This window comes from Acinetobacter sp. T63, from assembly GCF_053852345.1.
This window is the reverse complement of record NZ_CM132659.1, coordinates 1,038,087-1,268,772: the sequence shown is the minus strand read 5'-3', so window position 1 is coordinate 1,268,772 and position 230,686 is coordinate 1,038,087. Positions and strand designations below refer to the sequence as shown.

Annotated in this window: 217 protein-coding genes, 6 tRNA genes, 15 pseudogenes and 1 other annotated feature (2 of these 239 only partly in view); of the genes and pseudogenes, 82 read left to right on the top strand and 156 right to left on the bottom strand. The window is 45.0% G+C overall.

Annotated features, from left to right (window positions below):
* The 3 genes from paaZ to ACVLR6_RS06165 all read left to right on the top strand — a co-directional run.
* On the top strand, window positions 1-504 hold the 3' end of the coding sequence (paaZ, locus tag ACVLR6_RS06175) for a phenylacetic acid degradation bifunctional protein PaaZ (protein WP_455996042.1). It extends 1,614 nt beyond the left edge of the window; only the last 504 of its 2,118 coding nucleotides appear in the window; the start codon falls outside the window, past its left edge; its stop codon occupies window positions 502-504.
* 200 nt (window positions 505-704) lie between these two features.
* Window positions 705-2,129, top strand: a complete 1,425-nt coding sequence (locus ACVLR6_RS06170) for a spinster family MFS transporter (RefSeq protein WP_104511156.1) — start codon at window positions 705-707, stop codon at window positions 2,127-2,129.
* Window positions 2,130-2,396: 267 nt separating this feature from the next.
* Entirely contained in the window at window positions 2,397-2,891 is a 495-nt protein-coding gene (locus ACVLR6_RS06165) for a Dps family protein (protein ID WP_005177343.1), read from the top strand.
* 152 nt (window positions 2,892-3,043) lie between these two features.
* Here ACVLR6_RS06165 and ACVLR6_RS06160 read toward each other — a convergent pair whose 3' ends face one another.
* Window positions 3,044-3,460 carry an outer membrane beta-barrel protein gene (locus ACVLR6_RS06160; protein ID WP_180006553.1) on the bottom strand — a complete coding sequence of 139 codons (417 nt, stop codon included), beginning with the start codon at window positions 3,458-3,460 and terminating at the stop codon, window positions 3,044-3,046.
* Between the two features lie 135 nt (window positions 3,461-3,595).
* Window positions 3,596-4,528 carry an IS5 family transposase gene (locus ACVLR6_RS06155; RefSeq protein WP_035363243.1) on the bottom strand — a complete coding sequence of 311 codons (933 nt, stop codon included), beginning with the start codon at window positions 4,526-4,528 and terminating at the stop codon, window positions 3,596-3,598.
* A gap of 352 nt (window positions 4,529-4,880) precedes the next feature.
* Between ACVLR6_RS06155 and ACVLR6_RS06150 the strand changes: the two genes are divergently transcribed.
* The 4 genes and pseudogenes from ACVLR6_RS06150 to ACVLR6_RS06135 all read left to right on the top strand — a co-directional run.
* Window positions 4,881-6,239 (top strand): NAD(P)-binding domain-containing protein, encoded by a 1,359-nt coding sequence (locus ACVLR6_RS06150; RefSeq protein WP_005177227.1) that lies wholly within the window; start codon window positions 4,881-4,883, stop codon window positions 6,237-6,239.
* Window positions 6,240-6,311: 72 nt separating this feature from the next.
* The gene (locus tag ACVLR6_RS06145; protein ID WP_227523651.1) at window positions 6,312-6,716 is read left to right on the top strand and encodes an IS66 family insertion sequence element accessory protein TnpB; all 405 of its coding nucleotides are present in this window, start codon (window positions 6,312-6,314) and stop codon (window positions 6,714-6,716) included.
* Window positions 6,713-7,048: an IS66 family insertion sequence element accessory protein TnpB gene (gene tnpB / locus ACVLR6_RS06140; protein ID WP_157797526.1), complete on the top strand. Its 336-nt coding sequence runs from the start codon at window positions 6,713-6,715 to the stop codon at window positions 7,046-7,048. The genes ACVLR6_RS06145 and tnpB overlap by 4 nt, the downstream gene beginning before the upstream one ends.
* A 74-nt stretch (window positions 7,049-7,122) precedes the next feature.
* Window positions 7,123-7,290: pseudogene (locus tag ACVLR6_RS06135) on the top strand (IS66 family transposase); the annotation flags it as partial.
* Between the two features lie 195 nt (window positions 7,291-7,485).
* Here ACVLR6_RS06135 and trpA read toward each other — a convergent pair.
* Both trpA and trpB read right to left on the bottom strand, forming a co-directional pair.
* Window positions 7,486-8,271, bottom strand: coding sequence for a tryptophan synthase subunit alpha (trpA, locus tag ACVLR6_RS06130; RefSeq protein WP_455996039.1), 786 nt, complete (start codon window positions 8,269-8,271; stop codon window positions 7,486-7,488).
* Entirely contained in the window at window positions 8,268-9,479 is a 1,212-nt protein-coding gene (gene trpB / locus ACVLR6_RS06125; protein ID WP_455996037.1) for a tryptophan synthase subunit beta, read from the bottom strand. Before trpB ends, trpA begins: the two co-directional genes overlap by 4 nt.
* A gap of 102 nt (window positions 9,480-9,581) precedes the next feature.
* Here trpB and ACVLR6_RS06120 point away from each other — a divergent pair, with 102 nt between their 5' ends.
* The 4 genes from ACVLR6_RS06120 to ACVLR6_RS06105 all read left to right on the top strand — a co-directional run bounded on the left by ACVLR6_RS06120 (window position 9,582) and on the right by ACVLR6_RS06105 (window position 12,328).
* Window positions 9,582-10,463 (top strand): LysR family transcriptional regulator, encoded by an 882-nt coding sequence (locus tag ACVLR6_RS06120; protein WP_455996035.1) that lies wholly within the window; start codon window positions 9,582-9,584, stop codon window positions 10,461-10,463.
* A 118-nt stretch (window positions 10,464-10,581) separates the two neighbouring features.
* Entirely contained in the window at window positions 10,582-11,154 is a 573-nt protein-coding gene (locus ACVLR6_RS06115; RefSeq protein ID WP_455996033.1) for a nuclear transport factor 2 family protein, read from the top strand.
* Window positions 11,130-11,630 carry a chalcone isomerase family protein gene (locus tag ACVLR6_RS06110; RefSeq protein WP_455996031.1) on the top strand — a complete coding sequence of 167 codons (501 nt, stop codon included), beginning with the start codon at window positions 11,130-11,132 and terminating at the stop codon, window positions 11,628-11,630. Before ACVLR6_RS06115 ends, ACVLR6_RS06110 begins: the two co-directional genes overlap by 25 nt.
* Before the next feature lie 11 nt (window positions 11,631-11,641).
* Entirely contained in the window at window positions 11,642-12,328 is a 687-nt protein-coding gene (locus tag ACVLR6_RS06105; RefSeq protein WP_160243324.1) for a response regulator transcription factor, read from the top strand.
* Between the two features lie 5 nt (window positions 12,329-12,333).
* Here the strand turns inward: ACVLR6_RS06105 and ACVLR6_RS06100 are convergent, their stop codons facing one another.
* The 9 genes from ACVLR6_RS06100 to nudC all read right to left on the bottom strand — a co-directional run bounded on the left by ACVLR6_RS06100 (window position 12,334) and on the right by nudC (window position 21,408).
* Window positions 12,334-13,668 carry a sensor histidine kinase gene (locus tag ACVLR6_RS06100; RefSeq protein WP_168398642.1) on the bottom strand — a complete coding sequence of 445 codons (1,335 nt, stop codon included), beginning with the start codon at window positions 13,666-13,668 and terminating at the stop codon, window positions 12,334-12,336.
* 39 nt (window positions 13,669-13,707) lie between these two features.
* Complete coding sequence (locus ACVLR6_RS06095; RefSeq protein ID WP_411687108.1) at window positions 13,708-14,757, bottom strand: SAM-dependent methyltransferase; 1,050 nt, start codon at window positions 14,755-14,757, stop codon at window positions 13,708-13,710.
* Between the two features lie 8 nt (window positions 14,758-14,765).
* Window positions 14,766-15,545: a DUF1295 domain-containing protein gene (locus tag ACVLR6_RS06090; RefSeq protein ID WP_455996029.1), complete on the bottom strand. Its 780-nt coding sequence runs from the start codon at window positions 15,543-15,545 to the stop codon at window positions 14,766-14,768.
* 25 nt (window positions 15,546-15,570) lie between these two features.
* The gene (locus ACVLR6_RS06085; protein WP_168416372.1) at window positions 15,571-16,767 is read right to left on the bottom strand and encodes an SAM-dependent methyltransferase; all 1,197 of its coding nucleotides are present in this window, start codon (window positions 16,765-16,767) and stop codon (window positions 15,571-15,573) included.
* On the bottom strand, window positions 16,764-17,558 hold the full coding sequence (locus ACVLR6_RS06080) for a DUF1365 domain-containing protein (RefSeq protein WP_168397583.1): 795 nt from the start codon (window positions 17,556-17,558) through the stop codon (window positions 16,764-16,766). The genes ACVLR6_RS06085 and ACVLR6_RS06080 overlap by 4 nt, the downstream gene beginning before the upstream one ends.
* 9 nt (window positions 17,559-17,567) lie before the next feature.
* The gene (locus ACVLR6_RS06075) at window positions 17,568-18,851 is read right to left on the bottom strand and encodes an NAD(P)/FAD-dependent oxidoreductase (protein ID WP_168397582.1); all 1,284 of its coding nucleotides are present in this window, start codon (window positions 18,849-18,851) and stop codon (window positions 17,568-17,570) included.
* Window positions 18,848-19,834: an acyl-CoA desaturase gene (locus ACVLR6_RS06070; protein WP_168397581.1), complete on the bottom strand. Its 987-nt coding sequence runs from the start codon at window positions 19,832-19,834 to the stop codon at window positions 18,848-18,850. Before ACVLR6_RS06070 ends, ACVLR6_RS06075 begins: the two co-directional genes overlap by 4 nt.
* A gap of 131 nt (window positions 19,835-19,965) precedes the next feature.
* On the bottom strand, window positions 19,966-20,514 hold the full coding sequence (locus ACVLR6_RS06065) for a lipocalin family protein (protein WP_411687111.1): 549 nt from the start codon (window positions 20,512-20,514) through the stop codon (window positions 19,966-19,968).
* Between the two features lie 120 nt (window positions 20,515-20,634).
* Window positions 20,635-21,408: an NAD(+) diphosphatase gene (gene nudC, locus ACVLR6_RS06060; protein ID WP_455996028.1), complete on the bottom strand. Its 774-nt coding sequence runs from the start codon at window positions 21,406-21,408 to the stop codon at window positions 20,635-20,637.
* Window positions 21,409-21,792: 384 nt separating this feature from the next.
* Between nudC and ACVLR6_RS06055 the strand changes: the two genes are divergently transcribed.
* Together ACVLR6_RS06055 and ACVLR6_RS06050 are read left to right on the top strand one after the other, a co-directional pair.
* Window positions 21,793-23,316 (top strand): cryptochrome/photolyase family protein, encoded by a 1,524-nt coding sequence (locus ACVLR6_RS06055; RefSeq protein ID WP_455996026.1) that lies wholly within the window; start codon window positions 21,793-21,795, stop codon window positions 23,314-23,316.
* A 3-nt stretch (window positions 23,317-23,319) separates the two neighbouring features.
* Window positions 23,320-23,472 carry a DUF2256 domain-containing protein gene (locus ACVLR6_RS06050; RefSeq protein WP_078194309.1) on the top strand — a complete coding sequence of 51 codons (153 nt, stop codon included), beginning with the start codon at window positions 23,320-23,322 and terminating at the stop codon, window positions 23,470-23,472.
* Here the strand turns inward: ACVLR6_RS06050 and ACVLR6_RS06045 are convergent.
* The 3 genes from ACVLR6_RS06045 to ACVLR6_RS06035 all read right to left on the bottom strand — a co-directional run bounded on the left by ACVLR6_RS06045 (window position 23,469) and on the right by ACVLR6_RS06035 (window position 24,782).
* Window positions 23,469-23,723, bottom strand: a complete 255-nt coding sequence (locus ACVLR6_RS06045; protein WP_078194347.1) for a TIGR03643 family protein — start codon at window positions 23,721-23,723, stop codon at window positions 23,469-23,471. The two genes, ACVLR6_RS06050 and ACVLR6_RS06045, sit on opposite strands and share 4 nt — an antisense overlap.
* Window positions 23,724-23,881: 158 nt before the next feature.
* Window positions 23,882-24,283 (bottom strand): hydroxyisourate hydrolase, encoded by a 402-nt coding sequence (gene uraH, locus ACVLR6_RS06040; protein ID WP_004981585.1) that lies wholly within the window; start codon window positions 24,281-24,283, stop codon window positions 23,882-23,884.
* Between the two features lie 10 nt (window positions 24,284-24,293).
* Complete coding sequence (locus ACVLR6_RS06035) at window positions 24,294-24,782, bottom strand: GlcG/HbpS family heme-binding protein (RefSeq protein WP_171263817.1); 489 nt, start codon at window positions 24,780-24,782, stop codon at window positions 24,294-24,296.
* A gap of 105 nt (window positions 24,783-24,887) precedes the next feature.
* On the opposite strand from ACVLR6_RS06035, the gene ACVLR6_RS06030 reads away from it, so the two are divergent.
* Entirely contained in the window at window positions 24,888-25,559 is a 672-nt protein-coding gene (locus tag ACVLR6_RS06030; RefSeq protein ID WP_455996164.1) for a heavy metal response regulator transcription factor, read from the top strand.
* Complete coding sequence (locus tag ACVLR6_RS06025) at window positions 25,556-26,938, top strand: heavy metal sensor histidine kinase (protein WP_155756615.1); 1,383 nt, start codon at window positions 25,556-25,558, stop codon at window positions 26,936-26,938. Before ACVLR6_RS06030 ends, ACVLR6_RS06025 begins: the two co-directional genes overlap by 4 nt.
* A 23-nt stretch (window positions 26,939-26,961) precedes the next feature.
* Here ACVLR6_RS06025 and ACVLR6_RS06020 read toward each other — a convergent pair whose 3' ends face one another.
* From ACVLR6_RS06020 to ACVLR6_RS05905, 24 genes and pseudogenes are all read right to left on the bottom strand, one after another.
* On the bottom strand, window positions 26,962-27,666 hold the full coding sequence (locus ACVLR6_RS06020; protein WP_078194313.1) for an ABC transporter ATP-binding protein: 705 nt from the start codon (window positions 27,664-27,666) through the stop codon (window positions 26,962-26,964).
* Entirely contained in the window at window positions 27,659-28,882 is a 1,224-nt protein-coding gene (locus ACVLR6_RS06015; RefSeq protein ID WP_078194314.1) for an ABC transporter permease, read from the bottom strand. The genes ACVLR6_RS06020 and ACVLR6_RS06015 overlap by 8 nt, the downstream gene beginning before the upstream one ends.
* Window positions 28,879-30,111 carry an efflux RND transporter periplasmic adaptor subunit gene (locus tag ACVLR6_RS06010; protein ID WP_171502409.1) on the bottom strand — a complete coding sequence of 411 codons (1,233 nt, stop codon included), beginning with the start codon at window positions 30,109-30,111 and terminating at the stop codon, window positions 28,879-28,881. Before ACVLR6_RS06010 ends, ACVLR6_RS06015 begins: the two co-directional genes overlap by 4 nt.
* Before the next feature lie 460 nt (window positions 30,112-30,571).
* A pseudogene (locus ACVLR6_RS06005) lies at window positions 30,572-30,769 on the bottom strand (IS66 family transposase); the annotation flags it as partial.
* A 34-nt stretch (window positions 30,770-30,803) separates the two neighbouring features.
* Window positions 30,804-31,238: a hypothetical protein gene (locus tag ACVLR6_RS06000; protein ID WP_005090826.1), complete on the bottom strand. Its 435-nt coding sequence runs from the start codon at window positions 31,236-31,238 to the stop codon at window positions 30,804-30,806.
* Between the two features lie 17 nt (window positions 31,239-31,255).
* Window positions 31,256-31,660 (bottom strand): hypothetical protein, encoded by a 405-nt coding sequence (locus tag ACVLR6_RS05995; protein WP_070154006.1) that lies wholly within the window; start codon window positions 31,658-31,660, stop codon window positions 31,256-31,258.
* 15 nt (window positions 31,661-31,675) lie between these two features.
* Window positions 31,676-32,908 (bottom strand): beta-ketoacyl-ACP synthase, encoded by a 1,233-nt coding sequence (locus ACVLR6_RS05990; RefSeq protein WP_411687113.1) that lies wholly within the window; start codon window positions 32,906-32,908, stop codon window positions 31,676-31,678.
* Complete coding sequence (locus tag ACVLR6_RS05985; protein ID WP_168400312.1) at window positions 32,908-33,633, bottom strand: 3-ketoacyl-ACP reductase FabG2; 726 nt, start codon at window positions 33,631-33,633, stop codon at window positions 32,908-32,910. Before ACVLR6_RS05985 ends, ACVLR6_RS05990 begins: the two co-directional genes overlap by 1 nt.
* On the bottom strand, window positions 33,630-34,067 hold the full coding sequence (locus tag ACVLR6_RS05980; protein WP_068909341.1) for an ApeP family dehydratase: 438 nt from the start codon (window positions 34,065-34,067) through the stop codon (window positions 33,630-33,632). The genes ACVLR6_RS05985 and ACVLR6_RS05980 overlap by 4 nt, the downstream gene beginning before the upstream one ends.
* Complete coding sequence (locus ACVLR6_RS05975) at window positions 34,064-35,260, bottom strand: beta-ketoacyl-[acyl-carrier-protein] synthase family protein (RefSeq protein WP_168369540.1); 1,197 nt, start codon at window positions 35,258-35,260, stop codon at window positions 34,064-34,066. Before ACVLR6_RS05975 ends, ACVLR6_RS05980 begins: the two co-directional genes overlap by 4 nt.
* A complete protein-coding gene (locus ACVLR6_RS05970; RefSeq protein ID WP_168369541.1) occupies window positions 35,253-35,810 on the bottom strand; it encodes a DUF3261 domain-containing protein in 558 nt (185 codons plus the stop codon). Before ACVLR6_RS05970 ends, ACVLR6_RS05975 begins: the two co-directional genes overlap by 8 nt.
* Window positions 35,800-37,101 (bottom strand): NAD(P)/FAD-dependent oxidoreductase, encoded by a 1,302-nt coding sequence (locus ACVLR6_RS05965; protein ID WP_168369542.1) that lies wholly within the window; start codon window positions 37,099-37,101, stop codon window positions 35,800-35,802. Before ACVLR6_RS05965 ends, ACVLR6_RS05970 begins: the two co-directional genes overlap by 11 nt.
* 18 nt (window positions 37,102-37,119) lie before the next feature.
* Window positions 37,120-39,444 carry an MMPL family transporter gene (locus ACVLR6_RS05960; protein WP_455996022.1) on the bottom strand — a complete coding sequence of 775 codons (2,325 nt, stop codon included), beginning with the start codon at window positions 39,442-39,444 and terminating at the stop codon, window positions 37,120-37,122.
* Window positions 39,419-40,060, bottom strand: a complete 642-nt coding sequence (locus ACVLR6_RS05955; protein ID WP_168369544.1) for a LolA family protein — start codon at window positions 40,058-40,060, stop codon at window positions 39,419-39,421. Before ACVLR6_RS05955 ends, ACVLR6_RS05960 begins: the two co-directional genes overlap by 26 nt.
* A 7-nt stretch (window positions 40,061-40,067) precedes the next feature.
* Window positions 40,068-40,487 carry an acyl-CoA thioesterase gene (locus tag ACVLR6_RS05950; protein WP_005012597.1) on the bottom strand — a complete coding sequence of 140 codons (420 nt, stop codon included), beginning with the start codon at window positions 40,485-40,487 and terminating at the stop codon, window positions 40,068-40,070.
* Window positions 40,488-40,496: 9 nt separating this feature from the next.
* Complete coding sequence (locus ACVLR6_RS05945) at window positions 40,497-42,029, bottom strand: HAL/PAL/TAL family ammonia-lyase (RefSeq protein WP_455996020.1); 1,533 nt, start codon at window positions 42,027-42,029, stop codon at window positions 40,497-40,499.
* Window positions 42,030-42,034: 5 nt separating this feature from the next.
* Window positions 42,035-42,949 (bottom strand): LpxL/LpxP family acyltransferase, encoded by a 915-nt coding sequence (locus ACVLR6_RS05940; protein ID WP_127799709.1) that lies wholly within the window; start codon window positions 42,947-42,949, stop codon window positions 42,035-42,037.
* A gap of 17 nt (window positions 42,950-42,966) precedes the next feature.
* Complete coding sequence (locus ACVLR6_RS05935) at window positions 42,967-43,701, bottom strand: glycosyltransferase family 2 protein (protein WP_168382270.1); 735 nt, start codon at window positions 43,699-43,701, stop codon at window positions 42,967-42,969.
* Window positions 43,702-43,714: 13 nt separating this feature from the next.
* Entirely contained in the window at window positions 43,715-45,376 is a 1,662-nt protein-coding gene (locus ACVLR6_RS05930; protein WP_131261655.1) for an AMP-binding protein, read from the bottom strand.
* A 78-nt stretch (window positions 45,377-45,454) separates the two neighbouring features.
* The gene (locus ACVLR6_RS05925; protein ID WP_005090850.1) at window positions 45,455-46,009 is read right to left on the bottom strand and encodes a COG4648 family protein; all 555 of its coding nucleotides are present in this window, start codon (window positions 46,007-46,009) and stop codon (window positions 45,455-45,457) included.
* Entirely contained in the window at window positions 46,006-46,254 is a 249-nt protein-coding gene (locus tag ACVLR6_RS05920) for an acyl carrier protein (RefSeq protein WP_005090852.1), read from the bottom strand. The genes ACVLR6_RS05925 and ACVLR6_RS05920 overlap by 4 nt, the downstream gene beginning before the upstream one ends.
* 9 nt (window positions 46,255-46,263) lie before the next feature.
* Complete coding sequence (locus ACVLR6_RS05915) at window positions 46,264-46,524, bottom strand: phosphopantetheine-binding protein (protein ID WP_005090854.1); 261 nt, start codon at window positions 46,522-46,524, stop codon at window positions 46,264-46,266.
* Window positions 46,517-47,320 (bottom strand): lysophospholipid acyltransferase family protein, encoded by an 804-nt coding sequence (locus tag ACVLR6_RS05910; protein ID WP_151730684.1) that lies wholly within the window; start codon window positions 47,318-47,320, stop codon window positions 46,517-46,519. The genes ACVLR6_RS05915 and ACVLR6_RS05910 overlap by 8 nt, the downstream gene beginning before the upstream one ends.
* Complete coding sequence (locus ACVLR6_RS05905; protein ID WP_075166810.1) at window positions 47,314-47,934, bottom strand: beta-ketoacyl synthase chain length factor; 621 nt, start codon at window positions 47,932-47,934, stop codon at window positions 47,314-47,316. The genes ACVLR6_RS05910 and ACVLR6_RS05905 overlap by 7 nt, the downstream gene beginning before the upstream one ends.
* Window positions 47,935-48,179: 245 nt before the next feature.
* Here ACVLR6_RS05905 and ACVLR6_RS05900 point away from each other — a divergent pair.
* A pseudogene (locus ACVLR6_RS05900) lies at window positions 48,180-49,004 on the top strand (IS3 family transposase); the annotation flags it as partial.
* On the opposite strand, the pseudogene ACVLR6_RS05895 reads toward ACVLR6_RS05900, so the two are convergent.
* A pseudogene (locus ACVLR6_RS05895) lies at window positions 49,003-49,385 on the bottom strand (transposase); the annotation flags it as partial. The pseudogenes ACVLR6_RS05900 and ACVLR6_RS05895 overlap by 2 nt on opposite strands.
* Before the next feature lie 163 nt (window positions 49,386-49,548).
* Entirely contained in the window at window positions 49,549-50,214 is a 666-nt protein-coding gene (locus tag ACVLR6_RS05890; protein WP_070153988.1) for a flagellar biosynthesis protein, read from the bottom strand.
* A 157-nt stretch (window positions 50,215-50,371) separates the two neighbouring features.
* Here ACVLR6_RS05890 and ACVLR6_RS05885 point away from each other — a divergent pair.
* Window positions 50,372-50,784 (top strand): annotated as a pseudogene (locus ACVLR6_RS05885) (transposase); the annotation flags it as partial.
* Window positions 50,647-50,763 (top strand) — a sequence feature (AL1L pseudoknot). Its footprint overlaps the pseudogene before it by 117 nt.
* A gap of 160 nt (window positions 50,785-50,944) precedes the next feature.
* Here the strand turns inward: ACVLR6_RS05885 and ACVLR6_RS05880 are convergent.
* A protein-coding gene (locus ACVLR6_RS05880) for an IS4-like element ISAba1 family transposase (RefSeq protein WP_455995294.1) occupies window positions 50,945-52,035 on the bottom strand; the annotation gives its coding sequence in 2 pieces (ribosomal slippage) (window positions 50,945-51,495 and window positions 51,495-52,035; 1,092 coding nt in all).
* Between the two features lie 89 nt (window positions 52,036-52,124).
* Here ACVLR6_RS05880 and sul2 point away from each other — a divergent pair.
* Together sul2 and ACVLR6_RS05870 are read left to right on the top strand one after the other, a co-directional pair.
* Window positions 52,125-52,940 (top strand): sulfonamide-resistant dihydropteroate synthase Sul2, encoded by an 816-nt coding sequence (gene sul2 / locus ACVLR6_RS05875; protein WP_001043260.1) that lies wholly within the window; start codon window positions 52,125-52,127, stop codon window positions 52,938-52,940.
* An 86-nt stretch (window positions 52,941-53,026) separates the two neighbouring features.
* Window positions 53,027-53,329 (top strand): phosphoglucosamine mutase, encoded by a 303-nt coding sequence (locus ACVLR6_RS05870; RefSeq protein WP_000251875.1) that lies wholly within the window; start codon window positions 53,027-53,029, stop codon window positions 53,327-53,329.
* 175 nt (window positions 53,330-53,504) lie between these two features.
* Here ACVLR6_RS05870 and ACVLR6_RS05865 read toward each other — a convergent pair whose 3' ends face one another.
* The 6 genes and pseudogenes from ACVLR6_RS05865 to ACVLR6_RS05840 form a co-directional block, all read right to left on the bottom strand.
* The gene (locus ACVLR6_RS05865; protein ID WP_180175424.1) at window positions 53,505-54,998 is read right to left on the bottom strand and encodes an IS91-like element ISCR2 family transposase; all 1,494 of its coding nucleotides are present in this window, start codon (window positions 54,996-54,998) and stop codon (window positions 53,505-53,507) included.
* Between the two features lie 210 nt (window positions 54,999-55,208).
* Window positions 55,209-55,433 (bottom strand): hypothetical protein, encoded by a 225-nt coding sequence (locus ACVLR6_RS05860; protein ID WP_000743213.1) that lies wholly within the window; start codon window positions 55,431-55,433, stop codon window positions 55,209-55,211.
* Window positions 55,430-56,167 (bottom strand): recombinase family protein, encoded by a 738-nt coding sequence (locus ACVLR6_RS05855; RefSeq protein ID WP_001366550.1) that lies wholly within the window; start codon window positions 56,165-56,167, stop codon window positions 55,430-55,432. The genes ACVLR6_RS05860 and ACVLR6_RS05855 overlap by 4 nt, the downstream gene beginning before the upstream one ends.
* A gap of 148 nt (window positions 56,168-56,315) precedes the next feature.
* Window positions 56,316-57,482 (bottom strand): tetracycline-inactivating monooxygenase Tet(X3), encoded by a 1,167-nt coding sequence (locus tag ACVLR6_RS05850; protein ID WP_024160783.1) that lies wholly within the window; start codon window positions 57,480-57,482, stop codon window positions 56,316-56,318.
* A gap of 189 nt (window positions 57,483-57,671) precedes the next feature.
* A complete protein-coding gene (locus ACVLR6_RS05845) occupies window positions 57,672-58,337 on the bottom strand; it encodes a tyrosine-type recombinase/integrase (protein WP_015060916.1) in 666 nt (221 codons plus the stop codon).
* A gap of 284 nt (window positions 58,338-58,621) precedes the next feature.
* Window positions 58,622-59,452: pseudogene (locus ACVLR6_RS05840) on the bottom strand (IS91-like element ISCR2 family transposase); the annotation flags it as partial.
* A gap of 63 nt (window positions 59,453-59,515) precedes the next feature.
* Between ACVLR6_RS05840 and ACVLR6_RS05835 the strand changes: the two are divergent.
* The gene (locus ACVLR6_RS05835; RefSeq protein WP_001067784.1) at window positions 59,516-60,220 is read left to right on the top strand and encodes an IS6-like element IS1006 family transposase; all 705 of its coding nucleotides are present in this window, start codon (window positions 59,516-59,518) and stop codon (window positions 60,218-60,220) included.
* An 84-nt stretch (window positions 60,221-60,304) separates the two neighbouring features.
* On the opposite strand, the gene ACVLR6_RS05830 is transcribed toward ACVLR6_RS05835, so the two are convergent.
* A complete protein-coding gene (locus ACVLR6_RS05830) occupies window positions 60,305-60,742 on the bottom strand; it encodes a hypothetical protein (protein ID WP_000030933.1) in 438 nt (145 codons plus the stop codon).
* Between the two features lie 50 nt (window positions 60,743-60,792).
* Window positions 60,793-63,711 carry an AAA family ATPase gene (locus tag ACVLR6_RS05825; RefSeq protein ID WP_005119228.1) on the bottom strand — a complete coding sequence of 973 codons (2,919 nt, stop codon included), beginning with the start codon at window positions 63,709-63,711 and terminating at the stop codon, window positions 60,793-60,795.
* Between the two features lie 447 nt (window positions 63,712-64,158).
* Between ACVLR6_RS05825 and ACVLR6_RS05820 the strand changes: the two genes are divergently transcribed.
* Entirely contained in the window at window positions 64,159-64,689 is a 531-nt protein-coding gene (locus tag ACVLR6_RS05820) for a conjugal transfer protein TraD (protein ID WP_000963725.1), read from the top strand.
* Between the two features lie 232 nt (window positions 64,690-64,921).
* Here the strand turns inward: ACVLR6_RS05820 and ACVLR6_RS05815 are convergent, their stop codons facing one another.
* From ACVLR6_RS05815 to aph(3'')-Ib, 4 genes are all read right to left on the bottom strand, one after another.
* Window positions 64,922-65,332 carry a hypothetical protein gene (locus ACVLR6_RS05815; RefSeq protein WP_001057867.1) on the bottom strand — a complete coding sequence of 137 codons (411 nt, stop codon included), beginning with the start codon at window positions 65,330-65,332 and terminating at the stop codon, window positions 64,922-64,924.
* A 215-nt stretch (window positions 65,333-65,547) separates the two neighbouring features.
* Window positions 65,548-65,970 carry a hypothetical protein gene (locus tag ACVLR6_RS05810; RefSeq protein WP_000656635.1) on the bottom strand — a complete coding sequence of 141 codons (423 nt, stop codon included), beginning with the start codon at window positions 65,968-65,970 and terminating at the stop codon, window positions 65,548-65,550.
* Between the two features lie 141 nt (window positions 65,971-66,111).
* Window positions 66,112-66,948, bottom strand: a complete 837-nt coding sequence (locus ACVLR6_RS05805; RefSeq protein WP_000480968.1) for an aminoglycoside O-phosphotransferase APH(6)-Id — start codon at window positions 66,946-66,948, stop codon at window positions 66,112-66,114.
* A complete protein-coding gene (gene aph(3'')-Ib / locus ACVLR6_RS05800; RefSeq protein ID WP_001082319.1) occupies window positions 66,948-67,751 on the bottom strand; it encodes an aminoglycoside O-phosphotransferase APH(3'')-Ib in 804 nt (267 codons plus the stop codon). The genes ACVLR6_RS05805 and aph(3'')-Ib overlap by 1 nt, the downstream gene beginning before the upstream one ends.
* Window positions 67,752-67,852: 101 nt before the next feature.
* On the opposite strand from aph(3'')-Ib, the gene ACVLR6_RS05795 reads away from it, so the two are divergent.
* A protein-coding gene (locus ACVLR6_RS05795) for an IS4-like element ISAba1 family transposase (RefSeq protein ID WP_455996010.1) occupies window positions 67,853-68,943 on the top strand; the annotation gives its coding sequence in 2 pieces (ribosomal slippage) (window positions 67,853-68,393 and window positions 68,393-68,943; 1,092 coding nt in all).
* Between the two features lie 15 nt (window positions 68,944-68,958).
* Here ACVLR6_RS05795 and ACVLR6_RS05790 read toward each other — a convergent pair.
* A pseudogene (locus tag ACVLR6_RS05790) lies at window positions 68,959-70,031 on the bottom strand (IS3 family transposase); the annotation flags it as partial.
* Window positions 70,032-70,092: 61 nt separating this feature from the next.
* Here ACVLR6_RS05790 and ACVLR6_RS05785 point away from each other — a divergent pair.
* Window positions 70,093-70,181 (top strand): annotated as a pseudogene (locus ACVLR6_RS05785) (AAA family ATPase); the annotation flags it as partial.
* A gap of 22 nt (window positions 70,182-70,203) precedes the next feature.
* On the opposite strand, the pseudogene ACVLR6_RS05780 reads toward ACVLR6_RS05785, so the two are convergent.
* Together ACVLR6_RS05780 and ACVLR6_RS05775 are read right to left on the bottom strand one after the other, a co-directional pair.
* Window positions 70,204-70,533 (bottom strand): annotated as a pseudogene (locus ACVLR6_RS05780) (type I restriction-modification system subunit M N-terminal domain-containing protein); the annotation flags it as partial.
* A gap of 147 nt (window positions 70,534-70,680) precedes the next feature.
* Window positions 70,681-71,007, bottom strand: coding sequence for a helix-turn-helix domain-containing protein (locus ACVLR6_RS05775; RefSeq protein WP_168382271.1), 327 nt, complete (start codon window positions 71,005-71,007; stop codon window positions 70,681-70,683).
* 286 nt (window positions 71,008-71,293) lie between these two features.
* Between ACVLR6_RS05775 and ACVLR6_RS05770 the strand changes: the two genes are divergently transcribed.
* The gene (locus ACVLR6_RS05770; protein WP_168382272.1) at window positions 71,294-71,626 is read left to right on the top strand and encodes a hypothetical protein; all 333 of its coding nucleotides are present in this window, start codon (window positions 71,294-71,296) and stop codon (window positions 71,624-71,626) included.
* Between the two features lie 238 nt (window positions 71,627-71,864).
* Here ACVLR6_RS05770 and ACVLR6_RS05765 read toward each other — a convergent pair whose 3' ends face one another.
* Complete coding sequence (locus tag ACVLR6_RS05765) at window positions 71,865-73,688, bottom strand: AAA family ATPase (protein ID WP_168382273.1); 1,824 nt, start codon at window positions 73,686-73,688, stop codon at window positions 71,865-71,867.
* A 62-nt stretch (window positions 73,689-73,750) separates the two neighbouring features.
* Complete coding sequence (locus ACVLR6_RS05760; protein ID WP_168382344.1) at window positions 73,751-73,930, bottom strand: helix-turn-helix domain-containing protein; 180 nt, start codon at window positions 73,928-73,930, stop codon at window positions 73,751-73,753.
* 104 nt (window positions 73,931-74,034) lie between these two features.
* Here ACVLR6_RS05760 and ACVLR6_RS05755 point away from each other — a divergent pair, with 104 nt between their 5' ends.
* On the top strand, window positions 74,035-74,802 hold the full coding sequence (locus tag ACVLR6_RS05755) for a hypothetical protein (protein ID WP_168382274.1): 768 nt from the start codon (window positions 74,035-74,037) through the stop codon (window positions 74,800-74,802).
* A 41-nt stretch (window positions 74,803-74,843) separates the two neighbouring features.
* Here the strand turns inward: ACVLR6_RS05755 and tnpC are convergent.
* Window positions 74,844-75,544: pseudogene (gene tnpC, locus ACVLR6_RS05750) on the bottom strand (IS66 family transposase); the annotation flags it as partial.
* Between the two features lie 69 nt (window positions 75,545-75,613).
* On the opposite strand from tnpC, the gene ACVLR6_RS05745 reads away from it, so the two are divergent.
* A protein-coding gene (locus ACVLR6_RS05745; protein WP_168398813.1) for an IS5 family transposase occupies window positions 75,614-76,415 on the top strand; the annotation gives its coding sequence in 2 pieces (ribosomal slippage) (window positions 75,614-75,877 and window positions 75,879-76,415; 801 coding nt in all).
* A gap of 7 nt (window positions 76,416-76,422) precedes the next feature.
* Here ACVLR6_RS05745 and ACVLR6_RS05740 read toward each other — a convergent pair.
* Window positions 76,423-76,708, bottom strand: a pseudogene (locus ACVLR6_RS05740) (IS66 family transposase); the annotation flags it as partial.
* Between ACVLR6_RS05740 and ACVLR6_RS05735 the strand changes: the two are divergent.
* Both ACVLR6_RS05735 and cysN read left to right on the top strand, forming a co-directional pair.
* Window positions 76,705-76,810: pseudogene (locus ACVLR6_RS05735) on the top strand (transposase domain-containing protein); the annotation flags it as partial. The pseudogenes ACVLR6_RS05740 and ACVLR6_RS05735 overlap by 4 nt on opposite strands.
* A gap of 162 nt (window positions 76,811-76,972) precedes the next feature.
* A pseudogene (cysN, locus tag ACVLR6_RS05730) lies at window positions 76,973-77,218 on the top strand (sulfate adenylyltransferase subunit CysN); the annotation flags it as partial.
* Window positions 77,219-77,267: 49 nt separating this feature from the next.
* Here the strand turns inward: cysN and ACVLR6_RS05725 are convergent.
* The 4 genes and pseudogenes from ACVLR6_RS05725 to ACVLR6_RS05710 form a co-directional block, all read right to left on the bottom strand.
* The gene (locus ACVLR6_RS05725; protein ID WP_168382276.1) at window positions 77,268-77,822 is read right to left on the bottom strand and encodes a macro domain-containing protein; all 555 of its coding nucleotides are present in this window, start codon (window positions 77,820-77,822) and stop codon (window positions 77,268-77,270) included.
* Window positions 77,794-78,933 carry a PD-(D/E)XK nuclease family protein gene (locus ACVLR6_RS05720; RefSeq protein ID WP_168398815.1) on the bottom strand — a complete coding sequence of 380 codons (1,140 nt, stop codon included), beginning with the start codon at window positions 78,931-78,933 and terminating at the stop codon, window positions 77,794-77,796. The genes ACVLR6_RS05725 and ACVLR6_RS05720 overlap by 29 nt, the downstream gene beginning before the upstream one ends.
* A gap of 109 nt (window positions 78,934-79,042) precedes the next feature.
* Window positions 79,043-79,372: pseudogene (locus ACVLR6_RS05715) on the bottom strand (thioredoxin family protein).
* 435 nt (window positions 79,373-79,807) lie between these two features.
* A tRNA-Ile gene (locus tag ACVLR6_RS05710) sits at window positions 79,808-79,884 on the bottom strand.
* A gap of 752 nt (window positions 79,885-80,636) precedes the next feature.
* On the opposite strand from ACVLR6_RS05710, the gene ACVLR6_RS05705 reads away from it, so the two are divergent.
* Both ACVLR6_RS05705 and ACVLR6_RS05700 read left to right on the top strand, forming a co-directional pair.
* Complete coding sequence (locus tag ACVLR6_RS05705) at window positions 80,637-81,203, top strand: 1-acyl-sn-glycerol-3-phosphate acyltransferase (RefSeq protein WP_005177219.1); 567 nt, start codon at window positions 80,637-80,639, stop codon at window positions 81,201-81,203.
* Between the two features lie 109 nt (window positions 81,204-81,312).
* Window positions 81,313-82,062: a YebC/PmpR family DNA-binding transcriptional regulator gene (locus tag ACVLR6_RS05700; protein ID WP_005177213.1), complete on the top strand. Its 750-nt coding sequence runs from the start codon at window positions 81,313-81,315 to the stop codon at window positions 82,060-82,062.
* 52 nt (window positions 82,063-82,114) lie between these two features.
* Here ACVLR6_RS05700 and ACVLR6_RS05695 read toward each other — a convergent pair whose 3' ends face one another.
* On the bottom strand, window positions 82,115-82,585 hold the full coding sequence (locus ACVLR6_RS05695; protein WP_005177212.1) for an Lrp/AsnC family transcriptional regulator: 471 nt from the start codon (window positions 82,583-82,585) through the stop codon (window positions 82,115-82,117).
* 497 nt (window positions 82,586-83,082) lie between these two features.
* Between ACVLR6_RS05695 and ACVLR6_RS05690 the strand changes: the two genes are divergently transcribed.
* Window positions 83,083-84,678: a hypothetical protein gene (locus ACVLR6_RS05690; RefSeq protein WP_455996007.1), complete on the top strand. Its 1,596-nt coding sequence runs from the start codon at window positions 83,083-83,085 to the stop codon at window positions 84,676-84,678.
* A gap of 59 nt (window positions 84,679-84,737) precedes the next feature.
* Here the strand turns inward: ACVLR6_RS05690 and ACVLR6_RS05685 are convergent, their stop codons facing one another.
* Complete coding sequence (locus ACVLR6_RS05685) at window positions 84,738-85,502, bottom strand: glutathione S-transferase family protein (protein ID WP_075175198.1); 765 nt, start codon at window positions 85,500-85,502, stop codon at window positions 84,738-84,740.
* 323 nt (window positions 85,503-85,825) lie between these two features.
* On the opposite strand from ACVLR6_RS05685, the gene ychF reads away from it, so the two are divergent.
* Window positions 85,826-86,917, top strand: coding sequence for a redox-regulated ATPase YchF (ychF, locus tag ACVLR6_RS05680; protein WP_005177206.1), 1,092 nt, complete (start codon window positions 85,826-85,828; stop codon window positions 86,915-86,917).
* A 352-nt stretch (window positions 86,918-87,269) separates the two neighbouring features.
* Here the strand turns inward: ychF and ACVLR6_RS05675 are convergent, their stop codons facing one another.
* Window positions 87,270-87,764: a hypothetical protein gene (locus ACVLR6_RS05675; protein WP_005177204.1), complete on the bottom strand. Its 495-nt coding sequence runs from the start codon at window positions 87,762-87,764 to the stop codon at window positions 87,270-87,272.
* Window positions 87,765-87,866: 102 nt separating this feature from the next.
* Between ACVLR6_RS05675 and ACVLR6_RS05670 the strand changes: the two genes are divergently transcribed.
* The 5 genes from ACVLR6_RS05670 (at window position 87,867) to dapC (ending at window position 94,239) form a co-directional block, all read left to right on the top strand.
* Window positions 87,867-88,625, top strand: a complete 759-nt coding sequence (locus ACVLR6_RS05670; RefSeq protein ID WP_045795021.1) for an AzlC family ABC transporter permease — start codon at window positions 87,867-87,869, stop codon at window positions 88,623-88,625.
* The gene (gene ygaH, locus ACVLR6_RS05665) at window positions 88,615-88,962 is read left to right on the top strand and encodes an L-valine transporter subunit YgaH (protein WP_104472645.1); all 348 of its coding nucleotides are present in this window, start codon (window positions 88,615-88,617) and stop codon (window positions 88,960-88,962) included. Before ACVLR6_RS05670 ends, ygaH begins: the two co-directional genes overlap by 11 nt.
* A 190-nt stretch (window positions 88,963-89,152) precedes the next feature.
* The gene (gene purT, locus ACVLR6_RS05660) at window positions 89,153-90,358 is read left to right on the top strand and encodes a formate-dependent phosphoribosylglycinamide formyltransferase (protein ID WP_104472646.1); all 1,206 of its coding nucleotides are present in this window, start codon (window positions 89,153-89,155) and stop codon (window positions 90,356-90,358) included.
* A 23-nt stretch (window positions 90,359-90,381) separates the two neighbouring features.
* Complete coding sequence (glnD, locus tag ACVLR6_RS05655) at window positions 90,382-93,045, top strand: [protein-PII] uridylyltransferase (protein ID WP_005177196.1); 2,664 nt, start codon at window positions 90,382-90,384, stop codon at window positions 93,043-93,045.
* Between the two features lie 24 nt (window positions 93,046-93,069).
* On the top strand, window positions 93,070-94,239 hold the full coding sequence (gene dapC, locus ACVLR6_RS05650; RefSeq protein WP_168405168.1) for a succinyldiaminopimelate transaminase: 1,170 nt from the start codon (window positions 93,070-93,072) through the stop codon (window positions 94,237-94,239).
* 124 nt (window positions 94,240-94,363) lie between these two features.
* Here dapC and ACVLR6_RS05645 read toward each other — a convergent pair whose 3' ends face one another.
* Both ACVLR6_RS05645 and msrB read right to left on the bottom strand, forming a co-directional pair.
* A complete protein-coding gene (locus ACVLR6_RS05645; protein WP_104469920.1) occupies window positions 94,364-94,846 on the bottom strand; it encodes a glutathione peroxidase in 483 nt (160 codons plus the stop codon).
* Window positions 94,843-95,262, bottom strand: a complete 420-nt coding sequence (msrB, locus tag ACVLR6_RS05640; RefSeq protein ID WP_005177175.1) for a peptide-methionine (R)-S-oxide reductase MsrB — start codon at window positions 95,260-95,262, stop codon at window positions 94,843-94,845. The genes ACVLR6_RS05645 and msrB overlap by 4 nt, the downstream gene beginning before the upstream one ends.
* Before the next feature lie 155 nt (window positions 95,263-95,417).
* On the opposite strand from msrB, the gene ACVLR6_RS05635 reads away from it, so the two are divergent.
* Window positions 95,418-96,650, top strand: coding sequence for a pyridoxal phosphate-dependent aminotransferase (locus ACVLR6_RS05635; protein WP_455996005.1), 1,233 nt, complete (start codon window positions 95,418-95,420; stop codon window positions 96,648-96,650).
* A gap of 60 nt (window positions 96,651-96,710) precedes the next feature.
* Here the strand turns inward: ACVLR6_RS05635 and ACVLR6_RS05630 are convergent, their stop codons facing one another.
* Entirely contained in the window at window positions 96,711-98,687 is a 1,977-nt protein-coding gene (locus ACVLR6_RS05630; protein WP_455996003.1) for an acyltransferase family protein, read from the bottom strand.
* A gap of 129 nt (window positions 98,688-98,816) precedes the next feature.
* On the opposite strand from ACVLR6_RS05630, the gene gloB reads away from it, so the two are divergent.
* A complete protein-coding gene (gloB, locus tag ACVLR6_RS05625) occupies window positions 98,817-99,551 on the top strand; it encodes a hydroxyacylglutathione hydrolase (RefSeq protein WP_455996001.1) in 735 nt (244 codons plus the stop codon).
* Between the two features lie 15 nt (window positions 99,552-99,566).
* Here the strand turns inward: gloB and ACVLR6_RS05620 are convergent, their stop codons facing one another.
* A complete protein-coding gene (locus tag ACVLR6_RS05620) occupies window positions 99,567-99,839 on the bottom strand; it encodes a hypothetical protein (protein ID WP_168397375.1) in 273 nt (90 codons plus the stop codon).
* A 453-nt stretch (window positions 99,840-100,292) separates the two neighbouring features.
* Between ACVLR6_RS05620 and ACVLR6_RS05615 the strand changes: the two genes are divergently transcribed.
* Entirely contained in the window at window positions 100,293-100,496 is a 204-nt protein-coding gene (locus tag ACVLR6_RS05615) for a hypothetical protein (protein WP_005177162.1), read from the top strand.
* A gap of 158 nt (window positions 100,497-100,654) precedes the next feature.
* On the opposite strand, the gene ACVLR6_RS05610 is transcribed toward ACVLR6_RS05615, so the two are convergent.
* The 6 genes from ACVLR6_RS05610 to ACVLR6_RS05585 form a co-directional block, all read right to left on the bottom strand.
* Window positions 100,655-100,739: transfer RNA gene (locus ACVLR6_RS05610), tRNA-Leu, on the bottom strand.
* Window positions 100,740-100,825: 86 nt separating this feature from the next.
* Window positions 100,826-100,910: transfer RNA gene (locus ACVLR6_RS05605), tRNA-Leu, on the bottom strand.
* A 39-nt stretch (window positions 100,911-100,949) separates the two neighbouring features.
* Window positions 100,950-101,023: transfer RNA gene (locus ACVLR6_RS05600), tRNA-Trp, on the bottom strand.
* 33 nt (window positions 101,024-101,056) lie between these two features.
* A tRNA-Leu gene (locus ACVLR6_RS05595) sits at window positions 101,057-101,141 on the bottom strand.
* Window positions 101,142-101,248: 107 nt separating this feature from the next.
* Window positions 101,249-102,085, bottom strand: coding sequence for a protein kinase domain-containing protein (locus tag ACVLR6_RS05590; RefSeq protein ID WP_455995999.1), 837 nt, complete (start codon window positions 102,083-102,085; stop codon window positions 101,249-101,251).
* Window positions 102,051-103,565, bottom strand: a complete 1,515-nt coding sequence (locus ACVLR6_RS05585) for a DUF3336 domain-containing protein (RefSeq protein ID WP_168383937.1) — start codon at window positions 103,563-103,565, stop codon at window positions 102,051-102,053. The genes ACVLR6_RS05590 and ACVLR6_RS05585 overlap by 35 nt, the downstream gene beginning before the upstream one ends.
* A 180-nt stretch (window positions 103,566-103,745) precedes the next feature.
* Here ACVLR6_RS05585 and ACVLR6_RS05580 point away from each other — a divergent pair, with 180 nt between their 5' ends.
* Entirely contained in the window at window positions 103,746-104,618 is an 873-nt protein-coding gene (locus ACVLR6_RS05580; protein WP_180108397.1) for an ATP-binding protein, read from the top strand.
* A gap of 71 nt (window positions 104,619-104,689) precedes the next feature.
* Here the strand turns inward: ACVLR6_RS05580 and ACVLR6_RS05575 are convergent, their stop codons facing one another.
* Window positions 104,690-105,121 (bottom strand): GFA family protein, encoded by a 432-nt coding sequence (locus tag ACVLR6_RS05575; RefSeq protein WP_104484024.1) that lies wholly within the window; start codon window positions 105,119-105,121, stop codon window positions 104,690-104,692.
* Window positions 105,122-105,250: 129 nt separating this feature from the next.
* Window positions 105,251-106,267 carry a tRNA (adenosine(37)-N6)-threonylcarbamoyltransferase complex transferase subunit TsaD gene (tsaD, locus tag ACVLR6_RS05570; protein ID WP_075175188.1) on the bottom strand — a complete coding sequence of 339 codons (1,017 nt, stop codon included), beginning with the start codon at window positions 106,265-106,267 and terminating at the stop codon, window positions 105,251-105,253.
* A 147-nt stretch (window positions 106,268-106,414) separates the two neighbouring features.
* Here tsaD and rpsU point away from each other — a divergent pair, with 147 nt between their 5' ends.
* Together rpsU and ACVLR6_RS05560 are read left to right on the top strand one after the other, a co-directional pair.
* The gene (rpsU, locus tag ACVLR6_RS05565) at window positions 106,415-106,630 is read left to right on the top strand and encodes a 30S ribosomal protein S21 (protein WP_001136722.1); all 216 of its coding nucleotides are present in this window, start codon (window positions 106,415-106,417) and stop codon (window positions 106,628-106,630) included.
* 33 nt (window positions 106,631-106,663) lie between these two features.
* Complete coding sequence (locus ACVLR6_RS05560) at window positions 106,664-107,110, top strand: GatB/YqeY domain-containing protein (protein ID WP_005177146.1); 447 nt, start codon at window positions 106,664-106,666, stop codon at window positions 107,108-107,110.
* A 117-nt stretch (window positions 107,111-107,227) separates the two neighbouring features.
* Here ACVLR6_RS05560 and ACVLR6_RS05555 read toward each other — a convergent pair whose 3' ends face one another.
* From ACVLR6_RS05555 to ACVLR6_RS05490, 14 genes are all read right to left on the bottom strand, one after another.
* Window positions 107,228-107,584 (bottom strand): hypothetical protein, encoded by a 357-nt coding sequence (locus ACVLR6_RS05555; RefSeq protein WP_075166807.1) that lies wholly within the window; start codon window positions 107,582-107,584, stop codon window positions 107,228-107,230.
* Between the two features lie 48 nt (window positions 107,585-107,632).
* The gene (locus ACVLR6_RS05550; RefSeq protein ID WP_168416327.1) at window positions 107,633-108,028 is read right to left on the bottom strand and encodes a GFA family protein; all 396 of its coding nucleotides are present in this window, start codon (window positions 108,026-108,028) and stop codon (window positions 107,633-107,635) included.
* Between the two features lie 38 nt (window positions 108,029-108,066).
* Entirely contained in the window at window positions 108,067-109,506 is a 1,440-nt protein-coding gene (locus ACVLR6_RS05545; RefSeq protein ID WP_455995997.1) for a M48 family metalloprotease, read from the bottom strand.
* A gap of 82 nt (window positions 109,507-109,588) precedes the next feature.
* Window positions 109,589-110,557 carry a 2-hydroxyacid dehydrogenase gene (locus tag ACVLR6_RS05540; protein WP_455995995.1) on the bottom strand — a complete coding sequence of 323 codons (969 nt, stop codon included), beginning with the start codon at window positions 110,555-110,557 and terminating at the stop codon, window positions 109,589-109,591.
* Complete coding sequence (locus ACVLR6_RS05535) at window positions 110,554-111,225, bottom strand: hypothetical protein (RefSeq protein ID WP_455995993.1); 672 nt, start codon at window positions 111,223-111,225, stop codon at window positions 110,554-110,556. Before ACVLR6_RS05535 ends, ACVLR6_RS05540 begins: the two co-directional genes overlap by 4 nt.
* Before the next feature lie 136 nt (window positions 111,226-111,361).
* A complete protein-coding gene (locus ACVLR6_RS05530) occupies window positions 111,362-113,251 on the bottom strand; it encodes a M48 family metallopeptidase (protein ID WP_455995991.1) in 1,890 nt (629 codons plus the stop codon).
* Window positions 113,252-113,341: 90 nt separating this feature from the next.
* Window positions 113,342-114,880, bottom strand: coding sequence for an amidophosphoribosyltransferase (gene purF / locus ACVLR6_RS05525; RefSeq protein WP_005177128.1), 1,539 nt, complete (start codon window positions 114,878-114,880; stop codon window positions 113,342-113,344).
* 24 nt (window positions 114,881-114,904) lie between these two features.
* Window positions 114,905-115,480, bottom strand: coding sequence for a CvpA family protein (locus ACVLR6_RS05520; protein WP_152342328.1), 576 nt, complete (start codon window positions 115,478-115,480; stop codon window positions 114,905-114,907).
* A gap of 4 nt (window positions 115,481-115,484) precedes the next feature.
* A complete protein-coding gene (locus tag ACVLR6_RS05515; RefSeq protein WP_016658357.1) occupies window positions 115,485-116,486 on the bottom strand; it encodes a quinone-dependent dihydroorotate dehydrogenase in 1,002 nt (333 codons plus the stop codon).
* Between the two features lie 90 nt (window positions 116,487-116,576).
* On the bottom strand, window positions 116,577-117,056 hold the full coding sequence (gene gspM / locus ACVLR6_RS05510; protein WP_075175184.1) for a type II secretion system protein GspM: 480 nt from the start codon (window positions 117,054-117,056) through the stop codon (window positions 116,577-116,579).
* Window positions 117,056-118,195: a type II secretion system protein GspL gene (gene gspL / locus ACVLR6_RS05505; protein WP_180103454.1), complete on the bottom strand. Its 1,140-nt coding sequence runs from the start codon at window positions 118,193-118,195 to the stop codon at window positions 117,056-117,058. The genes gspM and gspL overlap by 1 nt, the downstream gene beginning before the upstream one ends.
* A gap of 33 nt (window positions 118,196-118,228) precedes the next feature.
* The gene (sixA, locus tag ACVLR6_RS05500; RefSeq protein ID WP_163142241.1) at window positions 118,229-118,684 is read right to left on the bottom strand and encodes a phosphohistidine phosphatase SixA; all 456 of its coding nucleotides are present in this window, start codon (window positions 118,682-118,684) and stop codon (window positions 118,229-118,231) included.
* Window positions 118,685-118,768: 84 nt separating this feature from the next.
* Window positions 118,769-119,842 carry an NAD(P)H-dependent glycerol-3-phosphate dehydrogenase gene (locus tag ACVLR6_RS05495; protein WP_016658361.1) on the bottom strand — a complete coding sequence of 358 codons (1,074 nt, stop codon included), beginning with the start codon at window positions 119,840-119,842 and terminating at the stop codon, window positions 118,769-118,771.
* Between the two features lie 30 nt (window positions 119,843-119,872).
* Entirely contained in the window at window positions 119,873-120,448 is a 576-nt protein-coding gene (locus ACVLR6_RS05490) for a nitroreductase family protein (RefSeq protein ID WP_034597478.1), read from the bottom strand.
* 224 nt (window positions 120,449-120,672) lie between these two features.
* On the opposite strand from ACVLR6_RS05490, the gene ACVLR6_RS05485 reads away from it, so the two are divergent.
* Window positions 120,673-121,053 (top strand): hypothetical protein, encoded by a 381-nt coding sequence (locus ACVLR6_RS05485; protein WP_005177108.1) that lies wholly within the window; start codon window positions 120,673-120,675, stop codon window positions 121,051-121,053.
* A 112-nt stretch (window positions 121,054-121,165) separates the two neighbouring features.
* Here ACVLR6_RS05485 and rhlB read toward each other — a convergent pair whose 3' ends face one another.
* Together rhlB and ACVLR6_RS05475 are read right to left on the bottom strand one after the other, a co-directional pair.
* Window positions 121,166-122,317 (bottom strand): ATP-dependent RNA helicase RhlB, encoded by a 1,152-nt coding sequence (gene rhlB, locus ACVLR6_RS05480; RefSeq protein WP_005177106.1) that lies wholly within the window; start codon window positions 122,315-122,317, stop codon window positions 121,166-121,168.
* 95 nt (window positions 122,318-122,412) lie between these two features.
* Window positions 122,413-122,625, bottom strand: a complete 213-nt coding sequence (locus tag ACVLR6_RS05475) for a cold-shock protein (protein WP_005177104.1) — start codon at window positions 122,623-122,625, stop codon at window positions 122,413-122,415.
* Window positions 122,626-123,010: 385 nt separating this feature from the next.
* Between ACVLR6_RS05475 and ACVLR6_RS05470 the strand changes: the two genes are divergently transcribed.
* The 5 genes from ACVLR6_RS05470 to ACVLR6_RS05450 all read left to right on the top strand — a co-directional run bounded on the left by ACVLR6_RS05470 (window position 123,011) and on the right by ACVLR6_RS05450 (window position 125,870).
* Window positions 123,011-123,247: a sulfurtransferase TusA family protein gene (locus ACVLR6_RS05470; RefSeq protein WP_016658363.1), complete on the top strand. Its 237-nt coding sequence runs from the start codon at window positions 123,011-123,013 to the stop codon at window positions 123,245-123,247.
* 136 nt (window positions 123,248-123,383) lie between these two features.
* A complete protein-coding gene (rpoH, locus tag ACVLR6_RS05465; protein WP_005177101.1) occupies window positions 123,384-124,253 on the top strand; it encodes an RNA polymerase sigma factor RpoH in 870 nt (289 codons plus the stop codon).
* 223 nt (window positions 124,254-124,476) lie between these two features.
* Window positions 124,477-124,842, top strand: a complete 366-nt coding sequence (locus ACVLR6_RS05460) for a DUF423 domain-containing protein (RefSeq protein ID WP_005177099.1) — start codon at window positions 124,477-124,479, stop codon at window positions 124,840-124,842.
* 32 nt (window positions 124,843-124,874) lie between these two features.
* Complete coding sequence (gene thiS / locus ACVLR6_RS05455; RefSeq protein WP_005177095.1) at window positions 124,875-125,072, top strand: sulfur carrier protein ThiS; 198 nt, start codon at window positions 124,875-124,877, stop codon at window positions 125,070-125,072.
* 12 nt (window positions 125,073-125,084) lie between these two features.
* Window positions 125,085-125,870, top strand: coding sequence for a thiazole synthase (locus ACVLR6_RS05450; RefSeq protein ID WP_005177093.1), 786 nt, complete (start codon window positions 125,085-125,087; stop codon window positions 125,868-125,870).
* A 119-nt stretch (window positions 125,871-125,989) separates the two neighbouring features.
* Here ACVLR6_RS05450 and ACVLR6_RS05445 read toward each other — a convergent pair whose 3' ends face one another.
* A complete protein-coding gene (locus ACVLR6_RS05445; RefSeq protein WP_104488773.1) occupies window positions 125,990-126,601 on the bottom strand; it encodes a glutathione binding-like protein in 612 nt (203 codons plus the stop codon).
* Between the two features lie 219 nt (window positions 126,602-126,820).
* Here ACVLR6_RS05445 and ACVLR6_RS05440 point away from each other — a divergent pair, with 219 nt between their 5' ends.
* On the top strand, window positions 126,821-128,266 hold the full coding sequence (locus ACVLR6_RS05440; protein WP_104471853.1) for a SulP family inorganic anion transporter: 1,446 nt from the start codon (window positions 126,821-126,823) through the stop codon (window positions 128,264-128,266).
* Window positions 128,267-128,338: 72 nt separating this feature from the next.
* Here ACVLR6_RS05440 and ACVLR6_RS05435 read toward each other — a convergent pair whose 3' ends face one another.
* On the bottom strand, window positions 128,339-130,747 hold the full coding sequence (locus tag ACVLR6_RS05435; protein ID WP_455996159.1) for an ExeM/NucH family extracellular endonuclease: 2,409 nt from the start codon (window positions 130,745-130,747) through the stop codon (window positions 128,339-128,341).
* Window positions 130,748-130,967: 220 nt separating this feature from the next.
* Here ACVLR6_RS05435 and trmB point away from each other — a divergent pair, with 220 nt between their 5' ends.
* Window positions 130,968-131,684 (top strand): tRNA (guanosine(46)-N7)-methyltransferase TrmB, encoded by a 717-nt coding sequence (gene trmB, locus ACVLR6_RS05430; RefSeq protein ID WP_005177088.1) that lies wholly within the window; start codon window positions 130,968-130,970, stop codon window positions 131,682-131,684.
* A gap of 156 nt (window positions 131,685-131,840) precedes the next feature.
* Here trmB and ACVLR6_RS05425 read toward each other — a convergent pair whose 3' ends face one another.
* From ACVLR6_RS05425 to ACVLR6_RS05405, 5 genes are all read right to left on the bottom strand, one after another.
* Complete coding sequence (locus ACVLR6_RS05425) at window positions 131,841-132,617, bottom strand: Rossmann-like and DUF2520 domain-containing protein (RefSeq protein ID WP_104488794.1); 777 nt, start codon at window positions 132,615-132,617, stop codon at window positions 131,841-131,843.
* Between the two features lie 84 nt (window positions 132,618-132,701).
* Window positions 132,702-133,499: a thioesterase family protein gene (locus ACVLR6_RS05420; RefSeq protein WP_005177084.1), complete on the bottom strand. Its 798-nt coding sequence runs from the start codon at window positions 133,497-133,499 to the stop codon at window positions 132,702-132,704.
* Window positions 133,500-133,562: 63 nt separating this feature from the next.
* On the bottom strand, window positions 133,563-134,234 hold the full coding sequence (locus tag ACVLR6_RS05415; protein WP_455995987.1) for a class I SAM-dependent methyltransferase: 672 nt from the start codon (window positions 134,232-134,234) through the stop codon (window positions 133,563-133,565).
* 178 nt (window positions 134,235-134,412) lie between these two features.
* On the bottom strand, window positions 134,413-136,101 hold the full coding sequence (locus ACVLR6_RS05410) for an AMP-binding protein (RefSeq protein ID WP_104488771.1): 1,689 nt from the start codon (window positions 136,099-136,101) through the stop codon (window positions 134,413-134,415).
* A 102-nt stretch (window positions 136,102-136,203) separates the two neighbouring features.
* On the bottom strand, window positions 136,204-136,833 hold the full coding sequence (locus ACVLR6_RS05405; protein WP_160241438.1) for a TetR/AcrR family transcriptional regulator: 630 nt from the start codon (window positions 136,831-136,833) through the stop codon (window positions 136,204-136,206).
* Between the two features lie 147 nt (window positions 136,834-136,980).
* On the opposite strand from ACVLR6_RS05405, the gene ACVLR6_RS05400 reads away from it, so the two are divergent.
* From ACVLR6_RS05400 to ACVLR6_RS05370, 7 genes are all read left to right on the top strand, one after another.
* Window positions 136,981-138,153: an isovaleryl-CoA dehydrogenase gene (locus tag ACVLR6_RS05400; protein ID WP_005177068.1), complete on the top strand. Its 1,173-nt coding sequence runs from the start codon at window positions 136,981-136,983 to the stop codon at window positions 138,151-138,153.
* A 34-nt stretch (window positions 138,154-138,187) separates the two neighbouring features.
* A complete protein-coding gene (locus ACVLR6_RS05395) occupies window positions 138,188-139,789 on the top strand; it encodes a carboxyl transferase domain-containing protein (RefSeq protein ID WP_005177066.1) in 1,602 nt (533 codons plus the stop codon).
* A gap of 12 nt (window positions 139,790-139,801) precedes the next feature.
* On the top strand, window positions 139,802-140,596 hold the full coding sequence (locus tag ACVLR6_RS05390; protein WP_127799219.1) for an enoyl-CoA hydratase/isomerase family protein: 795 nt from the start codon (window positions 139,802-139,804) through the stop codon (window positions 140,594-140,596).
* Between the two features lie 19 nt (window positions 140,597-140,615).
* Window positions 140,616-142,610 carry an acetyl/propionyl/methylcrotonyl-CoA carboxylase subunit alpha gene (locus ACVLR6_RS05385; protein WP_168383947.1) on the top strand — a complete coding sequence of 665 codons (1,995 nt, stop codon included), beginning with the start codon at window positions 140,616-140,618 and terminating at the stop codon, window positions 142,608-142,610.
* The gene (locus tag ACVLR6_RS05380; protein ID WP_005177060.1) at window positions 142,607-143,509 is read left to right on the top strand and encodes a hydroxymethylglutaryl-CoA lyase; all 903 of its coding nucleotides are present in this window, start codon (window positions 142,607-142,609) and stop codon (window positions 143,507-143,509) included. The genes ACVLR6_RS05385 and ACVLR6_RS05380 overlap by 4 nt, the downstream gene beginning before the upstream one ends.
* Window positions 143,510-143,605: 96 nt before the next feature.
* A complete protein-coding gene (locus tag ACVLR6_RS05375; protein WP_005177058.1) occupies window positions 143,606-144,310 on the top strand; it encodes a CoA transferase subunit A in 705 nt (234 codons plus the stop codon).
* A 3-nt stretch (window positions 144,311-144,313) separates the two neighbouring features.
* A complete protein-coding gene (locus ACVLR6_RS05370) occupies window positions 144,314-144,952 on the top strand; it encodes a CoA transferase subunit B (RefSeq protein ID WP_104487413.1) in 639 nt (212 codons plus the stop codon).
* Between the two features lie 120 nt (window positions 144,953-145,072).
* On the opposite strand, the gene ACVLR6_RS05365 is transcribed toward ACVLR6_RS05370, so the two are convergent.
* The 5 genes from ACVLR6_RS05365 to ACVLR6_RS05345 all read right to left on the bottom strand — a co-directional run bounded on the left by ACVLR6_RS05365 (window position 145,073) and on the right by ACVLR6_RS05345 (window position 149,960).
* Entirely contained in the window at window positions 145,073-146,527 is a 1,455-nt protein-coding gene (locus tag ACVLR6_RS05365; RefSeq protein WP_455995984.1) for an OmpA family protein, read from the bottom strand.
* 149 nt (window positions 146,528-146,676) lie between these two features.
* The gene (locus ACVLR6_RS05360) at window positions 146,677-147,912 is read right to left on the bottom strand and encodes a dihydroorotase (protein WP_075174772.1); all 1,236 of its coding nucleotides are present in this window, start codon (window positions 147,910-147,912) and stop codon (window positions 146,677-146,679) included.
* 10 nt (window positions 147,913-147,922) lie between these two features.
* Complete coding sequence (locus ACVLR6_RS05355; protein ID WP_005177046.1) at window positions 147,923-148,939, bottom strand: aspartate carbamoyltransferase catalytic subunit; 1,017 nt, start codon at window positions 148,937-148,939, stop codon at window positions 147,923-147,925.
* A 219-nt stretch (window positions 148,940-149,158) separates the two neighbouring features.
* Complete coding sequence (locus tag ACVLR6_RS05350; protein ID WP_005177044.1) at window positions 149,159-149,488, bottom strand: hypothetical protein; 330 nt, start codon at window positions 149,486-149,488, stop codon at window positions 149,159-149,161.
* A 151-nt stretch (window positions 149,489-149,639) separates the two neighbouring features.
* A complete protein-coding gene (locus ACVLR6_RS05345; protein ID WP_160241446.1) occupies window positions 149,640-149,960 on the bottom strand; it encodes a hypothetical protein in 321 nt (106 codons plus the stop codon).
* 237 nt (window positions 149,961-150,197) lie between these two features.
* Here ACVLR6_RS05345 and rlmKL point away from each other — a divergent pair, with 237 nt between their 5' ends.
* On the top strand, window positions 150,198-152,402 hold the full coding sequence (rlmKL, locus tag ACVLR6_RS05340) for a bifunctional 23S rRNA (guanine(2069)-N(7))-methyltransferase RlmK/23S rRNA (guanine(2445)-N(2))-methyltransferase RlmL (RefSeq protein WP_168399992.1): 2,205 nt from the start codon (window positions 150,198-150,200) through the stop codon (window positions 152,400-152,402).
* Window positions 152,403-152,670: 268 nt separating this feature from the next.
* On the opposite strand, the gene clpB is transcribed toward rlmKL, so the two are convergent.
* Window positions 152,671-155,250: an ATP-dependent chaperone ClpB gene (gene clpB, locus ACVLR6_RS05335; RefSeq protein ID WP_160241448.1), complete on the bottom strand. Its 2,580-nt coding sequence runs from the start codon at window positions 155,248-155,250 to the stop codon at window positions 152,671-152,673.
* A 324-nt stretch (window positions 155,251-155,574) separates the two neighbouring features.
* Window positions 155,575-155,997: an OsmC family protein gene (locus tag ACVLR6_RS05330; RefSeq protein ID WP_005177032.1), complete on the bottom strand. Its 423-nt coding sequence runs from the start codon at window positions 155,995-155,997 to the stop codon at window positions 155,575-155,577.
* A gap of 147 nt (window positions 155,998-156,144) precedes the next feature.
* On the opposite strand from ACVLR6_RS05330, the gene crp reads away from it, so the two are divergent.
* Both crp and ACVLR6_RS05320 read left to right on the top strand, forming a co-directional pair.
* Window positions 156,145-156,849, top strand: a complete 705-nt coding sequence (gene crp, locus ACVLR6_RS05325; protein ID WP_005177031.1) for a cAMP-activated global transcriptional regulator CRP — start codon at window positions 156,145-156,147, stop codon at window positions 156,847-156,849.
* A gap of 170 nt (window positions 156,850-157,019) precedes the next feature.
* Window positions 157,020-158,069, top strand: a complete 1,050-nt coding sequence (locus ACVLR6_RS05320) for an NADP(H)-dependent aldo-keto reductase (protein ID WP_168397366.1) — start codon at window positions 157,020-157,022, stop codon at window positions 158,067-158,069.
* Window positions 158,070-158,151: 82 nt separating this feature from the next.
* On the opposite strand, the gene ACVLR6_RS05315 is transcribed toward ACVLR6_RS05320, so the two are convergent.
* The 7 genes from ACVLR6_RS05315 to ACVLR6_RS05285 form a co-directional block, all read right to left on the bottom strand.
* A complete protein-coding gene (locus tag ACVLR6_RS05315; protein WP_005177027.1) occupies window positions 158,152-158,934 on the bottom strand; it encodes a M48 family metallopeptidase in 783 nt (260 codons plus the stop codon).
* Between the two features lie 162 nt (window positions 158,935-159,096).
* Window positions 159,097-159,405, bottom strand: a complete 309-nt coding sequence (locus ACVLR6_RS05310; protein WP_005177024.1) for a hypothetical protein — start codon at window positions 159,403-159,405, stop codon at window positions 159,097-159,099.
* A gap of 88 nt (window positions 159,406-159,493) precedes the next feature.
* Window positions 159,494-160,279: a M48 family metallopeptidase gene (locus tag ACVLR6_RS05305; protein WP_168382977.1), complete on the bottom strand. Its 786-nt coding sequence runs from the start codon at window positions 160,277-160,279 to the stop codon at window positions 159,494-159,496.
* A 136-nt stretch (window positions 160,280-160,415) separates the two neighbouring features.
* The gene (locus ACVLR6_RS05300) at window positions 160,416-161,735 is read right to left on the bottom strand and encodes an adenylosuccinate synthase (RefSeq protein WP_005177019.1); all 1,320 of its coding nucleotides are present in this window, start codon (window positions 161,733-161,735) and stop codon (window positions 160,416-160,418) included.
* A gap of 71 nt (window positions 161,736-161,806) precedes the next feature.
* Window positions 161,807-162,973, bottom strand: a complete 1,167-nt coding sequence (locus tag ACVLR6_RS05295) for an ATP phosphoribosyltransferase regulatory subunit (RefSeq protein WP_104498237.1) — start codon at window positions 162,971-162,973, stop codon at window positions 161,807-161,809.
* 296 nt (window positions 162,974-163,269) lie between these two features.
* The gene (locus tag ACVLR6_RS05290) at window positions 163,270-163,584 is read right to left on the bottom strand and encodes a hypothetical protein (RefSeq protein ID WP_005177014.1); all 315 of its coding nucleotides are present in this window, start codon (window positions 163,582-163,584) and stop codon (window positions 163,270-163,272) included.
* A 163-nt stretch (window positions 163,585-163,747) separates the two neighbouring features.
* Complete coding sequence (locus ACVLR6_RS05285) at window positions 163,748-164,782, bottom strand: type I glyceraldehyde-3-phosphate dehydrogenase (RefSeq protein ID WP_016658386.1); 1,035 nt, start codon at window positions 164,780-164,782, stop codon at window positions 163,748-163,750.
* Between the two features lie 405 nt (window positions 164,783-165,187).
* On the opposite strand from ACVLR6_RS05285, the gene alaS reads away from it, so the two are divergent.
* The 3 genes from alaS (at window position 165,188) to csrA (ending at window position 169,721) form a co-directional block, all read left to right on the top strand.
* Window positions 165,188-167,881, top strand: a complete 2,694-nt coding sequence (alaS, locus tag ACVLR6_RS05280) for an alanine--tRNA ligase (RefSeq protein ID WP_455995979.1) — start codon at window positions 165,188-165,190, stop codon at window positions 167,879-167,881.
* A 60-nt stretch (window positions 167,882-167,941) separates the two neighbouring features.
* On the top strand, window positions 167,942-169,222 hold the full coding sequence (locus tag ACVLR6_RS05275; RefSeq protein WP_160232502.1) for an aspartate kinase: 1,281 nt from the start codon (window positions 167,942-167,944) through the stop codon (window positions 169,220-169,222).
* A gap of 244 nt (window positions 169,223-169,466) precedes the next feature.
* The gene (csrA, locus tag ACVLR6_RS05270) at window positions 169,467-169,721 is read left to right on the top strand and encodes a carbon storage regulator CsrA (protein WP_016658388.1); all 255 of its coding nucleotides are present in this window, start codon (window positions 169,467-169,469) and stop codon (window positions 169,719-169,721) included.
* 66 nt (window positions 169,722-169,787) lie between these two features.
* Here the strand turns inward: csrA and rnhB are convergent, their stop codons facing one another.
* The 15 genes from rnhB to efp form a co-directional block, all read right to left on the bottom strand.
* Window positions 169,788-170,366 carry a ribonuclease HII gene (gene rnhB, locus ACVLR6_RS05265; RefSeq protein WP_104500160.1) on the bottom strand — a complete coding sequence of 193 codons (579 nt, stop codon included), beginning with the start codon at window positions 170,364-170,366 and terminating at the stop codon, window positions 169,788-169,790.
* Window positions 170,367-170,427: 61 nt separating this feature from the next.
* On the bottom strand, window positions 170,428-170,805 hold the full coding sequence (locus ACVLR6_RS05260; RefSeq protein WP_005177001.1) for a hypothetical protein: 378 nt from the start codon (window positions 170,803-170,805) through the stop codon (window positions 170,428-170,430).
* A 102-nt stretch (window positions 170,806-170,907) separates the two neighbouring features.
* The gene (locus tag ACVLR6_RS05255; protein ID WP_455995977.1) at window positions 170,908-172,119 is read right to left on the bottom strand and encodes a glycosyl transferase; all 1,212 of its coding nucleotides are present in this window, start codon (window positions 172,117-172,119) and stop codon (window positions 170,908-170,910) included.
* A gap of 13 nt (window positions 172,120-172,132) precedes the next feature.
* On the bottom strand, window positions 172,133-172,891 hold the full coding sequence (locus ACVLR6_RS05250) for an HAD-IIB family hydrolase (RefSeq protein ID WP_168395102.1): 759 nt from the start codon (window positions 172,889-172,891) through the stop codon (window positions 172,133-172,135).
* Window positions 172,892-173,035: 144 nt separating this feature from the next.
* A complete protein-coding gene (locus ACVLR6_RS05245; protein WP_160243389.1) occupies window positions 173,036-174,034 on the bottom strand; it encodes an adenosine deaminase in 999 nt (332 codons plus the stop codon).
* 67 nt (window positions 174,035-174,101) lie between these two features.
* Window positions 174,102-175,424: an NCS2 family permease gene (locus ACVLR6_RS05240; protein ID WP_005176982.1), complete on the bottom strand. Its 1,323-nt coding sequence runs from the start codon at window positions 175,422-175,424 to the stop codon at window positions 174,102-174,104.
* 344 nt (window positions 175,425-175,768) lie between these two features.
* Entirely contained in the window at window positions 175,769-175,987 is a 219-nt protein-coding gene (locus ACVLR6_RS05235; protein WP_455995974.1) for a hypothetical protein, read from the bottom strand.
* 225 nt (window positions 175,988-176,212) lie between these two features.
* A complete protein-coding gene (locus ACVLR6_RS05230) occupies window positions 176,213-176,641 on the bottom strand; it encodes an I78 family peptidase inhibitor (RefSeq protein ID WP_005176977.1) in 429 nt (142 codons plus the stop codon).
* A 208-nt stretch (window positions 176,642-176,849) separates the two neighbouring features.
* Window positions 176,850-176,926 (bottom strand) — tRNA-Val (locus ACVLR6_RS05225).
* 31 nt (window positions 176,927-176,957) lie between these two features.
* Window positions 176,958-178,967 carry a transglutaminase family protein gene (locus ACVLR6_RS05220; protein ID WP_455995972.1) on the bottom strand — a complete coding sequence of 670 codons (2,010 nt, stop codon included), beginning with the start codon at window positions 178,965-178,967 and terminating at the stop codon, window positions 176,958-176,960.
* Window positions 178,968-178,969: 2 nt separating this feature from the next.
* Window positions 178,970-179,881: a DUF58 domain-containing protein gene (locus tag ACVLR6_RS05215; RefSeq protein ID WP_168397362.1), complete on the bottom strand. Its 912-nt coding sequence runs from the start codon at window positions 179,879-179,881 to the stop codon at window positions 178,970-178,972.
* A gap of 2 nt (window positions 179,882-179,883) precedes the next feature.
* On the bottom strand, window positions 179,884-180,834 hold the full coding sequence (locus ACVLR6_RS05210) for an AAA family ATPase (protein ID WP_005176839.1): 951 nt from the start codon (window positions 180,832-180,834) through the stop codon (window positions 179,884-179,886).
* A 97-nt stretch (window positions 180,835-180,931) separates the two neighbouring features.
* Window positions 180,932-181,231, bottom strand: coding sequence for a YbdD/YjiX family protein (locus tag ACVLR6_RS05205; protein WP_005176838.1), 300 nt, complete (start codon window positions 181,229-181,231; stop codon window positions 180,932-180,934).
* Between the two features lie 11 nt (window positions 181,232-181,242).
* The gene (locus ACVLR6_RS05200) at window positions 181,243-183,342 is read right to left on the bottom strand and encodes a carbon starvation CstA family protein (RefSeq protein ID WP_127799259.1); all 2,100 of its coding nucleotides are present in this window, start codon (window positions 183,340-183,342) and stop codon (window positions 181,243-181,245) included.
* 172 nt (window positions 183,343-183,514) lie between these two features.
* A complete protein-coding gene (gene efp, locus ACVLR6_RS05195; RefSeq protein WP_005176835.1) occupies window positions 183,515-184,084 on the bottom strand; it encodes an elongation factor P in 570 nt (189 codons plus the stop codon).
* Window positions 184,085-184,462: 378 nt separating this feature from the next.
* On the opposite strand from efp, the gene epmB reads away from it, so the two are divergent.
* Genes epmB through ACVLR6_RS05180 form a run of 3 tightly spaced genes read left to right on the top strand, consistent with a single transcriptional unit; the run spans window position 184,463 to window position 189,344 of the window.
* Entirely contained in the window at window positions 184,463-185,479 is a 1,017-nt protein-coding gene (gene epmB, locus ACVLR6_RS05190) for an EF-P beta-lysylation protein EpmB (protein ID WP_104471883.1), read from the top strand.
* A gap of 20 nt (window positions 185,480-185,499) precedes the next feature.
* Window positions 185,500-187,245, top strand: coding sequence for a GTPase (locus ACVLR6_RS05185; RefSeq protein ID WP_171503190.1), 1,746 nt, complete (start codon window positions 185,500-185,502; stop codon window positions 187,243-187,245).
* Complete coding sequence (locus tag ACVLR6_RS05180) at window positions 187,227-189,344, top strand: EAL domain-containing protein (protein WP_168381852.1); 2,118 nt, start codon at window positions 187,227-187,229, stop codon at window positions 189,342-189,344. Before ACVLR6_RS05185 ends, ACVLR6_RS05180 begins: the two co-directional genes overlap by 19 nt.
* Before the next feature lie 71 nt (window positions 189,345-189,415).
* Here the strand turns inward: ACVLR6_RS05180 and rpmE are convergent, their stop codons facing one another.
* The 4 genes from rpmE to ACVLR6_RS05160 all read right to left on the bottom strand — a co-directional run bounded on the left by rpmE (window position 189,416) and on the right by ACVLR6_RS05160 (window position 193,546).
* A complete protein-coding gene (rpmE, locus tag ACVLR6_RS05175) occupies window positions 189,416-189,643 on the bottom strand; it encodes a 50S ribosomal protein L31 (RefSeq protein ID WP_005176824.1) in 228 nt (75 codons plus the stop codon).
* Between the two features lie 206 nt (window positions 189,644-189,849).
* Window positions 189,850-190,830 (bottom strand): bile acid:sodium symporter family protein, encoded by a 981-nt coding sequence (locus tag ACVLR6_RS05170; RefSeq protein WP_104488747.1) that lies wholly within the window; start codon window positions 190,828-190,830, stop codon window positions 189,850-189,852.
* 156 nt (window positions 190,831-190,986) lie between these two features.
* The gene (gene gloA, locus ACVLR6_RS05165) at window positions 190,987-191,388 is read right to left on the bottom strand and encodes a lactoylglutathione lyase (protein WP_005176820.1); all 402 of its coding nucleotides are present in this window, start codon (window positions 191,386-191,388) and stop codon (window positions 190,987-190,989) included.
* A 1-nt stretch (window position 191,389) separates the two neighbouring features.
* Window positions 191,390-193,546 carry an AmpG family muropeptide MFS transporter gene (locus tag ACVLR6_RS05160; RefSeq protein ID WP_168397357.1) on the bottom strand — a complete coding sequence of 719 codons (2,157 nt, stop codon included), beginning with the start codon at window positions 193,544-193,546 and terminating at the stop codon, window positions 191,390-191,392.
* 202 nt (window positions 193,547-193,748) lie between these two features.
* Between ACVLR6_RS05160 and ACVLR6_RS05155 the strand changes: the two genes are divergently transcribed.
* Window positions 193,749-196,361, top strand: a complete 2,613-nt coding sequence (locus ACVLR6_RS05155; RefSeq protein WP_171526934.1) for a Lon protease family protein — start codon at window positions 193,749-193,751, stop codon at window positions 196,359-196,361.
* Between the two features lie 55 nt (window positions 196,362-196,416).
* Here the strand turns inward: ACVLR6_RS05155 and grxD are convergent, their stop codons facing one another.
* The gene (grxD, locus tag ACVLR6_RS05150; RefSeq protein WP_005176812.1) at window positions 196,417-196,758 is read right to left on the bottom strand and encodes a Grx4 family monothiol glutaredoxin; all 342 of its coding nucleotides are present in this window, start codon (window positions 196,756-196,758) and stop codon (window positions 196,417-196,419) included.
* Window positions 196,759-196,920: 162 nt separating this feature from the next.
* Here grxD and ACVLR6_RS05145 point away from each other — a divergent pair, with 162 nt between their 5' ends.
* Complete coding sequence (locus ACVLR6_RS05145; RefSeq protein WP_005176809.1) at window positions 196,921-198,132, top strand: aspartate aminotransferase family protein; 1,212 nt, start codon at window positions 196,921-196,923, stop codon at window positions 198,130-198,132.
* An 82-nt stretch (window positions 198,133-198,214) separates the two neighbouring features.
* On the opposite strand, the gene ACVLR6_RS05140 is transcribed toward ACVLR6_RS05145, so the two are convergent.
* From ACVLR6_RS05140 to surE, 3 genes are all read right to left on the bottom strand, one after another.
* Window positions 198,215-199,144, bottom strand: coding sequence for a LysR family transcriptional regulator (locus ACVLR6_RS05140; protein ID WP_455995968.1), 930 nt, complete (start codon window positions 199,142-199,144; stop codon window positions 198,215-198,217).
* Window positions 199,145-199,237: 93 nt separating this feature from the next.
* Window positions 199,238-200,074, bottom strand: a complete 837-nt coding sequence (locus ACVLR6_RS05135; RefSeq protein ID WP_455995966.1) for a peptidoglycan DD-metalloendopeptidase family protein — start codon at window positions 200,072-200,074, stop codon at window positions 199,238-199,240.
* A 110-nt stretch (window positions 200,075-200,184) separates the two neighbouring features.
* Entirely contained in the window at window positions 200,185-200,961 is a 777-nt protein-coding gene (gene surE, locus ACVLR6_RS05130) for a 5'/3'-nucleotidase SurE (protein WP_075174788.1), read from the bottom strand.
* A gap of 110 nt (window positions 200,962-201,071) precedes the next feature.
* Between surE and ACVLR6_RS05125 the strand changes: the two genes are divergently transcribed.
* The 5 genes from ACVLR6_RS05125 to ACVLR6_RS05105 all read left to right on the top strand — a co-directional run bounded on the left by ACVLR6_RS05125 (window position 201,072) and on the right by ACVLR6_RS05105 (window position 204,955).
* Entirely contained in the window at window positions 201,072-201,443 is a 372-nt protein-coding gene (locus ACVLR6_RS05125) for an MCR_0457 family protein (RefSeq protein ID WP_005176804.1), read from the top strand.
* Window positions 201,444-201,640: 197 nt separating this feature from the next.
* The gene (locus ACVLR6_RS05120; protein ID WP_016658407.1) at window positions 201,641-202,036 is read left to right on the top strand and encodes an MCR_0457 family protein; all 396 of its coding nucleotides are present in this window, start codon (window positions 201,641-201,643) and stop codon (window positions 202,034-202,036) included.
* Between the two features lie 119 nt (window positions 202,037-202,155).
* Complete coding sequence (gene dacC, locus ACVLR6_RS05115) at window positions 202,156-203,304, top strand: D-alanyl-D-alanine carboxypeptidase PBP5/6 (RefSeq protein WP_168383965.1); 1,149 nt, start codon at window positions 202,156-202,158, stop codon at window positions 203,302-203,304.
* Between the two features lie 106 nt (window positions 203,305-203,410).
* Window positions 203,411-203,941: a gamma carbonic anhydrase family protein gene (locus ACVLR6_RS05110; protein ID WP_104487441.1), complete on the top strand. Its 531-nt coding sequence runs from the start codon at window positions 203,411-203,413 to the stop codon at window positions 203,939-203,941.
* Window positions 203,942-204,109: 168 nt separating this feature from the next.
* On the top strand, window positions 204,110-204,955 hold the full coding sequence (locus ACVLR6_RS05105; RefSeq protein WP_168397355.1) for a hypothetical protein: 846 nt from the start codon (window positions 204,110-204,112) through the stop codon (window positions 204,953-204,955).
* A gap of 180 nt (window positions 204,956-205,135) precedes the next feature.
* Here the strand turns inward: ACVLR6_RS05105 and ACVLR6_RS05100 are convergent.
* A pseudogene (locus tag ACVLR6_RS05100) lies at window positions 205,136-206,340 on the bottom strand (IS256 family transposase).
* A gap of 55 nt (window positions 206,341-206,395) precedes the next feature.
* On the bottom strand, window positions 206,396-207,691 hold the full coding sequence (locus tag ACVLR6_RS05095; protein ID WP_455995963.1) for an ISNCY family transposase: 1,296 nt from the start codon (window positions 207,689-207,691) through the stop codon (window positions 206,396-206,398).
* A 346-nt stretch (window positions 207,692-208,037) separates the two neighbouring features.
* Between ACVLR6_RS05095 and ACVLR6_RS05090 the strand changes: the two genes are divergently transcribed.
* The 7 genes from ACVLR6_RS05090 to ACVLR6_RS05060 all read left to right on the top strand — a co-directional run bounded on the left by ACVLR6_RS05090 (window position 208,038) and on the right by ACVLR6_RS05060 (window position 214,436).
* Window positions 208,038-208,232, top strand: coding sequence for a hypothetical protein (locus ACVLR6_RS05090; protein WP_168397354.1), 195 nt, complete (start codon window positions 208,038-208,040; stop codon window positions 208,230-208,232).
* A 266-nt stretch (window positions 208,233-208,498) separates the two neighbouring features.
* On the top strand, window positions 208,499-209,704 hold the full coding sequence (locus ACVLR6_RS05085) for an IS256 family transposase (protein ID WP_004911237.1): 1,206 nt from the start codon (window positions 208,499-208,501) through the stop codon (window positions 209,702-209,704).
* Window positions 209,705-209,838: 134 nt separating this feature from the next.
* On the top strand, window positions 209,839-210,324 hold the full coding sequence (locus ACVLR6_RS05080; RefSeq protein WP_045795214.1) for an NUDIX hydrolase: 486 nt from the start codon (window positions 209,839-209,841) through the stop codon (window positions 210,322-210,324).
* Between the two features lie 4 nt (window positions 210,325-210,328).
* Entirely contained in the window at window positions 210,329-211,462 is a 1,134-nt protein-coding gene (gene mnmA / locus ACVLR6_RS05075; protein WP_075166642.1) for a tRNA 2-thiouridine(34) synthase MnmA, read from the top strand.
* 14 nt (window positions 211,463-211,476) lie between these two features.
* Complete coding sequence (hflD, locus tag ACVLR6_RS05070; protein ID WP_005176767.1) at window positions 211,477-212,208, top strand: high frequency lysogenization protein HflD; 732 nt, start codon at window positions 211,477-211,479, stop codon at window positions 212,206-212,208.
* Between the two features lie 50 nt (window positions 212,209-212,258).
* Window positions 212,259-213,647: an adenylosuccinate lyase gene (gene purB / locus ACVLR6_RS05065; RefSeq protein WP_005176761.1), complete on the top strand. Its 1,389-nt coding sequence runs from the start codon at window positions 212,259-212,261 to the stop codon at window positions 213,645-213,647.
* A gap of 150 nt (window positions 213,648-213,797) precedes the next feature.
* On the top strand, window positions 213,798-214,436 hold the full coding sequence (locus ACVLR6_RS05060; protein ID WP_168397391.1) for a DUF2238 domain-containing protein: 639 nt from the start codon (window positions 213,798-213,800) through the stop codon (window positions 214,434-214,436).
* 30 nt (window positions 214,437-214,466) lie between these two features.
* Here the strand turns inward: ACVLR6_RS05060 and sohB are convergent, their stop codons facing one another.
* The 7 genes from sohB to ACVLR6_RS05025 all read right to left on the bottom strand — a co-directional run bounded on the left by sohB (window position 214,467) and on the right by ACVLR6_RS05025 (window position 224,179).
* Window positions 214,467-215,429, bottom strand: coding sequence for a protease SohB (gene sohB, locus ACVLR6_RS05055; RefSeq protein WP_455995960.1), 963 nt, complete (start codon window positions 215,427-215,429; stop codon window positions 214,467-214,469).
* A 398-nt stretch (window positions 215,430-215,827) separates the two neighbouring features.
* A complete protein-coding gene (pstB, locus tag ACVLR6_RS05050) occupies window positions 215,828-216,757 on the bottom strand; it encodes a phosphate ABC transporter ATP-binding protein PstB (RefSeq protein ID WP_005176754.1) in 930 nt (309 codons plus the stop codon).
* A 13-nt stretch (window positions 216,758-216,770) separates the two neighbouring features.
* The gene (pstA, locus tag ACVLR6_RS05045; protein WP_455995958.1) at window positions 216,771-218,165 is read right to left on the bottom strand and encodes a phosphate ABC transporter permease PstA; all 1,395 of its coding nucleotides are present in this window, start codon (window positions 218,163-218,165) and stop codon (window positions 216,771-216,773) included.
* On the bottom strand, window positions 218,165-219,544 hold the full coding sequence (gene pstC, locus ACVLR6_RS05040) for a phosphate ABC transporter permease subunit PstC (RefSeq protein WP_005176748.1): 1,380 nt from the start codon (window positions 219,542-219,544) through the stop codon (window positions 218,165-218,167). The genes pstA and pstC overlap by 1 nt, the downstream gene beginning before the upstream one ends.
* A 101-nt stretch (window positions 219,545-219,645) precedes the next feature.
* Window positions 219,646-220,671, bottom strand: coding sequence for a substrate-binding domain-containing protein (locus ACVLR6_RS05035; protein WP_005176746.1), 1,026 nt, complete (start codon window positions 220,669-220,671; stop codon window positions 219,646-219,648).
* Window positions 220,672-221,269: 598 nt separating this feature from the next.
* Complete coding sequence (locus ACVLR6_RS05030; RefSeq protein ID WP_005176744.1) at window positions 221,270-222,802, bottom strand: pyridoxal phosphate-dependent decarboxylase family protein; 1,533 nt, start codon at window positions 222,800-222,802, stop codon at window positions 221,270-221,272.
* A 3-nt stretch (window positions 222,803-222,805) separates the two neighbouring features.
* A complete protein-coding gene (locus ACVLR6_RS05025; protein ID WP_005176742.1) occupies window positions 222,806-224,179 on the bottom strand; it encodes a diaminobutyrate--2-oxoglutarate transaminase in 1,374 nt (457 codons plus the stop codon).
* Between the two features lie 468 nt (window positions 224,180-224,647).
* Here ACVLR6_RS05025 and ACVLR6_RS05020 point away from each other — a divergent pair, with 468 nt between their 5' ends.
* A complete protein-coding gene (locus ACVLR6_RS05020) occupies window positions 224,648-225,352 on the top strand; it encodes an SIMPL domain-containing protein (protein WP_104469874.1) in 705 nt (234 codons plus the stop codon).
* A 575-nt stretch (window positions 225,353-225,927) separates the two neighbouring features.
* On the opposite strand, the gene ACVLR6_RS05015 is transcribed toward ACVLR6_RS05020, so the two are convergent.
* The 6 genes from ACVLR6_RS05015 to ACVLR6_RS04990 form a co-directional block, all read right to left on the bottom strand.
* The gene (locus tag ACVLR6_RS05015; protein WP_168390222.1) at window positions 225,928-226,230 is read right to left on the bottom strand and encodes an HNH endonuclease; all 303 of its coding nucleotides are present in this window, start codon (window positions 226,228-226,230) and stop codon (window positions 225,928-225,930) included.
* A 55-nt stretch (window positions 226,231-226,285) separates the two neighbouring features.
* Window positions 226,286-226,633, bottom strand: a complete 348-nt coding sequence (locus ACVLR6_RS05010; RefSeq protein ID WP_455995955.1) for a hypothetical protein — start codon at window positions 226,631-226,633, stop codon at window positions 226,286-226,288.
* A 57-nt stretch (window positions 226,634-226,690) separates the two neighbouring features.
* Window positions 226,691-227,803: a phage major capsid protein gene (locus ACVLR6_RS05005; RefSeq protein WP_455995953.1), complete on the bottom strand. Its 1,113-nt coding sequence runs from the start codon at window positions 227,801-227,803 to the stop codon at window positions 226,691-226,693.
* Window positions 227,800-228,081 carry a hypothetical protein gene (locus tag ACVLR6_RS05000; RefSeq protein WP_174659993.1) on the bottom strand — a complete coding sequence of 94 codons (282 nt, stop codon included), beginning with the start codon at window positions 228,079-228,081 and terminating at the stop codon, window positions 227,800-227,802. The genes ACVLR6_RS05005 and ACVLR6_RS05000 overlap by 4 nt, the downstream gene beginning before the upstream one ends.
* Before the next feature lie 522 nt (window positions 228,082-228,603).
* Window positions 228,604-230,640: a DUF3987 domain-containing protein gene (locus ACVLR6_RS04995; protein ID WP_455995951.1), complete on the bottom strand. Its 2,037-nt coding sequence runs from the start codon at window positions 230,638-230,640 to the stop codon at window positions 228,604-228,606.
* Window positions 230,637-230,686, bottom strand: partial view of a hypothetical protein gene (locus ACVLR6_RS04990; protein ID WP_455995949.1) — the final stretch only. It continues 346 nt past the right edge of the window; only the last 50 of its 396 coding nucleotides appear in the window; the start codon falls outside the window, past its right edge — the gene reads right to left on this strand; its stop codon occupies window positions 230,637-230,639. The genes ACVLR6_RS04995 and ACVLR6_RS04990 overlap by 4 nt, the downstream gene beginning before the upstream one ends.

The following is a 230,686-nucleotide window of genomic DNA, read 5'->3' as shown; positions in this document are numbered from 1 at the left end:
CATAGCTGGACCGCCGGTGCTAAGGTGTTTGAAGATCGGGTTCATCCATTTAAAAAATCGTTTGATGAATTACGTGTTGGTGAACGTCTGCTCACCGCACGCCGTACCGTAACCGAGGCCGATCTGGTGAACTTCGCCTGCTTAAGCGGTGATTATTTCTATGCACATATGGACAAAATTGCCGCGGCAGAATCGCTGTTTGAAGAGCGTGTCGCACACGGCTACTTTGTGGTGTCGGCCGCAGCCGGTCTGTTTGTTGATGCTGCGCCTGGCCCGGTGATTGCCAACTACGGCATGGACAACCTGCGCTTTGTCGAGCCGGTGAAAATTGGTGATACCATTCAGGTCGAGCTGACCTGCAAGCAGAAAACCCCGAAACAGCAACGCGACCCAAGCCAGAAGCCACACGGCGTGGTGGTGTGGGATATTAAAGTGAAAAACCAGCGTAATGAACTGGTCGCCACCTACGATATTCTGACACTGGTAGAACGTGGCGAAGCTTAAGCCGAACTATATTGAACCAAGAAAAGGAATCTTTATGATTCCTTTTTTTATTTATACTTAAAAATATGTATCTTTTTATTCAGAACAGATTGACCCGCTGTGCAGAAAGGAATAAATTGAAGATAGACGATACAAAACAAAAATAACAAGGTTTAAAACGTATCATATTATCTTATACGTTCAGCACAGGAAGTTGCACAATGAATGATAAAACTCTAGAGATAGATGCGGTTGAAAGGAATATTCAACCCGAAAGCAAACAGTTTGAAGCGGCTCATCCCATTGACTTGCCGGCCACGCCTAGTTCGCAGGACAGCAGCAGTACCTATCAGTGGTATGTGGTGATTATCTGTATGGTGGCCTATATCCTGTCTTTTGTAGACCGCCAGATTCTGTCCTTAATGATTGAGCCAATTAAGGCCGATTTAATGCTCAGTGATACCCAGTTCAGCTTATTGCAAGGCCTGGCCTTCTCGCTGTTCTATGCCTTTATGGGTGTGCCCATTGCCGCACTGGCCGATAAAAAATCACGGATTAAAATTATTTCTATCGGCATTGCCTTCTGGAGTCTGGCCACAGCGGCTTGTGGTTTAAGTAAAAACTTCATCCAGATGTTTTTAGCACGTTTAAGTGTCGGCGCCGGTGAAGCGGCCCTGTCACCTGCCTTCTACTCGATTGTGGCTGACCTGTTCCCGAAAGAAAAACTTGGCCGTGCTTTAGGTGTTTATGCGATTGGTGCCTTTATTGGTTCTGGTCTGGCCTTCCTGATTGGCGGCTACGTGATTGGCTTATTAAAAGAAGTCGATTTTGTGGTATTGCCAATAATTGGTGAATTAAAAACCTGGCAACTGACTTTTTTTATTGTCGGTTTACCGGGTGTATTATTGGCCCTGGTGATGATTCTGACCGTACGTGAACCCAGCCGTAAAGGTGTGAAAGTCGGTCAGGATGGTGAAGTCGTTAAAGCCTCATTTAAAAACTCGGTGGCTTTTATTAAATTGCACAAGAAAACTTTCTTCTGTCATTTTATTGGCTTCTCTTTCTACACCATGATGCTGTATTCGTTATTAGGCTGGGCACCGGCCTATTACATGCGTCATTTTGGTCTCGATGCCAGTCAGACCGGTTATGTCTTGGGCTGTATTATTCTGGTGGCGAATACGGCGGGTGCGCTGTTCTGCGGCTGGCTCATCGACTTTTTTTCCAAACGTGGCTATAGCGATGCGGCTATTCGTGCCGGTGCTTTGGGCTGTGCAGCGCTGATTATTCCAAGTGTGCTGTTTACCCAGGTAGATAATCTGTACTTATCGTTTGCACTGATTTTTGTGGCGATGTTCTTCTCGACCTTCCCGATTCCAGCCTCGGCTGCCGCGACACAAATGCTGACCCCCAACCAGCTCCGTGCTCAGGTTTCTGCCAAATTCCTGCTGATCTCCAACCTGATTGCCTTGGGTGTGGGTACTACGGCTGTGGCTTTAATTACCGATAACTATTTTGAAAACACACTGATGGTTGGCCACTCGATTTCAATTGTCAATGCAGTGGCCGGTGTGATTGGCGTATTCCTGCTGTATAAAGGTTGTCGCTATTATCGTGACAGTATCCAGCATGAAAAATTGAACTAAGTGCTCCATCCCTGATGAAGAATGAGCCGGCCTCATTCTTCATTTATTTCTGGCAGATCATCCATCCTATCTCATCTTCCCTGTTCAAATTGACTTTTCTATCTCCTGATCTGCGCGTTTTCAGCATCTTCAAAATTCATCTGATTTCTGGTGATGATGCTTATACAGTATTACTACCATCTGCAATCTTTTTGCAGCAGCAACTGTGCTACATTCATGTATGTTGATCATCTGATTCCTTATAACGACAAGCTTTGGGAGCGACTCATGGCGAAAATGAAAAAAGCATCGATGCATATTGATATTGGTATTTCTGAAGATAACCGGGCCAAAATTGTCGAAGGGCTTTCCCGACTTCTGGCCGACAGTTATACCCTATATTTAATGACCCATAATTTCCACTGGAACGTGACCGGGCCACAGTTTAACAGCCTGCACACCATGTTTATGACGCAATATACCGAGCAATGGAATGCACTGGATGTTATTGCCGAGCGGATTCGTGCGCTGGGTTTTCCGGCGCCGGGAACCTATAAAGAATTTGTAAAACTGGCGTCGATTGAAGAAGTCGAAGGTGTACCAAAAGCCAATGAAATGGTGGAGTTATTGGTTCGTGCCCATGAAACAGTTGCCCGTACCGCACGCAGTATTTTTGATGTGGTGGAAGAAGCCAATGACCAGCCAACTGCGGATGTACTGACCCAACGATTGGAAGTCCATGAAAAAACTGCCTGGATGTTAAGAAGCCTGTTAGAAGAATAAATAGATGAAGAATAAAACCGGGGCGATGCTCCGGTTTTATTTTGGGTGATTTTAGACGCTGCTGATCTAAAGTGAGGATCAACAAACAAGGATCAGCTGCTAAGTTTGGTGTTCAAAAAAACCAAGAAGAAACCGCCCGAAGACGGCTTGTTTTAGAAATGGTATCGAATACCCGCTTTATAAGTTACTCCATTTAAATCCAGCTCATCGGCATTACCCGCTACACACTCACCCTCGAAGCACACTTTGGCATCTCGGTTGAACATCCATTGATAGCCAAATGCACCAAACATATCAACCTGTGGAGATACTTTATACCCTACCTCCAGCGCTGCCGGAATTGTGAAGTATTCTAATTCAACGCTTACGCGTCCAAAATCAGGATCGGTTTCGCTTTCATCAAGCCAGCTATAGCCAAGACCTAATGATGCTGCCGAATACAACTTTGCGCTTTCCAGAAATTTGTATTTATAACCGAATGCAAATTGATTGTAGTCAATATCTGAACTTTGGAACATATACTCTGCCCAAAGGCTGGCTTTAGGATGTACCTGATAAGCAGCATTCACAAATAAGCCATCAAAAGATTCGGTTCCGAGAAATTCATCAGAGCCTAACTTTGATCCGGCATAGCCAAGCGCAATAGAAAATGGCTTTGTTGCACAAAGATTTAAAAGACAGCACTCTGCTCATTTGAACAGAACTCAAGTGATCACTTGAGTATGAGGACGACCTAATTCTGTAAATCTGTTCAATACGGCTATGCGTGCATGAATCTCATTCACCTGACTCGGAAAACTCCTTGCTGTTAATTTATCGCCTAATAATTTAATGCAATACATCTTAGTTTCTACCAAACTTCGACGATGATAACCAGACCACTTTTTCCAAAGCGTTCTTCCCAAACGTTTCACTGTTTTTAGTAATTCATTCCGCTCTAAAGATCTCAATTTCTGATCTTTCCATGGCTTTGCATTTTTCCTTGGTGGAATGATCGCATGTGCAGCTCGATCTAAAATGACTTGTCTGCAGTGCTTCGTATCGTAAGCACCATCGGTATAGACCGAATCAATTCGTTCATCTAAAGGAATTTGAGCAAGTAAATCACCGAGTACTTGCGAATCGCTCACATTATTTGTAGTAAGCTGTACTGCACGTATTTGCAGGGTTTCAGCATCGATACCAATATGTAGCTTACGCCATTGGCGATGATATTCAGGTCCATGTTTCCTACGTTTCCATTCACCTTCACCTAGAAACTTCAAGCCAGTTGAGTTTACAAGTAGATGTAACCCATCACTATTTTTTTGATAGCTAATCGCAATATCAATATGTTTTTGTCTTCGACAAAGCGTACTGTAATCTGGCGCTGTCCAACTTAATCCACATAGTTTAATCAGGCTTTGAACAAAACCTGTGACCATGCGTAGAGAGAGTCTGAATAAAGATTTGATCATTAAACAGCATTGAATAGCGGTGTCTGAGTAAGTTTGACTTCGACCTTGCTTGCCTTGTGATTGTGCATACCACTGAGTGTTTGGATCGAACCAAATAGCAATATTCCCACGATTAATGAGAGCTCTGTTATATGCGGGCCAATTGGTTGTGCGGTAGATTTTGTGTGTAGGCTTCTTCATTTGAAAATTATATTGCTGAAGAAGCCGTCTATGCTAGGTTTGTGCAACAAAGTCACTTTAAATTCACTTTTATAACTAAGCAAAGCCACAATTAATCAAAAATTATGATAAGATCAGCTTTCTTAAAAAATGTGTTTTTTATAAAGATGAATTGCTTAGGTAATTTTTACTGTCTTTAGCACATTTTATTATTTTTTCTTTTTTTTAATTCACATCCTATTTTGAACAGATTTTTAATCGCTCAATTTAGGATTGTATTTGCTTATCTTTATAATGCTTATATTTCAAATCCTAAATTGTGACACTCAAAATTGGAGAGGTAATTAAGAACTCAAAACTAATGGAGATAGCAATGGATCGAATTGCAATTATTGGTGCTGGCCCAAGTGGCATGGCCCAATTAAGAGCGTTTCAGTCAGCAAAGGCCAAAGGTCTACAAGTTCCTGAAATTGTATGTTTCGAAAAACAAAATGATTGGGGCGGGCTATGGAACTATACTTGGCGCACTGGTATAGATGAACATGGGGAACCTGTCCACGGCAGTATGTACCGCTATTTATGGTCAAATGGCCCCAAAGAAGCGCTAGAATTTGCCGATTATACTTTTGATGAACATTTCAAAAAACCAATCGCTTCATATCCGCCACGTGCAGTACTGTGGGATTACATCAAAGGCCGTGCAGAAAAAGCACAGGTCAAAGATTTAGTCCGTTTCAATAGTGCCGTTCAGCATATTGCCTATGATGAAACAACGCAAAAATTCACGGTAGATGTCGAAGATTATGCACAACAACAGCACTATTCAGAACAATTTGATTATGTTGTCGTTGCATCTGGACACTTCTCTACCCCACGTGTTCCTGTTTATGAAGGCTTTGATCAATTCCATGGTCGCATTTTGCACGCACACGACTTCCGTGATGCGCTGGAATTTAAAGGTAAGTCTGTGTTATTGGTTGGCAGCAGCTACTCTGCCGAAGACATTGGTTCACAATGTTATAAATACGGTGCTAAGCAAATTTACAGTTGCTATCGCAGTAAAGCCATGGGTTTTAAATGGCCTAAAAACTGGTCTGAAAAGCCACAATTACTGCGTGTAGATGAAAATACTGCTTATTTTGGTGATGGAACATCTGCCAAAATTGATGCCATTATTTTATGCACAGGCTATTTGCACCACTTCCCATTTATTGAAGATAACCTACGCCTCAGAACACATAACTGCCTTTATCCGCAGGGTTTATATCAGGGTGTGGTGTGGGAAAAGAATCCTCGCTTGTTCTACTTGGGCATGCAAGATCAATGGTACACCTTCAATATGTTCGATGCGCAAGCATGGTTTGTCCGTGATGTGATTTTGGGCAAAATTACTTTACCAAGCACGGCAGAAATGCAGAGCCATACGCAGACCTTACATGAAAAAGAGCAGCGCCTATTGAACGATGAACAATCTGCCCGCTTCCAAGGCGATTACATCAAACGCCTGATTGCGCAGACGGACTATCCATCATTCAATATTGATGCAGTGCATGATATTTTCATGCAATGGAAAAAGCATAAAAAAGAAAACATTATGGGCTTTAGAGATAAAGTCTATCGCTCAGTAATGACTGGAAAAATGGCTAAGCCACATCACACGCCATGGTTATATGCGCTAGATGATTCTTTAGAAAGCTATTTGGAAGATGAAGCGCAGCGTGAAGCGATGTAAGGCTTAATCACAAAAAGCCACACAATACGCAGCAAAATAGCCAACAAGCCCCATAAGTTATGGTCATGGGGTTTGTTGTTTGGACTGCCACCACTCTCCGAGACAAATAAGGCCGTACAGCCTTTACGACGTAACAACCCTGATGAACATGAACCTCTCGAAGCAAAGAAAGAAATCCTTTGCCTTAAAGCACCGAACGTTTCAATTGCTTCGGTCGCTTTGCAACATGGATTGAATACAAATCTTGTATCCAAATGGATTCGCTTAATTGATGGTAAGCCAGGGAATGATCGCTCACCACTACCGAATAAACCTGCATTTATTGCCTTATCTTGCTCTGCACCATTAGATCCTACTCCTACTGACATGTTAACGGTTCAAATTACTTTACCCCACTCAAAAGCAGAAATTGGCTTGAAATGGCAAGTATCAGAAATATCTGCTTTAGCAGAATTACTCAAGGCACTTGCAACATGATCCATATCGATGAAATCTGGCTCTCTACCCAGCCGATGGACATGCGTGCGGGTATGGATACTGCCATGGCTCAGGTGCTGAGAGCCTTTGGCTCGATCAAACCGCATTGCGCCTACCTGTTCTGTAATAAGCGTGGCCATCGCATGAAAGTGCTGGTGCATGATGGATTGGGCATCTGGCTGTGTGCCCGGCGGCTGGAACAGGGAAAATTCCACTGGGCTAAAGTTCACCAGGGTGAAAACGTAGCCCTCAGCCCAGAGCAGTTGCAGGCACTGATCCAGGGTTTACCCTGGCAGAGAATTGGACGACAGCAGGTGGTGACGATGCTCTAAACCAGGCTCGTACATTCTGCTATTCTCCAAACGTTCTATTTCATTCTCTTCATGACCTCAGGCATACTGCGGTCATGAAAACGCTGCCTGATTTAAACCAACTGACCCATGAACAACTGCTGGAATTCACCCGGCAGTTGGCGATGCAGCATCAACAACTCGCAGAAGATAAACAACAATTAGATGCTCAAGTTCAACATCTTGAAGTCACCAATCAGCAATTAGATTCGGCTTTGTTGCATAAATATGTAAGCATCTGATTTAAATAAATTTAATTTTGGATCAAAAAATAATCAAAACCTTTAAAATCATATAGTTATGAAATCTTTGTGCAACAAAGCCATTAAGCTGTAGACAATTTGGCTGGCACAGAATTTTGCACACTACCTAAGCCAATAATTCAAATTATGGAATCATCGGCTTAAGCAGGATTCGGGTTATTTATTTTCTCTAATTATTTTTGAAAAAACTTTGACTTTTTCTAAAGTTGCGATCATCCCTTTATTAAAGAAAGTATTGACGAGCGCTGAACCAATAACAATAAGATCTACTTTATTGGCTAATGCTTTAACATGACTTGCATTTTTGATCCCAAAGCCAATTGCAACAGGAATATTAAAAATCGGCTTAATTTCAGTCATCTTTTTCTCAAGATTAGACAAATTTAATTCTCCTCCTGTTAAGCCATTTTCTGCAATATGATATAAAAAACCTGTCGCGCGCGCTGAAATTTGCTCTAACCTTTCAACTGGGGTAGTCGGCGCTGTCATTGCAATTAAATGCATATTTTTTTCATTTAATTGCACCTCAAATTTTTCTCGATATCCATATGGAGCATCTAAAATCAATATTCCATCTATAAGATTTTCTGTTTCGGCGATAAGTGTCTCAAAACCATATTGCATCATCGGATTTAAATAAGTCATGAAAATTATTGGTGTCTGGTCATCATGTAGTCTTATTGCTTTTACCAACTCAATGGTCTGTTTTACCGTTTGACCTGCACCTAAAGCCCTAAAATGCGCTGCCTGAATGATCTCTCCATCTGCCACTGGATCAGAAAATGGAATACCCACTTCAATAATGTCAGCCCCTGCTTGACCCAATTGGCTTAACAGACGACAACTTGCTGTAAAATTAGGATCTCCAGCAGTAAAATAACAGACCAGACCGCTTCGATTTTCCAGTTTCAATTGCTCTAATTTTTGATCTAGACGGTTCATGCTGTAGCTCCTGCAAGATATTTTTTGACCGTGTTTAAGTCTTTGTCTCCTCTGCCACTTAAATTGACAATAATGAGCTGTTCTGGCTGCATTTCTTGAGCAAGTTGAATCGCATATGCAATCGCATGAGAACTCTCAAGCGCAGGAATAATACCCTCCTGTTGACTTAAAAGCTGAAATGCATTTACAGCCTCTTGATCGGTTATAGCCGTATATGTCACACGTCCTGTTTCAAACAGAATGCCATGCTCTGGACCAACACCAGGATAATCCAATCCAGCTGATACAGAGTGCCCTTCTAAAATCTGCCCATCGAAGTCTTGTAATAAATAGGTTAAATTGCCATGTAGCACACCGACCTGACCTTTGCAAATAGAGGCGGCATGTTCATCGCTATTTATTCCTTTTCCACCTGCCTCAACGCCAAACATTTTGACATTCAGGTCTTCTAGAAAAGGATGCATCAACCCTAGTGCATTTGATCCCCCACCCACGCAAGCAACTAGAGCATCAGGCAGCCTATTTTCTTTCAGGAGTATTTGGTTTCTGGCTTCTAGACCAATAATTTTCTGAAATTCTCTGACCATCGTCGGATATGGGTGAGGGCCTGCGCCAGTACCCAACAGGTAATAGGTTGTATCCACATGACGAATCCAGTCACGTAATGCTTCGTTCATGGCATCTTTTAAAGTCCCACGACCCTTTTGAACACTTCTGACTTCAGCACCGAGTAATTTCATGCGCTCAACATTCATTTGTTGGCGCTGAATATCTGTTTCTCCCATAAAAATGGTACATTTCATCTTAAACAGCGCGCAAACCGTTGCTGTTGCAACACCATGTTGCCCAGCACCAGTTTCTGCAATGATTCTGGTTTTCCCCATAAATTTGGCTAATAAGATTTGGCCTACACAATTATTGATCTTATGCGCACCCGTATGGTTCAAATCTTCTCGCTTGAAATATATTCGAGCGCCGCCTGCATAAGCTGTTAGGTTTTTTGCATAAAAAAGAGGACTAGGACGACCAACAAAGTCCGTTAAAATCTGCTGATATTCAGCCCAAAATTCAGGTTTGTGCCGAACATTATTAAAGACTTGCTCTAATTCTTGAAGTGCTGGCATTAAGCTCTCTGGCATGTAACATCCGCCAAATTTACCAAAAAATCCTAAGTCATCAGGACCATTACCTGTATAAGGGGTTGTCATCTCATATCTCTTTTACTATCAAAACTTGTTCGATCTTAAAATATTTTCATTTTGATGATAATTGATATATTTTGAGCTTATGGTGTTAGAAAATTTTACAACATGAAACGCAGAACATTACCTCCTCTTAATGCTTTAAAAGCTTTCGAAGCTGTCGCCAGAAATAAAAGTTTCAGCTTAGCTGCCGAAGAATTATGTGTCACCCATAGTGCGATTAGCCATCAAATAAAGCAGTTAGAAGAATGGTTGGATAAAAAATTGTTTATTCGACATTCCTCGACCATCTCTCTGACGGCAGATGCCGAAGAATTATCGCTCGTTTGTATGGAGCTTTTTAATCGTTTAGAACAATGCGTCTTTGAGTTAACAAATAAAACTTCAGAAGTAGAAGTTGTCATAGGCGCTTCTCATAGTTTTATGGCAAATTGGCTGATTCCTCGATTAGAAAAGCTCGAAGTCATTTATCCCAATATCCATATCAAATTAATGACATGTAATGACTTAAAATTGTTAGAAAAAGAGAAGGTTGACATATTTATCAATAGCGTCAGTGAGCATCATCTACTTCCCAACTTTTTGAATAAATATCTGTTATTTCCCGATAACATGGGTCCTATTTGTAATCGTGAAATAAATCTTCTTCATTCCGTAAATGATCTTTTAAACTATCCATTACTTCATACCCACTCAAATAAAAGTGCATGGCATACATGGTTTGATCAGTTTCAAATAAGCTTTTGCCCAAAATCCAATGACCGTTATTTTGATAGTCTGAATTTAATGATAGAAGCTACCGTGTCTGGGTTAGGAATTGCCATAGCACCTCAAATTCTAGTAGAAAAAGAAATGTTAAATGGAAAGATCATTGCCCCTTTTGGTTTTATCTATTGTGACTATAATTTTTATGCAATGGTCAGAAAAAATAATGAAAATCGTGATGTTATGAATATCATTAATTGGTTAATGGCCGAAGAAAAAAGTTAAACATTTAATCTTTGATTTGAAAAATTCTATTCAATTGCTCATCTATAACGTCTATTTCACATTCTATTCACGCTGTGCTGCCTAAGGTATAAACATACACTTCATACGGACACTGATGATGAGACTTGTAAAAACACTAATTGCTACAGCCTTATCCTTGCCGCTTCTGTTGTTAGCCGGATGTAAAAGTATTCCCAGTTATTCAGCCGATTACGCCCAATCCAGAAATGGTATTCAGGGGATAGCGCTGGATCAGGCTAAAGCTCAGGATATCGGCCTCCGCTTTACCTCAGCCTTTAATACCTTGGGCACACCTGAATTCGTTGAAAATGCTGGAGCACTGTATGCCGACCAGCTGTTTATTAACGATACGCTATCGCAATTTTCATCCCGTCAAAATCTACTCGAGCACTTTCAAGGCATGAACAAACGGGTCAGCAAGGTCAGCGTCAAGCTGTTAAACGCTTCTTATCATCAGGACTCTACCTATGTGCACTGGCATATGGCCTATGATTTTAAATTGTTCGGCACGACCCGCAGTATGGACTCTTACGGTATCAGTGAAATCAAGATCAACGAAAACAACAAGATTATTTTCCAGCAGGATTTCTGGGACCCTGCGAATGGCCTGTACCGTTCTCTGCCTTACGTTGGAGGGGTCTACTCATGGCTACTGCCTTTCAAAAAATAGCGATTAGTACAGCGTTAGTGATGGGATGTAGCTTCTGTCCATGGGCACAGGCACAAAGCCTGAATCAATGCGGCAATGGTCCGCTGATGGTGGGTCAAAAACAGGTCGGTATGGCCAGTTATTTTGCCCAAAACTGTAGTCAGTCCTGGAAAGAACAGAGTATCCAGATGGATTTTTCCTATACTCAAAATATTCCGGAATGGGCATTCAAACGAGCTGCTACGCATCTGCTCAAGCGTAACGTTAAGGACCCCAACATCCAGGCTATTTTTAATCCGATCACCGAGTTATATCGTCCAGTGAGATCAGGTGATCTGTACCGTTTAAAATACAACCATTACACACAAACCCTAAGTTTATCCCTCAATCGGAAAGACTTGGGGCAGCTGCAGCATCCTCTAGCCCAGCAATATTTTAATATCTGGCTTGGTCCGCAGCCATTTAGTGCTAAATTAAAACAGCAATTATTAAATTAGTATCCGCAGCTATGTCCAAACATTTTATCCTGATGGTGGAAGACCATTATGAACTGGCCTCTACCTTGTGCGAGTTTCTTGAAGAACACGATTTTGTGGTCGATCATGCCCGAAATCTGCATGCTGCACGCCAGTTATTAAAACAACAGCGTTATCATGTTCTACTCTTGGACATTAATTTGCCTGATGGTTCTGGCTATGAACTGTGTGAATGGTTACGCAATGAAGAAGGTCTGGACCTACCAGTATTGATGCTCACTGCCCGTGATACCCTGGATGACAAACTGAAAGGCTTCAATTCCGGTACAGATGATTACCTGGTCAAGCCTTTCGATTTTAACGAGCTAGTGGTACGGGTCAAAGCCCTGATCAAGCGTTCGCTGGGTGAAGTCTCTAGTAGCCGTCTGCAAATTCACGATCTGGTTCTGGATCCGGCCAGACAGCAGCTAACCCGTTCTGGTCAAACCATTGAGCTGCCTCCGATTCAATTTAAATTGTTAAAACTCTTGATGCGCCATTCCCCTAAAGTGCTGACCAAGCAGGAAATTATGATGGAGCTTTGGGGCGATGAAGAACCAGAAAGTGATGCGTTACGCAGTCATATCTATAATCTACGTAAGATGGTTGATAAGCCTTTTGAGCAGAAGCTGATTCATACCATATCTGGTGTCGGTTTAAAAATTGCTTTAGAGTCTTAATATTTTCAAACGGAAACTTCGTTTAAATACACTACTACAATCAGTCCGGTCGTCATCGCAAGATCAACATCCTGATGGGTGCTGAGATAATACTGCCGGTCAAACAACTCCACCCGCCAGCCCAGCTGCTTGCACAGCTTCTGTACCAGTTGCAGGCCAATGCCATGTCCTTTGATTTCCAGTTGCAGCTGCTGTCCGGAAAGCTCTTGAACTTTGGCGTTATTCGGCCAAGGAATGCCGACCCCATCATCGGCAATCAGTACTTTATTTTTTTGCAGAATGACGTCAATTTCTGTGCCTTGCGAATAATTCAGCGCATTGCGCAGAATATTGCCAAACACCATTTTGGTCATCGATGGATAAAGCTTACGTGGCTGTTCATCGAGGTCTTTTTGTAGATCAATCTGCATGCCTTTGTTATGGCTAACGCTGTCCAGATCTTGCACCAGATTGTCCAGTAACTGGGACAGCATGCTTGGTTCGGCAGTTAAAGTATTGGTGGTATTGCGGGCAATCGCCAGCAAAGTATCGACCAGCAGCTGCATATCTTCAATGGTATTGTGCAGGCGGGTAAAGGACTTGTTGTCACCATAGCGTGCCTGGCACAGCTGCACATTGCCCTTTAAAATGGTCAGTGGCGTACGCAGCTCATGGCTGACATCACCGGTAAACTCGCGTTCACGCTGAATAAACTCGCTTAAGACGTGATGGTATTTTTCTAATGCCTGCTTGAGATATTCCGCTTCCAGATTGGAGTCGGTACGGATGTCCTGAAACGGGGAAGCCTGATTTTTCTGGTGTTCCCAGTCAATATGCTCCAGCGCATTGGCTAGGCGGGTAATCGGGGAAAAATAGCGCCGAGCACGGCGATTCCACCACCACAGCACGCTATACAGCACAAATAGGCTGACCATCAGTGGTGCCAGACCAAACAGCCAGACCAGCTTGTTGACGTTGCTTTCGCCAAATACCAGCAACACATGCTGTCCATCTTTTTCACCATAAACGGTCATGCGTTCCTTACCATCGACAAAACGCCGGTTCACCCCTTGCTCAAGCTGCATATGCCGAAATTGGACCGGCGGCACATCGTTCCAGCGGTAACCATATAGGTTTTTGGTGTCGGGCAGTTCAGCAGCTGGATTACGTTCCAGCCGCTGCCAGTAGTGTGACATTTCTTGTTCCAGCGCAGTTTTGAGCAAGGAACCCTTGATTACCCAGGCACTACAGGCAATCCCGATCACCACAGATAGGGCAATGAATCCGATTTGCAGCCAATAGTAGCGGTTAAACACCTCACCCAAAGGATGATCGCGTTTGTCCCTAAACAGCTTTAACATTGCTAGATTCCCCGCTGGCCCATCCGATTCATTGTTCAATTATATGGCTTTTTTCTTAAACAGAAAGTGGCCGATCACCCATTCACGTCCATGGTCATAACCAAACAGTTCGGCACAGGCCATAAAGAAAATCCGCCAGCGTTGCCACCAGATGGCGGCATCTGCACCATAGGTCTGTTCAAACAGGGGCTGCAGCTCGACCTGTTTCCGGTCCATGTTCTCCAGCCAGGCATTTGCGGTGCGTTCATACTGCGTGCCGGCCCATTGCCAGTGCTGCTCTAATTGCAAATGCTGCTGGAAATGCAGAAAGGTCGAAGCTGCCGGCATCAGTCCGCCACTAAAGAAATATCTCGACATCCAGTCGAATTCATTTTTCACTTCAAACGGATAATGCAGGAAACGGTGACAGAAAATATGGCACCAGAGCAGACCATCCGCTTTCAGCCAGCTGCTGATATTTTCAAACAGTTTCTGGTAATTACGTACGTGTTCAAACATTTCCACCGAAACCACGCGGTCAAAGGACACGGGTTCCAGTTGCAGCACATTGACGTCGCAGGTGATCACCGTCAGGTTCTGCAGTTTTTTCAGACGCGCCTGTTCCTGAATATACTGTCGCTGGGTCGAGGAATTCGACACCACCGTGATACGGGCCTTGGGATAATGCTCGGCCATATACAGACTCAAAGATCCCCAGCCACAGCCAATTTCCAGAATATCCTGTCCATCTTTTAACTGTGCACGCTGGCAATAGCTGGCCAGTGCCGCTTCTTCCGCCTGATCCAGCGTGGTATGAGTATGTTCAAACAGGCTGGCACTGTATTTCAGACGCTTGCCCAGTACTGCCTGGAAAAATGCGGTGGGCAGTTCATAGTGCTGTTCATTGGCCTTGTCGGTCTCGATGGCAATCTCGCTGTTTTTCAGCATATGCAGCACATCCATATAGCGCCGGGCTGCCAGTGCCGGGTCAAAGCGTCCTTCCTGTGCCAGACGTTTTTTGCTTAGGCTGCGAATGCCGGCGCGAATGACCGAATCGGGCAGCTTGCCGCTTTCGACCAGTTTTAAAGATTGTTGAATCATAAAGTCCATGTATTTACCTACTGTTTGGGTGGCCACGGAATAAACATTGAAGTTCGTCGTTGATAGTCTTTATAGTTGTCGCCGCGATGTGCCAGCGCCTGTTGTTCACTAAAGGGAATCCCGGTGATGTAGTACAGAAACAGCCACATCAGCAGCGGATAAATCCATAATCCATAGGCACCTGCTGCCAGACCAAGGACCGGATAGGCAAACCAGTGCAGCCATTCAAAGAAATAATTGGGATGGCGCGAGTATTTCCAGAGTCCCCGATCCATGGTTTTACCTTGATTCTGTGGATCTAGCTTAAAACGGTAAAGTTGCTGATCGGCAGTGCTTTCGCCTATCAAAGCGGATAGCATGATCATGCCCGCCACAATCACAGTGACCAAAGTCCAGTCATTCCATTGCTCGGTCGAGATACTTAACAGCTTCAGCATTGGGTAAGAAAACAGTAGAGCCAATCCTGCCTGAAATATAAAAAACACCAGAAAACCAAGATGCTGATACTCCCCCATCGCTCGGCGCATGTTGGCATAACGCGTGTCTTCTTGGGTTTCACTGGCATAGCGCCGTAACAGATGCCAAGTCAGCCGTGAAAACCAGATCCCACTCGCCAGTCCCAGAAATAAGCGAACCAACATCGGTGCACTGTCAATCGCCCAAGCGGCAATAATCACATTGAGGGCAATACTGAAACTCCAAGCGACATCGACCAGCCCTGCTCTACGGTTATAGGTCACCAACACCCAGCTACAGAGCATGATAAAGACATTCAGCATCAGTAAGTTCAGCAGCATTTCGGCCCTCCTGCTTTATCTTGGCTTAGTAGGCACTGGCTTCGAACAGCAGATGTACATCACTGATCACGCCTTCGCGGAAGCCACCTTCGCAATAACACAGATAAAAATCCCACATGCGGATAAAACGCTCATCAAAGCCAAGCCCAAGTACCTGATCATGCTGCTGCAAGAAACGCTGACGCCAACACTTCAGGGTTTGTGCATAGCTTTGACCAATATCTTCCAGATGCTTGAGACGCAGTTTTTGCTCAGAAGCTGCCTGAGTCATGACACTGATGCAGGGAATAAAACTGCCCGGGAAAATATAACGCTTGATGTAGTCCACGGTATTCAGGGCTTTGGCATAGCGGGCATCTTCAATGGTGATGGCCTGAATCAGTGCCAGACCACTTGGTTTCAGCAATTCACGGCATTTGTTGAAATATGTCTGTAAATACTGCTCACCCACAGCCTCGATCATTTCAATCGACACCAGCTTGTCGTATTTGCCCTCCAACAGACGGTAATCTTTCAGTTGGACATCCACGCGATGGGATAGTCCCGCTGCCTCTATTCGCGCGACCGCTTCATCATATTGTGCTTGGGAGATGGTAATAGTGGTGACCTTACAGCCATAATGCTGTGCTGCGTAAATGGCAAAACCACCCCATCCGCTGCCAATCTCAACTAAATGATCCATCGGTTTCAGCTGCAGTTTCTGGCAAATCAGTTCTTTTTTATAATCGGAGGCCTGTTCCAGACTCATGCCCGGTTCTTTAAATACCGCACTGGAATACATCATGCTGCTATCCAGGAACAGCTTGAAAAAGTCATTGCTCAGGTCATAATGCTCGGCAATATTTTTACGGCTGCCATCAATTGAGTTTTTGCGGGATTTGTACCAGGTCTTTAATAATAACTGGCTGGCCTTGGCCAGCGCATTCTGGTTCATCCGGTCCAACACATCGCGGTTACGCGCCAGAATGCGAATCACATTAACCAGATCTTCACTGCTCCAGTAGCCGCGAATAAAACCTTCGGCAGCACCCAGTACGCCATTACGGAACAGCAGATCCATCAGACGGACATCATGCACCTGTATCACCGCCTGTAAATCGCTATTTTCCCCGACAGCCCCGTTCCAGACGCCTTTAAAAATCAGCTGACCATGGCGTAATTTCAGCAGGTGGCGCAGTACCACCGGCAGTGTGCTTTGCTCTCCCATGAATAGTGTCTTCATCGCAATGTGTTTCCTTTTTCTTTTTTAGGATGTCGGTAAAACGGAATTTTCTTTTTCCATAAACGAAAGGCGTGCAGATAAATTCCGCTGACCATCCTGAAGGGTTCAAGAACTTTCAGTACAGCATAGCGATGCTGCTGTGAAGGAACCGTGATGGCCTGCAAGGAAAATTTCAGGGTGGCATCGAATTGCAAGATTCCCTGCTCAAACAGCTGCATATGAATCACGTTCTGCCGATCCGAAAAGCTGAAGCGCCAGCGATAATCCAGCCCCATCGGCATGAACGGCGACACATGAAAGGCCTTTTTAAAGTCAAACTGGTGACTCTGGTACGGCGCATGTTCGTCTGCATTGTTCCGGCAGTCGTGAATGTAGACCTGTCGTTCATTCCACGGTGTGTTGGTGATTTCACTCAGCACAAAGAGCAACTGGTCGGTGGCACCAAAGACCAGATAAAACACTACGGAATTGAAACGGAAACCCAGTGTGCGCGGCAAGGCCAGCACCCGGATGGAAGCGGCATGCGGTAACAGATAGTTTTCCCGCTTGATTAGCAGGCGTGCAACTTTCTGCCGGATTGAACCACATTCCATGCTCAGAAAATCGCGCTCATCCAGGGTCAGAAAATTCCAGCGGCTGGAAGACCAGAGCCAGGATTTTTGGGTAAAGCTTGAGAGCTGATCCGGATCAAAGTATAGATAGGTCAGCCGGGTCTCAAAAGCATGCACTTTGGGCAAGAAACGGCGATGCCGGATTTCTGCAGAGGCAATCGCCAGTGGAAACATTTGCATCATATCCTCCTAGGCGGCCTGCTCGGTCTGTTTTAAGAGCTGATCGACCACCCATGCAGCGCTACGGGCACCATCTTCATGAAAGCCCCAGCCCCAGTAAGCGCCACAGTATGAGGTGCGGTTCTGGCTATTGATCTCGGCCCAGCGTTGTTGTGCTTCAATCGCGGAGGCATCAAACACCGGATGACGGTAATGCCGTTCGACCCAGACCTTTTTCGGATCCAAGGCAAAGTTAGGATTCAGGGTGGCAAAGACCTGGGTTTTGCAGTTCAGGTTTTGCAACTGGTTCATCCAGTAACTGAAACCATAGTGCATACCGCTGTGCTGGAATGGCGTCTGTTCAGCTGCCTGACTCGGGGTGACGTGCACATGCCAGCTGGCCCATTGACGACGGGATTTGGGCATGATAGAGGTATCGGAATGTACCACCATACGGTTAGCCTGATAGCGGAACTTGCCCAGCACGTCCAGCTCCTGCGCTGTCGGATCTTTAAGTAGTTTCAGGCTGTCGTCAGCATGACTGGCAAAGATTACCCAGTCAAAACGCTCACTGCCCTGTGCTGTTTCAACCAGTACATCATTGGAACTACGGGATACATGCAGAACACCCGTTTTGCGGAAGGTGATATTCGCCTGGGACTGAATCGCACGAACATAGCGAGCTGATCCCCCCTTGACCGTGAGCCATAAGGGACGGTCTTTCAATTGCAACATGCGATGGTGCTGGAAAAAGCTTACCACGAACTTATAAGGAATCTGTCCAGCTTGTTCCACCGGACAAGACCACAGCGCTCCACACATCGGATAGAGATGTTCCTGACGGAAGGCATCGCTATAACCATGTTGATTTAAATGCTCATCAATACTGAGCTGTGCATCGACCTGTTCCACATCCAGATCTTTATTGGCCGCATAGAAACGGAACAGATCCGACAACATCGCGCGAAAATCTGCATTAAAAAAGTTTTGAGGTCGGAACAACAGCGAGAATTTTTTTGAAGGATTGTACTGTAAGCCACTGACCTGATTATTCACCGAAAAGCCCATGTCACTGCTTTGCGATTGAATCCCAAGTTCTTTCAGCATGGCACAGAACAGTGGATAGTTATGCTCATTAAACACAATAAAGCCGCTATCCACCGCGACCTGTTCACCGTCTATGTTGAGCTGATGGGTATCGGTATGACCGCCGAAGTAGTTATTCTTTTCGAAGACGGTCACGTCATGCACTTTGCTGAGTTTCCAGGCGGCATACAGACCGGAAATACCCGAACCAATAATCGCAATTTTCATGATGATTCCTTCGATTGAATTGTTTGAGTGCCTGCTGTAGCGGATTTTTTCTGTTTTCGAACTTGAGCAATTTTACTGACTTCATATATCCGTGCCGGAATGGGCTTAATTCCCCAGACTAGTCCGAACCAGGACATGAGTTTCAGCAGGTAATAGGTCACATCAATCTGCCACCAGTAAAAGCCCTGTCGGGTGCTACCAGCATAGTAGTGATGGTTGTTATGCCAGCCTTCGCCCAAGGTAATGATGGACAGAAATAAGTTGTTGCGGCTGTGATCATCCGTGTCAAAATCTCGGCTGCCATAATGATGCGCCAGTGAATTGATACACAAGGTGGCATGGATCAGTAACACGGTAGACACGACAAAGCCCCACACTAGCAATTGCAGGCCTGATGTACCAAGTTGCGGCCAGGTGATGGCCACCCACTCCCCGAGTGCATAAATTCCTCCCGCGGTCAGCAGCACCACAATTAAACTGAAGCGGTCCAGCCAGATCAGTTCCGGATATTTCAGCCAGTCCTTGATCACTTCTTTACGCGTGGCAAAATTATATTCATTTAAAAACCAGCCGACATGGCTGTACCAAAAACCATGTGTTGAGGAGTGTGGATCTTGTAGTGTATCGGTATAGCGGTGGTGATAACGGTGATGGGCCGCCCACCATAGCGGACCACGCTGTGCACTCATAGTTCCAATTAACACAAACAGGAATTGCACCGGACGCGAAGTCTGAAAAGTTTTATGTGACAGATAGCGATGAAAAAAGGCCGTAATGGAAAACATGCGGATTAGGTAGAATGCGAGCATGAAACCCAGTGCAAACCACGATACCCCCACCCAGAATACTGCCAGACAGGCCAGATGCAGTAGAATAAAGGGTAAAATTCTGAACCACTGAATTTTACTATTTTCAGCAGTCAGGGTTTTGGGCGCTGTGGGTGTAGACCAGCTGTCTATCCATCGCATCAGACTTTTCAACATGGACTCATCCTAATTTTAAGCGACTGTCTTTATTCTGTTTGATGAGTGTAATCAGCCAGATATGAATTTTATGTGAAGTGAAAAAAAGCCGAACTGTAAGAGTCTAGGCAGTTCGGCCAAAGGGTAGCAGATTAATGCGGTAATTTGATTAACTTTGTGATGTCGTAACCATAGTGTTTCGCAGTCTCCAGATACGACTGGTAGGTGGCTTCATCCAGTTGCGGTTCACGTGACAAAATCCACAGGTATTTACTGCTTGGTCCACCTACTAGCGCCACTTTATATTCCGGGTCAACTCTTAACACCCAATAATGACCTTTGGTAAAAGGCATCCAGCGCAAACCTTGCGGCAAAAAGCTGACCTTGAGTTTGCTGTTCCCTTCATTTTGTGGATAGGCAATACCTTCGGAGCTGATCATCTCTCCACTGGCAATACGGCAGCTATTTAATACGCCCATAGTCTGATCGGCATTGACAGTGTATTGTGCCGAGATATTCGATACGCATTTACGCTGAAAATACATCGGTAGATGCGCAATTTCATACCACTTGCCCGCATACCGTTGGATATCTACCTGATCGACTGCCTGAGGTGGAACCGTTTCAGCTTGCGTAGTAAAGCTTAAGCTGATTATCGCCAGCGTTGTCGCTGCCAAAACAGACTTGAATAGCATCTTCATTTTTTAGCCTTGTTTGATTTTAGGCTTAAGATAACTCAACAGCATGTGAACAAAGCGTGAAGACGAAATGATGTGATTCAGGAGGCGTGCTGCTAAAAAAGTCCTAGACTGGTTTCCGGGTTAAAGCCATTCTTTGCTGTCATCTGCCACAGGGGTACCATGCATCACATGCTGAATCATGGCATAGGCAATACTGCCCTTGAACGGAATTTCGGGTAACTGATCAAATTTGAAAAACTGCGCATCGCTCAGTTCATTTTCCTGAATTTGAATGTCCCCTGTATGATATTCTGCCTTGAAGGCCATCATCAGATTGCTGGGAAACGGCCACGGCTGGCTGGCCAGATATTGAATATTTTTGATCTGTAGCCCCACTTCTTCTAGCGTTTCACGGCGTACTGCCTCCTCCAAGGTTTCGCCCACTTCGACAAATCCAGCAATCAGACTGTACATCTGGGTTTTATTGCGGGCATTTTTCGCCAGCAGAATTTCATCTGTACCCCGGGTGATGATGGTAATCACGCAAGGATTCACCCGTGGATACTGGTTATAGCCACAGGATGGACAGACCATGGCATACTGACTGGCGTGCTGCTGGGTCGGGTGGCCACATTTACTGCAAAAGCGGTGATTACGGCGCCATTCCAGTAACTGTACCGCACGGCTGGCCTGTTCAAACTGCGGCCTGCTCCAGACCTGTACCAGTTGCCGGATCGGGACCAGTTGACAACCTTCGGGCACTATTTCATCTTCTTTTAGATCGCGTGCAATGACCTGGCCATTTTCCGACAGGTTCAGGTCGTGCTGCAGTCTTTCCACTTGCGGCAACTGGAAATGATCATCTACCAGCAATTGCTGCTGTCTAAAAATATACGCTTTTGAATGCATGCTCATGACAATTCCCTGATTAAAAAAAATCCCATACAGAGGGGTGTATGGGACAAAACTAAGGAAGCTTACATGGAGTAACTTCACGGAATATACTAGGCGCACGTTGCCTGAATTACAACCATAATAATTTGTATCTTTTTGATTAAAATCACATAATTTTCACAACAATTATGTCTTCAGGAATAATGCGAAGCGAATTTCATCAACTGGATGTAGCATTATAGAGATGAACACTCTGTTATTGTAGCAATCATGATTCATGTGCAATGTCAGCAGATCATCTGGTCGGGTTGAATTTACTGAACATGCGGACTGATCTGTGTTTTCACAAAAAATTGAACTGTCTGGCTTTACACTAGACTATCTTTGATCGGGTCTGGAAGGGCTATGCGTTTCGGTTTAATTTTAGGTGACCAGCTTCATCATCAGCTCGCTACGCTTAAAGCGCTGGACCGTACCCGGGATGTGATCCTGATGGCCGAAGTGGTTGAGGAAGCGACTTATGTCGCCCATCATCCGCAGAAAATTGCCCTGATTTTTAGCGCAATGCGGCATTTTGCCAAAGAGCTCAAAGCGGAAGGCTGGCGTGTACGTTACCATGCTTTTCAGTACGGCAGTCCGATTCGTAGCCTGCTGGATTTCGTACAGGCACAGCAACTGCTGTTCCCCGTCACAGAATTGGTAATGACCCGATGCGGGGAATACCGCCTGCAGCAGCAGATTGAAAAGCACTGGAGCCAGCAGCTGCAACTGCCGGTACAGTGTCTGGATGACGATCGTTTTTTCTGTAGCCCGGAGCAGTTCCGGCACTGGGCCAGCCGCTACCAGACGTTGCGCATGGAATATTTTTACCGGGAAATGCGTAAACAGACCGGTTATTTGATGCAGAGACAGCAGCCGCTTGGACAACAGTGGAACTATGACAGCGCCAATCGCAAGGCATGGTCAGGCACTCCACCATTGCCTCCAACACTTCATTTTGAACGCGATCAGATTGATCTGGATATAATGCAAATGGTTGAGCGCGAGTTTCCGCTTCACGCTGGCAGCCTTGACAACTTCCGCTGGGCCACCACACGTAGCAATGCTCTGCTTGCACTGGAGCATTTCATTACCCACAGTTTGCCGCATTTTGGAGATTATCAGGATGCCATGGTTCAGGGTGCAGACATGCTGTTTCACAGCCTGCTCTCGCCTTATCTAAACTGTGGCTTGCTGCTGCCGCGAGAAGTCTGTGATGCCGCAGAAACGGCCTACTATGCCGGTCATGCACCACTGAATGCAGTGGAAGGTTTTATCAGGCAAATCCTCGGCTGGCGCGAATATGTCCGCGGAATTTACTGGCTGTACATGCCGGAGTATGCCAGCCGCAATGCGCTGCAGTACTCAACCCCGTTGCCACAATTTTACTGGACTGGCCGCACTCAGATGAACTGCATGGCTGAGTGTTTCCGTAATACTTTTCAGCATGCGTATGCACATCATATTCAGCGTTTGATGGTGACTGGAAATTTTGCCCTGTTAACGGGTGTAGACCCGCAGCAGATCAGTGAGTGGTATCTGGCAGTATATGCCGACGCCTATGCATGGGTAGAACTACCGAACACCTTGGGCATGGTAATGCATGCCGATGGTGGCTTAATGGCCAGCAAGCCCTATGGGGCTTCGGGCAATTATATCCATAAGATGTCGGATTACTGCAAGCACTGTAGCTACAATGTCAAAACCCGTACCGAACCGGACAGCTGTCCTTTCAACAGCCTGTACTGGTATTTCATGATCCGGCATGAAGCGACATTCCGTACTCATCCACGTATGTGCATGATCTATCGACAGCTGGACAAGCTTAAAGATCGGCCTCAGATTATCAGCCATGCCCAGCAACTTCTTAGCCGGATTGATGAGTTATAAACCATGAAAAAACAGCATTTTCCTGAAAAAATCTGTATGCACTGTTTGCGTCCTTTTACTTGGCGCAAAAAATGGCAACGCTGCTGGGAGGAAGTCAGATACTGTTCTGAACGATGTAAACGTGAGTCCAGACAGCGGTCAAAATCAAACGCTTAGAAACGCTTGTATTGCCGTGAACAATAGGCCCGTATCACGTCGGGTGAACGCAGTTGCAGATGTTTGGTTTTTCGGCCGGTGACGCGTCCACGCCACATTTTAAAACTCGATGCTTTCATATTTTGCCGCATCAAGCGGATCACCGCCGCTTCATTTAAACCATACTCACATAAAATAGCTTCAAAAGGAGTTCTATCTTCCCAAGCCATTTCTATAATTCTGGATAAGTCCTCTTCAGAAAATTGATTCATACCATTCTCGTTTTTAATCATCACGAAGCGTCAATAAGCTTTATCGACTTTAATCTGACTAAAAGAATAACAATACAATCATGAATTTTTTGTGATTTTTCTCTAGTTTACGGACTCAGCACGAATAAAAGGGCTAGTTAAACTAGCCCTGTTAAGTCTTAGTTACCTCTATAAGTCGAATATCCATAAGGACTTAAAAGTAGAGGAATATGATAATGGCTGACACTTCCATCTACCTTAAAAATTACAGGAACTTCAGGAAAGAAAGTATCTTGCTTATTTTTTTTAAACCAGTCCTCAGTTTTAAAAGTAACTTTATAAATACCGGCTTCAAGCTTCTGATTTTCAGGAAACAATCCAGTAATACGGCCATTAGGACCAGTATATTGCTGATTTAACTTCACCCATTTATTCCCAGTACTTTTTTCGAGTACCACTTCGACTTGAGCTGAGGGTAGACCATTTTCTAGATTCAACACATGCACACTTAAAGGGTTAGTTTGTGCGAAAGTCATTGAGGTCAACAATAGTGTTGAAAGTGGCAATAATTTTTTAAACATGATGAATTCCTTAAGGATTGAAAATAGACTTAACAGCTGTTTCAGCGCAGTAATGGTCATTTTTTGCACCCCCTGCTCCGGCAACGCCAATGGCACCGACCACCTGATTTTCATAACTCACAGGTAGGCCGCCACCCAACAGCAGTAGATTAGATAAGGTGGTTAAATTTTTTGCATCCTTGTTTTCATTGGCATTTTGACTTAACAACATAGTCGCCGTTTTGGTCGATAAGGCGGTATAGGCTTTCTTTTCAGCTGCGCCCAAATTATGCGGTCCGACAGTTTCATGCCTGTTTGCCATTAACGTATTTCCGCCCCGATCCACCACCACCACAGCGATATTGTGCTGTATTTTTTGACACGCAGTCACCGCAGCATCCGTAAGAGTTCGTGCTGACTGAGAATCAAGTGAATAAACTTGATTGAATTGAACGGATTGTGCAAAAGTACTGCTACTCATCAGCATTACTGTTGCAATAAGCCCTTTGAGTTTGTTCATCATGATTGCCCTGAATTAAGTTTTAAAAATCTTATACAACCTGAATGATTTGAAGGATGACAATCACATTACAAAGTTGTCATCTTTAAAATGAGTCTGAACAAAATGTGTATTCTAATTATCGAAGATGAAGCGAAGATCGCCTCATATCTGGTTAAAGGGTTAAATGAATCTGGCTATGAGGCACAATGCGTCCATTCAGGACTAGAAGGTTTGGAAAAGTTAAAGATGCATGCATATAGCCTAGTCATATTAGATGTAATGTTGCCCGATATTGATGGCTGGGCAGTCCTGAAAGTCTTGCGACAATTTTCCCAAATTCCGGTCATTTTTCTTACAGCAAAAGATCAGGTGATTGATCGGGTCAAAGGTTTGGAACTGGGCGCCGATGATTATCTGGCCAAGCCTTTTTCTTATATTGAATTACTGGCCCGAATTAAAAGTCTACTTAGGCGCCAGCAGTATGCACAGGAAAACCAATTAGAAATTGCCAATCCGAAATTGGATTTGATCCATCATAAAGTCTGGCGTAACGAGCAGTCGATAGAACTCAGTAGAAAAGAATTCAACCTTTTGCGCTTTCTGCTGCGCCATCCGAATGAAATTATTACGCGCAGGCAAATAGCTTCTGAAGTCTGGCAGATCAATTTTGATACCGATACCAATTTTATTGATGTAGCGGTAAGGCGTTTACGTAGTAAAATTGATGAGGGACATGATATAAAGTTAATTCATACTGTTCGCGGTTTGGGCTATAAAATTTCGGCAGAGAAATAATGTTGAAACCGATTCGTTCGCTAGAACTCCGATTAACACTCTTGGTTACAGGGTGTGCTGCAATGGTCTTGTGCGGTGTAGCATTTATGACCTATCTGGGTATCAACCAGATTTTAATTGCTCAGCAAGATAGGGCTTTGATTGAGCGAATTGAGCGACTGGAAATATTACTACAAGACAGTAGCAATATTGAACAGATTATCGCTCGCCCGAAGCTGTATCAAAACATGTTGGGAAATCAGGATAATTTGTTTTTATTGATTCAGGGTGATCAGGCGCTGATCAGCATTAATCCTCTTGGCATTCCTCTACCTGAATTTACCCATCAGCCCCAAATTCAATTCCAAGATTTATCGGCGCATGCTTATCCCACCCGCATTGCCTGGAAAACTATTCAAATTAATCGCCAGCCGTATCTGTTAATTGCAGGCAAACAGTGGTCTGAACGTTTAGGCATCATTGCACCTTTTCAAAAAAGCCTTGTCATTTATGTTTTCACAGGTATCTTGGCGATTTTCATCCTTTGTGCTATTGCTAGCCATCTGGGATTAAAAGTATTAAGAACCCTGCGAGAACAAACCCATGCGATAAATATTCAGCAACTTGAACAGCGACTCAATCTGCCCTATCCCCCTCAAGAGATTGCACAACTAGCCTCCGATATCAATGCCATGCTCGACCGTATTGAGCTGGGATATAGCCAGCTGAATCGTTTTTCAGAAGACATTGCGCATGAATTTAGAACACCATTGAATAATTTAATAGGACAAACCGAAATTTTACTCATGAGTGAACGCAGTCCCGTACAATATCAGGAAGTGCTGATTTCCAACCTAGAGGACTATCAACGCTTAAAAAGAATGATTGACAGCATGTTATTTCTGGCACGTGCAGATGCGCAGAAGGTTTGCTTAAACAGACAAAAAATCCAACTTCAATCCTTTATAGAAAATATCTTCAGCATTTTTGAGTATCAAGCCGAAGAACAACACTGCAATTTTGTTTTAAAGCTTGAGGCAACTGAGCTATTGGCAGATCCAGAACAGTTACAACAAGCTCTGTATAATCTGCTCTCCAATGCCCTGATTCATGGCGGCAAGCACCGGACTATTTATGTGCATAGCTATCGAAAGATCATCAACAAACTGCCTATGATTGCGCTATCGGTCGTGACCAGTGGTTTAGAAATTGCCCCGGAACATTTGCCGCATATCTTTGAGCGATTTTATCAATGCAGTTCCAGTAGACAAAGTTATCATCAAACAGGTGGTTTGGGACTATCCATTGTGGCATCTATTATGACGCTTCATCAAGGGATGTATCAGGCGATTAATAGCGCAGAAGGTATATGCTTTGAACTGCTTTTCCCAGATACGTGATTCACATTCACACTGAGCTTATATCATTTTTTGGAATCACTCTGAATTCTCCCATCCACCAAATTAATGGTTCGATCACAGGTTGCCGATAATCTAGGATCATGAGTCACCAATAATACTGCACAGCCATGTTCGCGATGAACTTTACGAAATAATTCAAACATTTCCGCAGCAGTTTGAGTATCAAGATTACCTGTCGGTTCATCGGCCAACAATAGTGCAGGCTGAGTAATCAGTGCACGTGCAATCGCTATGCGTTGCTGTTGCCCTCCAGAAAGCTCATTGGGTTTACGGTCAGCGAACTTATCTAACCCTACAGCGGCCAATAATTCATGGGCATATTGCAACGCAGATTGATCTGGCTTACCTTGCTTCAGCATTAATGGCATAAGCACATTATTTAAGGCAGTAAAGGCCTGTATAAGATGATGGAATTGAAACACAAAACCTATACTGTTGCCACGTAATGCTGTCCGAGCCATATCATCCATACGACTTGTTGCCTGACCCAACAAGTACAACTCACCACAGCTAGGCTGATCTAATAAGCCAAGAATATTCAGTAAAGTACTTTTGCCTGAACCAGAAGGACCAATTAATGCAGCAAAGTCATTCCGTTGAATACACAGGTCAATTCCATGTAATACCTCCACTTCATTAGGTTGCCCAACATTATAGGACTTTCGCAATGCTTCTAAACGTAGTACTTCCTCAGATGAATCAGACATGACGAATTGCCTCCACAGGATCGAGTGCAGCAGCCCGACGGGATGGTATTGCAGCAGCCAAAACTCCCGTTAAAGTCGCCAAGAATAATGCTGACAAGATAAGCTTGATTGAAATCGAAATATAAAACAAACCGGGACCAAACTGATTAAATCCCCAAATTAGACAATAACTGACAACACTACCAAGCATCGAACCAAGCAGACCAAAAATTGCTCCCTGAAATAAGAAAACTCTTAAAATTTGCGTTTGTGTAGCCCCAGTTGCACGTAAAATACCGATTTCCCGAGTCCGTTGCACCACACTCACCGACATCACACTGGCAATTCCAAAAGCGACTGAAATCCCTACAAAAACAATAATCATGTTGGTCGAAAGACTTTGAGCGGTAATCGCATTCATTAATTGAGCATTGGTTTCAATCCAGCTTTCTGCTTTTAATCCAGCCAGGCGTCCAACTTGTGAGGCAATTTGCTCCGCCTGAAAAATATCTTGGATCGTCAGATCAATCACTGTGACCCCACCAGGCAAATTAAGTAAAGATTGCGCCTGTTTCAAATCCAGATAGACATAGCGCGCATCCAATTCACGCACGCCCAGTTCAAATATTCCAGAGATATTCACCACTGCATTTTTCTGTTGCCCAGTATCTAATCTTAATTTGCTCCCGACTTGCACACCCAAATCTTTGGCTAATTGACGCCCAATTAATACATTATCCGCACTGACCCGTAATTCACCACTCACCATATATTGCTTCAACGGAATAATCTGTTGATAACGTTCAAGGTTAATACCAACCAATGCAACAGATTGAATTGCATCTCCGCGCTGTACAAATGCAGGACCAGAGACCACAGGAGAAACCGCAGTCAACACCGGTAAATGATCTAAAGTCCCAGTAATCTGCTGCCAATTATTAATAGAACGTAAGCGTTGTGCACGCTGATCTTCTAGTAACAACTGAAGTGTTCCTGCTGCTGGTGGCACAATATGATTCACCTCATCTGGTGAGAGCAAACGAATATGCGCTTGTGTCCCTAAAGTCCTTTCTACAATATTCGATTGTAAACCCTGAATTAAGGCGCTAATGAACACAATGACCGCTACCCCCACCGCGACGCCAATGGTAATCATCATCGACTGTGTGCGACCCTCTCGCAAAAAACTGATTGCGATGGTCCACTCGGTCCAAAGTCGCCTAAAAAAGTTTTTCAATCGAATTTCACCGGTAATTCATTTTTGCTATTTTTCTGATCCGTTTGACTCTGGAAAACACGTTTAGTTTTCTCTATTCGGACACGAGTTCCATCTTTAAGCACTGATTCTGCATCGGTAAGGACGTGATCACCTTCTTTCACTCCAGCTACAACTTCAGACATAACCAAACCACGTAAACCCAGTGTGATAGGATGACGTTGAATTTTTCTATCTCTTACTAAAATAACCATAGCCTTGTTGCCACTTATACTGCTTAAAGCATCATTTGGAATGACCAAGGTTCGCTCGCGCTTGTTAGTTTCAACATTTACCGATACCGTCATGTCTTGACGCAGAAAACCTGGGACTGGATCAACTGTTAATCGGACGTCTACTGTGCCACGTTGAGCATCAATACTTGGAGCAATAAAATTAATATGGGCAGGAAAAGATTGATTTGGATAGGCATCTGCAATCACTGCGGCTTTTTGTTGTAAAGCCAGCAGTGGTAAATTTCGTTCATCAAATGGCACTCGTATTTCAGTCGCACCGTCCAGTGCAATAGTGAAGAGAGTCTGACTCGGTTGTACCAGATCCCCTGGCTCAACATTACGCGTTAAAATAATACCTGAAACTTCTGCACGAATTTTGGTCTTGGCAAGTTGCGCTTGTAGTGCAGCGAGTCGTTCGCGTAATTTTGTCTCTTCAACTTTATTTGGGGCAAGTGAAGCAACTTTTAATCGAGCTGATTCCAAATTATTACGGGCGAGTCTTTCTGCCTCTATCGATTTCTCCCTTTCCTCTGCTGATAATATTCCTGATTCGGTATTTCGTCTGCGTAACGCCTCTCTTTGAGCCTGTTCTAATTGTACTTTGGCATTCGCTAAATCAACTTCTGCTTGCGGGCGTCTAGTGGTTTCGAGTTCTTTTAATTCAGCTTCTGCCTGCCGCACTTGCGCTGAAATTTCATCAGATTTCAGTACTAAAAGAATATCCCCTCGAGAGACCCGATCTCCCTCTTGAACCAATCGCTCAAGAACAACCCCTGTAATTTCACTACCAATCTGAGTCCGAGATACTTTCTCTACCCGTCCTGAAGCGACAACTGTTTGAATCAATGGACTAGATACGACTTCATAACTAGGCAGCAATGGTCCTTGCCACCAGCGATATGTAGCAAAACTGACAGCTAAAACCAGTAGTATGATCATGATCCAAGGCTTATAGTGGGTAACAAGCAATTCCATTCTCCAAGCCAGATTAAAAGAAAGTTTTTTAATCGAATAATTAATTCTTAGTTAAATATATATGAAAATGGCTTTGTTGCATAAACATTCAACAGCTAATTTCCCCCTAATATATTCAAATTTAAGTAACAACTTGGGTGTGAGGTCTTCGTTTTTTCACAAGATATGCGATGAATGTCTGATTATTTGTAGTCATAAATTTAGTCCCCACCTGTTTTTAAGTGGGGACTAAATTAAGGCTTATAGTATGAATTCATAGATTTGACTTTCATCAAGAAAAGTTTTTATTTTGAACCGTACCGGGTTTGTCGGAGACTTTTTTATTTAAGTTAGGCCACCTGACCTAACGTGTTAATCTTATCAGGCTTTGTTGCATAAATATGTAAGCATCTGATTTAAATAAATTTAATTTTGGATCAAAAAATAATCAAAACCTTTAAAATCATATAGTTATAAAATCTTTGTGCAACAAAGCCCAAGTAAATTTCAACCACTTCATCAGCACTAAGGCCTGTTCAGCGATCTGACTTTTCCCAGTCACATGTAGATCATGGAATTTACGACGCGCATGTGCCATGCAGCCCACCTCTTTTAAAGCATTGGCCAAAGGTTCCAGTTCCACACCGCAGCGACCAATCCAGTCAGATAAGGTCTTTCTCTTGTTTCTAGAAAGACCATGCTATCAGACCATATTAGAACTTTACTAAGTCACCTTTTAATGCCACCCCTGCTAATGCCGTACCTTTCGCACATTGGTAAGTCGTGGTGCTACGTGTTTCATTGGACTTATAGAAACTCACCAGATTGGTCACCGCATTGGCGCCTTTGGCTTTGGCTGTATTTTGAAATTGAATCAATGCCGAACGAAGTACATGATCACATGAACTTTCCGCAGATTTGGCAAAACCATTGGTCTTTTTATTGGTCACTAAGCCTTTTTCAATCACCTTACCGCCCGACTTGGTTCCCGCCAAATAAAATTTTACTGAACCATCCAAAACCCCATCAGCAACAGCACGGCTTACAGCTTCTTGGAAATTGAAATCATGCATTTGGTCAGCTGCATGTGCTGATGTAAATGCAGCTAGCCCCAGAATAGCTGTGAAGCCAAATTGCTTAATATTCATAGTAATTGCTCTCTTATTTAATTTAACGTTTTTGAAAGTTGTGTAAATACCGAATTATCTAAACGTGCCTTCCATGCCATCGCATTTTTATGAATTTTATTACCACGTTGATCGAGATTACGGCTACCTGTAATTTGTGAACTGACTTGATTACCTGAGATGAGATAGGTTACTTGTAAATAATGGCTACGACGGGTTAAACCCGCAACTACCTTTGTCTGATCTGCCTGTTCAACTACCCAACCAGTGCGCGCATTTTGCCCAACACCAAGTCGAATATTGTTCACAATATCAGCCGCAGTCGCATATTTTGCTGTCATTAATTGCCGCTGCGGATAATCAGAAATTTTTACAGTACTACAAGCTGTTAATCCCAGCATACTCACTGCTGATAAGATATATAGTGTTTTTTTAAACCCCATTTTTTACCCTCTGTTTCAGTTATGGTCTATATTATTTTTGAAAATTAATGATGTATTAATGCCACCAAAGGCAAAATTATTCGTCATAATAATTTTTGCTGACATCGGGCGAATATCACCACAAATATAATCTAATTCCGCACACGCAGGGTCAATGTTATCTAAGTTTAAAGTTGGCACCAATTGGTTGCGTCGCATCATTTCAATACTGAGCCATGCTTCAATGGCGCCACACGCCCCAAGTGTATGCCCAAAATAACTTTTTAATGAGCTAATCGGTTTTTTGCCTAAGATCCGCGCAGTCGCTTGTGATTCAGCAATATCCCCCTGATCGGTCGAGGTACCATGCGCATTAACATAATCAATATCTTCGGCTGTAAGCTGTGCATCTTTGAGTGCCAACTGCATACAACGGCCCATCATTTCAGAATCAGGTCGGGTCACATGCTGACCATCGGTATTGCTGCCATACCCCACAATCTCGGCATAAATGGTCGCCCCACGTGCTTGCGCATGTTCATACTCTTCTAAAATCAAACAACCTGCGCCTTCACCCACCACCAAACCATCTCGGCTTGCATCAAATGGACGTGGGGTTTTCTCTGGATGGTCATTTTGCACACTGGTCGCCAATAGCACATCGAACACGGCTGAACCCGCTGCACTGAGCTCTTCTGCCCCGCCTGCAATCATCACAGTTTGCTTGCCATATTTGATTGCTTCATAAGCCTGACCAATCGCCATGGAACCCGAAGTACAGGCACTTGAGGTCGGCAGCGTTAAACCTTTTAGCCCAAAATACACCGTCATATTGACTGCACTGGTATGCGACATCATACGAATATAGGTTGTCGCATTCAGTTGGCTCATATTGTGCTCAATCAACATGGCACCAAACTCACGCACAGCATCCACACTGCCCGCAGAGGAACCAAAGGCCACACCTGCATCACCACTTTTTAAGATATCCGCATGCAGTAAACCTGCATCTTCCAATGCCTTTTCAGCACATACTGTAGACATTAAAGCAACACGCCCCATGCCACGGGTCACTTTACGGTTAAAATGCTTCGGTACAGTAAATGACTCCACTGGGCCAGCCAACTTACTGCGTAAATCAGGATAAATTTCCCAGTCAGGCATATAGCGAATACCGCTTTTGCCTTGTGCAAACTGCTCAAAAATTTGTTCTGCGGTTTCACCCAAAGAGGTAATCCCAGACATGCCTGTTACGACAACACGTTTCATTAGATCAAGCCTCCATTGACTGAAATCACTTGACGAGTGATATAACTGGCATCATCACTACATAAAAACTTCACCGCTTTTGCGACTTCTTCTACCTGTCCCATGCGTTGCATCGGGATCATTTTCAAGGCGTGTTCTTTAACTTCTTCGTTCACCATTTCGGTTTCAATCAAGCCCGGAGCAACACAGTTCACCGTAATTTTGCGTTTGGCCAATTCCAGTGCCAATGCTTTAGTCGCTCCAATCAAGCCTGCTTTGGCAGCGCTATAGTTCACCTGACCACGATTCCCCATGATTCCAGATACTGAAGACAAGGTCACAATACGTCCGCCCTTTTTCAAGCGAATCATCGGCATCATCAGGGGTTTCAGCACATTATAAAAACCGTTCAGAGAGGTCGATACCACATCATCCCAATCTTCATCGGTCAATGCTGGGAAAGCACCATCACGGGTTAGTCCTGCATTCAACACAGCGCCGTAAAAAGCACCATGCTGGGCTATATCTTGCTCCAAAATGGCAGCAATCTTTTCACGCTCATTCACATCGAACATCAGTACATGACTCGCCTGTCCAAGCGCTTGGATCTCCTGAGCCACTGCTTCGGCCTCAGACTGTCTTGAGCGGGCATGGACCGTGACATCAAAGCCTGCCTTTGCCAACTCTAAAGCGATCGCTTTACCTATTCCACGACTCGAACCCGTGACTAAAACTCTTCTGTTCACACTAATTTTCCAATGATTTCATTCATATTTTCAGGCTCAAATACGCTCAACATAGCGCTGAACCGATGTTCTTGATATTCAATTTCACAATTAAACTGCCCCAAACCTTCGTGCAGATAACTTTGTTCGACCCGAATCTGCACGGTTGTACCCAAACTAAAATAGGCACAGGGTAACTGCATTTTACGCGTTCCCAATAAAAAGCCAATTTTCGGTGGCCAACCCTTGGTTTGCCCTTTATAGCCTGCATAGGCACTAATGGTCTGCGCCATCAGCTCAATACTGCTCCATGTGGGCAAGCCATTTGGCTCACAAAACATCAAATCAGCTGTGATATGAAGTTCTGCAATCGCAAATGTATCATTGGCTTCAATCAAATGACTCACGAAAACCATCGGTTTCGCATGTGGAATAAACTGTACTGCGTCCATCATGACAAAACCGTCCCGAAAATTAAACTGATGTTGCTCCCACCAAAAGCAAAAGAATTACTCATCGCATAGCGAATCGGTGCAGCTAAATGCGGTGTAAACACATAATTTTGCCCAGCCAAAGCATCGTCCAATTCACCTGCATGATGCAGCGGCAACCAAGATTGATCTAATAAAACCTGCTGGCAAATAAAGGCTTCGATTGCACCCGCCGCCCCCAGACAATGTCCCGTTTTATGTTTGGTGCTACTAAGTGCAACTGGATAATCTGCAAAAACAGTCTGCACCGCCTTAATCTCCATCACATCATTTTGCGGTGTAGAAGTCCCATGCAAATTTAAATACCCAATATCGCCTGCTTCAAGCTGTGCCATATCTAAAGCTTTTTGCATCGCCTCCGCAGCCCCTCGTCCTTCTGGATGCGGTGCTGAAATATGCCATGCATCCATTGACTCACCACTCGACAGCAACATCACAGCTGCAGGTGCTTTGGACAGTAAAAATAGTCCTGCAGCTTCGCCAATATTGATGCCGTCACGGTTGGCACCACAGGGCTGACAAATTCCGCTCGATAAGCTTTCTAAACTATCAAAACCATTTAAAGTCAGCTTGCACAAGGTATCGACTCCACCGACTAAGACAGCATCGGCCAGATCTGCATTCAGCAGACGTTGCCCCGCCGCCAGCGCTTTAGCTGCCGAGGAGCAAGCGGTAGAAATGGTATAGGCAGGCCCTTCCCAGCCCAAATACTGTTGTAAGGCTTTCGCTAAACTGCCCATTTCTTGCTTTTGGTGCTGTACAGACTGCGGTACAGACTGTTGAAACTGGACTTTTAAGACAGGCTCATTATCTGCGATGCCTGAGGTTGACGTGCCGATAATCACAGCAAGACGTTGTTTAGCAAACTGTGCTGTATAAGCATGAATTTCAGTTTCAATGTGCGCCAAAGCCGTCAGGGCAAAGCGTAGATTCCGTGAATCTGCACTGCTCAAGCTTTCAGGCACTGCTTGAACCAAGGCTTGATCCGATGCACCGACCCAGACCGAACGCCCCGCGATCAAATCCTCTCGTTGTGACAAAGTATTTTCTGTGCTTGTTAAGGCATGCTGAAGCTCAGTGGCATTTTGCCCCAAAGCCGACAGCGCCACACTGAACTGAATACCCATGGCTGAAACATGCTGTAGATTTTTAGTCATGATGGTCACCTTGATCATCTTCTAAAGTATTGCTCACCGTGCTGATCACCATTTGATAAGGCACTTGCAGATTATCCAGTTCAATTGCTCCTTCATTTTGCTGAATTTTCAACACGGGTTGCTGCTGTATATAAATGGTATCGTCTTTCTGCACGACAGCATTTTGAGCAGTATGTAAGGCAGCAAAATTTGGATAAGTGGCATACAGAATATCACGCACCACATAATCAAAAGGCAACCGTTTCATTGGATCAATCCGCTGTTCAACTTCGACCTTTTGACCATCAAAACTGAGTTTAAACAACTGTTGCCCTGTGAGGCTGAGCGCTAACATATCAAGCGACTGCCCCCGTTGTTGCTGATACAGTAAAAAGCTGAAACTCTGGGTTTTCCACTGCACTTCGATTTGATCTTGACGTTGATAATTTTGCGCAGCCCACTGCGGGGTCGCGAGTCCCTGCGCCTTGGGAATCCAGCTTTGGCAGGCACTACAGAGCAGAGCACTGGCTAAAACCCAACTGACGGTTTTCAAACGCAGCTTAAGTTTCATCAGTCAACGACTCTTTTTGCGGTTGTTCTTCTCGGCAATATTCGGCCAAAGTGCTCAAGCGTTGCTTGGCATTACGATGAATCGGGTTGCTTGCATCCCACGCATAACCTGCCAGTAAGGAAGCAATCATACGGCGGATTTTTTCATCCTGATGAGTGGAGAACACCACATCCTGAAACTCCCCCGAATACCATGACTCGACATAGGCACGAAATACTTGAATGCCTTTACGTAGTGGCTTTTCATATTGCTCCATCCAGTCTACTGCCTGACCTTGCAGCACTTGCTCGACCAATGGTACGGCTAGACTGGACGATTTCAAAGCAATAGTCACTCCCGAAGAAAAGACAGGATCAAGGAACTCACCGGCATTGCCCAGTAGTGCATAGTTGTTGGAAGCCAAATGTTTCACATCGGCAGAGTAGCCCACCAAAGTACGGACAGAAGTATCATGTTTGGCGTGACGCAGTACATGTGACAAACTGGCATCATCGGCTAAAATACGTTTCTGCAAGGCCTCAAGGTCATAATCTGCACTGCCGTCATAACCATATTTTTCAAAGAAATCTTGCTCCGCCACGATGCCAAATGAAGAGCGCCCATCAGCAAAGGGAATCAGCCAATACCACGCACGATGATCTTTTTCATGCACAGTAATTAAAATTTTCTCACGGTCAAACTCAGGGTCATCCAACAAACCATCTTCAATATGGGTAAAGACTGCACGGCGCACAGGAAAGTCCGACGGGCTTTCTAAGTCGAGAAACTTCGGCAAAATACGGCCAAAACCACTGGCATCTAACAGGAACTTGCCTTGAATTTGGTAGCTGTTGCCTTGCTCATCTTTGACCGTCAAAATCGGCTGTGTGGATGTGACATCGACGGCCAAGACTTCATGGCCAAAACGGATGTCCGCGCCCATTTTTTCGGCTTGCTGTGCCAAAAGCTGGTCAAAGTTGGCACGTCGGACCTGCCATGTAGTGCCTGGGCCTTCACTAAATTTTTGGGTAAAGTCATAAAAACTACGCTGTCTGCCTCTTAAAAAAGCCGCGCCATTTTTAAACTGAAAGGCATATTCGTCGGCATGTGCACGCACCGTTTCCAATAAACCCGCTTCTTCTAAAAACACCATACACTGCGGCAATAAAGACTCGCCGATGGAAAAACGCGGAAAATATTGCTTTTCAATGACCGTGACTTGGTAACCTTTTTGGCGCAACAAAGCTGCAGCCGAGCTGCCTGATGGTCCCGCCCCAATAATTAAAACATCTGTCTGTTGCATGGTGCTCATTGCACTGTACCCTTTGACTCAGCTCTTTGGCTGATATTGTTGAACCACCACATGTTTTGCATCGGAGGATGTAAAAAGTGTGGCATAAATAAATGAAAAAATAACGCCCAGCAACACTGTTAAGCCAAAACTGTGAATGGCATAGGTATGACTAAAGGACAGCAAACCAAAACCAAAGAACGTCGACATCATGCACAGGAATAAAGCCATCCCCACCACCTGCGGATGATCATGTCCGTGGCGGTAGAAAATCGCATAGTCCACCCCAATCCCAATGATTAGGAAGGTACCCATAATGCTGAATAAATTAATCTCGACACCCAGCCATGCTTGAATCGCAAACGTGGTCATTAAGGCCATGCTGACAGGCAACACCAAAGGCAGAATGGATTTTTTGCCATATAGTGTCCCTAAGCCAATGGCTAAAATCACCAAAGCGCTGAGTAATAGCCACTGTGCCTGCTCACGGTGCTGTTTAAACAATTCAGACAGTTGATGAACGGGACGTAACAGTTGTACATCAGCATTCTCAAGCTGCTGTACGGCTTTGACATTATGCACATTTTGCAGCATCACCAAACGTTGTGTCGGACTCATCTGCAGAAAATGCAGAGGATGATCTTTAATGACTGCTTCGGTCAACAACGGTTGGTCTTTTAAATGGGCTTGCCAGTTTAAAACATCCGCTGCGTTGAGCTGTAGCGCTTGCGCATATTTCACTAAAGCTGGCTTGGGAATCGCCTGCAACATCGCGATATTGTGCTTCTGCTGCTCAAGCGAGGGAATCCACTGCCCTAAAGCTTGTACAGCATCCAACTTGCCAGCCTGTTGTAAGGGCGCAAGCTCTGCCAGTAGTTGCTGTTCGCGCTGCTCCAACTCTGCTGGGGTTCTGCCCTGTACCACAAAGTATTCACTGCTTTGCTGTTGCATAAAACGCGAACGAATATATTGATCTTCCTGCTTTAAGGTGGCATCCATACTTTGTAAATTACGGATGTCATCATTGCTTTTCAGCAAGGCGAGACTACTACCCATCACCAGTAGAATCAGTGCAATCATGCCATAACGCAGCGTATTTCGACTCTGCACATAACTGCGTGCTTTGCCAATAAAGCCCAAAGCACGTATCGCAGGTTCCGCATTCAGCGCAGGCAAACGTGGCAACAATAAAATACTGGTCACCCATGCGGCGCTCAGTCCAACCATGGAAAAGACCGCAATCTGCTTAAAACCCGGAAATGGGGTAAAACTCAGCACTACATAAGCCAACAATGTAGTCATCAAACCCACAAATAGGCTTGGCAATAATGGTTTTAAAACTGCAAATCCATCCACCTGTCGGTGCTGAGACTGCATGGCCATAAAGTAAAATGAAAAATCGACACAAACCCCTATCAGACTGGCGCCAAAGACCAGTGTCATCAGGTGAATTTCACCGAAAACCCAATACGTCACCGCAAAGGCCACCAGACTGCCGGTACCTACTGCAACCATTTCCGTCAGCATCGGGCGTATCGAACGGAAGCCAAACCAGACCAGTAGTAATATTCCGATGGTCGAACCCACGCCAATAGTCGAGATTTCCTCTTTGGCAGAATTGGTGCCAAACTGTGCAAACAATAACGTGCCTGTCCAGTGCGGTTTAACCTGCAACTGGTTGAGCTGCCGATTGATATTCTGAATAAATGCAGCAGTCTGCTCTTGGTAGGCAATGTTATAGGGACTGCTATTGAGCTGAAGCACCATCAGGCGCGAGATGCCCTGCTCATCACGAATGGTCGCAAAGCCCTGCTCTAAATTGATATCGGCATTATTTTGTAAGGCACTTAAACCCACTGCATAACGGGGAAACAGCAGCAAGGGATCTTGCTTGAGAATTTCAGCCGTGATTGGCATGCCCGGACTCATCAGTTGTAATAAGCCTTGCTCTGTCAGTGCGACATCATCCTGCTCCTGCACAATCTGTTGATCTGTCTTGGATAACAACCCCGCCTTATGTTGATACAGCGCTTGGGCAAATTGATCAGGATCAAGCTGCGGACGAACGGGTAAAAACAGCTGACTTTGGTCGGCTTGGGTTTTGAGTACTTGCGTTGCCTGTTCTAATTGCTGATCTGTTTTGGCATCCAACACCACAAAAACTTTGTCATTTAACTGCCGACTGACATATTGCTGTGCTTGTTCCAGATGAGCATCTTGATGGGCCTCAGGCAACAAAGCAAAAATATTGGTCTCAATCTTAATACCTTTATTCAGCCAAGCCACGCCCAGTGCCAAAGCAATGACACACAACAGCAACAACCACAGGGCGCTAAATTTATTTTGCCAATTGGAAAAGCGCATTTTCCGCAGCCGTTAAAGTTTGAGGTTGAGCCGTTTGCTGGCTAAAACGAATGATGGTGCGATTATTGGCTTGTTCCAAAATCGTAATACGGTCCACATAACGCTGACCTTGCGCATCGACTTGGACAAAAAGCTTTTTAAATAGACTGCTTTTCGGCGTTAAGCTGACATTCCACTGCGTCGGACTGTAATTGGCAGACACCACGTTAAAGTTTTTAGCGAGTGCCGCTTCATTGCCCGACATCAACTGCAAAAACATCGTCGCTACAGAGCCATAAGGAGTCTTATCGACTTCAATTTGACTGGACGTGCGCTGCGTCTTTTGTACCAGCTTACGCGGTGTCACCACCAAATCGGCTTTGACTGGACTTTGAATCTGCCACAGCACCCCTTGGTTTTTGCTGAACAGCACCGTGCCTTTGGACACATAGGTTTTATTCAGAGCGGCCAGTTTTTTCTGCTGCTCAAATTGGGCACGCACCACAGGCGTTGCACCGAGCTGAGCAAACACCTGTTTCAATTCAGTATTTTGTGCATTCACTGCGGGAGCAAGCACAGTCATCATACTGGCTGTACACGCAACCAAAATCGGCTTAAAAAATTTGTATCGAATCATGCTTGCATTACTCCGCTTTAAATTCAGGCCATGCATTTAAACAGTCCAGCAACACCTGTGGTGACTGGAAGCACATTTCACGTTTTTCAATATGTACCGCCACTTGCGAGGTATAACCCTTGGTCAGCTTTCTGCCTGAAACTGCATCGAAAATCAGATATTCGATTTTTAAGCGATTTTCCCATTCTTTCAAAACGGCGCGCACACGAATTTTTTGCTCAAACTCAATGCCTTGTACATAACGCACATGACTTTCAATCACTGGCCATGCATAGCCCGAGTCACGCATTTGGTTATAGTTATAGTGAAATTGATCCAGCAATTTGCAGCGTGCAATTTCAAAATATTTTAAATAATGCCCGTGCCACACCACATTCATGGTGTCGACATCATGAAAAGGCACTTCAATAATTACATCAGCATGCATGCTCATTTCCTATGAATATTGAACAGCAATGCTGTCTAACAGTTCTAAATCCTCAAAGCGATGAACCAATGCCTGAAGCTCTTGTTGCAAAGGACGATCTTCCACTACATAGGTGAAGCTCTGAAGCACCCAGTGTTGAAATGCTGTTAAAACAGGGCTGAGTTCTGTATCTACCCCTTTGAGTTTGACCGCCTGAACCGCTGCACAGCTGAGTGCCGCAATCACTTGTTCAGTCAGGGTAATCACTCGACTGGCATCACGCGCAGCAATGGTACCCATACTGACTTTGTCTTGATTATGACATTCGGTTGAGCGTGAGAAAATCGACGCAGCGAGGGTTTGTTTCAAGGCTTCTGCTGTCCATGCCGAAACCCCAATTTGCACCGCTTTAAAGCCATGATTCAACGGCAAACGCTCAGGGCTTGAACCGGTTAAATTGCGCGGCAAACCATTGTTCATTTTATAGTCGACCAACTGCGCAAACTGACGATCCATCAAGTCAGCAATATTCGCGATCATAATTTTCAGGCTGTCCATGGCTTGGGCAATATGTCCGCCATAGAAATGTCCACCATGCAGTACCCGCAGGTTCACTGGGTCAATCAATGGGTTGTCGTTACTTGAATTCAGCTCATTTTCAATAAACTGACGCAGCCAGACTTTAGAATCTTCAAATACCCCAATCACATGCGGCGCACAGCGCAATGAATAACGGTCTTGCAGACGTGAACTTTGGTGTTCGGTTTGTACTTCACTGTTTAACCAGTCGCGTAACTGCGCTGCAATATGTTGCTGTCCTGGATGTGGTTTCTGCGCAAATAGGACTTCATCAAAATGGCTTGGATTCCCTTCTAAAGCCAAGACATTCAGGGCAGTAATCAAAGTACTGGCAAAAGAAATCTGTTCGGCCTTTTTATAATTCAGGCAGGCAATCGCGGTCATAACCGCTGTACCATTCATCAGGGCTAAGCCTTCTTTAGGACGCATCACCAAAGGCTGTATACCTTTTTCGGCATACACTTGTGCAATCGGCACAATCTGGTCTTGATAGTACACATCACGCTCACCGACCAAGGCCCCAGCGATATAAGACAAAGGGGTCAAGTCACCACTGGCACCGACCGAACCCTCCGATGGAATCACCGGAATCACATCTTCATTCAGCATCCAGACCAACCGCTGCAACAAGGCATGCGAGACACCCGAATAGCCGCGTGCCAAAGAACATAAACGGACCACCACGACAGCACGTGCGGTAATTAAGTCTAAGTTTTGCCCCATGCCGCAGCCATGAAAACGCGACAAATGCAGCGGCAGCTCATGCACTTGGTGGGCTGGAATTTCAATCAAGCACGAGTCTCCATAACCCGTGGTCACGCCATAAATGACGCCTTCGTCTTGCAACAGCTGATCGAGGAAATCTGCACCGCGTTGAATTAATGCTGTCCATTCAGCAGAGTTAGGCAATACCACCTGTTTTTCTTTACGCGCTACAGCCAAAACATCTTCAATACTGAGCGGAGTTTCCCCAACAATTAACACAAGACTTATCCTTTATTCCAAAAATTATAAAAATTAAACCATTGATAGGGCGCTCGTATGCAATGCTGTTCCAACAGTTGCACATACTGTCTTGTGGTCTGTTGCATGGCCTGTAAACGCTCTTTACGCGGCCAGTTCAACTGCTCCGCCACTTGATGAATATGCACTTCAAAATGTGTATCAACTCGATAGCAAAACACTGCCAACACAGGAGCTTTCAATAAGCTAGCCAAGATCCAAGCGCCTTGCGGCCACAGCGCTTGCTCTCCTAAAAAAGCAACCGATTGTACACGATCTGACTGCACGGGTACGCGGTCTGCTGCCACAATCACCCATTCACCTTGATCCAACTTATCCTGTAAAATCATTGCTGTTTCAATTCCCAACTCATCCACCGAAACCAAATTAACATCGGCATGTTCATTCAGTTTTTTTAAAAATGCATTGAACTTGGTAGCATGTTTTTGATAAACCAACACATTAATTTTCTGCGGATGCTCTGCTTTGACGGCGCGCAGCAATTCAATATTGCCAAAGTGTGACACCACTATCACCACACCTTTTTGATAGTGCGAACGAAAGTGCGCATGACCATGCAGCTTTAAGTTCTGCTCAGGAATGTGCCCGAGCCAGCCCTCAATTTTATCTAAAATACATTCACCAAATTGCATCAAATGCGTATAGCTGTGCCACAGCTGCGGCTCAGCCTGAAACGGCGACTGCGCACCTGCAAAATGATGCAATTTTTTTAAGTACAACAGTGAAGCCTGACGCGCAGTATTGGAAAAGAGCCAGTACCATAAAATCACAAAGTATAAGATGACTCGGCACAGCCAACGCCCACCCAAACGGTAGAAACCCAGCATCAGCATTAGCGGTAACATCCCGCCCCGTTCTTTCACGGCGCTCCATTTCTGCATATATTTCTCTGACCGCCTTAACCTTTGACTTTCTGATAAATCAGTTTGGGGAACCGCAGCAGCATGCCACCCAACAAGCGGCTGTGCGCGCGCGCCATGCCCAAATTGTCACGCCACACATCAAAATGTGAAATACCACCTTCAGGATAAATCACATGCGTGGGCAGATTAATAAACGGCACATTGTCCCATTTCAAACGCACTAAAATTTCCGAGTCAAAGCCCATCCGCGGTTGAAACTTGGCAGTGTTTAGAATGTTCACTGTCTGCGCTAGAGGATAGACACGAAAGCCACACATGCTGTCTTTAATCTCAAAAGACAGACTGTTAATCCACACCCAAATATGCGTTGCATAACGGCCATAGAGACGTTTTTTGGGAACAGTCGCATCAAAGATCGGCTGACCAATAATCATGGCTTCGGGGTGCTGGATAGAGGTGTCTAAAAAGCGTTGCACATCCTGCCAGTCATGTTGTCCATCGGCATCGAGTTGCAAGGCATGGCTATAACCGCATTGAAAGGCATGATTGAGCCCCGTGATCACCGCCTGCCCTTTCCCTTGATTGTGGGTATGTTCAACCAAATCGACCCTTGGATAGTCCTGCGTAAGCTGATGTAATACCGCCGTACAATCGGCATCACTGCCATCATTCACCATAATGATGGGTAACTCAAAAGCGCTTAAATGTGACAGTAACGCAGCCAAATAATGTGGATGGTTATACACAGGAATCACAAAGCAGTGTTTCATTTTTTCTCTCGGCTTAAACGTCTGAAGGGATAGCAAACAGCAAACGTCCTGATGCCAATATTTTGTCATGATTTTTCAGCTCAAAACTGACCTTATGCGCTTTACGGCTGAGCACCAGTTCCACCGTATGATAGGGTTGGATCAGTCCTTGAAATTTTAATTGCTCAAAACCATTGCACCACAGTAAATCCACCCAATTTTGTTTGGCAAAATGCTGGATAAAACCAATTTGCCCTACGCCCGGATAAATCGGAAAGTTCGGAAAATGCCCTTTAAAGCATTCCAGCTCAGGCACAAACTCCAAAGCATAACTGATCTGCATATCCTGAGACTGCTGTGTCAATACCACAGGCAAGGTCATCGGCAGAAAGAGTGATTTTAAATACTGTTTATTCAGCTTCGATTGTGCATTTTGTGGCATTTGCGTTAAGAACCGCCACTGCCGCGGAATCGCGATACTTTCCAGCTTCTGTTGTAATTGTTTTTTCAGCTGTGCGGTAAAGGCAGCTTTGCCCTTTTCGATAAGCAGCACCCTTGCATCCACTGTCAGCACCGCTACCACCGCCAAAATCTGACGCTGTTCTTTTTCATGAATTAAAACATGGCACTGCTGTATTTCTGCCAACTCAGCGATTTTCACTTCAATCGCATCGAGACTTAACCGCTTTTCTTCGAGTTTGACAATACGGTCCAAACGCCCCAATAGTTGGAATGGACTTTTGGGATTATTTGCATCCACGACCTGCACTTTATCTCCAGTCAAAATCCAATCCATGCTAAAGGCATGATTGGTTTTAACGGCTAACTCTTGTTGCTCGGCGCAGTTAATTTCGACATTGGCAAAGGGAGTCCATAGCGCATCATCTGCCTGACGGTGAGCAATCCCGCCTGTTTCAGAACTACCAAACACTTCGGTAATGGGACGGTTCAGCAAAGGACGCACGCCTGCATCCAACTTTCCACCAGAGGAATAGACCCGATGGCAGTCTTGCAACACTACATCTGTGGTCCAGCGCTTCAACAATGCAGGACTTGAAATGAGGTAATTGGGCAGTTGCAAATGGGCAATTTTCTTTTGAAGATCAACCACATCTTCAGGGAAAGCCAATTGTTTCTGATAGAAACTGCGTCCACTGGCTAAAGGCCACAACAACTTAAACAGCAAACCATAAATATGTTGATGGCTCACCGTAGCAATCGCGATCGCCTGCTCAGGCAAATCAAAACTGGCTTCTAAGCCACAGACTTCATTGAACAATTGTTGCAAGGTGCGCGGAATCTTTTTCGGCTGCCCTGTTGAGCCCGAAGTATAAAAATACAGCTGTGCCTGATTGAGAAAGGTAGCATCAAATTGAAGCTCAAAAGTTGGCGTGGCTGTCGATGGCAAACGTTGTAAAAAATAAATCTGCTGTTCAGCCAATTCTTTTTCTAAGTCACTGACCCGATGCGGCGGCAACAGCACTTGCTTACCTGCTTGTAAGGCTGCAAACAACAATACTAAAAACTCATAACTGTCTTCTTGCCAAAGCGCCCATACTGGCTGTTCCAACTGCTGAATTTGCGTAGCCTGTAAAGCTACATCCAACCAAAAAGTGTGAAAGGAAACAAAACTTGAGTCCGCATGAATACACAAGGGACGCGATGAATGGAGATGGTGTTGAAAATGACAAGACATAAAATTTGTTTTTAAAAACCGTATTTCTAATCGCTATAGTTCGAGACCACTGTTTCAGCTGCCCTGACGGAAATGCTGTTATTTCTGTGCCTGATGCAGTCGTTGCTGGCGTTTACGCAACACAAATTCACCCAGCAATAATCCACCCATCAAGACATAAGAGATCAAGCCGTTATACATCACCCAAATTTTCATCGGTGCAAAGAAAACAGTGATCAGGGCAATGACCGCATTGATGCAAAAAAAACCACACCAAACTTTGGTCACTTGACGGGTCCATTCGACTCCTTCTTCTGGCAGATTAGGCTCTGCCAAACGTGCAAAACGCTCAATCATTGAAGGCGGTCGAATCAAGGTGCTGGCAAAAATAAACAGCGCCCCAAGACTCATAAAGACAGGATAGAGTTTAAGCCACGCATGATCTTTTAAAATCAAACTCAGCCCGCCACATAAAATGGCAAAACCTGTCAATGGCCACAGCAGGGCATTGCCCTTACTCAAGAGACGTAAAATGCCCAGTACAATCAATACCGCACTGACCCAGACATACTGTCCATGTGCCAAAGCATAAGCGACAAAAAAAGGATAGAGGATCAAACCGATCCCTGCTACCCCTTTTAAGATGTTGTTCATGCAACTGACATATTCTGAATCACGACCACCACATCTTGAATGGTGCGCACATTTTTAAAATCTTCAGGGTTGACTTGTTTGCCTGTCAACTCTTTAATTTTTACCACCAAATCAATGGCATCAATACTGTCAACATCGAGGTCTGAAGCTAGGTTTGACTCTAATTGCACATCTTCAGGCGCAATTTCAAACAACTCTTCCATCCATTCACGTAATTTTTCTAACACGGTTTCTTGTGCAAGCATAGCAACCTCTTATGCTGTTTTCTGTGCTTCAACCAAAGCCACTAAGCTTTGAATTGATTTAAAATGTTCTTTGGTTTCTGCAGACTCTGCATTCAAATGAATGCCATAACGTTTTTTCAATGCCAAGCCTAATTCAAGGGCATCAATCGAGTCCAAACCTAGACCATCGCCAAACAAAGGCGCGTCTGTATCAATGTCTTCAATACTGATGTCTTCAAGGGCAAGGACATCAATAATCATTTGCTTTAATTCATCAGCAAGATTAGTCATTTAGGGATAACTCTTGGTTAAAAAACCATTGTAATTGTTGATTTAATTGACGTACATTTTTTGGATTAACCGTTACGTCATCCAATACGTCTTCCACTTGGATCGCATCCAAGACTTTTACATGGATATGAAAAGGCTGTTCTGGAATGTGATACCATTTTTCGTTTTTGGTGAGTGTCGAGGGCGTACAGCTAATTAGCACAGGCCGAATCGGTACCCCTGCCCTTAGTGCAATATTGGCTGCGCCGCGCTGAAACACGTTCAACTGCTCACCTTTTGCTGTTCTTGTTCCCTCAGGAAAGATCAACAAGGACGCGGCATGATCCTGCTGCAATTTGTGTACACAGTCCTGAATAAATTGTTCAGAACCCGCATTTAAAATATATCCCGCACTTTGCACAGGACCTTTGGTAAATGGATTTGACCACAGTGCCTGCTTAACAACACAGTTTGCTTCCTCCATTAAACCAATTAAAACCACCACGTCAATCAGTGTCGGATGGTTAGCAATCACCAGCTCTTGTTGGCTGTGCTGTAGCTTATCTAGACCTTCAACCGTATAGGTCATAATGCCCAGTTTTACCATCATCTCCGTAAAACCTTTGAAACTGTGCTTAATGACTTTTTGAGTGCGCTGTTTGCGAACTTCTGGGTCTTGTGAACTCAACTTGACGATTGGTGCAATCAAACCACCAATCGCCACGCCGCCTAAGCCAAAGCTGGCAAAGCTAAATCCTGTCGCCCCAACCCGCCATGCATAGTTGGCTTTTTGCTTGATTCGATTTAATTTCAGCATTTCGTCCACGCTTCAGATTCAGTTTGCTCAGGATTAGTCCAAAACGTGTTAAATGCTAAAGCTTGCTGATAGGCTGGCGTTGCATTCGTATGCTTTGGCATCAATATCAAATTTGCAGGCGCTAATGAAATCATCGCTGCCATCGCAAAAGCAGAAAATGGCTGATGCTCGATATACATTTCAGGCAAGGCTTCATCATAATACACCAGCAAAACCTGACAGGCTTCTGGCCTTGTTTTTAACCATGCATAAGCTTCAATCAACCCATCATTCCACGAACCTGCCAAACTGGTCGCAGGTGTCGCATCCTGACATAAAATAGAATATAAGCCTGAAATTGCATTATGTACCGAGGTTGAAAATTGAGTCGGTGAAGGCGTTTGCCCTCTCAAGACATCTTCTAATATATTCAGCGTTTTGGCTTCATCACCATATTGCGACACCCAAACAATATAATCGACATTGCAGGCATCTAAAGCTTGTATGGCACAATTCAAAGCCAGTTTTGCCAGACGAGACAAACGTCGGCGTTGCATCGCAGGAATGTATTCTATAGCTGATAACTTTTGATCAATCGAACTTAGATTTAAGTGGGATACGTGGAGTTGCATCATCGTGATCAGTGTTTAAAAAATTGACAAATTATCAGGTTCGCAATTATAGCACCGTGTCAAATTTTTCACAAAATTTAACAAAACTACGTTGTTTTCAAAAATAAAACTGTGAAATCCATTCAATTATCAATTGCTGTATGCTGAAAAAACAGGAGGTTTTAACTTGGTAAACTATACATACTCATCAGGAGTTTACCATGAGCTAGAAACACAAGACGTATACGGTAGAACTTAAATCTGAAGCCATCAAAGCATTAGAAGCCAATCAAGGCAATGTATCCGAAACAGTTAGAGAACTCGGCATTTCCATGCAGACCCTTTCGCATTGGAACAATAAGGCAAAGGCAGGGACTTTAGCTGGTACTAAACAGTATTCACCTGACCTAAACGCTTTGCTCGAAGAAAATAAGCAACTTAAACAAACAGCTTAAATCCGCTGACATGGAACGTAAATTTCTAAAAAAGGCAGCAGCGTACTTTGCCAAAGTACGTCAGTAAGGTACGCCTATATGAAATCGCAAAAACACTGATTGCCGATTATTTTGATGGCACGATTACTTCATGTATTAGTTTCACACTTTTATAATTGGCTAAAACGAGGTGTGAATAAACGATTAGTTCAGCGAAATCAACAAACAAATTTGGTCAAAATAGCGCACAAATAAACGAAACAGAGCTATGACTATATTCGCTTAACCAAGCATTTACAGGCTCAGGTCGTAAAAATTAGTACATATGCAGTATGTCAGATAAAAAAGTTAAATCAGCTGCATTGTAAGTACCACAAACGTTTCAAAAGAACCACGAACAGTGACCATAACTGAGCGATCTATCCAAATTTGCTTGAGCAACAATTCTCAATGATTAAACCAAACCAAGCGTGATTGAGTGATATTACGTATATATGGACGACTGAAGGCTTGTTGTACTTAATAGTTGTAAAAGACGTTTACACGAAACAAGTGGTTGGCTACAGCTTAAATGAGCGTATGACAGCCAAGCTTGTTTGTGATGCATCGAATATGGCTATTCACAATCAAAAACCAGCTAAGGACCTCATTGTACATTCACAAACTTCATGCCTGTAGAGTCTACGAGTAGATGAAGCCCATCACTGTTTTTCTGATAACTAATTGCAATATCAATATGCTTTTGTCTTCTACAAAGCATACTGTAATCTGGTGCTGTCCAATCCAATCCGCAAAGTTTAATTAAGTTTTGAACAAAGCCAGTAACCCTGTGTAAAGTGAGTCTAAATAGAGATTTGATCATCAAATACATTGAATCGCTATGTCGGAGTAAGTTTTACTTAGACCTTATTTGCCTTGCGGTTCTGCATGCCATTGTGTTTTTGGATCGAACCAAATGTCAATATTCCCACGATTAAAGAGTGCTTGGTTATATGCTGACCAATTGGTTGTGCGGTAGATTTTGTATGTAAGCTTCTTCATTTGAAAATTATATTGCTGAAAAAGCCTTTACAGATAGGTTTGTGCAACAAAGCCTATGTGAAGTTGAATGTAGACTGGGAAATCTAACAGATAGATAAAATGATAAAGCTCTTCTAAAAGAGCTTTATTCTAAGAGTCTATAATTTGGATCTAAAATGATTTATTAGGGGGTAACTTTAGGCAAAGATAAAATTAATTTAGCTTCATAGTCATTCAAAACATTATCAATATTTTCAATCCATTTTGTACCATTGGCTACCTGTGCTGATCTAACAACTTTGCTGTAAACGTGAATAGGTTCAGCTGGCGATTTCTTCGTATTGAAGATATCGGTATCAATTTCAGAATGGATTTTAATAGATGCAAATCCTGGCTGGAACCAAGACCAGAATTTATTAATTTTAATATTCAAAACTAGGTCTGCATTCGCCCGATTGGCAGCATTATCTTCAAGAACTTCATAGCCTGATTTCTTAAGTGCTAGAGTTGTACGTTTCTTTAATAATTCAGAAACCGTTTCTTTCTCTAAAAGAATATCACCTAAAGCTTTTCCATAACCGTTACGCTTTCGAGCTACAGCTTTTGCTTTTTCTTCAGCCGTAGCCTTTGCTAAACCACCTTTTAAAGATGGGATATCAGCAGTTGGTGGTTTATCTTGAAAAGACCTTTCATCTTCAACAAGTGCAATAATCACTTTTTTAGAATTACTGGCCTCTTGTGTAGAAACTTGATTAGAGGTTGGAACTTGGATAAGTCCACGAGATGTTGCACATCCTGAAAGTGTAGTGATTAACAACCCAAAAGTTAGTATAAGAAAAAAATGTTTCACAAAAATCCCTCAATATTTATATAGTTAGGTAAAACTTCATAAATATAAAGAAATAGCGCAAAGATTGAAAGATAATTATTCGTATTAGTGGGAAAGTGTTTAAGTTTTGAACCGTACCGGGTTTGTCGGAGACTCAATATTCTGAGAGACTATTCCGATGAAAAAACCAAACTATACCCCCGAAATTAGAGAAAGAGCGGTTCAATTACTAATTGAATCTGAAAAAGATTATCCTTCTACTTGGGCAGCAATCACAGCTATTGCGCCTAAAATCGGTTGTACTCCTGAAACATTGCGTGTTTGGTATTTAAAGCATATGGATCAACTAAATCCTGCCAAAGTACAACAGATATCTGACCAAGAAAAAATGAAGCAAATGGAACGTGAAATTAAAGAATTAAAACGTGCCAATGAAATTCTACGTAAAGCAGCCGCTTTTTTCGCCCAGGCGGAGCTCGACCGCCCACACAAATAATGGTGGATTTTATCCATAATAATAAAGAGCTGTACGGAGTCGAGGCGATTTGTAGAATTTTACCGATCGCACCCTCAACCTATTACCGGATGATGTGTGCTGAATTAGCAGGAGACTTTCACTTGGGAGATTCTAGGCAGCTAACCGATAAAAGTCTTCTGCCATTTGATTTGGTGTCTTAAAATCCAAGCCTTTTTGAATTCTTCGCTGATTATAAAATAACTCTATATATTTTGTCTCTGTACACGACAAATTTCACAGAACCCTTATCCTATCAGGATTCTGCTTTCTTAAAATTGCCAAAATTTCCTTAAACTCTTCTTTTTTCCCAAAACCAATTAAACGCTGAATCGCCATTTGAACATAGTCTAAACCATAGCGAAATAAACTCATTGAGAGTCGTCCATGCTTCTTTATTTTTATCGCTTTTTTTTGATTATGTTGCCATTCACCCGTTAAGTAACACCAACAGAAGCTTATAGCTAACACCGCAATCAATTTTTTCACTCGTCTAGGGTCTGTCAAGCGCGTATTTTCAAGATTAAACCCGCGTCCTTTGAGACAACTGAATAAGGTTTCAATTTCCCAGCGTAATGCATAATCCTGAATAACATTGGCATTAAACTGAGGAGAAACGACGAGTAAAAGCTCTCCATTTTCTAACTGTAGTGCACTTATATATAGTTTCACCCGACCAACCAAAATCCGTCGTTTACGACATTCAATTTGACCAACTTTAAGATGGCGAAATAAATCACTAATTTTATGATTCTTTCCTAAATGATTGGTGACAATGAAGTTTTTTTAACACGAATGCAGAAGTTGATGTCTTGTTCAATTAACCATGTAAACCACTGCTCACCGATAAACTCTCTGTCTGCGAACACATTCACAATACGGTCTTTACCAAAAATGGCTATAAAGCGTTGAATCAAAGCAATACGCTCTTTCGTATCTGAATTTCCACGTTTATTAAGCAATGTCCAAAGGATAGGTATCGCTATTCCACGATAAACGATTGCGAGCATCAGGATATTAATATTTCGTTTTCCCCATTTCCAATTGGTTCTATCTAAAGTCAGTTGCACTTGGTCGAATGAAAACATATTGAAAATCAACTGAGAAATTTGACGATAATCAAAATACTGACCTGCAAAGAAGCGCTGCATACGTCGATAAAATGATTGTGGTAAACACTTGATGGGCAAGGCTTTAGATGCAGAAGAAAGATTACATGTTTGCTTTAAAATAATCACAAGCATGATGAGCGCAAAGCACTTTAAATGTGACTTGTTCCATTTTAGAGATTTGTTTAAGATAAGATATAACTCATTGAGATGTGTCATAGTATTCGTCGTTAGAAAACAATTATTGTGACATTATTTCAATGAGTTATCTATTTTTGTCGTGTACAGAGATTATTATAGAAGCCCCCATGAATAAATCGCTCATCATTTTCGGCATCGTCAACATAACCTCGGACAGTTTCTCCGATGGAGGCCGGTATCTGGCGCCAGACGCAGCCATTGCGCAGGCGCGTAAGCTGATGGCCGAGGGGGCAGATGTGATCGACCTCGGTCCGGCATCCAGCAATCCCGACGCCGCGCCTGTTTCGTCCGACACAGAAATCGCGCGTATCGCGCCGGTGCTGGACGCGCTCAAGGCAGATGGCATTCCCGTCTCGCTCGACAGTTATCAACCCGCGACGCAAGCCTATGCCTTGTCGCGTGGTGTGGCCTATCTCAATGATATTCGCGGTTTTCCAGACGCTGCGTTCTATCCGCAATTGGCGAAATCATCTGCCAAACTCGTCGTTATGCATTCGGTGCAAGACGGGCAGGCAGATCGGCGCGAGGCACCCGCTGGCGACATCATGGATCACATTGCGGCGTTCTTTGACGCGCGCATCGCGGCGCTGACGGGTGCCGGTATCAAACGCAACCGCCTTGTCCTTGATCCCGGCATGGGGTTTTTTCTGGGGGCTGCTCCCGAAACCTCGCTCTCGGTGCTGGCGCGGTTCGATGAATTGCGGCTGCGCTTCGATTTGCCGGTGCTTCTGTCTGTTTCGCGCAAATCCTTTCTGCGCGCGCTCACAGGCCGTGGTCCGGGGGATGTCGGGGCCGCGACACTCGCTGCAGAGCTTGCCGCCGCCGCAGGTGGAGCTGACTTCATCCGCACACACGAGCCGCGCCCCTTGCGCGACGGGCTGGCGGTATTGGCGGCGCTGAAAGAAACCGCAAGAATTCGTTAACTGCACATTCGGGATATTTCTCTATATTCGCGGTTCAGCAGGCATGTCCCCTTTGAGGGCGACCCGACGACAGGATAATCGACCTTATGGTGCGCAAATATTTCGGCACAGACGGTATTCGTGGCAAAGCCAACGAAGGCGCGATGACGGCGGAAACCGCCTTGCGCGTCGGCATGGCGGCTGGCCGTGTCTTTCGTCGCGGTGACCACCGCCATCGTGTCGTGATCGGCAAGGATACGCGCCTGTCGGGCTATATGCTTGAACCCGCGCTCACAGCCGGTTTCACCTCGATGGGCATGGACGTATTCCTTTTTGGCCCGCTGCCGACAACGTATAGGAAGAATAAACGCCCTTTTCACCCAAGTCCAACAGCTTTGGACCGCAGTTGACTCTTTCGACACCCCTGCGATGCAACCCAATCCGGCTGACGGGGAGCCAGCAACGCTGAAAATTTACCCTCCTCTTTCCCACTAGCGGCTCCTTTTCCGACAACCAGCACGGCGGATCCCTGCCGCGGCGCTGTGAACGCAGCATTTTGATTGGTATCGTTGGCCTTCAGGCTCGTCAGTCAAACAGACCCAGGAGCAGCTCAGCCGGTGGCGCCCGGCTTTCGGGTAACGCCCTGGTCCCGCTGGTTTCGGCTTTGTGCTTCAGGTGATCAAGGATCTGCTTGATCACTATAGGGTCTTCAATGCAGGCGATGACTTTCATGGCGCCGCCGCAGCCGCTGCAGGTCTCGATGTCGATATTGAAAACACGCTTGAGCCGTTGCGCCCATGTCATCGACGCTCGCCGTTGTGCTGGTGTTGCCGGTTCATCAGCCACCCTGACCTTGTTGCCCCTGCCCCGTTTTGCCGGCGTGACCAACGCCCGGTGCCGACTGTTGGGTGCGAACACCCCGTGGAAGCGGGTTAGGTTGACTCTGGGCTTCGGTACCAGGGCGGCCAGCCTTGCAATGAAATCCAATGGTTCGAAAATGACGTGCGTGGTGCCGTCCCGGTACGGCGTCTTGAGCTGGTAGCGCACGTTGCCGCCTCGTGTTAACGACAGCCGCTTCTCGGATACCGCCGGGCGGCTGATGTACCGGCACAGCCGTTCGAGCTTCTTGCGTTCATCGGCCCTGGCCGCCACGCCGGCGTGCAGGCTGGACCCGGCTACCTTGCCAATCCCGTCACCGAACGGATCACCACTGGTCGGCAGAGTTTGCAAAGTGAACACCTTTCGCCCCGCCTGTGAACCGACAGCGATACGGTAAGTGATCGAGTGCCCCAGCAGGGGTGTCATCGGGTCGTCATCCACCGCATCCGAGGCCAGATAGCTGTTTTCGACATCCCGTTCCAGCAGGCCTTGCCGTTCCAGATAGCGACCCACCCGGTGGGCGATGGTGTGCGTCAGCTGGGTGAGCTCTGGGCTGGTCGGCGCCTTGACCCAGCGGAAACGCGCTGAGCCGTGGGATTGCTCGACATACACACCGTCGAGAAACAGCATGTGGAAGTGAACATTCAGATTGAGCGCCGATCCAAAACGCTGGATCAGGGTGAGCGCGCCCGTCTTGGCCACTTGGTGGGTATGGCCCGCTTTCTTGACCAGGTGCGTGGCAATGACGCGGTAAACGATGCCCAGCACCCACCCCATGATCTCGGGCCGGCTGGCAAACAGGAAACGCAGCTGAAACGGGAAGCTCAACACCCACTGACGCATGGGTTGTTCAGGCAGTACTTCATCAACCAGCAAGGCGGCACTTTCGGCCATCCGCCGCGCCCCACAGCTCGGGCAGAAACCGCGACGCTTACAGCTGAAAGCGACCAGGTGCTCGGCGTGGCAAGACTCGCAGCGAACCCGTAGAAAGCCATGCTCCAGCCGCCCGCATTGGAGAAATTCTTCAAATTCCCGTTGCACATAGCCCGGCAATTCCTTTCCCTGCTCTGCCATAAGCGCAGCGAATGCCGGGTAATACTCGTCAACGATCTGATAGAGAAGGGTTTGCTCGGGTCGGTGGCTCTGGTAACGACCAGTATCCCGATCCCGGCTGGCCGTCCTGGCCGCCACATGAGGCATGTTCCGCGTCCTTGCAATACTGTGTTTACATACAGTCTATCGCTTAGCGGAAAGTTCTTTTACCCTCAGCCGAAATGCCTGCCGTTGCTAGACATTGCCAGCCAGTGCCCGTCACTCCCACTCGATTGTAAACAAGCACACAAAACCCTTTAGTGACAACAATTTGCAAGAACTATCAGGCTCAGTGCCATGAAAAATACCATGACCAGATCATGAGGTTGAACACGGCTTGCGCCGGCAGCGTTCACGCTCCTGGTCGGCGATCTCGCCCGGCTGCAATGCTAGCTCAGCATCGGTCATGCGCTCCAGCACGTCGCGTAGGCGGATGGTGCAAGGAATGGGCGGCAGCTCGAACTCATAGCCGCCGGCGATCATTTCGGCCGCAATCTCCTCGGTGATGAAAAACGGCTCGTCGTCTTGGTTCGGCTTCTTCATGCCCTTTCCTCCTGGCGCTCATCCTGGCCGACAGCGGCCAGGGCATCGGCTTCCGTCAATGCGTCCTCCACGAACGCGCCGTGCTGCTTCGCTTCGGCCTGGCTGACCTCGGCCCATATCCGTTTCACCTGGGCCGCACTGTACCCGGCCAGCTCGGCGGTCTTGTTGATGCTGTAGCCGGACTTGCGCAGCGCGACAACTTGGGCGCGGCGCTTCGGATCAGCACGGCGGCCCTTGTACCGCCCGGCCTGGCGGGCCAACTCAATGCCTTGGCGCTGGCGTTCGCGCCTGTCCTCGTAGTCGTCGCGGGCCATCTGCAAGGCCAGGCGAAAAAGCATGATCTGCACGGCTTCCAGCACGATCTTGGCGACGCCCTGGGCCTCGGCCGCCAGGTCGGATAGATCGACCACGCCAGGGACGGCCAGGCGTGCGCCTTTGGCCTGTATCGAGGCCACCAGGCGCTCGGCCTCGGGCAAAGGTAGGCGGCTGATGCGGTCGATCTTCTCGGCAATGACCACCTCGCCGGGCTGTAGGTCGCCGATCATGCGCAGCAGCTCAGGCCGGTCGGCGCGTGCGCCGGATGCCTTCTCACGGTAGATGCCGGCGACGTAGTAGCCGGCGGCCTTCGCGGCCGTAGTGATCGCCTCTTGGCGTTCCAAGTCCTGCGCGTCGGTGCTGACGCGCAGATAGACCCGCGCCACCATCGGCGCGGCTACTGGCTTCGTCCTGCGCATACTTGCGGGCTCCTTTGGGCATACTCAAATGCACCCATCTTAAACTGGCAGCTAATGTACAAAAGTTGATAGAAGCACACAAGTTCAATTTTGCACTTCTGCCCCACTATTGCAAAACTGCTTGTTAGTAGCCGTTTTTTCTTACTGTTTATAGATTCAATAATTTTTGAAACGAAAAATTGGGACTAAACATTTCGGTTTCGTTTTCTGTCGATTCGTCCTGCGTATCTTTTGCATAAACAAACATTTGTTGTTCGTAGTTTTCGATGGCATTTTCAATACTTGTAAATTCTCCGTTTGTAAGGTTTTCAGACAATATCAAAGCATCCAATAATCCCGTATTTACACCCTGTCCTGCAAAAGGCGACATCAAATGAGCAGCATCGCCAATCATTGTTATGGGTAATGGACGGTTACTTTTCCAATCATTGTTCAAAGGAAATTTCCTTGTGGGCAAGCATTGAAATGTTGATACCGAACGTATTAATTGTTTGTAAACTTCACTCCATTTGGAAAATCTTTTCAATAAAAAATCGGCAACGCTGTTTCTGTCCTGAAAATCTAAGGGAATTTTATTTTTCCATTCATCGGGCGTTTTAAAACTAATTCCTAAATACAATGCACCATTATTATTGGGATTGGCAAACAATAAAATGCCCTGATGTCCCGCCATTAATCGGTTGCCGTTGCATAGCTGAAAAAATCCGGGACAGTTTATTTCCGGTTGAAGAATATCAGCTTGGATGTTGAAAGTACCGGTTTCTTCAACTTGCGTGTCGGTAACAAAGCTCCTTATTTTCGACATTCCACCATTGGCAAGAATAACCAAATCTGCTGTTTCACTCGGTTTATTCTCAAAAGTTAGTGTCCACTTCTTCTTACCAGGTTCAAGCATAACAAGTTTTCTATCCCAAATAACCGTGTCGTTTTCTAAACTATTCAACAAGATAGCCCTTAAGTCATTTCTGTTTATTTCAGGATTGTCAAATCGATTTTCGGGCTTTACATTTTTTGTGGATAAAATATTGCCTTTTTCATCAGCAATATTTACACCCATTGGTAAGGCTAAGTCATAATAAGTTTGTAACAATCCCGCTTTTTTCATTGCTTCCTGACCTGAACCTTTGTGTAGGTCAAGGGTTCCACCAAAAATTCTTGCCTCTCGGTCGTTGTCTCTTTCGTAAACTGAAACGTCTATGCCGTTTTGCTGTAATAATTTTGCCATAGTCAGTCCAACGGGTCCACCACCAATTATTGCAACGTTCTTATCACTAAGTAAATTCATTTGTTTGTCCGTATCTATTCGCATTGTCATTCAAAAATGGCACATAACAAGTGGCTATACGCCAAATGGCGTATATATCCACTATATCTTATTTTGCTAAACCTTTCATTATCAGTGACAAATCCGTTTTCAACCGTTTACCGTTCGTTTCTACTCTCTCAAAAGGATTTATATTCATAGTGCTTTTTGTTAAGTTTTGCTCAAATATACAAATCCTTTCTATATATCTAACAAATCCATCGGACTTTTTAATTGTTCCATTCCCTTGGTGGTAATATGTGTATAAACCTCAGTTGTTTTACTGCTTGAATGACCTAACAACGATTGAATATAACGTAAACTCGTACCATTCTCAAGCAAATGCGTTGCAAAGCTATGTCGTAAGGTATGTACAGTAACTTCCTTTTGAATCTTTGCTTTTAAAACAGCTGCTTTAAAAATGTTTTGAATACTTCGGCTTGAGTATGCGCCACCTTTTTGACCTTCAAATAAATAATCTTTTGGTTTATATTCCATAAAGTATGTTCTTAAAATAATTAATGTTTTCTCAGATAAAATGGTATAACGATCTCTTTTTCCTTTTGACTGTTCTATACGAATTTGCATGCGCTTGGAGTCAATGTCTTTTATTTTCAGGTTTATACATTCAGAAATGCGCAAACCTGCCGAATAAATAGTCATCAGAATAGCCTTGTGTTTCACGTTTTCAATAGCGCGTAGTACCCGAATGGTTTCTTCTTCACTCATCACAACAGGAAGTGTTTTTTCTTTTTTTGGTCTTTCGATGAAATATGTTTTCCGTTGTCCACCCAAAACACGTTCGTAATAAAACTTAATCGCATTGATTGCCTGGTTTTGATAAGATATTGAAACTTTTCGCTCCATAACCAAATGTCGGAGAAATGATTGTATATGTCCTTCATTCAATCGATCGACGTATAGGAAGAATAAACGCCCTTTTCACCCAAGTCCAACAGCTTTGGACCGCAGTTGACTCTTTCGACACCCCTGCGATGCAACCCAATCCGGCTGACGGGGAGCCAGCAACGCTGAAAATTTACCCTCCTCTTTCCCACTAGCGGCTCCTTTTCCGACAACCAGCACGGCGGATCCCTGCCGCGGCGCTGTGAACGCAGCATTTTGATTGGTATCGTTGGCCTTCAGGCTCGTCAGTCAAACAGACCCAGGAGCAGCTCAGCCGGTGGCGCCCGGCTTTCGGGTAACGCCCTGGTCCCGCTGGTTTCGGCTTTGTGCTTCAGGTGATCAAGGATCTGCTTGATCACTATAGGGTCTTCAATGCAGGCGATGACTTTCATGGCGCCGCCGCAGCCGCTGCAGGTCTCGATGTCGATATTGAAAACACGCTTGAGCCGTTGCGCCCATGTCATCGACGCTCGCCGTTGTGCTGGTGTTGCCGGTTCATCAGCCACCCTGACCTTGTTGCCCCTGCCCCGTTTTGCCGGCGTGACCAACGCCCGGTGCCGACTGTTGGGTGCGAACACCCCGTGGAAGCGGGTTAGGTTGACTCTGGGCTTCGGTACCAGGGCGGCCAGCCTTGCAATGAAATCCAATGGTTCGAAAATGACGTGCGTGGTGCCGTCCCGGTACGGCGTCTTGAGCTGGTAGCGCACGTTGCCGCCTCGTGTTAACGACAGCCGCTTCTCGGATACCGCCGGGCGGCTGATGTACCGGCACAGCCGTTCGAGCTTCTTGCGTTCATCGGCCCTGGCCGCCACGCCGGCGTGCAGGCTGGACCCGGCTACCTTGCCAATCCCGTCACCGAACGGATCACCACTGGTCGGCAGAGTTTGCAAAGTGAACACCTTTCGCCCCGCCTGTGAACCGACAGCGATACGGTAAGTGATCGAGTGCCCCAGCAGGGGTGTCATCGGGTCGTCATCCACCGCATCCGAGGCCAGATAGCTGTTTTCGACATCCCGTTCCAGCAGGCCTTGCCGTTCCAGATAGCGACCCACCCGGTGGGCGATGGTGTGCGTCAGCGGCACTGTTGCAAATAACCACGAATGGTAAGCTGAAGACTGTTTTAGCTAAAGGTGCAGCATATGAATCCTTTCCATGGTCGGCATTTTCAGGGCGAAATCATTCTTTGGGCTGTGCGCTGGTATTGTAAATATGGCATTAGCTATCGTGAACTGCAGGAAATGCTGGCCGAACGGGGTGTGAATGTTGATCACACGACTATTTACCGTTGGGTTCAACGTTATGCTCCTGAAATAGAAAAACGTTTACGCTGGTATTGGCGTAATCCTACAGATCTGAGCTCGTGGCATATTGATGAAACCTATGTAAAAGTGAATGGACGATGGTCTTATCTGTATCGTGCAGTCGATCAACGTGGCGATACCATTGATTTTTATCTTTCTTCTAGACGTAATACCAAATCAGCATATTGTTTTCTTGGAAAAATTTTAAATAATGTGAAGAAGTGGCAAATTCCACAAGTGATCAACACGGATAAAGCACCCACATATGGACGTGCTTTATCACGGTTAAAACGGGAAGGTAAATGTCCACCAGACCTTGAGCACAGGCAGATTAAGTATAAAAATAACGTGATTGAATGTGATCATGGCAAGCTAAAGCGGATCATCAGGGCCACATTAGGATTCAAATCTATGAAGACGGCTTATGCCACAATTAAAGGTATTGAAGTCATGCGTGCACTACGTAAAGGACAAGCATCGTCATTTTATTATGGTCAGCCTCAGGGTGAAGTGTGTCTAATCAACAGGGTTTTCGGTCTCTAAGTACTTTTTAAAGGGAACATCATCGACTCAAATCTCTATTTGCAACAGTGCCAAAAAAACCAACTTCAAGTTGGTTTTTCTTTTTTAATCATCAGTGGCGACCTTAACACCATATCCAATTAAACCTGCAAGGCTAGCATAGGCTATTTTGGCATAAATCGAACCCCACCAGACCGTAATTTTACTGGCACCAAATTCCCGAACCGTTTGCCCCATAAAATTAGTGGTTTCATAGAAATTTTTAGCAGAATAACCTAACGCAATATGATCAAGGACAGGGAATAAACTAAAAGCTAAACCTACTGCTGCTGCGGGGAAAGTAAACTCTCTTGATAGACCGAATTTTCCAGTAATAAATACAAGCGATACCACGATAATTAATCTAATGATAGTCCATAGCATCACTGTGAAAGGCAAGTTAAAGATGCCTGCTCCCTGCCACGCAAGACCGCAAACAACTAACACGATAAAGCCTACAACTATCAGGAATAATACAAATTTATCATGATCATCTTTACTCATTAAAAAGTCTTTTATGGTTTGTTATTTTCACTTGCTTATGCCAGGTGAAGTTAGATTCTAGGTGTATTTCTAGGGGTAGTATTAAGATTGCTTTGCAGCTTCATCTTGTGATTAGGAGCATTCAAATTTTCTTCCGGTGCAGTAATCTTTTGCTTCAATAACTGCTCACGGTACTCGCTATAAACTTCAGTTTTATTGCGGGCAGTAAAACGGTGTGCGCTCTGATCTTTAAACTCTGTGAAGTACCGATCTGAATACTTAACAGAAAGTTTTTCAAATGGAATCTCATATTCCATATCATTGATTCGAGCTTTAATCATTGGTTTATCTTTCATCTTGTAGGCATCAAGAACCTTTAATTCTGTTCCCTTCTCAAAGGTTTCTTTCTTAAAGAATCCAGTCTTGATCTGTAACCCTTCCTCAAGTTTGAGAAGCTCACCTTTTGCAATTTTCATACCTCTAATGCTACCGATCTCATCACCTAAAATAGATTTAGATTTAAGATTCGCACGAACCTCGGTAACAATTTCTTCCTTCGTGAATGTACGATTCTCTGAAGTTAAAGCATGTATCTTCGAGTTAATTCCGTATATCTCCCGCTTATCTTCAATATGGTGGCGGTGATCTTGCAGATATGCTTTGATCAATTTTTCTTGCTTGTCTACTAAAGTGAAGTCTGTAGAAAATTCTTTCTTTTCTGATCGTCCTAGAACTTTTTTGAAGTTTTCAAAAGGTGTAACTTCTTTTTCAACAGGATTGTAATTCTGATCATATGAGATTTTCCCATCTGGACGTTTAACGAATTCTTTTTCATTCGTGGTAAACGACATAGCAGAATAATTAATTTCGACATTATGTTTATGTCGGGTCAAAGCAACATAAGTTAAATTAGCATTCATGTTCTCACTCGCCACAATATAGGCATTATCAACAGTCATACCTTGTGATGAGTGAATAGTATTTGCATAACCATATTTAAATTGGTTGTATTCATTTAAATCTACTTTAATGATCTCATTATTTCTATCTGACTGAACCATCATAAATTTAATGTTATTAAGATTATCTTTTTCAAAACCGATTACTTTTGCTGTTTCACCATTGCTAACTTTTAATTTTGAATCATTCTGCTTAAATACAATTTTTTCTCCGACAGTAATTTCAATATCACCGAAAGCAGTTTTAACATGATTACCAGTAGCAGAAAGTTGACCATTTTTAATTAATACATTTCTTGCCATGCGGTTTAATTCATTCACATCATTATTTGAATGAGCAAGCATTAACTTATTTTCGCTAGAATCTTCACTCCAAGATTTAATAGTTTTGGCTAGTGCTAGATCGTGAGATTCATATTCATTAACAGCATTAATGGTCTTATAAATATCTAATGCTTTGTCAACTTCATGCTTAGATAACAACTTAGATGCTTCAATCATTTTCTCTGATTCCTTCGCATATTTTTGTCGTTGTATATTTTCTAATGAAGCAATATTTTTCTTATCAAGGTTATCTTGAATATGAGCAAAAGCAGAACCAGCACTAACAGCACTTAACTGATAACTATCACCAACAAGTTTTATTTGAGCATCATGCTTCTCTACGATCATGAGAAGTTTTTGCATGTCTCTTGAGCCGACCATCCCCGCTTCATCTAAGATCAAGACAGTCTTATTATTGATCTCAAAATTACCACTTTCATATCGGGCAAGGAATGAAGCAATTGTACTGCTTGGAATATTACAATCGTCAGAAATAGCTCTAGCTGTAATTGCCTGCAAAGCAATACCATGAACTTTATAATCTGAAGTTTTGAAGGCTTCAGAAACAGCACTAAGAACATAAGACTTACCAGTACCAGCCGAACCATTTAGCAATGAGATTCGATCAGTAGAAGTCAAAGTATAATAGGCTGCTTCTTGCTCTCTATTGAATGTTCTTTTATCAGCAATTTTTACAGCATTTAAAGTGAATTTTTCAGTTAAATTAAATGGCTTCTGTACTCGACTTTGCTCATTGGCATTGTAGATAAATGCAGTAATAGAATCTTCAATTCCGACCAATTCTTTTGATGAGAATACAACCTTATCTTTCCCAAACAACATTGCCATATCAGGACAAGTCATTACAGCTTCATAGGCTTTAAGATATTGTTCTTGACTGTCAGTATGAGCCATAACAAAACGCTCAAGATCACGGGCAGTAAATACAGACTGATTAGAAGTTAAAGCTCTAATAACTTCCGAAGGACGCTCAATAATAATTTCGCCATTTTGATGACGTATATTTTTTATATTTTCATTAATGAAATATTTATGATTACTAACATAATCAGCCCTGAAGTTTTGACTGGATAATTCAAGCCCCTGAGCCTTATAACTTCTATGATCTATACGAGCATCAAGACCTAAATTTTCGCAAAAATCGTTTACATGGTTAGCCCATGATAAGCGTGTATCTGCCACAAAAACTTTAGATGAAAAATAGCGATCTTTACCTGCCCCGCCCTTTTCAGGATTAGTCGGATTGTAGCGTTTAAAGTGTTGTACTTCGTCACGATCAATACCATCTAATTTTCTTTCACTAAACATCAAATGAATATGAGGATTTTGTTCACCATCACTTGCTAATGGGCTATGAATTGCATAGGAATATGTGAAGTTTTTACCTAAAGTCTTATCTACAAATTCCTGTACTAATTCTTCACGTTGTTCTTTATTCAATTCTCTAGGCAATGAAATTTCCAATTCAGTATAAATACGTCCATTAATGCGTTCGTTCTTATCTGCTGACTTCCAAAAATGAGCAGCATCTTTAGCCCAATTTGGTAAATTTCCTGATTTTATATTTTCTAAATCTTCTCTTTTGTATTTACCTTCACGATTTATATAAGCGTAATGGCTTGCCCCTCGACTTCCCGAAGAACCGTATTGCCTACCTGATTTAACTGATAAGTGATAAATCGCCATAATTCGCCTATTTTGAATCTGCTTTTTTTGTTTCTCGGAGAGAAACGCGGAAGCGTACATTCCAACTGCTGTTGTCATGATAACTTCAATATATATTCGCTACAAGGTGATAACCCATAGTTCAGAAACCCCAAATCTGAGGGTCTATAAGTGACACGATTAATAAGGATTTTTTTAAGCTATAAACTGTAATTTTTTGTTATTAGATAGACATTAGGATATTTTTTAAACTAAAGGACTGAAAGCCAATTTTAAAATTTTAAAAATCCTATAAAAAATGATCACCTGGCTAAATATTTTTCAATTCAAGTCATACTCAGAATAAATATTTCTTTAATTGTAAAAGTCAGAAATTAATAATTTAATATGATTTTTGTTGTTTAGTGCTGTAATAGATTTCCTCTATTTTTAGTTATGCTATGATTTAAAAATATTGACGAAGTGGCAATGGCTATCGAAAATCTAAAATTTACTGAAGATCAAAAAAAGTTTGTAACTGATGAAATCTCTCGTTTGAAGGGATTAGAGAATAGAAACCAAACTGAAGATTTAATTTTGTCACTTGTTAAAAGTATTGAATCAGGCTCACCAACAAAGCAGCAAATTAGTTCATTTGAACGTGTAATGAAAAATGAATTTAAAAAACATAAAGCACGTTTAGAATTAGAAAAAATTAAGGAAGATGAAAAAAAACTTTTAGCTAGTTTGAAAAAAGATGCTCAAGCTGCTCAAGTTAAAGATCGCAAAAAACGTGAACATAAATTAATTTCAATTGGTGCGCTTTTTGAAATAGTAGATTTCCCAACTGAAGATAAAGGAATTATTACTGGTGTTCTTTTAAAGGCTCTTGAATCATATAAATCCAATCCCCAACATTTTGACAGTTTAAAAATTGCTGGTGACAAATTTATTGCTGATCGGGAACAATCAAAAAAATCTAAATCAACTCTAGTTGATAATTCAGGCTCTACAAATTAAAGAATATTCAAACTGGTAAAAATATAATTTAATTTTTTTCAGTCGCAACCCTGCGGGATTGCTTTGTTAATCCCGCTTATAGGTAACATGGAAGTAGTTGCGGGTCTGCGGTCAGCTAGCCAAAATCACAGATTTTGTCTGCTTCGCTTGCCCCATTCAACAGTAATCAGAGAAGGGAGGATTTTTCAGATTTTTCAGTTCGCAAAGTAGACACTTTGCTCTGCTCTATCGTTTAGGATTCAATATCTTTTTTTGAAAATTCAAAATAAATTAAATCTTTTTTACCTAGCTCAACCATTATTGAATTATAAAAATTGACAGGTAAATTTATAAATTCCTGATGCTCCGACCATAGTGCTTGTTCACCTTTGAATAGATATTTATATCTTGGATTGCCAAGTTCTATACGCTCTTTTTCTTTTGCAATTACTTCCGATCTGATTGCATTAAGCATATCTACAATTTGAATTGCTTTAGGGTCAATTTGATATTCCCTAGAGCTTTTCCCATTAATCCAAAGTTGAGCATCACGGCTATTGTACTTAGTTTCTTCCGTGTGGACTACCTTGTAAAATTCAATTATTTGCTCTGGGCTATATAAACCATTTCTGAAGCATTCAATTTTGAATTGAGCATTATTCATTTTTTCAGTTCCTTAATATTCATTATATGATACGCAATGAACCGCATTTTTTTGAAGCATTAGAAATCTAAACATCAAAAAAATGCGGGTGACTATTACCCCTATTTATTTTCAAATAAGAGCCTTAAATATAATTGCCAATCTTTATATATTAATTTTGAATGCTTCATATTTTCCTCTGTAGTGAATTGACCCCCTTCAGGGGGTCAACTGTTTTATGCGTATGATGATGTATAGCAGCGTTTATAAACTTTTGTACCTGTCGGCAATAATTCAAAATCTAATACTGTTGCATTTGCAGACTGATGAATCACGATATAGTTATCCATGATCTTTTTTTTCATTGGCTCTTTGCTGGTAAATTCATTCGGTAAAGGCACAACATAACCTTGCATTGAACCTGTTGCATCATAAGCCTGTTTAAGTTCACGGATGACACAATATGCCCGGCTTTTCTCAATAACTTGATAGAAGTCTACATTTGTTTGCTCATATCCCCATGAGGTATATAAGATCGTCCCGATCTCTAACTGATCACGGAATTTTTTAATTCGGGCTTTTTGTTCTTCCTTGTTCTTGATGGCGTTTTGATGGCTCAAGTTGTCTGATTGAATATTTTGAGAAACAGCTTCTTTCATACGTTCAACTGTTTTAAATCTAGTGTAGATAAAAGGGGGTCGTTTGCGGGAGAGGGCGAAATCCTACGCTAAGGCTTTGGCCAACGATATTCTCCGGTAAGATTGATGTGTTCCCAGGGGATAGGAGAAGTCGCTTGATATCTAGTATGACGTCTGTCGCACCTGCTTGATCGCGGCCGCGATAGCTAGATCGCGTTGCTCCTCTTCTCCATCCGCGTTCCAAGCTGCGGAAAGGCACCCATAAGCGTACGCCTGGTCGAGCAGGCGACGCGGATCGACGTCCAGCGCACGAGAGAATGCGTCCGCCATCTGTGCAATGCGTCTAGGATCGAGACAAAGGTCGTCTCTGTCAGCCGGATCGTAGAACATATTGGCGGCGCCAAAGCCCACTTCACCGACCAGACCGACGGGATCTATCACCAGCCAGCCGCGACTGGAGAACATGATGTTTTCATGATGCAGATCGCCATGTAGCCCACGCAGTTCCGAGGCATTGCTCATCATTTGATCGGCTATAATCGCCGCGTGGACGTAGTCAGTTTGACAACCTGCGTTTTGATCATCGCGCGCCCGCTGAAACAAAGCTGCAAAGCGATCCCGGATCGGGAGAAGGGCAGAAGGCAGGGGTTCCTCAGATGCGGCATACAGCTTCGCCATTAGTTCCGCTGCAATTTCGGTCGCCTGGTAGTCGCCGTGCTCGGCAACGATGTGAGAGAGCATTCGCTCCCCGGCATATTCGAGCAACATCAGATTGTTCTCACGACCGAGCAACCGGACTGCTCCCCTCCCATTGCGCCATACCAGATAGTCGGCCCCGCGCAGTTCATCAGCAATGTCTTCTATAGGTTTCAATCCCTTGACGATTGCAGGAGTCCCGTCTGGCAATGAAACTTTCCAAACGAGGCTGGAAAAGGTGTCCGCAATGAGAACAGGTTGCGAAACGTGCCAATGAGCAGGAAAAACAGGCGGCATGAACATCAACCCCAAGTCAGAGGGTCCAATCGCAGATAGAAGGCAAGGCGTTCGCGGTCGGGGGCTTCGATCCCCAATACATTGAATAGGACAGCGAAGGCGCGCTCTGCTTCATCTGGCGCTGCCCAGTTCTCTTCGGCGTTAGCAATCATGAGTGCCAAATCGGCATAGCGATCTGCTGTTCCGAGCCGCCCAAGGTCGATCAGACCCGTGCATTGAAGAGTTTTAGGGTCCACCATGAAGTTCGGCATGCAGGGATCACCATGGCAAACAACCATATCGGTGCGCTCTTGGTCGAGCCGCACCGGTAGCTCTCGTTCGACACGAGCCAAAAGATCGAGCTGCGGCGTACTCTTGTCCTCGTCCGGTAAGAAGTCGGGATTGACGGCATTGCGGGACACCACATCAACGGCGCGTCCGAACATTCGCGACAGCCTGCGCTCAAACGGACATTGATCAACCGATAGGCTGTGAACAGCGCCAAGTTGCTGCCCCATTGACGGCCACGCTTTGAGCAAATCCGCTCCAGACAGATCAGCCGCCGGTACTCCCGGAATTGCCGTTATCACCAAGCATGCACCCTCCTGTTCCTCCTGCCAGTTGATCACCTCGGGGCAAGCCACACCTCGACCTTTGAGCCAAATGAGGCGGTCACGCTCTCCAGCGAGCTCACCGCGGCGGGAAGCAGGTGCGATTTTCGCGAAGGCATGCCCGTCACCACGTCGAAAAACAAAATCACCAGATTCTCCGCCTCTGACAGGCAACCAGTCAGAATGCGATTCACCAAAAAAAATATTAGTTCGATTCAATGGAGGTTCCTTCAGTTTTCTGATGAAGCGCTCTGTACACGACAAAAATAGATAACTCATTGAAATAATGTCACAATAATTGTTTTCTAACGACGAATACTATGACACATCTCAATGAGTTATATCTTATCTTAAACAAATCTCTAAAATGGAACAAGTCACATTTAAAGTGCTTTGCGCTCATCATGCTTGTGATTATTTTAAAGCAAACATGTAATCTTTCTTCTGCATCTAAAGCCTTGCCCATCAAGTGTTTACCACAATCATTTTATCGACGTATGCAGCGCTTCTTTGCAGGTCAGTATTTTGATTATCGTCAAATTTCTCAGTTGATTTTCAATATGTTTTCATTCGACCAAGTGCAACTGACTTTAGATAGAACCAATTGGAAATGGGGAAAACGAAATATTAATATCCTGATGCTCGCAATCGTTTATCGTGGAATAGCGATACCTATCCTTTGGACATTGCTTAATAAACGTGGAAATTCAGATACGAAAGAGCGTATTGCTTTGATTCAACGCTTTATAGCCATTTTTGGTAAAGACCGTATTGTGAATGTGTTCGCAGACAGAGAGTTTATCGGTGAGCAGTGGTTTACATGGTTAATTGAACAAGACATCAACTTCTGCATTCGTGTTAAAAAAACTTCATTGTCACCAATCATTTAGGAAAGAATCATAAAATTAGTGATTTATTTCGCCATCTTAAAGTTGGTCAAATTGAATGTCGTAAACGACGGATTTTGGTTGGTCGGGTGAAACTATATATAAGTGCACTACAGTTAGAAAATGGAGAGCTTTTACTCGTCGTTTCTCCTCAGTTTAATGCCAATGCTATTCAGGATTATGCATTACGCTGGGAAATTGAAACCTTATTCAGTTGTCTCAAAGGACGCGGGTTTAATCTTGAAAATACGCGCTTGACAGACCCTAGACGAGTGAAAAAATTGATTGCGGTGTTAGCTATAAGCTTCTGTTGGTGTTACTTAACGGGTGAATGGCAACATAATCAAAAAAAAGCGATAAAAATAAAGAAGCATGGACGACTCTCAATGAGTTTATTTCGCTATGGTTTAGACTATGTTCAAATGGCGATTCAGCGTTTAATTGGTTTTGGGAAAAAAGCAGAGTTTAAGGAAATTTTGGCAATTTTAAGAAAGCAGAATCCTGATAGGATAAGGGTTCTGTGAAATTTGTCGTGTACAGAGATATTTTGTAATATCCGCTTTGGCTTCTTCCCTTGTTTTGTAGTTGCGATGATGGACTAGTTCATTTTTGAGTATGCCCCAGAAACTCTCTATCGGTGCATTATCAAAGCAGTCGCCTTTTTTGCTCATTGAACCCTGAAAATCAAATTTCTCAAGTAAGTTTCGATATTCATTACTGCAATATTGGCTGCCTCTATCTGAATGTACAATGAGATCTTTAGCAGGTTTCTGATTGCGAATAGCCATATTCAATGCATCACAAACAAGCTTGGCTGTCATGCGCTCATTTAAGCTATAGCCAACAACCTGTTTCGTGTAAAGATCTTTGACAGCTGCCAAGTACAACCAGCCCTCAGCCGTCCAAATGTAGGTAATGTCACTCGACCACGCAAGATTAGGCTTCGTCATTGAAAACTGTTGCTTGAGTAAATTGTCATAAATAGAACGGTTGTGATCACTGTTCGTGGTTCTTTTGAAACGCTTATGGCGCTTACAATACAACTGATTTGATTTTTTTATTTGGCGCACAGCATACGTACTTATTTTGATACCTTGCGCTTGTAAATGCTTGGTTAATCGAACATAGCCATAGCTTTGTTTGGTTTCTTCATGGGCTATTTTGACCAAAATTGTCTGCTGATTTCGCTGAATTGATCTTTTACTCATGCCTCGCTTTAGCCAATCATAAAAGCGAGAAACGGATACACGAAGTAATCGAGCCATTAAAATAATCGGAAATAAGTGGCTTTGCGATTTCATATAGGCGTACCTCACTGACTTTCTTTGGCAAAGTACGCTGCTGCCTTTTTTAAAAATTCACGTTCCATTTCAGCTGTTTTGAGCTGTTGTTTAAGCTTCTTATTTTCTTCGAGTAAGGCGTTTAGATCGGGCGAATACTGTTTTGTGCCTGCTAAAGTTCCAGCCTTTGCTTTGTTATTCCAGTTCGAAAGGGTTTGCATTGAAATGCCAAGTTGTCTAGCGGATTCCGATACATTACCTTGGTTCTCTTCAATGGCTTTTATGGCTTCAGCTTTAAATTCTGCGGTGTAAGTCTTCTGTTTCTTGCTCATGGTAAACTCCTAATGAGTATGTATAGTTTACCAAGTTAAACCCTCCTGTTTTTTAAGCACACATCACTGTCATGTAGTACACATATCGGGTGAGAGCTATCGTTTGAAGGATAAAAAAGAATAGTGATTCAGCCACAGGTTGAAACTTAATACGAGGTCAAAGGGGGCAATTTTAGAATGCCGTTAACAAAGCTTGATAATCATTTTTAGGCAAGACATCTTTAAAATCTTCTTGCCCTTGATGATCTTCAATTGCCTGCATGGCTTCTTTAATTTTGGTTGCTAAATCTTCACTTTCAGGAAGTTCTAATAAGTAGTTATAATGGGCATTATCCGGCAAATAGAAGCCACAATGTTAAATGGCAATTTCAGACAGAGGCTTTTCACGGCGTGTGCCTTTAAGTTCATTAAATTCTTTTAGAATCGCTTCTTCAGCTGCAACATATTTGTTATCAGCAAACTTTAAAAAAATTAGACCAAGTACAGGCGTGGAGTACTCATTCGGTTTTAAGTCTGTATTTGCACGTAGACTATCGGCAGCTGACCAAAGTTGATCTTCTAACTATTTTAACTCATTGAGGTTCATAATTTTTCCAAATCAATTTATATATCCGATCTGCTCATTTTCTTTGAGCATTTATTTTTCCAGTTATGCCTTTTGCAAAGACAAGATGAACTTCTGAATCATCTCTCTTTCAGACTCTGGTAACTCTTGAATAGATTTAGCAATTGGGTCGGTGCCTAGATCTGAAGAGCGCTCTGTACGCCCCAATAGATAATCAGCAGACACATTCAAAACAACTACAAGCTTGTAAAAATTTTCTAAAGACGGCTTACGAGAGCCTGCTTCAATATGTGAAATAGATGTTGAAGGTATACCTGTTTTGTCAGAGATATCCTGCTGCGTCATTTTTCTTTGTGTTCTTATTTCTTTAAGCCGTGCACAAAACAGCTCAGTATCCATCTCAATCAACATAAAACACCATAATTCGACAATAACAACTTGACTATATCGACAAGTTTTAATATATATACATGACAGCATTTTATTGTCTATTTAGACAAAAAGACATCATCAAAAGAAATTAAAAGAGGAAATTTAATATGAAGAATAGTGTATGTGCATGAGTGTCTTATCTCGACAATAAAACACTCATGCTTTTCATCTCAAATCACTGAAATGAAAGATGTAAAATTTCGACGTTTTACCTTTGCATTCTTTCATAACAGGCCATTGAAGTAAATTTATCTTGGAGTCTATTATGAGCAATTCACCAAGCCACATCCCTATTAATATTCATCCAGCAATTCGAAGTTTAAATGTACGTCGAATTTCTAAAATGGTTGCGACAAAAATTATTGAAGGAACTGCGTTACAACTATGCATAAATCCTTCTTTTTGTAATCAGCTTTCTGTAGCACAGCATCTGAATACTTACGAAGCTGTTGCATACTTCACAGATAACCAATATTTTGAAAAATATGGATTTAACAGATTCACTCTCGTTAGCTTTTATGAAATCTATGAAGAGCTTTGGAATGAATTTAAATATAAAGTGAACTATCAAGGCTCTATCAATGAACAACTTGAGTAACTTAAAAGTAACTGCATGATTTTAATAAAAATCGAGTTGCTCATCATATTGCTCAAACTCCTTACTTTTGAGCAATATGGTGATCAAGACAATCATATGAATCATATATAAATCAAGTTACTCAGCATATTATTCAAGTATATTGATTATGAACAACCTGAAATGATTATATTTCATGTATTTAACCCCATGTAGTTCAAGTTGAGCATGTTACTCAATATATAAAATTGAGTTAGAATTATTTAGGTTGCTCTGATGTATTTATCGAATTCAATGCCCAATACCATCCTGATTTACCATCAGGTTTGAATGCTAAAATAGCAGGGGTTTGACGTTTTGCACGACGAATTGATGCATCACTAAAGCCAGCTTTCCTCGACTCAGCATAAACTTGTTTAGAAGCCATTTTTTCAACTTTGCTGAGCAATTCAATAAGAAAATCTTTCGCAGCATTAACTACAGAATTATTTTCACCCCTATCTAACTCTGATGCATTTAAAAACTCTTTTGCGGAACCTTCAATCGTACCAACCCACTCGACTTTTGTCGTTTCGATAACATCTGAAATATTTACAGTTTGAAGATGAAATTGAATTCCACTATCAAGACTAGAAATATTACTTTTTGCACGTGCTAGAATACAATCACCTTCTGTCTCTCGTCGAAAAATACACAAAGCCATCCTCGCTAGCGCACTGAACGCCTGACTGCCTAGAATTCGGTCTGCAGGATTATTATTTATGCTAACTTTTGCAAAGTGGGTAATACCTAAAATTGCAAAATTATATTGATTAGCTAGATTAACTAATGGCTGTAAGGATCTTCTTACATCATTTGCTTTATTCATATCTCCTTGTACAACCGAAACAATTGGATCAATAATTAACAACTTAACATCTGGATTATGCTTTATATATTGCTCAATTTTCGGAAAATCTTTCACAGGATCAAATGGCTCTGGTTTACCCTGCTTATTATTTTTTCCTTCAATAATAGATACTTTGCTAATATCCGCACCATTTGCAATTAGCCGAGGTTTTAGAGTGTCTGCTGGATCATCCTCTGTTGAATAAATTAGCACCTTCCCTGGATTTTCACACTGTGAACCATCCGGGAAAAGTCCACCATTTGTGATAATTGAAGTTAATGCAAGCGACAAATTTGTTTTACCACATCCCCCCGTACCAGCAAGAATTGTCATCTTTCCTAATGGTAACCACCCATACCATAGCCATCGAATTGGTGTTTCCTGAATATCCTCCATATTTACAATTTTAACAGATTCTGTTACAGGTACATCAATTTGAGGATTTTCCTCCACAAAGCCATAGCGATTAGAAAAATCAACATATAGCTGCTGCAGATAGGTCTGTAGGCCAATCTTATTTTCTATTTTTAAAACCTCATCAGAATTTAACAAGCTCAAAGCATTAATGTTATTGTGTAATATATCAACCAAAATAGGGCTGTTATTTGTAGTGTTTAAATAAAATTCAACACAATCATCTAAATTACTCGCGCATGCTACACGTTCTCCACACTGAGCAATTTTTAAAGCAACATCAATTCGATTCGTACAGTAATTTACTTTTGCATTTCCTGAATTTTTATTGAATACAATAATGCCGTTTGTTCCCACAATGTAGCTGCTAAATTGCGTTGATTTAAATAATCCTTTTTGCCTGCCAAAAGCAAGAACACCACAAAGTTGCCCATTCTTACTATATAAATCAACAGCCAAAAACCCTTCAAAATCAAAATTTGGATTTTTATCATCTAGATATGAGTCTTCTTTAAATTCATAAAACAAATGACAAGCTGAAATATTGTATTTTACGAGAACAGGATTCGTATCTGATGCTGTCTTGAAAAGTTCATCTTTGGAGTCATGAACCATAAGATAATTTAAATTTCCTGTACCGCTTGGCATTACATCCATGCATGAAGTTTTTTCGCCCTTATTCCTCATTACAAACGTAGGATGAGTATAGGCAGTATCGAATTTGCTCGACATATTAATAAACCTAACAATTAAGATAAAACCCTCCTCAAGCTGCTTCATATAAAGAACCAGCTTTAGCTTTAGTAAAAATACAAAAAGTAAGGAGGGAGTTAAGAATTTAGCTACTTTATTTCACCTGCAAATCGCAGTATTTCATTAAGATTCCAACGCAATAGCCGACCATGCCGCCTCGGAACAATAGGACCATTTTCATAGATCGCCCATTTTCTGAGAGTTTGTTGTCTCACACCAAGTAGCTGTGCTGCTTCAGCAGTTGTAATTAATAGACTTTCTTGCTTCATCATGAAGCGTCCTGTGTAATTGACTTAAGTATTTTTTAGTTGATTTTGCATTTAATATGAATTTTCAAGTAAATTAGCAATAACTGAACAATTGACTTTTATTTATGAATAGTGCAGGTCGACCAAAAAAATCAGCCGTGAATCTCCTACAAACAATTTTTTGGTATGAATATGTTAACTTAAATATTTGTGCGTCAAATTTAGAGCGTGGAGAGCGGTTAACTGAAGAAGCTCAACATATATTTAAAACGCATGCTAATAAAATCGCTGATTTCTTCGAGCAAAATGAATCCGGAATTTGGTACAAATATCGTGATGGGATTAAAACACCATCAAAATCGACATTAGAATATATAGATCTAAAAGTTCCGAATGCTTCTGTCTATTTTTATCATCCACTCTGGAAATTTTTAGATACGATTCCATCTTCGAGAGACCTAGAAAAACTCTATGCTAATTTGGAGCTAGAAACCCGAAAGGCAATTGAAAAAGGTCTGGTTTTGAATCCTCAATACCAGCATCCTAACTACGATCTAGATGAAATGGAATTTACAAAATATGCGAATATTTTAGATTTCTATGCTTACATTTTATATTGCTACTACAAAGCTAAGTTCATTCTCGATTTAAAGCTAATGCAAAACACGATAGACTTTTTTAAAAAGAATATACCTATCTTGTTTCAACTTCAGGGTGAGCTAAGTATTTTCTTTTTTGATCTCTATACAAAACATTTAATCATGCCTAAACACTCAACCTCTATATTATGGGAACAACATTCATTTGTTCTTACTGAAGAAATCAATGCTATCCGTCAAGAAAAAAGATATCGCCAACTAAATCAACTGATTCAAAATTTTGTTTTGTGCTAAGTATATGTTGGCAAGCGTCCGCTGAGCCCCATCGCCATTTTTTAATTTGAGTTGGATTTCCAGCGGTGCGGCAGTAATTCTTCAATCTGGGTCACTTTATGTGTCGGCAACCTTTTCAGCACATCACTTAAATAGGCATAACGGATCCAACCCATTCAGTTTTGCTGACTGAATCAGGGTCATGACATTCGCAGCTCGCTGACCACTGCGTAGCGAGCCAGCAAACAGCCAGTTCTTTCGTCCCAAGGCCCAGGGACGCCTCTGATTTTCAATCCCTTGCGAAGCAATGCTTCTCATGTCAATGGGTAGATTGCCATCATCCAGATAGCGGCTTAAGGCTGACCAGCGCTTCTGACTGTAATTGATGGCCTTTGCGATTGGAAAACTTGACGGCACCGTCAGATAATGTTGGTTGAGCCATTCATACAGTTGTTGCATGACCGCTTAACTATGTTGTTACCGGTATTCGCAGCGTTGTTCGGCTGTACCATCCGTCTTTTTCCTGAGTTCTGCTTCTATAGCATACAGTTTCTGAATCATCAGTAATGCCTGGTCAGCGATCTGATTTTTCCCGGTTACATGCAGTTCATGGAATTTACGACGTGCATGCGCCATGCAGCCCACCTCAATGACCTGGCCTGATTTAAAGCGTGCTTTATAACCACTGTAATCATCACCACAGACCAGATGGCCCTGCCAGCCATTCAGGAATGGCTTCAGCATGCTGACCTGAACGGCTATCTTAGAGCCTATCCAGTATAATTTTCCCTCTTTTTTGGTGATTTAAAAAAGATTTTGATAAAATATTTTCATGAGAAAACCTTACCCTAGCGACATTAGTCGAGAAGCCTTTAAAGAAATTGAACCACTTTTATTGAGTGGAAGAAAACAAACCCGTCCAAGAGTTGTTGATGTCTATGAGGTCTTTTGTGCACTTCTTTACATCTTAAAAAGTGGCTGTCAGTGGAATATGCTTCCTAGGGAATTTCCACCTAAAAGTACTGTGCATTATTATTTTTCAATTTGGAATAAAAAGCCTTCAGAATCAGAACCTAGCATACTTGAGCAAGCTTTAAAAAAATGTGGTTGGCGAGGCCCGTATCAGCAATGGACGGAAAGAACAAACGAGCTTTATCATCATTGATTCACAAAGTGTAAAGAATACCGATACGGCACGTGATAAAGGCTACGATGCAGGTAAAAAGGTTTCAGGCCTTAAAAGGCATATTTTAGTAGATTCACAAGGCTTACCGCATGGAATGTTTGTGACCACAGCAAATTGTACAGATCGCCAAGGGGCACTTGATGTCATCAGTCAGCATAAAGAAACTTTAAAACAAGTAGAGGTTGTCCTTGTAGATGGTGGCTATACAGGAGATGCTTTTTCTTCAGCGGTTCAAGATTTAATTGGAGCACGAGTAGAAGTTGCTAAACGCAGTGAATTACATCAATTTGCAGTCATCCCACAACGCTGGGTTGTGGAAAGATCATTTGCTTGGCTAGAAAAATGTAGACGACTCTGGAAAAACTGTGAAAGATATTTGAATACAAGCCTTCAATTCATCAATCTTGCTTTTTTAGCTCTTATTTTGAATAGAAAATATTCTGGATAGGCTCTTAAAAGTCATAGATCACCACCTGAACTGGATTGTACTGTGTGGTGGCATAGGCCCAGACATAACCTTTCTTCGGTTTTTTCTCATCCTCACCCATCCGCATGATGGTGACCGGCGTTTCATCGGCATGAATCACCCGCTGTTAAAGTACCACCTGTTTTAAGGCATTGGCCAGAGGTTCCAGTTCAACAACGCAGCGACCAATCTGAGCACTGCTTCGCAAGGGATAACGTTAATCTGGAAAGATCAATGCCCGCCCGCTGATAGATCAGGCGCTGACGGTACAGCGGCCAATATCATGACTTTAATCCAGTCAGCAAAGCTGAATGGGCTGGATCCGTTATGCCTATTTAAGTGATGTGCTGAAAATGCTGCTGTTTTTGAGTAATTAAGTTAAATACTAGGTAACAAACAATCATACTTAGTAATAGAATTACATTTAGACTAGCCTTGCCTACAGTATGATACTTTAATAAATATAATATAAATTTGGCACCAATAAAAACAAATACCTATACACAATAAAGGATGAAACTTTATTCCTTCCATATACGCGTGTGGCACGTTTAGGTCAAAAACCTGCTGCGGTAACAGTATCTGCTGAAGCTTTGCAAAATGCTCAGGCACTTGAAAGCTTGCTGATCCAGCAAGGGATTGTAGCGATTGCGAAAGCGGGTCTGACTGCGGAGCAAGTTGCACTGGTTCGCGAAACTGGTGTAGTGGTGATTACCGATGCTACTGAAGGCACAGATACAACTTTAACTGTAGAATACAGAACTCAGTCCTTAAAAGCTGCTTAATCAAACCGTCCAACTTATTGGGGTCAGATCAGAAAGGCGGGTTTTTGTTTTAAACAATATTAATTTGGATTTTTGGATCGTCCAAGTTGGACAGAATAGACGCATAAATATTGTAATTTTCTTGATCGTAACAAATGAAATACACATGTTGAATATATTCAAAACTAGGTAGGCTTGACAGTACAGTGCCAATTGCAATTTCTGCAGCTTCCTGTTTTGGATAGTTATATACACCAGTTGAGATATTTGGAAATGATAAGCTTTTTGCTTGAACTTCATTGGCTTTGACTAAACTGTTTAGATAAGCATTACAAAGTTCTTCGGCTTCCTTTTTTGAGCCGCCCAACCAGCGAGGCCCAACTGTGTGAATGATGAATTGAGCAGGTAAATTTCCAGCAGTAGTAACTACAGCCTGACCATTAGGAAGAGAGCCACCAATCTCATTGTGAATCCTGCGACATTCCTGTTGCATCTCTACACCAGCTTTTTTATGAATGATGTAATCTACACCACCCCCACCTAGTAAAGACTTATTGGCCGAGTTAACAATGGCATCCACATTTAAAGTGGTAATATCAGTTTGTAGTAGAGTGACTTTCTTCATTATATTTCACAGGGTAAAATTTAAGAATTAATTGGTTAATAGCTGTAATCAGGTTAGAGACCTCTGAGATATCTAAAGCGGCAATTGAGTACGTATATCTCATATAAGGAATACCCCCATATACACTTTCTTTTTCTTGATTTTTAAAGTTTAAAAATTGATTGTGAAAAGCCTGTAAGAATTCGTCATCGTTTACTGATTTAGCTTCTATACATAAATGTACTTCACAAGGTAAATCCTTTTTTGAGGTATTAATAACAAGTGTAGGGCAAATCCAACGCGAATCAGCTAATGACGCATTACAAAACCAATATTCTGATTCGCCATTGTAGTAAGTGAGCCGGTAATTTCGAATGGAAAATTTTTCTTGCAATTCAGTTTGTAGATTTCTAATTATGTGATCATTAATTTGTGAAAATACTTGTTGAGAAATTTGAAATAATTTATGAATTTCAGAAGCATTATCTTTAATGAAGTTGAAATTGTCCATATTTAACGGCTTTAAATAGTAATTAGTGAGATGGTTGAGGAATTCTTTGGCAAATGTAAACCATTTATTTTGAATATCGATTTTGTAAGATGGTATGAAGTTATTTACAGCATGAACCAAATTTTCATAGTTAATGCCATTCCAGGAGTCTTCTTGGAACTCACTTATTCCACCGATGGATAACACAAAGTACAGTGGTTTTAATGAGGTATTGAGAACGCGTCTTTTTGCATAGTTGATATATGATTCAATAGGATTATTTTGAATGTGATAAATCTTGCATTCAAAAATAAGTAAATTTTTTGTAGTTTCAATAATTAAATCAATACGTTTTCCATCTAATGTACATACTTCAGTTTCAACTGATATGAACTCACCAAAAGTTGCTGGGTCTTTATTAACTTTCTTTGCAATGCAATCAATTAATCCATTAAAAAATAAAGTATTTAAATTGTGGACTTCTAAAGGATTTAAGAAAAATGAAAGGAGTTCAGTCGTTGGATTTTCATAATATTTACGACTAGCTGTGTCAAAAAAATTCTTTTCCCGCATATCTAACTTATAAGTTCTTGCCTTATTTAGCAGCACTTGCAATGCATCAAGTGGGTATTGGTCTAACATATCCTCAAAGTTCCATTACATAATTATTTGAAAGATAATCTTTTATTATCATGATAAATTCAAGACTGAAACAATTTTTAAAGCTAATCTACCAGCCCCTAATTTTATATTAGTCCATTGAATCAATAATACTTTTTAATTTATTCAAACTTTTCACCCCTGCAATCCGTTGAATGATTTGTTCCTTTTTAAAAATAAGCGTAGAAGGTAAACCATAAACATTATAGCGCAGGGTGAGAATTGGAGATTGATCCACATTAATCTTGCCAAATTTAACATCAGGTCTTATTTGAGCATAGTATGCTTCCAGCTCAGTAAAGACCGGAAAATTTTGGACACAAGGCTTACACTAATCTGCATAAAAACGAATCACGGCAAAACCTTCAAACCACTCAAAATCGCTGTAATTGTTTTCGTTATATTCGATCACTGGGTTCATGGTCGGCCTATTATCAATTTCCTGAATAGTCACCCGCGGCTTTGTTACACAAAGATTTCCTAACTATATGATTTCATAGGATTTGATTATTTCTCAATCAGGATTTTAAGTTAAGAAAATCAATCGCTTATATATTTATGCAACAAAGCCTAAATATAATATAAATTTGGCACCAATAAAAACAAATACTTACGAACAATAAAGAATAAAAATTTATTACTTTCATATAGTTGCCGACGCATAAAGCGACTCAAATAGAAGAATTACTGCCACACCGCTGGAAACCGAACTCGAATTAAAAAATAGGCATGGGGTTCAGCGGACGCTTACATATGTTGAGCTTAACTGTTGATTTAAATTGCTTACCATGTGCTTACTAATACTAAAAAACAAAAAAACCACTTACGATTAGTGCACGTAAGTGGTTGTTTTATATGGTGGGCCCAGACAGACTTGAACTGTCGACCAACGGATTATGAGTCCGCTGCTCTAACCAACTGAGCTATAGGCCCTTTTCACTGAAATTGTTATATATCAACAAGTTCAGGCGCCATGAATACTATCGAAGATTTTTTTAAATTACAAGCCCTTTCAAAATCGCTTGTACAGTAAGACAACAGTTAACCAGAAGCCCAAAAATTAGCAGGAAATTGCACAACATCATCTCATCAAGCATTGCACTGAAACTGCGCTCATATCATGAGAGGTAAATTCGAAATTTATTTTTTTAAGATAAAAAAGCAATAAATCAATAAAAAATTATACTTTTTTGAAATAACTTTATACCGTGAGTACAAAAACTTATAAAGTATTCGTATTGCTGAAATTTTAAACTCTTTTTGAGTTCAGTGACTTTTCTTTGCGCGATTCGAACACAAGTTCAGCAATAGACCAAAGCACAATCACCATTAAAATGAGCGAAGCAACAATTAGTGCGGTCAAATATGTCATTTTGCTATTCCTGTTGAGGTTAAGCCTAAAGTTGGACATTGGCCTGAACTACGACCTATCTAAGACAAAAGTCTAATGCTTAAATTATCTGCTGAATAGCTTTTTTTTCACTTTTTTAATAGTAATTTTCTATATACTCATTTATTTTAAGTCTTAATAACTTTTAATTTATATCTAAAAACAATAAGTTGTTAGATTATATTCTGCGGCTAAACAGGTCTTTATTTTTTCTGCACAGTTGCACAAATTAACCCTTGACTCTAAAGCCGAACAAGCACAAATTATGCGCTTTCGTTTGTTTTACTCTGTACCCATGTTAAAAAAATTTATTGGCGAAGCTGCATTTAAAGTTGCCGGATGGAGCTATAACGTCGAACCTGATATTCTGGAAGATAAACAGGTCATTATTGGTTTTGAGCATACCTCGATGCTCGATGCAGTGCTATCACTGGCCATCTTCCAAATTTTCGACATGAAAATTCATACCTTAATCAAGAAAGAATTATTCAAAGGTCCACTTAAACCGGTACTTGAAGCCGTGGGCGGTATTGCGGTTGATCGTAAAGCCAATCAGGACATCGTGGGACAAATGGTGGAGCTGTTCCAGCGCAATGAAAAATTCAATCTGGTGATTGCTCCTGAAGCGACCCGTGCCAAAAATGGTGAAGCACGTAAGCCAATTCGTACCGGTTTCTGGCATATTGCCAAAGCCGCCAATGTGCCGATTGTGCTGATGTATGCCAACTCTAAAACCAAGCAAGGCGGGATTTTTGGTAAAATTTATCCAACCGACCTGGCGCATGATCTCGCGCTGATCAAACAGCTCTATAAAGAAAACACCGGATTGGATATTATTATTCCAGACGTGAAAACAGCGTAAATTTTTCAGTTAAAACTTAAAACCCTGCCCTTTTTTCAGAAAAAGGGCTTATGGTAGAATCTGTGCAATTCGATCGGCATACAGCCAATCTACAAGGAGCATATTTCGCATGGCGGGTCATTCCAAGTGGGCCAATATCAAGCATCGTAAAGCCAAACAAGATGCTAGTCGTGGTAAGTTGTTTACCAAATACATTCGTGAACTGACAACTGCTGCTAAACTCGGCGGTCCGGATGCAGGGAGCAACCCTCGCTTACGTGCTGTAGTCGAAAAAGCATTATCAGTCAACATGACACGTGATGTGATTAACCGTGCGATTCAACGTGGTGCTGGCGGTGAAGATAACGATGACTTAAAAGAAGTCACCTATGAAGGTTATGGTGTCGGCGGTGTGGCTGTGATTGTAGAAACCATGACCGACAACTTAAACCGTACCGTACCAGACGTTCGTCACTGCTTCTCTAAAACCGATGGTAACTTAGGCACCAACGGTTCAGTGGCCTTCTTATTCACCAAACGTGGTGAAATTACGTTTGAAGATGTGTCTTTAGAAGATCAGATCATGGACGTGGCATTAGAAGCCGGTGCAGAAGATATTGAAGTCTCTGAAGATGAAATTCTGGTGATTACCACTCCAGAAACGTTTGGTACCGTTCAGGATGCTTTAGCAGCAGCAGGTTTAAAATCTGACAATGCTGAAGTGGTGATGAGCCCATCAACCAAAGCTGAAATCACCGACATCGACCAGGCTAAAAAAATCATGAAAATGATTGATATGCTTGAAGATCTGGATGATGTTCAGAACGTTTATACCAACGTTGAATTCTCTGATGACGTTTTAGCAGCCTTAGATGCTTAAAACTTACAGATAAAAAACGCGCTCATCTGGCGCGTTTTTTATTTCTTAGAAATTAAACTTTATTGAGCAAATTCGAGCAGTTTAAAACATTATATTCTTTAATGACGAAGCTCGAATGCAGCGCCACCACATGGTCAATTTTACCAATGCGTTTGAGTAAAATTTCACTGTAGTTTTCCATATCCCGCGCAATCACTTCTACAATAAAGTCAGCGGTTTGCCCGGTCACCAAAAAGGCATTAATCACTTCGGGAATATTTTCCAGTTCTTCCAGAAACTTGGCAAAGGTATCGGTATCATGTTTACTCAGCGACACCTGCAACAGGACATGCAGACTAAAGCCGAGTTTCTGGTAATTAATTTCCCGCTTTAAACCTGAAATAATATTATGATCAATCAGGCTTTTAATCCGGCGATGTACCGAACTCACCGACAAATTCACCCGCTCCGACAGTTCATTTAAATTGACATCTTCATGACTTAAAATTTCAAGAATATGCTTATCAAAGCGATCCAGTTCCATTTTTATACTCTTTTTAACAGGCAATGACACTTTATAATTTTAGCCGAATCAGTACCACAACAATATTTATTTCTCATTATTTTTTCATCTATTGAAATTTTTTTTCAAGATATGATGTGCAGACACAACTGTAGCCTAACGGATCAGACCTCTGCCATTTATCTTGATCTTTTAAAAACAGATAAACGGTTAGCTTCAATAAACCGCTGTTTTCTCAAAAATTTCCTTCTCTCTACTGCGTTTAAATTGCCTTCTCTGCCCAAATACAGCTAATTCCAGAACGTTCATCTTTTACAAGTGTATACAAATAGATGGCTTTGTTGCACAAAGATTTCATAACTATATGATTTTAAAAGTTTTGATTATTTTTTGATCCAACATTAAATTTATTTAAATCAGATGCTTACATATTTATGCAACAAAGCCCAAATAGATTAAAAAAAGATGCGTTTCAACACCAGCAAAACAAAAACATAAGAACACAAGGAATCGTCTTCATGGCTTTTAAATCTTTCAGTTTGCTGAAAAGCAAGCTCAGCCCGGTTTTAACTGTCGAAACCCAAACCAGCAGCTTTTTCAGTGGCATCAGCTCGACCTTGTCGAACTGGTTTGGACAACTCACCAGCCCCTCTACCCCAACCCTCGACAGCTTATTGCAAAGTCTGTTGTCTGGAAACAGCCTGGACAGCAGCAGTCTTAGCAATTTAATCAGCCAGTTTACAGGAAGTAATAGCGGCAGTCTGGATATTTCTAGCCTGATTAATCAACTGATCCAAGCCAATGGTGGCAGTTTTGATCTGGGCTCAATTAGCAATTTAATCGGTGGTCTGATTGGCGGTGATAGCGCTGATCTGGATTTTGAAGCCATCAGCCAGCTGATTGGTGGCTTGATTGGCGGTAATACGGGCGACCTGGATATTGGTACCATTGCTGACCTGGTCGGTGGTCTCATCGGCGGTGGTGCCGGCGACTTTGATATTGGCGCAATCGTAGAACTGGTGAGCGGCCTGATGGGTGGTAGTTCGGGCGATCTCGATATTGCAGCCATTGCTGAATTGGTTGGTGGTCTCATTGGCGGCGGTGCTGGTGACTTTGATATCGGCGCAATCGTAGAACTGGTGAGCGGCCTGATGGGTGGTAGTTTGGGCGACCTGGATATTGGTACCATTGCTGACCTGGTCGGTGGTCTCATCGGCGGTGGTGCCGGTGACTTTGATATTGGCGCAATCGTAGAACTGGTGAGCGGCCTGATGGGTGGTAGTTCGGGCGATCTCGATATTGCAGCCATTGCTGAACTGGTTAGTGGTCTCATTGGCGGCGGTGCTGGTGATATTGATATTGGCGCGATTGCCGGATTAGTCAGTGGATTAATCGGTGGTGGTTCAGGCGATATCAACATTGCAGCGATTGCTGAATTGGTTGGCGGTTTAATTGGTGGTGGCGCTGGCGATATTGATATTGGCGCGATTGCCGGATTAGTCAGCGGTCTGATTGGCGGTGGTTCAGGTGATATCGACATCGCAGCGATTGCTGATCTGGTCGGTAGTCTGATTGGCGGTGGCGCCGGCGACTTTGATATTGGTGCAATTTCAGAACTGGTCGGTGGCTTAATCGGTGGTAATACGGGTGAAATTAACCTTGAAACGATTTCTGAACTGTTTGAAGGACTCATCGGCAATAACACCGGTGATCTGAACCTTGAAACACTGACCCAGTTATTTGAAGGCTTAACAGGTGGCAGCAGTGAGTTTGACTTAAGTGCCTTACTTGGCGGTCTCCCAGACATCGGCAGTGGTTTTGATTTAGGTGGCTTACTGGAAGGTCTGACTGACGGTGGCACAGACTTTGACCTAGGCAATCTTACTGACAGCTTGGGCGATGCATTTGGTTCAACTGACTTTAATCTGGAAGATCTGTTACAAGGCGCCAGTACAGGAGCAGACAGCAGTCTGAGTCTGGACAACCTGTTACCTGAACTTCAAGAAGCTCTGCAATCGACCAGTACAGAAAGCAGTAGCAGCAACTTTGACCTGCTCAGCCTTGCGCCGCAACTGCCTGCAATTGATCTGGATTCATCTACCCCATTCATTTAATGGATTTGATAAAGTCATAAAAATACGCGCTACAGGCGCGTATTTTTTATGGTTGCCGTTTAAATACCACGCCAGTCCACACGGGCATGACGCTCGGTCTGATAAATTCTCAGTACATATTGCCCTAAAGGTAAATCACTGAGTTCCTGTTTAAATTGCAGGAATTGTTCGGACAAGGTTTCGCCCTGCTCTTTTTCCCACGGTGTATCCTGAATTTCCAGAATCGGAGCCAGCATGGAACAGACCGCAATATCCGCCAGGCCTAAACGCTCACCGACAAAATATGCGCCGCCATTGGCTATCAGACGCTGGTTTAATTCGGCTATTAAACGGCGCATTTCCTGTTCCGATTCATCAACCTTGTCCTGATCCAGCTGATAGCCTTTGGAAATCAGCATCTTCATAATCGGTTTGGAGTATTTTTCAAATTGACGCAAATAACCTTTTTCACCAATCAGCAAATCTAAAGGCTGCTCACTTTCAGATAAAGTATGTGCCAAGCCCCAGCGACGAACGTGATAGCCCAGAGTCGAGGCCAACTGGTCAATCTCCAGTGCTTCATTGCGCTGTGTCGGGTCTGGGCGTAATAAGGTATGCTCCGGATACACCTCATCTAAATACAGGGCAATTTGGGTACTGTCCGCAATCCATTGATCCTGATCGCGTAAAATCGGCAGCTTGTTTTGTCCGGTTTTTAGCTTGGCAAAAGCCCGGTGCACACCCGGAATTAAATTCTGCGCGTTATAATCCAGTTCCTTATGATCCAGCAGCCAGCGTGCTTTTTCACAAAAATGAGATAAAGGAAACTGGTACAAAATACGCATATCTTCTCCGTCAATTTTTATTTTTTGTTCAATAATTTGAACAGCCAACATCCATTGGCTACTTTAGTCATACTGCTACCGAAAAACAATGCGCTTTTTACTCAAAAATCGCCGGTATTCGGCCAAACGCTTCATCAAGCGTATTTAGGTCAGACTATCTTGTTTAAAAATCAACAAAGATACGGCACACATTACCCCGCCATCCACAGCACATATTTTAGAAATATGCTTTTTCAACAAACATCCCTGCCATGACCTGACTTTATGCTGGCTTTCATGTAAAATCAGCCACAATTTTTGAATAACACTTTGTGAGTCATTTCATGGGTTTTAATTGTGGTATTGTAGGTCTGCCTAACGTTGGTAAATCGACTCTTTTCAACGCCTTAACCAAAGCTGCAATTGCTGCTGAAAACTTCCCGTTCTGTACCATTGAGCCAAACACCGGTATTGTGCCGGTGCCGGATGCGCGTTTAGACAAACTGGCGGCCATTGTAAACCCACAACGTGTCCTGCCGACCACCATGGAATTTGTGGATATCGCCGGTCTGGTTGCAGGTGCTTCAAAAGGTGAAGGTCTGGGTAACCAGTTCCTCGCCAACATCCGTGAAACTGACGCGATTGCCCACGTGGTGCGTTGTTTTGAAGATGAAAACGTCATTCATGTGAATGGTAAAATTGACCCGCTGGACGATATTGCCACCATCAACACCGAGCTAGCGCTGGCCGACTTAGAAACGGTATCGAAAGCCGTGACCCGTTTAACCAAAACCGCCAAAGGCGGCGACAAAGAAGCAGTTGCGACCAAAGCCGTTTTAGAAAAAATCCTGCCATTACTGGATGAAGGCAAACCGGCACGTGCAGCCAATCTGGACGATGACGAACGTAAACTGATTCGTGGTTTTGGTTTATTAACCTTAAAACCCACCATGTATATTGCCAACGTGGCGGAAGATGGCTTTGAAAACAACCCGCACTTAGATGCAGTACGTGAACTGGCAGCAGCTGAAAATGCGATTGTAGTACCACTCTGCAACCAGATTGAAGCTGAAATTTCATTGTTAGAAGATGATGAACGTGCTGAATTCTTAGAAGCGATGGGTATGGAAGAACCTGGTCTGAACGTGGTTATCCGCGCAGGTTATGGCTTACTCGGTCTGCAAACTTACTTCACTGCCGGTGTGCAGGAAGTACGTGCCTGGACGGTGAAAGTCGGTGCAACCGCTCCACAAGCAGCGGGTGTAATTCACACTGACTTCGAAAAAGGATTTATCCGTGCTGAATGTGTGGCCTATGATGATTTCGTACAATACAACGGCGAAGCCGGTGCCAAAGAAGCAGGTAAATGGCGTTTAGAAGGTAAAACTTACATCGTACAAGATGGTGATGTTTTACACTTCCGTTTTAACGTGTAATCGCCTGATATCAGTGAAAAACCCTCAAATATTTGAGGGTTTTTTTATACTCTTTTTTAAGGATTAATCTTTAACTCACCACAATTTGGGCAAGAAAATTAATCAATCAGCGAACCGATCTTGATATCTTCTTTGATTTACTGAGATGTTATTGAATTCCCTACGCTTTCCAGTTCTCGAAAGCGCTTGATTTCAGTGCACTCAAGCGCACCATAACCGTTCAGCACCGTGAAAGATGCGCCAATATCTTGCAGACTAATTGTGTAATGTAATCGCTATTCTGATTGCAAAGATCAATTTAATACGGCGGCGCCATTAAAAAAGCGGAGCCAGAACTCCGCTTATTGATGCTTCAGGATGCTGTCGCAATCGCATTGCCTTTTTGTTTGGGATCGGTATTGCCCAGTTCCGGATGGGCAATCGCATCGGCACATTGCTGTTTATCGCGTTCATAATCGGCCTGTTTCTGGCTTACCGTTGCGCTACTTTCCAAAGTGGCACGCGCCCAGATTTCCAGACTGGTGAGTGCTTTACGGCATAAGGCATATTTTCCTTCGGTGACTGAATCGGTCATTTTGACGTTAATGCGCCATTCGGTGCTTAACTGGCGCGCCGGTTTGCGTACATTATCTTCAATTAAATTGCGCTGTTTGCGATAAACATAAGGTTCCACCTCATTCATCAGCTTCCAGGCCGCTTCTGCATACGCCGTTGCATCATTGGTCAGTTTCGGTGCAGGTTTAATTTCCGGCTTTTCACCGGACTGATCGCCCCCACAGGCCTGTAATAACAGGCTACTGCCCAGTACAGTTGCAACCACAAATTGACGTGTTTTGAACATCCACATATCTGGCTCGCTTCAACAAACATTTCGGCACTATGCTAGTGAATTCGGGTACAATACACAATCATCATTTGACTCCTTGTTCAACTCTCCTTCAGGTGTGTCGTGTCTGAACACAAAACGCTTTCCACACAGCCAGCCGGTTTTTGGCAAGGCGCTAAAGATAGCCAAGCCATTATTTTTACTTATCTCCCCGTTTCTTTTGCATTTGGCGTTTCGGCGACCCAATTCGGTTTTAGCGCCTGGGAAGCCCTGTTTTTATCCTGCACCATGTATGCCGGTGCCAGCCAGTTTCTGGTGGTGGCCCTGTTAGGCAGCGGCACCTCCATCTGGATGACCGCCCTGACTGTCATTGCACTGGATATTCGCCATCTGCTCTATGGCCCGGCCCTAACCAACCTGATTCAGGACCGGCTCAATTTAAAGAAAACCGCGATCTGGGCCTGGGGCCTGACCGATGAAGTCTTTGCTTCCGGCATGATCAAGCTGTCGCAGCGCCGGCAACAATGGTCGGAATCCTGGATGCTGGGTTTAAGTCTGTTTAGCTGGATGTCATGGGCGCTCGGTTCTTTACTGGGCGGTCTGTTTGCCGATCAGGTCAGTAAACTGCCGCAGTTTTTACAAGCCGCACTGGATTTCCTGTTACCGGCCCTGTTCCTGAGCTTCCTGCTGGCCGCCTTTGAGAAAAAACATACCTTTGTGGTCAGTGTGACTTTGGTGGTATCAGCTATCGCCTGCTATTTCATTGACCTGTCCGCGGCCATCTTTATTGGTATTTTATCGGGCATTTTTGCAGGTCTGTTCAAACACTATGTCTTAAAACAACCGGATGATGCATACGCAGGAGGCTCACATGAATCTTGAAATTATTCTGGTCGGGATTGTGGTCGGCATCGCCAATTTTGCTTCACGCTTTGGACCGTTTTTTGTGATTCAGAAGTTTCAGCAGGACTCACAAAAACGGGGTGCCCTCTGGCTAAAGATTGCTTTGGGTTCAATTGGTATTGCCGCAATCAGTTCAATGCTGGTGGTCGCGACCTTGCCACCGTTACTGGAAACGCCCAATAAAAGTTTTGCCATGCTGGTCGGATTTATAGTGCTGGCCGGGCTGTATTTTAAATACAAGAAAATTGTACCGGCCACCTTGACTGCGGCCGTGACCTATGGCCTGATTTATACCTATATTCCATTTTCCTTCTAGGTTTTGACTTCAACACCAGACCCATTGACGCAGTGCTGCAGTTGTGCTGCGTTTTCAACACTGTATTTCCTCTTGCCCACTGCGTCTAAAAATTGTTGGACAAAATCACGATTTTCTCCGAATCGGCACTAACATCGCGGTGCAGTTCTGCTATGCTAAAAGCCCATAAAATCAAGCATGGATGAATTACATGAGCGTGACGATTGGTACTCCTCTTCAAGCTTCGGCATTTAAAGTATTGCTATTGGGTTCAGGAGAATTGGGGAAAGAGGTGGTGATTTCTTTACAGCGTTTAGGTGTAGAAGTGCATGCCGCCGACCGATATGATCATGCCCCTGCCATGCAAGTGGCGCATCATGCCCATACCATTAATATGGCCGATCCTAACGCACTGAAACAGCTGATTGCTCAGGTGCAACCGCATCTGATTGTGCCGGAAATTGAAGCCATTGCCACAGAAGTGCTGCTGGATATTGAAGCGCAAAACGTTGCTACCGTGATTCCATCAGCCAAAGCAGTCAATCTGACCATGAACCGCGAAGGCATCCGCCGTCTAGCTGCAGAAGAACTGGGACTGCCAACCTCTGCCTACCGTTTTGCCGACTCTCTGGAAAGCTTCCGCGCAGCCTGTGATGATATTGGCTATCCAAACTTTGTGAAGCCGGTGATGTCCTCCTCAGGCAAAGGCCAATCCCGGGTAAAAAGCTTTGATGAAGTCGATGCCGCCTGGGACTATGCGCAAACCGGTGGCCGTGTGAATCAGGGCACCGTGATTGTTGAATCGCAGATTGATTTTGATTTTGAAATTACCCTACTCACGGTACGCTCTAAACATCCAGAAACTGGTGAAATTGAAACCTCATTCTGCGACCCGATTGGCCATCGTCAGGATGCCGGTGATTATGTGGAAAGCTGGCAGCCACAACCAATGAGCAGCCAGGCCTTAGCAGAAGCCAAACGTATTGCCCACAAGGTTACCAGCGCACTTGGCGGCTGCGGTATTTTTGGGGTAGAACTGTTTGTCAAAGGCGATCAAGTGTGGTTTAGTGAAGTGTCACCTCGTCCACACGATACCGGTTTAGTCACGTTGGCCTCACAATACCAGAGTGAATTCGAATTACATGCCCGTGCGATTCTCGGCTTGCCAGTGAACACGGCGCGTCATAGTGTGGCTGCCAGTGCAGTGATTTATGCCGGTGTGGATGACCAGAACCTGTCATTTTCTGGCTTGAATCTTGCTTTAGCTCACCCGGATACTGATTTACGTCTGTTTGGCAAACCGGAAGGCTTCAAGCGTCGCCGCATGGGTGTGGCCACCGCCCGCGCAGAAACCACTGAGCAGGCACGTGAGCTGGCTTACGCTACTGCACAAAACGTCAGTGTCAATCAAAACTAGTCGCACAACACGGAACGCTGTTCATGATCAACACCTTACCCTTGCTGAATTACGTAAAAAGTAACCATGACATTCAGGCCATTAATCAGTGGCGAAGTGATGTTGAACATCAGCTGGGGGAATGTTTTGAAAATGGACATTCGATCCGTGACATTATTCTGGCGCGCTCCAATTTTATTGATGAGGCGCTAAAATTCCTGTGGCAACATGCCGGACTGGACCAGACCGATTTAGGCCTGTTTGCGGTGGGCGGTTATGGCCGCCGCGAAATGTTGCCCTATTCCGATGTCGACATCATGATCCTGTCAGAAGATGAAATCTCGCCGGAACAGGAAAAGCTGATTTCAACTTTTATTTCATCGCTGTGGGATGTCGGTAATTTCAAACCCGGCATTAGCGTGCGTACCATTCAGGATTGCGTGATTCAGGCCACCAATGACCTGACTGTGGCCACCGCTTTAATTGAAGCACGACTGATTATTGGCAATGAACATCTGGCCAAATGGCCACGCCGGATTGTATCGCAAACCTGGACCGATAAAACCTTTTTTGATGCCAAGATGGAAGAGCAAGCCAAACGCTATGCTCAGCACAACCATACCGAAAGCAATTTAGAGCCGGATATTAAAACTGCACCGGGTGGCATCCGCGATATTAACCAGATTGGCTGGATTGCCAAACGGCATTTCCGTGTCAACCGTATTTATGATCTGGTGCATCTGGGTTTTATTTCCGAGTTTGAGCTGGGCGTGCTGGAAGAGGCTGAAAGTTTCCTCTGGGAAATTCGCCATTATTTGCACCTGCTGACCAAACGCGATGAAAACCGCCTGCTGTTTGATTATCAGCGTGATATTGCAGCCAAGTTCGGCTATGTCCGTGAAGAAGGCAAATCACCCAATTATCCGATTGAACAGTTCATGAAGCGTTATTACCGCACCGCGCAGCAGGTGTCGACGCTAAATGAAATGTTACTGGCCTATTTTAATGAATCGGTGATTACCCCGCGCCTGCCGCAATATGAACGCCAGATTGAAGAAATTAATGAAAACTTCAAACTGGTCGATGGCAAACTGGCGGTGCAGCATCACAAGATTTTTTCTGAAAAGCCCAGTGCGATTCTGGAAATTTTCTATCTGCTGGCCAATCGTCCTGAAATTACCGGGATTCGTGCCCGCACCTTACGCCTGCTGACCCTGGCTGCCAAACGGATTGACCGCGATTTTCGTGATAATCCAGTCCATCAGGCGCTGTTTATGGCGATTTTACGCTCGCCGTACCGTTTATATGACACCATGGTGGCAATGAAACGCTATGGTGTATTGGGCAACTATATTCCGGCTTTCGGGCAAATTACCGGCCTGATGCAATATGACCTGTTCCATATTTATACCGTCGATGCGCACACCCTGCTGCTGATTCGCAACCTGAACCGCTTTAAAGAACCGGAATTTGCCAAAGATTTTCCGGTGGTCAGCTCGGTGTTCCAGCGTCTGGCGCGTCGTGACATTGTCTATCTGGCCGCAATTTTCCATGACATTGCCAAAGGTCGTGGTGGCGATCATAGTGAACTTGGCGCCGCCGATGCGATTGCCTTCTGCCGCACGCATGGCTTTACCGAACGTGAATGCAATCTGGTGGCCTGGCTGGTGCAAAACCACCTGCTGATGTCGGTCACTGCACAGAAAAAAGATATTTCCGATCCGGATGTGGTCAAAGCTTTCGCCGAACTGATGGGCGATATGGAACATCTGGATTATCTGTATACCCTAACTGTGGCCGATATTAACGCCACCAATCCAACCTTATGGAACACCTGGCGCGCCTCGCTGATGCGCCAGCTATACACCCATGCCCGTGATGTGATCCGTTCCGGCCTGGGTCGTCCGGTGGATTATCAGATGCTGATTGAAGACACCAAATTTGCGGCCAGCGAATTACTGGTCGAGGATTTCTCGCTGGAAGAAGTGGAAAAAGTCTGGCAGGAACTAGGCGATGAATACTTCCTGAAAGAAACCGCCGATGAAATTGCCTGGCATACCCGTGCCATCTTGCAGCACAGTGATAATCCGGCACCGTTGGTACTGATGCGCGCGCATCGTAAATATGCGCAAGATGCGGTGCAAATCTTTATTTACACCCAAGATCAGCCGAACCTGTTTGCCACCACGGTGGCGATTTTAGACCGCATGAATCTGGATGTGCAGGACGCGCGGATTATTACCGCCACCAAAGCCTTTAGTTTAGATACTTATGTGGTGCTGGACCGTTTTGGCACCCTGTTAACCGATGCCGAGCGTCAGGACACCGTGATTCAATCACTGGTCACCGCATTAAGCCAGTCGGATAAATATCCGGGACTGATGCAGCGCCTGATTCCGCGCCAGCTGCGCCATTTTGATATTGAAAATACTGTCGACATCAGCCTGAATGCCGCACTCAACCAGAACATGGTGGAAATTGCGACACTTGACCAGCCGGGCTTACTTGCCAAAGTCGGCGGCTTGTTTATGATGCAGGGGCTGGATATTCATTCTGCTAAAATTGCCACTCTAGGCGAACGTGCTGAAGATATTTTCTTTGTCACCAAAAAAGATGGCGCGCCCATGAATGCAGAAGAAGCCAAAAGCTTTGCGGCCAAATTAAAGGCAGCACTTGATGAAGCCTCAAATCAGGTGTGCCAACATTAACATCAACCTATCGGTAACGATTACATGAACTCAAGTTTGTCTTTATTGCACCCTTATCCATTTGAAAAGTTAAACCGACTTTTTCAGGATATACAACCGGCCGATTTACCGCTGATTCCCCTCTCGATTGGAGAACCGAAGCACCCGGCACCGGAATTTGTAAAACAGGCCATTATTGACAACTTCCAGCATTTATCGACTTACCCGAACAGCAAGGGTCTGCCTGAATTACGCCACAGCATTGCCCAGTGGCTAAGTCGCCGTTTCAAGCTAAACAGCATCAGTGCAGATCACCATGTTTTACCGGTTTCAGGTACCCGTGAAGCGATCTTCTCTTTTGTACAGGCCTTGGTGAAACGTGAAGATGCACCGTATGTGGTGATGCCAAACCCGTTTTACCAGATTTATGAAGGCGCAACCTTGCTGGCTGGGGCCAAGCCGTATTTCATTAACTGTACCGAAGACAACCAGTATTTAGGTGACTTTGATGCCGTACCAGCCGAAGTCTGGGAAAAAACCGCCTTGCTATTTGTCTGTACGCCGGGCAACCCGACCGGTGCAGTACTGTCCCAAGACCAGTTTAAAAAGCTGATTGCACTGTCTGATCAATACGGTTTTGTGATTGCCTCAGATGAATGCTATTCAGAGCTGTGGTTTGATGAAGCCCCGACCGGTCTGCTCGAAGTCTGTGCCGAAATGGGCCGCGACGACTATAAAAACTGCGTGGTTTTCCATTCGCTGTCCAAGCGTTCCAATCTGCCGGGGATGCGTTCAGGCTTTGTTGCCGGCGATGCCGATTTACTGAAACCGTATTTGCAATACCGTACCTATCACGGTGCAGCCATGCCGGTACAGCATCAACTGGCCTCTATTGCGGCTTGGGATGATGAGCAGCACGTTGAAGACAACCGCGTGCAATACCGCGCCAAATTTGACTTGTTCCAAAGCGAGCTGGGGCAACTACTCCCTTTACAAAAACCGGATGCCGGTTTCTATTACTGGCTCAAAGTTGATAATGATGAAGCCTTTGCCAAAATGCTGATGGAAAAAGCGCATATTAAAGTGTTGCCGGGCCGGTATTTATCGCGTGAAACCGAGCAAGGTAATCCGGGTGAAAATCATGTCCGTTTAGCCTTGGTGGCCGATATCGCCCAGTGCGAACAGGTGATTCAACGCCTCAAAGCGATTTTGTAGGTGCTGATATTAAAAAATCCACTCTATTGAGTGGATTTTTCATTTTAGGCAGGACTAAACACTGTTTGCATGGATGAGGATCATCCCCAAAATTAAAGCTGATGCTGAAGTCGCTTGTCCTGTATTAACCTTGTAAAGCCTGTTCAATATCCTGTTCCAATGCATCCGGCTTGGTGGTTGGTGCATAGCGATTCAGCACTTTGCCATCTTTACCAATTAAAAACTTGGTAAAGTTCCACTTGATGCCGTTGCCCAAAATGCCTTTGCTGTTATTGGTTAAATAACGGAAAATTGCGTGTGCTTCCGGGCCTTTGACATCGACCTTGGCAAACATAGGAAAGCTGACCCCATAATTTTTCTGGCAAAAGGCCCCGATCTGCTCATTGGAACCGGGGTCTTGGCCACCAAACTGGTTACAGGGAAAGCCGAGCACCTCAAAGCCTTGGGGCTTGTATTTTTCATACAGCTTTTCCAGTCCGGCAAACTGCGGGGTAAAACCGCATTTGCTGGCGGTATTCACTACCAATAAAACCTTGCCTTCATAATCGGCAAATGATTTATTTTTCCCATCTAACAACTCAGCCTCAAACTGATAAATGTTGGTCATGGATAGGTTTCCTCATCACTTTTTTCTTGTGTTTTTAGTTCTAATGACGCCGAGTTGACGCAATAGCGCAAGCCGGTCGGTTGCGGTCCATCATCAAAAACATGGCCCAAATGTGCATCACAATGATGACAGACAATTTCAGTACGCACCATGCCATGCGACTGATCGTTATGTTCTTCCACAACCCCCGGGGCAATTGGACGGTAGAAACTTGGCCAGCCACTGCCGCTGTCGTATTTGGTGTCGGAAGAAAATAAGGCTTCTCCACAGCAACGGCACACATACACCCCATCCTGTTTGCTATTCCAGTATTTCCCTGTAAAGGCCGGTTCGGTTCCTTTTTGTCGTGTAATCCGAAACTCTTCTGGTGATAACTCTCTTTGCCATTCTCGGTCTGTTTTATTGAGTTTTCCCATCACTAACTCCTTTAAATCTTTGACATTCAATGTCATGCTTCAGTACTTCCATATTTACGCTAGAGCTTGCAAAATATCTAGCTAAATTTCAGTATAGATTGTGATAATTGCGTAATCTATTTTTTGCTAACAGAAACATATAATTGGATGGAATTATGTCCACAGGTAACACGACTCCTCGCGAAATTAAAAAATCCTCAAAACTCGAGCATGTATGCTACGACATTCGCGGACCTGTGTTACGAGCGGCCAATGAAATGGAAGAGGCCGGCCATAAAATTATTAAACTGAATATTGGTAACCCCGCCCCCTTCGGCTTTGAAGCCCCACAGGAAATTATTAACGATGTGGCGCTGAACCTGCCGAATGCAGTCGGTTATACCGACTCCAAAGGGATTTTCCCGGCACGTAAGGCTATTTGCCAGTATTATCAGCAAAAAGGCATTTTTGACCTGCACGTTAATGATGTCTATATCGGCAATGGTGTGTCTGAGCTAATCGTAATGGCCATGCAAGGCCTGCTGGATGATGGCGATGAAATGCTAATTCCAATGCCGGACTATCCACTGTGGACGGCGGCGGTTAATCTGTCGGGTGGTACGGCCATTCACTATAAATGTGATGAAGAAAACCACTGGTATCCAGATCTGGCCGATATGGAAAGCAAAATCACACCCAATACCCGCGGTATTGTGATTATTAACCCGAACAACCCGACCGGTGCAGTTTATCCACGTCATGTGCTGGAACAGATTGTCGCGCTGGCAAAAAAATATGATCTGATTTTATTTGCCGACGAAATTTACGACAAAATCGTGTATGACGGCATTGAGCATGTGTCGGTTGCAGCCCTGGCTGGTGATCAGCTGTGTATTTCATTCAACGGTTTATCTAAAGCCTACCGTATTGCCGGCTACCGTTCTGGCTGGATGGCCATTACTGGCGACCGTTCACGCGCAGCCGACTATATTGAAGGTCTGGACATGCTGGCCTCTATGCGTCTGTGTGCCAACCATCAGGCGCAATATGCGATTCAGACCGCGCTTGGTGGCTATCAGTCAATTAATGACCTGATCCGTCCGGGTGGCCGTCTGTATGAACAGCGCAATATTGCCTGGGAAATGCTGAACGAAATTCCGGGTGTGTCTTGCGTCAAGCCAGAAGGTGCAATGTACTGCTTCCCGAAACTGGACCCAAATATCTACGCCATTGAAGATGATGAAAAACTGATGCTGGATTTCCTGAAAGCCGAGAAAGTGCTACTGGTTCAAGGCACCGGCTTTAACTGGCCAACCCCAGATCATTTCCGTGTGGTGTTCCTGCCGGCTGAAAATGAATTACGTGAAGCGCTTAGCCGCTTGGGCCGTTTCCTGGCGAAAATCCGCTAAGCTGAAATACAATAAAAAAGCCGTGATCAATTCACGGCTTTTTTGTGCAAACGGGAAAAATTAAAGTGATTTCAGCGGATTGCCGTATTGCTGTAAATAGGCCTGCCCCAGCGCTTCCGAACCTTTAAAACTGAGATGATCATCATCCTGATTTCGGTACAGCGGCGTTCCCTCGACACTTAAATCACATTGCTGCGCATCACACAGCACCTTGGTCGGCTCGACCACAATCAGTTGTGGGTACTGCTGCTGCAATTCGCTCATCCACTGATAAATTGGTGCATTGCTCTGCTGGAATTCATCTGCCGACACCGCGCATTCACGCTCAATCCCCAGCCATTCACGGCGTAATGAACAATTGGCCTGATCCGGATCAATCACCGGAACATCCATCAGCATCACTACATACTCGCTGCTGGCCAGTGCACTATCCACCGCAGCCTGTAAACCGGCAAAATAACTGTCTAAATGATTCGCGACCTGACTGTCCTCTTCTGCGCTCGGATGCAGATCATGCCCGGCATCCAGATACTGGCTAAAGGCAGCTGACATCACCACAAACTGATAATGATGCTGTTTTAAATGCGCCTCAATTGCGTCATTGCGGGCTTGAAAGGCAGCCACTTCATGCTCACCACGGCCACGCTGGACACCCGGTAAATAAATAGTGGTGTCCTGAGTGCTGTCATAACCGTGCAGTCCAGCATCTTTGGCCCAGACATCCAGCAGTCCGGTATAACTGTTGGCATGTGAATCACCAATCAGCATAAAATCAATCTGCGGTTTTTCCACACCCAGCACACAGTCTTGCGGATTGGCCAGCGTTTCAGGATTGGGAAAGCTGTGACATTTCTGCCGGATGCCATGCGCAAACGAATTTAAGGCTGCCATCTGGTTTTGCACTTGCGGACTTAGGCGCTCCGGAAAACCCTGATGCTGGCTGACCAGCTGCGCCAGACCAATAAAACAGAGCGCCGGCGCCACAAAACCGCTCAGAATGACCTTGTAATTGGCAGCCATCACAAAACCTTTGCTCGGCTGTTCAATATAACGATAAGTCAGATAGGCCAGCGCGATACTAAGCAGCACCATGGCCAGCTGATAACCGGCATTAACCGGCAGCATATAGATACTGAACAGTACAATTACCGGCCAGTGCCATAAATATAAAGGATAGGAAATTTTGCCCATCCAGAGGCTAAAACGGTTGGTCAGTACCACATTCTGCGACTGCACGCTCTGGCCGATATAAATAATCAAGGCCGTTGCCAGACATGGAATCAGCGCCATTGCGCCCGGAAATGGTGTGGCATGATCCAACCACATTGCCGTGCCTAACAACAGCGCCAGACAACTCCAGACCAGCGTTTGTGCCAGCCATTTTGACCATTTTATTTGTGGCAAAAAGCAGATCAGCGCACCCAAGAGCAGTTCAAAGGCGCGGACCGGCATACTGTAATAGGCTTTCTCGGCATTCACGCTCAACTGCTGCTGCGCATACAGCAACGACATGAGAATAAAAGATCCGACCATCAACAGACCCCATTGCCGGTTACTTCTTTTCATAAAGCACAGCAGAATCAGCGGCCAGAAAATATAGAACTGCTCTTCAACGCCCAACGACCATAAATGCAGCAGCGGCACTTCATTGACACTCTGACTGAAGTAATCACCGACTTCACGCTGCATATAAATATTGGCCATCAGAAACGTGGCATAAAAGACACTGTCGAAATAACGACTCAGCTCATCGGGCAGCATCACCTGCCAGGCCACCAGACTCACCACACTGAGTACAGTAAAATAGGCCGGTGCCAAACGCACCACCCGCTTTTTATAAAAGCGACCAATTGAGAAAGTCTGGTTCTGGATTTCTTTGCTTAAAATCAAGGTAATTAAATAGCCCGAAATCACAAAGAAAATATCGACGCCAATATAACCACCGGGGAAAATAGACAGGCCAATATGATTAAAAATCACCAACAGGACGGCAATCGCTCTTAAACCGTCAATATCGGCGCGATAGGCAAAACTCATGAACGTGCAGGGGAAAATTGAAACGTGGCTTATTGTAGACCTTTTCAGTCAAAGATCAATTTTGGATACACAGCGACGACAACATCGCTTTCAGGCTATACTGGGCATTATATTATGTGGGGGTGAGGGATGAGCAACTATAAAGTGCATCTGCTGGATATTGAGAACCAGTTACAGAATTATATTTGGCTGCTGGAACATACCACATCCAGAGATGTGATTGTGGTCGACCCCACCGAAGCCGAACCGGTGGAACAGTATTGCCGTGAGCATGGTTTAAATTTAAGCCAGATCTGGCTGACCCACTGGCATAAAGACCATATTGGGGGTGTGCCGGAGCTGCTGCAATCACGCAATATTCCGGTCTATGGCCCGCGCGAAGAGCTGAGTAAAATCCCGTTTATCACCCACCCTTTGCAGCATGAAGCCCATTTTAAATTTCATGATCTGCAGGTGGATGTACTGGCGGTTCCCGGCCATACCCTGGGGCATATTGTGTACTTTATGGATGCCATCGATATCCTGTTTTGCGGTGATACCCTGTTTGCCATGGGCTGCGGCCGGGTTTTTGAAGGCACCTTTGAGCAGATGTATCACTCTTTAAACCGTCTGGCGGCATTACCAGCGCGCACCCAAGTGTACTGCACCCACGAATATACCCTGTCCAATGCCAAATTTGCCCTGCATGTTGAACCGGATAATCTGGCGCTACAACAGCGTTATCAGCAGGTGGAAGATTTACGCCTGCTAAATCAGCCGACCTTGCCAAGTACCATTGAACTGGAACTGCAGACCAATCCTTTTTTACGGGTGGATAGCGTCGAAGAATTCCAAAAATTACGTGAAATGAAAGATAATTTTTAAAGCGATTTAACCGGTTTATAACAGCTGGTGACTGGCCGCATACGCATCCAGTTCGGTCTGTGTCACCACACGTACCGCATTCATTTCATCAATGCGTACCAGCAGCAAGCCGCCCAATGCTGGTTGATAACGACGCGCACTGCCAAATGGAGTGTAGGCCACCTGCGATTGTTCGGCAAAGACCAGCCAGTCTTCGTGGCCCAACATTACCGCCACCGGGGTTTGGCCCTGTTGCTGCATCTGTTGAATGGCCTGCTGTACGTCAGCTTCAATGGTATTTGGCGTCATCTTACTCACTCCTGTTGCTGTGCTTTATGATACCCGATCTCCACGCCCGCGATGGCTGAAAATAAAGCCATCAATCACTCAGCGCATACGGTCATAGCAGGCACAGATCTCTACAGCTTTTTATCTCGCGCTGGGCTGAGGTTGTAAGAAATACTTAAAGATGTGTTGTCATCAATATTTAACAAATTATTTCAAGGCGGCTAAAATAGCCCATAGATAATATTGAAAATTTAGAATAAAAATACATCAAATATATCAATCAATTAATTTAAAATTTGCTTAAAATTCTGCTGATTTATTCATCAATACACGTTTTTTAGGCGCTCAAATTCTGGATTTTTTGCTGCAAAAATCATCAATCTCAATATTTTTTGACACATTCTTGAATTTTGCCCTTTAAAAAATCTTGATATAACCATATCTATACTTTATTGAAGATAAGGGAGTACGCTCGTGAAAAAAGTGGTAAAAGCTAAAAATTTAATTGCCTTTCGTATTTGGTTAGAAAAACTGGGATATTCAGTCAAAAATTTAGCCGATGGCCGTGGTTTTACCTTTAGTTTTAAAAAAGAATATGGTCTGGTCACTGGTGAACTGGCCGGCAATGCACTAGCCGTACAACTCGGTGAAGAATTTGAGGACCACTTAAAAGCCTGAATTCGTTTACGCACTCTTTGATCGAGAAAAATAAAGTGTTCTCATAACTTGAGCCCGTTGAACCGTCTGTTCTGCGGGCTTTTCTTTGGGCGAGATAAAGGCCTGACAAAATAACAAGCAATAAAAAAGCAGGACATCTGCCCTGCTTTTTCAGAATTTGGTGGGGATGAAGAGACTCGAACTCTTACACCTTGCGGCGCTGCGACCTGAACACAGTGCGTCTACCAATTCCGCCACATCCCCATATAAAGATGCCAATTTTTTGAAGAAATACTCAAGCTGGCCGGTTCAACAAAAGAAGCGAGGAGTTTAACCTTGCTGATTTTGAGTGGTGGGGGCGGAGAGACTCGAACTCTCACGCCTCGCAGCGCTGGAACCTAAATCCAGTGCGTCTACCAATTTCGCCACGCCCCCATACCGGGTACCAACTTAATGCTGGATTTCTCAAAATTCTGGCAGAGGATCAAGGATTCGAACCTTGACGAACGGTTTTGGAGACCGTCATGCTACCATTACACCAATCCTCTGTTACCTAAAATCAAGCTCACTTGATATTTAAGTGGTGGGGGCGGAGAGACTCGAACTCTCACGCCTCGCAGCGCTGGAACCTAAATCCAGTGCGTCTACCAATTTCGCCACGCCCCCGATGGCTGTGTATATTATAGAGATCACTTCCCGATGACAAGCCCTTTTTATGAAAAAGCCACTTGTTTGTTTAAATAAAAAACAAAAGCCTCTATTTTGGTTTTTTCTTAAGCATTTTCAGTGCTTAACAGTGTTTTTAAGGCCAAAAAACTGACTTCTCTCTGGCTTTTTTGCTTGTTGAGCATCACCTCAAGCAAGTCTTGAAAGCCCAAATACGCTGCGGGTAACTCAATTTTAAGCTGCTGACAATGCAAATAGGCCCAATCCTGATAACTTTTGGCCTGTAAACGGCGCTGAGTCAGCCATTCATAGATAATAATCCCCAGCGCATAAAGATCACTGGCCAGCGTTTTGGCTTCACCATGAAATAATTCAGGTGCCATATAGCGTGGTGTGGCAGTCATATTGGACATTAGCGGATCATCTATGGCCTGCAACTGCTCAAAATCAATCAGTTTGACCTGCCCTGCCCATTCGCGCCAATGTTCGGCTTTTAAATCTGCATGTGAATAGCCCAACCGTGTTAGCTGTTCCAGGCTATCCAGTACCTGCAGCAAACGTGTTTGAATCTGGCTTAGGCTAAATTGTGAGGGTGCTAAAGCAAAAAACGCCGGCGCATCTGGCACAATCAGATAATCCTGAAAAGTCTCCTGCTGAATGCACAGCATTTCGGTATTTTGACTACAATAGAATGGCAGTAAAAAATCCGGTGCATCTGCCTGCTGAAACTGGCGATAAAAATCCAGCTCTCGGCAAAAACCCGCGCTCAGTTGCGGATGCGCATCCATCTGCTGGGCTTTCAGCCAATATAAGGATTGCCCTTGTTGAAACTGAAACAGACGCCGCCCCATCTTGAAGCTTTGCGGCTTGGTTTTTAACTCAAAACAATAGTGTTCAAGTTCAGCCGGACTAAACGGCAATAAATTCGGATTTGGCGTGTTCAACGGGGTTCTGCTGATATTCTAAAAGTTCCAGACAATGCTGAATGGTTTTACCCACGCGGGCATGGGTTTCAATCATGGAGATTTTTGGCCAGGTGGCGCGTTCACCTTCGCGTTGTAACAATCGAAACAGGTGTGGACGTGGGTTTTGTAACATATAGCTATAATGACGCCAGCCATATTTGCCGACAATATTCACATCACCATAATAACGCTGATCGACAATGCCATGGCCATGATCGAGCAGACGGCGTACTGCCGGCACACCACCGACACGTTCACGGGTAAAGTCCATAATCCCCTTACTAATCACTTTGCCCTGACGGCGCACAATACGCTCCGGCCAGCTCAGCATATCTTTACGGAAACGCTCGGCATCGGTTTGCATAAATGGCACCACATGCGGATTGACCTGACTGGCAATGGTGTAATTCACATTATATAAACGCGCCATTTTTTCCTGCGGGAAATCACTACGCACACTGCCATCGACCCAACGGGTTCTGCCCATATAGGGCGTATGTTCCCCATCCTGCCGTTTACTGGTCAAACGCACCGGTGGAAACAGCACCGGTACCGCACAGGAGGCCAAAGCTGCACTCCAGACCAGCAAATCTGGCGAGGTATAACTGTTCATGATGCGTGCTTCCTGTGATGCATCATAAGGCGCAACTGCAATATTGATATGCAGCCCGGACATCTTAAAGGCTTCTTCAAAGGTGACATCGCCCAGGTTGGTGAGCAGGAATTTTTTTAGATAGCGCACATCGGCAATACCACCATTGCCCTTTAAAATGTCTTCCCAGCGGCGAAAATGAAAAGCTTCGGTAAAGAACGATTCACCATTTAAAATGTGCATCATCTCCGACGGTTTGGAAATACCAAGCATAGCGGTCATAATCGCCCCGGCACTGGAGCCAGACAGCACTTGCGGCATCAGGTCACGCTCTAGCAGCGCCTTGCACACGCCGGTGTGGAACAGGCCCAAGGTTGCCCCGCCTGAAAACATAATCGCCGGCTGGCCATAGGCCACCTGACAGTTTTTAAAAAATTCGATCTTTTCCTGAGTACTGAGTAAATGGCATTCTTTGGATGCAATAAAGGCCAGACTGTTGCTGACTTCTTCAATATAATCTTCAATAATTTTTTTAGTGCCGACATAGGTCGCGGTAAACAGCATTGGATGGGCAATATTGGCCACATCATAGGTCAGGCCTTCACGCAGAATATACATCAGATCGCTAGTTCGCTCTGCCAGGCGATAACGGCGTAATAAGTTCAGACGATGGGCAATAATTTCAGCATCAAAATACGGCGAGGTGTTGTCATACTTCCATTCCTGCGCCCCCGATTCCTCATCTATTTTTAGTGCCAGATTTTTCCATTCTTCGTAACTCTCGGCATGTTCTATTTTTCGTTTTAATTTTTTGATCCGATAGGCCTGATGAGGATTAATGTCCTGGCTAAACTCTTTAAACAACATAGCTTCCCTCTGCGCTTCGCTGAATAGGCGCTGATCTGTCGATGTCTCCTAACTATGCAGAAATTTCAGACATTCTTCAATTGCATAATTCATGTTTTCATTGCTAAATCATTTCGCCTTGGTATACAGTCGTTTGTGCACCCGATAATCTTTTGACCTAGACCGAAAAGCTGAATAATCATGGCGCATATTGATTTACCCGATAATATTCTCACCTCGCTTGCAACCGTTTTACAGCAGCTCCAGCAACATTTGCCTGAACTCAAGCAAGCCACCGATTTTTCTGCATCGGCATTTAAATGGCAGGATCAACAGTTAAAAGCCATTTACCAGCCACGAAAAATCTATCTGGAAGATTTAAAAGGCATTGAAAAACAAAAAGAAAAAGTAATTCAAAATACCTTGCAGTTTTTAAAAGGCTTACCGGCCAATGATGTACTGCTTACCGGTTCACGTGGTACCGGAAAATCTTCCATTGTGCGTGCCCTGCTAACCGAGTATGAAGCACAAGGGTTACGGTTAATTGAAATTGAACGTGATGATTTATCGGATTTGCCTGAAATTCAAAAACTGATTGCAGATCGGCCGGAAAAATTTATTGTCTATTGTGATGATCTGGCCTTTAACGCCGAAGATGAAAATTATCGTTCTTTAAAAAGCGTGCTGGATGGTTCATTACAGTCCGGTTCAAGTAATTTTGTGATTTATGCCACCAGTAACCGCCGGCATTTATTACCTGAGTTTATGCATGAAAATACACCAGTAACGCGGGTAGATGTGCCACAATATACCGAGCTGCATCCACAGGAAGCGATTGAGGAAAAAATTTCGCTGTCTGATCGTTTCGGGATGTGGCTGTCGTTTTATCCAATGGATCAGAATCTGTATTTAGAAATTGTCGAGCATTATCTGCAAAAGGCGGAGATGGAACTCACCGCTGAAGCGCGTGCCGAAGCTTTACGCTGGTGTCAGGCGCGTGGGCAGCGTTCTGGTCGTGCCGCTTATCAATTCTCGAAGCACTGGATTGGGTCTGCGCAGTTAAAATCTTTGTAAAATGTTTCAATTCATTCAATGCCCAATAAACTTAATTGGGCATTTTCTTATTAAATGGCATATCTAAAATATCAACTATCCGACTGAAAATGTGATGCTAATACCGTCCACTCTGGTAATTCAGCATAATCCTGATCTGCAACGATTGTTGGTATCCAAGCAGTTTTCGACTGAAGACAAAAATTTAATCGCCGCTCTGGTTGAAGATTATTTTCCAGTAGACCTAAAGGAATCCACATATAATCCGTTTTTCCCACTTGATTAGGTACAGGGGATCCACATTGAGTACAAAAAGATGAGGTAAAGCCACTGTCCTTCTTATAAGTATGGACAGTATTCTTACCGGATTCCCAGTTAAAATTTTGCTGAAGAACTAAGGTTGCAGCATTTGCACCAGTACCACTCTGCTTTCGGCACAAACTGCAATGACAATGATAAATTGTATGAATTTTCTGTTGAATGGAAAAATTAACCTGTCCACATAAACAACGTCCCGTATACATCTTTTATTCTCACAACTTATTTTTAATTCGTAGTTTGGCATAGAGTTTAAATAAACTCGAACACCTTCAACAAGGTTTATCATGTTGATAAAAATAAAAAAGAGGCTTTCGCCTCTTTTACATGATCTTTTATGCTTGCTCTGGATTGGTCAATTCCGTCATCGGCCAGCGCGGAGTCGTGGTCACAGACAAACCATCCTGCTGCCCTGCTTTTAAACGCTGATAACCGGCAAAGGCAATCATGGCACCATTATCGGTACACAGCGCAGGCTCTGCATAATAAACCGTGGCTTTAATCTTGGCTAAATCGGCTTCCAGACGTTCACGCAAACGCTTGTTGGCACTCACGCCACCAGCAATTACCAGACGTTTTAAACCGGTCTGCTTTAATGCTTTCACCGATTTTTTCACCAAAGTATCCACAATCGCTTCCTGGAAACTGGCGGCAATATCGGCATCGCGGTTTTCATCACCGAGTTTCTTCATTTGTACCGAAACGGCAGTTTTTAAACCACTAAAGGAAAAGGTTAAATCCTGATGCAACATCGGACGCGGGAAAGCAAAGGCATTTGGATCACCCTGCTCAGCCAGTTTGGCAATATTCGGGCCACCCGGATACGGCAAGCCCATCATCTTGGCCACTTTATCAAAGGCTTCACCGGCGGCATCGTCAATTGACTCACCCAGCAGTTCATACTGACCAATGCCATACGCGGCCATCAGCTGTGAATGCCCCCCTGAAACCAGAAGTGCAACAAATGGAAATTCAGGCGGCGTTGCAGACAATAACGGTGCCAGCATATGCCCTTCCATATGATGCACGCCAATCGCAGGTTTATTTAAGGCAAATGCCAAGGTACGGCCAAATAGAGCCCCGGTCATCAAGGCGCCCATCAGGCCCGGACCGCGGGTATAGGCCACGGCATCAATATCCGATTTTTTCACACCGCTTTGCTCAAGCAGTTCGTTCATTAATGGAATCAGTTTACGCACATGGTCCCGTGAGGCCAGTTCTGGCACCACGCCGCCATATTCGGCATGCAGTTTGATCTGGCTATACAGCACCTGTCCGCGTAAACCCAACTCACTGTCGTACAGCGCGAGTCCTGTTTCATCACACGATGTTTCTAAGCCTAAAACGATCATTAAACTGCCTATAACCTGTATCAAATTTATTGCGGGAACTATTATAGACTTGTGATATGAGATGTAAATGAGTAAAATACTGACCTTCACTTGTGATCGAGGGCAATTCGGCCCCAGATCTTATCCATAACTTAATGAGGATTCTTCATGCCACAAGTTAAATTGAAAGAAGGCGAACCAGTAGACGTAGCTATCCGTCGTTTCAAACGTTCTTGCGAAAAAGCAGGTGTTTTAGCTGACGTACGTAAGCGTGAATTCTACGAAAAACCAACTCAAGAACGTAAGCGCAAAAAAGCTGCTGCTGTTAAACGCTACCAAAAGAAATTGGCGCGTGAATCAGTACGTACTACTCGCCTTTACTAAGATTAATTTGTGATTGACTGCCTGGATTAAAACATGACTACTTTAAAAAGCCAGATTACTGACGTTTTGAAAGCGACAATGCGCGCTAAAGAAATGGACAAGTTAACGGTCATTCGTAGTCTACAGGCGGCAATTAAGCAAATCGAAGTCGATGAGCGCAAAGAGCTTGACGATGCTCAGGTTCTTGCGGTCATTGAAAAGCAAATTAAACAACGTAAAGAATCGGTTAAAGCCTTTGAAGGTGCTGGCCGAGAAGATTTAGCTAGTAAGGAACAAGCCGAAATTGAGGTGTTATCTCAGTTTCTACCAGAAGCTATGACTGAGGAAGAACTTGATTCCATCATTGCGCAAACGATTGCAGCGCAAGAAGCTACTAGCATGAAAGATATGGGTAAGGTGATGAATTCTCTGCGTCCGCTCATAGCCGGGCGCGCCGATCCTGCACAAGTATCTGCCAAAATTAAAGCCAAATTAAGCTAATTCAAGTCAGGCATACGCCTCACTTCCTCCCCGAACAGCATCAACAGCTGTATCAGTTTATTTTCCCGAAAATAAAAAAACTGCCTAAAGTTTTAAGCAGTTCTTGAGTCACTTCTATCAGTGTGCACAATTGACCTGATATTTTTTCAGCATCTGCATTTCTTTAGATGAATACACCTGCTGGGCCACATCCTGCTTGGTCATGTTGCGATATTGCGGATCCAGATAGGCACGGTTTTCATCTGCAGCGCTATACAGCTGATCAATATAATTCTGCACAATGCCACAAAACTGCTGTTGCTGCGCCGGACTAAAACCCGATTGCTGCGGATTCAAGCCCTTTAAAAACTGCCGGGTCTGCTGCTTATAACTCTGGTTAATCTGCTCAACCGCCAGTACATACTGCTCCACACTCGCTGCCTGGACCACAGACAGACTCCCCCAGAGCAATATGCCCATCCATAATTTTTTCATCGCGTTATTTAAAATCATTATTTAGCCAAGAGCCAGAATTCTAGCATTTTAAACCCCATGCCTTACAGAGGTTTCCAGCAGACTGACTTGCAAAAACTGCGGTTTTCGATGCGCAAAAGCCTGTTCGGTCGGCGCCGGCACATAGCCTTCAGTCACCGTTCCCAAACGCAAACGCAGAATCCCAGGTAAATCTAAACGGTAAGAATAAATCGGGCTGCCACATTCCTGACAAAACACCCGCGCCTTATTCGGACTGTGAAAATATTCTTTTAAATATTGCTGGCCGCGTACAATTTTAAATTTGGCTTGATCAATCGGGCTATTCCAGCCCAGCATGGTCCCCTGCGCACGCTGGCAATGCTGGCAAAAACATAAAATGGTCTTTTCCAGCTCGGCCTGATAATGGTAATACACCAGCCCGCATAAACATTGTCCCTGTAACATCATTGTTCTCCTTATTGTTATTATGATTTTTCATGCTGTTAAATTTTGAGCTGTCGTTCCCGCTGCATTTCTGTGGTACGTGTTTTCAGTTTGGCAGTCATGGCCTGATTGTCTTTGGCCAGACGCTGGGCATGCAACAAGGATTTAATCGCCTCTTCCTCCCATCCAGACCAGTATTGCAGTTCTGCACGATAACGCAATACATTCACCGTGCGTAATGGCGAACTACGATCAATATTGGCGGCCTGCTGCATCAAACGCCAGGCACTTAAATCGCGCTCATTCCTGTTCAGGAACTTTTGCACCAGTGCCTGTGCTTCAGCCGGCTGATTCTGCCGGATCAGCACTTCAGCCAGCTTGTAATTCAAGGCCCGATTCTCCGGCATAATCCGCGCAGGTGAACTGATCACTTTATAAGCCTCACTCAGCTTATTCTGCCCTAAATAGATGTCAGTTTGAATTAAACTAATAAGATGATGTAAACGGCGATGATTTTTGGCCTGGTCCAGCGTTTGCTGTGCCAAGGTATAATCTCCCTGCCGGGTATAAAAGGCCGCTAAAGCCAGTTGTGCAGCAAAGTTGTTACGGCTGGCCAGCACCTGCAATTGCTGCTCTGTCGCCTGATTGGATACCACCAAGGTGTACTGTTTTAAAATATCAAATTCTTCATCACGTAATGATGATTTCACCCGTGGCAACTGGTTGGCACGCAAACGCGCTTCACTCATCCGTTCTGTGGTTAGTGGATGGGTAAACCAGAAATCTGGCAGGAAACTGACCCGGCTGGTGGCACGATGCATTACCTCAAAAAAATCGGCCATGCTTTGCGGGTTATAACCGGCGGTATACATATATTGCATGCCAATCCGGTCGGCTTCACGTTCCTGATTACGGCTATAGGTCAGCTGCTTATCCATTAATGCAGCCTGTGAACCCATCATTACGGCAGCACCGGCATCACCATCGGCCTGGGATGCCACCAATGCACCCACCAGCACACCTGCTAGTGCCAGCAGACCCTGTCCCTTAAAAGCTTCCTGTGAACGGCTATAATGACGCTGGGTCACGTGGGCAATTTCATGCGCCATCACCCCGGCCACTTCATCCATATTACGCGCAGAAGTCACCAGACCGGTATTTAAGGCAAATAGACCGCCTGGCACGGCAAAGGCATTAATTTGCGGATCATTAATAATGAGCAGACCAATGGGCTGGCCCATTTGGGTCTGGCTGAGCAGATGCGAGAAGACCGAGAACAGCTGGTCTTCCAGCCACGGATTTTGCGCCACCGGCATTTGACGCTGCACTTCACGATAGACTTTTTCACCAATCATGCGTTCTTTTTGCTGATCGATTAGTCCCACCCCTGCGCCAATTTCTGGCACATTAAATTGTGGTGAAGTGGTGAAGTTTGCCCCATGTGTCGAAGTGAATGCTGTAAGCAGGCCTAAACTGCCTGCTAAAAACAACCGTTTCAAATTGCCGTTCTCAAATTATCTGCTCGTGTCTTGAATATAGCATTCAATATCGAAGAAATATGCAACGAAGTGTTAGGAAGTTTTACGCAAATCCGCCATTGACCGCGTAGCCCGGCTGCCGGCCTTCCAGCACATCCACCAGATTTTTATAGGCCAGCCAGGCCATTTTTTTACGGGTTTCTGCCGTCGCCGAACCAATATGCGGCAAGGTCAGCACATTGTCCAGATTAAAGAGCTCCGAACTTTGCAGCGGTTCTTTTTCATAGACATCCAGACCGGCCGCAAAAATTTTCTTCTGTTTCAGCGCGTCAATTAAAGCCTGTTCATTGACCACGGAACCACGGGCAATATTCACAAATACCGCATGTTTTTGCATCAGCTCAAATTCACGCGCACCAATTAAAGCGGTCGAGTCGGCGTTTAAATCCACCGCGACCACCACAAAGTCCGACTGTTGTAGCAGCTCATCCAGACTGCGATATTGCGCATTTAAGGGTTGTGCCTGGGCCAGATTTTCACGGCGGTTATGGTACAGAATATTCATGTTAAAGCCATAGCGCCCACGACGGGCAATGGCGGCACCAATATTGCCCAGACCAATAATCCCTAAAGTTTTGCCGTGAATATCCTGACCGAACTGGGCCGGACCAACGGTACGTTTCCATTCACCCTGTTTGGTCCAGCGATCTAGGTAAGCCAGCTGACGCGAAGCTCCCATTAACAGACTAAAAGCCAAATCGGCAGTGGTTTCGGTTAATACATGCGGTGTATGACACAGATAAATCTTTTGCTCAGTCAGATAGTCCACATCATAATTGTCATAACCGACACTGATACTGGAAACCACTTTAAGACGGCGCGCACCCGTCAGGTTAGAGGCATTGAGCAAACGCCCCGCACCAATCATGCCATCAGCATCTTGGACATGAGTACGAATCTGCTCATTAACATCACCCAGTTTCGGGCTAATTTCTACCACGTCATACTGCCGTTTCAGCTGGCTTAAAACGTCCTGATCAACCTGACTAAATGCGATAACTTTTTGTTTCATTCCTGATCCGTCATGTGTTTTTTATCTTGCATAGCCTGCCATAGCTGTTTTTTCAATAATGGCTGTTCCAGCATTTCGGCCAAAGCGGGCAACGCTGTAGCTTGCGCTAACTGTACATGAGGCAATTGCCCCAGCACAATGATCTTTTTCTCCAGTGCAATCGCATCCAGAAAACCTTGCACATACACCGAGACCGCCCGGCCATCTTGCAGCTCAGGCAAAGCAAAGGGCCAATTCAGCTCAAAAAATTCTGCCTGTGCCGCACGCTGGATATTGCGCCATAACTGTTGCTGCGACTCATTGATGTGGGTGGCATCCAGCACAATCGTATATTGTTCTTTAACAATGGCTTGTAGATGAAATGCATCAATCTGTAAGGCGGGCTGCACTTCCACCAGGGCTGCAGGTGTGACAGGTTCTGCCGGGCTTTCTACTGGATTTTCTTGCGGAGAGACTTGTGGTTCCGCAACAGGCTGTCTAAGCTGTAATGCAATATCTTGAGGTACTGTCGCCGCGACAGCTGCCGGCATGACAATTTCAGTCAGCAGTTCTGCCGGGGCCTGATCTCGCCATAAGGAAGATGTGGGCAAATTTTGAGATGCAACGTCCCGGGGAATCCATATATCAATTCCCAAACTTGCCAAAATCTCACGTTGATGCCCAATCATCTGCTATCGTCACTTATGTCCATAGGGCTATTCTAGCCGGATTAGTCCGGTTTTGCTGTGCTTTCTGCATCCAGTCATATCAAAGCTGTTCAATGATGATGACACGATCCGCCTACCGCACTCAGAAATAGAGTCCTTAGATAATCATTAAACTGTTTTTCTTCTGCATACGCTCAACCATTTCTTCGGTGGCAAAGCCTAAACGCCAGTACAGTAGCTCCAGTACATCCAGCTCATCCTGAGTGATAATCCGGTCATTCCACAAACAGGCTTCAGCAATACCCAGAATACTTAAACGGTCACGCAACAACAGCCCGGCCATATCATTCAGAATTTCTGCCAGATCAATTGGCTCATCGGAAATTTCTTCATACAGCGACATTTCATACGGTGTCAGTACGCGCTGTAAAATTTTTTCCCGCACTTCCAGCTGGTTGCCGCTATTGATTTGCTGCACATGCAGCAAGGCATCAATTAAACGTACAATTTGCGGTTTAACTTCATCCAACGCCGTCGGGGTATGCAGCGGCAGCAGGTTCAACTCGGATTTGACCCGCTCCAGCAGCAAGGCATCCAGCAGTCCAATTTCCCCATCTTCCTGAATAATTTTGGCCAGCCTGGTCAAAAACTGCCGCGCGATACTGGCCGGCATACCGCCAATATTCTGGCAGGCTTCCAGAAAAATGGAGATATGCACCCGACCATCCAGATTTAACAAGGCATCGACAATGGCACGGCTGACTTCTACTTCAGGCGGAATAAATTCGCGGTATTGGCGAATCATTAAAATTGCCATCATCACCTCACGCGAACCAGTGGCCGTCTGCAAGGCACGCTGGATCAGTTCCGGACGCGGCATATTACGGCGGATTTCCGGTTTCAGCGGCTTGATTGCATCTTTAATGGCAAAGCTAATCGGGGATAATCGCAATAAAGGCAAAGGTTGCGGCGAACTCCACGGCGCATAATATTCACCATTGACCTCTTCCAGTGAACGAAACAGACCAAACCAGGGCTGGCTGCGCAGCTTTTTCAGGTTTTCCAGTTGTAGATCCTGCACCAGTGCCGGATTTAACTCATAAATCCGCGCATCAATACTCGGATGGATATTCAACCAGCTTTGCGGACTCAGCGAGTTGGCAAAACACATATGCGCAATCGATTCCGAATATTCACTGTGAATTTGCGAACCGGCATGGTGCACATAAATCCTGAGCAGGGTTTGAATATTGGCATTGTTCTGGATTAAACGTTTGGTTTTCAGGTCGTTTTTAAAGGTACGCCCGCTCAGGTTTAAATATTTAATAAAACGGGTAATCAGCATGCCTAAGCTGCCAATCAGCCAGATCATGCCGCCCAGTGCAACAAAAGGCGTGGCAGGTGCATAAGCGGTGTTGTAATACTGCTTGCCAAAGCCGAGTTTGGCCACTTTACTGCCCCACTGGCTAAACGTGGTCAGGCTGCTGTAGAGAATTTTCAGCTTGGTATTTTCCGCAGTTTCACCACTTAAAATTTGATGAAACTCATGACTGAGCAAGCCATACAGTTCCTGCTCATCCAGGTTTTGCAAGGCGCCCCAGGTCAGAATAATCGCAATATCGCGTGGATAAAAACCGGCGGTCAGTGCATTTACCCCGACTTCATCCGGCAGGACATACAGCGCCGGCGTATCAATCGCGAAGGTATCGGCCAGCTGTTCGGTAATTTTTAAGGCAACACTTTCTTCCGGCGTGCTTTCAATCAGGCTTAAACGACGTGCACACAGCTGCTTGGCCAGTGAGTGGCCGCCAGAACGGAAAATATATAATTCAATGGCAATGGAAATGCCCATTAAAGACAGCAGTACCGCGACCAGATAAGGACTTAAGCTATGCCAGTAAATGGACTGCGAAGCATCAATATAATGCACCAGCAAACCCAGTACAGTATTTAAAATAAAAATGGTCAGGATGACCGCAAGCAGACACAGGCTTGCAGACCACATCATATTCTTGTTTTTAATAAAGTAGTAACCTACATCTTTCAATGTAAATTTCCTTAAATTACATTGTCTTTAGGCGACATCATAAATGAAAAAAGCGGGAATTTCCCGCTTTTCCTGCCAGTTTTACAAGAATTATTCTTCTTTCAAACCGGTCAAATCTACCGATGCAGCATCAATATTCACATCGATATAATTGTCTTTTTTCTTTTTAGCTGTATCGCTGCGTTTTTGCTGAAGATTATCCAGATAGGCTTCATCAATACCGCCTGCGACATAAACCCCATCAAACACCGAGCAATCGAAATCATTCACTTCTGGCACTTTATGGGTACGTACTGCAGCTTTCAAATCTTCAAGATCTTGGAAAATCAGACGGTCAGCACCAATAATTTCACGAATTTCTTCGACGCTACGGCTAGAGGCGATCAACTCAGATTTAGCCGGCATATCAATACCATACACGTTTGGATATTTCACCATCGGTGCCGCTGAAGCGAAGAATACGCGTTTGGCACCAGCGTCACGTGCCATCTGGATAATTTCGTTACAGGTGGTACCACGCACAATCGAGTCATCTACCAATAACACATTCTTGCCTTTAAATTCCAGCTCAACCGGGTTCAGCTTTTGACGTACCGATTTTTTACGCTGCTGCTGACCTGGCATAATGAAGGTACGACCGATATAACGGTTTTTCATAAAGCCTTCACGGAATTTAACACCTAAGGTGTTGGCCAGTTCCAAGGCCGAAGTACGCGAAGTATCTGGAATTGGAATCACGACATCAATATCGTGTTCCTCACCCCATTCACGCAGGATTTTTTGCGCCAGCTTCTCACCCATTTTTAAACGGGCTTTGTATACCGAAATACCATCAATGGTCGCATCTGGACGCGCGAAATACACATATTCAAAAATACATGGATGATATTCAGATTGCGCCGCACACTGCTGGGTAAACATCTGGCCGTTAGAGTCAATGAAGATGGCTTCACCTGGTGCCAGGTCACGCTCGACTTTAAAGCCCAGTGCCGTAATTGCCACCGATTCAGAGGCAATGATGTATTCCATGCCTTCATCGGTTTCACGCGAACCGTAAATTAACGGACGAATCCCATGCGGGTCACGGAAGCCCACAATCCCTTGACCGGTCACCATGGCCACCACGCCATAAGCCCCTTTACAACGCTCATGCACACGCGTTACCGCATGGAAGATATCTTCTGCTGCCGGCTCCAGCTTGCCGCGTTTTTGTAATTCATGGGCAAAAACGTTTAACAGTACTTCTGAATCTGAATCGGTATTCATGTGACGTAAATCAGTCTTGAACAGGTCTTCATGAATTTCTTCGGCATTGGTCAGATTACCGTTATGCGCCAGCGTAATACCGTACGGCGAGTTCACATAAAACGGCTGCGCTTCTGCACTGCTAGATGAACCTGCCGTCGGATAACGCACATGACCAATCCCGTAGTTGCCCAGCAAGGCACGCATGTGACGGGTATGGAATACATCACGTACCATGCCGTTGTCTTTACGCAAGAACAAGCGACCTTCATGGCAAGTGACAATCCCAGCTGCATCTTGTCCCCGATGTTGTAACATCGTTAATGCATCAAACAACATTTGGTTAACAGGTGATTTACCAGCTATACCAACTACTCCACACATAGCAACCTCGCAGACCAGCTAGGATTAATAAAAAGGATTATTCGTTGACTCATCTGCGCCCTTTCGTTCAGGTTCAGATGAAGAACCAGAAGATTTCGGAGCATCTTCTGATTTGATGTGCTGTAAAGCCTCATTGGCGGCATCTTTGGACATTTGTGTGGCCCAAGGCGCATAAGGTAAAAGGGTTTGAATAAATTTGGACTGTTTCCAGTGCGGCGAACTTTCGACCCACGGCCCAATGCCCTGAATGGCAATTAGCACAATCAGCAGACCTTTGAGGGTACCAAACGCACCACCGACTAAACGATTTAATGGGCCCAGTTTCAGCGATTTCAAGATGCGGTTTAATAATGCGCTCACCATCCAGGTCAGCACCACAATCACCAACACAATAAAAGCAAAGGCCGCAATTTTCTGAACCACCGGATCAGCACTGAGAGCGGTCATTGAAGGCGCTAGAACGGAAGCATATTTTGCCGCCACAATCAGGGCAAAAATCCAACCGACCAAGTTCGCAAAGGCTTTAATAAATCCTTGACGCAAACCGTTAAGCCCTCCAATGAGCAGAATAATCAGTATAAAGATATCGATGGCGTTCATGACTTTAAAGTGCGTCTACACAATCTTTCACAAGTTCCGGGCCAGTATAGACCAAACCGCTATACACTTGTACCAAAGTTGCACCGGCATTGCGTTTCGCAACTGCCTGCTCACCCGAAAGAATACCACCAACACCAATTAAAGGAATTTTGCCCTCTAAAGTTTTGGCAAAGGCTGCCAGACACGCGGTACTCTTTTCAAATACTGGCGCACCCGATAAACCACCGGCTTCATCGCCATGTGGCAAATTCTCTACCCCTTCACGAGACAAGGTGGTATTGGTCACAATTAAACCATCAATTTTAAATTGCAGTAATTGCTGGGCAATAAATTCAATATCGGATGGTTCTAAATCTGGCGCAACTTTCAGCACCAACGGTACATAATGCTGATGCTCTTCGGCCAACGCCAACTGACGCTGTTTCAAGGTTTGCAACAGCTCGGTCAGGGCATCGCCGCTTTGCAGACTACGCAAATTCTTGGTGTTTGGTGATGAGATATTGACCGTAATATAAGAGGCGTAATTATAAACTTTTTCTAAACAGATCAGATAATCATCAACCGCTTTTTCTACCGGAGTATCGGCATTTTTACCAATATTAATCCCCAGTACGCCTTTAAATTTGGCGGCCTTGACGTTTTCAATCAGCTTATCGACGCCATCATTATTAAAACCCATGCGGTTAATAATGGCTTTGGCCTGCGGTAAACGGAACAGACGCGGATGTGGATTACCGGCTTGTGGACGCGGGGTGATGGTACCAATTTCAATAAAACCAAAACCTAGAGCGGCCAGTGCATCAATATAGGCACCATTTTTGTCCAGGCCTGCAGCCAGACCTACCGGATTCGGGAATTCAATACCCATACAGGTGACCGGTTTTGCTGCCACCTGCTGACGCATCAGGCCCATTTTATGACCTGATTTTAATAAAGATAATGTGAGCTCATGTGCACGCTCCGGTGCCAAAGAAAACAACAAAGGGCGGGCAAGAGAATACAACATATCGGCAAAAGTCTACGGCTTTTTAAGTCGGCCTATTATAGGCCCAGATTGTTGAAAACACCATGCTTGACCATTGTTTATTTTTACCGGTTATTGCACTGTCGCCGTTAATTTAATCTGCCCGGCATCGGAAATTAATTCCATTTTTTCAATGCTTAATCCCATTTGTGCCAGCTGGGTCAGGAAATTGGCCAGCACAGAATATTGTGCATGACTGCTTACAATTTGAATTTTTTCACCCGACTGCTGCGATGCAACCGATAAACCCTGCTGCTGTGCCACGCGCTGTACTTTTTCCAGACTGCTGAGCTGTACATCCCCGGCCGGCTTCATGGTCACGGCGTTGCTTTGCATCCACACCACCAGATCTTTTAAGGTATTGAGCCGTTTTTGCTGCTGATCTGCTGCGCCGTGCATATACCACAGCGCCGATCCGACGGCGGCCACCAGCACAAAAATACCGGTAAAAATCACCATGATCCGTTCACGCAAGCTCAGCGTATCTAAATAGTCATTTAATTTTTCCAGCGACTGATCCCAACGCTGCTGAATTTTTTCTACTGCTTTCATTATTGTATTTTCACCAGTCCGATTGCGCCGTTGGCGGCCGGTTGAATATTACCTAGCTCGACCTTAAAGCCTTGCTGGTTTAATTGCTGGGTCAATGCCTGCAAGCTGGCTGCGGAACTGGCCTGCAATTCCATATTCAGACTGGACAGATCATAATTGACCCGTCTGGCCACAATCTGATTCTGCATCAATACCGGCCCGACCCGACTGAGCAACTGTAAGGCCTGGGTATCGGCAGTCTGGCTTTGTTTTAACTGATATTCAAACTGGCTTTTAATATTTTGCTCGGTGACCGGATAGTTTTGCCCAAACCAGTATTTAAACTGATCAATCGCCTGCACCGCGGTCTGATTCGCGACTTTTTTATACTGATACCAGCGCGTGGCATCATAACTGAACTGCACCACCAGAATCCCCAAAAATACCGCAGCACAGGCTTTCCAGTAACCCGAAATGCCCGATTCACTTTTGGCTTTGGGTAAAATATTAAAAGGATGCTGTTTGACTTTTTTCAGCACCGGCACTTCATAATGGAAAGAGCTTAACTGCTCATGCGTGCTGATAGCCTCAATACTGTGCATCTGTTCGGCGGTAAAATTACTGATCTGATAACGCTGTTCAGGCGCCTGATAATCCAGAAATAAAGCCAGATCATCGACCGAGCTGCCCAGATATTCATTTTCACGTACCAGCAACCGGCCACAGACATTGGCCAGCACAATATGATCAGGCTCAGGCACTGGCAGCAATAAAAAGTCTGGCAATAAGGCCGTGACTTTGACCGGCAATAGCGCCAAAGCATGTTGCAAGGTTTCGACATGGCTTTGCGCCACACCAAGTAAAGTCAGGCGGTCCGGCTGCTGAAAATGATGCAGCACTTTCATGGCATCAATTGGCAATACCACAAACTCTTCTAGCAGGAATTTAATCCCCTCTGGCCCCAGCTGCTTGTATTGGGCCTTGTTCATCTGCTGTTGCAGCATCTGTATATCCCGGCTCGGGAAATACACCACTGCTTCTTCACCCTGATGAAGCTGTATCGCCTGAATCAGGTCTTCAAGGGTATTGGCCTGAACCCAGTACTCCCCGCTCGACCATTGCCAAACCCCATTGGCTTCCGGCATCCATATTTGCAACATTGTTATTGTACTGCCATGAAATAAAGTGTGTTGTTATGCGTCTGGAATAAAACTTTTTATTTGTGTCGATAAACCTGCAGCAATGACCGCCTGCTCATAAATACGCGCTTCTGCCAGCGCATAAGGATGGAAAGATTCCCCGGTTAACTGCTCTGCAATATGGGCCACCACATTCATATGACACACCACGGCAATTGATTCATAAGGCAAATGCGATAACCACTCAATAGCCTGAGTCGCATCATCATCCGGTTTAATGGTATTGCAGATCACCACAGGCACATCTTTAAAATAGGTCTGGATATGCGCCAGCGTTTCCTGGGCACGTAACAGCGGACTAACCACAAACACATCCGGACGGATCAGATCTTTTAAATACTCTGCCGTTTGCTGTGCCTGGGTATGCCCACGTTCGGTCAGGGGACGTTTAATATCATTACCATGCACGGGTGGTGAAGCTTCACCATGACGCACTAGGGTCAATTGCATATACATTTCCTTATTTCATTTTGTCCGCATTATAAGCAGTAAATATGACAGTTCGGTTCATCAAACTGTCATATTTTAACCAATTTATACCTCATGATGCGGCAATACAAACTCTACATCACTACGATGGCCATTTTTCATGAGTGCCAGTGCAATCGTCAGCGGCGGCTGTCCTTCATAAATCACATCATACAAGGCGCTGGTAATTGGCATATACACATCCAGCTCTTCAGAACGTGCTTTGACCTGCACAATGGTATTAATCCCTTCTGCAGTCTGGCCCAGTTCCTGTGTGGCCTGTTCCAGGGTTTTACCTTTGCCCAGTGCATACCCCACCTGATAATTACGACTCAATGGACTGCTACAGGTGGCAAATAAATCACCGACACCTGACAAACCAAGGAACGTCAGCGGGTTGGCGCCCAGCTTGACCGCAAAACGGCTCATTTCAGCCAGGGCACGGGTTAAAATCATACTCTTGGTATTTTCACCGACGTTATACGCGGCAGCCATGCCCATGGCCACGGCATAAATATTTTTTAACGCCCCACCAAGTTCCACCCCGTGTACATCATCACTACCGAATACACGGAATAAAGCACTGTGCAGTGCCTGCTGCACCGCATAACGCACCAGTTCTGACTGGCTGGCAATCACGGTTCCGGCGGGCTGCCCGGCTACAATTTCTTTGGCCAGGTTCGGGCCAGACAGCACGCCATACGGCACTTCTGGCAATTCGGCACGAATAATATCGCTCATAAAGCAGAAGGTTTTGGCCTCAATGCCCTTGGTCAGGGATACCACCGCTTGTGAAGTAATAAACGGCTTAATCTGCTTCAGCACATCACGAAAAGAATGACTTGGAATGGCGACCAAAATAATATCGCGGTCGCGCACCGCCAGTTCCAGATCCGATACTGCTTTTAAGCCCGGCTCTAAAGGAAAATCTGGCAAATAGCGTTTATTGATATGAGTGCGGTTAATTTCTTCAGCGGTGGCTTCATCCCGAATCCAGATCATGGTATCGCAGCCGTTACGCACCGCGGTATTGGCCATTGCGGTACCAAAACTGCCCCCACCCAAGACGGTAATTCTTAATGCGGTTTTCTGATCAATATTGACCGGTTCTACCAGACTGGCAAAATTTAATTCTGACATTATTTTTATATCCTCAGCCGTATGCGATGCTTATTCCGTCCAGTAACTGACATAGGCGTCAGTCTGAATGTCCGCACGCGGCGCAATCGCTTTTGCGGCAGTTCCAATATAGATGATGCCTGAAATTAAATCATCTTCATTTAATTTCAAAGCTTTTTTCAATAATTTTGATTCAACCACGGCACCACTGCGCCACATACTGGCAAAGCCCTGGGCCTGCAAAGACAGCAGGAAATTCTGTACCGCCGCCCCGGTACTTAAGGTTTGCTCAAAGTCCGGAACTTTAGGATGCGGCTGGAATTTGGTCAGTGCCAGCACCAGTAATGGCGCCCGGAAAGGATGATGTTTCACACGTTCCAGCTGCACCGCATCGGTCTGGCCTAAATCGGCCAGAGCCTGTACCAGCAACTCGCCAAAAGCTTCGCGGCGCTCTGCCGGAATCACCACAAAACGGGTCGGTTTTAAACGATGATGATCAGGCGCGGTCAAGGCTGCCTGAAAGGCACGCTCCAGCTGCGCTGCATTCGGTGCCGGCTCGACCAGATGCCCAATCGACTGACGTTGATGAATATTCTGATGAACCGTAGCTTCCATTGTATCCGTCATTGGCTTATATCTATCTATAAAATCTGCCTCAAGATTAGCATAAACCACAGAATTTACTCTATTTGCGTTGGGTTATTTGTATAAATCCTGAGTTTTAATGGCCGGCTTGTCTGTCACAGAGCCACTATATAAAACTGCATTTCTTTACAGCTTCTACAAACTCTAAAAGTGTAGATATGTTTAGATAGATGACTGATTCAACAAATAAAATATGGGGACCACACATGAACAAGCTGATTGGTTTAAGTGCTGCAGCCACCGCTGCGCTATTTTTGACCGCCTGTGCTTCAAACCCGACCTCTTCGCTGGCAATTCAGAAAGAAAATAATCAGTACGAAGTCACCGGTTTAGGTAAAAGCAATATCATCTCCAAAAACAATGCGATTAGTGCGGCCAACAAAACCTGTGGTAGCCGCGCTACACCGGTGGTGGTCGATGAACAGACCACTTATAACGGCGCTTTAAAAGGCGTGGTCGATGAACAGACCGGACAGATGATTCAGGCTGCCGCGACTGTGCTCGGCACCATCTCGGGTCGTAATGCCCAGCTGGCACAGGATGATGATTATCAGACCGTACTCACCTTCCGCTGTCAGGCCAACTAATCTGAACGTAATCAAAAGATGCAATAAAAAATGGATCAGGTCCTTTGGAGCTGATCCATTTTTTCATTTTGATGCGGGTAGCTGCCTCAGCAACAACACGACATAGTAAAGTCTAGCAATAACCATCTAAACGGGTTAATGGCAGTTTTTGCCCGATGGCTTTTTCAATTTCTGGCAAATAGAAGGCATCATCTTCGGCCAGGAAACTGATACTCACCCCACGCGTACCAGCACGACCGGTACGACCAATACGGTGTACATAGTCATCTGACTGTTCTGGCAAGGTAAAGTTCACCACATGCGATACACCATCGACGTGAATGCCGCGTCCGGCAACATCGGTGGCAATCATGATGTTGTGCTTGCCATTTTTAAACTGGTCCAGCATTTTCAGGCGTTTATCCTGGGCAATTTCACCAGATAGCATCACCACTTTATAGCCATCACGTTTCAGATGGTCATACAGACGGCGCACCTGATCGCGGCGGTTGGCAAAGATCATGACTTTTTCAATCGGCTCGTCGCGCAAAATATCTTGCAGCAGTTTATATTTGTCTGAATTCGACACCATATATACGCGCTGCTCGACATCGGCATTGGTTTTCTTTTCCGGTTCAATTTCGACAGTCACCGGTTCAAATAACCATTGCTGGGCCAGATTCAGCACATCATAGCTAAAAGTGGCTGAGAACATTAAAGTCTGGCGCTGCTCTTTACGCGGTGAAAAACGCACAATCCGTTTTACCGATGGAATAAAGCCCATATCCAGTAAACGGTCGGCTTCATCAATCACCAGAAATTCCAGCTGATCCAGCCAGACTTCTTTTTGCTCGACAAAGTCAATCAGACGACCCGGGGTCGCGACCATAATGTCGACAAAGTTTTTATCCAGCTGCGCTTTTTGCTTGTCAAAATCGACACCGCCCAACAAGGTCACTACATGTAGGTCGGTAAACTTCACCAGCTCTTTGGCATCGCTTTCAATCTGTAAGGCCAGTTCACGGGTCGGTGCCAGAATCAGGGCACGCGGCTCACCACGGAAACGCTGCTCTTTCACCGGATTATTCAATAAGTCATTGATTACGCTAATGAGGAAGGCAGCGGTTTTGCCGGTACCGGTCTGGGCGCGACCAATGGCATCATGTCCAGCCAAAGTAAATTTTAAAACCTTTTGCTGAATGGGCGTCATTTCCTTAAAACCTAAGGCCGCAATAGCTTGTCTCAGTTTCGGATGTAAATTTAAGGTTTCAAAACCAGATGACATAAAAATGTGCTCTAACTTATTAATCACAAAAACGTATCATATTATAAACAAAAAACGCCCCAATAGATGGAGCGTTTTTCAGATTAATCCAACGATTAGTCTAAAGGTTGTACTTCTTCCGCTTGGAAGCCTTTTTGACCTTTAACTACGCTGAACTCAACACGTTGACCGTCACGAAGTGAACGGTGGCCTTCGCCTTGAATCGCACGGAAGTGAACGAATACATCGTCGCCGCCGTTACGTTGAATAAAGCCAAAACCTTTAGTGTCGTTGAACCATTTAACTACGCCTTGTTCACGAGCTGTCATAAGTTAATCCTCATTGATTAAAAAGAAGGACCACCCGGTGTTGCAAACAGCAGAGTAAACAAAGTTTAAAAATATTTTTATTTCTAAGCTTGTAATCATTCTGTATAACTATTAACAAAATCCCGGTTACATCCAATTTGTAATAGGGCGACAAACAACAACTGCCTATCTCAAATCCTAAATACGCATCGAGCTTAACACGGGTTTATGACAAATAATAGATTTTTTTTGATTTATCTTATTCAGAATTCATGCTTTTTTCGACAGAGTTAATTCAAGATTTTTCAATGTTATATTTTGATAAAAACCGCAAATAAACTTTAGATTTGGCACCAAATTTGCTAATATTTTGAGTCCTTTTTTAAAGACCCGATTGAAGCAGATTATGGACAATTCTGTCGATGAAATGATCATCATTGATGCGATGGGACAACCCTGCCCCATGCCCTTACTGATGCTAAAACGCGCTTTAAAAAAAACCGGCGCCGGACACTTTCTGCTCAAGTCCTCTGACCCGCATAGTCAGCAAGATGTCAGCCGCTATTGTCAGATTCACCAGTACGGCTGTGAATTGACACAAATTTCTGCCAACGAGTTTCATTACTTTATTGAAATTAAATAATTTTCAATTAAAGTAAACAGCATGCATTGGCATAAAACTTTACATTTCTCTACCTTTTTTCCTTAATTTGCAAGGATATTGGTATTAAGATGAAATTTACAGGTAATACGACCCACCGATCCTATAAGGAGAACTCATGAGTGACAGCCGCAATCAGTTGATGCCCCTGTCATTATCTGCGCCAGGCGTAAATCTCGGTGCTTATATTAGTACCGTCAATCAAATTCCTATTTTAACGGCTGAACAAGAAAAAGAGTTAGCTGAACGTTATTATTACGATCAAGATTTAGATGCAGCAAAAATGCTGGTCATGTCGCATTTGCGATTTGTAGTCCATATTGCGCGTAGTTATGCAGGTTATGGTTTGCCACAAGGCGACCTGATTCAGGAAGGCAACCTCGGTCTAATGAAGGCCGTGAAACGCTTCGACCCGAATATGGGCGTGCGTCTGGTGTCATTTGCCGTGCACTGGATTAAAGCCGAGATTCACGAATACGTGATCCGTAACTGGCGTATTGTTAAAATTGCCACCACCAAGGCACAGCGTAAACTGTTCTTTAATTTACGCAGCCTGAAAAAATCCAGCAAAAAACTGACGCTGGAAGAAGCCAAATCGATTGCCAACGACCTGAATGTCACTCCGGAACAGGTCCTGGAAATGGAAGGCCGTCTGACCGCTTATGACGCGGCTTTCGAAGCGCAAAATGATGATGAAAGTGAAAACACTACCCATGTTGCGCCGGCGCTTTATTTAGAAGATAACCGTTACGATCCGGCCCGTCTGGTCGAAGATGAAGATTATGAGGCACAAAGTACCTCTGCCCTGCATGAAGCCATGGAGCAGCTGGATGACCGTTCGCGTAATATCTTGCAGCGTCGCTGGTTAGATGATGATAAATCGACCCTGCATGAACTAGCAGCTGAATATAATGTTTCTGCGGAGCGTATTCGCCAGCTTGAAAAAAATGCCATGGAAAAAATTAAAGTGGCAATGTCATCTAACTAAGTGATGATTCCAGAGTGCTAAAGTTAAAAAAGGGCGATCTGCCCTTTTTTGCTGTCTGTGCTTGCTGAAACCGGGCGATGATCTTAAAAGAAATCCATTTTCTCCCCCCCCTAAAATCAAAAAGCTGGATTCAATACCACATTTCAGGGTGAAAGTTTTTCACTTTCTCGTTGCCCGGAAAAATGTTAAGGTTGAGCGCAAATTTACTCAGGTCATTCTTGCTATGTGGATTGCAATTTCTGCCCTTAATTTAGCACTTGCGGTGATGTTAGGTGCATTTGGGGCACATGGCTTAAAAGCACGCGCAACAGAAGCTCAACTGGCGTGGTGGCAAACAGCGACTGATTATTTTTTCTATCATGCCCTCGGATTATTGGCACTGGCGATTCTGGCCAAAGTCATGACTCAATTTCCCATTAAAGCCAGCTTCCTGCTGATTCAGGTCGGGATTGTGTTTTTCTGTGGCTCATTGTATGTGATGGCGCTAGGTTTGCCGCGCGGTCTGGGGGCCATTACCCCAATTGGCGGTGCGCTAATGATTGCCGGCTGGCTGGTACTGGCCTGGAATGCCATGAAATATGCCCGATAATTCGGGAACGGAACAGCTAGGAAACTGCAGGTATGCACATTTATTTAAACGGCGAATTACAACAGACACAGTGCCATAATTTACTAGAACTGGTGCAACAACTGGCGTTGGAAGGCAAACGTTTTGCGGTAGAACAAAACGAGATGATTGTGCCGAAAAGCCGACTGGAAAGCACCCCTATTCATGATCAAGACCGCATTGAAATTATTCATGCCGTTGGCGGCGGCTAAGACGGAGCACGTATGGAAGACACCCTACTTAAAATCGGTTCACGCACTTTTAACTCGCGCTTGCTGGTGGGCACGGGAAAATATAAAGATCTGCAGGAAACAGATCTGGCCATTCAGGCCAGCGGTGCGGAAATTGTAACTGTTGCTATTCGTCGCGTGAATATTGGTCAGCATCCCGATCAGCCAAATTTGCTGTCTGTGATTCCACCAGAAAAATATACCATTTTGCCAAATACAGCCGGCTGTTTTGATGCCAACAGTGCAGTGCGTACCTGTATGCTGGCACGTGAACTGCTCGATGGTCATAATCTGGTAAAACTGGAAGTACTGGGCGATGAAAAAACCCTGTATCCAAACATCACCGAAACCTTAAAGGCAGCGCGTACGCTTATTGATGATGGTTTCGAGATTATGGTCTACACCTCGGATGATCCGATTGTGGCACAAGAACTGGAAAGCATGGGCTGTGTGGCAATTATGCCTTTAGGCAGCTTAATTGGTTCAGGGCTGGGGATTTTAAACCCGCATACCATTTCTATTATTAAAGAAAATGCCAAAGTACCGGTACTGGTCGATGCGGGTGTCGGCACTGCCAGCGATGCAGCAATTGCCATGGAACTGGGCTGTGATGGTGTGTTAATGAATACTGCAATTGCAGCAGCGCAAAATCCGGTCCTGATGGCTTCGGCAATGCGCAAAGCAGTGGAAGCGGGCCGTGAAGCTTATCTGGCAGGCCGGATGCCGCGTAAACGTATGGCCAATGCCAGCTCGCCAGAAACCGGTTATTTCTTTAAATAATCCGGACATTATCTGCGCTGAGAGATGAGTTGATCCTTCAGGTTTCAATTGATTTAAAAGCGAAACATGAAAAAAGGACTCTGCTTGAGTCCTTTTTTATTACGGTTTTTAAACCTGAATCAAGGAATCAAGCCTTCATCACGCATGGCAATCTGCACCGATTGACGCTCGGCCACTTTATTGCGTAGCGCAATAATATGGGTATATGGGGTTAAATCATGATGAATATGGTTCGACCAGTTGGTCAGTACGAATAAATAGGCATCGGCCGGGCCAAAGTTATCATCGACCAGATACTCATTGTCTGATTCACCAATAGTTTTATCAATATAACTTAACAGACGGTCAATTTCAGCATAGGCTTTATTTTTTTCATTATCGGTTAACTGGCCACCAAAGAATACCGCGTAGGCATCATGCAGTTCCGAGTTGAGATAACCTAACCATTCCAGCACTTTGGCACGGCCCATGCCTGATGGCGGAATTAAATCTTGTTTTGGATCGTGCTGGGCCAGAAACGGTAAAATTGCCACATTTTCGGTCAGAATCAGACCTGGATTAATCTCAAGCGCCGGAACATAGCCTTTTGGATTAATTTCGTAATAATCATGACCTTTTTCGGTTTTATGGGTTTTCAGGTCGACACGTTCTAAATCAAAATCTACATTAATTTCATTTAAAATAATATGGGCCGCTAAAGAACATGCACCCGGTGAATAATAAAGCTTCATATCTGATCCTTGTTATATAAACTACTAACTGTTTTAAATGGCTTCTAACAAACTTTCAAGTGATCGAACCTGTAAATTGCAAAAAAGCGTAAATGCGTAAAAAACATTTACCTTTTCAATATTGAGCAAGCGCGGCGCTTTTTCAAGTGGATTGCGGCTGCTTTTTTCACTTCATTTGTTTTACCATAGTCGCCTTTAAAGTTTCATGAAAAGCCGATTGTGATTAGTCTGAAAAAAGAAGAGTGGTTTTCCAATATCCGGACCGATGTGCTGGCCGGTCTGGTGGTGGGGCTGGCCCTGATTCCTGAATCCATTGCCTTTTCTGCAATTGCCGGTGTCGATCCACAAGTTGGCCTATATGCCTCCTTCTGTATTGCCGTGACCATTGCCTTTTTTGGTGGCCGCACGGCAATGATTTCGGCCGCGACAGGTGCCATGGCGCTACTGATGATTACCCTGGTCAAAGAGCACGGGCTGCAATATTTGCTGGCGGCAACGGTACTGACCGGAATCATTCAAGTGGTGGCCGGCTATTTTAAAGTGGCCAAGCTGATGCGTTTTGTGTCGCAATCGGTGGTCTATGGTTTTGTGAATGCGCTGGCGATTTTAATTTTTGTCGCGCAACTTCCAGAGCTGATGCAAATGGATCTGTGGGGCTATGTCTTTGTCGGCCTGGGGCTGGCGGTAGTTTATCTGTTTCCCTATCTGCCTAAAATTGGCAAGGCGGTGCCCTCACCCTTAATCTGCATTATTGTGCTGAGTCTGCTGGCGCTGTTTTTGGGTGCCGATATGCGTACGGTGAGTGATCTGGGACAATTTCCAGACACCTTACCGGTATTTTTAATTCCTGAAATTCCGCTGAATTTTGAAACACTGGCGATTATTTTCCCCTATTCCATCACCCTTGCGACAGTGGGTTTACTGGAAACCATGATGACCACCACCATTGTGAATGAAGTGACGGAAACTGAAGGTGACCGTCATCAGGAATGTCGTGGTCAGGGCTATGCCAATATTGTCAGCGGTTTTATGGGCGGGATGGCCGGCTGTGCCATGATTGGCCAGTCGATTATTAACGTCAGCTCTGGTGCGCGTACCCGTCTTTCTACTTTGGTCGCCGGCGTTTTCCTGCTGTGTCTGGTGGTGTTCTTTAAAGACTGGCTGGCTTATATTCCAATGGCGGCGCTGGTGGCGATTATGATTATGGTGGCCTTTACCACCTTTAACTGGGATTCGGTGCGTAACTTTAGCAAGCATCCAAAGCAAAGTAATATTGTGATGCTGACCGTGGTGGCGATTGTACTGGCCACACACAACCTGGCCTTGGGTGTTTTCGTTGGGGTATTGCTGTCGGCCTTGTTCCTGGTGAATAAGCTGGAAAGCGAAGTCAAAGTCCAGTCTAAACGCGTACAGGATACACGCCGTTATCAGATTACCGGACAGATTTTCTTTAGCAGCTCGGACAAGTTTTTCCAGTTCTTTAACTTTAAGGAAAATCTGCAGCAGGTGCAGATTGATCTGACTCATGCGCATATTTGGGATTTAACCTCGGTCAATATGCTAAATACTGTGGTGCAGAAATTTGAAGCTCGCGGGATTCAGGTCGAGCTGATTGGCTTAAATGAAGCCAGTGACACCCTGATTGATAAATTAAGTCCGAATTAAGCTTGAATAAAAACTGCCTAAAGAAAAAACGCCTGATAATCAGGCGTTTTTTATGGCAGATCAATACCCGCCTTATTTACGGCGACGTAACCAAGCCGCAGCACTCAGCCCGAATAATCCCAATAATGACCATAGACCGGTACTCCCCCCATGGGTATCCGCTTTGGAGTCTTCCGATGGCTTTGGCTCTGCCGGTGCATCTGACAGGTCCAGATCAATAATAATCGGGTCGTGGTCAGATGAACGGAAAGCATCCGGGCTATAAAAGGCCTGAATCTGCTCGGCAGTTTTATAGTCTTCGTTATAGGCCAGTGCCGTCGGTTCATCAGCATTAATGGCCCATGCAAAAGCACGTTTAACCCGTGGATACAATTGTGCATCGGCAATGGCATGGTCTAAATTACCGGCGCCGCCATAGCCTTGGGTATTACTGGCCACGCCAAACACATAACTATAAGCCTGTTTACCCTGTCCGATTTTTTCATCATTAAACAGATTTTTATAGTTGGCCTTTTCCAGCGCCAAAATCGGATCTTCTTTGGCATAACTGTTTAAGTCGCCCAGAATCAGGACATTGGGCTTCGTTACTTTGGTTGGATTGGTCGCCAGCCATTGCATTAATTTCTGTACTGCGGTCACACGGGTGCTATTCCAGCAGCCTTGACCATCGTCCTGATCTGCATCTAGGCCGGTATCAGGACAGCTACCTTTGGATTTCAGATGCTGCGGCACCACGGTAAAGCTTTCGCCACCCGCCACAGGTTTAAAACTTTGCGCCATGGTGACACGGTTCAATTGCGTACCATCATCAAACACGGCAGCAGCATTCACCGGCGTCAGGCGTTTGCTGTTATAAATCATGGCTACGGCAATGGCATCGGTGCCTAGGCGATCTGTATTTGGCGGTATCACATACTTCCAGCCTGGCCCCAGACTTTGGGTTAAATAGGCAATGGCGCTGTCTGGACCATAACCATTGTTGGCAATTTCATTCAGGCCATAGACATCGGCATCAATGGCTTTTAAGGCACTGACAATTTTCTGATGCTGCTTGTCGAACTCTGCTTTGGTTTTTGCACCGCGCTCGGTCGGGAAGCCTTGTGCAGCGCCATTGTCATAGTTCAGGACGTTAAAGGCCGCAGCACGAATCTGGGCAGTATTTTTAGCGCTGACGCTACTGCGCTCATTTTTGTCTGCCACGATATTCGGCAAGGTTCTGCCCTGAACAGGCTGAATACGCCACTGGTTAAAACGATATTCCAAAATCCCTTCTACATTTTGCAGCTCATAGCCGGCTCTTAAGGTATTTTGCGCATTAAAGTTCAGCGGCAACCACGGCGTCCGGTTCTGGTTGTTATAGCCATCATCCAGAATAATTTTGGATAGCAGGTTTTGCTTGGCCAGGCTGAGTGCTTCGTCGGATTTGGCAGGATACAGATTGGTCGGCATATATAAGCGCCCAAGGCTTAAGGCCAGCTCGCCATAACGGCCATAATTATAGTTTTCACTGACGGTCAGAGTTTGCGGCAATTTAACCAGTGCGCCCTGATAACGCTGCGGTGCATGCTGCTGAACATCCGTCAGGCTTTCAAAGGGTAAATTTACTGTTTTTGGTGCCACCCAGCTTGCCGCTTGCGGATTACAGGTTTGAATATCCTGGGTCAGCTGGTCCAGCTGGACCTGGTTTTGATAGCTAGTGAGGCGGCCACGTAAAATCACCTCTTCTCCAACCTGACCGCCTTTGATCTGGCTGCTGGCCGGAATATAAACAAAAATCGCATTATTCAGGTTTGGTTTGGCTTTGCTATCTGGCGTTTGCAGATAAAAACCGGAAAAACCATTGCTATAACGATAATCTGCGGTCATCACCCCACGCACGGTATAGATCTGGTTCTTGCTGGCACTGTGCAAATCGGCAATGGCAGTATCAGAACTGCTACAGCTAATCGTTTCCGTCACAGGCGGCGTCTGCTCTCCTTCTGGTAGCAAATACTGGCTAAAAGCATTCCGGTCAGACCAGGCCGTCCATTCACTGTTCACATCAAAAGGTGCTGTTGGGTCAACTGAGCTAACACTATGCGTGGTTTTATTGCGGCTTAAACTGGTGCCCTCTGCCCAACTCGTAGTCTGTCCAAGCACACCAAAACGATCGACCGGTGTATTATGCTTATACAGCACAACCGCATCATTACCATTAAAGTTCAGACCCGCGATTTTTTTGACCAGATCGCCCAGCACCAGCTGCAATTCACTTCGCCCGACCAGATATTCAGCTTTGGCCGGCAACACTCCCTCTAAAGACACCGTCAGTCCGGCTGTGGTCGAGCCATTGGAAAAAATCTTGATTTGATACTGAGATAAATCGGCCGCTGTCGTATCGGGGTTATAAATCTCCAGTCCCTTACGGTTCGACGTACCATCGACATATTGACTAAACATCAGCTCTGCATGTGCAGAAAAGCCACAACCCATGAGTGCCATGGCCCAGCATAAAGTATGTAATTTCATTGTTTTTTATCAGTTGTTAAAGCTTATTCAGGCTATTTTTTAGACATGACAGATGCATGAACATTTGATGAAACTATTTCTGCATTTTCATGACAGCTACCGTGAAAAAAATAGCGCAATGCATGAAAAAATTTGACTTCAACTGCTCAGGACTTAAAATACCGCATTTGAATTTTTTACGATTGCCAAAGTTATGTCGAATGATCAATTAGACCAGCAAGTCGTCGAGCTGGACAACTTAAACGAGCACCGTGAAATTGTGACGTTTATGCGTCGTTCCTCACCACTCAACACCTCTCAACGTACTGCGCTTGAACAATATGGTCACCTAATTTTGGAATATCCGGTTGGCGATTTACGTCAGCATTTTGAACATCCAGAACGTCCTTTAACGGTAGAAATCGGTTTTGGAATGGGCCGTTCACTGGTCTTAATGGCGCAGGCCAATCCGGAGCGTAACTTTGTGGGTATTGAAGTGCATGTGCCGGGTATTGCCCAGTGCGTATATGAAGCAGGCACAGCCGGTTTAAGCAACCTGCGCGTACTGGATGCCGATGCAATTCAGGTGCTGCGTGAAATGCCAGACAACAGCATTAACACCGTGCAACTGTACTTCCCGGACCCATGGCAAAAGAAACGCCACTTCAAACGCCGCTTTGTGGTGGATGAGCGTATGGAACTGATTGAACAAAAACTGGAAATGGGCGGTACTTTCCATGCAGCAACTGACTGGGAACCGTATGCAGAATGGATGCTGGACGTGCTGGACAACCGTTCACGTTTAGAAAACCTGGCAGGCAAAGGCAACAGCTATCCACGTCCGGAATGGCGCCCGCAAACCAAATTTGAACGCCGCGGTATTGAAGCCGGTCACAAGATTAACGACTTTATCTTTAAGAAAATTTCTTAATCACAAAGTTGAAAAAGCGCTGAAATCTCAGCGCTTTTTTTATACGTCCCTATCTTGAGATTAGACAAAATAGATGATCTACCAGTCAAAAGTGATTTAAAAGATCAGATCAACGACTCGATTAACCAGTATAAAACCGAAGATAACAACAATGGTTTATGACTGATGACGTTCTAAAATCTGCTGGCTGAATAGTTGATAGACCGCCTGTAAATCAGGTCGCTGCGCATCAGCCAATAACTGCTGATGCATCTGTAAAATATTCTGATCACCACGCATGGCCGGGCCGGTCTGCATGGTTTTAGGATCGGCCTGGGTGGCCTTCTGCGCCGTTTCCAGCATTAACGGATACAGCAGACTAAAATCGACCTGCTGGACATCAACAATTTGCCGGGCTATGTCATAACAATAATTACTGAAATTACAAGCAAACACCGCGGCCAGATGCAGGCTCAGACGCTGCTCGGAGCTATAGGCATAGACCCGCTGACTGAGTTCATTGGCCAGCTGCAATAATACAGCCTGATCGTCTTCATCTGCCGCTTCAATAAATACAGGGGTCTGACTCCAGTCAATCTCACGTTCCAGACTAAAGGTTTGCAGCGGATAAAATACTCCGGCACGTGCATGTACCTGCTGTAACAGCTGCATTGCAGTACTGCCGGAGGTATGGACCATCAGCACTTCAGGCAGATGAGGATGCACCTGCTCAATCACTGCGGCAATGGATTGATCACTCACCGCAATGATCACCAAGTCCAGTGTCGCATCAAACTGTGCCGGGCTGTGAATTGCACTGGCCTGTACCTGCTGTGCCAGCTGCGCTGCCTTATCCAAACTGCGGCTATAAATTTGTACTATCTGGTGCCGTGCACTCAATGCCCGTGCCAGATGATGTGCTACCCGTCCCGCGCCAATAATCCCGATTCGCATCTGTTTCATCTATATTTTGAACTGCCCACAGCATGCCAATAAAAAAAGGACGAATCAATTCGTCCTGATAGACTTGAGCCAGTTTTAGAACTTTCTTAAGGTCAGAATCTGTTCACTGCGTCCAAATGGCCCATGAACATCATGCAGAATGCCGCTGGTCAGACCAATACCGTCTTCACCATATTGTTGTACCACTTCCAGTCCTAGCCACTGGCCTTGCGGTAAGCGGTGCAGATGAATTTGCAAATCCAGGTTTGGAAAGCCCCAACCGGCATTCGGGTCCTGACGTGGCACCACACCATTGGCGGTATCTACCATACCCATCAGGCGAGTGAAATCCGATGTCGGCTGGCCGTCAATCATTTCAAGCTGATTACTGAGCCAGACAATGCCTTTGCCCGGACGATGGTCCAGATGGGCACGGGTCTGAATGCTTTGAATATAGCCGCCTGGCCAGCAGCGCATGCCATCCCACTCGGGTAAATAGTCCGGACTTTCTGCCGGTAAATCTTCCAGACCGGCAATGGCACGAGTGTCGGAAGTCAGCATTTTCCAGGCACGCGCCACAATACAGGTTTTGCCATTGGCACACATTTCCGCTTCAATCAGTTCAATGGTTTTGCCCGGGCGAATCATGCGGGTAGTAATCGAAAATTCACCAAAGGCAATCAAACCAAAAATATCCAGCCCGACCCGGCCAATGCGCATTTCTGCACGTGGCTGGAACTGTTCCAGCTCTGCACAGAGAATACCGGTGGCAGGTGCCATATGCTGCTCATGCGGATTCCACGCGCCCTGAGCATGAATATTCGATTCATAATAAGCTGTGCTGCTGCCATCTGCATGCTGTTCACGTCTGATAAAACTGTAATATGCCGACATTATTTTCCCTACTTCCTTGCTCTTTGCTCTGTGTGCTACCTACCTGTGTAGCCTCTGTTTCGTTTATTTTCGTGCAAAAAAACCATAATAATTCATGATTTGACAATAAACCCTGCAACTTTTAAATCCGACTTTTGTTAATACGTCTTTGGTCTGTTCAGCCGAAACCAGTTCAAAATCATCATCCAGACGTGCAATCATCTTTTCACTCTGGCTCACTGTTAAGCCCTGTTGCACCGCTACATGCTGCAGCACTTGCTGTTCAGCCAATGTTTCAGGCTGCATCAGGTCATAACTGAGGAAAACACCACCCGGTTTTAAGCGCTGGCAGATGTCCTGAAAAAAATCGGCTTTGGCCGGCATGGGAATAAAATGCGCCACCAGAATGGCCAGTGCCGCATCAAAAGGCTGAGGGGACTCTAAACTCTGGCTATCGGCCTGAATAAACTGCACCCGCTCGGCACCTGCAATTGAGCGGATCGTATTTTGTGCCTGTTCCAGCATGGCACGGGAGGGATCAATGGCGGTAATCTGCCACTGTGGATGATGTGCCAATAAATAGGTCAGCTCATAGCCTGTCCCGCACCCGACCACCAGAATATGCGCAGTTTCCGGTAATTCTGCTGTTAGAATGGCATCAATCTGTTGATGTACCAGTTCATAGCCGGGAATCAGTTTACGGATGTGATCATCATAGCCGGCGACAATGACTTCACTGTGAAAGTTTTTGGCCATCTTTAACTCACTCTACCTCTGACTTTTGAATAGACTTGCGAAGATCATTCTTGTTGGAAAGTCATGACAGCTCGCGGAAAGCAAAGCAATTTTGCTCTGATTTGATTTTTCCCGAGATTCAATCACATGACCGGCGATATCCCTGTCGCCCTGTCATGTGATTAGATGCCTGCATGAATCAAGCAATTTCTTTTAGGTTTAACTCTTCACGCATAAATTCACGCAGCTTAAACTTCTGCGCCTTACCCGATGCCGTCATTGGAAACTCGCTAAAGAAACGCACATAACGTGGCACTTTATTGTGTGAAATATGCTCGGCGCAGTACTGGCGAATGGTTTCTTCTGTGCAAGGGTCGTTTTCATGCAAGATAATGCAGGCGCAGAGTTCTTCGCCATATTTATGGTCAGGTACGCCAATCACCTGTACATCGCAAACCGCCGGATGGGTATAGAGGAAATCTTCAATTTCTTTCGGGAACAGGTTTTCACCGCCACGAATCACCACATCTTTAATCCGGCCTTTAATTTTGACAAAGCCTTCATCGTCCATTTCAGCGATATCACCGGTATGCATCCAGCGTGCAGCATCAATCACTTCTGCGGTTTTTTCCTGATCTTCCCAATAGCCGAGCATTACCGAATAACCGCGAACACAGAGTTCACCGAGCTGTCCACGTGGTACCACCTTGCCCTCTTCATCGACAATTTTGACTTCCAGATGTGGATGGACTCGGCCTACAGTACTGACGCGACGTTCCACCGAATCTTCCGTTGAACTTTGCGCACTTACCGGTGCTGTTTCAGTCATGCCATAGCAGATGGTAATTTCCGACATATGCATGCGGTCAATCACGCGCTGCATGATTTCCTGCGGACATGGACTGCCGGCCATAATACCGGTGCGCAAGCTTGACAGGTCAAACTCATCAAACTGTTCATGCTCTAAAATGGCAATGAACATGGTCGGTACGCCATAAGCGGCGGTACATTTTTCCTGCTGAATGGCTTTTAAAGTATCCAGCGGGTTAAATACGGCTGATGGATAAACCATGGTGGAACCATGAGTGATACAGGCCAAGTTCCCCATCACCATCCCGAAACAGTGGAATAACGGCACTGAAATACAGACCCGATCTGCCGGGCTGAGATGAATTGCTTCACCGACAAAATAGCCATTATTTAAAATGTTGTTATGGGTCAGCATGGTGCCTTTCGGATTCCCGGTGGTGCCCGATGTAAACTGAATATTAATAGTTTCATCAAACTGCAACTCACTAGAAATCTGCTGCAGTTTTTGCAGCATTTTTTTGCTTGGCGGGGTCAGTAAATCCTGAAAGCGGTGTAATCCGGCATGTTCCTGATCATCAATTTTAATAATATGTTTCAGATGCGGCAGGCGCTCGGCTTTCAGCACTTTGCTTGCTGCCTGGTTCAGCTCCGGGGCAATTTTGGTCAGAATCTCCTGATAATTGGTGGTCTTGAACTGCGAGGCAATCACCAGTCCCTTACACGACACTTTATTCAGTACATATTCCAGCTCATTGCTTTTATAGGCCGGGTTCAGGTTCACCAGAATAATGCCGGCTTTAAAGGCCGCAAACTGGGTAATGGTCCATTCCACGCAGTTCGGCGACCAGATTGCAAGACGGTCACCTTTTTGAAAGCCCAGTTTCAGCAAACTGCAGGCAAAGGCATTCACCTGCTCTTGCAACTGCCGGTAGCTCAAACGCACATTCTGATGCAGGCTGACCACCGCATCCTGTTCGGCGTATTGCGCGCAAGCCTGATCAAATTTTTCACCAATCGTTGTGCCCAGTAAAGGCTGGCTGCTCGTTCCGTAGGCGTAGCTTAACCGTACTTGTGTCATTGAATCGTTCTCCTTGATTCTTTGTAATTCTGATTTTCAACTCTACTAATTGTTTTTGAACCACGACTACCTGTCTGTCTTCCCTGCCGTTTTTATCGTTTTTTACTCACTTCCCTCCTGTCGACGTACTGCATTCATACAAAAATCGGCAATCTGTTTGACAAAGTAATCCTTATAGTTTTGATCAAACATCACATTGCGAGATGGGTTTAAAGGTTCAATCACCACAAAAGTCATAGAGCCAACCACGCCCAGTGCGGCGGTGTTCAAATCTTCAAACTCAAACTCACCATTGACTTTTCCTTCAGCCAAAATTTCCTTAATGCTCTGCTTGATCAGCTGTTTACTGCGAAAACGTTCATGTTCCATTTCCGGATCGACCGGTTCAAACATGAGCGCATACGCCAGTTGGGGACTGTTCATGGCACGCTTCACAAAAGTTGTAACAGATTTTTGCAATTTCTGTTTTGGCGATAAATCCGAGCCGGCAATGTGGTTCAAAATTTCAACCTCATGCTGAATCGCATTCGACAACACTTCAATTAAAATCTGGCTTTTGTTTTCGAAATATCGATAGACCAGACCGGTAGATACACCGGCACGTTCCGCAATGGCCTGAATCGACGCCTCTTTAAAGCCCCCTTGAGCAATTAGTTCACGAGCGGACTGCAAAATCGACAGGCGATTCTGTTCCATTCGTTCCTGCATCAATGATGATCTTTTATAACTCATATCTTATTCTCAACCAGATAAAATGAATTGTAAATCATTTTGTGAATTTTAGTTCACTTTTTTAAATTTTCGATGTATGTTAAAAACCAAGCACAACAAAAATGCTTTTTTGGAAACAACAAATATAACCGCAGGATGGATGAAGAAATGAATTTACAAAGCTTGGATTTCGGTTTGGATGAAACACTGATCGCCCTTCGTGATTCAGTTGCTGCATTTTGTGCAAAAGAGATCGCACCCATTGCTCAACAGGTCGACCGTGACAACGAATTCCCTGCTCATCTTTGGAAAAAGTTTGGGGACATGGGTTTACTCGGTCTAACCGTAAGTGAGGAATATGGTGGCACCAACCTCGGTTATCTGGCACATATTATTGCCATGCAGGAAATTTCACGTGCCTCAGCATCTATTGGCCTTTCCTACGGGGCACATTCTAACCTATGTGTGAACCAAATTAAGCGTAATGGTAACGAAGAACAGAAACAGCGCTATTTACCGAAACTGATTTCAGGTGAATATGTCGGCGCATTGGCCATGTCAGAACCGAATGCCGGCTCCGATGTGGTGAGCATGAAACTCAAAGCTGAAGATCAGGGCGATCATTATCTGCTAAACGGTTCAAAAATGTGGATCACCAACGGTGGCGATGCAGATGTGCTGGTGGTCTATGCCAAAACTGATACCCAAGCCGGCGCCAAAGGCATGACCGCTTTCCTGATTGAAAAAACCATGCCGGGCTTTAGCCACGGTACGCACCTGGACAAACTGGGCATGCGCGGCTCGAATACCTATCCACTGTTCTTTGACAACGTGCGCGTACCGAAAGAAAACGTCCTCGGCGGTGTCGGCAATGGTGTAAAAGTGCTGATGAGTGGTCTGGACTATGAACGTGCTGTATTAAGCGCAGGCCCACTGGGCATTATGGATGCCTGCCTAGACACCGTGATTCCGTATATCCACGAGCGTAAACAGTTTGGTCAGGCACTGGGCGAATTCCAGCTGATGCAAGGCAAAATTGCTGATATGTATTCGACCTGGTTGGCATGTAAGGCACTGGTCTATGCCGTAGGTGCAGAATGTGACAAAGCCGAGCATAGCCGCAGCCTGCGTAAAGATGCTGCCAGCGCAATTTTATATGCAGCCGAAAAAGCCACCTGGATGGCCGGTGAAACCATTCAGACGCTAGGTGGGAACGGTTATATCAATGAATTTTCTGCTGGACGTTTATGGCGTGATGCCAAACTCTATGAAATTGGTGCAGGCACCTCGGAAATTCGCCGTATGCTGATTGGCCGCGAACTGTTTAACGAAACTGCCTAAAAAATAAATCACAAGAATAGACAAGGATGTTGGCATGAATCAATTACAGAGCAAAATCAATATTCGCAGCGAAGAGTTCAAAAACAACCACGCAGCGATGCAAACCCTGGTCGATGACCTGAAACAGAAAGTCCAGAAAATTGCCCTCGGCGGCGGTGAAACTGCACGTCAGAAACATCTGGATCGCGGTAAATTATTACCACGTGAACGGATTGACCACCTGATTGATCCGGGTACGGCTTTTATTGAAATTGGTCAGCTGGCTGCCTATCAGGTGTATCAGGATGATGTGCCTGCTGCCGGTGTGGTGGCCGGTGTCGGTCAGGTCAATGGCGTGACCTGTATGATCATTGCCAATGATGCGACAGTCAAAGGCGGAACGTATTATCCGCTGACTGTGAAAAAGCATTTACGCGCTCAGGAAATTGCCGAGCAGAACCATCTGACCTGTATCTATCTGGTCGATTCTGGCGGTGCCTATTTACCGCTGCAAGATGAAGTATTCCCGGACCGTGATCACTTCGGCCGTATTTTCTACAATCAGGCGCGTATGTCGAGCATGGGCATTGCCCAGATCGCCGTGGTGATGGGCAGCTGTACAGCCGGCGGTGCTTATGTCCCTGCCATGTCGGATGAAACCATTATTGTGCGGAATCAGGGTACGATTTTCCTGGGTGGCCCGCCACTGGTGAAAGCTGCCACCGGTGAAGTGGTCAGCAGTGAAGACCTGGGCGGTGGAGATGTGCACACCCGTTTATCAGGTGTGGCCGATCATCTGGCAGAAAATGACGAACATGCTTTGGCCATTGCCCGCAACATCGTCGCCAATTTAAATAAAAAACCAAATCCACAACCGGAAAATGTCGAAGCACCATTATTCGATGCGTCCGAGCTGTACGGCATTGTCCCGACCGATGCGCGTAAACCGTTTGATGTGCGTGAAGTGATTGCCCGTATTGTCGATGGTTCACGTTTTGACGAGTTCAAGGCACGTTTTGGGACCACGCTGGTCACCGGCTTTGCCAAACTGTACGGTATGCCGGTTGGTATTATTGCCAACAACGGGATTCTGTTTTCCGAGTCGGCACAAAAAGGCGCACACTTTATTGAACTGTGCACCCAGCGCAACATTCCCCTACTGTTTATTCAGAACATCACCGGCTTTATGGTTGGCCGTCAGTATGAAAATGAAGGCATTGCCAAAAATGGTGCCAAACTGGTAATGGCAGTCGCGACAGCCAATGTGCCGAAACTGACCCTGGTGATTGGCGGTTCTTTTGGTGCCGGCAACTACGGCATGTGTGGCCGTGCCTATTCGCCACGCTTTATGTGGACCTGGCCAAACTCGCGTATTTCGGTGATGGGCGGTGAGCAGGCTTCGAGTGTACTCTCGACCTTAAAACGCGACCAGATTGAAAGCAAAGGCGGCAGCTGGTCAGCGGAAGAAGAAGATCAGTTTAAACAGCCTATTCGTGACCAGTACGAACGTCAGGGTCATCCATATTATGCTTCTGCGCGTTTATGGGATGATGGCGTCATTGATCCTGCGCAATCACGTGAAGTATTGGCGCTCAGTCTGGCGGCAGCATTAAATGCCCCAATCCAGCCAACCAAATTCGGCGTGTTCCGCATGTAAGAGGTGACAAAAATGGATTATCAATTTTTACAACTCGAACAGCAAGATCAGGTGGCCACGGTGTGGATTAACCGTGCCGAACTGCACAATGCCTTTAATACGCAGGTCATTGAAGAATTACACGCCTGCTTTCAGCAACTGAATACCCGCGCTGATGTACGTGTGGTGATTCTGGCCGGTCGTGGCAAGAGCTTCTCTGCCGGTGCCGACCTGAACTGGATGAAACAGGCCGGTCAGGCCTCACAGGCAGACAATGAAGCCGATGCTTTAAAACTGGCAAAAATGCTACAAAGTCTGGCTACCTTGAAACAACCCACCATTGCCCGTGTCCATGGTATTGCTTTTGGTGGTGGTATGGGTCTGGCTTCAGCTTGTGATATCTGTATCGCCAGCACCGATGCCAAGTTTGCAACCTCCGAAGTACGTTTAGGATTGGCTCCTTCCACCATTAGTCCTTATGTGATACGTGCGATTGGTGCCCGTCAGGCGTCACGCTATTTCCTGACTGCTGAGCGAATCTCAGCTGAACAGGCGAAAACCATTGGTCTGGCACATGAAGTGACTGCACCAGAACATCTCGACAGTAAAATTGATGAGATTGTTGAAGCGCTCTTACTCGGTGGACCAGAAGCACAGAACGCCTCAAAACAACTGATTCAACTCGTCGATCAACAGGTCCTGACTGAAGATCTGCTGCTTAAAACCGCACAGCATATTGCCCATGTTCGCCAGGGAGATGAGGCGAAAAATGGACTGAATGCATTTTTAAACAAAAAAAGCCCGGCCTGGATCAAGACCACGGCATAACAACAAGAAGGATCGTAGGATGTTTGAAAAGATTTTAATTGCCAACCGTGGTGAAATTGCCTGTCGTGTAATTCGTACAGCGAAAAAGTTAGGCATCGCTACTGTTGCCGTATATTCCGATGCCGATGCACAGGCACAGCATGTCAAACTGGCAGATGAAGCCATCCATATTGGTGAATCGCCTGCTGCACAAAGTTATTTACAGATTGAACGTATTATTCAGGCAGCAAAAACTACAGGTGCTCAGGCTATTCATCCAGGTTATGGCTTCCTGTCTGAAAATGACCAGTTTGCACTGGCCTGTCAGGACAACAACATTGTCTTTATAGGTCCGCCAGTGGATGCGATCTTAGCAATGGGTCTTAAAGCGACCTCTAAAGCCTTAATGGAACAAGCCGGTGTACCGTTAACCCCAGGCTATCATGGTACCAATCAGGATGCCGATTTCCTGAAACAACAAGCCGATAGTATCGGCTATCCGGTACTGATCAAAGCCAGTGCCGGCGGTGGTGGTAAAGGCATGCGTCTGGTCGAGCGCAGCGAAGACTTTCTGAGTTCACTCGCTTCCTGTAAAAGCGAAGCACGTTCTAGTTTCGGCAATGAAGATGTATTGATTGAACGCTATGTCGTGCAGCCACGCCATATTGAAGTTCAGGTTTTCGGTGATACACATGGCAATTATGTGCATCTGTTTGAACGCGATTGCTCTGTGCAACGTCGTCACCAGAAAGTTCTGGAAGAAGCACCTGCACCTAAAATGCCTGAAGATAAACTTGAAGCGATGCGCCAAGCCGCAATTGACGCTGCACGTGCAGTAAATTATGTCGGTGCCGGTACAGTCGAGTTCATCGTTGAACAAGACGGTACTGCTTATTTCATGGAAATGAACACCCGTCTACAGGTTGAGCATCCGGTCACTGAAATGATCACCGGTCAGGATCTGGTGGAATGGCAGTTACGTGTCGCGTTCGGTGAACCTTTACCGAAACAGCAACATGAATTACAGATTCACGGCCATGCTTTAGAAGCACGTGTTTATGCCGAAGAACCTGAAAAAGGCTTTATTCCGGCGATTGGTCAAATCAGCTATCTGCATTATCCAGCACAAAATGAAGCGGTACGTGTCGACAGCGGTATTGTTGAAGGCGATGAAATTAGCACCTACTACGACCCGATGATTGCCAAACTGATTGTCTGGGGCAAAAACCGTGAAGCAGCATTAACGCAAATGCACCATGCTTTAGGTCAGTTCCATGTCGATGGTCTGGGCAACAACATTGCCTTCCTGGATCGTCTGGTACTGTGCGATTCTTTCAAGAATGCCAATTTGGATACTGGCCTGATTCAGCGCGAAGAAGAATTCCTGCTAAAACCGGCCACAGAGCTGAACAGTACGCTAGTGGTCAGCGCGGCCTTCATCGAATTGCTGTCACGTTTGGCCCAGAACCCGAGCGCCAGCAATCCGGTCTGGCAGACCAATGCTTTCTGGCGTTTAAACCTGCAATCGGGGCAGACAATCAAATTACAATGTAATGACAAAACCTTAAATATCCAGTTTGCAGCACAAGAACATGGCTTTGTCGCACAGTATGAGGGTCAGACTTTTGAGCTTGAGGGTCAGTTACTGGATGCGCATACCCTGCAATTCAAGCTGGCCGGCAAACAGCAAAAACTGGCCTTTAGCCAGACTGAACATGGCATTACCCTGTTCCAGAATGGCCAGAGCTATAAATTTACCTATCTGAAACCGGTATTTAACCAGGATGATGAACAAGGTGCTGAAAACAACCTGACTGCGCCAATGCCGGGTGTCATCACTCAGGTACTGGTCGCGGCCAATGACAAAGTCAAAAAAGACGATGTCCTGATGACCCTCGAAGCCATGAAAATCGAATACTCGATTCGTGCACCGCATGATGGCATCGTGGCCAGCTCTTACTTCCAGGCCGGTGATCAGGTCAAAGCTGGCGATGAGCTGGTGGAATTCCAGCCGCTGGCGGAGGAAGTCGCATGAGCGAATTTGTCAAAATTGTTGAAGTCGGGCCACGCGATGGCCTGCAAAATGAAAAAACACCCTTAACCCTGGATGACCGCAGACAGCTGATTCTGGATTTAATGCAAACCGGTTTACAGGCCATTGAAGTTGGTTCCTGTGTATCGGCCAAATGGGTACCGCAAATGGCAGACAGCGATGTGCTGTTTGCCGGCTTGCCCAAAGATCCAAACATTCAGTTCAGCCTGCTCACGCCAAATCTGAAAGGTTTTGAATCTGCGCTGGCAGTGGGTTGTACAGAAGTTGCGGTCTTTACCGCAGCCTCTGAAAGTTTTACCCGTAAAAATATCAACTGCTCAATTGATGAAAGTTTTGAAAAATTCAGCGATGTGATGCGTGAAGCCAAAGCGCACAACATTCGTGTGCGTGGTTATGTGTCCTGTATGGTCGATTGTCCGTACGAAGGCGCGATTGATCCACAGCAGGTGGCAAAAGTTTCGCAGCGCCTGCTGGATATGGGCTGCTATGAAGTGTCTTTAGGTGAAACCATTGGCACCGCCACACCCGACCGGGTGAAAAAAGTCTGGGATGCCTGTCTAGCTGAGCTGGATGCAACGGTGCTGGCCGGTCATTTTCATAATACCTATGGCATGGCTATCGCCAATATTTATCAATCACTGCTGCAAGGTATTCGCGTTTTTGACTCGTCAATTGCCGGTTTAGGCGGCTGTCCTTATGCCAAAGGCGCATCCGGCAATGTCTCGACCGAAGATCTGTATTATCTGCTGTCCAACATGGGCTATGAAACCGGTATTCAGCTGGATGCCTTGATGCAGGCCAGTCGTAATATCAGCAATGTTTTACAGCGCAATAATCCATCCAATTATGCCAATGCCTACTGGCAAAAAGCCTGCGCTTAATAACCGAATAAAACCCGGCTTGAGCAATGCCCTCAAGCCACTCAAGGATGTAACAGCAGCAACCTGCTGAAAAAGGATAAAAAATAGAGGTGACACATGGCAAATAAAGTCTATGACAGCGCACAAGCCGCCTTAAATGGCGTGGTTCAGGATGGCCAGACCCTGGCCGTAGGTGGTTTTGGCCTGTGCGGGATTCCTGAAGCATTAATTGCCGCGCTAAAAGACACCGGTGCCAAACAGCTGACCTGTATTTCCAACAATGCCGGTGTCGATGGTTTTGGTCTGGGGCTGCTGCTTGAAACCAAACAGATTAAAAAAATGATTTCATCCTATGTCGGTGAAAACAAGGAATTTGAACGCCAGTTCCTGAGTGGTGAACTGGAAGTTGAACTGACCCCACAAGGCACACTGGCAGAAAAATTACGTGCCGGCGGTGCAGGTATTCCAGCCTTCTTTACCGCCACCGGTGTCGGTACCGTCATCGCGGAAGGCAAAGAAGTGCGCCAGTTTAAAGGTCAGGATTATATCTTAGAAGAATCCTTAACCGCCGATGTTGCCCTGGTCAAAGCCTATAAAGCCGACAAGGCCGGCAACCTGATTTTCCGTAAAACTGCACAAAACTTTAATCCGGTCTGTGCCATGGCGGGCAAAATCACCATTGCCGAAGTCGAAGAAATTGTAGAGATTGGCGCGCTCGATCCAGATGAAATTCATCTGCCGGGGATTTATGTCAACCGCATTGTGTTAAATGCACATCCTGAAAAACGTATTGAACAAATGACTTTAAAGGCGGAGGCTTAAACCATGGCTTGGACGCGTAATCAAATGGCGCAGCGCGCCGCACAAGAACTGGAAGATGGTTTCTATGTCAATTTAGGGATTGGTTTACCAACTTTAGTCGCTAACTATATTCCAGAAAATATCAACGTCTGGCTACAGTCAGAAAACGGCCTGCTCGGGATTGGGGAATTCCCAACTGAAGCCACGGTCGATGCTGACCTGATTAATGCCGGCAAACAGACGGTCACAGCTCGTCAAGGTGCTTCGTTTTTCTCTAGCGCAGACTCTTTTGCCATGATCCGTGGCGGTCATGTCAATATTGCCATTCTGGGCGCCATGGAAGTCTCTGAACAGGGCGATCTGGCCAACTGGATGATTCCGGGCAAAAAAGTCAAAGGTATGGGCGGTGCCATGGATCTGGTCGCAGGTGTGCAAAAAGTGGTGGTATTGATGGAACACTGCGCCAAAGATGGGACACCTAAAATCGTTTCACAGTGTAGCCTGCCGCTGACCGGTAAAGCCGTGGTTCATCGCGTGATCACCGATTTGGGCGTTCTGGATATTACCCCAACCGGCGTGCAGCTGGTGGAACTGGCACCTGAAGTCAGTTTTGAGGAAATTCAGAAAGTCACCGGGGTGCCGTTGATTCGTAATGCAGCTTAATGGCTGGTTTTAAAAACGGGCATCGGATGGTCGTGAATACATCCCCACTTCTACCTCTGCTATTCAACTAAACCCAAAAGGACGACTTCAAGTCGTCCTTTTCTATTCCCTTAACCGAACTTACTCTGCTTTCTTCTCGACAATGCCCTGATTATCAACCGCACGTACCACCCCGGTTTCTGTATTTAATACTTCAAACTCAATACGACGGTTCTGGAACTGCCCTTCTGGGGTTGCATTTGGTTCCATCGGCTGTTGCTGGCCATACCCCACGGCCTGTAACTGTGAAGGATCAACCCCACGCTGCACCAGATAATCACGTACCGCTTCAGCACGGCGTAAGGACAACAGATTATTGGCTTCATTGCTACCTACCGCATCGGTATGGCCTTTAATGGTCAAATGTACATGCGGCGCACGCTGGATTAAGGCCGCAGCCTGATCCAGAATTGGCTGATTGGCTTCCGGTACAGTCGAAGATGCCGACTCAAAATGAATTGCTTCCAGATTTAAGGCGGTGGCGACATCCAGCGCCTGAATATTATCCGGGTTAATCACAGCCAAGGCTTGTGCTGCGGTTGTGGTGGCTGGTGTGGCGGTCTGTACATCGAGATCCTGCTGCACCGTAATGGTCATATTCTTAGCCAAAGGACGCAGCTGATTGGCCACACGCTGCGCATCTGCCGGATTGATGGACTGAATCGCAATCTGCTCACCCATCCAGGTCATATTGGTACTCGGCACATCTTTCAGGATTTTCAATGCCGTTGGAATCACATCCTGATCAATAAATTCACTATGATAATTACTGGCGCTATTCACCCCACAACCTGTCGGATGGTTAAAAATCCGTTTAACTTCTGTTTGCAGAATGTCGGTATAAGCCGGATTGTTCAGATACAACTGACAGGTGACCAGATCGCCATTGGAACCGGTATTGACCTGCAAATAGGCCGGTTCCGTCGCTGCTGCCTGGGTAACAGGCACCTCTTCTTCATTACGGTCAGAACAGGCTTTAAATAAAAAGGCCAGTAACAATGCCAGAATAATAAAAATCAGAATCGGTACCCACGGCGAGCGCTTCTGCTCTGGCACCTCTTCATATAACTCAGGCGCCTGATGAATGGTCTGCCCGGCAGTGGTATTGACACCTAAACCGGCCAGCAGCGCAGCGGCCCATTCCGGCAAAGCAGCCTGAATGTCCGGCATATGCTGATCAAGCAAATGCACAATCGCCTCAGGATCGGTCGAGCCGGCCTCACTTTCTAAAAAACCTAAGGTTGGTACGATGGCCCGGTTCAGGGTGGATTCAATTTCATCTGCCGGCGCCTGACCGCGGCTAAATTCCAGAAACTGCTGTTTCAGGTTCAGGTTGGTACCAAAAATTTCAGCCAGCCGCGGATTAAGCTGATTTCTCAGGCTGTCAATGAGGGATGGCCGGTGTCTTAACACCGATAAAAATACCGGATAAAAATCATTTAAGGCACGGTTTTTCTCAATGAGGTAATCCGTTTCCCCGTCTAGCACAATGGATGACACGCTATTTTTCAATAATTCTATCAATCTGGTTTGCATGATATGGCCTCATTTTTTTCATTGTTCTACTCGCATTTTTCAGTGTATCTGGTCATTTTTTAGACGTTGTAAATAATTGTATTTTTCTTTATGTACTTAAATTAAAACATAAAAAAAGCCAGCAAATGCTGGCTCTTGAACAGGCGAATTTAGGCCAGGAAAGTCTGAATTACCTTGCCTTTCACGGTTTGCTGAATCAGTGGCGTGTTCTTGCCTTGGGACAGAATGCTGTCTTTGTCCAGCGTCCACTCCAGTTCAGGATCGACCAGAATCCAGCCGGCTTCCTGCATCCAGCGATCTGCCATTTGCGCAACCGTCGCCGGTGCCAGTGTCACGGTATGCACCCATTCCAATGGACTGAACAGACCTTCCTCAACCAGTTGCACACCCAAGGGCACAAAGGTATCAAAAGCGGTAAAGCCCGGTAAGGTTTCAGCAAACGGTGCCATTTTGGCCGAACTGCTTAAGGGTTCATGATGGGTACAGATCGCATCAATTACGCCATCTTTTAAGCCCTGACGCAGCAATTCTTTGTCTTTTTCAGCACGTAGCGGTGGACGCACATGCGCCAGCGAGTTAAAGCCATCAATCACCTGATCGGTTAAATGCAGCTGATGCATCGCCACATCACAGGTTACTGGCAGGCCTTTTTCTTTGGCAATTTTAATCAGCTCGACCGAAGCGCCACAGGACAGCAAACCGAAATGCGCACGGACTTTGGTCGCTTCAATCATCAACAGGTATTTGGCAATGGCTACGGTTTCGGCCAGCGCCGGAATCATAGGCAAGCCCTGACGTGAAGCAATAAAGCCTTCATGCACACAGCCATCTTTGGCAATTTGCGGTTCTTCAGCATAGAACACCACGGTCAGGTCCAGACCGGCTGCATATTCCAGCGTGCGAATCACGACATCATCATCAGCAAAGGATGCATTGGCATTGGAAACTGCAGTACAGCCGCCCTTTTTCAGACCGGCCATATTGGCAGGCTGTTTGCCTTGCAAGCCTTGGGTTTGTGCGCCAATCACCTGTAAATAAATACCACCATCCAGCATGGCTTTTTCGACCAGACCGTGAATCAAAGCACCATTGTCCTGCACAATCGGCTTGGAATCTGGTGGGGTAAACACGTGCAGAATACCGTTTTCACGTGCCGCCTTGCCTTCTGATTTTAAAGTACCATGCTGCTGCTGACCCGGTTCACGCATCCGCGCGCACAGATCAACCATGGTTGGCATCAGCCATTTGCCTTGTCCATCAATGGTTTCAGTCACATCTGCTGTTTCTGCAACCAGCTTGCCATTTTCCAGATATACCGTTTGCACGCGATCAGTCTTTTGCATTGGATCAAGAACGCGGACATTTTCAATTTTTACAATACGCATGACTGATTCCTTATACCGCAATCGCTTCAATTAAACCTTGTTCCTGCAGTTGACCCTGCATCGCCAGTGCCAGCACAGCCATACGCACCGCAATACCATTGGTCACCTGATTTAAAATCACCGATTGCGGACCATCGGCAATGCTGGAATCAATTTCCACACCCCGGTTCATCGGTCCCGGGTGCATCACGATACAATCCGGTTTGGCCAGCGCCAGACGCTCTTTGTTCAGGCCATACATTTTGTAGAATTCTGCCGGTGAGGACAGCGCCGGTGAATCAATCCGTTCATTCTGGATACGCAAGGTAATAATCACATCACAGTCACGGATGCCATCTTCCATTTTATTAAACAGGCGTACATCGGCCCCGTATTCTTCAAAACCAAATGGCAGCAAGGTATTCGGTGCAATCACGCGAATATCTTTACAGCCTAAAGTTTGTAACGCCGCCACATCAGAACGTGCCACGCGTGAATGTTTAATATCGCCAATAATGGCAATGCTCATGTCGGCAAAGTCTTTTTTGGTTTCACGGCGAATGGTCAGCATATCCAGCATCGCTTGAGTCGGATGCGCATGACGGCCATCTCCGGCATTAATAATCGCGATATTTGGACAGACATCCTTGGCAATAAAATGTGCTGCACCTGAAGAGGAATGACGCACCACAAAAATATCGGCGGCCATGGCTTCCAAGTTCCACAGCGTATCACGCAGGGTTTCGCCTTTAGAGGTACTGGAACGGGCAATGTCAATGTTAAGCACGTTGGCCGAAAGACGTTTCGCTGCAGCTTCAAAGGTGGTGCGGGTACGGGTTGAGTTCTCAAAAAACAGGTTCATAACCGTACGACCTTCCAGCAGGTTGTTAGTGATCAGCTGATTTTGGTCATTAAAAAAGGACTGCGCGGTGTCCAAAATTTTGGTGAGGGTTTGTTTGGAAAGCCCTTCGATGGTGATGAAATGTTTTAGATTTCCATCTTTATTGAGTTGAATCTGGCTCGGAGTATGCAATGCCGCCAAGTGCATGAGAGATTCCTTATACGTTAAGTCAACGTATTATACAGAGAATCGCCATTCTTGGCACTTGGCAATTCGGCTACTTGTATAAAAACCGGCTCGATAATAAAAATTGATTTTGAAATTCCTATGTATTTTTTCAATAAGATAATTTAAACGAATTTTTAGAATGAATATTTTATGTTCTAAAATGGCACCCAAGTCTGGAGCTTGAATGCCATAACTGATCTAGCGTAGTGCGCCAATATAATGATGTGAGACTTGTGCCCGATAAATGTCATCTTCAGTTGGTTCAACTTTCATTAATTCATCGTTATTTTTTTGCTGTAAACCCGCTTTTTGACTTATGTTCGAATCGGAAGAGAACTCGAATACGTCTTTAAATTTTTCAACCAGACGCAGTAATTCCGGATCGCGTGTGGCTTCGGCTAATGCAATCACATGTTCGGCATAATCACTATTTTCAGACAGATAAATGGCATCAATTACCCGGCCTGAAACTCGTCTCAAACGTGCATAGATTAAAGTCGCAATTGAAAAACTTTCTGTATTGACCATTCTTGATTCCCCAATCATTTAAAAATCGAGATTGCAGCCTCTCCCCAGCGACTGCAATCTCGTGATAATTACAGCAATATCCATACCAAAATTAAAAAGCCCATCTGTAATTAAGACAGGCTTTTTATAAAAACTACAATTCAGTTATAAATCAGAATAGGCTAAAACTTACATGGCCTTCATCATATTTGGCCGAACCACCTTTTCTTGATACATCATCCTGAATATTCTCATAATTTCTTCTTTCCAGCTGTTCGTCATCTGGAAGATCCAGCAACTGACGCAAACGCTCGACATGCGTTGCCAGTTCAGCATCCCGGGTTTCTAGCGCCAGCGTAATCACATGATGTGCATAGGAGCGATCCTGCATCAGATACATCACGTCAATTACTCGACTATTCACTTTTCTTAACCGTGCATACAACAATGTTGCAATGGAAAAAACATCATCACGACCGGATGTAATATTCACCCTATATCCCTCTGTAAAATAAAAGATTTAATCAACAAGTTCCTCTTGTTGATGGTGTGCAATTATACATATCTCATGAATTTTCAATTTGCTTTTTATGCCAAGATTAAGAGCTTTTTATAATTATTAGCTCTAACAGAGATGTGCCAGATTTATAAAAAATTCCACAGCTTTAATAGCCAAAATACGGTAAACTTGGCGCAGTTTTTATTTATTCTTTTCCGGTCTCTCTATTTTATGAATACCTCTTCACGTTTAAGCAATTATTGGGTCACCTGTGCCGATGGTCTGGAAACCTTATTAGAAGAAGAAATCAAAGGTTTAGGTGTTCAGAATATTGAACGTTTCCCGGGTCGTCTAACCTTCAAAGGTACGCTGGAAAATGCTTACCGCATCTGCATGTGGTCTCGTCTGGCGTCGCGTGTCCTGATGCCAATCCACACCCATGAAATTGAATTTTCACATGATGCCCGTGATGTTGCTGAAGAGCTTTATGAAGGTGCAATCAGCTTTGATTGGTCACTGATTTTTGCACCACAAAGTACCTTCGCCATTCGTTTACACGTTGAACGTGAAATTAAGGTCAATACGCAGTTTGCTACGCTACGTGCCAAAGATGGTGTGGTTGATTCATTTATGGAAGCTGTCGGTAAACGCCCAAGTATCGACACCAAATCACCTGAAATCACCATGTATATTTTGGCAGGTAAAAAAGAACATACCTATTGCTTAGATTTATCGGGTGATTCACTGCATAAACGTGGCTACCGTCGTTTTATGACCGATGCGCCAATTAAAGAAAACCTGGCCGCGGCAATTTTGCAAAAAGCCAAACTCAAAGAAAAGAATCCGGACATTATTCTGGACCCGATGTGTGGTTCAGGTACCTTTATTATTGAATCCCTGCTGATTTTAACCGACCGTGCACCGGGTCTGGTACGCCGTTTCGGCTTTAATGGCTGGAATGGCCATGACCATGAACTGTGGATGTCATTAAAGGCAGAAGCGGCTGAGCGTCATCAACAGGCGCTGGAACAGCCACTGCCAAAATTCTATGCTTTTGATGCCGACTGGGAAGCAGTCAAAGCCACCAAACAGAATATTATTGCTGCCGGTTTTGAACGTCTGCTCGATCATATCCAGATTGAAGAACGCACCTTGTCAGACTGGCCAGATTTTCAGGCCGAAGGCAAAACTGCGTTTGTGGTGACCAACCCGCCGTATGGTGAACGTCTGGGAGATAAAGCCTCGAACCGTGCCTTGTATTTAGGTCTGTCTGCCCTGCTACAAAAACATTTCCCGAACCAGTCTGCTGCTGTCATTGCAGCCCAGGTGGAACAGGCCGATGTGCTGGCATTTAATGAGCCGCAAACCTTGCGTTTAATGAATGGTAAGCTGCCAATTTACATTCGTTTTGGTACGGTCAAACCATCGGCAGTAGTAAAACCATTCCTGGCCGACTGGCAGCCACAGCAGTTTGAACCGATTGAAGGTGCCGAAGACTTTACCAACCGTCTGCAAAAAAACATGCAGGCCTTAAAGAAATGGGCGGTTAAAGAAAACGTCTATTGTCTGCGTTTATACGATGCCGATTTACCGGACTTTAATGTCGCGGTCGATTTATATGGTGATCGTCTGCATGTGCAGGAATATGCACCACCGAAGAAAATTGATCCTGAAAAAGCAAAAAAACGCTTTAACCTGGCGCTGCAAGCGATTCGTGCCGTGACCGGTTTAGGCCGTGATGCCGTGTTTATTAAAACCCGTGCCCGTCAGGAAGGTAAAAACCAGTACACCAAACAAAGTACCGCATCGAAACGCTTTATTGTGCAGGAGGGTCAGGCCAAGATTCTGGTTAACCTCACCGACTATCTGGATACCGGCCTATTCCTGGACCATCGCCAGATTCGTTTACGCATTGCCAAAGAAGCTAAAGGCAAGCATTTCCTCAATCTGTACAGCTATACATCAACGGCGAGTTTGCATGCTGCTTTAGGCGGCGCAGCCAGTACCACCAGTGTGGACTTGTCCAACACCTATTTAAACTGGTCCAAAGAAAACTTTGTCTTAAACGGCTTAACCGTCGACCATGCCGATGAACAACACCAGTTCTTTGCCAGCGACTGTTTTGAGTGGCTAAAAGAAGGTCATGAGCAATATGACCTGATCTTTATTGATCCGCCCACCTTCTCTAACTCGAAGAAATTCTACGGCACTTTTGATGTACAACGTGACCATGTTTCGCTAATTAAACGCGCCATGAACCGTTTAACCACAGAAGGCACCCTGTACTTCTCGAACAACTATCGCGGTTTTGAAATGGATGAAACCTTGCCAGCGCTGTTTGATATTCAGGAAATCAGCCATGAAACCATTGGTCCAGATTTCAAGCGTAACCAGAAGATTCACCGCGCCTGGAAAATCCAGCATCCACAAATCTAAAATGTGATTGGCAAGGACGGTGAATGGCAAAGGATGATTTGATCCTTTTCTATTCGCAATTCATTCGATCAGCAATAAAAAAGCCTGCTACCCCATAGCAGGCTTCTTTTACATCGGAAACTTTACGCTGTCACTCATCATCCAGCGTGGACTTACTTTGCAGAGTGAATCGCTACATCTGCCCGGCTTTTTGCTGCAGATATACCCATAAAAAAACCCGGCCGAAGCCAGGTCTTTGATTAAACAGTTTAGATGAACCGTGTGCGGATTAGTTCAGTTTCAGCTTCTGGAAATCCAGTTGGCCTGCATCTGCCGTAATCACAATGGTATCTCCCGGCTGGAAGTCACCGGCCAGAATTTTCTGCGCCAGATTATTTTCTACCTGTTGCTGGATGGCACGTTTTAATGGACGCGCACCGTAAACTGGGTCAAAACCGGCTTCAATCAGCTGGTCAAAGGCAGAATCATCTACCGTTAACTTGATATCGCGGTCGGCCAGACGGGCACGTAAACGGTTCAGCTGGATATCGGCAATACCACGAATCTGCGCTTTTTCCAGGGCATGGAATACTACCAGCTCATCAATACGGTTGATAAACTCTGGACGGAAATGCTCAGACACGGCCGCCATCACTACATTGCGTACATCATCACGGCTTGGATTATCGCCCAGTTCACGCACATCGCTTGAACCCAGGTTCGAGGTCATTACAATCACGGTGTTTTTAAAGTCCACCACACGGCCCTGCGAGTCGGTCAAGCGACCATCATCCAGCACCTGCAGCAAGATGTTAAATACATCCGGATGGGCTTTCTCCACCTCATCAAACAGCACCACGCTATATGGTTTACGGCGTACGGCTTCAGTTAATACCCCGCCTTCTTCATAGCCGACATAGCCCGGAGGCGCACCGACCAGACGACTGACTGAATGTTTTTCCATAAATTCGGACATATCAATCCGGATCATGGCGTCATCGCTGTCAAACAGGAAATTGGCCAAGGCTTTGGTTAACTCGGTCTTACCGACACCGGTTGGACCCAGGAATAGGAAAGAACCACTTGGACGGTTCGGATCCGACAACCCGGCACGTGAACGGCGCACCGCATTGGATACCGCAATCACCGCTTCATCCTGCCCTACCACACGCTGATGCAGGAAGCTTTCCATTTGCAGCAGTTTTTCACGCTCGCCTTGCAGCATTTTCGCAACCGGAATACCGGTGGCTGCGCTGACCACTTCCGCAATTTCGTTATCGGTGACTTTATTGCGCAATAACTTCGGTTCTTCTTTCTCTTCCACCAGCTCATCTTGGGCCAGCTGTTTTTCCAGTTCCGGAATCACGCCATATTGCAGACGCGACATCTCGCCCAGATCATTTTCACGCTGTGCTTTTTGCAAGGCAATACGCGCCTGATCCAGCTGCGCCTGAATCTGCTTAGTGCCTTCGACCAGAGTTTTTTCAGACTTCCACACTTCTTCCAGATCATTATAGTCTTTTTGGACGTCTTCGATCTGTTTTTCCAGATGACTGACTTCTGCACGGCTGCCGGCATCTTCATCTTTTTTCACAGCTTCAAGTTGCAGCTTTAACTGAATCAGACGGCGTTCCAGCTTATCCAGCGCTTCCGGTTTAGAGTCCAGCTCCATCTTGATGCGCGATGCTGCTTCATCAATCAGGTCAATGGCTTTATCGGGCAACTGACGGTCAGTGATATAACGATGTGACATTTTCGCTGCAGCAATAATCGCCGAGTCGAGAATTTTCACCCCGTGGTGGACTTCATAACGCTCTTTCAGACCACGTAAAATGGCAATGGTGTCTTCGACACTTGGCTCATCGACCAGCACTTTCTGGAAACGGCGCTCAAGGGCGGCATCTTTTTCAATGTACTGACGATATTCATCGAGCGTGGTTGCCCCCACGCAGCGTAATTCACCGCGTGCCAGCGCCGGTTTCAGCATGTTGCCGGCATCCATCGCGCCATCACCTTTACCTGCGCCAACCAGGGTATGCAACTCATCAATAAACAGGATGATTTCGCCTTCATGCTTGGCCAGATCTTTCAGGACCGCTTTTAAACGCTCCTCAAACTCGCCGCGATATTTGGCACCGGCCAGCAATGAACCCAGGTCCAGCGATAACACGCGTTTGCCTTTTAAGCTTTCTGGCACTTCACCATTCACAATACGCTGTGCCAGACCTTCTACAATTGCGGTTTTACCGACCCCAGGCTCACCAATCAGTACCGGGTTATTTTTGGTCCGACGTGACAAGACCTGTACGGTACGGCGGATTTCATCATCACGACCAATCACCGGATCGAGCTTGCCAGCCAGCGCACGTTCGGTTAAATCTACAGTGTATTTATTGAGTGAATCACGTTGATCTTCATGATTATTACTCATCACTTTTTCATCACCTCGAATTTTTAAAATCACCTGACGCAGACTGTCTGCGCTGACACCGATACTGTTCAATAAGCTTTTAGTGGCCCCAACTTCGCTCAGGCCCAGTAATACCCAGTCGGTAGACAGGAATTCATCGCCCGCTTTCTGGGCATAGCTATCGGCCAGGTTTAAGGCTTTAACCGCTTCCGGACTTAAATTAATGTCGCCAGTCGGATTAGCTAGCGTTGGCGCATCATTCAGTGCCTGCTGCAACTTGCTCTGCAAATCACGCAACTGGGCACCGGCCTGCTGTAACAAGCTGACATTGGATGCTTCTTCTAACAGAGTGGCCAAGACATGAATGCCGTCAATGGCGGTATGGTCTTTGCCCATCGCCAGCGATTGCGCATCGGAGAGAGCTTGCTGTAAGCGATTTGTAAATTTTTCAAAACGCATTCTTGTTATTCCTCACAACAATTTTTTCACTTGAAACATATATGGGAGTACTTTTGGCAATTTCAAATGATTTTTCATATATTTTTCAAAGTGTTATTTTAATGCAACAGATATAACTCAATTATAATATTGGTCTGTGACCGGCCAATTTCAAGTCAGCATCAGGATTATTTTTATACAGTAATGCAGCTGCGACCTATGTAATAGGAAACACATATTTTGAGAGCTCTGCCCATTGCGGCCAATTTTTTGCGAGGTCTAAAACCATGGAAAAATAAAAAAGCCGGTAATTAACCGACTTTTTACATGACTTTACAGTCATGATTATTCTGCTTCGATAATCTCGAAATCGTGGCTAATTTCAACACCACCATCTGACAGCATTTTGCTGGCTGAACAGTATTTTTCTGCGGATAATTCAACTGCCTTGGCGACCTGCTTTTCCTTGACTGCCTTGCCTGTCACCACAAAATGCAGATGAATTTTGGTGAACACCGCCGGAATCGAATCGGCACGTTCTGCTTTCAGCTGACAAACCACACCAGTCACATCCTGACGTGATTTCTTTAAAATGGTCACAATATCAAACGATGCACAACCACCAAGTCCCATTAAAATGAGCTCCATGGGACGTGGTCCACGGTTTTCTCCACCATACTCGGCAGAACCATCCATCACCACGCTATGGCCACTTTCCGATTTTGCTTCAAAAGCAACATTCTCTAGCCAATGAACACTCGTTTGCATTGCAAGTCCTTCAAAAAAACTATAAATTTACAAGGTGCCTGTACACTAACATAATTTGAGTTGATAAGGAATTTCATCTCTACTGTGTGACAAGTTCATACTAGGTCTTGTGCGATCTATTATTTATCCATTTTCGGAACCTTTAGCATGACTTCAAACTTTTCACAATTAAGCACCGATGCCCTGTCTCCTGGTCAATTACCAGATTCAGTCAAGGCATTATTAAAACGTGCATATATCAACCGTTATCCGAAACGGACCACAATTGTTGATGCGGGGTCTGAATCAAAATCACTTTATTTGATTCTGAAAGGATCTGTTTCCATCATTCTGCGTGAAGATGATGATCGCGAAATTGTTGTGGCGTATTTGAATCCGGGTGACTTCTTTGGGGAAATGGGTCTATTCGAAGCAAATCCACAACGTACTGCAGAAGTACGCACACGTGACGTTTGTGAAATTGCCGAAGTGACTTATGAAAACTTCCACGAGCTCAGCAAGCAATATCCAGATTTAAGCTATGCGGTATTTGCCCAACTGGTGCGCCGTTTAAAAAATACCACGCGTAAAGTGACCGATCTGGCCTTCATTGATGTTTCAGGCCGTATTGCGCGTTGTCTGATTGACCTGTCTGCGCAGCCTGAAGCCATGATTTTGCCAAATGGCCGTCAAATCCGCATTACCCGTCAGGAAATTGGCCGCATTGTTGGCTGTTCACGTGAAATGGTCGGCCGTGTTCTGAAAACCCTGGAAGAACAAGGCATGATCGAAACTGATGGTAAAGCCATTCTGATTTTTGATGCCTCTTTAGAGCAAAATGATGCAGCAGATGAACAGTTTGATGATGAATAAGTTTTAAACTGCAGCATGCTTAAGGCAAATCTTCGGATTTGCCTTTTTTGTGCCTGTTCGCTATGTGAAAAATATTTACAAACTAACCTAAAATATTGATTTAACAGTCTGCCTGCGATGGTTTAGCCTAGTCCCTATTCGCTTGATGATATTTTGAATAAGGACATCTTATGCAGTTCAATCCCCTTGCTGATACCGGTATTTTATTGCCTGAAATCTGTCTGGGCACCATGACCTTTGGTGAACAGAATACCCAGGATGAAGCCTTTGCCCAGCTGGATTATGCGCTGGAACGTGGCCTGTATTTCTGGGATACCGCCGAAATGTATCCGGTGCCACCGAAACCAGAAACTCAAGGTGCCACCGAAGTCATGATTGGCAACTGGCTCAAGACGCGCGGTGGACGGGACAAGCTGTTTTTGGCCTCAAAAATTGCCGGACCGGCTCAAGGCGGCAGCCATATTCGTGATGGTCAAACCCGTTACAACGCTACCGATATTCGCACTGCGCTGGATGGCAACCTGAAACGCCTGCAAACCGACTATATTGACTTATACCAACTGCACTGGCCACAGCGCCCGACCAACTTCTTTGGCAAACTGGGTTATGGCAATACCGAAGCCCATGCACAGCAGCATGTCACCGACCTTGAAGAAACCCTGACCGCATTGCAGCAGGAAATCCAGAACGGCCGGATTCGCTATATTGGCCTCTCCAATGAAACCCCATGGGGCACCATGAAGTTTTTGCATCTGGCGGAAAAACTCGGTTTAAGCAAATTTGTCAGCGTACAAAACCCCTATAACCTGCTGAATCGTACTTATGAAATTGGCATGTCGGAAATTGCCAAATATGAAGGCGTCGGCTTACTGGCTTACTCTCCTCTGGCCTTTGGTTATTTAACCGGGAAATTCCGGCATGGTGCCCGTCCGACCAATGCGCGTGTTACCCTGTATTCACGCTTTAGCCGCTACAGCAATCCAGAAAGTGAATGGGCCACTGAACAATATGCGCAACTGGCCGAGCAACATGGCCTCAGCTTAACCCAACTGGCTTTGGCTTTTATTAAGCAGCAGTTCTTTGTCACCAGTACCATTATTGGTGCGACTTCGCTGGAACAGCTAAAAGAAAATATTGATGCCTTTGAAGTCAATCTGTCCGATGACATTTTACAAGGCATTGAAGCGATTCACCGTCAGCAGCCCAACTCGGCACCTTGATGACAGGTATTAACAAAACCTCATGCATAAAAAAATGCCTCATCATATGAGGCATTTTTAAATCTATTTTAAACCCAGAAGCTTAACGACGGTTCTGGTTATAAATGGCCTGAGCAGCCGGCAAGTTCTCACGCATCGCTGCAATACGCTGGCTGTTCGATGGGTGAGTCGACAGGAACGATGCCCCGCCACCACCTTCTAAGCGGTTCATTTTTTCCCATAAGGTAATTGCCGCTTGCGGGTTATAGCCACCACGCGCCATCAGCATTAAACCGCCTTCATCGGCACGACTTTCCAGATTACGTGAATATGGCAAGCCCACACCTACCTGTGCGCCCAATTGTGCCGCTGCAGCACCTAACTGGCCAACGTTACTGCCTGCTGCGCTTAAACCGATATTTAAAGCTAGGTTGGTCAGTGCCTGCGCGCCAATTTTACTCTTGGCATGTTCTTCTAGAGCATGCACCATTTCATGGCCCATAATCGCAGCAATTTCGGCATCGGTCAGGTTCAGTTTATTGACGATACCAGTATAGAACACCACTTTACCGCCCGGCGCGACAAAGGCATTAATCTGGTCAGATTTTAATACTGCCAGCTGCCAGCTAAATGGCTGACCAGTCTGGTTCATCTGGTTGGCAACCGGTGTTAAACGCTGGAACACCGTGTTAATACGTTTATAGGTACTCGAACTGGTGTCCAGCTGCCCCTTGTTACGCGCATCTTGCACCATCTGGCTATAACTTTGCGCCGCGGTTGCATTTAGGGTTGCGGTATCTGCACCGGCCATATCGGCCACGGTGGTACAGCCTGAAAAAGTGATTGCACTTGCGGCACAAAAACTCAATACCAATTTTTTGTTCATTATAATAATCTCCGCCATTCGGCTATACACATACTCATGAATTATATGAAATCATTTCAATGCTTTAAATCTGAAATGGCTTCATAATCATATCATTTATGTAAACAATGGCAGTGCTGTGTAAACTGTAGCTACATCAGCAGCAACGAGCGGAATACGGCCTTAATAGGCAAACTGATAGAAAATCCAGAATACCAGACAGAAAATATTCAGGCCCAGATACATCTGCGAAACCACTTCCATTTTCTCTTCCAGTGCCGGATTTTTACGTTTATAGAATAAATAGGCGTTTTGGATCAGTACCAGCGGCACCAAAATACAGGCAAAAATCACACTCAGACCAATAAAGGCCTGATACATAATATTCGGATCATGCTTTTGTAACAGAATCAGCAACATCGCAATGGTCGGTGCACCGCCCATGGCAAATAATAACGAATAGAAAATGGTACTTGAAATATTTTTATGCATCCTGCCTGACCCAATGTTTTTGCTGTGTTTTATTCTAGCAAGCACCATCTGAATAGACAGTGCTGATGTGTGCAACTTTAGTCTTGAATTACTTCGCAGCGCGGTAATACTGCATTGCTTCCGGCATCATCTGCTGTAACGCGGCAATACGGTCATTGTTACTTGGATGGGTCGACATAAACTTGGCCATGGCGCTATTTCCACGCGCATCGTTGGCATTCATTTTCTGCCAGAGCGTAATGGCTGCATTCGGATCATAACCGGCTTTGGCCATTAACAGTAAACCGCCTTTGTCGGCGCGGCTTTCCAGATTACGCGAATAAGGCAACCCTACCCCAAACTGACTGCCTAAATCCAGCAGTAAACCACCATAACCACCGACCGACTGGCCCACATATTGCGAGCCAATACTAACCGCCAGATTGGTCAGGGTCTGGGCGCCAATTTTACTTTTGGCATGTTCTTCCAGTGCATGTACCATTTCATGGCCCATGATCGCCGCGACTTCATTGTCAGTCAGTTTCAGGTTTTCAACAATGCCTGTATAGAACACTACTTTGCCACCCGGAGCCACATAGGCATTAATTTCAGGTGACTTAATCACCGCCACTTGCCACTCAAAAGTCTGCCCGGTCTGGTTCATCTGGTCGGCATAGGGCTTCATCTTTAAAAACACGCGATTAACCTTCTTATAGGTGGCAGAACGGGTATCTAGCACCTTTTTCTGCTCGGCTTCCTGCAACATTTGCTGATAGCTCTGGCTGGCGTTTAAGTTTAAAGTCGCTGAATCTGCCCCGGCCAGTTCTGCCACAGTGGCGCAGCCCGTCAAATGCGTTGCCAATACAATTCCAATGGCTAAGTTCTTATATTTCATAACATTCTCTAATTGTTCGAAAGTGCCTAGCACTATAAACAAAATCAGGGAATTCTCAAGATGGTGCGCTATTTTTCTGAGCCAAAAATAAAAAACCCTGTGCAAGCACAGGGTTTTCTCATTTCAGCTTAAACGATTAAGCTTCAAACGGATGACGCAGAATAATGGTTTCTGCACGGTCTGGACCCGTTGAAATGATATCGATTGGACATTCAATTAACTGCTCAAGACGCTTGATGTAGTTGATTGCATTTTCAGGCAATTGTTCAACACTGGTCGCACCCACAGTTGACTCAGACCAGCCTGGCATGGTTTCGTAAATTGGCTTCAAGTTTTCATAAGCCAGCGCGTCAGAAGAACCGACACAACCTGAATCGGTGTTTTCATAGCCAACACAGATTTTAATTTCTTCTAAACCATCCAATACGTCTAACTTGGTCAGGCAGATTCCAGACAGTGAGTTGACATCCACTGAACGGCGCAGGATTTCTGCATCGAACCAGCCACAACGACGTTGACGGCCAGTAGATGCACCAAACTCGTGACCCACTGTACCCAGGTGTTTACCAATTGCATCACCCACATCATTTGCCGCGTCGTAAACCAGTTCAGTTGGGAATGGACCAGCACCCACACGCGTGGTGTAGGCTTTGGTAATACCCAGCACATAGTCAAGATGCAATGGACCCAAACCTGAACCTGAGCTTACGCCGCCCGCGGTGGTGTTTGAAGAAGTCACGTACGGATAAGTACCGTGGTCAACGTCCAGCAATGAACCTTGCGCACCTTCAAACATAATGTTGTCACCGTTTTTACGGTAATTATGAATTTCAGTGGTTACATCCACCACTAATGGTGCAATCACTTCACGCCATTGGTCACACAGTGCAATCACGTCGTCCAGTTTAACTTCTTCAACACCGTAGTATTGAGTTAACTGGAAGTTGTGGTAATCCAGCAATTCAGCCAGCTGCGCACGTAATGCGTCACCGCCACGTACCAGGTCAGCCACACGTACTGCACGGCGCGCCACTTTATCTTCGTAGGCAGGGCCAATACCACGACCGGTAGTACCAATTTTGGCATTGCCACGTTTTTTCTCACGTGCCTGATCCAGCGCAATGTGGTTCGGAAGAATTAATGGACAGTTTGGAGAAATACGTAAACGTTCTTTAACTGGCACGCCTTCCTGTTCAAGAATGGTCATTTCCTTGATCAGCGCTTCAGGTGAAAGCACCACACCGTTACCAATTAAGCACAGTACGTTTTCACGTAAAATACCAGATGGAATGAGGTGTAATACAGTTTTCTTACCACCAACCACGAGAGTATGACCTGCGTTGTGTCCGCCTTGATAACGTACTACCGCAGCCGCTTGATCTGTGAGCAGGTCGACGATTTTACCTTTACCTTCGTCGCCCCATTGGGTACCAAGTACCACAACATTCTTGCCCATAATAGCCTCATTACATCATGCTGTTAAAATTGAAAACCAGGCACATGTGACATGAACACATGCGCTGGCGATTAAATTTTTTCGACCGTCCACTCACCGTTACGATTCACCAGCTGGTGAGTTGCATACGGTACAGAGCTTAAATCATCCTGACCCAATAACTGAATTACACTTAAGCCTTGGGTACGGGTGGCCTGAATTGCAGCCAATAAATCTGCCTGATTGCCCTTTGGTGCAACCACCACCGATTTGGCTTCGAAACGACCGGCGCTGAGCGCATATAAGTCGCAAGAGAAACCGGTTGCCGGACGGGCACGACCAAAATGCTGGCCAATACCATCATAACGGCCGCCTTGAGCCAGTGGTGCTGCACGGTTTGGTGCATAAACGGCATACATTAAACCGGTATGGTAGTGATACGAACGCAGTTCTACCACATCAATCCCGATATGCAGATTTGGCCAGCGTGCCTGAATTTCTGCCTGGGTGGTTTTTACCGCATCAAAGGCATGTTTGAATTCCACATTGGCCAGCACATCGGTGCTTAAATGAGCTTCTAGTGCATCCAGATCACTGGCAAAACGGCCGAGCGCATAGAAATCTGAACCAAAGGCTAAATCCTGGGTAAAGTCCGCCAGTTCTGGCAAGGCTTTACGCTGATATAAATCAGACAACTGACGCTCAGTGGCTTTGTTCAGACCAGCTTTTTGTACCAGACTGCGGAACAGACCCACATGACCTAAATCCAGATGGATACCATCGGCCAGACCGGCTTCCTGAATCAGGCTGATCATCAGGTCAACCATTTCCACATCGGCATCAATACTGTCGGAACCGAACAGTTCGGCACCCAGTTGCAGAGGTGCACGGGTGGTATTAAAGCCCTGTGGCTTGGTATGCAAAACTGTACCAGCGTAGCAATAACGCGCCACACCATCTACCGGATGTACATGCGCATCAATACGCGCCACCTGTGGCGTCATATCGGCACGCACGCCAAGCAGACGACCAGACAGCTGGTCAATCACCTTGAACGTGGCCAGGTCTAAATCTTGATTCGATTCTGAAAGAGAAGAGAGAGATTCGATATATTCAATAAATGGCGTGTACACCAACTGATAACCTCGAGATGCGAGGAAATCCAGTGAATTACGGCGCAATGTTTCGATGACTTGCGCTTGTTCTGGTAATACATCAGCTACACCATCAGGTAATAACCATGTCTCTGAAATGGGCATGTTGTAAACCTAAATTCTTGTCTGCGCGGAACAAATCCGCATAAAAAAATCGGGAGCACACCCGATTTCTCCTAGTTTAGCACGATCAAATGGGCTGTGCATCGCAAATTTGATAATTTTCTCTGTCTGATCAATTCCATTGCAATCCTGCCCGGCTGGAGCTGTCATTTCGAGAGTAAAAGCTGTTTTCGCTGAGGAAGATAAAGGAGCTAGACACATCCCAAACTCATCATCTTTTTTTCAGGGCAGATGAAAATCATCTTCCCTCTGCCCTGCGTCCATCTGCTTAAAAAGTCTTATTTGACTTTATTCGGATCCAGCACCTGAGTAATTAAATTCACCAGCTCAACATTCTGGGTTTCCAGCTGATGAATACGCTGCGCTGATTTATCCAGCGCTTCCTGCTGCACGTGCATTTTCTTGGCCAGATCCTGCATGATCTCTAAAGTCTTTTTCAGATTTTCTTCCAGACTGATGACTTTGTTTTCAAGCTGATGATTATCGCTTTGGCGATTCAAATGATCATGCTGGTTTTTAAACTGCAGCCAGATCAGAAAAATCACCGCTACGGCCAACAGTAAAATAAATCCCCAAAGTAGAATAAACATCATGTGTAGTGCTCGACTTATTTGTTTTGTTTTATCTTAACGAAAAATATAGCAAAAAGGCGAAAAATCGCCTCCAACCTGTCAATACTCGGCTGTTATCGCATTTCGCCCGGTTAGACCACCATCGTACAGTCCAAGCTTAGGCAAAGATTTGGACAGATAGAAATTAATGCGCCTGATGGGCAAAAGATTCACATAAATCCAGTAAACGGTTGGCATAGCCCCATTCATTGTCATACCAGGCAAAGACTTTGGCCTGATGCCCGACCACCATGGTCTGGGTAAGATCGACAATTAAAGAATACGGCGAATGGTTAAAGTCACTCGATACCAGTGGCTCATCGGTGACCTGCATAATTTCGGCATAATCCTGCTGCGCGGCTTTCACCAGCACTTCATTCAATTTATGCACGGTAATAGGTGACTGGGAAATAAAGCTGACATCAATGGCGGCGACATTAATGGTGGGCACCCGAATCGAATAGCCATCAATACGGTTTTCCATTTTGGGCATCACCTGTTTTAAGGCGCCTAAAGCACTTGAGGTGGTTGGAATAATATTCTGACCGGATGCACGTGCACGGCGTAAATCACGGTGCGCATGATCCAGCACCGACTGATCAGCCGTGACAGCATGAATTTCAGTCATCAGCGCGGTTTCAATACCAAAAGCATCATCCACAATTTTAACCAACGGCACCAAGGCCTGAGTGGTACAGGAAACACTGGAAATAATCTGGTCTGAGGCTTTGACCTCATGATGATTGACCCCGTAAACAATGGCGGCATCAACCGTGTCAAACGGTGCTGCGCCAATAATCACCCGTTTGGCACCGGCATGAATATGCTGGGTTGCAGCTTCACGCGAACGGAACAGGCCGGTACATTCCAGCACCACATCAATATTTAACTGCTGCCATGGCAACTGTGCCGGCTGTGGCTGGCTCAGCACCTGAACTTTCAGCTTGGCCTGCCCCGAGTGTATGCACAGATAAATCTGTTCCTGTTCCAGCTGGATTTCTACCTGCCCCGGAAAACGGCCATGGGTTGAATCGTATTTAAACAGATGTAGTAGCGTGGCAACATCGGCAACGTCATTAATCGCGACAATATCAAAATGAAATTCTTTAGGATTTTCAAACCAGGCACGCAGTACATTTCGCCCAATTCGCCCAAAGCCATTAATCGCCACTCGTTGCATCCGTATTCCTTCAAACTGCACATCAATCTTGTCTGTGCTTATGTTAAAGGATTTCCGCCAGACACGGCGAATAATTCCTGCCAAACTCAGCAATTAATTTAAACCTGTCCAATATTTAAGCAGTTAGCAGCACTATTTTCTGCTTGATAAAAAGAAGCAGGATGCACGGTAACTGGCTAAACCGCAGCAATGACAACAGCTTGTGATTTCACAGCAGATTAGATGACTTTGAGGTTTGGGTTTTCGCCGCAGATTTGTCATCAAAACACTTTAAAATCATTGGTGAGTGTGGCTTTTTCCGTTATAATTTGGCGTTTTTAAATTTTAAGCCCGTATAACAGCAGAGAAAATCTTGTCAGACTGTTATGCTTTTAGCCAAATCGAGAATTATGGAGTGACTTGGTTGTGAGTACTCGTTTTATGACATCAGCTGAAATTCGTGAAGCATTTTTGCGTTACTTTGAATCGCAAGGGCATACACGTGTCGCGTCGAGTTCTCTGGTTCCCGCCAACGACCCAACGTTGCTGTTCACCAATGCTGGTATGAACCAGTTTAAAGATTGTTTCTTAGGTCTGGAAAAGCGCGATTATGTCCGTGCCGTATCTTCACAAAAATGTGTACGTGCCGGTGGTAAACACAACGACTTAGATAACGTCGGTTATACCGCGCGTCACCACACCTTCTTTGAAATGTTGGGTAACTTCTCTTTTGGTGATTACTTCAAGCGTGATGCGATCAAGTTTGCCTGGGAATTCCTGACCGGTGATGAATGGTTAGCCCTGCCAAAAGACAAACTGTATGCCACGGTTTACCACACCGATGACGAAGCATTCGACATCTGGAACAAGGAAATCGGTTTAGCACCAGAACGTATTATCCGTATTGGCGACAACAAAGGCGAGAAATACGCATCTGATAACTTCTGGGCTATGGGTGATACCGGTCCATGCGGTCCATGTTCTGAAATTTTCTTTGACCATGGCGATCATATCTGGGGTGGCCTACCTGGCACACCTGAAGAAGATGGCGACCGTTTCATTGAAATCTGGAACAACGTCTTTATGCAGTTCAACCGTACTGCTGATGGCGTATTGCACCCGCTTCCTGCTCCTTCGGTCGATACCGGTATGGGCTTGGAACGTATTTCTGCCGTATTACAGCACGTCAACTCCAACTACGAAATTGACCTGTTCCAGCATCTTTTAAAAGCAGCAGCTGAAATTATTGGTCTAGATACCTCTGCACTTGAAGCGGAAGCCAAAGAAAAAGGCACACCGGTACAATATCCAGCTTCACTTAAAGTGGTGGCTGACCATGCCCGTTCTTGCTGCTTCCTGATTGCAGATGGCGTCAATCCGTCTAACGAAGGACGTGGTTATGTACTGCGCCGTATTATCCGCCGTGCCGTGCGTCATGGTAACAAACTCGGTGCAACCGGTTCATTCTTCCACAAAATGCTGCAACCGCTGATTGAAGTAATGGGTGCGGCGTATCCTGAACTGGAAGCTCAAAAAGCACGTATTGAAGCGCAATTACTGAAAGAAGAAGAACAATTCGCCAAAACACTTGAGCAAGGTTTGAAATTGCTTGAAGGCGAACTGGCGAACTTAAAAGGTTCTGTGATTCCAGGCGAAGTGGTATTTAAACTGTATGACACTTACGGTTTCCCGACCGACCTAACCGCAGATATTGCCCGTGAACGCGACCTAACCATTGATGAAGCTGGCTTTGAAGTTGAAATGGCAGCACAGCGTCAACGTGCACGTGATGCCGGTAAATTTGCCATCGACTATAACAGCGTAGTCAAAGTGGATGGTGAAACCCAGTTTGATGGTTACGATGCCACTGCAGGTCAAGGTCAAATCATTGCCATCTATAAAGATGGCGAACAGGTTGACGAAGTCGCTGAAGGTGATGAAGCACTGATCGTCCTGAACCAGACGCCATTCTATGCAGAAAGCGGTGGTCAGATCGGTGATACCGGTATTTTCAAAAACGACACCGGTATTTTTGAAGTGCAAGACACCAAAAAATCGGGCGGCGCTTTTGTACACCAAGGTATTGTGACCATGGGTAGCCTGAAAGCAGCACAAAACGTGGAAGCAATTGTCAAAGCGGACATTCGTGCTGCAACTGCACGCAACCACTCGGCGACTCACATGCTGCACGCTGCGCTGCGTCAAATTCTGGGCTCACACGTACAGCAAAAAGGCTCACTGGTTGCATCAGACGTATTACGTTTTGACTTTGCCAACGACCAGCCGGTTTCATTTGAACAGCTGCAAGAAATTGAGCGTCTGGTGAATGCTGAAGTGATTGCCAATACCGAAGTGACCACTGAGCTGTTAGATATCGAATCTGCGAAAGCCAAAGGCGCGATGATGCTGTTCGGTGAAAAATACGGTGATGAAGTTCGCGTACTGTCTATGGGTTCAGTAATTGAAGAGAAAAACTTCTCGATCGAACTATGTGGCGGTATTCACGTGAAACGCACTGGTGACATCGGTCTGTTCAAAATCACCTCTGAAGGTGGTGTGGCTGCAGGCGTGCGTCGTATTGAAGCGGTGACAGGCACCAAAGCGATTGAAGCTGCGCAAAAAGCTGATCGTGACATCAACACCATTAATGCGCTGTTAAAAGCACAGAAAGAGCAAACCATTGAGAAAGTTGAAGCAATTGTTGAAACAGCCTCTAGCCTGCAAAAACAGATTGAACAGCTGAATCAGAAACTGGCCAGCCTGCAAGCGGGTGAACTTTTAAGCCAAGTTCAGACCATTGCTGGCCGTGCAACACTTATTACCACTGTTCAGGGTATGGATGCCAAAGCACTGCGCAACCTGCATGACGGTGTGAAATCAAAATTAGACAACGCAGTGATTGTACTTGCCGGTGTAGAGGGTGACAAAGTGAGCCTGATTGCATCCGTTGCAAAAGACTTCACTACGTCTATTAAAGCAGGTGACATCATCAAACACTTGGCTACTGAGCTTGGTGGTAAAGGTGGTGGTAAACCTGACTTAGCACAAGGTGGCGCGCCACTAAACGAGAAGTTTGCAACCGTGATGGCAGAGTTAACTGCCTGGCTGGAAGCAAAATAACTTCACTTTTGTGTAACTGACCCTGGCGGCAATCAGGGTCATGGCTTATATGGAACAACTATGGCATTAATCGTTCAAAAATATGGCGGTACTTCTATGGGTACGCCCGAGCGCATTTTAAATGTTGCTCGTCGCGTAAAGCGCTGGCATGACCATGGCCACAAGGTGGTCGTTGTTGTATCAGCAATGAGTGGCGAAACCAATCGCCTGCTCGCTCTCGCGAAAGCCATTACCGACACCCCTGACCCACGTGAACTTGACCAGATGGTTTCTACGGGTGAGCAGGTAACGATTTCCATGTTAGCTATGGCGCTCAATTCTATTGGCGTAGAAGCTAAATCTCTAACCGGTCGCCAAGTCGGAATTAAAACTGACAGCGCGTTCACCAAAGCCCGTATTGAAGCGATTGACACCGATGTCATGACCGGTCATTTAGATGCCGGCCGTGTGATTGTGGTTGCAGGCTTCCAGGGTGTAGACGAGCAAGGCAATACCACAACTTTAGGCCGCGGTGGTTCAGATACAACCGGTGTTGCGTTAGCCGCAGCATTAAAAGCAGATGAATGCCAGATCTACACCGATGTTGATGGTGTATACACCACTGACCCGCGTGTTGCGCCAAAAGCAAAAAAAGTGGATCGTATTTCCTTTGAAGAAATGCTGGAAATGGCATCTTTAGGCTCAAAAGTCCTGCAAATCCGTTCTGTAGAATTTGCTGGCAAATATCAGGTGCCTTTACGCGTACTATCTAGCTTCGATAACGACAACGATGGTGCATTTGACGAAGAGTTTAAAAACAACGTCGGAACTCTTATTACTACTGAATTGGAAGACAACATGGAACAGCCAATTATCTCAGGTATCGCGTTTAACCGTGACGAAGCTAAACTGACTATTCTCGGTGTGCCAGATGAGCCAGGTATTGCCTCTAAAATCTTGGCCCCAATTGGCGCTGCCAACATTGAAGTGGATATGATTATCCAGAACGTTGAAGAAGATGGCACCACTGATTTCACCTTTACCGTAAATCGCGGTGAACTGGCCAAAGCCAAAGCGATTCTTGAAGCGACTGCACAGGAAATTGGTGCACGTGAAGTTGCAACCCGTGACGACATCGTGAAAGTGTCAATTGTCGGCGTGGGTATGCGTTCACATGCTGGCGTAGCGAGCAAAATGTTCACCGCACTTGCAGACGAAGGCATCAACATTCTGATGATCTCGACCTCTGAAATCAAAATTTCAGTGATTATTGAAGAAAACTATTTAGAGCTTGCAGTTCGTTCACTGCACACGGCGTTCGGTTTAGACCGCGAGTCAGGTGAATCAAGCCCGCGTGCTTAATCTGTAGTCAGCAATTATTGGAATTGTCAGACAATATTGCGAAAAACTACAAAAAATCAGAGCCACTATAGTATTTTTTATAGTGGCTCTGTTATATTGAAATAATGAGAATTAGAAATCTTAACAGAATTGTATCCGACAAGGTTTTGTCAGGGAGAGTTCTGATAAAATTTCGCTTGAAATATTTTGTGCTTTTCAAAACTTTCAAATCAATGCAGGTTTAGCATTTTGCAAGGAGATAAACATGCTGATTCTGACCCGACGTGTCGGAGAAACATTAATGATTGGGGATCAAGTCAGTGTTACTGTACTTGGTGTCAAAGGCAACCAGGTGCGTATTGGTGTGAATGCGCCAAAAGAAGTGTCTGTTCATCGTGAAGAAATTTATCAACGTATTCAACATGAACGTGCCATGCATGAGCATTTGCAACATCTCGATCAGGATTATCAGCCTTCTTATGAAGATGATAATTACCCACAAAATAACTTTAACCGTTAAGACTTAAAGTTATCTTGTTATAAAGCGGCTCTACGGCCGCTTTAAGTTTTTTTCAGCGCTTCAAAATTATTGTTGCTCCAGCAAAGCCAGCGCTTTACGTACAGGTCCAAAACTACGGCGATGCTCTGTAGTCACGCCATGCAAAGCTATTGCTTCAAAATGCGCTTTGGTCGGATAGCCCTTATGTTTGGCAAAACCAAACTGTGGAAACTTCTGGTCCAGTTCCAGCATCTGCCGGTCACGGGTGACTTTGGCCAGAATACTGGCTGCGGAAATTTCGGCGTGCAAGGCATCTCCACCCACCACCGCTTCACACGGCATGTTTAGTCCTTGCGGAATTTTATTGCCATCGACCAGGACCTGATCGGGCTGGACCTGCAAGGCTTCAACCGCACGGCGCATAGCCAGCAATGAGGCCTGTAAAATATTCAGCTCGTCAATTTCAGCCGGACTGGCTTCAGCAATGGCCCAAGCCAAGGCTTTTTCCTGAATCTCAATGAATAACTTTTCACGTTTCTTTTCACTCAGTTTCTTGGAATCATTCAAGCCCGCAATCGGATTGTTCGGATCCAGAATGACTGCCGCAGCCACCACGGTTCCCACCAGAGGCCCGCGCCCTGCTTCATCTACACCAGCAATTTTCATCGACATTATTACCTTCAATAAAATAGGCTGAACCTGTCAGCCTATTTCTTTCATCTTGCGCTTATTGTACTGCTTCTTGCACACAAGCATGAATGGTTTTTGATACAACATTGCTCACAATGGTGGCACGCGCTGCCGGGTCAATCGCTGCTGTCGCCAAGTCTACCGCAGTCACATTTTGTGGTGCTTTTTCGCTGACACAACCACAGATTTCAGTCTGGATATTTTGCTTTTGGGTGCTGGTCATGACTTTGGTGGCCGTTTGCCATGCCGGAATGTTGTTTAGCTCGGTGACACATTTGGCATTAATCGCAATTTTCAGTGCTGCGCCGCCCAATTGCTGGGTCGTTGTTGCCGCTGTAGGCTGAGTGGTGCCTGTAGATGCACATGCGCTTAACAGTAATGCCAGCGGTGCTAAAACATAAGCCAACTTTTTCATGTATTTTCCTTCAGTTTTGCGTCATTTTACCGGCCTATTTTAAGGGCTTTAGCGCGGATTCGGTTTATCTTTTTGACCGCAATGCACAAATAAATGGCAAATTTAAGCATTATCCAGGGCAACTGCCTGCTTCATATCCGCAAATACCGTTGGACAGGCCGATTGCACCCGGTTCCAGCTTGGAATAAAAGACTGCTGGTTCGGATAATTCATAAACTGCTCCCCTGCCTCGACAATACTCTGAGCAAATAATTCCACCACATTTTCTTCGCTGTGCCGGTCATAGTTCAGGCCATTGGTGGTGGCATCATAATAATAGTGATCAATCAGATCCAGCGCATTACGATAATAGGCCGCGCGGATAATCCGAATATTGTCCAGACTGACCTGCACCCCCAGCGCCGCCAGCTTACGGAAAAATGCCAGTGCGATATCCCGGCTCATCCGTTTTAGGCCACCATCCCCATTGGCGGTGGTGACTTCCTGATGTTTATGTTCATAATCATCGGCAATATCGACCTGACAGATGCGCTTGGTGGAATAGTTGCGGTAAATTTCCGAGAGCACGCCAATTTCCAGGCCCCAATCGCCCGACACCTTCAGGTCACTCAGTGCTTCGACATGAATTGCCATCTCTCCAGACAAGGGATAACGAAAGGCTGAAAGATAAAGCAGATAATCCAGCGGCCCGAAGACTTTTTTCAGCGCCTGCAATAAAGGTGACACCAGCAGACGTGATACCCGACCATTCATTTTCCGGTCAGCCACCCTCGCATAATAACCTTTAGAAAACTGGAAACTGAATTGTGGATGTACCATCGGATAAATCAGCCGGGCCAGCATGTCACGCTTATAGGTACGAATATCGCAATCGTGCATGGCCACCACCTGACTCTTGCCTTCGGCCATGGCATAACCGGCACAATACCAGACATTACGACCTTTGCCACGCTGCAAAGGCGCGACATTTAACTGATTTAACTGCTGATGCAGCTGCTGCAAACGTGGCCCATCATTCCATAAAATCACATGGTTCTGCGGCAATACCGAGAAAAATTCCCGCGCATGAGCAAACTGCTCCGCATTGGCCTGATCCAGACCGATAATAATCTGCTGGATATAATCAGCGCCTTTCAACTCTTCGACAATCTGGGTTAAGGCCGGATGTTCAAGCTCGGAATATAAGGAAGGTAAAATTAAGGTGACCGGTTTGGACTTGGTAAATTCGCGAAGTTCCTGTTCATATTCATGTAGATGGCGCTGTTTTAAATCATGTATTGTTGTAATCATGCCTTCTTGTGCAAAATCGACCATCATCCTCTCCAGTTTATTGTTGTAAAAAGTACTGTAATCCTTCTGCCCAACCCGCTGGTGCCTGCTGCCGGGTGAAGTACACAGAATCGTGTTCTAATGCCAATGCTGCTTTATACGGCCGTTTGACCACCACAGCATGCTGACAGGCTTTCAGCATATCGAGATCGTTTTCACTGTCCCCCAGCCCGATACATACCGTTTGTGCCGGATAAAACTGTTTCAGCCAGTTCACTGCCAGCGATTTATCACAGTCCCGGCTTAAAATATGGCTAAAGCGTCCACCATGAAGCATATGCAAATTACTGGCCAGATATTGCGACAATGTCGCTTCATCTTCGGCTCGGCTGTCCGGATTCCAGATAATGACTTCGCTATACGGACGCTCTAAAGCCCGTGCTGCATCGTCCAGCGCCAAACCGGTCAGCGCTGCAATCTGCGCGGCATCACAATCACTAAAGCATTGAAAATTTAAGCCATAGTCTGCTTTTAACTGCTGTAGTTGCACCGCAATGTCGGTACTGGATAAGGGACTTTGATAGTCATGCTGCGCATTAAAATAGATATATGCCCCATTTTCAGCCACAAAAGGCATGCCGCTTAAACCGAGCTGTTGCTGCAAATGGCGGATTTCCGCTGCGGTTTTACTGCTACATAAAATAACCGGAGAATCCGGAATTAATCGCTGGATCAGCTCTGTGTTCTGCCCATAGCTGTAATTATCATGATTTAATAAAGTCCCATCTAAATCTGTAAAAATTATAAATTTTGGCATCTGTACTTATATTGGCTTTATCTGTGTAGAATCCTATAAGATTCTTAGCCTAATATTGCTTTAACTTACTTTTTTATAACAAGAAAGTAACAGGCCTACATGAAGTAGGCCTATTTTTTCATCATTTTATGAAACTAGATGCGCTTATAGCGCCTGGATTTTTTCAATCCAGGCCTGTTTCTGCGCTGCTGGCAGGAACGAGGCTTCAAAAGAGTTAATCGCCAGTTGCTTTAACTCATCTGCCGTTAAATCTAACGCTTCGGTAATGGCAATAAAGTTGTCATTCATATAGCCGCCGAAATAAGACGGATCATCCGAGTTAACCGTCACCTTCACGCCCTGCTGTAACAAACGGCGGATATTGTGCTGCCGCATATCCTGCACCACGCACAGTTTTAAATTACTGAGCGGGCACACCGTAAGCGGCATTTCATCCTGAATCAGACGCTGCATCAGTGCCGGATCTTCTTCAGAACGCACGCCGTGGTCAATACGATTCACTTTCAGCAAGTCCAGTGCTTCCCAGATATATTCTGGTGGACCTTCTTCACCGGCATGCGCCACCACCAAGAAACCGTATTCACGGGCTTTGGCAAAAACGCGGGCAAATTTAGCAGGCGGATGCCCCACTTCGCTGGAATCCAGACCGACTGCAATAATCTGTTCTTTATACGGCAGTGCCTGTTCCAGCGTTACAAATGCTGCTTCTTCGCTAAGATGACGCAAGAAACACATGATTAAACGGGAACTGATGCCCAGTTTGCTTTGTGCATCATCACAGGCACGTTGCAAACCGTTAATTACTGTCGCAAAGGCAATCCCGCGGTCAGTATGAGTTTGCGGATCGAAGAACATTTCGGTATGTACCACCTGATCTTCTGCACACTTTTCAAAATAGGCCCAGGCCAGATCATAAAAGTCCTGCTCATGTACCAGTACATTGGCACCGGCATAATAGATGTCTAAAAACGACTGCAGGTTATGAAAGTTATAGGCCTCTTTGACTTCCTCGACTGACTGATATGGAATGGCAATATTATTACGCTGCGCAATGGCAAACATCAGTTCCGGCTCAAACGTCCCTTCAATATGGACATGCAACTCTGCCTTGGGTAAGGCGCGAATCAGCTCAAGTTGATTCATCTCTCATCCTCATGAAAATAAAAAAGGGTGCAAACCGAGTTTACACCCTCAAAATGGTTGCTGGGGATTAACCGCCAAATAACGCGAATTTTAATGCCCACAATACTGCAATAATCCACACCATATATGGCACAGATGAGGCTTTACCGGTCAACAGCTTGATCAACGCATAGCTAATAAAGCCCATGGCAATACCGTCTGCAATCGAGTAGGTAAATGGCATAAATACGATGGTCAGGAAGGCTGGAACCGCTTCAGTAATATCTTCCCAGTCAATATGTACAATGCCCTGAATCATCAGCACACCCACAAATAACAAGGCAGGTGCAGTAGCAAAGCCTGGTACCGATTGGGCCAGTGGCGCGAGGAATAAACACAGTACAAACAGCACCGCCACCACTACCGCAGTCAGACCGGTACGCCCGCCCGCAGCAACACCGGCAGACGATTCAATATACGGTGTGGTTGAAGAGGTACCCAGTGCTGCACCCGCTACAATGGCAGATGAGTCGGCAAATAAGGCTTTTTTCAAACGTGGCAATTTACCATCTTTGAGCAGGCCTGCACGGTGTGAAACGCCGACCAGGGTACCGGTGGAGTCAAACAGATCGACCAGGAAGAAGACGAAAATCACCCCGATCAGGCTGGCAGTAAACAGACCTTCAAAGTCCATTTGCATGAACGTTGGCGCGATAGACGGGATTTCACCGACCACACCTTTAAATTCGCTTAAGCCCAAAGCCGTAGAAATAGCCGTTAATACCAGAATACTGATGATAATTGCACCACGCACCTTGAATTGGTGCATCACCACAATCATCAGGAAGCCAAATAAGGCCAACAGCACTGAAGGCTGTTTCAAGTCACCCAGACCCACCAAAGTCGCCGGGTTATCGACAATAATGCCTGCGTTTTTTAGTGCAATTAAGGCCAGGAATAAACCAATCCCGCCGCCAATGGCCAGTTTCAGGGACATTGGAATGGCATTGACAATGGCTTCACGAATTTTGAACATGCTGATGGCAATAAACACCAGACCGGATACAAACACCGCAGCCAGCGCAGTTTGCCAAGGCACACCCATGCCCAGACAAACCGAATAGGTGAAATAGGCATTCAGGCCCATACCCGGTGCCAACGCAATCGGATAGTTGGCAATCAGTCCCATCACCAGACAACCAATTGCGGCTGCCAGACAGGTTGCAACAAAGACAGCCCCGTGATCCATCCCGGTTTCGGATAAAATCATTGGATTGACAATAATGATGTAACACATAGTTAAGAATGTGGTTACACCGGCAAGAACCTCAGTACGAAAACTGGTCTTGTTTTCGCTTAACTTAAATAAGCGCTCAAGCACATTTTCTGAAGATGGATTAGGAGTCGTCATGACCTCGCCCTTGTAAATAAACTTAAATACCCAACAGTGATGCGAAAGTACGGAGAAAATTCATCCCTACCCCTAGCATTGCCAAGCAACGGATATGCCAAAAGTTACACGCACAGGATAAGTCTATTTAGCCATTATGCTTTGAGCCCTTAACAGCTCAAATCAGATAAATTCTAAACAAAAAAGCCGCATAACTTTATGCAGCTTTACTTACCATAATTAAATCAACTATTTAAAAAATAAATACGCTAATTTAATTGTCTAATGGGTAAATTATATCACACTGATTTTTCATTGTTTCTAAAATTTATCTTTAATTTTCATTCAGAGCATCTCATGCTGAATTAGAATTTTTGGCCTAAACTTCCAGCCCGCTCAATAGAGGGTTCGATCTGTCGCATGTGATCATCCAGCGATGAACGATGTGAAGCCCGATCTTGTTCAATCAGATGCAGAAAGTCGCGTGCCTCCTGCACAATATTCTGCATTTCTTGTTGTCTGCGGTGTTGTTCCTGCTGAAACACCCAGACCATTAACAGGACAACCATGACAATAAAGGTCACTATCAGGATTTGCCTCATGTTCTTTACTATTATTAAACAAATTTAATTTATACTAACAGAAAAATAAACAATATGTTAACCATGTCACAACTTTCAGTTTGTGTATTAATCAAATTTTAACAATTCAAGCATTCAATTGGCCTTTAACTCACTCCTACCCTCACCTATTGAAATTTCAATTTCCTGACACCCATAAAAAAGTCCGCACTGGCGGACTGTTTAGCCTTAACCGCAGGATGCTTGCACAATTTTATTACTGTTCGGATCAATGGTTACTGTGACTCGGTCAGCGCGATAATCCATGGTGACCGGCTGGCCAGGATGGACGCTGCGAACAATTTTGGCCTGGGTCCGCTGCTTGATTTCGCTCTGTGGCAAACTGCCCGATTGCCCAATCAGTTTTTTGGCTTCTTCTGCCACACACTGGCCTGGCTGCTGACGGAACAGCGCCCATTCTTCAACGATACTGCCATCTGGCAAATGGCAATAGCCCACCTGACCACTGTGTTCGTCTTTAATTTCCAGTCGGCCGCCCTGTTCAATACAATATTGACTGGCCGGATTGGCAAGTCCTACCTGTGCTGGGGGTTGCTGTACGGTGCTACAGGCCATAAGCGAGGCTGCAAGCGCAGCAAAAAGAACAATATTTTTCATGGGCAGTATTCTTGTATAAAAAATATTAGCCTAGCAAATTTTACTGGACCTGCTGTGTCTTTTTGCAAAAGAGGGAGAAAGCTTCTTGTTAGTCTTGATGAGGGACAGCTTTGACTTATATAGAGCTATTACTGATAAATTGATGGATGGAGAAATTACAGACATTAAAAAAGGCTTATCAGTATTTCACTGATAAGCCTTTAGAATTTGGTAGGCATATCCAGACTCGAACTGGAGACCTCTACGATGTCAACGTAGCGCTCTAACCAACTGAGCTATACGCCTATATGTGACGCATCATATTCACTTTTAAATTTTATGACAAGCCTTTTCTATGATTTTTCAATGCAGATGCACAAGAATTCAGCAATGCTTTGAATTTTTTCAAATCTGCCTCAGAAACCTGCTCAGATGCATACTGCATCTGCTCATATAACTGCACGGTCTGCTTAAACACATGATGCTGCTGTGACTCAGCCTGAGCCGCCAAACGAGACATCCACATGTTAAACGTTTCAGCAGGCTTTTTCTGTAATTCAGGCGGTAACGGCTTCGAAAACGTCTGCAACAGCTGGGCAAGTTTTGGCTGCCGGCGAAGATGCTGATAATACAACCAGGCCATATATAGCCCCAGCAGACCTAAAATGGTCAGTATCAGCATCAGGATATTGGCATAGCTGGAATGTAGCCCCAGTTTGGCCAGCCAGCCCCGCTGCGACTCGGCATTATAGCCCACCACCTTGCTTTGCCATTGATAGCTGGCATAGTCGCTCCAGATACGCAGTTTATTCATTAAATGATAATGCCGATAAGTCCAGCCACTGCCGCGCTCGCCCAATACCGCCTGATCTTCCGCAATCAGGTTTTGCATGCCCTGCTCAACCCGCTGCGGACTAATCATTGCTGTCGGGTCAAAACGCTGCCATTTGCCGTTTAACAGCACTTCGGTCCAGGCATGTGCATCTAACTGGCGTACTTCCCAACTTTTACCATCTGGGGCCAGCTCTCCGCCCTGATAACCGGTGACCACCCGCGCCGGAATTCCAACATAGCGCATCAGCATCACAAAACTGGAAGCATAGTGTTCACAAAAACCTTGACGTGACTGAAACAGGAACTCATCAACACGATGTTGCCCTAATCGCCCCGGGGTTAAGGTATATACAAAGCCATTTTCCCGATACCAGCGCAGCACCTGCTGCACATAACGCTCGGGATCTTGTCCGCTGTGCAAAAATAAACGCTGGGCCAGTTGCTGTGCCTGCAAGTCCTGCTGTACCGGAAATTGAGTATTGATGCGTAAATTCAGATGAGCATTACTCACGGTCTGAGCCTGGATATCGCCGATCCAGCGCAACGGAATCGGCTCGACCCGCTGGGTTAAACGCCGCGGTACAATGCCCCAATCCTGCTGGCTATAATAACGGCGCTCCAGCGGTACCGATTTCTCCAGCCCCATCACCCAACGCACGCCCGGGTCAGCCGCCAGATATTGATAATCAAAACTACGCGCCTGCGCCGGCTGCAATACATCGCTACGCATTAACGGCTGCTGGTTAACAAAGCTGCTACGCCAGCGCTGGCCATCATATTCATCCAGCACCATCGCCCGCCAATACAGTTCATGTCGTGGTGGCAGTTGCTGCACATCGCCAATAATCCGAAAGGCCAGTGCGCTGGATTGCGACAGCTCGGCAATATCGCCCGGCGACATGCTGTCACTAATTCCGGTAATGCCTTTATTTTCCGGAATCGGAATATGCCACAGTGGCGGTAGCCGCGGGAAAAACGTAAACAGCAAGACAAAAAAAGGCAGTGCATACAGCACAAAACGCCCCACATGGCGGGCATCGCGCTTTAAGGCCTGTACAGCCGAAGCCTGATATTCAAATTCGCTGGTTTGCAGGCGATACAGCCCGATCAGACAGCTGAGCAGGCTTAAAATGACCATAAAGGCCATCCAGATTGACTGGCTAAACAAAAAGGAACTGGCACTGACAAATAGCGCGAAATTGAACAGGATAATCACATCGCGCCGGGTTCGGGTTTCGAGGGCCTTGGCAAATAAAAAGGTTGATAACACCGCCACGCCGGCCTCTACCCCAATAAAGGCGCGGTACTGTAAATAAATACTCAGCAGCGCCAGCGCAATCAGGCTAAAGGTCCAGTATTTAGCAATCGGCTGACGCCCGGGCTGCAGACTGAAATACAGACTAATCAGGATGATGATAAAAATTATACTGAGCAGCACAGGCAGATAGATCAGCTGTGCCAGTAACAGCAGGCCCAGGCTTGAGAGAATCGAAATACGGATACTGGAATTCATCTTTATGCCTGCGCCAACAGTTGTTTGGCGAGCAGCAATTGCTGCTCGCCACAGGCGGCCGGTAATTCTACCTGCGGCAAATACAGGGCATAGGCACATTGCTGCTGTTCACACTGCTCGACTAGGCCCATCATTAGGCTGAGTTTTTCTTCATGCGATGTGCTGGGCATCTGCGCATAGTCAATTTCAAGCTGCTGCTGATTCTGATATTGCTCAAAGACCTTGACGTATAAGCCCTGGCCACGCGCCACCTGTTTCCAGGACACTGCCTGCAAGGAATCTCCGAGCTGATAACTGCGCAGCTCCCGAAATTCATCTAAATCCGGTTCTTCGTTGTGCCGGTTGTGTTTATTTTCAGTGGTGTGCTGTGCCGCTTTCGGTGCAATCCAGGCAAAGTCATTGAAATACAGATAGGTCCAGGCACGCACCAGACCAAAGGGATAAACTGAATACAGCTGGATGGCCGGATAGTGAAACTTGCCGCGCTGGGCGGTATAAAAAAATAGCGTATACTGCTGCTTGGCTTCACTCAGCGCCAGTTTATGCAATTGCTGATCGACCTGAATCCACAGATAACGCAGCTGTGGCGTATCCTGCTGAAAAAACAGGTGCAGCTGGACATTTTCCCCGGCCTGCCCGACCTGCTGTGCCACCACCTCAAGCTGCAAGCCATGCAGCTGTTTAAAGGTCAAATAAAAACTGATACATAAAATCGCGCTAATTAAAAAGCAGAAGCTCAGAATCAGGTTATTGGCATAGTTAATACCGGCCACAAAGGTAATCAGGATAAGCACCAGATATAAGTAACCCTGCTGATAAATAAATACCAGCACATCTTTTTGCGTGAGGCGTTTTTTCTGCTGGAATTGAAAGCGTTTCTCCAGCCAGTGCTGCCAAAAATTCTGCCCGAGCATACTTAGCTGACCTGCACCTGTTGCAGCAGCTGCTGGGTTTCACCCTCACTTAAACCAATACGATGTGCCACCACCGCCACAAAAACCGCTTGTACATCATCCGGAGTGACAAAACTGCGCTGTTCAATTAACGCATGTGCCTGGGCGGCTTTTTTCAGGGCCAGTACTCCGCGCGTCGATAGTCCATGCCGGTTTTTACGGCTGGCTTCGGCCAGATCCAGAATATAATCCTGCACGGCGTCACTGACATATAGCCGATGCACCTGCTGTTGTAATTCCAGGATTTCATCTTCACTAAACACATGCTGCAAACTGGCAATCAGGCTCTGCCGGGAAGATTGCTGCAGCAATAGTTTTTCTGCATAACGCGATGGATAGCCCAGTGATAAACGCATTAAAAAGCGATCCAGTTGTGATTCAGGCAATGCATAGGTTCCGCTTTGAAACAGCGGATTCTGGGTAGCAATGACCCAAAATGGTTGCGGCAGTTCGTAACGCACGCCATCGACCGTGACGTTGCCCTCTTCCATTGCTTCCAGCAAGGCACTCTGGGTTTTCGGGCTACAGCGGTTAATTTCATCGGCCAATAAAATCTGGGTAAAAATCGGGCCTTGCTTAAACTCAAACTGATGTTCTTTCTGATTAAACATGTTCACCCCAATTACATCACTGGCCAGCATGTCATTGGTAAACTGAATCCGCTGAAATTTCAGTCCGGCCAAATGCGCCAGACTGCTGGATAAGGTAGTTTTGCCCAGACCGGGTAAATCTTCAAACAGCACATGGCCGCCGGCCAGTAAACAGACCAGTGCCAGTTTGGTCTGCTGCTGTTTATCCAGAACAATCTGATTAACCTGTTCAAGGAACTGCTGGATTTTGGGTGCATAGCGCTGCAGCTCGCTCTGGAGCTGCGCCTGATCGTGTACTGGTTCCGATTTCTTATCCTGTTTCATGCCCCAAATCACCTTCATTCCCCAAATAAAAACGGTGTATGCCCTAACATACACCGTTTTGTTTTTTTTCTAAAGAAATCAGATGATTTCTAGACTTTTAACACGGACACTTCTTCAGGTTTCCGGAAGATGGATAACGTGAATCGACACAGTGCCGGTAAAAGGTTTTGGCATCCATCGCTTCCAGATCCGGATGATGCTGCCGCATGTGCTCCAGATAGGTCTGATAATCAGGCACCCCCACCATCAGCCGGAAACTTTGCTGCAAACGCTGCCACAATGTGGCAATCCGCGACCAGTTTTTAGGATTCAGGATTAAATCCTTCTGCGACATCACGGTCATTTTGATGATTTTATAAATCACCGTTTTACCCGCTCGAGCAAATTTCAGATTCATCTTCTCGCTCCTTAATGGCCTTTGGCCGGCTGAATATCTTCAGGATTGCGGTAAATTGCTTCTGCTTCATGCACGGTTGGTTCCGGATTGGCCAAGGCACGGCGAATCACCCCAATCGCAGCAAACAGCATCACAAACGCCACAATCATAAAGAAGCCACACAATGCCGCATTAATCTGGTTCGACATTGCCACAGTCTGCATTTCCGCAATACTTTTGGCCGGTGCCAGAATTTCATTATTGGCAATCGCGGTATTGAAACGCTCTGCCTGTGCCAGGAAGCCGATCTTCGGATTTTCGTGGAAAATCTTCTGCCAGCCAGCAGTCATCGAGGTGATAAACAGGAACACGGTCGGGATGATGGTCACCCAGACATATTTCTGTTTCTTCATCTTGAACAGGATGACAGTACCAAGAATGAGCGCCATCGCAGCCAGAATCTGGTTACCAATACCAAACAGTGGCCACAAGCTGTTAATCCCGCCAAGTGGATCGACCACGCCCTGATAGACGAAGAAGCCCCAACCTGCCACCGCAACTGCTGTCCCCAGCAAGTTACCAAAGAAGTTGTGAGATTTTTTCACCGCAGGAATCACAATACCTACGGTATCCTGAACCATAAAACGGCAGGCACGGGTACCGGCATCCACCGCTGTCAGAATGAACAGCGCTTCAAACAGAATGGCAAAGTGATACCAGAACGCCATCATTTCGCGGCTATTGAAAATCTCGGTGATGATATGAGCCATACCAATTGCGAAGGTTGGCGCACCACCAGTACGGGACAGAATCGAGTTTTCACCGACTTCCTGGGCCAGCAAGGTCAAGGCTTCAGGCGTGACCACAAAACCAAGGTTACGCACCGCTTCTGCAGCCGTATCTACCGACGTACCCAGTAAAGCCGCTGGCGAGTTAATCGCGAAATACACACCCGGATCAAGCACCGCGGCACAGATCAGTGCCATAATCGCCACGAAAGACTCCATCAACATGCCGCCATAACCAATCATACGGATATCGCGTTCGTTGTTGACCAGTTTTGGCGTGGTTCCCGAAGACACCAAGGCGTGGAAACCGGAAATCGCACCACAGGCAATGGTAATAAACAGGAATGGGAACAGCGAACCGGCAAATACCGGACCAGTCCCATCAACAAACTTGGTGACCGCTGGCAGTTTCATTTCCGGCATGGCAAATAAAATACCAATCGCCAGACCTGCAATGACACCAATTTTCAAGAAAGTTGACAGATAATCACGCGGTGCCAATAACAGCCACACCGGTAAAACCGACGCAATAAAACCGTAAATGATTAGCGCCCAGGTCAGCTCAGTCCCTGACAAGGTAAAGAACGGTCCCCAGTACGGATGCTGCGCAATGTTTTCACCGTAGATGATGCCAAGCATCATCAGCACAAAACCAATAATCGACACTTCTGCAATTTTACCCGGACGGATAAAACGCATGTAAATGCCCATAAAAATGGCAATCGGAATGGTGGCGGCAATACTGAATACACCCCACGGACTGTTGGTCAGGGCTTTCACCACCACCAGCGCCAGTACCGCCAGGATGATAATCATCACCCCAAGTGCACCCAGCATCACGATAATACCGGCAAAGCTGCCCAGTTCCTGCTTGGCCATTTCACCCAGTGAGCGGCCGTCACGACGGGTCGAAATAAACAGCACCAGGAAATCCTGTACCGCACCGGCCAGCACTACCCCGACCAATAGCCAGATGGTGCCCGGTAAATAACCCATTTGCGCTGCCAGAATAGGACCAACCAGCGGTCCGGCACCGGCAATCGCGGCAAAGTGATGGCCGAACAGGACACTTTTATTGGTCGGAACATAATCTAAACCGTCGGCCAGGCGATGCGCGGGAGTTAAACGCCTAGCATTGAGTTCAAAGACTTTATTGGCAATAAATAAACTGTAGAAGCGGTAAGCAATGCTATAGACACAGGCGGCGGCGAGGACCAGCCAGACTGCGTTTACATGCTCACCACGGCTGAGTGCCAGAATCCCGAAAGACACTGCACCCACAATAGCGACGAGCAGCCAGATAATTTTCGAAGTTAGGCTCGACTTCGTTGGTAATGTTTCCATTCAATCCCTCATATTTTCGATGCATTTAAATCAGCTTGATTGTTGTTGTTCGAGGTACTGCTGTTTTCCTTTGCGACTTTACGCCTGTTATTTTTCTATGCCTCTAAGACTTTGGCATAAAAAAAGGGATGATTGATCATCATCCCTTCGATAATAGTATATTTTTACACCATTATGCACGTTCTAAATATTCACCAGTACGGGTATCTACACGAACGCTTTCTTCTTGCTGAACGAATAATGGAACACGTACCACAGCACCTGTTTCAAGTTTCGCTGGCTTACCGCCACCGCCAGAAGTATCACCACGAACACCTGGATCAGTTTCAACAATTTTTAATACCACGAAGTTCGGAGCGCTAACGTTTAAAGGCACGCCGTTGAACAACATAATGGTACATTTTTCATTAGAATCGTCTTTTAACCATTTTGCAGCATCGCCCATAGCTGTTTTATCAGCTGCGATCTGTTCAAATGTTACAGGATCCATGAAGTTCCACAGTTCGCCGTCGTTGTACAAGTAGTCCATTTCTACTTCTACAATGTCAGCAGCTTCTAGTGAATCACCAGATTTGAAAGTTTTTTCTAATACTTTACCTGTTTTAAGGTTACGTAATTTCACACGGTTGAAGGCCTGACCTTTACCTGGTTTTACGTATTCGTTTTCCATGATTGAACATGGGTTACCATCAAGCATAACCTTAAGGCCTGACTTGAATTCATTCGTAGAATAATTGGCCATGACTGGCACACTCCAAACTTACTAACTTTAAGCTATCGATGCTACGGGCTGTTGCGATGTCATTTAGCAAGTCTGACACGAACATTAGTTGCCACATGCACATTCATTTTATGTGACGTATTCTAAATGACCAATATGCCTTGCCGCAATGAAAAATTCTTGTTTAACCGGCCGCTGCTGCCTAAGTTACAAGCAGATATCCATCTACCGGCTTTATTCCCAACTGGCAGATGCTTAAAATCAGCGCAGCTCGCTCTGGACTCCACCTGGCCCGGATGTCCTGATTTTTCGCACACAAAGCACATTCCCAGCGCCTGCAAACTGTTAAACTAGCACGATTAGGCCTTGCCCTCCCACTTCCATGATTCTTTTTCCGGCATGACAAACTATTTGTATCAACAGCAAAACTGGCAATCACAGCTCAGTGATTTAATTACCGATCCTCAAGAGTTGCTGAATCTTCTGCAACTGTCGCCTGAACAGTTACTCTCCGGCGCAATTCTGGCATCTGAACAGTTTAAATTACGTGTGCCGCGTGCATTCGTCGGAAAAATGAAAGTCGCCGATCCCTTTGATCCGCTGCTGTTACAGGTCTTGCCACATCATCTGGAACTGGAAGATCATCCTGAATTTGTCACCGATCCCTTAGGTGAAGAACAGGCCAATCAGCAACCGGGTGTCCTGCACAAATATAAGTCGCGTTTTTTACTGACCCTGACCGGGGCTTGTGCGGTACATTGCCGCTACTGTTTCCGCCGCCATTTTCCCTATCAGGACAACCTGCCTAAAAATGAAGATTGGCTAAACATCAAACAATATATTGAATCTCAGCCCGACATTAATGAAGTGATTTTAAGTGGCGGTGATCCATTAACGTTAACCAATCGACGTTTACAGAGCTGGATTGAACGTCTGGAATCGCTGCCGCAGATTAAATTTTTGAGAATTCATTCACGCGTTCCGATTGTAATCCCCAACCGTGTCGATGAAGCGCTGATTTCCATATTAAAAAACAGTAGGCTACGGATTATTCTGGTGGTACACTCAAATCATGCATCAGAATTGGATGACTTCACTTGCCGTACATTAAATACACTGGTGAAACATCAAATTACCGTCCTGAATCAGGCAGTTTTACTTCGTGGGGTGAATGATTCTGCTCAGGTTCTGGTCGATTTAAGTTATCGCCTGTTCGATGCTGGGGTGATGCCGTATTACTTGCATGTATTAGATAAAGTGAAAGGTGCACATCATTTCGATCTGATGCCACAGGACATCGATCTTATTTATAAAGAGGTTTTAGCGAACTTGCCGGGTTATCTGGTTCCTAAACTCGTTAGGGAAATTGCGGGCGAAAAGAATAAAACACCGCTTTTTGGGGTTTCAACTGCTTGAATTTGAGTTAAATAACAACGATGACTATGAATCATTCAGATATTTTTCAGGTTGCCACTGAGCTGAAATTGGAACAGCTCAGTTTTTGCCAGAATTCTGTCAAAAGTATTCAGGAGTGGGCAGCTGACTTATCCATTTTACAGCTTGGGGACTCGTCAAAAGCCTTGTTCAAAGCCTTACTGGAAATTTCTGAACTCAAATGTCAGGAAACCTTGCGCTTTGACCTGATTCAGGCCATTCACCCGACGCTGGAAAATGTCCTGACCAGCCTGGAAAAACACTTTTTTAACCAGGGTCTGATTAGCAGCGACCGCAATGAGCACATTATCGAGCTGGCGCTGTTGTTACGTAGTCATTTTGCCAAAGTCTATATTGAAATCGCGCGCCGCAGTCACCGCCAGCTGGCCCAGCAGAAGTTTTCCATTTTTGCCTTTAACCTGAAAAAGAACCTGCAGACTGCGCGGACTGTGGCCACCTATTATGCGCTGCAACAACTGACCTTATTGCTGTATCAGCAACAGATGCTATATAGCTCGCCATTTTCCGGGCAATGGCTCACTGCGCATCAACTGTTTAACTGCGCGCTGCAGCACAATTTTCTTCAGAACAATATTAACCATCTGCAAGGCACCCAGCATCAGCTGCAAAATATCAGTCAGGCATATGCGCAATTAATCCTGCTGGATATTTTCAATTCCCATCAGATTCGTCCGGCCGAAATTCAGGGGCTGTATCTCTGCAGTTTTGACTGGGTCAAGCTGATTCAGATTTTGCCCAAAGAAACCACCCTGTCACGCTATATTGTCGATACCAACAAAGACTATCCGCCAATTTATAACTCGCATCAATCGGGTGATTTTGAGCCGGGTATTTTTATTTCGACGCAGGCACTGCTGGATCATATTAGTGAAAATCAGGGCCGCAAGGCCGAACATTTCTCCCGCAATGAAAAGCTGTTTTTAACTCCGGCCCTGCATTTTCATATTCATACCCTGCTCACTCATAATCCTGAGCGTCGCCATGAACGTTATGAATATTCGGCCCGGGTCAAAATCTGTTTTGGCTTAAGCGTGGCGCACTTCTATTTGTCTAAAGGCAAGAATTTTCAGGAAACCCTGCAACTGGGTGAAAATTACCAGTTCCAGAGTGAAAGCCAGTTCATCAACCAGATGCACAGTCATGCCACTGCCGACATCAGCAAAATCCAGAGTCTGGACCGTGAAGCCAAACAGATTTACGGCGCGGAAGTGATGGATATCAGTGTGAATGGTTACCGGATTAAATGGGAAGGTGAAACGCCGAAACATCTTAAAACCGGTGAATTTATTCTGGTGCAGGAAAATCCGCAAAGTCCGTGGCGTGGCGGCGTGATTCGCTGGATTAAACAGTCGACTGACAAAACCCTGGAACTGGGCCTTGAAGTACTGGCGCAGGACATTATTCCATGTGCCGTCTATGTGAAATCTGACCGGCATAGCGGGCATTATCATCCTGCCCTGCTCATGCAGAGCTCACAGCTAAATGAAGTCAGCACTCATCTTATTTTACCGGGGATTCAATTATTAAGAGACAAGCAGACCGTACAGCTGCGTTTGGGGGATGAAGACATTAAAGTCTTTTTAATTAAACCGTTACTCATTACTCAAAGCTTTATGCGTTTTGACTTTGAACTGTTAAATGACCAGCAGCAAGCCACAGTCGATGCCTTTATTCACAAGCAGATGAATGACGTTAAGAATCAAGATTTATGGGAAGCGTTGAAGTGAGAAATCCTTTACTATCTAAAAAATTTAAACGTACCGAAACACGTTTACTCATTATCGATGATAACCAAATCCGTTTTAATCAGATTTGCGAACAGCTGAATGCACAGGAACATACCGTGCAGGCCACCCTGCTCGATGACCTGCAAAATTTTGAAAAACAGCTGAATTTAACCTGGGATGTGGTGATTTTTGGCCGCGCCTACGACTTGAAAATTGATCAGGCCCTGACCCTGATTCGCGCCTCAAAACAGCCGAATTTACCGCTGGTGTTATTGCAACCTGAAGACTATGATGCCACCCAATATAGCGCCCTCATCCGCAAAGGCATTTATGATCTGGTCAACCTGAACGATAGTGACAGTTTCTATCTGGGTCTGCTTCGTGCCCTCTCTTTCAGCCGTTTGCAGCAAACCCATGCCCAGCTCAAAGAAGAGCTGGAAAATGCCCAGACGCAGGCGCAGTCTCTGGTGGAAGACAGCAACAAGGCGGTGGCGATTATTCAGGAAGGCATTCATGTACAGGCCAATCAGGAATATTTACAGCTGTTTGGCTTTCAGAATGAAGATGAGATTATTGGTCTGCCTTTGCTTGACCTGTTGCAACCGGAAGATCTAGCCGATTTTAAACTGCGCTTTAAAAAAGTATCGCAAGGTCAGTTTGATTTAGGCCGTTTCAGCTACAGCTCTTTAAATAGTCATGTCGCCGCGCAAAATCCGCTACAGCTGGAATTTTTACCGGCCACTGATGAAGATGCCTTGCAGCTGACCATTGATATTCAGCAAGCTGCTACAGCACCAGCCAAGGCCAGCAATGAAAGCACAGCTGGTCAGCAGCCGACCCATCAGCTGATTAACCGCACCCTGAACAATCAGCCATCCAAAATTAATGCGCTGGTGGTATTTGCCCTGGCCTCCTGCCCTGAAAAAGTCTTGCAATCGGACTGGGTTACGCTGAAAAACTATTTCGGTAATATTAAAACCTTCCTGAAAGAACAGACCAATGTGCCTTTATTCAAGGTCAATTCATCGATCTATATTGGCTTGTTTCAGGCAGAATCAACCACCATTTTGCATTCCAAACTGATTGGTCTCAGCTCACTGAGTAAACCGCAGTTATTAAGCGTCAATGGGCAAAGTTATCCGCTGAATTTCCGTATGGGCTATGCGGTACTAGAAGGTGAAATTGCCGACAGCACCCAGTTTGAACAGCTGATGGAACGTGCCTTTGTAACCGCACTGCCTTATCAGCAAAAAGATGAGCAAAGCCTCGGACTGGATTTATCCATGACCGATCTGTCGCTGGAAATTGTCGAGCCAAAGGTTGCACCTGTGGTCGAAACCGCTGCTTCATCGCTATTAGGCGCCTTACGCCACAGCCTGGATCGTAATGAAATTCATCTGAAATACCAGCAACTGTATGACAAACAGGACAGCAATTTATATACCTATGAAGTCAGCAGCGGCTTTATTCATCAAGCAGAATGGAAAAGTCTGACCGGGCTGGTTGATCTGGCTGAAGATCCGGAACTCTCAATTAAACTGGATCGCTGGATTCTGGTCGAAGCCTGCAAACAGCTACACAACTTCATTACCCAATATCCGGAAGCCAAGCTGATTGTTAACCTGAACAAGCATGTGCTGTTACAAGACCGCGCGTTCCCGGAATTTGTGTCCAAACTGATTACCATTGTGGGCAGTCAGCAGGCTTATCCGTTAATTCTGCAATTCTCTGAAGAAGATGTGAGCCAGAACCTGATGGATGCCCAAAAGCAGATGCATTTGCTGCATCAGCACGGTGCGGAGATTTCTATCCGTGAATTTGGCCAGTCGATGTATAGCGAATCCATTCTTAAACAGCTGGATGTGCAATATGTGACCCTGCATCCATCGCTGACCAGCAAACTGATGCAAGATAGCGCGACTCAGGAGTTACAGGAACAGATTCAGCAGTTTAGCGAAATCAAGCCGGTGGAAGTGGTGCTACATGAACTAAACGATATGAACCTGTTTGCCAACGCCTGGAATGTGGATGCCCGTTATATTCAGGGTGATTACTTCCAGAAGAAACTGGATCATCTCATTGATGTACAAGACCAATAAGGTCTTGTACTTTTCGCCTGAAGTGCAGGCACAAAAAAACGGGCAAATGCCCGTTTTTTTCATTCTGGGTATTAACCACGTTTGATAGAACGTGACATACCAGCAAAACGTTGTTTGAACTTGTCGATACGACCGCCAGTGTCAACGTTCTTTTGCTTACCAGTGTAGAATGGGTGGCAAGCTGAACATACGTCTAGGTAAAGAGTGTCTTTACCAACAGCTGAACGAGTTTCGATCACGTTACCACATGAACAAGTAGCAACTAATTTTTCATATTTTGGGTGAATATCGGCGCGCATCGTCGATTACTCCATAAGATTAAAGAAGGTTTTGCTGTCGTCGCAATTGATCACTCTCAAGACTGAGGAAAAAAGCTGTTTATTCGAGATAAACCGCAGACCAACACCACAACAGACCATTCTTTTGGCCCACCGAGACGGATACCGTCAGAGCTAAGCACAACAAGTTGGGGCATATTATACGTGAATCTATGCCAATATGCGAATTATTCTTTGTCCTCAATTTCAGGCTGCTTCGACCAGTAATTGGCAATAATGCCGCAGACCATCAGCTGGATTTGATGGAAAATCATGATTGGCAGCACAATCATGCCCAAAGGCTGGCCAATAAACAGAATCTGCGCCATCGGTACACCACTGGCTAGGGTTTTTTTAGAGCCGCAGAAGAAAATCGCGATCTGGTCTTCACGTTTAAAGCCCAACCATTTCGGGATGTACAGCGCCAGCAGCATGATGATAGTCAGTAGTACCGAACAGGCCACAGTTAAAATCAGTAACGTTGTGCCACTGACTTCATTCCACAGTCCGGCCACCACGGCGCCACTAAAGGCGCCATAGACCACCATTAAAATGGTGCCCTGATCAAAGCCTTTAACCAGACTTGGGAACTTGACCAGAAATGGATAGACCCACGGCCGCAGCAATTGCCCCAGAATAAAAGGCACCAATAACAATAAGGTAATCTGAATAATGGATGAGGTCGGATCATAATCGTGCTGCGACTGGCCAAAAATAAACAGGCTGACCAGAACCGGGGTAATGAACATGCCGGCAATATTGGAAAAAGACGCGCTACAGACTGCACTGGCGACATTGCCGCGTGCAACCGAGGTAAAGGCAATAGAAGACTGCACTGTAGAGGGCAGGAAGCACATAAATAAAAAGCCCCAGTACAGCTCCTGTCCCAGCAACGGCAGTAATACGGGTTTGGCCATGAGACCTAAGACGGGAAATAACAAGAAGGTAAACGCAAACACCAGCGTATGCAGTTGCCAGTGCATGATGCCTTGTACCACCGCCTCTCTGGACAATTTTGCCCCATGTAAAAAAAACAGCACCGCAATAGCCGCCGTGGTAATAACGCCAAAGACTTCAGCCACCTGTCCAGAGACTGGCACGATACTGGCCAGTATCACCATCACAATTAACAATATGGTAAAGCGATCCAATGCAAGTAGTTTTAGCATGTCTACATCCTGTGATTTTATTTTTGCATCGACATAAAAAAGCCCAGTCAGCGGGTTTTACCTCACGGTAAAGTTCCATCTTACTGGGCCGGAACAATAAAGCTAGTCTGCTGGCTTAATGTTCACTATTTTGTGGCGCAATACTACTGCGCCAACTTAGTTATTGCGGGCATTGTCATCCTGCTGGATTAGTTCGATTTTATAACCGTCCGGATCTTCCACAAAGGCAATTACGGTCACGCCGCCTTTCATTGGACCCGCTTCACGCACCACATTGCCGCCGCGTGCCTTGATTTCTTCACAGGCTTTGTAGGCATCTTCCACTGCAATGGCAATATGACCATAGCCATTGCCCAGCTCATAGCTGTCTGTATCCCAATTATGGGTCAGTTCCAGCACGGTATGGTTGTCTTCATCACCATAGCCGACAAATGCCAGGGTAAAGCGGCCTTCTTCGTAGTCACGTTTACGGAGTAAAGTCATGCCAAGTACTTCAGTATAGAACTGCAATGACCGTTCTAAATTGCCTACACGTAACATGGTATGCAGCATGCGCATATTATTCGTCCTTTTGTTGAATTTGAGCGTGTTCATGAGCACGCAATAATTTTGCCACCCACACCACCAGAATCAGAATCGGAATTCCAAGCAGCGTGGTCATGAGGAAGAAACTCGGATAACCGATATTATTGACTATGGTACCTGAATATCCACCTAAAATTTTAGGAGTGAGGGTCATGAGCGAACTAAAGATCGCATATTGTACAGCGGTAAACGACACACTGGTTAAGCTGGACAGGAAGGCAATAAATGCCGCACCGGCCAGACCGGAGGCCAGATTATCAATAATAATTGCCAGATAGAGCCATAAGCTGCTATACGGTTTAATCACCTTACCGCGAACTTCTACCGCTGCATCAGCGTTGACATCTACCGGTGTCAGGGCCTGAATATCAATATCCAGCGCCGGATGTTGCTGTGCCAGCTGATAACCGCGGCTGGCACTGAGCGTACTGCCATCCAGCAATCGGGCCTGCACCTGAATCGTGCTATTTTGCGCTGTCTGTAACTGCTGGCCTTCAATCACACCACTAAACAGGCCACCCTCTTCCAGCTTGGCCGGATATTCCTTGCCATCCAGAACCAGACTCAGCGGCTGTTCAGGTTGTAGCTGTGCAGCATCAAGACCACTCAACTGACCACGAATCACCAGACTTTGCTCGGCTTCCTGTACAGAAATCCGGTCATCCGAGGTAATCGGTAATAACTGGATTTGGGCTGTGCCGGTCTGCTGCAAATACGGCATGCTTAATTGTGCCTGATCGGACTGATTGGCGTATTGTGCCTGTACCTGAATCTGATTGGCCTGAGCCAGCACGTTGCTCGGTACCTGTACGCTCCAGTAACCGGCTTCATCGGCCTGTACCTTATATTGCTGCGCCCCGACATTCACCTGCACATCACTCAGGCTTTGCCCGGATTTGACCAGTCCAATAAAAATCAGGTTGGTCGAGCTGGCCAGCACTGCGCCCAGAAACATTAGTTTCATGATATTCATTTTTTGGGCCAGCAAACCACCCAGGAAGCCACCCACCAACGAGAAAATCACCCCGTAGACTTTGACTGCTTCAGCAATCTGTTCTTTGCTGAAGTTCAGGTCCTGATAAAACACATTGGAAATGACCCCTGCAATAATATCCGAAACCCGATAAAACCCGATCAGCAGCAGTAACACCAAAGCCAGCTTTAAACCATAGCGCTTAAAGAAATCCGCGACCGGATGCACCCAGGTTTCAAAAGCCATCTGTTTATTGACTGCACCCAGTTTGACCAGCACAGTTCCGACCAGTAAAGCCACCGCACCCGAGCCAATAAAGCGAATCGCCTCCAGCGTAAACAGCAGGAAGGAATCCTGAATACTGAGCTGGTTTTTCAGCGCATCCAGCGCCTGACCGGAATAGATATAACTCAGCACAAAACTGATCACGGCAACAAAAAACACCACCACCAGTCGATAATAATCGCTGCGTTTATATTCTTTACGGACACGCTCCACCACCGGCTCACGAATCACTAGCGTGGTACACATCCCGATCAGCATCACCGCCGCCATCACCAGATAGGTGTATTTCCAGGCCTCATAAATATAGTTGCCTTTAGCCGTGCCCAGATACGCCGCCAGAAATAAAGCGCCCGCACCAGCTACAATCATCCCGATACGATAACCGGCGTTATAGGTGGAAGCCAATACAGTTTGCATCTGGGTTTCAGCCAGCTCAATACGATAGGCATCAATCACAATATCTTGCGTGGCCGCAGCAAAACCGAGCAGCACCGCACCCACCGCCATCTGGTAGAGATGCGTCTGCCCTAAGGCCGGATCTGAAAAGGCCATAATACAGATGGCGCATATAATCAGGACCTGGGCAATTAAAAGCCAGGCCCGGCGCCGGCCCAGTTTTTGGGTTAAATATGGCACTGGTAACTCATCAATTAATGGTGCCCAGACAAACTTAAATGAATAACCCAGCGCCGCCCAGCTAAAGAAAGTTACGGCATTACGGCTAATGCCGGCTTCACCTAACCATAACGATAAACTGGAAAAAATAAGAAGAATGGGAATACCGGCCGAGAAGCCAAGAAACAGCATGATCAGCGCACGCCGATCTAAAAAGGCGGTAAAGGCAGATTTCCATCCTGTAGATTGTGTTGTCATTACATTATTTTTGTCAAAAAACTGAATGTTGCTATTCAATCGTTTAATGGATTTGGTTTCAACCTGATTTATGCAAACGCCCTGTGATTTTCTGGAGAAATGCAGCGGCCTGGCTTGAAATTTTCTATTAAACCTGTATACCTTAAATCTCTATTGCAATAATTTCGTTTTGGATTTCACAGTGACGCAAAGACACGAGCACATGACCTCTTCTTTATCTGCTTCAATTACCGAACAACAAACATTAGTTTTACAACCAGAACAAACTCTTACCTCAGCCTTCGAACAAGCCGAAATTCAAACGACACTTAATAACACCCGCTTAAGCCCGGAACAGCTGACCCATATTCCGGATCTGGAAAAAATTCCGGCCTCCACCAAACGGATTAAACCTTTAAATAATTTTCTGGGTCAGGATCGCGCCCGCGCTTCAGTAGAAGCCGGCATTGCCTTGCCGTATTCGGGCTATAACATTTTTGCGGTCGGTACGGCAGGACTGGGTAAACGCACTATGATCCGGCGTTTACTGCAACAACATGCCAAAACCATGGCCACGCCAAATGACTGGGTGTATGTCAATAATTTTAAAAACCCGCGTCAGCCCATTGCCCTGCGACTGCCGGCCGGTCAGGCACCAAAATTCCAGACCCAGCTGCATCAGAGCTGGCAGACCATTTTAAAACAGCTGGAACGCCGTTTTAGCGCCGAAACCTATCACAACCGCATTGAACAGATTCGCCAGCAAACTGGCGATGAACAGCAACAGGCCCTCATTGAACTGACCAAAGAAGGTGAAACGCTGGATTTAAAACTGGTCTCGCGCAATGACGAGCACTGCTTTATTCCGGTGCAGTTTAAAGATGACCAGCTGCAGGAAATGACCCAGGAAGATGTCAATGCCTTAAGTAGCAAAGAGCGCGCCGAAATTGCCGCCAATATGCGCTATATGGATAAAAAACTGGAACGTCTGGGTCTGCATCTGGGCGATCTGGAAGATGATGCCCGCGATCGGGTTCAGGTCCTGAATCGTGACATTGCCAAACAGGTGGTGATGCCGCGGATTGATTTATTGCTGAATAAATTTTCAGAGGTTCAAGGGCTTGAAGACTATCTGAAATACTATGCCGAAGACATTATCAACAATGTTGAAATGGTGCTGGAACAGGAAGAAGATGACTTCACTCCGGCGGTGTTTAGCCGGGTGCCAGCACGTTATCAGGCCAATATTGTTGTTACGCATAAGCCGAATTCGGGTGCGCCGGTGATCTTTGAAGATTTCCCGACCCACTACAACCTGCTCGGTCATGTGGAACAGATGACCCAGAACGGCACCATCACCACTGACTTCACCTTAATCCGTTCCGGTGCCTTACATCGTGCCAATGGCGGTTTTTTAATTCTGGAAGCCGAACAGTTACTGGAACAGCCTTATGCCTGGCAAGGGCTGAAACGTGCCTTGAAATCGGGCCAGCTAAAACTGTCCTCACTGGAACATATGCTGACTTTAACCGGTAGTATTTCGATTGAGCCGGAATCAATTCCCCTGACTTTAAAGGTCATTCTGCTGGCCGAGCCGGAAATCTATTATGAAATTCTGGAAGTCGAACCGGAGCTGGGCAGCGTCTTTAAAATCCGTGCCGACTTCACCGATACATTACAACGTAATGACACCAATGAGCAGGCTTATATGCAGCTGATTGCTGATTATGTTCAGGCCGATAAACTACTGCCCTTTGACCGCTCTGCCCTGGCCGCGCTGTTAACCGACTCGAGTCGTCTGGCCGAGGACCAAAGCTCGCTGTCCTTACATGCCCTGACGCTGGGTGATCTGATTCGGGAATCACATCATCATGCGGTACAAGCCGACAAAAAGATGGTGTCAGAAGAACATATCAACATGGCGCTGGATCATCGTAAATATCGCTTAGGCTATTTGCGTGAACTGTACTGGCAGGACCTGTCGCGCGGCACCCAGCTGATTGAGACCAAAGGTCATCGTCTGGGTCAGATCAATGCCCTGTCCGTGATTCATTATGCCGATGTCGAGTTTGGCCTGCCTTCGCGCCTGACGGCATCGGTCTATCAGGGCGGCGGCGATATTCTGGATATTGAACGCAGTGTTGAATTGGGCGGCTCGCTGCATGCCAAAGGCGTGCTGTTAATGTCCAGCTTCCTGAAAGCCCATTTTGGCCGCGAACAGATTCTGCACTTCTCTGCCGCACTGGCCTTTGAACAGAGCTATGGTCAGGTCGATGGTGATAGCGCCACCGTTGCGGAACTGTCTGCCCTGATTTCAGCAATCAGCCAGTTACCGATTGATCAGTCCTGGGCCATTACCGGTTCCATGAACCAGCTGGGTCAGGTGCAACCTGTTGGCGGCGTCAATGCCAAAATTGAAGGCTTCTATGATGCCTGTAAATTACAAGGTTTAACCGGCAAGCAAGGCGTGATTATTCCGCGTCAAAACATGCAGCATCTCATGCTGCGTAAAGATGTGATTGAAGCGGTGCAAAAAGGCGAATTCCATATTCATGCCATTGATGTGATTGATCAGGCGCTAGAAATTCTGATGGCGCGTCCGGTCGGAAAACTGGACAAAAAAGGCCGTTATAGCAAAGGCTCGATTTATGACATGGTGATGGCGCAGCTTGAATACTGGCAAGCCATTGAAGATGGCGCAGAAATTGAAGAGGAAGAGCCAAAGAAAAAGAAAAAAGCCAAGAAAGAAAAAAAGGCCAAGAAAAAAGATCAGCCTGCTGAAGCAGCAATTGAGGCTATTCCGGTAGAAGATGCCCGTAACCAGACTGGCTCATAATGGCCGGTCTAAAAAAGCAAAAAAGCGCCGAAAGGCGCTTTTTTATACGACTGAATTAAGCTTCAGGCGCTGGGCTGTACTGTTCAACCAAAGGCTGTAACTCACCTTTTTGGAACATATCCAGCATAATATCGCTACCGCCAATTAACTCGCCATTGATCCACAATTGCGGGAAAGTTGGCCAGTTGGCAATTTTCGGCAAAGTTGCACGAATATCCTGGTTTTCAAGAATATTCACATAGGCAAATGGACGACCAATTTGACTGAGCGCTTCTACTGCACGAGCTGAGAAACCACATTGTGGGAATTGCGGTGTGCCTTTCATGTAAAGAAGAACTGCATGTTTAGCAATTTGGTCACGAATTAACGCTTCGGTATCGCGTGCTTGTTCAGTCATTGATAAATCCTCAACTAATCTGTTTTGCATTATACCGAAAACACAGCAAAACAGTATGCTTAAAGCAATATTTCCATTTTTATTTACATTTACACTTTCAATCGGGGGCAGATTTTGCTTATATAAGTTTTTTCCTTTCTTTCTTACAGATAAGAGTTAGTCATGAACAACGTTACCCTTGCCCCTGTGCAAACTGATCAACCGTCTCATTTGATGCCCGTCTTCGGCCGTCAGCCGATCAGCTTTGTCCGCGGCCGAGGCGCTTATCTGTACACTGAAGATGGCACCGAATATCTGGATGCCCTGACCGGTATTGCAGTCTGTGGTTTAGGTCATGCTCATCCGGAAATTGCTGCTGCCATCGCGGATCAGGCCGCGACCCTGATTCATACCAGCAACCTGTTTGAAGTGCCTTGGCAAACTGCCGCTGCACAAAAACTGGCAGAAGTCGCTGGTATGGAAGAAGTCTTCTTCTCTAACAGTGGTGCAGAATCGAATGAAGGTGCCATTAAAATTGCACGTAAATTTGGTTATTTACAAGGCATTGCCAATCCGAAAATTATTGTCGCCGATCAGTCGTTCCACGGCCGTACCCTGGCAACCCTATCTGCCACCGGCAATAAAAAAGTCCAGGAAGGTTTTGCACCGCTGGTAGAAGGTTTTATCCGTGTACCGTTTGGTGATGTTGAAGCCATTGAAGAAGCCGCCATTCAGTATCCGGACATCGTCGCGATTCTGGTTGAGCCAATTCAGGGCGAAGGCGGTGTTAATACCGCGCCTCAAGGCTTTAGCTACCTAGAAGATATCCGCCGCATCTGTAACCAGCACAACTGGCTGATGATGCTGGATGAAGTGCAAACTGGTAACGGCCGTACCGGTAAATATTTTGCCTATCAGCACACCAATATTGTGCCAGATGTCTTAACCACTGCCAAAGGCCTGGGCAATGGCTTCCCGATTGGTGCAGTGATGACCCAAGGTCGCGGTGTGGGTGTACTCACTGCCGGTAACCATGGTTCAACCTACAGTGGTACTGCCCTGGGGTCACGTGTGGTCTACACCGTGATTGATATTATCCAGAAAGAAAATCTGGTCGAGAATGCCGCAAAAATGGGTAGCTATATTGTTGAGCAGCTACGCAACCAGCTGGCTGACCAAAATGTCAGCGTGCGTGGTTTTGGCCTGATGATCGGGATTGAATTACCTAAAGCCTGCGCAGAACTGGTGGATATTGCCCGTGATGAATACAAACTGATTGTCAATGTGACCGCCGGCTCCGTGGTGCGTTTACTGCCAACCTTGAACATTAGCCAGGAACAGGCCGATCAGCTGGTTGAACGTCTGGTGAAAATGATCAAAACGTTCCTGGCTTAAGCCGCGTGTTGATCTCAACAGATCTCAATCTGCATAAAAAAGCCGCATGATGCGGCTTTTTTAATTTCTGAATTGTTATATTTTATGAGGCTTCCTGGTAAATTCTGCCGCCAGGTAACTGACAAAAATACTGTTTTAAAGCATCCAGACAACGATGCACTTTCATTGGCTGCTGCTCACGTTTTGGCGTAATCGCATACAATGTAAAGATCGGCAATTTCCATTCAGGTAATACTTCGACCAAAGAACCGTTAATTAAATCTTTTTGTACATCTAGATATAAAAGTCTCGCGATTCCGTGCCCTTGTAAACATAATGATTTGGCAATCAGAACATTATTTGTGGTGAGGCGAGAGCTCATGTCCAGTCCGACCACTTCACCCGTACTGGCGTGATGAAATGAAAAACTGGCATAATTTTTCATCAAATTTACTGGAATCAGGTCATGATTTTTTAAATCTTCAGGACGTGACACCGGTGTGGTCTGGTTCAGATAACTTGGTGATGCCACCAGAACCTGCTCAACGCGCGCCAGTGGCACTACATTCAGCTGACTATCTTCAATTTTTGAACTCATGCGCAAAGCAATATCAATCCGACCTTCAATCAGGTCAATAAACTGATTGTCCGCTTCGACATGTATGGCTAGGCCACGATGGGCTGACATCCAGTGCGACAATGCCGGAATGACATGATTCGCACCCAGTTCCGGGGTGGTTGCGATACGCAAATCACCTACCAGGTCATCGCGTAATTCATTAATGCGTATTTTACCACGCTCCGCAGCGGCGAGCATTTCCTGACAGCTGTGGAAAAAAGCTTGTCCAGCTTCAGTCAAACTCAGTTTTCGGGTGGAACGGTGTAACAGCGTTACTTCCATTTCATTTTCCAAAGAACGAATTTGCTGACTTACAGCACTTGTGGTGATACCGAGTTCACGCGCAGCGCCACTAAACGAGCTTTTTTCAACAACACAAGCAAATACACCCATTGCTCGAAGTTGATCTAACATAAATTTCCCTCTGAACTTATGAGATGCTCCTACCTTTAATAAAAGCAACTCATTGTATTATACGGTGAAATTTACGTTTTGCACTTAAAAAAATTAATTTATTGGTAAAACATTAGTCGGGTTGATCGGCTTGCCATCAAGGCGGACCTGGAATTCCAGCATGGTGCGGGTGGTGCCCGATGAGCCCATTTCGGCAACTTTCTGCCCTGCTGCTACATTTTGTCCACTATTCACGTTAAGTTTACTGTTATGTGCATAAGCCGTAATGTAGCCATTAATATGCTTAATTAACACCAGGTTACCGTATTCTTTCAGGCCATCTGCGGCATAAACCACCTGCCCGTCTGCAGCTGCAAAGACCGGATCACCGACATTGCCGCCATAGCGAATCCCTTTCACATTCGACGCTAAATTAAAGTTCTCAATTACTGCACCATTAGATGGTTTCACCCAGCGTAAAGAACCTACGGTAGAGCTCACTGTCGGCGCCGGAGTAGTGGTTCGTGGTGTGGTTGTGGTCGTCGTGGTTACCGGTGCAGTCGGTACTGGCGTAGTTTTTGGAATAGCAATGGTCTGACGCTGGATTGGTGCTGGCTGCGTTACCGGACGCGTCGTGGTGGTACGCGGTGCACTGCCACTTTTCAGACGAATCGACTGGCCCACATAAATCCGGTACGGCGCGGCAATATCGTTCATTTCCGCAATACTGAGATAACTTAAACCATAACGTGCTGCAATGCCGCTTAAAGTATCACCTGAGCGTACGGTATAGAAATTTGGCGCAGCCGCATAACGTGCAGAATTATGTACTTGAGGTTTAGACGCACAGCCACTGATGATGAGCGTAGAAATAACGGCTGTAGATACAAATAAAGTTTTCAACAATGTTGTCGGTGCTGCAAATAAACGACCGTGTGACACCAAAGGCATTAATCTTCCTCTCTACATCTTAAATGTAATTATTGAACTGCGCTAAGATTAACAAAAAAGCACCGAAAAAGAGTTTCAGACGGTACTTTTTCACAAAGTTATAACATTCTTTACAGGGCTGGACTCAAGCTGTCATGCAGATGCCCCAGAATATCGTAATTGGTCGCATCCATCTGAATTGGGGTGATGCTGACATAGCCATTGGCCACAGCAAAGAAATCCGACTGGATTTCACCCACATCTTTACGCGGGTCTGCAACGGCTTCTCCGGCCAGTCCAATCCAGTACACCTGGCGACCGCGCGGATCGACATGGCTGGTAATCGGTTTAGATTGACTGCGACGGCCCTGATAGGTAATTTTTGCGCCTTTTAATTCCGCCACATCTGGAATATTAATATTCAAAATGTGGCGTGGCGGCAAGGTTGGCAAGCCGTTGGCAATAAAATCATGCACCCACTGCGCGGCAACTGCATAATCGGCCGGATGCTGATAAGCTCGGACATTAGGGCCAGCCAGTGATACAGCTATAGCCGGCTGCGTCATTAAACGCCCTTCAAAAGCAGCACCAACGGTACCTGAATACAGTACATCATCACCCAGATTGGCGCCGCTGTTAATCCCGCTCACCACCAGATCAAATTCAAAATCAAACAGGCCATTCATAGATAAATAGACACAGTCTGCCGGAGTGCCATTCACCGCCCAGATATCTTCAGCAATCGGAATTGGACGTAAAGGACGATCTAAGGTCAAGGCACTGGAAAACCCGCTACGCTCACTTTCTGGCGCGACAATTACCACACGGCCCAAAGGTTTTAATGCGTGTGCAAGCGCCTGGATCCCTGGCGCAAAAACGCCATCATCATTGGCAATTAAGATATTCACAAATTTACTCTTCAAATTAAATAAATGACCGGTCAGCACATTTCATTGAAATATAATGAGAAGTATATATATTTAGTGTCGAACTTCCATCAATAAAAAGTGTGTATAACATGATTCGTCGCTTATCTGTACGTCGTTTACTGGGGCTTGGTTTTGCGGTAATTCTCTCTCAAGCGGTCAATGCTGAAGGCTTGACAGTAGAAGAAGCCAATACCATTGTGAAAGAAGACATTGCTGCCGCTCAGGTGATGGCTGAGGTTTGTCCGGCCATTATTGGCAAAAACGCCAAACTGGATAGCAATATTCAGGCTTTAATTGAAACTTACCTGGCAGACTTAAAAGGTCAGACTTTAAGCTACAGCGCACTGCAGGCTGATGCTGAATATAAGAATATTCTGATTGAAGCACGTGATGCTGCTAAAGAAACCACGGCAGATGAACAGAAAACTGTTTGTCAGGATGCTGCTGCAATCGAACTTTAGGTTTGTACTGACGCACCATCTTCACATCAAGAGTAATCAGCATAGGTTGATTGCTCTTTTTTATTGCATTTCTGATTTGGCTTTTTAATTTTGGTTGTGTGTCAGCCTGCTCAGATACACTTCTTTTCTTTTCATTCTGTCAAAAATCATTAAGCTTATGGGCATGTGGTATTTTTAAGTTTTAGGTCTATTTTTTTATGTACACTTCCCAATTAAAAACGAAATCTTTGCAACTTCTGGCTGGTATCGCCATTACTTTGGGTTTGGGGCAAACCGCACTGGCACAGAATGAAAATATTGAAGTCACACCACTTCAAAAAGTCACCCAGCAGGAACTGGCAGCCATTTATGTATTATCTGAAGTGTGCCCAGCGTTAATTCAGGACAAAGACCAGACTAAATTTAATCAGGGCTATGCCAAACTGGCCAAAGAATATATGCCGGCAGAAAAAGATCCGGTTGCAGCTTTACAAGCCCTAAGCAAGCAAAAAAGTTTTAAGCCGATGCTGGTTGAAGCACAGGCCGATGCCAAAAAAGCGGGAAGCCAGAAAAATAAGGCCATTTGCCAGGAATTGACCGCGTACAGCAAATAAAACTATTTGGTTACAATACTTTTTCCGATAAGCCGATTTCTCCCATAGAAGTCGACTTTGCTTTATCCTAAAATGCTAGGCTCTTCGTGCTTACATCAAGATATAGGAACCCACTAGAAATGTCCCAAAAAACTGCCCTTGCTGCATTATTATTAGTTCCTAGTTTTAGCTTTGCAGCAACTGTCCTATCTGCACCACCAGAATTGAATAATAAATCCTACGTGCTAATGGACTACGAGACAGGGCAACTTCTCGCTTCAAAAAATGAAAATGAAAAATTAGCCCCTGCTTCAATGACCAAGATGATGACCAGCTACATCATCGAACAAAAACTATTGAGCGGTGAACTCACTGAAGATGAACAAGTGCGCATGAACGAGTCAGCATGGTGTCGCGGCAGTAGCGCGGAATCATGTATGTATGTTCCGCTGAATGGCACTGCAACTGTACTTGAAATGCTGCGTGGAATTATTGTTCAGTCGGGTAATGATGCCTCTAAAGCCATGGCGGAACACATTGCCGGCAATGAAGGCACCTTCGCACACATGATGAACGAAGAAGCCAAAAAAATTGGCATGACCAATACCCAGTTTATTAACTCGACCGGTATGCCAGCAGACGGCCATTATTCAACAGCCAAAGATATGGCAACCTTGGCCCAGCACATCATTAAAGACAGTTCTAAATATTATCCGATTTATTCAGAAAAAGAATTTACCTTTAATGGCATCCGTCAAGGCAACCGTAATGCCCTGCTCTATACAGACCCAAGTGTTGATGGTTTAAAAACCGGTCATACCAATGAAGCCGGCTACTGTTTAACGACTTCTGCAAAACGTGGCCCAACGCGTCTGATTTCTGTGATTTTTGGTGCGCCAACCATGCAGGAACGTGCGACACAAACACGTGAATTGCTGGCTTGGGGTTATGCCAACTTTGAAACCAAAAATGTACAGCCTGCAAATCAGGTCCTGGCCAAATCTAAAGTCTGGTTTGGTCAGTCGGATGAAGTACAAATTGGTCTGGCTGAAAACTTTAATGTGACCATGCCTAAAGGCAAAGCCAATGAAATTAAAACGCAATTGGTGGTTCAGCCGAAATTGACTGCGCCGCTACAAAAAGGCCAGGTCATTGGTAAATATGTCGCAAGCTTAGATGGTAAAGTAATTGCTGAAAAACCACTGGTGGCTTTAAACGCAGTTGAAGAAGCTGGCTTCTTCTCGCGCCTCATTGACCATATCAAGCAGTTCTTTAGCAACCTGTTCTAAGTTTAAAGCACGACTTTAGACTTAAGTGAAGGCACTCATTCAGCGAATGGGTGCTTTTTCTTTTATACTATTGTCTTGATCATTCCACTTTTACGAGCAGATCACTATGAGTCAGAACATTCGTCCTTATTTAGATACCCATCCACAGATTGATGATTCCTGTTATATCGACCCGATGGGTGTGGTCATTGGTGATGTGGTATTAGGCGAAAATGTCTCGGTTTGGCCGTTTGCCGTAATTCGCGGGGATGTTAATTCTATTCGTATTGGTAAAAACTCCAATGTACAGGATCATGCCATGCTGCATGTCAGCCATAAAAATGCCGATAAACCGGATGGCTCACCGCTAATTATTGGTGAAGATGTTACCATTGGCCATCATGTGACCTTGCATGGCTGCACAATTGGTAACCGTGTTCTGGTCGGAATTAACACCATTATTCTGGATGATGTGATTGTTGAAGATGATGTGATGATTGGCGCGGGTTCTTTAGTACCACCACGCAAGCGTTTAGAAAGCGGTTATTTATATGTTGGCAGTCCGGTACAAAAAGTACGCCCGCTGACTGATAAAGAAAAAGCCTTTTTGCCCTATTCAGCGCAGAATTATGTAAAGGTTTCGGGGAATTATAAGTAAAATTGGATTTCGCATAAGAGGTTTTATGTTAAATACGCAATCGAAAGGCTCATAAATCACGACGTCAGATAGATACTTGTGTGCTAATTCTAAGCAGGTTTCTATGTGACAAAATAGTAAGCTATAGTTAGCTAAACCCAAAATTTTACGATAAAAAATAGCTCCTCAATGAAAAAAATAATCTTAGGAATTTACTTAACTTCATGGCTTTTAACAGCTTGTGAGCAGCAAAAAAATAAAGAGCCTGAGTTTAAACCTCCTATGGGACCTTATGGGCAGCCTTATCAAGTAGGGAACTTGGGAGGAAAAGCAGTGCTTTTAGGGGAAGAAGCATTTTTTCTTGAATATGAAGACTCACCGGTATTAGTAAGGGAGCATCGTTATAAAGGGTATAAGGCCCCTCCACATGATTTTAATTCAGTAATCACTTCATTTGGAATGGAAATGGAATATACCACAGGTATTGCATTGGTGAGGTATCAAGGTGCTCCACAGGAATCTTATAGGCGATATAAGGCAGAAATCGACTCGCCTGATAATCAATGGGTTAACCTGATTGTTAATTCTGGAATCCGTTATAAACCAGACCTAACAGTTGCATTTGTTAATTCCACTTTAGGGAATAAAATTCGAAGTAAAAAGCATATGGAGTATGTTCATTATATTAATATTTTTATTCCTGCACATAAACAAAAATTTGGTTTGGAAAAATATATTCCACATCCTGAATGGATTAAATTTTATGGTCTGTATGATACGAAAGATCAGTATGTACAAAAAGATAGTACAGGAAAGGTGATTACTTTAATTAGATGTACCAATTCTGTAGTTAAGGAGCGGTCTGCTCCAAGATGTAATATGCGCTGGAATCTAGAGCCTTTTATGAAAGTTCAAATGGAAGCGTATTTTCAACGAGTTCATTTAAAAGATTGGCAATTAATTAGAAAAAATTCAGAGAAACTCGTTAAGAGTTTTGCAGTAGATCCAATAACTTTAAAACGTATAACAGAATGAACAGAGAGCCATTTGGTGAGGATATAGACACTTTAAATGGGTTCTAACAGCTTGTGTTATTCCCAAGTAGAAATGTCCTACCTAATAACCAAATAGAAATGTCCTATACAGACATTTCCAAGTCAAGCACAGGATTCAGATTTCGTGAGAGCGTTCAAAATTCTGTGTCAGCCGAATTGGCTAGAGTTTAATTATATCATCGAGCCTGCCTTCAAAGTAAATCGATAACTGTGTGATGGTTTGCCCCCAGTTTGTCACCGGCATTGTCCATTTTTCAGAAGCCTGTTGAATGCCAATATACAGCAATTTCAGCAGGCTATTTTCATTCGGGAAAGCCCCCTTGGTTTTGGTCAGTTTTCTGAATTGGCGATGTACTGCTTCAACCGCATTGGTGGTATAAATTGGCTTCCTAACCGCTTTCGGATATTTGAAATAGGCACTGAGTAAATGCCATTTTTCACGCCATGAACGAATGACTTTCTCGTATTTATCCCCCATTTGGCTTCCAGCTCATCTAGCGCCATTTCAGCTGCCTGCTTGGTATCTGCTCGGTAAACAGGCTTCAGATCAGCCATAAAGGCTTTTTGATCCTTACTGGCCACATAACGCAAGCTATTGCGGATTTGGTGAATAATACATAACTGCACTTCTGTCTGCGGAAATATCGCAGCAACTGCTTCAGGGAAGCCTTTAAGCCCATCAACGCAGGCGATCAGAATGTCTTGTATGCCACGGTTCTGCAAATCTGTGAGTACGCTGAGCCAATAATTAGCACCTTCACTTTCTGATAGGTAAAGACCCAGCAGTTCTTTATGGCCTTCGGTATTTAATCCCAGCACGGTATAAACGGCTTTGTTGACATAACGGCCTTCATCCTTGATCTTGTAATGGATGGCATCGAGCCACACAAAGGGATATACGGCATCAAGCGGCCTCTGTTGCCAGGCACGTAATTCGGGGATTAGCTTGTCTGTAATATTGGTAATGGCACCCTCGGAAATATCCAGTGCATACATATCGGCAATATGTTTTTGAATATCACGGTAGCTCATGCCGAGCGCAAACAGTGAGATGACTTTACTGTCGATCTCTTCAGAGAGTTTGGTTTGATTTTTCTTGACGAGTTGAGGCTCAAAATCACCAGTGCGATCACGAGGTGTTTCCAGTTCAAATGAACCGGAGGATGATTTTACGGTCTTGCGAGAGTAACCATTCCTGCGATTGGATGGTTTAGGATTTTCTTCCAGATAGTTTTCAATTTCAGCATTTAAAGCCGCTTCTGTCAGCTGTTTGATTAGTGGTGTCAGGATACCGTTTTCACCAGTGAGGGGTTGTCCTGATTGTAATTGTTTTAAAGCTGCTTCGAAATCAAAGTTGTTTGCCATGATGTGTCATTTCCTGTTTGATTCAGTTTATTGAAATGACACAGATTTTTGAACACTACCGATTTCGTTGTTGAATTGCTGTTTTCTGTGCTCGTCTACGTGGCATAGATTGAGAACGACTTCGTTTGTTTTGCTGTTCTAGTTCTTCATGCTGTTGCTGGATATGGGCCAAGACTGAACTCAAACGTTTATTCTCAACAATCTCTCGCTGGTTCAGCTGACTTAATTTATCGAAGATGCTGTAATTGATTTTTCTTCCCTGATATTCAATGGCGACCGTACCGTCTGGGTATTCTAGAAATTCAATATATTTACCCATGAGACTCTGGTTTTCTTCTTTATTTTCCAGCAGATAGACGCATTTATCATAAGTAATCGTCAAGCTATTCGTGACTCTGCGAGGTTCACGCCAAGTAAAAATATCATCTAACTCTTCGGCTGTTTCCATGATAGGCCGATGTAGATTCTTAGGATTAAAAGCCATCTTGGCGAACTTCTGATTGAACTGCTCAATGAAGCAGGGTAGCCAGACATTAGCTTGCTCAATCGAACAGATGCCTTTCAGGCGCATCTCCTTGATCAGACGGTCCTGAAGGGTTCTGTTGGCCCGTTCCACACGGCCTTTGGCCTGCGGTGAATTAGCGAAGATGATATCGATATTCAGGGTGCTGAGTACACGTCCAAACTGGGTAATCTTGGTGTCTTTCTTGCTGCTTTGATTCACTCTAAAGACTGAATGTTTGTCGCTGTAAAACGCTAAAGGCTTACCGTGCTGTTCGACATATAAGCGTGTTGAAATCATATAGTCAAAGGTTGATTCTGACTCACAGAAGCGTAAATGCTGCAATTTTCCTGTAGCATCATCGATAAACACCAGCAGACAGCATTTAGGGGCTCGACCTTCAAACCAGTCATGGTGTGAGCCATCAATTTGAATCAGTTCACCATAACAGTCCCGGTTATAACGAGGCTGATACGGGCGTTTCAGATGCTTGGATCGAGGAATCCATAAATCGGCTGCAATCATCCAAGAACGTAGTGTTTCCACCGAAATGTCGAATCCATGAATGGTAGTGAGCTTTTCATGCGCTAAAGTGGGTCCGAAACCATGCAGTTGATCCGAAACAATATTAAGGCACTTGAGTCTGAGTTCTTCAGGAAGCCTGGAGTTGCTGATTTGACCACGACCGGCATGGGCTAATGCAACTGGGCCTTGAGCTTTGTATTTCTGCAGTAAGCGTCTGATCTGACGCTCTGAAATATGAAGTAACTGAGCAGCCTGGGACTGGGTTATGCGTTGATCACAGATTTCCTGCAAGACCGACAATCGTTTAAGTTCTTTATCCGACATAGACACCAACATATCAAACCGTCCGCTAAGAAAATTGCAAAAGTGCATATTCTAAAAGCGGACATTTTTACTTTGGAGAAACCGGACATTTCTATTTTGGAGTTACAGCTTGGCTTCGTATAACAGCCATTATGTTAAATAGGAGTAGAATTCTAGTTGGTAAGTATCTAGAATAAAATATATAAATATAAAAGGTTTAAATATGAGAAGCCTCTTAGCATTAGTGGTAATAAGTACCCTAAGCTTGCCGATATGTGCAAAAAACTTAAAGCAACCCACGGAACATGATTATACAACTGAGCGATATTATCTAGGACTAGATTCAAATCGTGAAATTGAGCGAAAGATGCAACAAGCACGTTCTAGTCGAAATGTTGAAGCACAAGTGAATGTCATTTGTATTGATATTCGGAACTACTATAAAAATGTAATTGCTTTAAATCAGGCTAACCGACATTTTAATCCTAAAAAAATTGATCCTGAGACAAAGAGATATCAAAAGTTATTAAATGACTTAACGGTAACGAAAGCCTGTCCTTAAATAAAATTTAATAATTTCACTTTCTTAAGATTTCCTAAAATTAACATAATACAGGTTATACGAAATTATTTTTACTTCTCTTTTTAAATCAGCATATTAGCTCATACTAAGAAGTCAAAATCACCTGATTTGGACTTCTTTATGGATTTCTCATGTTCCACGCTCATTATTAAGTCCTTGTTTCACACAATTTTTTACTCAAACTCGGTAGTGTTCAAAAATCTGTGTCATTTCAATAAACTGAATCAAACAGGAAATGACACATCATGGCAAACAACTTTGATTTCGAAGCAGCTTTAAAACAATTACAATCAGGACAACCCCTCACTGGTGAAAACGGTATCCTGACACCACTAATCAAACAGCTGACAGAAGCGGCTTTAAATGCTGAAATTGAAAACTATCTGGAAGAAAATCCTAAACCATCCAATCGCAGGAATGGTTACTCTCGCAAGACCGTAAAATCATCCTCCGGTTCATTTGAACTGGAAACACCTCGTGATCGCACTGGTGATTTTGAGCCTCAACTCGTCAAGAAAAATCAAACCAAACTCTCTGAAGAGATCGACAGTAAAGTCATCTCACTGTTTGCGCTCGGCATGAGCTACCGTGATATTCAAAAACATATTGCCGATATGTATGCACTGGATATTTCCGAGGGTGCCATTACCAATATTACAGACAAGCTAATCCCCGAATTACGTGCCTGGCAACAGAGGCCGCTTGATGCCGTATATCCCTTTGTGTGGCTCGATGCCATCCATTACAAGATCAAGGATGAAGGCCGTTATGTCAACAAAGCCGTTTATACCGTGCTGGGATTAAATACCGAAGGCCATAAAGAACTGCTGGGTCTTTACCTATCAGAAAGTGAAGGTGCTAATTATTGGCTCAGCGTACTCACAGATTTGCAGAACCGTGGCATACAAGACATTCTGATCGCCTGCGTTGATGGGCTTAAAGGCTTCCCTGAAGCAATTGCTGCGATATTTCCGCAGACAGAAGTGCAGTTATGTATTATTCACCAAATCCGCAATAGCTTGCGTTATGTGGCCAGTAAGGATCAAAAAGCCTTTATGGCTGATCTGAAGCCTGTTTACCGAGCAGATACCAAGCAGGCAGCTGAAATGGCGCTAGATGAGCTGGAAGCCAAATGGGGGGATAAATACGAGAAAGTCATTCGTTCATGGCGTGAAAAATGGCATTTACTCAGTGCCTATTTCAAATATCCGAAAGCGGTTAGGAAGCCAATTTATACCACCAATGCGGTTGAAGCAGTACATCGCCAATTCAGAAAACTGACCAAAACCAAGGGGGCTTTCCCGAATGAAAATAGCCTGCTGAAATTGCTGTATATTGGCATTCAACAGGCTTCTGAAAAATGGACAATGCCGGTGACAAACTGGGGGCAAACCATCACACAGTTATCGATTTACTTTGAAGGCAGGCTCGATGATATAATTAAACTCTAGCCAATTCGGCTGACACAGAATTTTGAACGCTCTCTCAAACTCAAAAATCATCTTCTCCAAAGAAATCCCCTTCCCTCATAGCCACACCCCCCTAAATTTTGTAGAATATGCGTTTTACCCCATGGTGCTTTTTTATGACCGCTTGGACTGCGCATGTGACTGTTGCCACCGTTGTTGAAAAAGACGGTAAATTTCTGTTCGTAGAAGAACAGACTGAAGGCGTTACACATACTGTCTTTAACCAGCCTGCAGGTCATGTAGAAGCCGGTGAAACCATTATTGAAGCAGCGGTTCGCGAAACCCTGGAAGAAACCGGATACGATGTACGTATTCAGGCTTTACTGGGCATTTATACCTATACCCCGCCCATGTTTCCAGATCGTACCTATTACCGTTTCTGCTTTCTGGCCGAAGCCATTCACCATCATGCAGATGCACAGCTAGACACTGGTATTGTCCGTGCCGTCTGGATGAGCCCGGATGAACTGCTTGAATCGGCCCGCGCCCGCAGTCCTTTGGTGATTAAAGCCGTACAGGATGCTCAGGCCGGACAAAAATATCCTTTATCGCTCATTTACGAGCACCAAAATTCTCCCTTAATTCATAGTGTGGATGCCTAATCCTATGCAACAACGTGTCATCGTCGGTATGTCAGGTGGTGTAGATTCTTCTGTTTCTGCAGCACTCCTCCTTCAACAAGGTTATCAGGTTGAAGGATTGTTCATGAAAAACTGGGAAGAAGATGATGGCACGGAATACTGTACAGCCATGGAAGATCTGGCCGATGCCCAGGCCGTATGCGATAAAATTGGCATCAAACTGCACACCGCCAACTTTGCCATGGAATACTGGGATCGGGTTTTCGAGCACTTCTTGGCAGAATACGCCGCTGGCCGTACCCCTAACCCGGACATTCTGTGCAATAAAGAAATCAAATTCCGTGCGTTTTTAGATCATGCCATTAACCTGGGTGCTGACTTTATTGCCACAGGTCACTACTGCCGTCGTGGTGAAACCATGACCAACTCTAAAGGTGATCAATATGCACCTTTATTGCGTGGTGTCGACAACAACAAAGATCAGACTTACTTCCTGCATGCAGTACATGGTCGTGAAATTAACAAGACCCTGTTCCCTGTCGGTGAAATTGAAAAGCCACAAGTACGTAAAATTGCAGAAGAATTGGGCTTGGCGACTGCAAAGAAAAAAGACTCCACTGGTATCTGTTTTATTGGTGAACGCCGCTTTAATGACTTCTTAAAACAATATTTACCCGCACAACCCGGAAAAATCGTGCTGGAAGATGGCAAAGAGGTTGGTGAACATCACGGCTTAATGTACTATACGCTCGGTCAACGCGGTGGTATTGGTATTGGCGGCATGAAAGGTGCAGCTGAAGGTGCCTGGTTTGTACTGCATAAAGATGTAGCCGGCAATCGTCTGGTGGTTGGTCAAGGTCATGATCATCCACTGATGCAAAGCACGATTCTGTGGAGCGAATCCATTGACTGGGTCGCAGGTGAACAGGATATTCCTGACACCGGTTTCCGCTGCACGGCAAAAACCCGCTATCGCCAACCTGACCAAGACTGCGTATTATTTAAAGATCCAGAAACACCAAATGGTGTACGTGTTGAATTTGATCAGCCACAACGTGCAGTAACACCAGGTCAAAGCGTGGTGTTCTACGCAGGTGAAGTGTGCTTAGGGGGTGGCGTGATCCATCATACCAATGCCCCTCACCCGGATTTTGTTTAAAGGATTGTTTCGGCATGACAGAGTTACCGTTTCAACAGCCTCGAACTCTGAATGTTCGCCAGAATCGTGCTTTGGCCCTCGCTGCTGTGTTTCAGGCCACGCAGCTGACCCATATGACCGCACTGACTGGCCGACAAAGTATTGGCGATAGCGGTAACTTTTATCTGGAGCGCCTGATTCAGGCCAGCCTGAATATCCGTCCAAGTAATAATCAGAGTGGCCAAACCTTAGACTTTTTTAGTCAGCTGGCCGATATCTCCCTTGGTTTAAAAACCCTCGAAAATAGCATTACCCATCCGTTTACCACCTCACCCAAATCCAGATTACCGAAAATGTCCAATGCCAAGTTGCCGATGTCCTATGCCATGGCGCTGCTGCAACTGGAAAAGAAAGTCTATAGTAATCCGCAATTTGTTGAAATTATTGAGCAATCCCAGCAAAAAATCTTAAAACAGCTGTCCTTTTTTGATAATAACTATTTACATCCAAGTATTCTCGCCAATCTTGCCCAAACCTATGTTGATACTGCTGGACAGATTAATCCGCGGATTATGGTGCGTGGCAATGCCGAGGCCTTTAAAGATTCTGCCCATACCAACCGTATTCGTGCCTCGCTATTTACCGGCCTGCAAATGGCACATTTGTGGCGTCAACTCGGTGGCAGCTCATGGGCGATGATTTTTAGCAAACGCAAACTGCTTCAAGATATTCAGGATCTTGCCCGTTTACAGTATCAGGTGGTCTGATCTGTACGGACATTTGTTTTAGGTTTAGTTCCAAAGTTTAAGGAATCGTTATGAACGCTTTAACTGCACTTTCTCCATTAGATGGACGTTATGCGAGCAAATGTGATGCTCTTCGTCCTTTCCTTTCTGAGTTTGGTTTAATCCATGCTCGTGTGACTGTTGAAGTGCGTTGGTTACAAGCGCTTGCGAACCGTCCGGAAATTACTGAAGTCCCAGCTTTTTCTGCAGAAACCAATGCGGCCTTAGATGCGATTGTGGCAAATTTCTCTGAAGAAGATGCGAACCGCATTAAAGAGATTGAACGTACCACTAACCACGACGTTAAAGCGGTTGAATATTTCCTGAAAGAAAAAATCGCCAACATCGACGAGCTGAAAAATGCCGGTGAATTCATTCACTTTGCTTGTACTTCTGAAGACATCAACAACCTGTCACACGCGTTAATGCTGAAAAACGGCCGTGATGTACTGGTTGCATCTATGCAGCAAATCATTGACTCAATTGTGGCGCTGGCTGAAAAACATGCTGATCAACCCATGCTGTCTCGTACACACGGTCAAACAGCTAGCCCAACCACTTTGGGTAAAGAAATGGCCAACGTGGCGTACCGTTTAGCGCGTCAAATCAAGCAATTCAACAATGTTGAACTGCTGGGTAAAATCAACGGTGCAGTGGGTAACTACAACGCTCACCTGTCTGCCTATCCAGACATCAACTGGCCTGCACATTCACAAGCATTTGTTGAATCTTTAGGTTTAACTTTCAACCCGTACACCACGCAAATTGAACCGCATGACTATATGGCGGAACTATTTGATGCGCTGCGTCGTTTCAACACCATCTTAATCGACTTTAACCGTGACGTTTGGGGTTATATCTCGCTGGGCTTCTTCAAACAAAAACTGAAAGAAGGCGAAGTCGGTTCTTCAACCATGCCGCACAAAGTCAACCCGATTGACTTCGAAAACTCTGAAGGTAACCTGGGTATTGCCAATGCTGTTCTTGCGCACCTGGGCGAAAAACTTCCAATTTCTCGCTGGCAGCGTGACTTAACCGACTCAACTGTACTTCGTAACATGGGTGTTGGTTTTGCACAGAGCTTGATCGCATTTGAAGCCTGCTTAAAAGGTATTGGTAAACTAGAACTGAATGCTGACCGTATTCTGGAAGACCTGGACAATGCACAAGAAGTATTGGCTGAACCGATTCAAACGGTTATGCGTCGTTACAACGTTGAAAAACCATACGAAAAATTAAAAGCGCTGACTCGTGGTCAAGCGATGACTCGCGACATGATGGTGAGCTTCGTCAACGGTAACGAACTCGAAGCTGTTCCGGCTGCGGATCGTGCACGTTTAGCTGAAATGACCCCTGCATCTTACACCGGTAATGCAGCTGAACAGGCAAAACAGATTAAAGATTTGATTGCTAAAATCTAATGAAATGATTTGAGTTTTTCACAACATCTTCTTTCTTCCTCTGGGAGAAATATAAAGAGGGTGTAATCTTGAAAAACTCAGCATCAAAAAGCGAAGCTCCGGCTTCGCTTTTTTATTATGATAATTATAAATCCCAATCCTATAACCAGAATGATCGACTACCAATTACAGGCCAAACATTGGCTAATGCTGGCCCTATTAGGCCTGGCCATGCTGCTTGCCAGTATCAACCCGATGGAATTTTCAGCCTATGTGCTACATCAGGTTGGAACGATCCTCATGCTAATTGTGCTGCTATTGCTCTTCAAAAAAGTCGGTCTAAGCTTTTCCAGTTTTGTTTTCTATCTCACCTTTCTGTTGATTCATATTTTAGGCGCACATTACCTCTATTCTTATGTGCCCTATAACGACTGGCTGCTGCATTACTTCGGCTTTGATTTAAACCAGTGGCTGGGCTGGGAACGCAATATGTATGATCGCTTTGTGCATTTTGCCTATGGGGTGCTGCTCTACCCGCTGTTTTTCCGCTTACATCGGCTGGGCTTTCCTAACGCCAAAGACTGGATGATCTTTCTGCTGGTCGTGCAATGGGTTATGAGCAGCAGTTTGATTTACGAATGGCTGGAATGGTTACTCGCCATCCTCCTCTCTCCAGAAGCGGCTGAAAATTATAACGGTCAGCAAGGTGATGTCTGGGATGCGCATAAAGATATGCTCCTGGCTACGTTCGGCGCGATTCTGGCAGGAAGCTGGAGCTTATACAAAGACAGAAAAAAAGCACTCGATTGAGTGCTTTTCATGTTTCAGGACAAAATTGGATTAGAGCTTAGGATCGCGCATTTGCACCAGATTGGCACTGGCTTTGCTTAAAGTATCCATCACCTTGTTAATGACCGTAGGCACCAGAGAATCGGCCACCTGTGCGGCTTGTAGGCCGAGTTTTTCACCCAAGGTTGGCTTGCGACGGGTTTCAATGACATAAACATCATGCTGTGGCAATAACCCTAACAGGTATTCATCTGAGGTTTGCAGTTTATCGACCAGGTTCAGATCGGAAGCATCCTGACCATACCAGTGTTCACCTGTAGCGACTTTTTCAACATTGAGCTGCGGACGGTACTTTTCAACAAAGTGCTTGAACAGGCTGTGAGTTTGTTGCAACTCTTCTTCAAACTTGGCCTTGCCTTCTTCGGTATTTTCACCAAACATGGTCACGGTGCGTTTGTATTGACCAGCCGTATACAGTTCAAAATCTATATTGTGCTGTTTCAGCAGGCGGTTAAAGTTTGGCACCTGTGCCACTACGCCAATTGAACCCACAATAGCAAACGGTGCAGAGATAATTTCATTGGCGATACAAGCCATCATATAGCCACCGCTAGCAGCGACTTTATCAACACAGATGGTCAAATGAAAACCGGCATCACGCAGACGTACCAGTTGTGCAGCGGCTAAACCATAACCATGTACCATCCCGCCCGGACTTTCCAAACGTACCACCACGCGGTCACGTCCAGCTTTGGCGGTGGCCAGAATTAAGGTAACTTCTTCACGCAGATTCTCTACCGCAGAGGCGGCCATATCCCCTTTAAAATCGAGTACGTAAATTTTCTGGTTATTCTTTTTACGCAGGCGTGCCTCTTTGGACAATTGCTGGCTAAATTGCAACAGCTCCAGTTTGGAGGCCGTAGTCTGCGCTATTTTTTTTCGTTGTTCGTTAATACGCGCATTTAAATGACGGATACGAATTTCGGCAGGTAGTTTTGGGGAATGAAATAACATATAAAAATCTGTTCTCAATTTTATTTTGGCTCAACTTTAGATGAGGGCGGATATTGAGAATTCAATATTAGCGCATTTATTTGCTTAATTTAATCCACTTCCGTGTTAACCGTAGTGTCATTTTTGCAACAACTAAAAAATACAGCCCTGTTGAACAGGACGGGATTTTTAAAAGCTGGGAAAGCTCAACATTAAAACCACCAACTGGATAGCAGATGGAATGATCTGCTCCGGATTCAGCCCTTCAAACTGAAATCTATTTAGGGTCTCATTTTAAGCATTATGATAGGTTAGATAATCCATCAAATCCACTATGACCCTCCCCCTACCCCTCAACCAGAGCCATAAAAAAACCGCAAATATTGATTTGCGGTTTTTGTATATACAGCGGTTGGCAATTAACCAAAACGGCCTGTAATGTACGCTTCCGTTAATTGATGGTCTGGTTGAGTAAAGACCTTTTCAGTCGAGTTCACTTCAATCAGATCACCCAGGTGGAAGTATGCGGTACGGTCTGATACACGCGCTGCCTGTTGCATCGAGTGCGTAACAATCGCAATGGTGTACTGGGTAGACAGCTCAGAAATCAGTTCTTCAACTTTTGCAGTTGCAATCGGGTCCAGTGCTGAACATGGTTCATCCATCAGAATGACTTCTGGTGAAACCGCAATGGTACGCGCGATACATAAACGTTGCTGCTGACCACCTGATAGACCGGTACCTGGCTGGCTTAAACGGTCTTTAACTTCATCCCACAGACCAGCTTTACGCAGGCTGTTTTCAACAATTTCTTCAAGATCGTATTTGTCACGCGCCAAACCGTGCAGTTTCGGGCCGTAAGCCACGTTTTCAAAAATTGATTTCGGGAACGGGTTTGGCTTCTGGAACACCATACCCACCTGAGCACGTAGCAACACCACGTCCAGGTTCGGATCATAAATATCCTGATTATCCAGCATGACTTTACCGGTAACGCGGCATGAATCAATGGTGTCATTCATACGGTTTAAGGTACGAAGGAAAGTCGATTTACCACAACCTGATGGACCAATGAAGGCAATGACTTCATTTTCATAAATGTTCAGGTCAATGCCTTTAATTGCTTCAGATTCACCATAGTACACATGAACATCCGAGGTGCTGAGTTTGACATTGTTCGATTTGGCTTCTTTTTTGCTCGCCGCCTGGGTATCAAACTGAGACACAAACGAAGTTGCAGGCTGTTTGTGTTCTTCGCCTTCGGTTGACGTAAATTGTGTTTGCTCTGGATTCACTGCTTTATCCTGTTCTAAGGAATTCGGTTTGTCTGTGCTTAATACAGTAGTCATATTTTGCCCTCAATTACCAACGTACTTCAAATTTCTTACGTAACCAGATCGCCAGACTGTTCAGGCCGATCATGAGTGCAAGAAGTACGATAATGGCGGCAGCGGTACGTCCTTCAAAGAAGTTACGCAATTCATTGCCCTGCCATAGGAAAATTTGTACCGGTAATGCGGTAGATTGATCAAATGGAGATGCCGGTACGCTCGCAACGAAGGCACTCATACCAATTAATAGAAGTGGTGCGGTTTCACCCAATGCTTGTGCAACACCAATAATCGCACCGGTTAAAATCCCTGGTAATGCCAGTGGCAATACATGATGGAATACGGTTTGTAGACGTGATGCACCCAAGCCCAATGCAGCCTGACGAATAGATGGCGGCACCGCTTTTAGTGAAGCACGTGTGGTAATAATTACGGTTGGTAAAGTCATTAAACTTAGAACTAGACCACCCACCAGTGGCGCAGATAACGGTAAATGCATCCAGCCAATGAAGATGGCAGCACCCAACAGACCAAATACAATCGATGGAACTGCGGCCAGGTTGTTAATGTTCACTTCAATAATATCAGTAATGACATTTTTTGGTGCAAATTCTTCCAGGTAAATTGCAGATGCCACACCAATTGGAATCGAGATAAAGATCACGATCAGCATCATGAACACTGAACCCATGAAGGCACCAGCCAAACCAGAAGTTGCAGGCGAACTACGCGAGTCCGGGCTGACAAAGATGTTGGTATTGAAAGTATTTTCTATAATACCTTGGGCTTTCAGATCATCTGCCAGCTGACGGATTTCCGGGCTTAGCTGCTGCTGTTCTGCCGGCAGGTCACGGTCAATATTGCCCGCAAGCCATACATCTACATTGGCATCGGCCAGAATTTTCACTTCTTTGGTTTGACCAATCAGCGATGGATCTGCCAGTACCATATCACGTAAGCGATAGGTTTCAGAACTGGTGTACATGTAGCCTAAATCATCACGCTTGGCTTCAAGCGCCGCATCTTTAGCGACGATACCATTAACGATAAGCACATCCCAATCGACCATACCCATTTCAGTCTGCCAGGCAATCATACGGTCATTAAATTGTGCCGGAGATTCACCTGCCTGCTGTTTTGGCTGGGCGCCCACATTAATAATGCTTGGGTCAAAGTAGACTGGCACTGCCATACTGCTTTGCCAGAATGCCGGTAAACCTTTGGCCAGAATACTGCCGAACAGTAACACGACAAAGAATAAACCTGCCAGTACCGAGGCCAGACCAAACATGCGGAAAGTGCTTTCTTTACGATGGCGTTTTGCTAACGAGCTTTCAATTTTCTGTTTACGTTGTGCGCGTAATTCAGCGGCCGCCCGTGGATCAAGCGGTTGTTGATCCATTGAAGTAGTATTTGAAGTACTCATTAGTCGTATTGCTCACGATATTTACGCACGATGTAAAGTGCCACAATGTTCAAACACAAGGTAATAACAAACAGGGTTAAACCTAATGCGAACGCCACCAATGCCTGCGGACTTGCGAAGTCGGTATCACCGGTTAACTGGTTAACAATCGTCATGGTCACGGTTGCAACCGCTTCTAGCGGGTTGGCATGTAGTAACGGACTGTTACCTGCGGCCAGGACCACAATCATGGTTTCACCAATTGCACGAGATGCAGCCAGCAAGAAGGCGCCGATAATCCCTGGCAAGGCAGCCGGCATCACCACTTTACGAATGGTTTCCGACTTAGTCGCACCCAGACCCAACGAACCATCACGTAGAGCACGTGGTACCTGGGTAATGATGTCATCAGATAAAGACGATACAAATGGAATGATCATAATGCCCATTACCAGACCGGCAGTTAAAGCACTAGTAGCATTGATATCAATACCCAGCAATGCACCGGCACTTTTCAGGAATGGACCAATAATCATTAAGGCAAATACACCATATACAATGGTCGGAATACCGGCCAACACTTCAATGGTCGGTTTTGCCCATGAACGGAATTTCGGAGATGCATACTCTGCCAGGTAAATGGCAATCATCAGACCAATAGGTACTGCAACCAGCAATGCAATCGCACTGACCAGCAAGGTTCCCCATAACAGCGGTAACAGACCATATTCACCATCGGCACTACCGGTGGTACTAAAACCTGGGTTCCACTGGGTACCAAAGAAGAAGTCCATTGGGCTGACGAAGCTAAAGAAGCGCATGGCTTCCCCGAACATCGACATCACGATACCAACGGTGGTCAGAATGGCCACACCAGAACAGAGGGCTAAAGAAATGTTAATGATCTTTTCAACCTGGTTACGGGCACGGTACTGTTGAGAGACACGTTTTTTCGCCCATAGCAAACCAATTAACGCTGCACAAATCACAACGGCCAGTTTGATATAAGAACCAATGGTTTCAAATTTTGCTAATTGTTCAGCAGCTGCCAGTTCATAGGCGGCTGGTGTATCAGTGACACCAAAGCCAGAAGCCAGTGCTTGCACACGGTCTACCAGAACGCTGGTGCTGGCTGCATTCAGGTTGGCAGCAACATCTGCCGGTACATGACTCAGTACTACCTGTTCCAAAATGGTTGGTTCAACCAGATTCCAAACAATCAAAATTAAAAAAGCAGGGATCGCACACCACAACGCCACCAACGCACCATAATAACCAGGGCGTGAGTGCAACATTGCAGAATTATTTCCCTTACCTGCTAGGTTACGGCTTTTGCTTAACCCGATTTGATAGGCTATGGCAATAATTGCCAGTAACACACCTATGAGTAGCAGATTCATGTATTCTCCACCGTTTTTTCAATTTTCATTATTTGAAAAAACATTTCTCTTCGCAAAAAGCTGATGGCAGGAAACCCTGCCATCAGCTGTTTTAACCACAATTATTTAACAGCTTTACCTGCTTTGAAGTTCGCCAGGATTTGCGCACGTTCTTTGTCAGATAAAGAGATCAGACCTGCTTTGTCTAACTTAGAACCTTTACCAGATACTTTCTTGCTTAAGAAGAATTCTGTGTACTGTTGTAAGCCTTTGATTGATTTCAGGTGCTCACCTTTCACGTAGAAGAACAATGGACGTGAAACAGGGTAAGAACCGTTCAGGATTGTTTGCTCAGATGGCGCAACGTTGTTTACAGTTGCAACACGTAGCTTGTCACGGTTTTGGTCATAGAAACCTAGACCGAATACACCCACTGCACTTGGAGAAGTTCTTAAACGTGCCAGTGTTTCAGTGTAGTCACCAGCGATTTCAATCACACGGCCATCTTTACGGAAAGTTGTACATGCTTTTTTCTTCGCATCTTTGTCTAATGCTTTGATTGCTGCATAAGCTTCACAACCTGCATCAACCATTTTCTCTTGGAACACTTCACGTGTACCGTGGTTAGATGCTGGAATTACCAGAGTAATTGGTTCGTTTGGAAGTGATTTGTCAATCTGGTTCCAACGTGTATATGGGTTAGCAACCATTTTACCTTTCGATGGAAGCTCAGCAGCCAAAGCAGCAAATACATGGTAAGGTTTTAATTTATAAGCAGCTTTGTTTGAGTTTGACGCGAATACGATACCGTCATAACCAATTTTAACTTCTAAGATCTGGTTCACGCCTGCTTTTTTACATGCAGCGATTTCTGAATCTTTAATTTGACGAGATGAGTTTGCGATATCAATTGTGTTATCGCCCACACCGTTACAGAACTGTTTCAAACCACCTGAAGAACCGCCAGAACCAACAACAGGCGCTTTGAATTGTGGGAATGTGTTACCGAACTCTTCTGCTACAATACTTGCGTAAGGCAATACTGTAGAAGAACCAGCGATTTGGATGGTGTCACGAGCTGCGTTCGCAGTTGTTGCTACAGCTGCCCCAGATAGTGCTAATGCAAGTGCGATATTGGTAAAGCGCATTCTGTTCTCTCTCAATTTATGCAAATTCGGAGTACGCCACTTTTTATTAAGTTTTGTACTTATTTCGTTATGTGCATTGTGAGTTTAAAATATGACAATAAAGTTACACCTTTATGACACTTTAATGATGTTTTATTTTGCAGCTTGTTTTTATAGTTTCTAGAAGCCTGCTTTATACCAAAATATTAACTTAAGATAATGATTTTAATAACATTTAACTACCTTATTAAAATTTCGAAAGATGTCTAAAAAAATATGAAAGCGCTGTAAAAATATGACAAAATGCCAATCCAGCACCGGTTCACTTTCTTACAATTGTCATAATTCTCTCTGGTTGATGACAACCACCCGATATTCTATAAAAAGCGAAATTGATTGTTTTTCTTAAACTTAATATATTCATCTGTTGCCTGAAACACACGTTATCAGCCAATTGATCACTTCACTGTACTCAGCCACTTTATTCACTTCTATCCCCTTCTTTTGGCCCGTTTGGCTTGTTAACAGATACATGACATTCATCTTCATTTTTTTCAATTCAATGACCCGAGATAAAAAAAAGAGGCCCTATAGGCCTCTCTTTCTTTGCAGCATGCGATTAAGCGATTGGTGGTGTGTAAGTACCATCTGCAATTGAAGCTTTAATACGCTCTGCTTCTGCCAGTACAAGTGCCAGCAGGTTTTTCACGTTGTCTAGTGTTGCAACCGGGCTTAACGTGGTCATTTTCAATGATTGCACCTGACCCACTTTGGTTACACCAATATTCGCTTCACCACGCGCAAACAATTCATCTGCGACGTTCTGGTTCAAGGCATCGACAAATTCAGCCGGATAGCCTTCAGGCACCACACGGAACAATACCGATGCAAATTGCGGCTCTACCAGCAGCTCAAGACCATCTGTTGCTTTAATATAAGCAGCAACATCACGGGTTAAATCCACACCATGATCGATCATTGAACCATAAAGCTCTTCGCCCAAGGCTTCAACTGTCATCCACAATTTCAAGGCATCAAAACGACGCGTGGTTTGCAGTGACTTCGATACCAGGTTTGGTACGCCATGTTCTTCATCATAAGCAGAGTTCAGATACTCAGCTTCATAATGCATGAAACGGTAGTTGGCTTCGTCTTTTAACAAGAACGCACCACATGAAATGGTCTGGAAATAATGCTTGTGGAAATCAAGCGTCACAGAATCCGACAATTCGATGCCATCGAGCATAGAACGATAGTCATTCGACAGAATCAGTGCACCACCCCACGCCGCGTCAATGTGCATCCACGCGCCATATTTGTTGGTGATTTCACGAATTTCTTTTAATGGATCAATCGCGCCCGCATCGGTTGTACCTGCAGTTGCCACCACACATGCCACAATTTTGCCTTCAGACTGAAGGTGTGCCATGGTTTTCTCAAGTGCAACCACATCCATCTGTGCATTGTCATTCACAGGAACGGTCACCACAGACTGGAAGCCCATGCCCATCATCGCCATGTTCTTTTGCACAGAGAAGTGTGCGTTTTCAGAACAGATAACTTTGACATTACGCATTGCATCCGCCGGTACACCATCACGCTGCACTGACCACGGCTTGCCGTTTTCATCTTTCCAGTTTTTCGCGATGCAGGCATCACGCGCCAGCAGTACACCCATCAGGTTAGACTGCGTACCACCTGAAGTGAATACACCGGCCTGACCTGAACCGTAACCGACTTTTTGGCGTAACCAGTCGATTAACTGCACTTCCATTAATGAACCGGCCGGGCTTTGATCCCATGAGTCCATGGACTGGTTAGTGGCGTTAATTAATACTTCTGCGATCTGGCTGGCCACCATGGTTGGACAGTGCAAATGCGCCAGTGAATGCGGATGGTGAACTTTCAAGCTCTTGTTCAGGAACAGCTCGACCATGCGCTCTAAAGATTTCTGTACACCCAGACCTTCTTTCGATGGATTGAATGAAATGGCACTGCGTAGCTCTTTAATGCTACCACCGGTGTACATTTTATCGTTTTGCAACCATGCTGCGACAGCTTTTGTCGCTTGGTCCATTGCTGACTCATAGTCAGCAATAGATTGAGCATCATTGCAGAGTAAGGCTTTACGATGTTCTGCAAAATCTACCATGTATTATGCGCCTCGTACTGCTTTCAGTGCTTCAGCCACAGCTTTCTTGAAGCGGGCAATCACTTCTACACACTCTTCCTGATTAATGATCAGCGGGCAAAGTAAACGGATTACCGTACCGCCACGACCACCTTTTTCTAACAACAGTTTGTTGTCAAAACATGCAGCCTGAATTGCAGCAGCCAGTTGTGAATCTGCAGGATAAGCACCTAAACGGTCTTTTTCCTGACGCTCATCTACAATTTCAACACCAATCATTAAACCGCGGCCACGTACGTTACCGATACATGGGAATTCAACTGCCAGTTTTTTCAGTTCAGCTTGCAGGAAGTCGCCACGCTCTTGCGCATTTTGCGCCAGGTTTTGTTCTTTAATGGTGTTGATGGTCGCAAGACCAGTACCCATTGCCAGCTGGTTACCACGGAAAGTACCGGTATGGCCTGCTGGTTGCCAAGCATCAAACTTACGTTTAATCCCTAACACTGCCAGTGGCAAGCTACCACCAACCGCTTTCGACATAACCACTACGTCTGGCTCAATACCAGCATGTTCATAAGCAAACATTTTGCCTGAACGCGCAAAGCCTGCTTGAACTTCGTCAAGAATCAACACGATGTTGTGTTTTTCAGTCACTTCACGGATTTTTTTCAGCCATTTGGTAGGCGCAGTAACCACACCGCCTTCACCCTGAATTGCTTCAAGAATTACAGCAGCCGGTTTAGTAACACCGCTTTCCACATCTTCAATGAAGTTTTCGAAATAGTAAGTCAGTGCATCCACACCTGCTTCACCGCCAAGACCCAACGGGCAACGGTATTCATGTGGATACGGCATAAATTGTACGCCCGGCATTAAACCGTTTACGGCATTCTTGGCAGACAGGTTACCTGTCATTGCCAGCGAACCGTGAGTCATACCGTGGTAGCCACCTGAGAAGCTGATTACAGAGCTACGGCCGGTAAATGTTTTTGCAAGCTTGATTGCTGCTTCTGTTGCATCTGCACCAGATGGACCACAGAACTGCAAGCAATACTCTTCTTTACCACCTGGCAGGTAAGCAAGAAGCGCTTCAGTAAATGCATCTTTTAAAGGTGTAGTTAAATCTAAAGTATGTAAAGGAAGACCACTCGCGATGGTGTCTTGAATACTTTGAATCACCGCAGGATGATTATGGCCCAAAGCCAATGTACCTGCCCCAGCTAAACAATCTAGGTACGTCGTACCCTCAACATCGGTAACCCAGCAACCTTGTGCCTTCGCTATCGCTAACGGTAATTTACGAGGATAACTACGCACATTCGATTCCATCTGACTTTGGCGAGTCAAGTAGTATTCGTTTGTGGAATTGGTGGCAGGGTTTACAGAAGTAACGCTCATATCGAATTACCATCTCTGATATGGGTTGAAGAAATAAGTCGGGTGACTTGTGGTCCTTTGACTCGGTGCTTTATAAAAATCTAGTTAGATGATCTAGATAATATTCAATAACTAGGAGCGCGATAATACCTAATTTTTCAGGAAAATAAACCGCTTTTGGCATTTTATCGAGCTAATTTTATCGAAAAGTTCTATCGGTCTAACCATTAGATTTAATTATCATCTTACAATGTGACAGCAGAAAGAAAACCGCATTCTTGATATTTTTTTTAACCCTATGTAAGTTGCCTGCAGAATTAAACCCACTATTAAATATAACATATTGTTTTAAAATAAATAATCAAGCCATTCCGAGTCAGTAGATTTTATTATTTTTTTACAATCCCACCACAAACTCTGCAAAAATTAGCCATATTGCTTGGCTAATATGCTTTGATAGATAAATACCTATAAAAACAGGACAAAATCATGCGTTTTATTACTCTCTCCAGTTGCCTATTGGCTGCTGCAGTTTCAGGTAGTGCCTTGGCGCAGACCACCGAAAAACTGAACTATAACCTGATCAATGTTCAGGCAGAAGCCAGCCGTCAGGTATCCAATGACCAGATGAATGCAGTGCTGTATATCGAGCGCAGTCATAAACAGCCTTCTGAACTGGCCAATCAGATCACCCAAATTATGAATCAGGCGATGGCCACAGCGCGAAAATATCCAACGGTTAAAGTAGAAAGTGGTTCACAGTCGACTTATCCGGTTTATGACAATGACAGTCAGAAACTGAAAGAATGGCGCGGTCGTGCCGAAATTCATCTGGAAAGTACCGACTTTAAAGCCGCCAGCCAGCTCATTGGCGAGCTGCAGCAGCGCCTGCAAACTCAATCAGTACATTTTAGTGTGTCAGATAGCCAGCGTAAGAAAGTCGAAAATGAGCTACTAGTTGAAGCTTCGAAAAACTTCCAGCAACGCGCACAGTTATTGACCCAGGCCTGGAATAAATCAGGCTATCAACTGGTCAATCTGAACATGAATACCAATAACTATACCCCGCGCCCGATTGCAATGCGCGCCAATACCGCCAAGTTTGCAGTGGCTGAAGCAGCACCTGCACCGGATATGGCTGCCGGTGAATCGAAGATGACGGTGAATGCCAACGGGACGATTCAGTTTAAGTAAATTGCTCGTTACCTCTATTTCCAAAATAAAAAATCCCGCTCGGAAGCGGGATTTTTGTATTTCTTAAGTTGAATCTGTATGGCTTAGTAAATCGCCATATGATTGTGATTTATAATAGATTTAACCTCATGTTTTTATTATATTTTATTTTCTCATTTAAATTTTAACCTCCAGCCTAACCTCCAGCACTCTAAAAAAATCACAAAATACTTTTGATTGCAGATACGTGCATCCAGTCGCGTGTGCTTGGCCGCGGTTGGAGATTTTAAATAAGCTGCTCCTCTTATTGGTGGCTCAGGTATGGTCATCTTGACCACTGGGGGGATTATTGTTCTTCAGCACATCAAAGATAAGGAACCGGCCTGCTAAACTCACTTTAATTCTATTGGGATTTTGAGCCCTAAAACCACAAGTTAGCAGTGTTGTGCGCGCGCGCGTGTGAATACATCAAGTTTAATAAATAGTCAATTCAGGCGTGTTTTACTTTAACTTCTCTTTAACATATTCGTGTGGGACAATTTTTTTTGCGAATGCAGAGGGCGCGGTATCCGTAAAATAGACTTCATTTTTAACAATCAAAAGCCCCCACCCACTGCATTCTCCTGACTGGTTTTAACCTTGTGGCAATCCACACATAAACTTTTTAAATTACTCATTGCATCCGTTCCACCTAAAAACAATGGGATTGTATGGTCTACTTCTAAACTTATGCTGACCAGTCCGCAGTGCTGGCATGTATATTTATCTCTCAATAAAACTTCTAATCGTAACTTGCGCCATGATCTGCCACGATTTCGCTTATTTGCAGTCACATTGCTTATGGGTTGGCTCGTCTTTAATGTCTGCAATCTTGGTTTTAATGTTGGTAGTTTTGCCATTGTTCTATCCTAAATAAAAAAGTGATGGGACTGGCCCACCACTTGTATTGAATAACTATGCTTTAAAGAATCCAATCTGACCGCCCTTGATATTTTTCCAAATATCCAAAGCTGTTTTTACTTTCGGGTTTTGCCTGTTGTTCTTCAGATATATATCAAAATCATTTCGATAAATATGGAACTTCATAGCTATGCGGATCAGTTCCAGCTTGGCCTCGTTGTCTGCATATTTGCACAGTACCAATGCCACACCCTCTAAAGGCAATGTCTGCACACTAGATATAAAGTTAATTTCTTCAGGCTCCATTTGTCGGCCTGAATGCAACAATACTTCCACTGGCTGCGGTGCTGCATTGCAATTGCTTTTCAATCTTGCTGATCTTGCTGATCTTGTTGGTTTCATAATCTACCTATAAGAAAAAAGAGGCAATCAAGCCTCTCCTTTCACACATCAACCTTATTAACCTTCCGCCACCTCGGCTACTGTCACCTTCACGATTGCACCATCAATAAAGTTTGCAAACGATGCTCGTAGCTCTACACGGATTCGGGTCATGTTCTGATCCATTAGGGTCATATCATCAATCTTGATTGTAAGCTGCTCACGGTCAAGGACTGCGATTTGTTCCATGTCTAGGACATAAGCTTCATCACGTGGACAAGCTGCACTTTCGATAATTCGTAACGTCCACATATCTGACAATCCTGGGAGGCCATTGCTCGATAGAACATAACCGCCACCATCTTGCTTCACGCCTACCATCTGTTGCAGTGTTACTGGATTCACAATTACAACACTTGGTTGCAATCCTGCTTCTTTGGCTTCTGCTCGCGCTTCACCGATTGCATCAACCAACAAAGTTCCTGCTTCAGCTTCATGCGCTTTCGCGTGTTTTGCAAAGCCTTCAATACTTGAGCCAGTGCCATCACCTTGTACAATTTCACGCTCTAGCTTTTGCAGCACACCACCACCCAGAAGGGAAATAATTGTGGCCTGTAAGCTGGTGTTATCAGAAATAACCTGATTTGATACGATTGTGGTCACTGCGATTGTGCGGTGCGTTACCGATTTCGCTTCGGTTGGAATTGATTGCTCGGCTTTGGTATCGCCTTCTAATGCTTGGTAGTCTGCTGCATTCTCATAAGTAGACATCAGCTTAACGTATTCATAAGATGCGCTTGTCGCTGGAATCACTCGCAAAGCATCAATAAGCGTTGTCGGCTTCTTAATGAAGCGGATCGCCTCTGGGTCGCGCTGCGCTTGGGTGTCATATCCAGTGGAACCAACAATGCCCAAGCCTTCAGTAGTGAGTGCTTTAATCTCAAAATTACTTGTGACTGTAACCGCGCTTGCCTGTTTGTCACGGTAGGACTTCACCTGGTCAGATTCAATAATCTTTTTAAGTGCCTTACTGCCTGACTTTTCCTCGAATGAACCACCACCAGGACGACGGGCAGCTTTTTGCTCTAATTCTAGAACAACGGCCTTTAGTTCTGCCGTATCGCCCTTAATAGCATCAACCTGATTTTTAAATTCTTTGGCTAAAATTTCAATCTGGGATAAATCTGTCATTTCTTTTCACCTTCAAACATTTGTTTAATTTCACGTAAACGAGCATTCACATATAAAGCAGCATCCATGAGAGCATTTAATTCCGCCTGCTCCTTCATGATCCGTTCGCGCTCAACGGCTTCTGCCTTTAATTGCTTAATCTCGCTTTCTTTTGCATGGTTGGCTGTTTGAAGTGCTAACAGAATCGCTCCGCCATGCTCATCAAAAAACTTCACCTTCGCAGCATCAAGCTGGCGTTTCTTCCGAACTCTTAAACTGCTTTTATTCGCCTGATTCACTCAAGCCTCCTAAATTCTTTTGTTAGTAACTTGTTACCAACACTAGCCATCATTTAGCACAATGTCAAACTTTAAGTTATATAAATTAAATTAATACATTATTTTTTATTATTAATATATTTTAGTTTGAATCATATAAATAAGTTATGTATAGTAAATCATCAAAGCATTTTTTGGAGGAATGATGTCCTCTAAATGTCTATCTCTTAAAATGTTATTGAGCTGTTGAAATTGATTTGCTGTAACGAAAAAGTCCCCGACTCGCAATTAGGGACTTTTTTTGTGTCATTGTTTCTGTTGTTGCTATTTTCTTAGTCTGAGAATCGGGCTATTTTGGCTAAAGTCGCTGTAAGCCTTGCCACGTATAGCTTTCGCCTTAGCCTATGGCTTGGCTAAAGTTGGCTAAAAAGGCTAAGATTTAATATCTATCTGCATCATTTTAGCCTTTTTAGCCTTTCTTAGCCTTTGGGTTGGCTAGAGTGAAAGTCTTAATGGGTAAGGGTTTCAGGCATTTTAGCCTTTTTAGCCCACTTTTGAGAAAAGAGGATTTAAAACCACATATTCCTTTTTCCCGATTTGCTCGATATGGATATGCTCAGCATCAATTAAGTGGTTGAGCGCAGCATCACGGTTATTTTTACTGCGTAGGTGCTTTGGATAAACAGTAGTTGAAATGGCTGATTTCAATATCTTTGATGAATCTTGCTTTTTCAACCATTCCAGCATCAGTTCGCTGTCTGACTTTTCCGCCTTGCCGTAGTAGCGCAGCCACTCATCTAAAGAGTATTTGCAAAGGTCTATAGCGTTTTGCATGATGCGAGCGTCAATATAATCAACCTCCGAGCAATACGCTAAAATTGCAGCTACTCTCAAAACATACTGATTAGTGCGTAAAGCATAAGCTCTGATAAATTCATACTTTCCACCCTTGCCAACTTCTTGACCGATATGGTTCTGATACTGAATGTGCAACCTCTCAGCATCTTGGCATTTTGTAATTATCACTCTGCCATCGTCACCAATAAAAAGTTTATTGCCGAAATATGGAGTGGTTAGCATCTTCTCGCAGAACTTCCAGTATGCTTTTAAATCCTCATCATCGTATGGTTTGATGCTCTGCTGCTCTAATGTCACTTCACGGTGCTGGAGTGGCGTAGGTGCTGCAAATAAAACTCTAGCTAAAAAACCTTGCTCACGTAGTAGAGAGTTGGTTAGGGCAGGTCTTGCAACAACATCCTGCACAGCAATATCTAGGGAAAAATATTTGTTCTCAAAAAAATGACTATCCTCCGCATTTCTTAAAAGTGCATTTCCCTTGCCAGTATCAACTAGGTCATTTAAAACGCTAATTGATTCGCCTACAGTGTCGCTTTTTAATGAGTAGCCACTAAAGAGATAGCCACCCTCGCCAGTTGCCCATATATAACTATCGCCAGCTCCGTCTGCCATCATTCTGATAATGGCTTGTGTCGTGGTTTTCTTGAATCTCGACATCGGGTTCACTGGAGCGTCACCACGCTCATCTGACTTCTTTTTACTCCAGCTTTTATGATCTGCATAAAATCGCTGCATATTTTCAGATTCGATAGCCTCACTGATTTTTGAAGCATCACTCTTACAGACATCTTTGCCCTCTCCCGATGGGAAAATAGTAAGCATGAATAAGCTACATGGCTGACCTTTTTCTGACTTGTCGCTAGGTGCTTTGATGTGTCTTTGCGCTATATATGCTTGCTCACCTAAATATGTTTGTGCTGCTACTGCTAACGGTACATTGTGGAAATGAGCGGATTTCTTAATAGCTTTTGCAATAACATCAGGGAAAGCATGAATAGGATATTCACCCTCAACATATTGGTTCGCAATGTGTAAAGGTTGTGGTTCTTCCCACTCATGCGCCTGTGGTTGCTCAAATGATTCAGGGTCTATTGATTGCTTCAATTGATTAACTTTTTCTAAAAACAGTTTTTTAATATCTGCTTTAGTAAATTCTTTAAAACTATCATCCAATTGAACAAATAAATCCTGATTCTGTTGAGGCGGATTAAAGCCCACCATCATTCTAGGTATTGATTCGGGCATACCATTGTTTACAATTTGATAAGCTGCATCAATATCTTTGTGAAGTACAACGGCCTCTCCAGCCTTAGCAAGTTGCACAAATAAATCTATATTGTCTGTACCTAGAACATACGACATATATTTATTATTTGTGTTGCTTGCGAATACTCCATTTTTACCAATCGAAAAAGATACTTTCTGAGAATCAATTTCTTTGTGGGGTGTCTGATCCGTGTCGTATTTTTTGGCAATGCCTTTGATTGCATAGCCTACAATTTTGTCCAATTGCTCAGGATTCACATAAGGGAGTGCTGTGCATTCTTCACAGTTATAACTAGGCAATTTAGAGTAAATATAGCTCTCAGGCTTAACTTTGAGATTGCGCTCATCAATACAACCTGTCGCAAAATCTTCAATCGAATGATATTCGGTTGTATTGCCTGTCACTGGGTCGGTGCTAACTGCTAAGGGAGCGTTAAGAGTGATTTTTGCATTCATTCCGCACCCCCCTTCATAACAGCATAAACCGCAGTTTCTAATGATT

Bases quoted from the DNA above. Each gene is read 5' to 3' on its own strand.
- ACVLR6_RS06170 (WP_104511156.1), top strand. From the start codon at position 705: ATGAATGATAAAACTCTAGAGATAGATGCGGTTGAAAGGAATATTCAA.
- ACVLR6_RS06165 (WP_005177343.1), top strand. From the start codon at position 2,397: ATGGCGAAAATGAAAAAAGCATCGATGCATATTGATATTGGTATTTCT.
- ACVLR6_RS06155 (WP_035363243.1), bottom strand. From the start codon at position 4,528: ATGAAGAAGCCTACACACAAAATCTACCGCACAACCAATTGGCCCGCA.
- ACVLR6_RS06150 (WP_005177227.1), top strand. From the start codon at position 4,881: ATGGATCGAATTGCAATTATTGGTGCTGGCCCAAGTGGCATGGCCCAA.
- tnpB (WP_157797526.1), top strand. From the start codon at position 6,713: ATGATCCATATCGATGAAATCTGGCTCTCTACCCAGCCGATGGACATG.
- trpA (WP_455996039.1), bottom strand. From the start codon at position 8,271: ATGAACCGTCTAGATCAAAAATTAGAGCAATTGAAACTGGAAAATCGA.
- trpB (WP_455996037.1), bottom strand. From the start codon at position 9,479: ATGACAACCCCTTATACAGGTAATGGTCCTGATGACTTAGGATTTTTT.
- ACVLR6_RS06120 (WP_455996035.1), top strand. From the start codon at position 9,582: ATGAAACGCAGAACATTACCTCCTCTTAATGCTTTAAAAGCTTTCGAA.
- ACVLR6_RS06115 (WP_455996033.1), top strand. From the start codon at position 10,582: ATGAGACTTGTAAAAACACTAATTGCTACAGCCTTATCCTTGCCGCTT.
- ACVLR6_RS06110 (WP_455996031.1), top strand. From the start codon at position 11,130: ATGGCTACTGCCTTTCAAAAAATAGCGATTAGTACAGCGTTAGTGATG.
- ACVLR6_RS06105 (WP_160243324.1), top strand. From the start codon at position 11,642: ATGTCCAAACATTTTATCCTGATGGTGGAAGACCATTATGAACTGGCC.
- ACVLR6_RS06100 (WP_168398642.1), bottom strand. From the start codon at position 13,668: ATGTTAAAGCTGTTTAGGGACAAACGCGATCATCCTTTGGGTGAGGTG.
- ACVLR6_RS06095 (WP_411687108.1), bottom strand. From the start codon at position 14,757: ATGGACTTTATGATTCAACAATCTTTAAAACTGGTCGAAAGCGGCAAG.
- ACVLR6_RS06090 (WP_455996029.1), bottom strand. From the start codon at position 15,545: ATGCTGCTGAACTTACTGATGCTGAATGTCTTTATCATGCTCTGTAGC.
- ACVLR6_RS06085 (WP_168416372.1), bottom strand. From the start codon at position 16,767: ATGAAGACACTATTCATGGGAGAGCAAAGCACACTGCCGGTGGTACTG.
- ACVLR6_RS06080 (WP_168397583.1), bottom strand. From the start codon at position 17,558: ATGCAAATGTTTCCACTGGCGATTGCCTCTGCAGAAATCCGGCATCGC.
- ACVLR6_RS06075 (WP_168397582.1), bottom strand. From the start codon at position 18,851: ATGAAAATTGCGATTATTGGTTCGGGTATTTCCGGTCTGTATGCCGCC.
- ACVLR6_RS06070 (WP_168397581.1), bottom strand. From the start codon at position 19,834: ATGTTGAAAAGTCTGATGCGATGGATAGACAGCTGGTCTACACCCACA.
- ACVLR6_RS06065 (WP_411687111.1), bottom strand. From the start codon at position 20,514: ATGAAGATGCTATTCAAGTCTGTTTTGGCAGCGACAACGCTGGCGATA.
- nudC (WP_455996028.1), bottom strand. From the start codon at position 21,408: ATGAGCATGCATTCAAAAGCGTATATTTTTAGACAGCAGCAATTGCTG.
- ACVLR6_RS06055 (WP_455996026.1), top strand. From the start codon at position 21,793: ATGCGTTTCGGTTTAATTTTAGGTGACCAGCTTCATCATCAGCTCGCT.
- ACVLR6_RS06050 (WP_078194309.1), top strand. From the start codon at position 23,320: ATGAAAAAACAGCATTTTCCTGAAAAAATCTGTATGCACTGTTTGCGT.
- ACVLR6_RS06045 (WP_078194347.1), bottom strand. From the start codon at position 23,723: ATGAATCAATTTTCTGAAGAGGACTTATCCAGAATTATAGAAATGGCT.
- uraH (WP_004981585.1), bottom strand. From the start codon at position 24,283: ATGTTTAAAAAATTATTGCCACTTTCAACACTATTGTTGACCTCAATG.
- ACVLR6_RS06035 (WP_171263817.1), bottom strand. From the start codon at position 24,782: ATGAACAAACTCAAAGGGCTTATTGCAACAGTAATGCTGATGAGTAGC.
- ACVLR6_RS06030 (WP_455996164.1), top strand. From the start codon at position 24,888: ATGTGTATTCTAATTATCGAAGATGAAGCGAAGATCGCCTCATATCTG.
- ACVLR6_RS06020 (WP_078194313.1), bottom strand. From the start codon at position 27,666: ATGTCTGATTCATCTGAGGAAGTACTACGTTTAGAAGCATTGCGAAAG.
- ACVLR6_RS06010 (WP_171502409.1), bottom strand. From the start codon at position 30,111: ATGGAATTGCTTGTTACCCACTATAAGCCTTGGATCATGATCATACTA.
- ACVLR6_RS06000 (WP_005090826.1), bottom strand. From the start codon at position 31,238: ATGAATATTAAGCAATTTGGCTTCACAGCTATTCTGGGGCTAGCTGCA.
- ACVLR6_RS05995 (WP_070154006.1), bottom strand. From the start codon at position 31,660: ATGGGGTTTAAAAAAACACTATATATCTTATCAGCAGTGAGTATGCTG.
- ACVLR6_RS05990 (WP_411687113.1), bottom strand. From the start codon at position 32,908: ATGAAACGTGTTGTCGTAACAGGCATGTCTGGGATTACCTCTTTGGGT.
- ACVLR6_RS05980 (WP_068909341.1), bottom strand. From the start codon at position 34,067: ATGATGGACGCAGTACAGTTTATTCCACATGCGAAACCGATGGTTTTC.
- ACVLR6_RS05975 (WP_168369540.1), bottom strand. From the start codon at position 35,260: ATGACTAAAAATCTACAGCATGTTTCAGCCATGGGTATTCAGTTCAGT.
- ACVLR6_RS05970 (WP_168369541.1), bottom strand. From the start codon at position 35,810: ATGAAACTTAAGCTGCGTTTGAAAACCGTCAGTTGGGTTTTAGCCAGT.
- ACVLR6_RS05965 (WP_168369542.1), bottom strand. From the start codon at position 37,101: ATGAGCACCATGCAACAGACAGATGTTTTAATTATTGGGGCGGGACCA.
- ACVLR6_RS05960 (WP_455996022.1), bottom strand. From the start codon at position 39,444: ATGCGCTTTTCCAATTGGCAAAATAAATTTAGCGCCCTGTGGTTGTTG.
- ACVLR6_RS05955 (WP_168369544.1), bottom strand. From the start codon at position 40,060: ATGATTCGATACAAATTTTTTAAGCCGATTTTGGTTGCGTGTACAGCC.
- ACVLR6_RS05950 (WP_005012597.1), bottom strand. From the start codon at position 40,487: ATGCATGCTGATGTAATTATTGAAGTGCCTTTTCATGATGTCGACACC.
- ACVLR6_RS05940 (WP_127799709.1), bottom strand. From the start codon at position 42,949: ATGCAGAAATGGAGCGCCGTGAAAGAACGGGGCGGGATGTTACCGCTA.
- ACVLR6_RS05935 (WP_168382270.1), bottom strand. From the start codon at position 43,701: ATGAAACACTGCTTTGTGATTCCTGTGTATAACCATCCACATTATTTG.
- ACVLR6_RS05930 (WP_131261655.1), bottom strand. From the start codon at position 45,376: ATGTCTTGTCATTTTCAACACCATCTCCATTCATCGCGTCCCTTGTGT.
- ACVLR6_RS05925 (WP_005090850.1), bottom strand. From the start codon at position 46,009: ATGAACAACATCTTAAAAGGGGTAGCAGGGATCGGTTTGATCCTCTAT.
- ACVLR6_RS05920 (WP_005090852.1), bottom strand. From the start codon at position 46,254: ATGCTTGCACAAGAAACCGTGTTAGAAAAATTACGTGAATGGATGGAA.
- ACVLR6_RS05915 (WP_005090854.1), bottom strand. From the start codon at position 46,524: ATGACTAATCTTGCTGATGAATTAAAGCAAATGATTATTGATGTCCTT.
- ACVLR6_RS05910 (WP_151730684.1), bottom strand. From the start codon at position 47,320: ATGCTGAAATTAAATCGAATCAAGCAAAAAGCCAACTATGCATGGCGG.
- ACVLR6_RS05905 (WP_075166810.1), bottom strand. From the start codon at position 47,934: ATGATGCAACTCCACGTATCCCACTTAAATCTAAGTTCGATTGATCAA.
- sul2 (WP_001043260.1), top strand. From the start codon at position 52,125: ATGAATAAATCGCTCATCATTTTCGGCATCGTCAACATAACCTCGGAC.
- ACVLR6_RS05870 (WP_000251875.1), top strand. From the start codon at position 53,027: ATGGTGCGCAAATATTTCGGCACAGACGGTATTCGTGGCAAAGCCAAC.
- ACVLR6_RS05865 (WP_180175424.1), bottom strand. From the start codon at position 54,998: ATGCCTCATGTGGCGGCCAGGACGGCCAGCCGGGATCGGGATACTGGT.
- ACVLR6_RS05860 (WP_000743213.1), bottom strand. From the start codon at position 55,433: ATGAAGAAGCCGAACCAAGACGACGAGCCGTTTTTCATCACCGAGGAG.
- ACVLR6_RS05855 (WP_001366550.1), bottom strand. From the start codon at position 56,167: ATGCGCAGGACGAAGCCAGTAGCCGCGCCGATGGTGGCGCGGGTCTAT.
- ACVLR6_RS05850 (WP_024160783.1), bottom strand. From the start codon at position 57,482: ATGACAATGCGAATAGATACGGACAAACAAATGAATTTACTTAGTGAT.
- ACVLR6_RS05845 (WP_015060916.1), bottom strand. From the start codon at position 58,337: ATGGAGCGAAAAGTTTCAATATCTTATCAAAACCAGGCAATCAATGCG.
- ACVLR6_RS05835 (WP_001067784.1), top strand. From the start codon at position 59,516: ATGAATCCTTTCCATGGTCGGCATTTTCAGGGCGAAATCATTCTTTGG.
- ACVLR6_RS05830 (WP_000030933.1), bottom strand. From the start codon at position 60,742: ATGAGTAAAGATGATCATGATAAATTTGTATTATTCCTGATAGTTGTA.
- ACVLR6_RS05825 (WP_005119228.1), bottom strand. From the start codon at position 63,711: ATGGCGATTTATCACTTATCAGTTAAATCAGGTAGGCAATACGGTTCT.
- ACVLR6_RS05820 (WP_000963725.1), top strand. From the start codon at position 64,159: ATGGCTATCGAAAATCTAAAATTTACTGAAGATCAAAAAAAGTTTGTA.
- ACVLR6_RS05815 (WP_001057867.1), bottom strand. From the start codon at position 65,332: ATGAATAATGCTCAATTCAAAATTGAATGCTTCAGAAATGGTTTATAT.
- ACVLR6_RS05810 (WP_000656635.1), bottom strand. From the start codon at position 65,970: ATGAAAGAAGCTGTTTCTCAAAATATTCAATCAGACAACTTGAGCCAT.
- ACVLR6_RS05805 (WP_000480968.1), bottom strand. From the start codon at position 66,948: ATGTTCATGCCGCCTGTTTTTCCTGCTCATTGGCACGTTTCGCAACCT.
- ACVLR6_RS05775 (WP_168382271.1), bottom strand. From the start codon at position 71,007: ATGTTGATTGAGATGGATACTGAGCTGTTTTGTGCACGGCTTAAAGAA.
- ACVLR6_RS05770 (WP_168382272.1), top strand. From the start codon at position 71,294: ATGAGCAATTCACCAAGCCACATCCCTATTAATATTCATCCAGCAATT.
- ACVLR6_RS05765 (WP_168382273.1), bottom strand. From the start codon at position 73,688: ATGAAGCAGCTTGAGGAGGGTTTTATCTTAATTGTTAGGTTTATTAAT.
- ACVLR6_RS05760 (WP_168382344.1), bottom strand. From the start codon at position 73,930: ATGAAGCAAGAAAGTCTATTAATTACAACTGCTGAAGCAGCACAGCTA.
- ACVLR6_RS05755 (WP_168382274.1), top strand. From the start codon at position 74,035: ATGAATAGTGCAGGTCGACCAAAAAAATCAGCCGTGAATCTCCTACAA.
- ACVLR6_RS05725 (WP_168382276.1), bottom strand. From the start codon at position 77,822: ATGAAGAAAGTCACTCTACTACAAACTGATATTACCACTTTAAATGTG.
- ACVLR6_RS05720 (WP_168398815.1), bottom strand. From the start codon at position 78,933: ATGTTAGACCAATACCCACTTGATGCATTGCAAGTGCTGCTAAATAAG.
- ACVLR6_RS05705 (WP_005177219.1), top strand. From the start codon at position 80,637: ATGTTAAAAAAATTTATTGGCGAAGCTGCATTTAAAGTTGCCGGATGG.
- ACVLR6_RS05700 (WP_005177213.1), top strand. From the start codon at position 81,313: ATGGCGGGTCATTCCAAGTGGGCCAATATCAAGCATCGTAAAGCCAAA.
- ACVLR6_RS05695 (WP_005177212.1), bottom strand. From the start codon at position 82,585: ATGGAACTGGATCGCTTTGATAAGCATATTCTTGAAATTTTAAGTCAT.
- ACVLR6_RS05690 (WP_455996007.1), top strand. From the start codon at position 83,083: ATGGCTTTTAAATCTTTCAGTTTGCTGAAAAGCAAGCTCAGCCCGGTT.
- ACVLR6_RS05685 (WP_075175198.1), bottom strand. From the start codon at position 85,502: ATGCGTATTTTGTACCAGTTTCCTTTATCTCATTTTTGTGAAAAAGCA.
- ychF (WP_005177206.1), top strand. From the start codon at position 85,826: ATGGGTTTTAATTGTGGTATTGTAGGTCTGCCTAACGTTGGTAAATCG.
- ACVLR6_RS05675 (WP_005177204.1), bottom strand. From the start codon at position 87,764: ATGTGGATGTTCAAAACACGTCAATTTGTGGTTGCAACTGTACTGGGC.
- ygaH (WP_104472645.1), top strand. From the start codon at position 88,615: ATGAATCTTGAAATTATTCTGGTCGGGATTGTGGTCGGCATCGCCAAT.
- purT (WP_104472646.1), top strand. From the start codon at position 89,153: ATGAGCGTGACGATTGGTACTCCTCTTCAAGCTTCGGCATTTAAAGTA.
- glnD (WP_005177196.1), top strand. From the start codon at position 90,382: ATGATCAACACCTTACCCTTGCTGAATTACGTAAAAAGTAACCATGAC.
- dapC (WP_168405168.1), top strand. From the start codon at position 93,070: ATGAACTCAAGTTTGTCTTTATTGCACCCTTATCCATTTGAAAAGTTA.
- ACVLR6_RS05645 (WP_104469920.1), bottom strand. From the start codon at position 94,846: ATGACCAACATTTATCAGTTTGAGGCTGAGTTGTTAGATGGGAAAAAT.
- msrB (WP_005177175.1), bottom strand. From the start codon at position 95,262: ATGGGAAAACTCAATAAAACAGACCGAGAATGGCAAAGAGAGTTATCA.
- ACVLR6_RS05635 (WP_455996005.1), top strand. From the start codon at position 95,418: ATGTCCACAGGTAACACGACTCCTCGCGAAATTAAAAAATCCTCAAAA.
- ACVLR6_RS05630 (WP_455996003.1), bottom strand. From the start codon at position 98,687: ATGAGTTTTGCCTATCGCGCCGATATTGACGGTTTAAGAGCGATTGCC.
- gloB (WP_455996001.1), top strand. From the start codon at position 98,817: ATGAGCAACTATAAAGTGCATCTGCTGGATATTGAGAACCAGTTACAG.
- ACVLR6_RS05620 (WP_168397375.1), bottom strand. From the start codon at position 99,839: ATGACGCCAAATACCATTGAAGCTGACGTACAGCAGGCCATTCAACAG.
- ACVLR6_RS05585 (WP_168383937.1), bottom strand. From the start codon at position 103,565: ATGTTGTTTAAAGAGTTTAGCCAGGACATTAATCCTCATCAGGCCTAT.
- ACVLR6_RS05580 (WP_180108397.1), top strand. From the start codon at position 103,746: ATGGCGCATATTGATTTACCCGATAATATTCTCACCTCGCTTGCAACC.
- ACVLR6_RS05575 (WP_104484024.1), bottom strand. From the start codon at position 105,121: ATGTATACGGGACGTTGTTTATGTGGACAGGTTAATTTTTCCATTCAA.
- tsaD (WP_075175188.1), bottom strand. From the start codon at position 106,267: ATGATCGTTTTAGGCTTAGAAACATCGTGTGATGAAACAGGACTCGCG.
- rpsU (WP_001136722.1), top strand. From the start codon at position 106,415: ATGCCACAAGTTAAATTGAAAGAAGGCGAACCAGTAGACGTAGCTATC.
- ACVLR6_RS05560 (WP_005177146.1), top strand. From the start codon at position 106,664: ATGACTACTTTAAAAAGCCAGATTACTGACGTTTTGAAAGCGACAATG.
- ACVLR6_RS05555 (WP_075166807.1), bottom strand. From the start codon at position 107,584: ATGAAAAAATTATGGATGGGCATATTGCTCTGGGGGAGTCTGTCTGTG.
- ACVLR6_RS05550 (WP_168416327.1), bottom strand. From the start codon at position 108,028: ATGTTACAGGGACAATGTTTATGCGGGCTGGTGTATTACCATTATCAG.
- ACVLR6_RS05540 (WP_455995995.1), bottom strand. From the start codon at position 110,557: ATGAAACAAAAAGTTATCGCATTTAGTCAGGTTGATCAGGACGTTTTA.
- ACVLR6_RS05535 (WP_455995993.1), bottom strand. From the start codon at position 111,225: ATGATTGGGCATCAACGTGAGATTTTGGCAAGTTTGGGAATTGATATA.
- purF (WP_005177128.1), bottom strand. From the start codon at position 114,880: ATGTGTGGAGTAGTTGGTATAGCTGGTAAATCACCTGTTAACCAAATG.
- ACVLR6_RS05520 (WP_152342328.1), bottom strand. From the start codon at position 115,480: ATGAACGCCATCGATATCTTTATACTGATTATTCTGCTCATTGGAGGG.
- ACVLR6_RS05515 (WP_016658357.1), bottom strand. From the start codon at position 116,486: ATGTTGTATTCTCTTGCCCGCCCTTTGTTGTTTTCTTTGGCACCGGAG.
- gspM (WP_075175184.1), bottom strand. From the start codon at position 117,056: ATGAAAGCAGTAGAAAAAATTCAGCAGCGTTGGGATCAGTCGCTGGAA.
- gspL (WP_180103454.1), bottom strand. From the start codon at position 118,195: ATGTTGCAAATATGGATGCCGGAAGCCAATGGGGTTTGGCAATGGTCG.
- sixA (WP_163142241.1), bottom strand. From the start codon at position 118,684: ATGCAATTGACCCTAGTGCGTCATGGTGAAGCTTCACCACCCGTGCAT.
- ACVLR6_RS05495 (WP_016658361.1), bottom strand. From the start codon at position 119,842: ATGTCAGAATTAAATTTTGCCAGTCTGGTAGAACCGGTCAATATTGAT.
- ACVLR6_RS05490 (WP_034597478.1), bottom strand. From the start codon at position 120,448: ATGACGGATACAATGGAAGCTACGGTTCATCAGAATATTCATCAACGT.
- ACVLR6_RS05485 (WP_005177108.1), top strand. From the start codon at position 120,673: ATGAACAAGCTGATTGGTTTAAGTGCTGCAGCCACCGCTGCGCTATTT.
- rhlB (WP_005177106.1), bottom strand. From the start codon at position 122,317: ATGTCATCTGGTTTTGAAACCTTAAATTTACATCCGAAACTGAGACAA.
- ACVLR6_RS05475 (WP_005177104.1), bottom strand. From the start codon at position 122,625: ATGACAGCTCGTGAACAAGGCGTAGTTAAATGGTTCAACGACACTAAA.
- ACVLR6_RS05470 (WP_016658363.1), top strand. From the start codon at position 123,011: ATGGACAATTCTGTCGATGAAATGATCATCATTGATGCGATGGGACAA.
- rpoH (WP_005177101.1), top strand. From the start codon at position 123,384: ATGAGTGACAGCCGCAATCAGTTGATGCCCCTGTCATTATCTGCGCCA.
- ACVLR6_RS05460 (WP_005177099.1), top strand. From the start codon at position 124,477: ATGTGGATTGCAATTTCTGCCCTTAATTTAGCACTTGCGGTGATGTTA.
- thiS (WP_005177095.1), top strand. From the start codon at position 124,875: ATGCACATTTATTTAAACGGCGAATTACAACAGACACAGTGCCATAAT.
- ACVLR6_RS05450 (WP_005177093.1), top strand. From the start codon at position 125,085: ATGGAAGACACCCTACTTAAAATCGGTTCACGCACTTTTAACTCGCGC.
- ACVLR6_RS05445 (WP_104488773.1), bottom strand. From the start codon at position 126,601: ATGAAGCTTTATTATTCACCGGGTGCATGTTCTTTAGCGGCCCATATT.
- ACVLR6_RS05435 (WP_455996159.1), bottom strand. From the start codon at position 130,747: ATGGCACTCATGGGTTGTGGCTTTTCTGCACATGCAGAGCTGATGTTT.
- trmB (WP_005177088.1), top strand. From the start codon at position 130,968: ATGTCGAATGATCAATTAGACCAGCAAGTCGTCGAGCTGGACAACTTA.
- ACVLR6_RS05425 (WP_104488794.1), bottom strand. From the start codon at position 132,617: ATGCGAATCGGGATTATTGGCGCGGGACGGGTAGCACATCATCTGGCA.
- ACVLR6_RS05420 (WP_005177084.1), bottom strand. From the start codon at position 133,499: ATGTCGGCATATTACAGTTTTATCAGACGTGAACAGCATGCAGATGGC.
- ACVLR6_RS05415 (WP_455995987.1), bottom strand. From the start codon at position 134,234: ATGGCCAAAAACTTTCACAGTGAAGTCATTGTCGCCGGCTATGATGAT.
- ACVLR6_RS05410 (WP_104488771.1), bottom strand. From the start codon at position 136,101: ATGACACAAGTACGGTTAAGCTACGCCTACGGAACGAGCAGCCAGCCT.
- ACVLR6_RS05405 (WP_160241438.1), bottom strand. From the start codon at position 136,833: ATGAGTTATAAAAGATCATCATTGATGCAGGAACGAATGGAACAGAAT.
- ACVLR6_RS05400 (WP_005177068.1), top strand. From the start codon at position 136,981: ATGAATTTACAAAGCTTGGATTTCGGTTTGGATGAAACACTGATCGCC.
- ACVLR6_RS05395 (WP_005177066.1), top strand. From the start codon at position 138,188: ATGAATCAATTACAGAGCAAAATCAATATTCGCAGCGAAGAGTTCAAA.
- ACVLR6_RS05390 (WP_127799219.1), top strand. From the start codon at position 139,802: ATGGATTATCAATTTTTACAACTCGAACAGCAAGATCAGGTGGCCACG.
- ACVLR6_RS05385 (WP_168383947.1), top strand. From the start codon at position 140,616: ATGTTTGAAAAGATTTTAATTGCCAACCGTGGTGAAATTGCCTGTCGT.
- ACVLR6_RS05380 (WP_005177060.1), top strand. From the start codon at position 142,607: ATGAGCGAATTTGTCAAAATTGTTGAAGTCGGGCCACGCGATGGCCTG.
- ACVLR6_RS05375 (WP_005177058.1), top strand. From the start codon at position 143,606: ATGGCAAATAAAGTCTATGACAGCGCACAAGCCGCCTTAAATGGCGTG.
- ACVLR6_RS05370 (WP_104487413.1), top strand. From the start codon at position 144,314: ATGGCTTGGACGCGTAATCAAATGGCGCAGCGCGCCGCACAAGAACTG.
- ACVLR6_RS05365 (WP_455995984.1), bottom strand. From the start codon at position 146,527: ATGCAAACCAGATTGATAGAATTATTGAAAAATAGCGTGTCATCCATT.
- ACVLR6_RS05360 (WP_075174772.1), bottom strand. From the start codon at position 147,912: ATGCGTATTGTAAAAATTGAAAATGTCCGCGTTCTTGATCCAATGCAA.
- ACVLR6_RS05355 (WP_005177046.1), bottom strand. From the start codon at position 148,939: ATGCACTTGGCGGCATTGCATACTCCGAGCCAGATTCAACTCAATAAA.
- ACVLR6_RS05350 (WP_005177044.1), bottom strand. From the start codon at position 149,488: ATGGTCAATACAGAAAGTTTTTCAATTGCGACTTTAATCTATGCACGT.
- rlmKL (WP_168399992.1), top strand. From the start codon at position 150,198: ATGAATACCTCTTCACGTTTAAGCAATTATTGGGTCACCTGTGCCGAT.
- clpB (WP_160241448.1), bottom strand. From the start codon at position 155,250: ATGCGTTTTGAAAAATTTACAAATCGCTTACAGCAAGCTCTCTCCGAT.
- ACVLR6_RS05330 (WP_005177032.1), bottom strand. From the start codon at position 155,997: ATGCAAACGAGTGTTCATTGGCTAGAGAATGTTGCTTTTGAAGCAAAA.
- crp (WP_005177031.1), top strand. From the start codon at position 156,145: ATGACTTCAAACTTTTCACAATTAAGCACCGATGCCCTGTCTCCTGGT.
- ACVLR6_RS05320 (WP_168397366.1), top strand. From the start codon at position 157,020: ATGCAGTTCAATCCCCTTGCTGATACCGGTATTTTATTGCCTGAAATC.
- ACVLR6_RS05315 (WP_005177027.1), bottom strand. From the start codon at position 158,934: ATGAACAAAAAATTGGTATTGAGTTTTTGTGCCGCAAGTGCAATCACT.
- ACVLR6_RS05310 (WP_005177024.1), bottom strand. From the start codon at position 159,405: ATGCATAAAAATATTTCAAGTACCATTTTCTATTCGTTATTATTTGCC.
- ACVLR6_RS05305 (WP_168382977.1), bottom strand. From the start codon at position 160,279: ATGAAATATAAGAACTTAGCCATTGGAATTGTATTGGCAACGCATTTG.
- ACVLR6_RS05300 (WP_005177019.1), bottom strand. From the start codon at position 161,735: ATGGGCAAGAATGTTGTGGTACTTGGTACCCAATGGGGCGACGAAGGT.
- ACVLR6_RS05295 (WP_104498237.1), bottom strand. From the start codon at position 162,973: ATGCCCATTTCAGAGACATGGTTATTACCTGATGGTGTAGCTGATGTA.
- ACVLR6_RS05290 (WP_005177014.1), bottom strand. From the start codon at position 163,584: ATGATGTTTATTCTACTTTGGGGATTTATTTTACTGTTGGCCGTAGCG.
- ACVLR6_RS05285 (WP_016658386.1), bottom strand. From the start codon at position 164,782: ATGCAACGAGTGGCGATTAATGGCTTTGGGCGAATTGGGCGAAATGTA.
- ACVLR6_RS05275 (WP_160232502.1), top strand. From the start codon at position 167,942: ATGGCATTAATCGTTCAAAAATATGGCGGTACTTCTATGGGTACGCCC.
- csrA (WP_016658388.1), top strand. From the start codon at position 169,467: ATGCTGATTCTGACCCGACGTGTCGGAGAAACATTAATGATTGGGGAT.
- rnhB (WP_104500160.1), bottom strand. From the start codon at position 170,366: ATGAAAATTGCTGGTGTAGATGAAGCAGGGCGCGGGCCTCTGGTGGGA.
- ACVLR6_RS05260 (WP_005177001.1), bottom strand. From the start codon at position 170,805: ATGAAAAAGTTGGCTTATGTTTTAGCACCGCTGGCATTACTGTTAAGC.
- ACVLR6_RS05255 (WP_455995977.1), bottom strand. From the start codon at position 172,119: ATGGTCGATTTTGCACAAGAAGGCATGATTACAACAATACATGATTTA.
- ACVLR6_RS05250 (WP_168395102.1), bottom strand. From the start codon at position 172,891: ATGCCAAAATTTATAATTTTTACAGATTTAGATGGGACTTTATTAAAT.
- ACVLR6_RS05245 (WP_160243389.1), bottom strand. From the start codon at position 174,034: ATGAATCAACTTGAGCTGATTCGCGCCTTACCCAAGGCAGAGTTGCAT.
- ACVLR6_RS05240 (WP_005176982.1), bottom strand. From the start codon at position 175,424: ATGACGACTCCTAATCCATCTTCAGAAAATGTGCTTGAGCGCTTATTT.
- ACVLR6_RS05230 (WP_005176977.1), bottom strand. From the start codon at position 176,641: ATGAAAAATATTGTTCTTTTTGCTGCGCTTGCAGCCTCGCTTATGGCC.
- ACVLR6_RS05220 (WP_455995972.1), bottom strand. From the start codon at position 178,967: ATGAATTCCAGTATCCGTATTTCGATTCTCTCAAGCCTGGGCCTGCTG.
- ACVLR6_RS05215 (WP_168397362.1), bottom strand. From the start codon at position 179,881: ATGCTCGGGCAGAATTTTTGGCAGCACTGGCTGGAGAAACGCTTTCAA.
- ACVLR6_RS05210 (WP_005176839.1), bottom strand. From the start codon at position 180,834: ATGAAACAGGATAAGAAATCGGAACCAGTACACGATCAGGCGCAGCTC.
- ACVLR6_RS05205 (WP_005176838.1), bottom strand. From the start codon at position 181,231: ATGAATCTGAAATTTGCTCGAGCGGGTAAAACGGTGATTTATAAAATC.
- ACVLR6_RS05200 (WP_127799259.1), bottom strand. From the start codon at position 183,342: ATGGAAACATTACCAACGAAGTCGAGCCTAACTTCGAAAATTATCTGG.
- efp (WP_005176835.1), bottom strand. From the start codon at position 184,084: ATGGCCAATTATTCTACGAATGAATTCAAGTCAGGCCTTAAGGTTATG.
- epmB (WP_104471883.1), top strand. From the start codon at position 184,463: ATGACAAACTATTTGTATCAACAGCAAAACTGGCAATCACAGCTCAGT.
- ACVLR6_RS05185 (WP_171503190.1), top strand. From the start codon at position 185,500: ATGACTATGAATCATTCAGATATTTTTCAGGTTGCCACTGAGCTGAAA.
- ACVLR6_RS05180 (WP_168381852.1), top strand. From the start codon at position 187,227: ATGGGAAGCGTTGAAGTGAGAAATCCTTTACTATCTAAAAAATTTAAA.
- rpmE (WP_005176824.1), bottom strand. From the start codon at position 189,643: ATGCGCGCCGATATTCACCCAAAATATGAAAAATTAGTTGCTACTTGT.
- ACVLR6_RS05170 (WP_104488747.1), bottom strand. From the start codon at position 190,830: ATGCTAAAACTACTTGCATTGGATCGCTTTACCATATTGTTAATTGTG.
- gloA (WP_005176820.1), bottom strand. From the start codon at position 191,388: ATGCGCATGCTGCATACCATGTTACGTGTAGGCAATTTAGAACGGTCA.
- ACVLR6_RS05160 (WP_168397357.1), bottom strand. From the start codon at position 193,546: ATGACAACACAATCTACAGGATGGAAATCTGCCTTTACCGCCTTTTTA.
- ACVLR6_RS05155 (WP_171526934.1), top strand. From the start codon at position 193,749: ATGACCTCTTCTTTATCTGCTTCAATTACCGAACAACAAACATTAGTT.
- grxD (WP_005176812.1), bottom strand. From the start codon at position 196,758: ATGACTGAACAAGCACGCGATACCGAAGCGTTAATTCGTGACCAAATT.
- ACVLR6_RS05145 (WP_005176809.1), top strand. From the start codon at position 196,921: ATGAACAACGTTACCCTTGCCCCTGTGCAAACTGATCAACCGTCTCAT.
- ACVLR6_RS05140 (WP_455995968.1), bottom strand. From the start codon at position 199,144: ATGTTAGATCAACTTCGAGCAATGGGTGTATTTGCTTGTGTTGTTGAA.
- ACVLR6_RS05135 (WP_455995966.1), bottom strand. From the start codon at position 200,074: ATGCCTTTGGTGTCACACGGTCGTTTATTTGCAGCACCGACAACATTG.
- ACVLR6_RS05125 (WP_005176804.1), top strand. From the start codon at position 201,072: ATGATTCGTCGCTTATCTGTACGTCGTTTACTGGGGCTTGGTTTTGCG.
- ACVLR6_RS05120 (WP_016658407.1), top strand. From the start codon at position 201,641: ATGTACACTTCCCAATTAAAAACGAAATCTTTGCAACTTCTGGCTGGT.
- dacC (WP_168383965.1), top strand. From the start codon at position 202,156: ATGTCCCAAAAAACTGCCCTTGCTGCATTATTATTAGTTCCTAGTTTT.
- ACVLR6_RS05110 (WP_104487441.1), top strand. From the start codon at position 203,411: ATGAGTCAGAACATTCGTCCTTATTTAGATACCCATCCACAGATTGAT.
- ACVLR6_RS05105 (WP_168397355.1), top strand. From the start codon at position 204,110: ATGAAAAAAATAATCTTAGGAATTTACTTAACTTCATGGCTTTTAACA.
- ACVLR6_RS05095 (WP_455995963.1), bottom strand. From the start codon at position 207,691: ATGTCGGATAAAGAACTTAAACGATTGTCGGTCTTGCAGGAAATCTGT.
- ACVLR6_RS05090 (WP_168397354.1), top strand. From the start codon at position 208,038: ATGCAACAAGCACGTTCTAGTCGAAATGTTGAAGCACAAGTGAATGTC.
- ACVLR6_RS05085 (WP_004911237.1), top strand. From the start codon at position 208,499: ATGGCAAACAACTTTGATTTCGAAGCAGCTTTAAAACAATTACAATCA.
- ACVLR6_RS05080 (WP_045795214.1), top strand. From the start codon at position 209,839: ATGACCGCTTGGACTGCGCATGTGACTGTTGCCACCGTTGTTGAAAAA.
- mnmA (WP_075166642.1), top strand. From the start codon at position 210,329: ATGCAACAACGTGTCATCGTCGGTATGTCAGGTGGTGTAGATTCTTCT.
- hflD (WP_005176767.1), top strand. From the start codon at position 211,477: ATGACAGAGTTACCGTTTCAACAGCCTCGAACTCTGAATGTTCGCCAG.
- purB (WP_005176761.1), top strand. From the start codon at position 212,259: ATGAACGCTTTAACTGCACTTTCTCCATTAGATGGACGTTATGCGAGC.
- ACVLR6_RS05060 (WP_168397391.1), top strand. From the start codon at position 213,798: ATGATCGACTACCAATTACAGGCCAAACATTGGCTAATGCTGGCCCTA.
- sohB (WP_455995960.1), bottom strand. From the start codon at position 215,429: ATGTTATTTCATTCCCCAAAACTACCTGCCGAAATTCGTATCCGTCAT.
- pstB (WP_005176754.1), bottom strand. From the start codon at position 216,757: ATGACTACTGTATTAAGCACAGACAAACCGAATTCCTTAGAACAGGAT.
- pstA (WP_455995958.1), bottom strand. From the start codon at position 218,165: ATGAGTACTTCAAATACTACTTCAATGGATCAACAACCGCTTGATCCA.
- pstC (WP_005176748.1), bottom strand. From the start codon at position 219,544: ATGAATCTGCTACTCATAGGTGTGTTACTGGCAATTATTGCCATAGCC.
- ACVLR6_RS05035 (WP_005176746.1), bottom strand. From the start codon at position 220,671: ATGCGCTTTACCAATATCGCACTTGCATTAGCACTATCTGGGGCAGCT.
- ACVLR6_RS05030 (WP_005176744.1), bottom strand. From the start codon at position 222,802: ATGGTAGATTTTGCAGAACATCGTAAAGCCTTACTCTGCAATGATGCT.
- ACVLR6_RS05025 (WP_005176742.1), bottom strand. From the start codon at position 224,179: ATGAGCGTTACTTCTGTAAACCCTGCCACCAATTCCACAAACGAATAC.
- ACVLR6_RS05020 (WP_104469874.1), top strand. From the start codon at position 224,648: ATGCGTTTTATTACTCTCTCCAGTTGCCTATTGGCTGCTGCAGTTTCA.
- ACVLR6_RS05015 (WP_168390222.1), bottom strand. From the start codon at position 226,230: ATGGCAAAACTACCAACATTAAAACCAAGATTGCAGACATTAAAGACG.
- ACVLR6_RS05010 (WP_455995955.1), bottom strand. From the start codon at position 226,633: ATGAAACCAACAAGATCAGCAAGATCAGCAAGATTGAAAAGCAATTGC.
- ACVLR6_RS05005 (WP_455995953.1), bottom strand. From the start codon at position 227,803: ATGACAGATTTATCCCAGATTGAAATTTTAGCCAAAGAATTTAAAAAT.
- ACVLR6_RS04995 (WP_455995951.1), bottom strand. From the start codon at position 230,640: ATGAATGCAAAAATCACTCTTAACGCTCCCTTAGCAGTTAGCACCGAC.